The following is a 230686-nucleotide window of genomic DNA, read 5'->3' as shown; positions in this document are numbered from 1 at the left end:
GATGTCAGCCACCAGGTCAGTGCGGTATTGGACGTAGAAGATCCAATCACTGTCGCCTACAACCTGGAAGTTTCGTCTCCAGGGCTTGAGCGTCCCTTATTCACGGCGGCACATTATCTGCATTTCGTCGGTGAAGAGGTGACAGTGGTGCTGCGTATGGCAGTCCAGAATCGCCGTAAATGGTTGGGTGTGATCAAAGCTGTTGACGGCGAAATGATCACCATAACAGTGGAAGGCAAAGATGAAGTATTCGCGCTGAGCAACATTCAGAAAGCGAATCTTGTACCCCACTTTTAAAGTTTGGATGAGGCAACTAGGATGAACAAAGAGATTCTGGCTGTTGTTGAAGCAGTTTCCAATGAGAAAGCCCTTCCGCGCGAGAAGATTTTTGAAGCGCTGGAAACCGCACTGGCGACAGCGACCAAGAAAAAATACGAGCAGGAAATTGATGTTCGCGTCAGTATCGATCGTAAAACAGGCGATTTTGATACCTTCCGTCGTTGGTTAGTGGTGAATGAAGTCACTCAGCCAACGCGTGAAATTACGCTTGAAGCCGCTCAGTTTGAAGACCCTGCTCTTGATGTTGGCGGTTACGTTGAAGATCAAATCGAATCTGTAACCTTTGACCGTATTACGACGCAAACGGCAAAACAAGTTATCGTACAGAAAGTTCGTGAAGCAGAACGTGCGATGGTTGTTGATCAGTTCCGTGAGCAAGAAGGCGAAATTATCACCGGTGTCGTGAAGAAGGTGAACCGTGATAATATTTCGCTTGAAGTCAGACCCATCGATGGTTCTAACACCAGTGCAGAAGCGGTAATTGGCCGTGAAGATATGCTGCCTCGTGAAAACTTCCGCCCTGGCGACCGTATTCGTGGCGTACTGTACTCTGTTCGTCCTGAAGCTCGCGGTGCTCAACTGTTTGTCAGCCGTTCCCGCCCGGAAATGCTGGTTGAACTCTTCCGCATTGAAGTGCCAGAAATCGGTGAAGAAGTTATCGAGATTAAGGCCGCGGCCCGCGATCCGGGTTCACGTGCGAAAATTGCAGTGAAGACGAATGACAAGCGTATCGATCCTGTCGGTGCTTGTGTTGGTATGCGCGGTGCACGTGTGCAGGCCGTCTCCAGTGAACTGGGCGGCGAGCGTATTGATATCATTCTGTGGGATGACAATCCTGCGCAGTTTGTGATCAATGCAATGGCACCTGCCGATGTAGTATCGATCGTGGTTGATGAAGATACCTGCACGATGGATATCGCCGTTGAGTCGAGCAATTTGGCTCAGGCGATTGGTCGCAACGGGCAGAACGTACGTCTGGCTTCTCAACTGTTGAAACAGCATCGTTCAGACGACCGTTGGGAACTGAACGTGATGACAGTGGAAGATCTTCAAGCCAAGCATCAGGCCGAAGCACATGCCGCAATCGACGTCTTTACCAAGCACCTTGATATCGATGAAGAGTTTGCCACTGTGCTGGTTGAAGAAGGTTTCTCCTCACTTGAAGAACTGGCCTACGTTCCAATCAAGGAACTGTTGGCTATTGAAGGCCTTGATGAAGAAACCGTTGAAGCATTGCGTGAGCGTGCTAAAGCTGCATTAACAACGCTGGCACTGGCGCATGAAGAAAGCCTTGGTGACGGTCAACCTGCTGAAGACTTGCTTAGCTTGCCTGGGCTGTCGCGTGAGTTGGCGTTCAAGCTTGCTGCGATCGGTGTTTGTACGCTGGAAGATCTTGCTGAACAGGGTGTTGACGACCTGACAGATATTGAAGAGCTCAATGATGAGCAAGCGGGCGAACTGATTATGGCCGCACGTAATATCTGTTGGTTTGGCGACGACAACGAATAACGAACTGTAGCAGGAAAGGAACAGCATGACAGATGTAACCGTAAAATCGCTGGCCGCAGAGATTCAAACTCCGGTTGACCGCCTGGTACAGCAGTTTGCTGATGCGGGAATGACCAAGTCTGCATCGGACTCTGTGACCCAGCATGAAAAAGAAACGTTATTAGCGCATCTGAACCGCGATCGCGGTAATGCGCCGAGTAAATTGACGCTGCAACGCAAAACGCGCAGCACGTTAAATGTCCCTAGCACTGGCGGTAAAAGTAAGTCGGTGCAGATTGAAGTCCGCAAGACACGCACTTATGTAAAACGCGATCCAATTGATGCCCAACAGGCTGAAGAGGAAGAGCAGGCACGGCGTGAAGCGGAAGAACAGGCACAACGTGCCGCTGAAGAGCAGGCTAAACGCGAGGCCGATCTGCGCGAAGCCGCTGAGAAAGCGAAGCGTGCTGCCGACGAGCAAGCCAAACGTGAAGCCGCTGAAAAAGCTAAGCGTGATGTAGCGGAAAAAGAAAAAGTGACGAACCAACAAAACGAAAATATGACCAAGCCGGCTCAGTCTGAGAAAGCGAAACGCGAAGCGGAAGCTGCTGAACTTAAGCGTAAAGCAGAAGAAACTGCACGTCTTAAAGTTGAAGAAGAAGCCCGTCGTATTGCTGAAGAAGCCCGTCGTATGGCTGAAGAAAATGCCGGACGTTGGGAAGCGGAAAGCGCTAAACCTGAAGAATCTGCCGATTATCATGTGACGACGTCTCATCATGCCCGCGAAGCGGAAGATGAAAACGACCGTCAGGTTGAAGGTGAACGCCGTAGCCGCACTCGTGCTGCTAAAGTCACCAAGCAGAAGAAAGGCAATCGCCAGTCTGAATCCAAAGCTGACCGTGAAGAAGCGCGTGCTGTTACCCGTGGTGGTAAAGGTAAGCGTAAGCCAAGTTCATTGCAGCAGAGCTTCAATAAGCCTGCTCAGGCGGTTAACCGTGATGTCGTGATTGGTGAAACGGTTACCGTTGCTGAGCTGGCTAACAAAATGGCAGTTAAAGGCTCTCAGGTCATCAAAACGATGATGAAACTGGGTGCGATGGCAACCATCAACCAGGTCATCGACCAGGAAACTGCGCAACTCGTCGCGGAAGAGATGGGCCATAAAGTTATCCTGCGTCGTGAAAACGAGCTGGAAGAAGCGGTAATGAGCGACCGTGATATGGGTGTTGCGGCAGAATCCCGCGCGCCGGTCGTGACCATCATGGGTCACGTTGACCACGGTAAAACCTCCCTGCTTGACTATATCCGTTCAACTAAAGTAGCAGCAGGCGAAGCGGGTGGTATTACCCAGCACATCGGTGCTTATCACGTTGAAACCGACAACGGTATGATTACGTTCCTGGATACACCGGGACACGCCGCGTTTACCGCAATGCGTGCTCGTGGTGCTCAGGCTACGGATATCGTGGTACTGGTTGTTGCGGCGGATGACGGCGTGATGCCTCAGACAATCGAAGCTATTCAGCATGCGAAAGCTGCGCAGGTTCCGGTTGTTGTCGCTGTAAACAAAATCGATAAACCTGATGCTGATCCAGACCGTGTGAAAACCGAGCTGTCTCAGTACGGTATCATGCCAGAAGAGTGGGGTGGTGAATCTCAGTTTGTCCACGTATCTGCTAAAGCTGGTACGGGTATCGATGAACTGTTGGATGCGATTCTGTTGCAGGCCGAAGTTCTCGAACTGAAAGCCGTTCGCAGCGGCATGGCAAACGGTGTAGTGATCGAATCCTTCCTGGATAAAGGTCGTGGCCCGGTTGCAACTGTACTGGTACGTGAAGGTACGCTGAATAAAGGCGACATCGTTCTGTGCGGCTTTGAATATGGCCGTGTCCGTGCGATGCGTGATGAGTTAGGCCGCGAAATCGCGTCAGCGGGTCCTTCTATTCCTGTAGAAATTCTCGGTATGTCCGGTGTGCCTGCCGCAGGTGATGAAGCTACGGTTGTTCGTGACGAGAAGAAAGCGCGTGAAGTTGCCTTGTATCGTCAGGGTAAATTCCGCGAAGTCAAACTGGCTCGTCAGCAGAAATCTAAACTGGAAAACATGTTCGCCAACATGACAGAAGGTGAAGTTTCTGAGCTGAACATCGTTCTGAAATCTGACGTTCAGGGTTCTTGCGAAGCGATTTCCGATTCACTGCAAAAACTGTCTACTGATGAAGTGAAAGTGAAGATCGTCGGTTCTGGTGTGGGCGGTATCACAGAAACTGACGCCACGCTGGCAGCCGCATCGAATGCGATTATCCTTGGCTTTAACGTTCGTGCAGATGCATCAGCTCGCCGCGTAGTTGAAGCGGAAAGCCTGGATCTGCGTTATTACTCCGTCATCTATGATTTGATCGACGAAGTGAAACAGGCGATGAGCGGTATGCTGGCGCCGGAATATAAGCAAGAGATCATCGGTCTGGCCGAAGTGCGTGACGTCTTTAAATCACCGAAATTTGGCGCTATCGCTGGCTGTATGGTGACTGAAGGTATCGTTAAGCGTCACAACAAGATCCGTGTATTGCGTGACAACGTGGTTATCTATGAAGGCGAGCTGGAATCTCTGCGCCGCTTCAAAGATGACGTTAACGAAGTCCGTAACGGCATGGAATGTGGTATCGGCGTGAAGAACTACAACGACGTTCGCCCAGGCGATATGATCGAAGTCTTTGAAACGATCGAGATCAAACGTACGATCGCGTAATCCGTTTTCAGCGACGACGTAAGTGATTCGTAAGGGGGGCCTAGTGCCCCCCGATTTTTACTGGAGGATTTATCATGGCAAAAGAATTCAGCCGCACCCAGCGCGTTGCGCAGGAAATGCAAAAAGAAATCGCCATTATCATTCAACGTGAAGTGAAAGATCCGCGCATCGGCATGGCGACCGTATCCGGTGTGGAAGTTTCTCGCGATCTGGCGTACGCCAAGGTTTTTGTGACCTTCCTGAATGATAACGAGCCAGAGCAAGTTAAAATAGCGGTTAAAGCACTGCAAGATGCGTCTGGTTTTATCCGTATGATGATCGGCAAGGCAATGCGCCTGCGCGTTGTTCCAGAATTGACGTTCTCCTATGACAACTCATTGGTTGAAGGGATGAGAATGTCCAATCTGGTGACCAATGTGGTTAGAAACGATACGGAACGTCGTTCTGTTACGGGCGAAGATCAGGAGGATTAATGAGTCGTCCTCGTCGCCGTGGCCGTGATGTACACGGCGTATTGTTGTTAGATAAGCCGCAGGGCGTGTCGTCTAATGATGTTTTACAGAAGGTAAAACGGATTTTTAACGCTAACAGAGCGGGCCATACGGGTGCGTTGGATCCATTAGCAACCGGTATGCTGCCGATTTGTCTTGGGGAAGCGACGAAGTTTTCTCAGTATTTGCTGGATTCTGATAAACGTTATCGTGTCATTGCTCGCCTTGGGCAACGAACCGATACTTCTGATGCTGATGGTAACGTGATTGAAGAACGTGCTATTGGTTTTTCTGCTGAGAATCTGGAACAGGCGCTTGAGAGCTTTCGTGGCACCACGCAGCAAGTACCATCCATGTATTCGGCGCTGAAATATCAGGGGCGTAAGCTGTATGAGTATGCACGTCAGGGACTGACGGTTCCGCGTGAAGCGCGTGAAATCACCGTTTACGAACTTCAGTTCATTCGCTGGGAAGGTGATGAGCTGGAACTGGAGATTCACTGCTCGAAAGGGACGTACATCCGTACCATTATTGACGATCTGGGTGAACAACTGGGCTGTGGCGCGCATGTGATTTACCTGCGCCGCTTGCAGGTTGCCACATATCCTACTGAAAGAATGGTGACGCTGGAGCAGCTAGCGGCCTTGGCCGAGCAGGCTCAGACGCAAGAAAACTCGCTTTCTCTGAGCCTTGATCCGCTGCTCATGCCGATGGAAAGCCCGGTTATTGATTTTCCTGAAGTAAATTTGACGCCCGTTGTCGCAGGTTATTTGAAACTGGGGCAGGCGGTTCAGGCAGCAAATGCGCCGTTGAACGGCATGGTGAGAATCACCGAAGGTGATGAGCACAAATTTATCGGAATGGGTGAAATTGACGGCGATGGGCGCGTTGCACCACGGCGTTTGGTTGTTGAGTTTCCGATGTAAACCCGTCCGTTGCTGCCTTGCTATCGCAGAACGCTGAGGGTAGAATAGCGCGGCTTGACTATTGGGTGGCTGAATTAGAGATCGGCGCCTGTTTTTTTATCTATAATGTTTGGAGTATTACAATGTCTCTAAGTGTTGAAGCTAAAGCTAAAATCGTAGCAGACTTCGGTCGTGGCACTAACGATAGTGGTTCTACTGAAGTTCAGGTTGCTTTGCTGACTGCGCAGATCAACCATCTGCAAGGCCACTTTTCTGAGCACAAAAAAGATCACCACAGCCGTCGTGGTCTGCTGCGTATGGTTTCTCAGCGTCGTAAGCTGCTGGACTACCTGAAGCGTAAAGATGTAGCACGTTACACCAGTCTGATCGAGCGTCTGGGTCTGCGTCGCTAAGTCTTCTGAGTTTCAGTGGGAAGGGGCCTCTTTTGGCCCCTTTCTTCTAGGAAGCGTTAGCAAAACAGAGTAGTGTATTGTTGTTAAATATGATCTTTCATTACAGAGGTTCGCGCGGCTAATGAGAGGCTTTATCTGCATAAGCAAGATAAGGGTTGTCATTAGTCGTGAGGATGTAGTGTAAAGGTCGGGAGTTCACTGGTGCGTTTATCTAGAATACGTGTAACGCGCCCCAGCTAAGGATATTATTTTGCTGAATCCGATCGTTCGTAAGTTTCAATATGGTCAGCATACCGTCACATTAGAGACGGGTATGATGGCACGCCAGGCTACCGCCGCTGTAATGGTAAGCATGGATGACACAGCGGTATTCGTTACCGTTGTCGGCGCTAAAAACGCTAAGCCCGGCCAAAGTTTCTTCCCGTTGACGGTTAACTATCAGGAGCGTACCTACGCTGCTGGACGTTTCCCTGGTGGTTTTTTCCGCCGTGAAGGTCGTCCAAGCGAAGGCGAAACGCTGATTTCTCGTCTGATTGACCGTCCGATTCGCCCTCTGTTCCCAGAAGGCTTCCTGAATGAAGTTCAGGTTATTGCCACTGTGGTTTCCGTTAACCCACAAGTTAACCCTGACATCGTTGCCATGATTGGTGCCTCTGCGGCGCTGAGTCTGTCTGGTATTCCGTTCAGCGGCCCTATCGGTGCTGCTCGCGTTGGTTACCTGAATGACCAGTATGTTCTGAACCCAACGACAGATGAGCTGAAAGAAAGCCGTTTGGATCTGGTTGTTGCTGGTACAGAAGGCGCGGTTCTGATGGTGGAATCCGAAGCTGAACTGCTGAGTGAAGATCAGATGCTGGGTGCGGTGGTGTTTGGCCACGACCAACAGCAGATCGTTATCGAAAACATCAACTCACTGGTTGCAGAAGCTGGCAAACCGAAGTGGGAATGGCATGCGCCAGAAGTTAATGTTTCCTTAGAACAGCGTGTACAGGCTCTGTCGGAAGCACGTTTGGGTGACGCTTATCGTATCACCGAAAAACAAGAGCGTTATGCACAGGTTGACGTCATCAAATCTGACGTTGTTGCTGCGCTGCAAGCCGAAGATGAAACGCTGAATGCCGGTGAGATTCAGGAAATCCTGGGTAACATCGAGAAAAACGTTGTGCGTAGCCGCGTACTGGCTGGCGAACCGCGTATTGATGGCCGTGAAAAAGACATGATTCGTGGTCTGGATGTGCGCACTGGCGTGCTGCCGCGTACCCACGGTTCTGCACTGTTCACCCGTGGTGAAACGCAGGCGTTGGTAACGGCAACGCTGGGTACTGAGCGTGACGCGCAGACCATCGACGAACTGACCGGTGAACGTACCGATCGCTTCCTGCTGCACTACAACTTCCCTCCGTACTCTGTCGGTGAAACCGGTATGGTTGGCTCGCCTAAACGTCGTGAAATTGGTCACGGTCGTCTGGCTAAGCGCGGCGTGCTGGCAGTTATGCCGAAGGCGAACGAATTCCCGTACACCGTGCGTGTGGTATCTGAAATCACGGAATCTAACGGTTCTTCTTCCATGGCGTCTGTCTGCGGTGCTTCTCTGGCACTGATGGATGCGGGTGTGCCAATCAAATCAGCCGTTGCGGGTATCGCGATGGGTCTGGTGAAAGAAGGCGACAACTTTGTTGTTCTGTCCGACATTCTGGGTGACGAAGACCACCTGGGCGATATGGACTTTAAAGTTGCTGGTAGCCGTGAAGGTATTACCGCGCTGCAAATGGATATCAAGATCGAAGGGATTACCCGTGAGATCATGCAGGTTGCTTTGAATCAGGCCAAAGGTGCACGTTTGCACATTCTGGGTGTGATGGAACAGGCAATCAGCACGCCGCGTGGCGACATCTCCGAATTCGCACCGCGTATTCACACCATCAAAATCAGTACCGATAAGATCAAAGATGTGATCGGTAAAGGTGGTTCTGTGATTCGTGCGCTGACCGAAGAGACGGGCACCACCATTGAAATCGAAGACGATGGTACTGTGAAGATCGCTTCAACCGATGGCGAAAAAGCGAAACACGCGATTCGTCGTATTGAAGAGATCACTGCCGAAATTGAAGTTGGCCGAGTGTATCAGGGTAAAGTTACCCGCATCGTTGATTTTGGTGCTTTCGTCGCTATCGGCGGCGGCAAAGAAGGCCTGGTACATATTTCTCAGATCGCCGATAAGCGCGTAGAGAAAGTAACTGACTACCTGCAAATGGGTCAGGAAGTGCCGGTCAAGGTTCTGGAAGTTGATCGCCAGGGCCGCGTGCGCTTAAGCATCAAAGAAGCAAATGCACAAACTCAGGAAGCGGCAGCACCGTCTTCTGAGGAATAACGACTGTTAGAAAACGGTCTTATGGCACCTTGCCTGATTATGGCAAGGTGCTGTGTGTATCGTAAGGGTATGGATGTCCTTGCGTTGAGCGGTCCGGGACAGGATGTTCATCCAATGTTTGTCTTCGGGAGTGGGAAATGAAGCCTTTCTTGCGCTGGTGTTATGTTGCAACAGCACTCATGCTGGCAGGATGCAGCAACACGGATTGGCGTAAAGACGCAGTATTGGCGATTCCGTTACAGCCGACTTTACAGCAGGAAGTGATTCTGGCACGCATGGAACAAATCCTTGCAAGCCGGGCATTAACCGATGATGAGCGAGCACAGCTATTATATGAGCGCGGAGTGCTGTATGATAGTCTCGGGTTACGGGCATTAGCGCGGAATGATTTTTCACAAGCGTTGACGATCCGCCCTGATATTCCAGAAGTTTTTAACTATTTGGGTATCTATTTAACGCAGGCAGGCAATTTTGATGCTGCCTATGAAGCGTTTGATTCTGTACTAGAGCTTGATCCAACTTACAATTATGCGCGTTTAAACCGTGGCATCGCTTTGTATTATGGCGGTCGCTATCTGTTAGCGCAGGATGATCTGCTGGCGTTTTATCGAGACGATCCGAATGATCCTTTCCGTTCGTTATGGCTGTATCTTGTGGAGAGAGAAATCAATCCAGAGACGGCCAAAATTGCGTTGAAAAAACGCTATGACGACGCCAAGAAAGGGCCTTGGGGATGGAATATTGTCGAATTCTACCTGGGCAGTATCAGTGAAAAGACACTGATGCAGCGTTTACAGGAAGAAGCTACGGATAACACTTCGCTCGCTGAGCATCTCAGTGAAACTGACTTCTATTTAGGTAAGCATTACCTAAGTCTGGGGGACAAGAACACCGCTTTGGCGCTGTTCAAGCTGACGGTTGCCAACAACGTCCACAACTTTGTTGAGCACCGCTATGCATTGTTGGAATTGGCGCTATTAGGCCAAGAGCAAGACGACCTATCAGGATCGGACCAGCAATAGCTGACGAACACTTAATCAGCCTGAAAAACTTCGGTTATCACCTTAACGGGTGAGGGCTTTTTTGTTCGCTTTTTAATCCAATTTGAGCCGGTTCACACTTTTCAATGAAAATGACTGAAAATTTTCACGACGAGTTATGTAGACTGGCCGCCATGTTTAATGAGGCACGTGTACATGACTGATTTAGTAACTTCTTTTGCCGATTTGGGGCTGAACACCTCTATCCTTAATGCCCTGACTGATTTGGGCTATGAAAAACCGTCTCCGATTCAGGCGGAATGTATTCCTCACCTGCTGAATGGTCGCGATGTGCTGGGTATGGCACAGACCGGTAGCGGTAAAACAGCAGCGTTCTCTCTGCCATTACTGAATAATCTGAAGCCTGAGCTGAAAGCACCACAGATTCTGGTGCTGGCACCGACCCGCGAACTGGCGGTGCAGGTAGCAGAGGCCTGCAATGATTTCTCCAAACATATGCACGGCGTGAACGTCGTTGCACTGTACGGCGGACAACGCTATGACGTGCAGCTGCGCGCTTTGCGTGGTGGAGCACAGATCGTTGTTGGTACGCCAGGTCGTCTGCTGGACCACCTGAAGCGCGGTACGCTGGATCTGTCCAACCTGAGCGGTCTGGTTCTGGACGAAGCTGATGAAATGCTGCGTATGGGCTTCATCGAAGATGTTGAAAACATCATGGCTCAGATCCCTGCTGAGCATCAGACTGCGCTGTTCTCTGCGACCATGCCTGAAGCGATTCGCCGCATTACGCGCCGTTTCATGAAAGATCCGCAAGAAGTTCGCATCCAATCAAGCGTGACGACGCGTCCAGACATCAGCCAGAGCTACTGGACGGTGCAGGGCATGCGTAAAAATGAAGCGCTGGTTCGCTTCCTGGAAGCGGAAGATTTTGACGCGGCGATTATTTTCGTTCGTACCAAGAATGCGACGTTGGAAGTGGCTGAAGCCCTGGAACGTAGCGGTTATAACAGTGCTGCGCTGAACGGTGACATGAACCAGGCGCTGCGTGAGCAAACGCTGGAGCGTCTGAAAGATGGTCGTCTTGATATCCTGATCGCCACCGACGTTGCGGCACGTGGTCTGGACGTTGAACGTATCAGCCTGGTCGTGAACTACGATATTCCGATGGATGCCGAGTCTTACGTCCACCGTATTGGCCGTACTGGCCGTGCTGGTCGTGCGGGTCGCGCACTGCTGTTTGTTGAAAACCGTGAGCGCCGCCTGCTGCGTAACGTTGAGCGCACCATGAAGCTGACGATTCCTGAAGTGGAATTGCCAAACGCAGAACTGCTGGGTCAACGCCGTCTGGCTAAATTTGCTGCGAAAGTACAGCAACAGCTGGAAAGCAGCGATCTGGACATGTACCGTGCGCTGCTGACGAAACTGCAACCGCAGGAAGAGCTGGATGTTGAAACGCTGGCTGCCGCACTGCTGAAAATGGCACAGGGCGAACGTCCTCTGATTCTGCCGCCAGATCCGGCATTCCGTCCTCGCCGTGAATTCCGCGATCGCGATGAGTCTCGTGGTGATTCACGTGGCGATCGTCGCCGCGATCCACGTGATTCTCGCGAAAGCCGTGACGGTGACCGTCCGCAACGCCGTGAGCGTCGTGATGCTGGTGAGATGGAACTGTATCGTATCGAAGTGGGTCGTGATGACGGCGTTGAAGTTCGTCATATTGTTGGTGCTATCGCTAACGAAGGGGATATCAGCAGTCGTTACATCGGTAACATCAAGCTGTTCGGGTCCCACTCAACGATCGAACTGCCGAAAGGTATGCCGGGCGATCTGTTATCACACTTTACCCGCACGCGTATTCTGAACAAACCAATGAATATGCAATTGCTGGGTGATGCAGTAGCACAGCCAGAACGTCGTGGCGGTGGCCGTCCTGGTGGCGAACGTCGTGATGGCGCAGCACCACGTCGCTCTTTCGGCGGTGGTGAACGCCGTGAAGGTAATGGTAACGGCGGTGAGCGTCGTGAACGTTCTTTCAACCGTGATAACCGTGACGGTGCTTCGCGCGCTCCACGTCGTCGTCCTGCTGACGCGTAAGCTGCAATACAGTTTGTTTTAATTCGAACTGTTTCAACGAAATAAGCTGCAATGCAAAACGACCCGTTCAGGGTCGTTTTTTTTGGTCACAACAAATCTATCGGGGCTCTAAATATTTCGTGTTATAGCGTCTGCCGTACATCCATCGCGATTTCAAAAGATTGTAAACGTGCCTGATGGTCAAAGATTTGGCCATTGATCATCACTTCATCTGCCTGCGTTTCACGTAAAAGGCTCTGCAACCCATGACGGACTTTTGTGCGATCGCCGACAATCGACAGCCGCAGTGCTTGCTCCGCGCCAAATTGTTCAACGGGAGATCCAACCGTATCGATATTTTCCACCGGTGCGGGCAGCGGGCCCGGCGTGCCACGGCGCAGGTTGATGAATTGTTGCTGCATTGACGTGAAGAGGAAGCGCGCATCCCGATCGCTATCGGCCGCAACCACATTGACACAAACCATCGCATAGGGTTTAGCGTGAGTGGCTGAAGGGACAAAGTTTTCGCGGTACAGGCGGAATGCTTCTAGCAGCATATCCGGTGCGAAATGGGCAGCGAAGGCAAAAGGCAGCCCCAGTCTCGCGGCTAGCTGCGCGCTATACAGGCTCGATCCCAATAGCCAGATAGGAACATTTAGACCCTGTCCGGGGACAGCCTGCACTGCCTGACCCGGTTGTGCATCAGCGAAATAGCGCTGCAATTCCTGTACATCGCGTGGGAAATCGTCGATATCGGCATTAAGGTGACGGCGAAGTGCCATCATGGTGCGTTGATCTGTGCCGGGAGCACGGCCTAATCCCAAATCGATACGGCCGGGATACAGCGATTCCAACGTACCGAACTGCTCGGCGATGACGAGCGGTGAGTGATTCGGCAACATTACACCACCGGAACCGAGACGGATGCGCTGCGTACCGGAGGCAAGATAGCCAAGTAGCACTGATGTCGCCGCACTGGCGATACCGGTCATGCTGTGGTGTTCTGCCAGCCAATAGCGGTGATAGCCCCATTTTTCTGTATGTTGCGCCAGATCCAGCGAGCGATGGAAGGCGTCACGCGCTGTCGCGCCTTGTGGAATCGGTGCCAGATCGAGGACGGAAAACACAGCGGATTGAGAAGATGTGGACATAATATGGCTCACTTTGTTGTTCACTGACTCCACTTGTTTAGTGGATGCTAACGCCGTCAGTCAATGATGAAAGTCAGAGCAGTATGAGGGAATGTCGCAGCACTGCGTAATTCAAAAGATGCGTTTATATTCGTCATACTTCACGTTGCATGTGCGTTGGTATTGTGTCGCTACCCGAATCACTCACTTAGATAAGCCCATTGGGATGCCTCTGCTAGCCGCCTGCCTGAAACTTGAGTTATTTAGAATAGATGGAAAGGGCGGCTGGCCGCCCTAATAGTATGGGCGTTATTGAACGAGTTCCAGGCCAGCGACACGACGCCAGTAGCCGTTACAATCGGCCTGATTCTCCAGCGTTAATGGCCTATTGCCTTGCTCGTTGGCGCGGAATTTATCCAGCATCGCCGGAGTGGTGATATCGTTTGGAGACAGCCGGACAATATCGACCAAATCCTGCATTGATGTCAGCTCGTTGCCGAGGTTGTAGCAGTAGCCGCTTTGTGTCTGGATGCCATTGAGGACAAAGACCTGCTGGTTCTCCTGCGACAACATTTTTCTGCCTTGCGGATAGCTGAGGCAGCAGGTTTCACATTCATCTTTTGGCCGATCTTCTGAACGAGCGGTGAAGCAGCGTGCGGAGTAGGCTAATGGCAGGTGGCCGTAGCTGAGTACTTCCACTTCAAACTGATGGCGAAAGCCAAGCTCTTCGCATTGGTTTAGCAGGTTTTGCAGCCAGTCACGAGATAGCTCAACCGGCATACACCAGCGTACCATCCCTTGCTTGTGCAGCACTCGCAGGGTGTAGGCGTTATAGCAATTGAGCGCGTGTCCGGCGACAAATGGCAGATTGCGTTCAGCAGCGATGTTAACTGCGCCCAGATCGTTAGCTTCCAGCAAGAATTCGCCGTTCTCCACATAGCGTTTTAGCTCCGTGAGTTCAGACGGAGCCTGTAAGAGCGCCAGTGTAGAGATCACCACCTGTTTGCCGCTACTGGCAACCTCACGAGCAACGTTGAACCAGTCCGTCACTTTCATTATACGGCGCTTGCTGCACACCGTTTCGCCGAGATAAACGATATCGGCACTGCTGTTCACCGCGGCCTGATAAAACGCCTCGACGTCTTCTTTCGGCCAATAGTAGAGGATATTCCCTAATGCGTATTTCATGTGTTCTCCTGCTACTGCCATTTGCGATGATACGCACCGAGTGTGGTCTGCGTGCCTTCTGCCACTGCGCCTAACGCATCCATCCAGGACTGAGTGGGTACGAATGTCTCAGGATTGGCGCGGCAGCGATCGATAGCCTGCCGCCACACCTGCGTAATCTGGCTGACGTAAGCCGGGCTGCGCTGGCGACCCTCTATTTTTACGGAGGCAATATTGGCAGCCATCAACTCAGGCAGAAGCTCCAGCGTATTCAGGCTGGTGGGTTCTTCCAGTGCATGGTAGCGCTGCCCATCGACCAAATAGCGGCCTTTACACAACGTAGGGTAACCGGCGTTTTCATCGTCCTGATAGCGGTCGATCAGGATATTGTTCAGTCGCGATTCCATGCCGTTTTCCGTCTGCTGCCAGCGTACAAACCGTGCAGGCGAGCAAGCACCTACGGTGTTCGGCGATTCACCCGTCAGATAAGAAGAGAGATAACAACGTCCTTCCGCCATGATGCACAGGCTACCGAAGGCGAAAACCTCGAGCGGTACCGGGCTGGTGCGAGCGATTTGCTTCACCTGATGAATGGACAGCACGCGCGGCAGCACGATGCGTGAGACATCGAAATGGCGATGATAGAAACGGATCGCTTCGGTGTTTGTTGCGGAAGCCTGAACCGACACGTGGCGTTCGATGTTGGGATAGCGTTCGGCGGCATATTCCAGCATGGCGAGATCGGCGAGGATCAGCACATCGGCACCGATCTGTGCTGCCATATCCACGGCGCGTTGCCAGCGCTGATAGCCATCCGGGTGCGCAAACGTATTGATGGCGATATGCAGCTTACGCCGGTGGCGATGCACGTACTCACGTGCTTCCTGTAGTTTCTTATCAGTAAAGTTCAACCCGGCAAAATGACGTGCGTTGGTGTCATCTTTTAGGCCGATATAGACCGCATCTGCGCCATTATCGATAGCAGCTTTCAGTGCTGGCAGGTTACCAGCGGGACAAAGCAGTTCCATACACAATCCTTCATTAATCCCTTCGGGGCCGTAGCGGGCCGGTGCGATCAATGATGTTCAGACTGATAATAGCTACTATGACAGGCACCTAGCCTGTCCCCTTTGCGGGCTGTCGCAAGCAATTATTTTTCAGTCGATGAATGTTGTTAACGATTGGGAATCTTAATTAACCCATCAGGTAAGGACTTTGATTTAAGGCAGTTTATGGTGCTAATCGTCGCACAAGGACAAAATCTGTTGGGCATAATCGGATAAGCGACTAAATTATTGACATAGACCTCTGCCACTTGCGGTGGATGTGGCAAAATGTTTGCAGATTATCTGAACAGTCAGATTGCTTTAAGAGGAGTACGCCAGTGTTGGAAAAACTACGAGCGCAGATTGTGCGTCAGGGGCCGAGCTTATTAGGTAAGCCACTCAAGTTCACCCCCTTTGCGCTACAGCGTCAGGTTTTGGAACAGATGTTGGGCTGGCAGTTCCGTCAGGCGCTGGAAGAGGGCGATCTGGCATTTCTCGAAAGCCGCTGGCTGAAAATTGAGGTGCGTGATGTCGGCTTGCAGTGGTTTATGACGCTGCGTGAGGGGCGCTTGGTGGTGAGCCATGATGAGACGCCGGATGTCAGCTTCAGCGCGGATGCAAATGATCTGATTTTGATCGCCGCACGCAAAGAGGATCCTGATACGTTGTTTTTCCAACGTCGTCTACGCATTGAGGGCGATACCGAATTAGGTTTGTATGTGAAGAACCTGATGGATGCCATTGAGCTGGAAGCCATGCCTGCGCCGCTGCGTATTGGCCTGTTGCAACTGGCGAACTTTGTTGAGGCCGGTTTACAGGAGGGCGTAGTGCAAACAACGAATCACGCGCCAGTATCATGCTAGTTCGGGTGGAAATTCCCGTCGATGCCGCAGGGATCGACAGCTTATTGCGCCGTTCTTTTCCTACGGGAGCAGAAGCAGATTTGGTGCATCAACTGCGTGAAGACGGCTTATTGACGCTTGGCGTTGTGGCAACTGACGATGAAGGTGGTGTGGTGGGCTATGCTGCATTCAGCCCGGTGCTGATCGAAGGTGAGGATCGGCAGTGGGTCGCACTTGCGCCGTTGGCGGTAGATGAAAGTCTGCGTCGACAAGGTGTAGGGGAGAATCTGGTCTACGAAGGGTTGGATGCGCTGAATGAATTTAGCTACACCGCTGTCGTTGTACTGGGTGAACCTGCGTACTACTCTCGCTTTGGTTTCGTTCCCGCTACAGAGCACCAGCTGCATTGTCGTTGGCCAGACAGCGAATCGACTTTTCAGGTCTATCCATTGGCGGACAATCAGGTTGCTGGTGAAGATTCGCCTGAAGGCGAAAGCGGATTTGAAGAGGCGATCGGGTTGGTTGAATATGCCGAGCCGTTTAAGCGCTTTCTCTAACCGATAGTGTATCAATACAAAGCATCTGAGGCTGGTCCTGTACCAGCCTTTCTTTTTGGCTTTTGCTCAACTGCTTAATGCGATATTCCAGCTTGAGTGCGTTTGAACGATCGCCTGCCAGACAGTGAAACACCAGCGTCAGCTCCCCTTTCCCACGCAGTGCTTTTGCCCCTTTTCCTGCTTGATGTTGATTCAGGCGGCGGCTGACATCCGTCGTGATACCCGTGTACAGCGCCCCGGTGACCGTACGCAGCATGTACAGATACCATTGAGAATGTTCGACGTGTTCAGTCATCGCGTTGTCTGTGGATTATTGTTTGAAAAAGTGGCTCGGCACAGCTAAACATAAATAGCACCTCACTCCAATCGTATTTAAAACAATTAGCATTTCAAAGAACCAATACTACATCACATCAAGAGTCGTTACTCACCATGTGCATTTCTTTTACCGATAGGGAAAAACGTATGACATTGAAACGATATATGCCGCCAGCGTTGGCCGTAGCGTTCTCTTCTTGCTTCCTTTCATTGGGCTATGCCGCGGAACTGGCTGAGAAGGATCGGGAAACAATAGTTAATGCCGTCGCGAGTTATTCTAATCAGATGACAACCGTTGCTCAGCAGATATGGTCAAAGCCCGAACTGGGCTATTTGGAAACCAACACGTCCAGACTGCTACAGGAAGAACTGAAAGCCGCTGGGTTCAGTGTTGAAACGGGTGTCGCGGGGATTCCAACCGCATTTGTAGCGACGGCGGGGAAATCCGACGGGCCGGTTATTGGTATTCTGGCCGAGATGGATGCGCTACCGGGCTTCTCCCAGGCCGCTACGCCGGAGCGTTCTCCAGTGGATGGTATTGAGGCGGGACATGCCTGCGGGCATCACCTGTTTGGTGCGGGGTCGGTTGGTGCTGCGATTGCGCTGAAACAGTGGCTGGATGCGACGGGTAAACCTGGTCAAATTCGAGTCTATGGCACGCCAGCTGAAGAAGGGGGTTCCGGTAAAGTCTATATGACACGGGAAGGGCTGTTTAAGGATGTTGATGTGATGCTGCACTGGCATCCCGGCGATGAGAACTCCGCCTCGCAAGATTATTCTCTGGCGAACGTGAACGGTAAATTCCGTTTCTATGGTCGTTCTGCTCATGCCGCGATAGCGCCAGACAAGGGGCGTTCGGCGTTGGACGGCGTGGAAGCACTGAATTTTATGGTGAACGCGATGCGTGAACATGTGCCGCAGGAAACGCGTATTCACTATGTGATTACTGATGGCGGCAAAGCGCCGAATGTGGTGCCAGATTTCGCTGAAGTGTATTACTACGTGCGCCACCCCGATCCCGCCGTGGTTGCTAGCGTGACCGATCGCATCCGCAAGGCGGCGGAAGGTGCGGCGCTGGGAACCGAAACACGGTATGAATTTGAAATTCTCGGCGGCGTGTACAGCCTGTTACCGAACAACGTGTTGGGGAAAGTGATGGATGACAGTCTCAGAAGCGTCGGTGCGCCGCAGTGGGACAAAGCGGATACGGATTTCGCCACCGCGTTACAGAAAACGTTGGATCAATCCAAACTGCCACCGCTTTCTAGTGCTGCTAGCATCGCCCCGTACCACTTTGGCGAAACGGGATACGCGTCAACCGATGTGGGTGATGTCAGTTGGGTTGTGCCGACAGTGGGCTTAGGAACCGCGACCTGGGTGCCTGGCGTACCGGCACATAGCTGGCAGGCGGTGGCATCAGGTGGTATGGCGATTGGCTATAAAGGCATGGATGTTGCGGCTAAAACGCTGGCTGTCACGGGGGCCAAGCTGCTGAGCGACCCCACATTAATTGAACAGGCAAAGGCTGAGTTCAACAAGAGTCGTGGAGAGAACTTCCATTATAAACCGTTACTGGGTGACCGAAAACCTGCTCTGGACTACCGCAAACCTGCCAAAGGGAAATAATTTTCCCGCTCTGCCGCGGTTTCCCTCTGCCCTTAGGGAGAAACCGCTATGCTTATTACATGATCTTAACCCGCGGCATCCGGTGATTTCCAACCTGCATGTTGCCCGTGGTTAGCGTCTTCTTTTTCCCGATGAAAATGGATGCTTTGGCTGACAAGGCTGTCACTGGTATTCATTGCATTAGCCTTATCTGGGGAAGTATGTGTGATTAAAATCACATATAATCATTGTCCATTGCATTTCTATTACATCAAGTGTGAATGAATGCACAAAATAGTCTGGCATGGCGTGTTCAAATATCTTATCTGTCCACGTGTATAAAGCGTTTCTTTCGATATCGTTCTTTCGGTGTTGAAACAATCACAGGATGAAGGGTAGAGGAAGGCTGACTGCGGTGAGAAGGATCTCGGTGCCGCTACAGGTTGTTTCTCCTGAGCGTTATCTTCAAGGAACCAAGTCCGCTCGCCAAACGTGCTGGTTTTGCACCAGTTAATGTTCAAGGCCAGTTAGACTGGCTGACGAGTTGGAGAGTTGTATGACCAAGCTAACCACGGCCGCGCAACGCGCGCTGGCGCTGATGGATTTAACCACGCTGAATGAGGATGATACGGATGAAAAAGTGACGGCACTCTGCCGTCAGGCGAACAGCCCGGCAGGAAAAACTGCTGCTATCTGTATCTATCCACGTTTTATCCCTCTGGCGAAAAAGATCCTGCGTGAGCAGGGTACGCCAGATATCCGCATTGCGACAGTAACCAACTTCCCGCACGGCAATAATGATATTGACGCTGCTGTTGCAGAAACCAGAGCGGCGATAGCCTACGGCGCTGATGAAGTGGATGTTGTATTCCCCTATCGAGCACTGATAGCTGGCAATTCGCAAATCGGTTTTGATCTGGTACAGGCATGTAAAGCGGTGTGTCAGGATGCCAACGTGCTGCTGAAAGTGATCATCGAGACAGGCGAGCTGAAACAAGACGCGCTGATTCGTCAGGCCAGTGAGATTGCCATTGATGCGGGGGCCGATTTTATTAAAACCTCAACCGGCAAAGTACCTGTGAATGCGACACCAGAAAGTGCGTCGATCATGCTGAAGACGATCCGCGATAAAGGTGTGGGTGGGCATGTTGGCTTTAAAGCCGCTGGCGGCGTGCGTAATGCGGAAGATGCCGCCATCTATCTGCAACTGGCGGACGATATCATGGGCGCTGAGTGGGCGGATGCACAGCATTTTCGCTTTGGCGCATCCAGTTTGCTGGCTAGCCTGCTGACGACGCTCGGCCACGAGACAGTGGCGCAACGCGGCAGCTACTAATCACGCGCACATAGTGCACTATTTATTTGTGAAAACATGTTGTTGATGACGGTATTGGTTCACAACAGCAAATGTGCTTGCAGCGATAGGTTGCTAAGCCATATCAGAATTCATCAGGAGTACAGACCTTGTTTCTGATTCAAGAAATTATTCGTAAGAAGCGTGATGGAAAAGCTCTGAGCGAAGAAGAAATCCGCTTCTTTATCAACGGTATTCGTGACAATACTGTTTCTGAAGGTCAGATCGCCGCGTTGGCGATGACCATTTACTTTCACGACATGTCGATGGATGAGCGTGTGGCGCTGACGTTGGCGATGCGTGACTCCGGCACGGTGCTGGACTGGAAGAGTCTGAACCTGAACGGCCCGCTGGTGGACAAACATTCTACTGGCGGCGTAGGGGATGTGACCTCGTTGATGCTGGGGCCAATGGTCGCCGCCTGCGGGGGATATGTGCCGATGATCTCCGGGCGTGGGCTGGGGCATACTGGTGGCACGTTAGATAAACTTGAAGCGATTCCGGGACTGGATATTTTCCCAAACGATGACGATTTTCGTCGCATCATCCAGCAGGTGGGCGTCGCGATTATTGGGCAGACCTCATCGCTGGCTCCGGCGGATAAACGCTTTTACGCCACGCGCGATATTACCGCTACGGTCGATTCGATTCCCCTGATCACCGCGTCGATTCTGGCGAAGAAGCTGGCCGAAGGGCTGGATGCGTTAGTGATGGACGTTAAAGTGGGTTCCGGGGCATTTATGCCGACCTATGAATTGTCCGAACAGCTGGCACAGGCGATTGTCGGCGTAGCGAATAACGCAGGGTGCCGTACCAGTGCTTTGCTGACTGACATGAATCAGGTGCTGGCTTCCAGCGCGGGTAATGCGCTGGAAGTGCGAGAAGCCGTGCGTTTCCTGACGGGAGAGAGCCGCAATCCACGCTTGTATGATGTTACTATGGCGCTATGTGGCGAGATGCTGCTGGCAGGCGGATTGGCAAGTTCAGCGGACGAGGCGCATTCACGTTTACAGGCCGTGTTGGATAACGGCAAAGCGGCCGATGTTTTTGGTCGCATGGTTGCCGCACAGCGTGGACCGGGCGATTTTGTTGAACACTACGATCGTTACCTGCCAGTGGCGACGTTAAGTAAGCCAGTGTTCGCGGCGCGTGAGGGCATTGTGACCGCGATGGATACCCGTGCGCTGGGCATGGCGGTGGTATCGCTGGGCGGCGGACGTCGTCAGGCCACCGATACGATCGATTACAGTGTCGGTCTGGATAGCATGATTAGCCTGGGCGAGCGCGTTGACGCGCAGCGTCCGCTGGCGGTAATCCACGCCAATACGGAAGCGCAGTGGCAGCAGGCGGCGAATGACGTCCGAGCCGCGATCCAATTGGGCGACACGGCACCAGAAAAGACCCCGATGGTCTATCGTCGGGTGAGTGCGGAAGCGTGATTGCGCAGGGTTGGCGACAGGTAACCTTGAATTGATTTTCCCCTACCGGTAGGCGGGGCGTTAGCGCATAGCTGCGCAGGAGAGAAAGAATGAAACGTGCATATATTATGGTTCTTGATTCGTTTGGGATCGGCAGCAGTGCTGATGCCGAACGTTTTGGTGATGCAGGGTCTGACACGCTTGGTCATATCGCTCAGGCATGTGCCGCGGGTACGGCGGATAAAGGGCGCAGTGGCGCACTGCATTTGCCGAACCTGAGCCGTTTGGGGCTAGGTAAAGCCGCTGAGGCCTCAACGGGGACATTCCCGGCAGGGCTGGATGAAAACGCAGACATTATCGGCGCTTACGCACATGCCAGTGAAATTTCTTCGGGTAAAGATACGCCGTCTGGCCACTGGGAAATTGCTGGTGTGCCTGTCCTGTTTGACTGGGGCTATTTTAAAGATGAAGAAAACAGTTTTCCGCAGGAACTGCTGGATACACTGGTAAAACGTGCCAATCTGCCAGGCTATCTGGGCAACTGTCACTCTTCTGGTACGGTGATTCTGGATCAGCTAGCAGAAGAGCACATGAAAACGGGCAAGCCGATTTTCTACACTTCTGCGGATTCGGTGTTCCAGATTGCTTGCCATGAAGAAACGTTCGGCCTGGATAAGCTGTACGAGCTGTGTGAAATAGCCCGCGAAGAGCTGACTGAAGGGAATTACAACATCGGGCGAGTAATCGCACGTCCGTTTATTGGCGACAAACCCGGCAGCTTCGAGCGTACCGGCAACCGTCACGATCTGGCTGTTGAACCGCCAGCGCCAACCATCCTGAAAAAGCTAGTGGATGAAAAGGGCGGTGAAGTGGTTTCCGTCGGTAAAATTGCGGATATTTATGCGCAGGTCGGTATCACGAAGAAAGTGAAGGCTACCGGCATCGATGCGCTGTTTGACGCCACGCTGAAAGAGATGGATAGCGCGGGCGACAACACGATCGTATTTACCAACTTTGTTGATTTCGACTCTGCCTACGGCCACCGCCGTGATATTCCAGGCTATGCGGCCGCGCTGGAGCTGTTTGATCGCCGTTTACCTGAGCTGATGTCACGCGTGAAAGGTGATGACATTCTGATTCTGACGGCTGACCACGGCTGTGACCCAAGCTGGCACGGCACCGATCATACTCGCGAGAACGTACCGGTGTTGATCTATGGGCCGAAAGTGAAGCCGGGGTCATACGGTCACCGTGAAACCTTCGCCGATATTGGGCAGACGGTTGCAACCTACTTTGGCTTGTCACCTATGGACTACGGCAAATCGATACTGTAAAAACACCGTTTTAGTGAAACTTGATTAATTAAGGAATAAACGCATGGCTACGCCACATATTAATGCAGAAATGGGTGATTTCGCTGACGTTGTACTGATGCCGGGCGACCCGCTGCGTGCTAAGTTCATTGCAGAAACCTTTCTGGAAAATGCCCGCGAAGTGAACAACGTGCGTGGCATGCTGGGTTTCACTGGCACGTATAAAGGCCGTAAAATTTCGGTCATGGGTCACGGTATGGGGATCCCATCCTGCTCGATCTATGCGAAAGAACTGATCACCGAATTCGGCGTGAAGAAGATCATCCGTGTGGGTTCCTGTGGTGCGGTACGTGAAGATGTTAAATTGCGCGATGTGGTGATCGGTATGGGCGCCTGTACGGATTCCAAAGTGAACCGTATGCGCTTCAAAGATCACGACTATGCGGCGATTGCCGATTTCGACATGGTGCGTAATGCCGTTGATGCGGCTAAAGCACGCGATGTTTCTGTACGCGTAGGTAACATCTTCTCTGCCGATCTGTTCTATACGCCAGACCCGCAGATGTTCGATGTGATGGAAAAATACGGCATCCTGGGTGTAGAAATGGAAGCGGCGGGTATCTACGGCGTAGCGGCTGAGTTCGGTGCGAAAGCGCTGGCAATCTGTACCGTTTCTGACCACATTCGTACTGGTGCGCAGACCACGTCAGAAGAGCGTCAAAACACGTTCAATGAGATGATCGAGATCGCGCTGGAGTCCGTTCTACTGGGCGATAACGAGTAACACCATCACAGCCCGGACATGCGCTCCGGGCTGTATTTTCCTGTTGTCCCTTCACATCCTTTCGTAAGAAGCCTGCTGGATATTCGTCTCTGGTGATGTAACCGCAAGAGCGATCGCGTGACTCTCTGCTTCCTCTTTCTCCTCTGGAGCGAGTGGTGTCAACCGTATCTGATGTGTGAAGCAAGCCAGCACGGCAGGCTGATGGCTGACTGCCAGTACGATGGTTTGTGGCAGCGCTATCCTGATTTGCTCCAATAACTGAAGTGCCGCCGCATCATCGAGCTGGCTGGTGGCTTCATCCAGACAAAGTAATGTTGGGCGCAGTAGCAGCGCACGCGCGAGTGACAAACGCTGTTGTTCGCCACCAGACAGCTCTCGGCTCCAGTTCGCCTTGTCATCCAAACGCGGAATCAGTGAGGCGAGTCCGGTTTGTTCCAACACGGTGGATAGCTGTGAGTGATCGGCTAGCTGCGCTTGCGGGTAACACAATACCTGACGCAACGTATCCTGCGGTAAATAGGCCTTTTGCGGCAAGAATAACGCTCGACCCACCGGAAAATGCCACTCTCCTTGCGATTCAGGCCACAGCCCCGCCAGCGCCCGCAGCAGGGTGGTTTTCCCACTGCCGCTAGCTGCGCTGAGCACGGCCCACTCGCCAGCCTGTAGCGTGAGCGTGAGCGGGGCGAAATAGGCTGAACCATTAGGGCGCGCTACAGATAATTCGTTGATATGCAGAACTTGCCCTTCATGGTGCGGTGCGTCTGGCGTCGGTAATTGCTGTAAGCGGTGCTGGAATTCCCACAGCCGTTCAATCGTTGAAGACCACTGAACTAGCTGACGATACGCATCGATAAACCAGCCAAAGGCATCCAGCACATAGCCGAAGGCGGATCGCGCCTGCATAATCGCTCCAAGGCTAACCTGACGGGCGAGAAACAGCGGCAGGGTAGCGAAAACGGGGATGATCAGGCTGAAACGAAAATAGCTGGTGGTAAAACTCTCCAGTCGGAATTCCCGCGCCATTAAGCGCTGCCAATTTTGCACGATGGGTAAGAAGTGTTGCCGCATTCGCTGCTGCTCGGCGTCGCTGCCCTGATAAAACGCGATTTGCTCGCTATTATCCCGTACTCGCAGCAGCGTGGCGCGGTAGTCGGCTTCTGTACGCTGGCGTTCAATATTCAGCTTGTGCAGGCGGTGCCCCAATAGGTGTGTCGCAACGCTGGCTAATGCTGCATAAGCCAGAGCAATCCATACCAGATAGCCGTGTATCGTGATGGTGTAGCCGCCCAGCATGAAGGTATGGACGCCGGAAAGCTGCCAGAGAATGGCGATGAAAGAGAAAAAGCGGGCGATATTCTTGAGTAAAGAGAGCAGGAGTTCGAGGCTTTGTTCGATCAGTAGACGAATATCTTCTGCAATACGCTGGTCGGGATTATCCAGCCCTGAATTGAGCTGGTAGTGCGCGTGATTGCGCAGCCAATCTTGTTCATACTGGCGTGTCATGGTATCGCGCCAGCGGATAATCAGCTGTTTTTTGAACCAGTTTCCGCAGATGATCACCAGCACGAACAGCAGCGTATAAGCCAGATAGCGTACAGCCATATCGTAGATTGACGCGTGCTGAAAGTAGTCGGCTAGCGCGTCGTAAAAATCCCGGCTCCAGTTATTGTATTGCACGCTGATCCACACGACGGAGAGTGTCAGGCTCATAATCAGTAACAGTAGCAGCCAGAGCAGCGCTGCTCGCGTGGTCAGCCAGAAAGGCGCGACCAGCGAATAAAAGCGTTTAAGCGTTTGCATAATCGGTTGAGCGATAGCCTGCCAGCAGACGCTGGCAGGCGAGTGCGCTTAGAAATTCCACTTCGCGGTCAGCATAAAATTACGCGGGTCGCCGTAATAGTTGTAGCCGCTGCGGTGGCGGTTGTTCAGGTTCAGGAAGTAGGTTTTATCCGTCAGGTTATTGCCCACCAGATTGAAACTCAGGTTTTTGCTGTACTGATAGCGGACATTGGCGTTAAACAGCGTGTAGCCGCCCTGAGACAGGCCAAAAGCGCGGTTTGGATAGGTTTGCGTACCCGTCTGAGCGGTCATGCCTGCACCAATCGTCCATGGGTTTAACACTCCCGGCAGATTGTAGGAGGTGTACAGTTTGAACATATGCTTTGGTGTGCGTGGGCTGAACTGTGCCGCTTTCTCACTCTCTGATGCTTCCAAATATTTACTGTTAGTCAGGGTATAACCCGTCTGAATCTGCCAGCCTTCAGCCAGTTGCCCTGTGACATCCAGTTCGACCCCTTGGCTGCGTACTTTGCCTTCAGCACTGGAACAACCGCTATTAGAATTTCGGCAAACGGAACTGTCTGCCTCGGCGCGTGCACGGTTGGACTGAATAATGCGGAACAGTGCCAGTGAAGCATTCAGATCGCCGTCAAAAAACTCCCCTTTCACGCCGGTTTCATAGTTGGTGCCAGTAATGGCAGGCAGCAGCTTATCGTCCTTATCGCGTGCACTCTGCGGTTTATAGATTTCAGCATAGCTGGCATACCAGGTGTAATTGTCGGCAAAATTCCATAGCAGGCCGCTATAAGGGACAAATTTATCGCGAACGTGCAGGCTGCTGTATTCCTTGTCGCTGGTGTTGCGCTGGTTATCGTAATAGTAGTCGTAGCTATAAGCGCTGTAGCGGCCGCCGAGGATGAGTTTCCAGTCATCGGCCAGCTCCCAGCGTGTGGTAGTAAACAGTCCGCGCTGATAAATATTATATTGTTCTCTATAACGGGAACTGTAGAGGCTAAGGTTCGACCAATCGGGTTCTGCGACTGAGTTGGGGTTCCAATTATAGATATTGGCACTGGTGGTGTTAGCAATACGGCCAATAGCGTTGTCGAAGTTCTCTTTCTGATAATCACCGCCGAACACCAGCTCATGGCTACGTCCCAATAACTCAAACGGACCACTTACACTGAGGTTATAGCCCCATTGATCGCTCTTGTTGTCATAGTGCAGCGCATTGTTTAATCGGCTGACTCCCGTAGCGGGATCGACGCCTGCCGTGCCGTTCATAATACCGATATAGCGTTCTTTAGACGTGGCTCGTGTGTAGCTGAGCGCACTTTTCAGTGTCCAGTCGTTGGTAAAGCGATGCTCGAATTCAGCAAATGGATTAATCCTTTCAAAATTAATTCGGTTCCAACTCGCCCCCAGAAACGTTGAACGCGGGAGGTGTAAGTTGCTTTTATCGGTGCCGAAAGGAACGCCATAAAGATCGGGCACTACATCGGTTTTCTGCCAGTTTATTCCGGTTGTCACGGTAGTGTCGGGTGTGATATCCCAAGCCAGTGTCCCGAACAGCACCTTACGTTCGCTGCCGACATAATCCGTAAAACTCTGTTTGTCCTGGTATACGCTGACCAGACGGCCACGCAGACTGGCATCGTCATTGAGTGGACCAGAAATATCTATCTCGCTACGGTAATTGTCCCAACTACCGATCCCTGCACTGGCAGACGCCTGAAATTCATAGGTTGGTTTTTTACGTACCAGATTGACGGTGCCGCCGGGTTCGCCACTGCCTTGTGTTAGGCCGGAAGCACCGCGCAGAACTTCGACGCGATCGTAAATCGCCAGATCGGGTGATTCACTGGTCGATTGGGAGGCGTTCATTACGCTATTTTGCGACGACTGGTTGACGCCATCTTCTTTGATGTTATCCATCGCGAACGCGCGCGATTCGTATTTCACCTGAAAGCTATTCTGATTGACCACGTTGACGCCAGTGGTTTGCTTCATGGCCTCGTCCAGTGAGGTCATATTCTGATCGTCCATGCGCTGGCGCGTCACGACACTCACTGATTGCGGTGTTTCTCGCGGTGACAAATTCAACTGTGTTGCGGTGTTCATGCTGCGAGTGGTGTAGGACTGTGTGCCCTCGGTCACGCCGTTGCGGTTGACGCCCGCTACGACCAGCATTTCATCCCCTTGCGGTATTCTCTGTAAGCGCCAGACGCTATTAGGCTGCGGAATCACCTGAAGCCCACTTCCAGCTAGCAGCGCTGAAAACCCATCATCCACGCTGTAATTCCCTTTTAGGGACTGCCCGGTTTTTCCTGTTGCCAACTGTGCATCGCCGACCAGATAAACGCCCGACTGGGCGGCAAACTGGTTGAGTTGCTGATTAAGCGGTCCGGCAGGGATGGAATACGTTTTGGTTGCCGCAGCTGTGGTCGTTTCTGCTGCCGTTGCGGTGGAGTGTACGAACAGCGGTGCGCCGCACAGCAACAGATGAACGGCAATTGCCAGTTTGGAAGGTGTGCGCTGTGTAGAGAAAAATGGAATCAATGCCATGAAAATTCGCCTTCTGACCCAGAGTAAAAATTGGTGGTTTTACTGTGAATCGAACGACAGTGGAAAAAGGGGAACTCAAAAGAGAAAATTTTTTGTCTTTATCCCAAAAAGCGTTCTAAAAAGGTGACTGGTATGAGAACGACATCAGCGTGGTTCGACGGTTACCCACCACGGAAAACGTTGATGGATGCGGACCGGGAAGGCCTGCGCCAGCATGTTTAGCGCCATGTCGGTATCGGTTAACGGGAAGGTGCCCATCACACGTAAATCAGCGATAGCAGGTTGACACGCCAGATAGCCGTGGCGATAGCGCGACAGCTGGGCTACGAGTTCTCCCAGCGGCATGTTGTCCGCCTGTAACATGCCGTGTGACCAGTCGGCATCGTTCTGCTGGTTGGGCAAGATATCGCCCTGACCGTTTGCGTTAAAACGCAGGTGATAGCCCGCATTAACCCGACGTGCGGTGGAGGCGTATGTGGCGCTGACATCGACAGCATGTTGGTAAACAGCCAGCGTTGTGGTATCTGACTCCTGCGCGACGCTGAATCGCGTGCCCAGCGCCTGCAAGCGCCCTTGTGCCGTGGTCACAAAGAAAGGGCGGGCGTCGGCGGCGGTATCAATCAGAATATCGCCTGCCAGCAGCGCGATTTCCCGACGCCGATCGCTGTAGCGAATATCAATGGCGCTGGCTGTGTTCAGCCACAGACGGGTGTTGTCTGGCAACGTGAGTGATTTGATTTCCCCTACTGCACTGTGATGATCGGCCGTCATCGCCAGCAGCGAGCCTTTTAACGGCGTATGGTGGTACGTTAGCCAGGAAAGTAAGGAACCGGTGCTGAGTAGGGCGGCGAGCTTGAGTGCGCGACGGCGGGTAATGGGTTCAGGTTTGTGCAGTAACGTGTTCAGTGCGGGCTGCTGACCGTCGCCGCGCAATGGTTGGAAACGCTGGCTGACCATTTGTACGTATTCCCAGGCATGGCGATGCTCTTCGCTTTCCTCCATCCAGCGCTGCCAGTGGTGGTAGTGCTCATCGCCAGGTTCCCGATCGCACAGTTGGGCGTACCATTGCGATGCCTGCTGCAAGGCAATAAAACTGGGTTTATTCATGACTGAGTGGCCTGACCGTCCGCGTCTATTTCTGCCTCTAGCAGCACGCAGTGCAGCATGGCCTGCGCCATATATTTTTTCACCATGCGTTCGGAAACGCCCAGCGCCTCGGCAATGTCCCGATAAGGTCGGCCTTGAACCTGCGCCATGATAAAGGCGACACGTACCTTCTCTGGCAGCGCTCGCAGCATCGCATCGACTTGATACAGGGTTTCGAGAATGATATTGCTATCTTCCGCCGACAGGGCAACCGGCTCCGGCTGTTCGGCCAGCGAAGTGAGCCAGACTCGCTCAATCTCCCGCTTGCGCCAGAGATCGACACACATACCTTGCGCCATTACGCTCAGATAAGCCCGTGCACCGGCGTGGCTGTCGAACTGACGCGGTTTCAGCAGCAGTCGTAAAAACACATCCTGCGCCAGATCGGCCGCATCACACAGATTCCCCAGCCGCTTACGCAATAGCCCCTGCAACCAGCCGTGATGCTGACAATAGAGCTGGTGCATATCTGCTGAGGTATCAATATTGGCTGATGACATATCTGGTGCCTGAAACGGAGCAATAGGAGGTCAAATTTCAGGCGCATCTTAGTTGAGAATGATTTTTATTTCAACGCTAAGGAAAATGTGGGTAACGATCTTGAGGGGCGAGGTGAGGGTACTGTGGGCTGCAAGGCTAGAATGCACCACACCCATTAGTCGCTGCGGTGTGGTGCTGTCCAACGAAATCTGCATGGACCGGCCTAAGTGCAGACCATCCCAATACGTTACTTAATCGCCTGAGCAGGAACCTGCGCAGCGCTGTTAAAGCTGATCTCGTTGATGGCGCTCCATTTGTTCACATCGGTGCCAAACGTATCCAGCTTGAAGAATTTTGCTTTAACGGCAGTAAAGGTGAATTTTTCACCGTCTTTGGCATTGCTGGAGGTGACCAGATTGTCTGCCAGTTTTTTCCAGGTTTTACCATCGGTGGAGTAAGAAACGGAGAACTTCAGCTTGCGTTCGTCCGCTTTGAAAGGAACCAGGACAAAGTTTTCAACTGATTGTTCTTTATCCAGTTCTAACTGAACCCAGCTCTCCCCATTTGCTGCCCAGCGCGTTTTTACGTCACCGTCGGCAATATTGGCAGGCTTGTGGCCCTTGTCTGAATCATAAGCGGAGGCCGTAACCGCCGTTATTTGTACCGCGTAAGCGGAAAGAGAGAATAAGCCGCACAGGAGCGTCGTAGCCAGAGTATATTTTTTCATATTATTCCTCGTAGATAACGGGTAAACCATGCCATGCCTGCAAATCAGAAACATGAAATGGAACCTTATTGTGATAAAAAAGAAACGAGGTTTTATTTATATCGATCACGTTGCGGGGATTTTTCTGTCGGGAAAAAAGGCAGAGCGGGACGGAGCGCACATTATGGCACCCGATTTGTCGCTAGTGCCAGACGTTCGTAATACGTCAAGTAGCATGTGCGTTGTTCAACACGTTATCGTTTTGTCCTGAAACTCGAATTATTGGGAGTATCGAAGAGGTTAACCGAGTGGTAGCGCCATGAGAATTGCGTCTTCCCGGCCTTGTGCCGCGGGGTAATAGTCGCGGCGCACGGAGACTTCGTTAAATCCGAGGCTTTCATACAGCGCAATGGCCCGTGCGTTTGACTCGCGGACTTCCAGCCACAGCGTCACAATACTTCGCTGCTCCATCTCTTCGATCAGATGTTCCAATAGCTGGCGGCCCAGCCCCTGACGCTGGTGGTCAGGATGCACGGCGATATTGAATAGCGTCGCCTCATCCAGCACCACTTGCGTGATGGCGTAAGCGGCAAGCTTCCCGTCATGGCTGAGTTTCAGATTGAAATAACGTTCACCCTGATTGCTGATAAACGTTTTTTCCGTCCAGGGAAAGGCATGGCTAGCTTGTTCAATTTTAAAGGCTTGTGCCAGATCGGCTGGCGTCAGAGAAGATATCGTGTTCATGTTCACAGATCTGTTGCCACAGCGCCCGTTTGGCGTCGGCATTTTGATAAAGTTCGGAAAGCAGAGGGCTGGAAAGCTGAACGCCCTGTAGCGCAATAGGCTCTGCGATACCCAATCGCCAACTATGGCAGTGTGCGTCGGCGGGCAGCATTTCTAGCTGCTGCGGTGTCAGGCGATAGGCTTGCGCGGGAGTGAGCGCAAGGCTGTGCAGAACGTCGGTCAGTAACTGTTCATCATCGGCCAGCGGTTCGGCTGAGACGATCACCAGACGCACCTGTTCGGGCAGACTGACGGCGATTTCTCCTTGCAGCACCGTCGGGCGACGCAGTGTCCACTGCGTAATCCCCAGTTGCTGTAGCAGCCTGTCACGTCTTGATTCCATGCGTTATCCTGTCTGGCGTGCGAAAAAATGATTCGTGCCTATGCTAACAAACCCCGTTAGGCTGCGCCAATGTCGGTGCGGTTATTTCCTCTCCGCTCTGCAACTTCGGAGGCGAAGCGTATATAATCCCCCGCTCAATGATTAAGGAGCCGTAGCCTGATGTCCGCATTAACCCCCGCCAGTGAAGTCATACTGCGCCATAGTGACGAATTTCTTTCACGCCGAGTTCTGTTTGCCGGTGATTTGCAGGATACCCTACCCGCACAATTTGAGGCGGCATCGGTGCGTGTCCATTGCAACCAATATCACCACTGGCAACAGATGGCAAAGCCACTTGGGGATAACGCTCAATATGGTCTGGTCGCGGATGCAGCGCTGGTGGCGGATAGCGACACGCTGATTTATTACTGGCCGAAGAGCAAACAGGAAGCGGAATTTCAACTGCGTAATCTGCTGTCTCTGTTGCCCGTCGGCGCGGAGATCTTTGTTGTTGGGGAAAACCGTAGCGGTGTACGTAGTGCTGAAACCGTGCTGTCTGATTTCGTTGAGCTGGTGAAAATCGACAGCGCGCGTCGCTGCGGGCTTTACCACGGACGAATTGATAAACAGACCAGCTTTGTGCTGGACGACTGGTGGGATGAATATGTGACAGAGGGCGTTATCGTTAAAACGCTTCCGGGCGTATTCAGCCGTGATGACCTGGATCCGGGTAGCCGACTGCTGCTGTCTACGTTTGAGCCACATATGAAAGGCAAAGTGCTGGATATCGCCTGTGGTGCGGGCGTGTTGGCGTCAGTATTAGCGAAACAGTCGCCGAAAATCCGCCTGACGCTGAGCGATGTCAGCGCTGCGGCGGTGGAATCCAGCAAAGCTACGCTAGCGGCGAATGCGCTGGAAGGCAGTGTGATTGCGAGCAACGTCTATTCAGATATCAACGGCCGCTTCGATATGATCGTCTCTAACCCGCCATTCCACGACGGCTTACAGACCAGTCTGCAAGCCGCGGAAATGTTGATTCGTGGTGCGGTGACCCATCTACCGATTGGTGGACAATTACGCATCGTGGCTAACGCCTTCCTGCCTTATCCGGCACTGTTAGATGCCGCATTTGGTAGCCATGAGGTACTGGCGCAGACCGGACGCTTCAAAGTGTATCAGGCCACCGTGGGTCGTCCGCCACGCACAGGCAAAGGCCGTCGGTAAAATCCTACTGATTAAGGGCCGCCATACTCTCCTTGCCGTAGCGCTCTCCTGCTGCGGCATCGGGCGGGAAGATGGCATCAATGGCGGCCAGCTCTTCTTTCGTCAATGTGACATCCAGCGCCGCAACGTTCTCTTCCAGATAGCGACGGCGTTTGGTGCCTGGAATTGGCACGATATGTTCACCCTGCGCCAGTACCCATGCCAGCGCCAGCTGTGATGGCGTGACCTGTTTTTCCTCTGCCAGTTGGTGAATTTTCTCTACCAGTTGCAGATTTTTCGCGAAATTTTCCCCAGAAAAGCGTGGATTAGTGCGACGGAAATCGTCGGCAGCCAAATCGTCCGGGCTGCGAATCGCGCCGGTCAGAAAGCCACGGCCGAGTGGGCTGTATGGCACAAAGCCGATACCCAAACGCTCACAGGTGGGCAGAATTTCGGCTTCCATATCGCGTGTCCACAGTGAATATTCGCTCTGTAATGCCGTAATCGGATGCACGCGATGTGCGCGCTCAAGTGTGGTGACAGAGGCTTCACTCAGGCCGATGTAGCGAATTTTGCCTTCCTTAACCAGCTCGCTCAGCGTGCCGACGGTTTCTTCAATCGGAACGGTTGGGTCGATACGGTGCTGATAGTAAAGATCGATAACATCCGTACCGAGACGCGTCAGGCTCCCTTCCACCGCTCGACGGATATAATCTGGTTTACCGCAGACACCGCGAGCGTGGGGATTAGTCGGATCGCGTACGATGCCGAATTTGGTTGCCAGAAAAATCTGCTCGCGCTTGCCTTTTATCGCTTTGCCAAGCAGCAGTTCATTGGTGTGAGGGCCGTACATATCGGCGGTATCCAGCAGGGTGACGCCCAGCTCCAGTGCACGATGCAACGTGGCGATGGACTCTTTTTCATCCTGCGCGGTGGAGTAAAAATCACTCATTCCCATGCAGCCTAGCCCAATCGCTGAAACCTGTGGGCCGTTCGCTCCTAATTTGCGCTGTTGCATTGTTATCTTCCTCATCTCGTTGGCAGTGCTAGCAGTCTGGTTGTTTATCCAAAAAAGATAAATACTGCTTTTTATGCAACACTATTCAAAAATAGCTAACAATGGTGGCGATGATGGATCATATTCAAGCGATGCGGGTCTTTGTGCGTATTGTTGAACTGGGCAGTTTCAGCCGTGCGGCGGAGCGGCTAACGTTACCGCGCGCGACGGTGAGCAACACCATCAAACAGCTTGAAGGGCGATTGGGGGTACGTTTACTGCAACGTACGACCCGTCAGGTGCAAATTACCGATGAAGGGCGCGTTTATTATGAACGCTGCCTGCAATTGCTCGCGGAAATTGAAGAAATCGACACGCTTTTTACGCAGCGAAAGCAGCAGCCAGTGGGTAAAGTGCGGGTGGATATGCCGCATTCGCTGGCGCGGGAAATCGTTGTTCCTGCGTTGGGCGAGTTCTATGCGCGTTATCCGCAAGTGACGTTGATGCTGAGTGCCAACGATGCGGCGATCAATGTGTTGCGTGAGGGGGTCGACTGCGTGCTGCGTGCCTGGCAGACGGATGACGAGACGCTAGCAACCCGTCATTTGCCGTCGATGCCGCAGGTTACCTGTGCGTCGGCTGACTATCTGGCGCGATACGGTGTGCCGCGTTCGCTTGATGAGTTATCAGGGCATCGAATGGTCGGCTATTTTTCCCTGCGAACTGAATACCTTTACCCGCTGGAATTCATGTCTGGTGATGAGTGCGTTACGCGTATGTTGCCCAGTGCATTGCAGGTTAACGGCACAGATGCTTACATTGCCAGCGCATGTGCTGGATTGGGCATTATTCAGGCGCCGCGCCGTGGTCTGCGACCTTTTCTTGAAAGCGGAGAACTGGTAGAAATTTTGCCGGAGATACCGCCACCCGTAATGCCGCTCTACGTGATGTATACGCCCGGCCGCTTTCTTGCGCCGCGGATTCGGGTGTTCATAGAGTGGCTCGATGAACTCTTTACGCGCAACGCTGTGGTGAGATGATGATTTTTACAGCAAACCCCGCATTCCAGAGGAAATAATCATTGACGTGAACGCGAAAACCTCTAGAATTCGCCCCCGTAGTGATATTGCGTAAAGCAGAGTTGCGAAGGTGGCGGAATTGGTAGACGCGCTAGCTTCAGGTGTTAGTGTTCTTACGGACGTGAGGGTTCAAGTCCCTCTCTTCGCACCAACATCACTACAATGGTTCTGGTTTGTCGAACCGATGCAGTAATTAGTATTGCGTAGCAAAAATTGCATGACAGAGTTGCGAAGGTGGCGGAATTGGTAGACGCGCTAGCTTCAGGTGTTAGTGTTCTTACGGACGTGAGGGTTCAAGTCCCTCTCTTCGCACCATGTCGTGATAGGTTACCGCATAAGACAGTTATTGCATAAGATACTACTGCATAAGACAAACAACGTTCTCAGTGCGAAGGTGGCGGAATTGGTAGACGCGCTAGCTTCAGGTGTTAGTGTCCTTACGGACGTGAGGGTTCAAGTCCCTCTCTTCGCACCATCGAACGCCTCGGTATTTTCCTGATTTTCTTCCCGTTTATTCTCTTTTATCTCATTTCTTACTATCGTGTATTCTCTGTAATACTGTGTCGTTTATCATTCCACCTGTGTTTATAACGTCGTCAAATTAAACATGACGGATAGCGCCGCTAAACCGCCAGCCAGTGCAATGCAGGATGGCAGAAGTAAATAGTGGCGTAAACGTTGATGAAACAGCATGACGAGAGTCGCCAGCAGAGCGATGGCGATAATCACTTTCAGGTGTGTCAGGTTTAGATTGAGCAGCGCCAGTAGTGGCATAATAGCGCAAGGTAACAGCACGCCCCAGGCACTAGACAGATGCTTCCCCATACACCAACTCACACCCCATAGCCCGCAAGCTGTGATCATTGCTGCCAGCATTTTTCCACCCGTCAAAAATGATAATGATAACTAATATCATATAAGAATTTATATCAATTACTAGTTTTTTGACGAGTAGATTGCTGGAATTTTCTACCAGACAGCCTTAATCGGGATGTTGGCTGCTCAGATAATGGCGTATTAAGTGAATCATGTTCACGATCGCGGCCGATCGTTCATGTTTACGCCAGATAGCCGCAATTTGTGTATGGACTTCTGGCATGCCGATATCATGATAGGTCACATTATCAGCCTTAATACAGGCGAGTGATTCTGGTACAAGGGTGATACCGAAACCTGCGGCGACCATCCCGATGGTGGCTGTCAACTGCGGGGCAAAGGGGCTGGGTCTGGGACCATAGCCTGACAGATAGCAGGTACGAATAATCATATCGTGCAGTCCCGGACACACCTCGCGCGGGAAAATAATCAGCGGTTCCTGACGCAGTTCGCTCAACGAAACCTGTGTTTTATGGCTAAGCGGGTGTTCAGCAGGCAAGACCAATGTCATTGGCTCTTCTGCCAAAATTTCCCCGTTAATATCATCACTGAGATCGCAGGGTAAGCGCAGAAATGCGATATCGATATGGCGTTCTTGCAACGCGGTGATGAGCGCAGCCGGGTTTTCTTCCTTCGGTAACGGCTGAACATGCGGATGCTGTTGACAGTAGCGATGCAGCAGCCTAAGCACGGTGGGATGGAACATCGCCGATGATGAGAATCCCACGTTCAGGCTCCCTTTCTCTCCTCGCGCAATGCTGCTGATCCGGGCGATTGCCGAATCGGTAAGTTGTAGAATCCGGCGTGCGTCCTCATACAGCGCTTGCCCCGCTTCCGTCATTTCTACACCGCGCGCTAGTCGCTTGAACAGCGGTGTACCAATCTCCTGTTCGAATTTCTTGATCTGTTGGCTGAGAGGCGGTTGTGACATCCCCAGACTTTCTGCCGCACGTGTGAAATGCCGGGCTTGTGCAACGGCGACAAAATAGCGCAGGTAACGTAGATCCATTCACGTAACTCCATATCTTTCCGATCTTGAAATGACCTTGATTGCATATTGGAATTTTGTCCCCTCCCGCGTCAATCTTTATCTAAAGATTAGTAATTTTTAAGTAATTGATGTGGTGAGAAGGAACGTATGAAAATGAGTGTGGGTGAACAATCCTGTGAGGAAGCCTTTGCTAGCTATGCTTATGATTTCCGGCGTCAGCGTGCAGACTGCGTTATTTATCAGACATCATTAATGAGTGGGCTAATAAATGGCATATACGAAGGCAGCCGAACGATGGCTGAATTACTGGAGTATGGTGACTTTGGATTAGGAACATTTAACTGTTTGGATGGGGAACTGGTTGCGTTGAATAGCCAGATTTTCCAGCTGTTATCCGATGGCAGCGCTCGGGCGGCGAAGCCAGATCAGAAAACGCCGTTTGCAGTTATGACGTTTTTTCGCCCAACAGAAACGATCCATTTTGAGCGCTGGACCTCACGCGAGGAAGTACATCGTCAAATCGATGAAATCGTAGGGACGGACAATTTGTTCTGTGCCTTGCGGATTGATGGACGTTTTCGCTGCGTGGAAACCCGTACTGTACCCCGCCAGTGTCGGCCTTATAAACCGATGCAAGAAGCGGTTGAAGGACAGCCAACATTTCATTTTGAACACCGCAGTGGCAGTGTTATTGGGTTTCGCAGCCCAGCTTATACCCAGGGAATTAATGTCGCGGGTTACCACGAACATTTCATTACTGACGATCGCCAAGGCGGCGGCCATATTCTGAATTATGACGTTGAAAACGGCACGCTGACATTTGGCGTGATCGCCAAATTGATCATCGACCTGCCTCAGGATCGGGAATTCCTCAATACCGATCTGTCATCAGAAAACCTCAATAGCGTAATCAAGTCAGTAGAAAGCTAGTCATTTCATCGGAGTTATGTCATGGAAAAGTCAACGGAACCACAGAGCTGGCACTGCGGGGCAGAGCTAGTGGTAAAACACCTGGAAGCGCAGGGCGTAAAGCATATTTTTGGTATTCCCGGCGCAAAAATCGATCGTGTGTTTGATGAGCTGGAAGACTCGACGATTCAAACGATTCCGGTACGGCATGAGGCGAACGGCGCGTTTATGGCGGCGGCGATAGGGCGACTCACAGGGAAAGCCGGCGTGACGCTGGTGACATCCGGCCCTGGCTGTTCCAATCTGGTAACTGGATTGGCGACGGCAACCGCAGAGGGGGATGCTGTCGTAGCACTAGGTGGAGCGGTTAAACGGGCAGATAAGCTCAAGTTGACGCACCAGAGCCTCGATACTGTCAGTCTGTTTCAACCGGTCAGTAAATTCAGTGCGGAAGTCACCGCATCCAGTGCCATCTCGGAAGTGCTTGCTAATGCTTTCCGGGCCGCGGAGAGCGGACGTCCGGGGGCTGCGTTTGTCAGCCTGCCGCAGGATATCGTCAATGAACCGGTGACGAGCCCGGTACTGGCCTGCCCACATTTGCCGTTGTTAAACGGCGCACCACAGAGTGACATTGCGGAAGCGGCTAAACGGTTGCGGCAGGCTAAAAATCCGGTGTTGTTGCTTGGATTAATGGCCAGCCAACAGGAAAATGCACAGGCATTGCGCCGTTTTCTACGTCATAGCCAGTTACCGGTTACCAGCACGTATCAGGCAGCAGGGGTGATTGACCAGCAACATTTTGGTCACTTTGCCGGACGTGTCGGATTATTCAACAATCAGGCAGGAGATAAGCTGCTACAGCAGGCGGATGTGATCGTTACGGTGGGCTACAGCCCGGTTGAGTACGATCCATCGTTGTGGAACAACGGTAAGGCGACACTCATCCACATTGATGTGTTGCGGGCAGAGATTGATAGCGCCTATCGGCCTGATATAGAACTGATCGGTAATATTGCGATGACGGTAGACACGTTGAATACGTGTATCAGCGAACCGTTTATCTTGTCTGTTGATACACAGTCCGTATTGCAGGATCGCCAGCGCCAGCGCCACGATCTCAGCACGCGCGCCATCAACATGGCGGGATTTGCGATCCACCCGCTGCGCCTTGTTCGGGCAATGCAGGACATCGTGAATGAGGATGTCACACTGTGCGTGGATATGGGCAGTTTCCATATCTGGCTGGCACGTTACCTATATAGCTTCCGGGCTCGGCAGATTCTGATGACTAACGGTCAGCAAACCATGGGCGTGGCATTACCATGGGCGATAGCCGCATCGCTGGTACAACCTGGCAAAAAAGTGGTTTCTGTCTCTGGTGACGGTGGATTTATGCAATCCAGCATGGAGCTGGAAACGGCAGTGCGCCTGAAAAGCAATCTCCTGCATATTATCTGGGTTGATAACGGCTACAACATGGTAGAAATCCAGCAGTTACACAAATACCATCGCCCGGCGGGCGTCGTATTTGGACCAATAGATTTCAAAGCCTATGCGGAAGCGTTTGGCGCGAAAGGGTTTGCGGTAGAATCTGCTGATGAACTGGTCAGCAAGCTCCGGCAGGCAATGGACGTTGACGGCCCCGCAGTGATTGCCATTCCGGTTGATTATTCCGACAACCATTGGCTGATGGAGAATCTGAATATTAGCGTACTGATCTGATATTTTAGACGACTGTCCGCCCGCATTGACTCGGGCGGACATGACATAGAAAGATATTCCTAAATAATATGATGTAGTTTCTCAAAATCCCTCTTTTTAAATGTCTTCCCTTGCGTTAAGATAGGATATATATAGAGTAATATTATTTACTTTCTTATTATTAAAATAAGGCAAGGATGGCCTAATGAAAAATCAATTCTGTGATGTGAACTCAACGTCTTCTTTTCCTAAATGGAATGGTATTGACTTTGCTCTGTGGCAATATTTTCCTGATGATGAAATGCTTGTTACCGGTGAGCCTAGATTGTGGGCATATAAGGCAGCCTACCTTAGTTATAATCGAGATAAAATTAAAAAATATGCTCTAAGTGAAAGGGTGCCTATTTTACTTTTGGCTGGGGTTGCTGTTGCTGAGGTTGGCGGAGTGCCTGAGCGTGCGAAGTCTTACGGTGTTCTTCAAGTATATCAATTGCTGGATTTATTCAAAAGAAGTGGTAATAAAAAATCAAATTCAACCTCAGTTGGGAGCTTGGCTATTCAACTTAGAGCTGCCGCCGAAACATTAGGTATCGATCCTGAAACTTTGACTTCAACGCAGCAATTACAATTAGCTAATTGTTTGTTAGATGATGATTTCAATATCCGTATTGTGGCCGGTCATCTTAGAGATCTTATTATCTATGATAATCCAGGTATCATTGATACGTTAAATATAACAGATGAGCAATTAATCTTGGCTGCATCAAGATACAACAGAGGTATAGAAAGAAGAAAAGAAGACTTCATTGCATCAATTAATGCGGAAGTAGGAAGTCCAATGAGAGATTATTCTTCTTATGGTCGGGTGATAATAAAAAGAAGAAATATTATCAATAAAATATTAGGCATGTGAATATGAAAAAAATAACGCCAGTATCAATAATAATATTTACATATACATGGTTTTTAATTTTTATATCCTTAGTTTTTAGCTCGTTAAAGGAAGAGTCTTTTATCGATGGAGATGAGATAAAAAACATTTGTGATGCAGTCAGAGTCTTTGTCGTTGATGACCATCGGGGTCCCATGGCTTTAGCAATATTAGTCGCGATAATCCCTGTAATTGCATATTCTATAAAAACGAAATTTAAAAAAATTATTTTAAATTTTAGTTTGATGTTTTTTTTCTTGGTTTGGTGTTTGGGGTTTATTTATAAATATAGAGATTGTCTTTGGTTTTAGTATCGAATAATGTGTTTTTGTAACTCACCTTCAAGAAGGTGAGTTGTTTTTTTTTAGATTTTTAATAAATATTTTCGCCCCACAGGTTATATCCTGATGTGCCCGCTATATGGTGTTCCCATGTGATGCTTTGATATTTTAATGTGATCATTTCCTCGGGCTGATTACTTGCATGGTCAATAGCATGTGGATATATAACGTTAACTCTTATCAGATAAGCATCCTTTAATTTAACTGAATAAAATAGCTCGGCAGCACCAGAAGATGATGTTCTGTAGAAAACGAATGTTAGATTAAGACATTCGTTGTTCGATATTGCAATGCCAAGAAGTGGTGATGATTTATCTATCGGCTTAATAAAGGATATTGGTCCGTGATTAATGTTTTGCTCTCTAGTTAAAGCATGTTCAAAGGAATAAACCATTATCTGGTCTTCATGCCCTGTTTGGTATTTGTTTCCTATAGAAGGAAAGGTTGAGCACCCAGAGGATATCGTCCCTTGTTCTTGACCTTCTATTGTTACATAAATTGAATTGGCCATATAAAATCCTTTTTTATTTGAGGTTTGAAAGAAAGTTAATTTATTTTTAATTAAGTGAAATTAAAATTATCTACGTGGTTTAATGAAATGTCCAAGCTTTTTGTGAAGTAAAATTTATTAACTCATTGTTATTATTAAAATAATAAGGGTGGTGTGTAATAATGAATCAATGATGGTTTCTCTGAATAATACGGTGTGTGTTTGCATCGTTTTCTTTAGAATCTTCGGCATGGTCATACGGGTAATGAGAAGGGATACACCATGCTGAAATCGGTACGGCGACTTATCAGACGCGGTCTTATCGTGATCGGGGTTATCGCGATGACGCTGCTGGCTATTCGTGTTTATGATACGCAAAGCGGGCCACCACTTGCGCCTTGGCATACCTATGTGCCGGATGAACTGTCGGCTGATGAGTTGGATAAGCGCGACTGGACTGCGTATTTAAAGCAGGAAGCGCTTATCTTCCAGCAGGTTAATCAGCACGTCACTCAGGAACTGGATGAGGATGAACAGCGCCCGGTTAACCGTTACTTTTCGGGGAGCCCGGTTTATCCAGGGAAATTTCAGCATGACTGGAATCGCTCCTATGAGCTCTCGCCGGAAGGGGAACTGAAAGGCGCAGTGGTGATGTTACATGGCCTGACTGACTCCCCTTACAGCTTGCGCCATATTGCTGAGCGTTATCGCCAGCGTGGTTTTTTCGTCGTCGGTATTCGCTTGCCTGCCCACGGTACGGTGCCGGGGGCGTTGACCGATGTGCAATGGGAAGATTGGCTGGCAGCCACGCGTCTGGCGGTTCGTGAGGCGACATCGCATCTGAAGACGCAACAAGGCCAGACGCTGCCGCTACATATCGTCGGGTTTTCCAATGGCGGTGCGCTGGCGCTGAAATACACACTGGATACGCTGGATAATCCTGCACTGGCGCGTCCTGACCAGCTCGTCCTCATTTCCCCAATGATCGGCATTACCAGCTACGCGCGCTTTGCGGGGCTGGCTGGGCTACCCGCGATCTTTCCAGCCTTTGCCAAATCTGCCTGGCTGGGTATTTTGCCGGAATTCAATCCCTTCAAATACAACTCCTTTCCGGTAAACGGTGCTCGCCAATCCTGGCTGCTGACGCATGAGCTCCAGAGTCAGTTAAGCCGTAAAGCGCAGGCGAACGCGTTGGTTAATCTGCCACCTGTGCTGACGTTCCAGTCGGTGATGGATTTCACCGTCAGTACGCGAGCGGTCATTACGGCGTTCTATAATTTGCTGCCCGTTAACGGCAGTCAGTTGGTGCTCTTTGATGTCAACCGTACCGTTAATTTCGGTCCGCTTCTGCGCGAATCGACGAATGGTGCCGTCAGTCAACTGTTACCTGCTACCCCGCGTCATTACGATACGACAGTGATTTCCAACGCTGCACCGAATAGCGCACATGCTGTGGCATTTGACGTCGCGGCGGGGACGATGCAAGAACAGACTCGCGAGCTGGGAATGGATTATCCATCAGACGTGTATTCGTTATCGCATGTCGCGCTGCCGTTCCCGGATTCGGATTCGCTGTATGGCCGTTTCTCACAAAATCCGACCGAGTTTGGCCTGCCGCTGGGGAAAATTACCCCACGAGGGGAGCGTTCCGCGCTGGTGGTCGATCTGGATACGCTGCTGCGTCTGTCGTCGAACCCGTTTTATCCCTATTTGATTCAACGCATTGAAGAGAAGATCCCGCAATAGCGAACGGCCACCCGCTGGATTCGCGGGTGGCGTCGATAGCTTCTCAATAAATAGATTGATATAGCGATTTGATATCGTCGATGTTGGTGTCGCGCGGGTTACCGCCGGTGCAGACGTCATCAAAGGCAGCCTGTGCCAGCGCGGGAATGTCTTCTTCTTTCACGCCGACATCGCGCAGTCTCGGTGGAATATCCACATCGTGAGAAAGCTGCCGCACTGCATTAATCGCGGCTTCTCGCGCCTGAGTCATTGGCATATCTGTCGCGCCTTTTACCCCCATGGCAACGGCGATATCACGGAACTTTTCACCGGTATAATCGGCGTTATAGGCCATGATATGTGGCAGGAGGATCGCATTGGCGACACCGTGCGGGGTGTTGTAGAACGCGCCGAGCGGGTGCGCCATGCCGTGTACCAGCCCAAGCCCGACGTTCGAGAACCCCATACCGGCAATGTATTGTCCCAGTGCCATATCTTCCACGCCTTTCGGCTTCCCGGCAACGGAATCGCGCAGTGAACGGCTGATAATCTCAATGGCTTTCAGGTGCAGCGTATCCGTCAGTTCCCAGGCGGCTTTGGTGGTGAAACCCTCAATGGCATGCGTCAGTGCGTCAATCCCCGTTGCCGCTTTCAGTGAGGCAGGCATGCTCATCATCATGTCGGGATCGACGATGGCGACAATCGGAATATCATGCGGATCGACGCACACGAATTTGCGGCGTTTTTCTTCGTCGGTGATCACATAGTTGATCGTAACCTCGGCTGCCGTGCCGGAGGTGGTCGGTATCGCGATAATCGGGACGGCGGGGCGTCGGGTGGCTGCAACGCCCTCCAGGCTGCGGACATCGGCGAATTCAGGGTTATTGATAATAATTCCGATGGCTTTGCAGGTATCCTGCGGTGAGCCTCCGCCAATCGCGATCAGGTAATCGGCCTGTGATGCCTTGAAACACTCGATGCCTCTTTCCACCACGCTGATAGTGGGATTGGGAATCACCTCATCGTAGATATCGTAGGGCAACCCTGCTGCGTCCAGCTTCGCCATAACCTTGGCTACGACACCAAATTTAACCAAATCCTTGTCTGTCACCAGCAGGGCTTTCTTGAATCCCCGCCGTTTTACTTCATCGGCAATTTGAGCGATGGCACCTGCGCCAAAATAGGATGTTTCGTTAAGAATCATTCTGTTAGCCATTGTATGCTCCTGTTTAACGTTGATTTTGATAAATCTAAAAATACATGTTGTGCAATTCCTTGCTATTAGTGTGGAAAAAGCAAGCGGTGAGCGCCTTCCATCTGCTGCCATGTCATCTTGTACGCTGGCACGGAGGTGAAGACGCTTGAGAAGTGGCTCACAGAATCGTGATGATGGCAGCGTAAGGGCGGGAGTAAGGCAGGGATTCGCTATTGTATTTTGATTGAAAAAATCTAATTTAAGCCTGTTTTTAGCATTATATTATCTAATCCGAATGGTTTTTTTATTCGGGAGGCATTACCTGAGTTAGCCAGTTTTAATGTCATTAATCTGTGTGATCTACTCATTTAAATAATTTACGTGCTTAATTTTATCTATTATTAAGCATATTAATCTGATTTGTTTTTTGTGAGTCGCTCGGCTTTCTTCGCTTTCTATATAATTTATCTTATGACTAAGAGTGTGGTTTAACCTGCGCTTCGGTGGTAAGTTCAATCAGAAGATATCGTTTGCGCAGTGTGTTTTATCGTCTGAACGCCATGCGCTGAAGAGGGATGAGGAATGGCAAAGCAGACCCCGTTGTACCAACAACATCTGGCCGATGGCGCCAAAATGGTGGATTTTCATGGCTGGATGATGCCACTGCACTACGGCTCCCAACTGGACGAGCACCACATTGTGCGTCGGGACGCTGGCATTTTTGATGTCTCCCACATGACTATTGTCGATTTGCACGGTGTGAGAACCCGTGAGTTCCTGCGTTATCTACTGGCGAATGATGTCGCCAAACTCACACAGCCAGGCAAAGCGCTTTATACCGGCATGCTGAATGCCTCCGGCTGCGTAATTGACGATCTGATCGTTTATTTTCTTACGGAAGACTATTTCCGTCTGGTAGTGAATTCCGCGACGCGTGAAAAAGATCTCGCCTGGATCGAGCAGCATGCTGCGCCGTTCGGTGTCGAAATCCGTGAGCGCGACGATCTGGCGCTGGTCGCGGTACAAGGTCCGCAGGCGCAGGACAAAGTGCAAGGGCTCCTGAAGGCAAAAGGCCTGAGTGATGAAGACGTGGCTGCGGTTGCCAGCATGAAGCCGTTTTTTGGCAAGCAGGCAGGGGACTTTTTCGTCGCCACGACGGGATACACGGGCGAAGCGGGCTATGAGATCGCGCTGCCAAATGAACAGGTGGTCGATTTCTGGCAGCAACTGCTGGCGGTTGGCGTGAAGCCCTGCGGGTTGGGTGCGCGCGATACGCTGCGGCTGGAAGCGGGCATGAACCTGTATGGTCAGGATATGGATGAGGGTATTTCGCCGCTGGCGGCCAATATGGGTTGGACGATCGCCTGGCAGCCGGAAGAGCGTCAGTTTATCGGGCGTGAGGCGTTAACGCATCAGCGCGAAAAAGGCACCGAGCAACTGGTTGGTTTAGTGCTGACGGAAAAAGGCGTATTGCGCAATGATTTACCTGTGCGCTTTACTGATAGTGATGGTGTGATGCGCGAAGGGGTAATCACCAGCGGATCGTTTTCACCGACGCTTGGCGTCAGTATCGCGCTGGCGCGTGTTCCGGCGGGAATTGGTGAGCAGGCTATCGTGCAGATTCGTAACCGCGAACTGCCTGTGCGTGTGACCAAACCTGGTTTTGTTCGTGCCGGAAAAGCCATCGTTCAGTATTAATAGCCGCGTGCTTATCAAAATAAGCCCATACCCTAAATAATTCGAGTTGCATGAGGGCAGCTAACGCACAAGCAGCTTGAGGTATGGCGGGTATACAGGATTAACGACTTTAGGAAAGGGGATGCAATGAGCAATGTACCAGCAGAATTAAAATACACTACGTCGCATGAATGGGTACTGCACGAGGGCGGTGGTATCTACAGCGTGGGCATTACCGAACACGCACAGGAACTTCTGGGTGACATGGTATTTATCGATTTGCCTGAAGTGGGCACGGTCGTCGCGGCAGGCGATGACTGCGCGGTTGCTGAGTCGGTAAAAGCGGCCTCGGATATTTATGCGCCTATCAGCGGTGAGATCGTGGAAGTTAACGAAGATTTGGAAAGCTCCCCTGAGTTGGTCAACAGCGCGCCTTATACCGATGGCTGGCTGTTCCGTATCAAAATTTCTGATGAGTCTGATTTGGATGAATTGCTTGATGCCGAAGGCTATCAGGCATCGTTAGAAGAAGACGAGTAGTGAACGCGCCCCGGCCTCTGTGCTGGGGCGTTTTATTTTATTCGCCCGCGTGGTATTTCAGCGCGGCAACGATCTATCACGATTGATGCAGGAAATTGCTGTAATGACCCAGACACTCAGTCAACTCGAACATGACGGCGCATTTATCGAGCGCCATATCGGTCCTTCCGTCAGCCAGCAGCAGCACATGCTGTCGGTGGTGGGGGCGACGTCGCTGGATGCGCTGATTCGCCAGATTGTCCCAGCGGATATTCAACTGCCTAGCCCGCCAGCGGTGGGGGAAGCCGTGACGGAGCATGAGGCGTTAGCTGAGCTGAAAGCCATTGCAGGACGCAATCAACGTTATAAAAGCTATATTGGCATGGGTTACAGCGCGGTGCTGATGCCACCTGTGATTTTACGCAATGTGCTGGAAAACCCAGGTTGGTACACCGCCTATACGCCATACCAGCCAGAAGTCTCTCAGGGACGTCTTGAGGCGTTACTGAATTTCCAGCAGGTTACGCAGGATTTAACCGGACTGGATCTCGCCTCCGCTTCTCTGCTGGATGAAGCCACTGCCGCTGCGGAAGCGATGGCGATGGCAAAACGCATCAGTAAACTCAAACAGGCCGAGCGTTTCTTTGTTGCTGATGATGTACACCCGCAAACGTTGGATGTCGTGCGTACCCGTGCAGAAACGTTCGGTTTTGAGGTTGTGGTCGGCAAGGCTGAAGAGGCGTTGAAAGACGATGCGGTGTTTGGTGTCCTGCTGCAACAGGCAGGAACCACGGGAGAATTACACGATTACAGCGACCTGATGGCGGCACTGAAAGCGCGTAAGGTCGTCAGCTGCGTGGCATCGGACATTATGGCGTTGGTATTACTGACCGCACCGGGCAAACAGGGCGCGGATATCGTCTTCGGTTCCGCACAGCGCTTCGGCGTGCCGATGGGCTACGGCGGCCCACACGCGGCGTTCTTTGCCTGTCGTGATGAACATAAACGTGCCATGCCGGGACGTATTATCGGCGTGTCGCGCGATGCAGCGGGCAATACCGCGTTGCGCATGGCGATGCAGACGCGTGAACAGCATATTCGCCGCGAGAAGGCGAACTCTAATATTTGTACTTCGCAGGTATTGCTGGCCAACATTGCGGGAATGTATGCGGTATTCCACGGGCCGGAAGGGCTCAAGCGTATTGCGGGGCGCATCCATCGTCTGACTGACATTCTGGCAGCAGGATTAACGCGGGGCGGACTGCTGCTGCGTCATCGTAGCTGGTTCGACACGCTAACGATTGAAGTGGCGGACAAGGACGCGGTGCTGAGCCGCGCATTAAGTTTTGGCATCAACCTGCGCAGCGATTTGGCGAGTGCCGTGGGTATCACGTTGGATGAAGCGACCACGCGTGAAGACGTGCTGGCGCTGTTTGCTGTGCTGCTAGGTGACGATCACGGGCTGGATATTGAAACGCTTGATGTGGCCATCGGTCAACAGGCTGCGACGATCCCTGCCGTGTTGCTACGTAATGATGCGATCTTGTCACATCCGGTTTTCAATCGCTATCACAGCGAAACCGAGATGATGCGTTACCTGCACCGTCTGGCACGTAAGGATCTGGCGCTGAATCAGGCTATGATCCCGCTCGGATCTTGCACCATGAAGCTCAATGCAGCGGCGGAAATGCTGCCGATTACCTGGCCAGAATTTGCTGAACTGCACCCATTCTGCCCGCCGGAACAGGCGCTCGGCTATCGTCAGATGATCGAGCAGCTATCGGGCTGGCTGGTGCAATTGACGGGTTATGATGCCGTTTGCATGCAGCCCAATTCGGGTGCACAGGGTGAATATGCGGGGCTGCTGGCGATCCGTCGCTATCATGAAAGTCGCAATGAAGCGGGTCGTCATCTCTGCTTGATTCCTAGCTCCGCGCACGGAACTAATCCGGCATCGGCGCAGATGGCGGGAATGGAGGTCGTGGTCGTTGCCTGCGACAAACAGGGCAATATCGATTTGCACGATCTGCGTGAGAAGGCACTGGCGGCGGGTGAACAGCTTTCCTGCATCATGGTGACCTATCCGTCTACCCACGGCGTTTATGAAGAGACGATTCGCGAAGTGTGTCAGATCGTGCACCAATACGGTGGTCAGGTGTATCTGGACGGCGCGAATATGAACGCCCAGGTTGGGATTACGACACCGGGCTACATTGGCGCTGACGTATCGCACCTGAATCTGCATAAAACCTTCTGTATTCCGCACGGCGGCGGCGGGCCGGGCATGGGGCCAATTGGTGTGAAAGCGCATCTGGCTCCGTTTGTGCCGGGTCATCAGGTAGTTAAAATCGATGGTGTGTTAACGGAACAGGGCGCAGTTTCTGCGGCACCGTTCGGTAGTGCTTCCATTCTGCCGATTAGCTGGATGTACATCCGCATGATGGGCGCGGAAGGGCTGAAACAGGCCAGTCAGATGGCGATCCTGAACGCGAATTACATTGCAACGCGCTTGCAGCAGGCATATCCCGTGCTTTACACCGGCCGTGACGGTCGTGTCGCGCACGAGTGCATTCTGGATATTCGTCCACTTAAGGAAAGCACGGGTATTAGCGAAATGGATATCGCCAAGCGTCTGATTGATTACGGTTTCCATGCGCCGACCATGTCGTTCCCGGTGGCGGGCACGCTGATGGTGGAACCGACGGAATCAGAAAGTCAGGTGGAAATAGATCGCTTTATCGATGCTATGTTGGCGATCCGTGCCGAAATCAACCGCGTTGCACAGGGCGAATGGCCGCTTGACGACAATCCGTTGGTCAACGCACCGCACACGCAGGCAGAGCTGGTGGCCGATTGGGCGCACCCGTACAGCCGCGAACTGGCAGTATTCCCGGCGGGTAGCGAACACAAATACTGGCCGAGCGTGAAGCGTCTGGACGATGTTTACGGCGATCGTAACCTGTTCTGTTCGTGTGTACCGATGAGCGATTATGCGTAATTAACCGCACTGGCAGTCATTTACAACGCCAGTAGCGTTGTTGTTCATGGTTCTTCTACAGGGGTAATACCTGTCGTTTAAGTATCGAGATACACGGGGCGACCACAGGGGTGAGACATCCCTGCGGGAACCTCTCCCTGTGTTTCCCTTAAAAACGGGCTTAAGTGAACAGTATTACTTCCTGCATATCTGATTAAGTTACTGATTTTTATCTATTCCCCCTATGGCATCATGTGCTTAGCCATCACCAGCTAATGTTTTTCCATGTGTCCTCATCCAGTCTGCCAGTGAATCCAGCGTTGGTTGGAGCGATTTGCCCAGTGGAGTGATTTGGTACTCCACTCGCGGTGGCACTTCTGCATACACCTTACGTTGCACCAGTTTGCGTTGTTCGAACAGCCGCAGTTGTCGTGTGAGTTCCTTCTGAGTGATAGGGGCGATTGCGCGTTGTAGTGCACTGAAGCGCACGGGGTCGCCGATCACGATCAGGCGGTACAGTATGGGAATTGCCCATTTTCCCGCGATGAGATTGACGAAATTTACCATTGGGCACGGTTCTGCCAGGTCAGATGGCGTATTTGCTGATGGGGCGTGGACAGACATAGGGTTCCAATATCCTCTTTAGTATCCAATTGGTGCCTACTTACAAAAGCATACTATTGATGAAATACTGCCGTTTTTCAAGCAACGAGACAGGACACATCATGATGAAACGGCTGCAAGATAAGTTTGCTTTGATCACCGGTGGCACTAGCGGCATTGGGATAGAAACCGCACGTCAGTTTCTGGCTGAAGGCGCGACGGTCGCCATAACGGGGCGCGATGAGAAAGCGCTGGCGCGTGCGCAGGCTGAATTAGGCCATTCTACGTTGGCGATCCGTTGCGATGCTGGAGATATCCGTGCCCAACATGACTTGGTAGACGTGCTGGCACAGCAGTGGCCACGTCTGGATGTGTTATATGCCAATGCAGGCGATGTCACCCATCGTCCTTTAGAAGGCTGGGATGAAGCGGCTTGGGATCAACTCATGGCAACCAACCTTAAAGGACCATTCTTTCTGGTTCAGGCGCTACTGCCGCTGCTGAACAACCCGGCTTCTGTGATCCTGTGTGGATCGACCAGTGCGCACATCGGGCTACCGCAGAGTAGCGCCTACGCCGCGAGTAAAGCGGGATTACTCTCGCTGGCGCGCACGCTGTCGGCTGAGCTGGTGACGCGTGGCATTCGGGTTAATGGCTTAAGTCCGGGCCCCACTGAAACGCCCGCCCTTGATAAATTAGGTCTTTCTCCCGAACAGCAACGTGCCATGCAGGAGCAAATTCGACAGTTGGTGCCGATTGGTCGTATGGGCACCACTTGGGAATTGGCGAAAGCGGCTGTTTTCCTTGCTTCTGACGAGTCCCGTTTCGTTGTTGGAACGGAACTGCTGGTCGATGGTGGTGTTGCCAATCTATAGAAGATGGGCCTGCGAAATCGTTCGCAGGCATATTTTCCCCATCGGAAAACAAACTGTCATTAAACTGACGCCCCTTTGACACGCTGGCGTTCTAGGGTAAGGCCTCTGTGTTTCACACTGAGCGACCCTAGAGTTATGCGTGCAAAATGCTTTCCCTATCTTGTGCTGTTGCCGACGCTGGTTTTTTTGCTTGCCTTCACCTATTTCCCTCTGTTGCGTTCGGTCATCGACAGCCTGTATGACACTCGGCTGAATGCCGATACGCCGCTGTTCGTCGGGTTGGATAATTTTGTGCGTTTGGTGCAGGACGCCGTGTTCTGGCAGGCGTTGCTGAACAACGTGTTGTATATCCTGATGACGGTTGTGCCCGGTGTGCTGCTGGCGCTGTTGTTGGCGGTGCTGCTGTGGGAGAACACACGCGTGAATCGTTGGCTGCGCACTGCCTTTTTCTTTCCGATGATTATTCCGCTGGTGAGCGCCGCGACGCTGTGGCTGTTCATCTTTATGCCGGGGCTGGGGCTGCTGGATTACTATCTGGCGAAAGTGTTCGGCCCGATGAATAACAACTACCTTGGTATGAGCGACAGCGCGCTGGTGGCGGTGAGCGTCATTGGTATCTGGAAGTTTGCGGGTTATTACATGCTGTTTTTTCTCGCCGGTCTGCAAGCGATTTCTGCTTCTGCACGTGAGGCGGCGCTGATGGAGGGAGCCTCACGGCGTCAGGTGTTTTTCTACGTCACGCTGCCTCTGCTGCGGCCTACTATCGCCTTTGTGGTGACCATCGCTTTTATCTACGCCATTACTCAGATTGATCACGTTGCTGTGATGACGCGCGGTGGGCCGAATAACGCCACGACCGTACTGCTTTATTACATTCAGGATCTGGCAAATGACACGCACGATCTGGGCAAAGCCTCTGCGGCAACCTTCCTGACGCTGGCGATGCTGTTTGCCTTTTCCATTATGAATCTGAAGGTGCTGGAGAAGGGGGCACATTATGAGCGCTGAAAATCAGATCGTTGACGTTCGGAGTGTGAAAAGTCAGCGCGTTGAGAGCCGAAGCGTGACCAACCCACTTCGCATCACGACCCGGTTTACGCTGCCGCTGCTGCTGATCTGCGCCGCGCTGCTGTGGGTCAGCCCGTTTATCTGGATGCTGTCTTCTTCCGTCAGTGCCAGCAGTTTCGGCGTGGATATGGCCTCGCTGTTGCCGCGTCTTCCGCTGACGTTCGATAACTTCCGCGATGCGTGGGACAGTGCCGACTGGTTACGGCTCTACACCAATACGCTGATCTTTGCGGTCGGCACGTTTCTGGTGCAGCTGGTGACGATCACCACGGCAGGCTACATCTTCGCCTACCACGAATTCCGCGGCAAAACGCTGCTGTTCTACCTGCTGCTGATTCAAATGATGATCATGCCTGTCGTCATGATGGTGCCAAACATGATGACGCTCAAACAGCTCGGCCTGCTCAATACCCTGACCGGCGTGATGATGCCGTATTTCGCTTCAGCATTTGGCGTGTTTCTGATGCGTCAGGCATTTCTCAATATCGCTAAAGAGATCGAAGAAGCTGCGTTGATGGAAGGCTGTCGCTGGTGGCAGGTGGTGTTTCACGTCCTGATTCCGATGACCTGGCCATCGATTCTGGCCTTCGCCACGGTCAGCATTACCTACCACTGGAACGAATACCTCTGGCCGCTGATGGTGCTCAACGACCCGGACAAACAGGTGCTGACCATCGGGCTGGTGTCGTTCGCGATGGGCGCAGAGTCCGGCGGACAGTGGGGGTTGATCTGCGCGGGTACCCTGCTGGTATGTCTGCCGCTGATGGTGGCTTTTGTCGTGTTCCAGAAGCAGTTCCTGAGCAGCTTCGGCTTCTCAGGCATTAAGTAAATCGCTGATAAGGCCATGCGGGTAATACGGGTTACTTAATTCTATTTATCAGGAGCGACATGCTCCGTGTATCTCGATCCTTAAGCGATCGGTGTTCGCCAACGGGCGAAATAATGATAGAGGTGGTTGTTATGTTGCTGGCTCAGATTTCCGATCTGCATTTTCGCAGTGAGGGGCGCAAGCTCTATGAGTTTATTGATATTAACGGGGAAAATGCCAAAGTCATCAATCAGCTGAATGCGCTGAGCGAGCGGCCGGACGCGGTAGTCATTAGCGGCGACATCGTCAACTGCGGACGTCCGCAGGAGTATCAGGTCGCCCAGCGCATGTTGCAAATGCTGGATTATCCGCTGTACGTGATTCCGGGCAATCATGATGACAAACAGCATTTCCTCAACGCGATGCGCCCACTTTGTCCACAATTGGGTGATGATCCAGAAAATATCCGCTATGCGGTGGATGATTTCCCCATGCGTCTGCTGTTCATCGATACCAGTCTGACTGGGCAGGCGAAAGGCTGGCTGACGCCGTCCACGCTAGGCTGGCTTGAGCAGCAATTACAGGATCACTCAACGCGCGAAACGGCGATCTTCATGCACCATCCGCCGCTGCCGTTGGGATCGGCGCATATGGATCGTATCGCCTGCGAAAATGGGCACGAGCTGTTAATGCTGATCGAACGTTTCCCACAGCTTACGCGGATCTTCTGCGGCCATACGCATCGGCTGATTATGACGCAGCATCGGCAGGCGATTATCGCTACGGTGCCGGGTACCGTCCATCAGGTGCCGTATTTCTACTATGACGACACGTCGTACTACAACCTGGAACCTGCCAGCGTGGTGATGCACCGTTATGTGCCAGTAACCGGGCTGGTGAGCTATAGCCAGTCGATCGCCTCGAACTCTGGGCCTTACCTCTACGATCCACGAATCAGCTGTCCGGTGGATGCGTAATGGCCGTGATTCAGTTACGTAATATCAGTAAACGCTTCGAACACACGCAGGCGCTGGCATCGCTGTCGTTAGATATCGCCGACGGTGAGTTTCTGGTGCTGGTCGGGCCGTCCGGCTGTGGCAAAAGTACGTTGCTGCGCATGCTGGCGGGTCTGGAAGACGTGAGTGATGGGCAAATTCTGCTGGGTGACGATGACATTACGACGTGGAGCCCCAAGCAGCGCAATTTCTCGATGATCTTCCAGAACTACGCACTGTTTCCGCACTTGACCGTTGAGCAGAACATCACGTTCGGCATGAGGATGCGTGGTGAGCCGAAAGCTGACTATCCACAGCGGGTACAACGCGTTGCCAGCCTGCTTCAGCTTGAGCCGTTACTCAAACGTAAACCGGGGAAATTGTCCGGCGGCCAGCGTCAGCGTGTGGCGATGGCGCGGGCGATCGTGCGCGATCCTCGCCTGTTTCTGATGGATGAACCGCTGTCGAATCTGGATGCACGGCTGCGCAGTGATGTGCGAGACGGCATTATGGATCTGCATCGGCAGTTGAAAACGACCACCGTTTACGTCACGCACGATCAGATCGAGGCGATGACGATGGCGGACAGGATCGCCGTGCTGGATCGCGGCGTATTGCAACAGGTTGGTACACCGGAACAGCTGTATTCTCATCCGGCGAACGTCTTTGTCGCCGGATTCATCGGCACGCCTGCAATGAACATGGTGACGCTACCCTGTACCGGTGGGCAGGCGATTTTACAAGCACTGCCTGTCGCGCTGCCCGCCAGTGAAGAAACACGTTCATTAACCAGTGTGTTGCTGGGGATTCGCCCTGAACATATTACCGAACACGCCTCGTCAGAAGGCGATTTGTCGTTATCGGGAACGGTGAGGCAACGGGAGCTGTTTGGCGCGGAGTATCTGATGCATGTGGATACGCCGTTGGGAAACATCCGCTACCGTCGTCCAAATCGCGATGGCGTACCGAACACGGGTGCGTCCGTTGTGCTTCATTTTTCACCGCAGGATTGTCATTGGTTTTCTGGGCAAACCGCCCGTAATTTATCCCAGGAGAAAAGAAATGCGTAAGCCTCGTATGATGGCGCTGGCGATAGCCTTGCTGATGTCTGGCCCCGCTCTGGCAAAAGAGAGTATCGATTTTATGTTTCCCGCGCCGGTTGATGGCAAGCTGACGATGGAAATGACGCGCATCATCAAAGAGTACAACCAATCGCAGGATCAGGTTGAAGTGCGTGGGATCTTCACCGGAAATTACGACACGACGAAAGTGAAAGCTGAAGCCGCCGCCAAAGCAGGCGATCCGCCAGCGCTGGTAATTATGTCTGCAAACTTCACTGCCGATCTGGTCATCAAGGATGAAATCCTACCGATGGACGAGCTGTTCAAATACGGCAACGAAAAAGCCACGCCTTTCCTGACCAAAAACTTCTGGCCTGCGCTGCATCAGAACGCGCAGGTGATGGGCGTGACTTACGCGATCCCGTTCCACAACTCGACGCCGATCCTCTATTACAACGAAGACATGCTGAAGAAAGCGGGATTCAACGAACCGCCGAAAAACTGGGATGAAGTGATTGCAGTAGCGAAGAAGCTGACTGACCCGGCAAAAGGGCAGTGGGGCATCATGATTCCGTCCACGAACGATGATTACGGCGGCTGGATGCTGTCTGCGCTAACGCGCGCCAACGGTGGGGCCTATTACAATGCCGACTATCCGGGCGAAGTGTATTACAACACCGCATCAACCAAAGGCGCGCTCCAGTTCTGGCGCGATTTGGTGTATCGCGACAAAGTGATGCCCGCTGGCGTGCTGAATTCCAAACAGATCAGTGCCGCATTTTTCTCTGGCAAGCTGGGTATGACGATGCTGAGTACCGGCGCGCTGGGCTTTATGCGTGAAAACACCAAAGATTTTCAGCTTGGCGTGGCGATGATGCCGGAAAAAGAACGTCGTGGTGTGACCATCGGCGGGGCGAGTCTGGTGAGCTTCAAGGGGATTTCCGAGGAGCAGAAGAAAGCGGCCTGGCAGTTTATGAACTATCTGATCAGCCCGGAAGTCAGCGGAAGCTGGAGTCGTTTTACCGGCTACTTCGCACCACGTATGGCGGCCTACGATCTGCCGGAAATGAAAGACTATCTGGCAAAAGATCCGCGCGCAGCCATTGCGCTGTCACAGCTGCAATATGCCCATCCGTGGTACGCAACCTATGAAACGGTCGCCGTACGCAAAGCGATGGAAAATCAGCTGGCGGCGCTGTTAAACGATCCGGCGAAAAAGGTCGATGACGCTGCTGCCGCTGCACAGAAAGAGGCGGATGGCATCATGAAGCCTTACGTGGATAAAACCGCGTTAAGAGACGTCAAGTAAAAATGGCCTATCTGATGGGGTTGTGCGCCCGTCAGTAAGCGTGCAGCAGCGTGCGACGAAACGATAGCACATGGGCTTCCATGGCCGTTTCCGCTGCTGCTGCATCTTGTTGCGCCAGTGCATTAATAATGGCGTTGTGCTCTCTTATCACTTCCAACATGTGTTCTTCCTGAGACAGCGTGCTGGCCCAGAAGCGCTGCGAACGGGCGAGCAGGACACTGAGGATATCGGTTAGTGTGCTGTTACCCGCGATCTCCGCCAGCATCTGGTGGAATTCGCGATCGAGAGCCATCATCAATATCCGGTCCCGAGTCTGGCAGGCGGTTTCAATCTGTTGGTTAAGCTCAGTTAATTCAGCGATATGCGTTGCCGTGGTGCGCTGGCTGGCTAAACGCATACACAGGCGTTCATTGGTCAGCCGGACATCAATCAGTTCCAGAGCATCGTTGATGGACAGGGGAGACACCATAACGCCTTTACGCGGAATCACCTGTAGTAATCCCTCGTTTGCCAGACGGTGGATGGCCTGATTGATGGGGGTTCTGCCGATATTCAGCTCATTCATCACCTGCACGGTGTTCAAATATTCCCCAGGCTTATAGCTTAATGTTACCAACGACTGCTTAAATCGTTGATAAGCCAGTTCGTTCAGTGACAGGCCAGCTTCCTCTATCGTCAATAATGACCGACGCTTCTCGTCAATACTCTTCACTCATTGCTCCTACAACGGAAAGTCCTTAGACATAGTACACAAAACATGGCACGAAAATCGCTTATTTCCTTACTGAAGATTCTGTGAAATTTCACAGTTATTTTATGTGAGGAGTAAAGATTTCATGAAACTGGCGTTTAATTTACCTGAAAACACAGGCGCAGTGGCGCTGAATGTAGATATCAATCGTCTGGTGGTCGCGGGTTGGACAGGGCGCGATCATGATGCGGTTTTGCACCATATTCGGGAATTAGAGGCGCTAGGTGTGCCTCAGCCTAGTGCAATCCCCCTGTTTTATCGCGTAGCGGCGAACCAACTTAGCCAATCCTCAGTCGTTGAAGTGATCGGTGACGCCAGCTCTGGTGAAGCCGAACCACTTATTTTTTCTCACCGTGGCGAATGGTATGTCTCGCTGGCGTCGGATCATACCGATCGTCGTCTGGAAGCACACAGTGTTGCCTTGTCGAAGCAATTGTGTGTGAAACCCGTAGCGCATGACGCCTGGCGGCTTAGTGAAGTGATCGAACACTGGGATTCACTGATCTTGCGGTCATGGATCAAGGAAGAGGGGGAATTTCGGCTGTACCAGGAAGGCACATTGGCCAGCCTTCAGCCGCCGATGGTGCTATTGCAGCGGTATCTGGGGGGCGATGTATCTCTTGCCGATCGGCAAGATGGACTGGCAATGAGCTGCGGCACCATGACGGCGATTGGTGGCATTCGTCCAGCAACAGAATTTCGCATGGCGCTGGTGGATGAACGTCTGGGACGCACGATTAGCCACTGCTATAGCAGTATTGAGCTGCCGGTGGTGGCGTGATGGAAAAACTCACTTTACAGCAGGCCATTGCAGGGCTGGCAAGTGGAACGTTCACCTCTGCTGAGCTAACTGAATTTGCTTTGGCACGGATTGCGGATGAACAGGGAGAAGGTTCGCGTGCTTTTACGCGGGTCTACCCCGACGTGGCTCGGCAACAGGCGCAGGAGTCTGATAGACGGCGCATAGCCGATCGGCCACGTTCGGCGTTGGACGGCGTACCGATATCGATCAAAGACCTGTTCGACATTGCCGGTGAACCGACGACGGCGGGTTCTCGCGTGTTGGCTACGGGACAGGCGGCATCTCGGCATGCCGTGGTGGTGGAGCGACTCTTGCAAGCGGGTGTAGTGGTGGTGGGTAAGACCAACATGACTGAGTTTGCTTATTCTGGTCTGGGGATCAATCCACATTATGGTACGCCTGCCAACCCGTGGGATCGTGCGTCACGACGTATTCCGGGGGGCTCATCTGCTGGCGCGGCGGTGGCGGTGGCTGATGGGATGAGCCTTGGTTCGATTGGCAGCGATACGGGGGGCTCAGTACGTATTCCTGCAGCATTCTGTGGCCTGACTGGCTACAAACCTACTGCTCGGCGCATCAATAGCGCAGGGCTACTGCCGCTGTCACCTTCTCTGGATTCAATTGGTGTTATCGCCCACGGCGTCGGTGATTGTGTCGTACTGGACGGGCTGATTGCCGAACAACCCCTGTTGCCAATAGTGAAGCCGTTGACGCAGGCACGCTTTGGCATACCACAAACATGTGTACTTGATGGGTTAGACAAACAGGTAGCAGCGGCTTTTGAGCTAAGCCTGCGACGTCTGGCTGTGATGGGCGCACGGATTGAAACGATCCCGTGTACCGCATTTGCGGAACTGGCCGAGATCAACGCCTCGGGTGGGTTCACGGCGCTGGAGTCGTGGCGCTGGCATCAGGAACTCATCGAGAAACATGCCGATCTCTATGATCCGCGAGTGCTGTCGCGTATTCGTCGCGGCGCCACGCTGGAGGAGCGCGATAGGGCAAAGCTGATTCAACAACGTATCGACTGGCAGCAGCGAGTGACCGCTGAGGTACAGGGCTACGACGCACTGCTGATGCCTACCGTACCGTTTATAGCCCCAACGATTGCCGAATTGGAGGCAGATGACGAAGCCTACTTCCGTATCAATGGTGCGGCGCTGAGAAACCCTTCAGTGATCAACTTTCTGGACGGTTGTGCCGTTTCTTTACCGTGCCAACTGCCGGGTGAAGCGCCGGTTGGGTTGATGGTAGCGGGATTGCCACAGCATGACAGCGCACTGCTGGGCTGGGCGTTATCGATTGAGCATGGCCTTGCCAGCGCATAATTTTCTGGCGGCATGGCCGCCTCGTTGAGTTAACAGGAGAATACCCATGACTGTTTCCCCCAATGGAATGTTGTTTGTCGCAACCGATGTTGCCGCGCAGGATGAAGCGGATTTTAATCAGTGGTACGACTGTGAACATGTGGAAGAACGGGTGCGTATTCCCGGTTTTTTGACTGGCACGCGTTATCAGGCATCGCAAGGCTGCGGCCGGAAATATCTCGGCTTATATAAAACCACATCCCTTGATTGTTTTACCTCACCAGCCTATCAGGCTGCCTTTTCCCGCCAGACCGCGTGGTCGGAAACCAATCTGCAACGCATGATCGACCCAATGCGCCGCGTTTGTGCGGTAGAGGCGGTTACTGGGCAAGGAACCGGGAGCCATCTCAGTATCGTGACGCTTGAACCTGCGTCAGACGGAGAACTGATCGACAACATTCTGCGCCTTGGAGAAACCCTCTCTGCGGAGGCGGGGTTCGTCAGCAGTTCCCTGCTGTTGCCGGATGCGGTGTTGAGTACGCCGCTTCCCAAAGAGTCTCTCGATTCGCGCAGCCTGCTACCAATGTTGCTGCTGGAAAGTAGCGGCCCGGTTGCTGACGCGCACCTGAGCGAAGTCGCAGTCCGGGCGTTAGGCGTCTCCGCCAGCCCTATTCTGCATTACACCTTCAATTGGCAACTTACGGCACAGGAGCTGAAATGATGAACAATGCGACCACCGCGACGGCAAAAGGAGTATCACCGCAGGAACAGACAGCGGGAACTCCGAAAACTGGCAAACTGGCGGCGGCCAGTTCTATCGGCACGGCACTGGAGTGGTATGATTTCACCATCTATAACATCATGGCGGCACTGATTTTTAATCATGTGTTCTTTCCCTCATTCGATCCGCTAGTCGGAACGATTCTGGCGTTTTCCACTTATGCCGTTGGCTATATCTCACGGCCCGTGGGCGGCATTATCTTTGGTCATCTTGGGGATGTGCTAGGGCGGCGTTTTGTGCTGGTGACGACACTGGTGATCATGGGGGTGACGACGGCGTTAATGGGGATGCTGCCCAGCTACGCGAGTTGGGGGGTGTGGAGCCCACTGCTGCTGGTCATGCTCCGCTTTGTGCAGGGTATCGCACTGGGAGGCGAGTGGGCTGGTGCGGTTTTGCTGTCGATGGAACATGGTAAGCCGAATCAGCGTGGGCGAAATGCGTCCTTTGCTCAGGTTGGGCCCTCCTGCGGTACGCTGATTGGAACCGGCTTTATCACTCTCGTCACCCTCTCGATGTCGCCGGATAGCTTTCAGCAATGGGGTTGGCGTATTCCTTTTCTGCTGAGTCTGGTATTGGTCGGTTTCGGCCTATGGCTACGTCGTGGCGTGAGTGAAACGCCAGCTTTTCTTAAATTGGAGAAAAGTAAAGACATCACTAAAACCCCCATTCGTGAAGTGTTCACTCAACACTGGCGTTCACTGCTTGTTGCTGGCGGGGCGCGCATCGGTTCCGATGTGTTGTATGCGCTGGTCGTCGTCTTCACCCTGACCTACGTGACAACGGTACTGCATCTGCCACGCCCATTGGCATTGACTGCGACCATGCTGGGCGCTTGCGGTAATGCTATTGCTGTTCCACTGTTCGGCATGCTTTCAGATCGTTTCGGACGTCGTCCGGTGTATATGGGCGGGGCGTTGGCGGCGATAGTCTGGGCGTTTATCTTTTTTGTCTTGCTGGATAGTTCGCAACCCGTGCAAATTTGTATTGCGGTGATTGTCGGGTTACTGATTCACGCGGCGATGTATGGACCGCAGGCTGCCTTTGTCACCGAACAGTTTCCAACCCATGTACGTTATGCTGGATCGTCGCTGGCCTATACATTGGCTGGGATCGTGGGCGGTGGTTTTGCACCGTTGATCATCGCATCATTATTCAAATCTTATGACAGTACGCTAGCGATCTCTCTGTATGTCTCGCTGGCACTGCTTGTCACGTTATGGGCTGTATGGGCCGCCAGAGAAACGGCGCATAAGCCGCTGTAATGATGTAGAACGGGGTATTCGGTCTGTCGCTGGGCAAACGAAGCGGCTCAGCAACAGACCCGGATCGCTGGCAACTACTTGAGCCACCCTTTGGCTTTGGCGTCTTCCAGATGCTGCTTCAGGTATTGCCACAGTTCCGGGTTGATGGTGGCGATGAATTCGGCGCGGTCGAGAACCTGTTCCAGATGGATGCCGTTTTCTACCCAGCTTTGGCCGCCGTTGTACAAATTCATCAGCATCGGCATAACGCGATCGAGCACCATGGCGAACTGGGCGCTGGGGGTTTCATTCGCTTCGTATTCTTCCCATAGATCGTGGAATTGCTGACGCTGTGGCTCCGGCAGCAGGCCGAAAATGCGGGCAGCGGCAGCGACTTCCTGATCGTGAATCGCCAGGCGAGCGGAAAGATCGTACACGATCACATCACCCGCATCGATTTCGACGATGTCATGAATCAGCGCCATTTGGATCACGCGCTGAATATCTACGCCTTCACCCGCGTAAGGAGCCAGCGCCATCGCGGCGACGGCAAAATGCCAGCTGTGTTCGGCAGAATCCTCGTGACGTTCGCTACCAATAATCTTGGTGCGGCGCTGCACGCTTTTCAATTTATCGATTTCTATCAGAAAGCCGAAGACATCGGTCATGGAACCGAAATTCAGAGTGGATGGGGAAGATGACATGAAAAGCTTACCTCTTGCAGTGAAAACGATGCAGTAAAAGTCATGCAGTGATAACTACAGGAAGGTGCTATGAGCGTCAGAACCGGATAACCGTTAACGCGAATAACCGGTAACAACGACAGAGCCCTTCAAAAAACAGGAAGATATCGAAGTCGAACATTCTAGGGGATGTTGCCCGAGATTGACATGCATGATTGCACGTTAAGTAAGAGGGAAGGTAGCGAGAGAATTATTTTAGCTTACACGTGTACACTGAAACTATTCTCAGTTAATCTGCTCAAAGGTTAAACACCTCGCCTGTTTCGCCCTGTACAAGAGCAGGAAAGCTAAGGTGGATGAGGTCAGCGCATGACGCTGTTGAATGTGTACTGTTGCCGAATACTGCGGAACCTATTGATGTCAAAAAATGCACAGATGCCGGACTACTCTCTGGCAGAGGAAATTGCGAATAGCATAAGCCATGGAATCGGTGTGATTTTCGGTATTGTTGGTCTGGTTTTACTGCTGGTGCAGGCCGTAAACAATGATGCTGGCAGTGTGGCGATCACCAGCTACAGCCTCTATGGCGGCAGTATTATTCTACTGTTTCTGGCGTCGACGCTGTATCACGCGATCCCCTCGCCGCGTATCAAACCGTGGCTGAAAAAATTCGACCACTGCGCTATCTATCTGTTGATTGCCGGAACTTATACGCCATTTTTGCTGGTCGGGCTGGATTCGCCGCTGGCGCACGGCTTGATGGTTGTTATCTGGAGCATGGCGCTGTTGGGGGTGATCTTCAAACTGGCGTTTGCTCACCGGTTTGAAGTGATATCGTTGATTACCTATCTGGTCATGGGCTGGCTGTCGCTGGTGGTGATTTATCAGATGGTGATGAAGTTGTCGGTGGGAAGTGTAACGCTGCTGGCGGTGGGCGGTGTGGTGTATACGCTGGGGGTGATTTTCTACGCCAGCAAGCGCATTCCCTACAATCACGCGATTTGGCACGGGTTCGTTTTAGGCGGCAGCGTCTGCCACTTTCTGGCAATTTATCTTTATATTTAAGTTTGTATAAAGCGCATGCGCCTAACGGGCTCATGCGCAATGCCACCTGTCGGATTAATCCGTGATCTCATACGGCAGAGGCTGAACCGTGAGTTGGCTTTCGCCATCTTCACGCACGCGCAGGATATTTTCTGCGTTCAGATCGTTATTCAGCACCGCCTGCACCCACACGTCACCGTTCTGCAATTGGCTGGCCGCCAATACTGTCCCCGTACGACGCCAGTTCTCGCCGAGCTGCAATTCGAGATCGTCCCCAGCCTGAGGCACCCGGCTTGCTTTACCCGCCAGCCAGTAGAGTGCGCGCTTGTTCGCTCCGCGATATTTCGCCCGAGCGACCATTTCCTGACCGGTATAGCACCCTTTGCTGAAGCTAATCCCATTTAATGCCTGTAAATTAGTCGCTTGCGGGATGAACTGCGCACTGTTTGCGCTGTCAATGATGGGCTGACCTGCTTCAATATCCAAAGCCAGCCACTGGCGGCTGTCATTCAGGCTGACTTTATCGCCGAGCTGTTCAAGCAGCGAAGCGCTGTGCTCAGGAGATAGCACCAGCAGGAAACGCTCTGCGGGATGGGCGAAATGCAGTAAGGTTGCGCCTTCATGCTGAACGACAGGGTTCTCGGCATCTGGAAGTTGGCTAAATACAGAGGCCAGCAGTTCGCGAATACCTGCGCCCGCGGCACCCAGTAGGATGGCATTATCGTCCGGTGCGATGGTTGTTTTCGAGAAAACGGCGTATTTTTTCAGTTCGCTAAGCTGGGCGTCGCGTAGGTTGCGACGTTCAATGAAAGCAAAGCCTTCGCCGTGATGGAACAGACGCAGGTTGCTCCACATTTTCCCTTTCGCGTCGCAGTGGGCGCAAAGGACGTGCCCATCGTCAGGCAGTGCCCCGACATCTGCGGTGACCTGTCCCTGAAGATATTTGACGGTATCCGGCCCGACCAGCGTGGCCAGTGCCCAGTCATCCAGTGAGATGAGCGTGGCGGCCAGTTGGGCGGAGGCAAATGGGAGCTGTGAGGCAAAAGGAAGTTGATGAGCCGTATGTTGGTTAACCATATAGTACAATCCTGCGCTAAGGGCGATACCCGAATGACCTAATGGTAAAAGAGCGCTCAGGGTTTGCAAGTGGTTATTCACGCAGCGTTATGACATAGCACATCCTGATGCAGGTAAGCGCACTTAGCGCGGTGCACATGGGTAAACTATGTCAAAATGTTACTATTAGTTGATACCCGCTACCGGAATCGGAGTACACTAGCGGCAAGCAGCGATAACAAGGTGGACATGAAATATGGAAATCGATAATAAATCACGCATTCATTGGGCATGCCGCCGTGGTATGCGCGAATTGGATATCGCGATCATGCCGTTTTTTGAGCATGACTATGACACACTTAATGACAGTGATAAGCGCACGTTTGTACGCTTGTTACAAAGCGACGATCCTGATTTATTCAACTGGTTGATGAACCACGGTGAACCGAAGGACGGAGAGCTTAAACGTATGATTTCCCTTATTCAGACGCGAAATAAAGATCGTGGCCCAGTGGCAATGTGACCTTCGCGTTTCCTGGCGCATGCAACTGCTGTCATTGGTTGTGCATGGCCTACTCGTATTGCTCATTCTGCTGGCACCGTGGCCGGACGGCTATGCATGGCTGTGGCTATGTTTGGTCACGATGGTGATGTTCGGTTTTATCCGTAGCCAAAGGAATATCAAATCCCGACAGGGGGAAATCGTTTTGCTTAGCGAAACGACCCTGAACTGGCGGCAGCAGGAATGGCAAATCGTCAAACGGCCGTGGCTTTTAAAAAATGGCGTGCTGTTGGCATTGCAATCGGTTAGCGGTAAAGAAAGACAACAGCTGTGGCTGGCATCGGACAGCATGGGCGATGAAGAGTGGCGCCACCTGCGTCAGCTTCTTTTGCAGCAGAAACACTGGGCGCGCTAACGGCATGTTTTTATGCGGGGTATTGCGCCCTGTGTGCAGAAAAATCACTATGGTGATTTACGGAAATAATCGCAGCAGGTATCTTACGCCGCTTCGTGAGGATAAGATATCGGCTGTTCCCGTCAGGGGAATGTCGCTTTCCTTTCTCTTTTTCCCTGTTTGAACCTGAGCTTATTAGGTCACCGCCTGACTCGTGCCTTACAATCTATAGGGTATAACAATCTATTGGGTATAACTGATGACTAAGCCCGCAGTGCAAAAAAATGGTCTGCATCCTCGTAATCGCCATCGCGACCGTTATGATTTTCCCGCGCTCAAACAGAGCTATCCTGCGCTGATCCCGTTTGTGAAGGTGAATGCCTACGGTGATGAGTCTGTGGATTTTGCCAATCCCGAGGCGGTGAAAACGCTGAATCAGGCGTTGTTGCAGCATTTTTATCAGATTGAGCACTGGACAATTCCAGACGGCTTTCTATGCCCGCCGATTCCCGGTCGCGCCGACTACATCCACCATTTGGCCGATTTGCTGGCGGAAGATAACCGCTCAGTGGTACCTCGCGATGCATCCGTGCTGGATGTCGGCTGCGGTGCTAACTGTGTCTATCCGCTGATTGGGCACCGTGAATACGGCTGGCGTTTTACCGGTAGCGAGATTAACCCGCTGGCGATGAAGGCGGCCAATGAGACGATTGAAGCGAACCCTGGCTTGAACCGATCGATTCGCCTGCGTCGTCAGAAAAACAGCAAAGCGATACTGTCAGGTATTATCCACAAGAACGACACGTTTGATGCCGTCATGTGTAATCCACCGTTCCATGCTTCTGCTGAGGATGCCCGCGAGGGATCGCAGCGTAAATTGCATAATCTGGGGCTGGATAAGCGCTCACCGCTGAATTTTGGCGGCCAGCAGGATGAGCTATGGTGCGAGGGGGGCGAGTCAGCCTTCATTGGTCAGATGATCAAAGAGAGCGTCGGTTTTGCCCGTCAGTGCCTGTGGTTTACGTCGTTGGTGTCGCGCAAAGAGAATCTGCCGGAGATTTATCGTGCATTGGAAGCGGTTGACGCGGAAAAGGTCAGAACGATAGATATGGCACAAGGCCAAAAGCAAAGCCGCTTTATCGCGTGGAGCTTTCTGGATACCGCCGCGCGTACCCGCTGGTTACAAAAGCGCTAAGCGACTTCGAGCTTTACGGATATCAGTCTTCACGAACATAAACCTTCACTGATAGATATCGCAAAGGTACCCGTGAACGTTTTGTTGTCAGCAACCCACCTCTCTGGAGGTGGGCTTTTACTCAACGCTAACCGTATCCGGTTCCTGTTTTGTCACCTTCAACGACGTACCCTGAATCGCCATAAACACCGCTTCCCGTCTGGTCAGATAGCCTTTAACGGGATGTGGTTTAATCGCGCCAGTTAGCGTGGTGTCGGTGATGATGCCACAGCCTGTGGCATGCGCGATTTGCTGTGCCGTCTCATCAAACCTTGAGAAATCGATATCATAATATTGCGGCACATCGCATTTCCCAGCCAGATTCTTGGCGTATTTTTCTGTGTCTGTTTGCACACAACCGGCAAGCAACAGTCCTGCGACCGCTATGAGTAACATTTTCATCGTGCTTACCTCTGTTGAGCCATACCGTTTACAGCAATGACGCCATTTCTTGCAGGATTTGTTCGCACCACTGTTCCAGCCGTTCATCGCTGAGATCGTATTGGTTCACCTCATCCAGCGCCAGCCCGACAAAATGTTTGCCGTCAGCAGTCAGCGGTTTTGGGCTGGTGAAGTCGTAGCCCTCTATTGGCCAGTACCCAACGAATGTGGCACCTAACGGCAGCAGTTGTTCATGCAGCATGCCCAGCGCGTCAAGGAACCATTCGCTATAGCCAAGCTGGTCACCCATACCGTAAAGCGCGATGACTTTTCCTTTGAGGTTCAGCGTCGCTAATTGACCCCAAATGTTTTCCCAGTCTTCCTGAATCTCACCGAAATCCCAGGTTGGGATGCCGAGAATCAGCGTACTGTAATCTTCCATACGTTGCGGTTCGACATCCTTAACGTTGTGCAGATCTACCAGTTCTTCGCCCAGAATATCGCGAATTTTTTCCGCTGCCATTTCGGTGTAACAGGTGCTTGAGCCGTAAAACAGACCGATTTTCATATGTCGTAAGAGAATTTTTGTGACCAATGTTGGCGAGGATACCACAAGTCATGTGTTGTGCAGAGGGTGACACTGGTGCTGATACCTCCGCAAGGTTGTCGGTATGGGACTCTACTCACGGCAGTATGGTTTGTTATGAAAAATCGCCGTATTTCATATATAACCAAAACAAATAACTAATTAGCTATTCATTCTTTATGCCTATATAAAGTCCCGCTAGGATACGGTCGTATGGTCACGAATAGCTGCTCTGACGATCTCGGGTTGTTTCCTAAACCGAGTGAGGTCATCGGAAAAAAGCGGCAACGATGTATAAGGATTCATTTCGTTATGATCGTTCTTTCGAACGTAGGAAAGACTTTTAATAGCACACATGGGCGTATTGTCGCCGTAGATGATGTGGATCTCACCGTCGAGCAAGGACAGATTTACGGCATTATCGGCTACAGCGGAGCGGGGAAAAGTACGCTGATCCGCTTGCTGAATGGGTTGGAAACGCCAACCAGCGGCAGCATCGTTGTTAATGGATTTGATATCACCCGTGCCAGCGGTGAAGATCTGCGCCGTGCGCGGTTGACAATTAGCATGGTGTTCCAGCACTTCAATCTGCTGTGGTCGCGTACGGTCAGCCAGAATATCGCCTTTGCCCTGCAAATTGCAGGGGCGCCAAAAGCTGAAATTACACAACGTGTTGCGGACTTGATCGCTTTGGTGGGGTTGGAAGGTCGAGAGCACGCCTATCCCTCTCAACTCAGCGGTGGTCAGAAGCAACGGGTGGGTATCGCTCGTGCGTTGGCGAATAACCCTAGCGTACTGCTATGTGATGAAGCGACTTCGGCGCTTGATCCGCAAACGACAGACGCGATCCTCGAATTACTGTTGGATATCAATCGCAAACTGAACCTGACCATTGTACTCATTACACACGAAATGTATGTGGTGCGTAAAATCTGTCATCGGGTGGCAGTGATGGAAAATGGTCGGATTGTGGAGGAAGGACCAGTACTGGATGTATTTGTTCGTCCACAGCAGGCGATAACTCGTCAGTTCGTGAAACAGGTTGGGCTGTATCAGGAAACAACAGAAAGTTTTAATCCACAGCTGACGGAACATCTGTCAGGGGCCGTGCTTAAACTGACCTTCATCGGCCAGCAAACCCAGCAGGCGGTTATTTCTGAAGTGATTCAAACCTATAATCTGACGATCAATATTTTGCATGGTCAAATCAGCCACACGCTGAACGGAACGTTTGGCGAGTTATATATCCATGTTGACGGCAACGAACAGGAAACGGCACGCGTGCTGACTTTCTTGCAAGAGCGAGCCATCGCCGTTGAGGTGGTTAAGCATGCTTGAGTCTTTATTCCCTCACCTAAAAATTGAACAACTGCTGGATGCAACGTGGGAAACGCTATACATGACTGGCGTTGCCGGTGTTGCGACGCTGATTTTGGGGATCATTTTGGGCGTTATGCTCTTCCTGACATCCAAAGAGCAGTTGCTCCAGAATCGGCCGATTTATCTACTGATTTCCGCGCTGGTGAATATCTTCCGTTCTATCCCATTCATTATTTTGATTGTGTTACTGATTCCGTTTACCAAAACGTTGGTCGGTACCATTCTGGGCGCGAATGCTGCACTGCCTGCGTTGATCGTCGGGGCTGCACCGTTCTACGCGCGTCTGGTCGAAATTGGCCTGCGTGAAGTAGATAAAGGCGTGATTGAAGCCGCTCGTTCAATGGGGGCAAAAACCCACACGCTGATCTTTCGTGTTTTATTGCCGGAATCTTCTCCCGCATTGGTTTCCGGTATTACCGTCACCCTGATTGCGCTGGTCAGCTATACCGCGATGGCTGGTGTGATCGGTGCAGGCGGGTTGGGAAATTTGGCTTATTTGGAAGGCTTTCAACGAAACCACGGCGACGTGACGCTGGTTGCGACACTGACGATCCTTGTGATTGTGTTTGTCATCCAGTTCATCGGCGACCTGATTACTACCACACTCGATAAACGTTAATCACAGGAAGAATGATGATGAAAAAACAGCTTATGATGATGGCTTTCGCCTCGTTGACCGCGCTGGCGTCGTTCAGCGCCGCAGCGGATACCAAGCTGGTGGTTGGGGCATCTAATGTACCTCACGCCGAGATTTTGGAAGTAGCGAAACCGATTCTGAAAAAAGAAGGGATCGATTTGGAAATCAAACGATTTCAAGATTACATCCTGCCGAATACTGCGCTTGCCAGCAAGGATATTGATGCCAACTACTTCCAGCATATCCCGTATCTGGAGTCGGTATTGAAAGATCACGCTAACGATAAGACCTATGATTTTGTCAGCGCGGGGGCGATTCACATTGAGCCAATCGGCATTTACTCCAAAAAATACAAAAGCCTGAAAGATCTGCCGGAAGGTGGCCGTATTATTATGCGTGATGCGGTAGCAGAAGAAGGGCGTATTCTTTCCATTTTTGAACGTGAAGGCGTAATTAAGCTGAAACCTGGTATCAATAAGGTGAATGCGCGTATCTCTGATGTCGTGGAAAACCCGAAGAAACTGAAGTTTCTGGCTAATGTCGAAGGTGCGCTGCTGCCGCAGATGTACAATAACGACGAGGGCGATGCGGTGGTGATTAATGCCAATTATGCTATCGATGCGGGCCTGAATCCGACCAAAGATCCTATTGCGGTAGAAAGTGGTGAAAATAACCCGTATGCCAACATCATCACTGTACGTAAAGGTGACGAGAACAAGCCTGATATTGTGGCTCTGGTGAAGGTATTACATTCTAAACCGATTCAGGATTTCATCCGTGAGAAATATAAGGGTGCGGTTATTCCTGTCGATAAGTAAGACATACTGTGATGCTAGATAAAAAAGAACCGCCGAAATGGCGGTTCTTTTTTTGTACTATTTGGCTTATCCCAGAGATTGGTGACGCGTTTCTTTGGTTAGCAGCAGTGCAATCAACGTCAGTGACGCCATGGCTGCCAGATAAACGCCGACATAGAACAGACCGTAGTTGGCCGTCAGCCACGCCGCGATATACGGTGCAACCGATGCACCGAGAATCGACGAAACGTTATAGGAGAATGACGCGCCAGTGTAACGCACTTCCGTCGGGAACAGCTCCGGTAGCAGAGCGCCCATTGGGCCGAACGTCAGTCCCATGATGCTCAGACCCAGCACCAGGAAGCCCATTACCAGCGCCTGATTGCCTGAACCGAGCATATAAGGGAACAGCATGGCAAAGACCAGCATGAGGCAGGTAATGGTAATCATGGTCTTGCGACGGCCAAAGGCATCCGCCAGATACCCGGCTACTGGCACCATCAGACCAAAGCCGATCACCGCGATCATCAGCATCAACAGGAAGCTGTTACGTGAGAAACCCAGCCCCTTCGGTGCTGGCGTTGTGCCGTACGTCATGGAGTAAACGGTCATGATGTAGAACAGCGTGTAAGTTGCCAGCATGATGAAGGTGCCGAGAATGGTGACTTTCATGTGCTTGCTAAGCAGCGTTCCCAGCGGCATACGCACCTGCTTACCGGCTTTGACCGCTTTGGTAAAGACCGGGGCTTCATGCAGTGATATGCGAACATACAGGCCAACCAGCACCAGCGCGGCGGACGCAACGAACGGCACACGCCAGCCCCAGCTCATGAACTGCTCTTCTGTCAGCAGCCAGGACAAGAGCAGGAAGGTGCCGTTAGCGAAGAAGAAACCAATCGGTGCGCCAAGCTGGGGGAACGACCCATACAGCGCACGTTTATTGGACGGGGCGTTTTCGGTCGCTAGCAGCGCTGCGCCACCCCATTCACCGCCCAGACCCAGACCTTGGCCGAAACGCGCCAGTGCCAGCAGGATCGGCGCAAGAATACCAATGGTTTCGTAGGTCGGTAACAGCCCGATGAGAACGGTTGAAACCCCCATGGTCAGCAGAGACGCGACCAGCGTGACTTTACGTCCGACGCGATCGCCAAAGTGACCAAATAGCGCAGAACCAATAGGGCGAGCCACAAAGGCAATCGCAAAAGTTGCCAGTGACTGTAGTGTCGCGGCAGTCGGATCGCCTTGCGGGAAGAAAATGTGTGGGAAAATCAGCACCGCGGCGGTGGCATAGATATAAAAATCGAAAAATTCGATAGCGGTGCCAATAAGCGACGCAACAATCACTTTATTGCGTGAATTTACGGGTGGTGCTTCCGCTTCGGCATCGAGAGTGGGGGTGATGGTGGCTTGCATAATGTTTCTTTATTTTAACAACACGAACAGCCATTCTACGCATAGAAAAATCGGCTTTTCAACGTTGATTAAGTAAGGTCAATACCAGTAGACATGCGGATTCAAGGAGCCTGTTCCGATATATTGACGATACATAAAATATAATGTGCCATGGCCTTATTTTTGCCGGAGAATGTTATGGCGATGTTGATGTTCACGGAATATGTGAGATCGTACACAATTCTGCTTGCGAGAGAATACCGCCTTGATGAAGGTGTAAAGTCATCGCTTCATCGGCATAATATTGCCAATAAGTGAAGAAGGACACGGCGATGCAAGAACACGATCAGGCGCTTATCGAACAGTTTCTCGATGCGCTGTGGCTGGAAAGAAATCTGGCCGAGAATACGCTGGCCTCTTATCGGCTAGATCTGCGAACGCTTGCGGAGTGGCTTGCACATCATGACAACGATTTGCTACAGGCGCAGTCGCTCGATCTTCAGGCGTTTCTCGCTGATAGGATCGATGGAGGCTATAAAGCGACGAGTTCGGCGCGTTTGCTCAGTGCGATGCGTCGCTTCTTTCAGTACCTTTATCGGGAAAAGCAGCGTAGCGACGATCCTAGCGCAGTGCTGTCGTCCCCGAAACTGCCGCAGCGTCTACCCAAAGATTTGAGCGAGGCGCAGGTTGATTCGTTACTCAACGCCCCTAGCATTGAACAACCGCTGGAATTACGCGATAAAGCCATGCTTGAGGTATTGTATGCGACGGGGCTGCGTGTTTCCGAACTGGTCGGTTTGACGATGAGCGATGTCAGCCTGCGGCAAGGCGTTGTCCGCGTGCTGGGGAAAGGTAATAAAGAACGGCTGGTGCCGCTGGGTGAAGAGGCGGTGTATTGGATCGAGTATTATCTGGAACACGGTCGCCCGTGGTTATTGAACGGGCAGACGCTGGATGTCCTGTTTCCCAGCAATCGCGCACGACAAATGACGCGCCAGACGTTCTGGCATCGCATCAAACATTATGCGGTGCTGGCATCTATCGATAGCGAAAAGCTCTCGCCACACGTTTTACGTCACGCGTTTGCTACCCATTTATTGAACCACGGCGCGGATTTACGGGTCGTACAGATGCTCTTAGGGCACAGCGATCTATCCACGACGCAGATTTACACCCATGTGGCGACGGAGCGGTTGAAGCAGCTTCATCAACAGCACCATCCGCGTGCATAGCATAGAGTAAATAGACAGAGTAACAGGATGTTATCTGACTGGCGGGGCCTCTCGCCAACCACCTTGGCGTATTGCTACGAGCGACGTATTCACCATGACGTTGCGACACAACAGGATTGATGAAATGAAAAAAGGGTTATTACTGCTTTCTTTACTGGTAGCGACGGCGACCAATTTTGCTCACGCCGACGATGCCGCAATCAAGCAGACGCTGACGCGTTTGGATATGCAGGGCGCTGAAATCCTGCCTTCGCCAATGGCAGGCATGAAAACCGTCATTACCGATAGCGGCGTGCTGTACATCAGCGAAGATGGCAAGCATTTGCTGCAAGGCCCGCTTTACGACGTGAGCGGAACGATGCCGGTCAACACCACCAATAAAATCCTGATTGGCAAGCTGGATGCGCTACAGGAACAGATGATTGTTTATAAAGCCGCACAGGAAAAACACGTTATTACCGTTTTCACCGACATCACCTGTGGGTATTGCCACAAACTGCATGAGCAGATGAAAGATTACAATGCGTTGGGCATCACTGTGCGCTATTTAGCTTTCCCACGTCAGGGGATGAAATCCGCGGCAGCGAAAGATATGCAGTCTATCTGGTGCGTGGCTGATCGCAATAAAGCATTTGATAACGCGATGAAGGGCGAAGCGATCTCGCCAGCAACGTGTAAAACCGATATCGCTGCGCATTACCAACTGGGCATCCAGTTTGGTGTGCAGGGTACCCCTGCTATCGTGCTGCAAGATGGCATGGTTGTACCGGGATATCAGGGGCCGAAAGAGATGTTGGCGATGCTGGAAGCACATAAAGCCTCGAAGAAAACCGGCGGTTAATGCTACGTGGATATGATTACCCAACTCCGTCGGCGTCCGCTGGCGGAGGATATTGATTTACCTGACACCGTTCCGCCTTTGCTGCGTCGCCTCTATGCGCAGCGCGGCGTTAAAGGGGCTCAGGAGCTGGAACGTAGCCTGAGTGGTTTACTCAATTACCGTTTACTCAGCGGTATTGATAAAGCGATCGACCTGTTGCAACTGGCGCTCGCAGAGAAGCGCTGTATCGTGATTGTTGGCGACTTTGATGCTGATGGTGCCACCAGCACTACGCTTGCCGTACTGGCGTTGCGCAGCATGGGCGGCGCGAACGTAAAATATCTGGTGCCGAACCGTTTTGAAGATGGCTATGGGCTAAGCCCAGCTGTGGTGGCGCAAGCTGCCGCGCTGGGGGCTGAAGTGATTGTTACCGTTGATAACGGGATATCTTCTCATGCGGGTGTCGAGGATGCGCATCGGCGCGGTATCGCGGTGCTGGTGACCGATCACCACCTGCCGGGCGAAATTTTGCCTGACGCCGACGCCATGATTAACCCCAATTTACCTGACTGTCCGTTTCCCTCCAAAGCGCTGGCAGGCGTGGGCGTTGCGTTTTATCTGATGATGGCGCTATTTGTGCGTCTGCGTGACAGCGACTGGTTTACGCAACAGGGGCTGGCGAAGCCGAATCTCACTGAATTACTGGATCTGGTTGCGTTGGGCACAGTGGCTGATGTGGTGCCGCTGGATGCTAACAATCGGATTCTGGTGGCTCAAGGGTTGAATCGCATTCGTGCAGGCGAGTGTCGTCCGGGCATTCGAGCGCTGCTGGAAGTGGCTAACCGCGATGCTACTCAACTGGTCGCCAGCGATTTAGGTTTTGCCATTGGGCCACGTCTGAACGCTGCCGGAAGGCTGGATGATATGACGGTTGGCGTCGAACTGTTATTGAGTAATGACATTACTCAGGCGCGCATGTTGGCTAACGATTTAGACGCATTGAATCAGGATCGGCGAGAGATCGAACAGGGAATGCAGGTGGAAGCGTTGCGTCTGTGTGAATCGCTGGAGCGTACCCGCACTGAGTTGCCTTACGGTCTGGCGATGTATCACCCAGAGTGGCATCAGGGCGTTGTTGGTATTCTGGCCTCGCGTATTAAAGAGCGTTTCCATCGTCCGGTTATTGCCTTTGCACCTGCCGGAGACGGCATGCTGAAAGGGTCGGGACGTTCCATTGCGGGTCTGCATCTGCGTGATGCGCTGGAAAGATTGGATACGCTGTATCCCGGCATGATGGATAAGTTCGGTGGACATGCAATGGCAGCAGGGCTATCGCTGCATGAAGATCGATTCGAGGATTTCCGCCAGCGCTTTGGTGAACTGGTGGGCGAGTGGCTCGATCCGTCTCATCTTGAAGGCGTCGTCTGGTCTGATGGCGAGCTGGCTCTGCCAGAACTGAATTTGCTCTCAACGGCAGAAATGCTGCGCTACGCGGGGCCGTGGGGACAGGCATTCCCTGAACCGACGTTCGATGGCTGCTTTCGTATTCTGCAACCTCGCTTACTTAAAGAACGTCATTTGAAAGCGATGTTTGAGCCGATTGGCGTAACAGGAACTGTGCCACTGTTAGATGGCATCGCGTTTAATGTCGATACCACCGTTTGGCCGGATCCGAGCATTAAAGAAGTGGAAATGGTGTACCGGCTGGATATTAACGAATTTCGTGGTAAACGCTCGGTGCAACTGTTGATTCAACATCTGTGGCCGCGCGCGTGAACCGAATACGGCGGGCGGAATGTCTATAAAATGGGCCTTTTATCCGCTAGAATGGCGGGTTACATCATTCCGTTGTCAACGACTTAACGTAAGAATATAAAAAATCATGTTTGAAATTAATCCGGTAAAAAACCGCATTCAAGATCTGTCTGAACGTAGCGACGTTCTTCGGGGGTATCTTTGACTATGATGCCAAGAAAGAACGCCTCGAAGAAGTAAACGCTGAACTGGAACAGCCTGATGTCTGGAATGAGCCTGAACGTGCTCAGGCATTGGGAAAAGAACGTTCCTCGCTGGAAGCCATCGTAGACACCATCGATCAACTGGCCCAGGGTCTGGAAGATGTGACGGGTCTGCTTGAGCTCGCGGTGGAAGAAGACGACGAAGACACCTTTAATGAAACCTCGCTAGAGCTGGACGCGCTGGAAAATAAATTAGGCCAGCTCGAATTCCGTCGCATGTTCTCCGGCCAGTACGACAGCGCGGATTGCTATCTAGATATTCAAGCGGGTTCTGGCGGGACGGAAGCACAGGACTGGGCCAGCATGCTGGTACGTATGTACCTGCGTTGGGCCGAAGCCAAAGGGTTTAAAACCGAAATTATTGAAGAGTCAGACGGTGACGTGGCCGGTACAAAATCTGCCACCATCAAGATCATTGGTGACTATGCGTTTGGCTGGCTGCGCACTGAAACTGGTGTACACCGTTTGGTGCGTAAGAGCCCGTTCGATTCCGGTGGTCGCCGTCATACCTCGTTCAGCTCCGCGTTTGTCTACCCGGAAGTCGATGATGATATTGATATCGAAATCAATCCGGCCGACCTGCGTATTGACGTTTACCGCGCATCCGGTGCGGGCGGTCAGCACGTTAACCGGACAGAATCCGCGGTGCGTATTACCCACATTCCGACCAACATTGTTACGCAGTGTCAGAATGACCGTTCCCAGCATAAAAACAAAGATCAGGCGATGAAACAGCTGAAAGCCAAGCTGTACGAGTTTGAGATGCAAAAGAAAAATGCTGAGAAACAGGCGATGGAAGACAACAAATCGGATATCGGTTGGGGCAGTCAGATTCGTTCCTATGTTCTGGATGATTCGCGCATCAAAGATTTACGTACTGGAGTGGAAACACGTAACACTCAGGCCGTACTCGATGGCGATCTGGACAAATTTATTGAAGCAAGTTTAAAAGCGGGGTTATAAGAATTCACATGGCTGAATCACAATCACAGGGTGCCGATCAGGCGCAAGATCTGAATAATGAATTAAAAACGCGTCGTGAAAAGCTGGTGACGCTGCGTGAAAACGGGATTGCATTCCCGAATGATTTCCGCCGTGACAGCACCTCCGATCGTCTGCACGCTGAGTTCGATGCCAAAGAGAACGAAGAGCTGGAAGAACTGGGTATCGAAGTGACCGTTGCGGGCCGTATGATGACCCGTCGTATCATGGGTAAAGCTTCTTTCGTGACCTTGCAGGACGTGGGTGGCCGTATTCAGCTGTATGTTGCTCGCGACGATCTGGCGGAAGGCATCTATAACGAGCAGTTCAAAAAATGGGATCTGGGCGATATCTTAGGTGCGCGTGGCAAGCTGTTCAAAACCAAGACTGGCGAGCTGTCGATTCACTGTACCGAACTGCGTCTTTTGACCAAAGCGCTGCGTCCGCTGCCGGATAAATTCCACGGTCTGGCCGATCAGGAAACTCGCTACCGTCAGCGTTATTTGGATCTGATCGCTAACGACGAATCTCGCAATACCTTCCGTATTCGTTCCAAAGTGATGGCGGCGATCCGTAGCTTTATGGTCGATCACGGCTTTATGGAAGTGGAAACGCCGATGATGCAGGTGATCCCTGGCGGCGCGTCTGCTCGTCCGTTCATCACGCACCATAACGCGCTGGACATTGACATGTACCTGCGTATCGCGCCGGAACTGTACCTGAAGCGTCTGGTCGTAGGTGGTTTTGAGCGTGTGTTCGAGATCAACCGTAACTTCCGTAACGAAGGCGTTTCCCCACGCCACAACCCTGAATTCACCATGATGGAACTTTATATGGCGTATGCCGATTATAAAGACCTGATTGTGTTGACGGAAAATCTGTTCCGTACGCTGACGCAGGACGTGCTGGGCTCGACGACAGTGGTGTATGGCGATCAGACATTTGACTTCGGTAAGCCATTCGAGAAGTTGACGATGCGCGAAGCGATCTGCAAATACCGTCCTGAAACCAACGTTGCCGATCTGGACGATCTGGAGAAAGCGACCGCGATCGCACAGTCTCTGGGCATCAAGATCGAGAAGAGTTGGGGCCTAGGCCGCATCGTTACCGAGATCTTCGAAGAGACGGCAGAAAGCAGTCTGATCCAGCCGACCTTCATCACCGAATATCCGGCTGAAGTGTCACCGCTGGCGCGTCGTAACGATCAGAACCCGGAAATCACCGATCGCTTTGAGTTCTTTATCGGCGGCCGTGAAATTGGTAACGGCTTCTCCGAGCTGAATGATGCTGAAGATCAGGCTGAGCGTTTTGCGCAGCAGGTCAATGCTAAAGATGCAGGCGATGACGAAGCGATGTTCTACGACGAAGACTACGTGACGGCTCTGGAGCACGGTCTGCCGCCGACAGCGGGTCTGGGGATTGGTATCGACCGCATGGTGATGTTGTTCACGAACAGCCACACCATTCGCGACGTCATCCTGTTCCCTGCGATGCGTCCGCAGAAATAAGCTCGTTTTAGCTGAACCTTCGAAACCGGTGCAATTGCACCGGTTTGACGTTATCGCCTAGGTCAAATTTTAGGGGAAACACGGGGATGAGGTTCCCGTAGGGACACCTCGCGCCGTGGTCGCCCCGCGTATCTCGATCTCACCGCGATAGTACTACCTCTCATTTTATCTCTGCATTCTTGTCGTCATTCTGTGATTGTTGCCCGACGGGGGAAGATGTTATTTTCAGACATTCATTCACTATCGGAACGCCCCCATGATGACTTACCGCGATGCCTGGTTTGAGCTGGCGCTGTTAACCAACGGTCGCAGCTTTCCACGGCATACGCACGATGAATTCGTCATCAGTGCCAATCTCAGCGGATTGGAAACGGTCTGGTTGGATGGCGAGACCTTTGTTGCAACCAACGATATGGTGACGACTTACAATCCCAATCAGTTACAGGGCAGCGACAATGCTTTTGACCGCTGGCAGTGCGCATCGTTGTACGTTCACCCGCAGGCATTCGAGCATTATTTCCATCAAACGTTTCTATTCTCACGGGGCTGGAATCCGTCGGCGCAGCTGGCGTCCGAGTTAAAACAGCTTGTCACCTCTGAGTTGGACGACAGTACCCGTCAGGAACGCATTATCCTGCTGCTGGCAGGATTGATGGAAGGTCAGCACAGAATGCCGTCTCAGAGCCAGCGCAAAGAGGCAGAGCGGATCACGCGGATCAAAGACGGATTGCTGAACGATCTCAGCGATGTCCCTACGCTTGATCAGCTAGCGCAGCAGGAAAGTTTGTCGGTTGCGCACCTGGTTCGTTCGTTTAATCAGGCGGTGGGCCTGCCACCGCTGGCGTGGCTGATGCAACGGCGTATGTGTAAAGCGCGAGAACTGCTGCGGCAGGGCACGGCGATCAGTCAGGTCGCAGGCGATGTCGGGTTTGCCGATCAGGCGCATTTCACGAAAGCCTTCAACCGCTACAACGCCATGACACCGGGGCAGTTCCGCCGTATCAATTTTTGACAATACAGCGTTTCCCCTGCGCTCTACACTCGCCTTATTGCTTAACGCTCTAAGGGAATACCATGCTGTTAGTTGTCTTCACGGGGATGCTGCTATCTCTGTCACTGTGTCTCGATCTGGGGATGGTCAATACTGCGATTATTAACCGTGGGCTGCGGCATGGGGCGCGTTCGGCGTTTTATATCGGGCTAGGTTCCTGTTTTGGCGATCTGTTTTATGCCACGTTGTCGGTGCTAGGACTGGCGGTGGTGTTTAATCTGACACCGGTGCGCTGGGCGTTATGGATTGGCGGCGGACTGATTCTGATCTGGATGACGATCAGCATGGCGCGTGCGGCATGGCGCGACTATCAGGTTAAACGTTTTGCCGAGCTGTCTACGACTGCGAATGCTATGGATTCCACCACGCCACCAGCCCGGTACACTGAATTTTTCAGCGGTGTCGGCATGGCGCTGGCCTCACCGACTGCGTTACTGTGGTTTGCGGCGATTGGCGGCACCATTATTGCACAGTCTACCGATGGTTCTGCCTTCATGATCAGCCTGTTTCTGCTGGGCTTTTTTGTTGGGGGGATATTGTGGACGTTGTTCCTCGCGGCGCTGGTAAAATACGGCCAGCGGTTGCTAAAAGAGCGCATCTCATTTTACTGTAGCCTGATATCCGCACTGTTATTTGCCTACTTTGCCTGGCACGTCATTTCAAATGGTTATGAGACGCTATTCCTACCGCTATCCACGGCTGCATGATCGGCTAAAACAACAGCACTTTGCCGGGTTTTTTACTTGCTCGGCAACGGCATAGCGCTATAATGCCACTCGCCTCTCTGTGCGAGTGTAGTTCAATGGTAGAACGGCAGCTTCCCAAGCTGCATACGAGGGTTCGATTCCCTTCACTCGCTCCAATCACACTTCTCTCAACGTCCACTCAAATCCAGTAATGACAAGGCTTATCACTGTTTTCAGTCGTTCGGGAAAACGCGTCTATCGAAATTTATACATCAGAGTGTATAGGACATTATGTCACGCTAGATCCTATATGCTGAATGACCTATAGAAGGTCGATACGGTCTCCCCGAGTCGTCGGGTGTGATACGACAATGAAATCAACATTATCATCTGATTCATTTTTGGCCTGATGCTTTGTACTGGGAGGAATCTCAAGACCTTGATGTTCAGTGATTATGTGTGCTTCTCCTTCTAATTCAATAGTTAGGGTACCAGCAAGCACAAAGAAGAACTGTCTTGATTCTGAGTGATAATGACGTTTTTCCTTAGCTCCTGATGGCATCCTTTCATGAATGATACTCATATCCTGTCTTTTGACGAGATACCATCCATCACAGCTGTCGCCCCAGACATAGTGCTCTGCGTTATCCTTCGAAATCATTGAGTAATCTCCTTTTTGTATGCATTAACGTTGTTATAACGTGGTAATTATATTATTAACAGCAAATGGATAGGTCTTCTTCAAACCAGAATATTCTATGACACTTTACTGAGGCCAATGCTTATGAAGCCACACCCGATACGCGAAATCATTGAAGCGTGTGATAAAGCAATTTCTGAACGAAATTTTGATGCCTTGATGAATTATTATGCCGAGGATGCAGCACTTGTTATCAAGCCAGGAATGGTTGCTAGAGGAAAAGATGATATAAGAAAAGCCTTTGTCGCTATTGCCGATTATTTTAAAAATCAATTAGTTGTTGAACAAGGCAATATGCAGGTCATTGAGGGCAGTGGAGACGCTTTAGTTATCATGGAAACCGTCCTTCATTACCCCGATGAGCAAGGGAGTATTGTCACAATAACCCGACGGGCTACCTACGTGTTCAGGAAAGATGCTGTTGGGAACTGGCTTTGCACCATTGATAACTCCTATGGAACAACACTTCTGGATTGATTGTGTTTAGTCAATCCAGACGCGCTTAGGGGAATCTGGCGCATTTTTATTCTTTCTCGTCAGCTTTCCCCATGTTGGAATATGAGGTCAGCGAGTGACCCCGATTTCTTTCATTTCCCTGGTTGAATGACGGTCGCTGTCCAGTAGGGTAAATCCCATGTTCCGCCGAGGCGGATCATTCGGCATGAACCTGTGGTTGATGCTCTGCTTTGCTGGAATGTTTTGCCATCCCATATCCAGGCATTATCGCTCATACAGTCTGCGAGTCCGCGCCCTTTCTGTACGGCGGTAATTTCACCGTTTTCGTAGCTTACTCCGATTGTGGTCACAAGCTGGGGCTGGGTTTGCATTGCATTGTCGATGACCCAGTAAGCGTAGCCTTCGTTGTAGGCTGCACGCCAGCAGAGAGTGCTGAGCAGTGACATACTGCCATTGAGCGGCGTGAGGAGGATCGGTTCTGCTGTTCTGTCACCCTGTGGTGGAAAGTCATAGCAGTCATCTTGCTTTAGCGTCTTAAGCAGTTTTTTCTGGATAGCCGCTTGTTCCGCATGCGTCAGATTTCGTGAGGGCTCCTGCTGGGTTGCTGCTGCGTGGATAACAGGGGCTGCTACGGCGGATAGCTCACTGCTTTTGTTCCCTTTTTTGACGATGGCGTCTGTTGTATCAATGCGGCCCTGCTTCTCATCCATTTTTAGCAAGACAGCATAGGCACCAGATCCAGACAGTTCGGAAACCATGCCATCGTGTAGAAAAGCGACTTTCCCGCTACCTTTCAGCGCCTGTAATACGGCAGCAATTTGTGTCTCATTTAGCTGCCAGAGATTGTCTTCAGTTGAGGTCAGGGCACCTTTATCCACACCGTCAACGGTTAACGTGAGTTTGGTACCTTTAGGAACGCCTTCGTGTACCTCAGCGAGTGTGACTTCGGCCGTTATTGGTGTGTTTTGCCCTGCATGGCGCGTTATGAGCAGTGAGACGTCTTGAGCTTCTGTCACTTCTCCCATGCTTTTCTCTTCTGGCGAGTAGCCAGCCGCCCGGCACGTTAGCGTGTTATCGCAAACGATCTCCCAATCTTTATGAAAGAAAGTGCTATCGGAGAATGTGGTGGCAAAAGCTAGCGTAGGAATGCTGGCAATGACGGCGGTTAATATATTGAGTCGGTAAGGGTAAGAGAAGATCATACTCCATCAAGTCCTTGATTATGCTATGGCTTGCTATCCTCTATGACCTGATGTTGGGAAGCCAGTCGCGTTTGTTGGCGCATGGTCTTATGTTAGCTTTAGGTCGACTCAGATTGCGAATATTTCTTATCTTGCTACTCCTTTATTGACTATGAATCAGGTATGATGTAGCTACCGTCAGCCGTTCATCGGCTGTGCAAAATCCCCTCTGTGTTATCAGCATGTTTATCCTGCTTTTTAACCTCATGCGCGATAACGGTCAGAAGTAAGTTTTCCACACAGCTGAAACGATCCCTATAAATAAGTGTCATGATAGATGTAGCGCGATGAGAACGACTCTTTATGCGGTACGCTGTTAATCACTTAAAGATGAGTATCATGAAGATTAAGCAAACATTTACCAGGGCATTACTCCACCCGCGCTATTGGACGACTTGGTTCGGCCTTGGCGTGCTGTTTTTATTAGTCCAACTTCCTTATCCGCTGTTGATGAAAATCGGAAGCAGCGCAGGTCGTTTATCCCGTATCTTTCTTAAACGTCGGGTGTCGATTGCTCGACGTAATCTTGAACTGTGTTTCCCTACGATTACCGATGACGAACGAGAGGCCATGATCGACAGCAACTTTGCTTCGCTCGGAATGGCATTGGTCGAAACTGGCATGGCCTGGTTCTGGCCCGATCGTCGCGTGCGCCATTGGTTTGATGTTTCAGGGCTGGAACATTTACAGCGCGCCACCGAAAAAGGTCAGGGCGTGATGGTGATTGGTATTCACTTTATGTCGTTGGAACTGGGCGGCAGGGCGATGGGGCTGTGCCGGCCGATGATGGCGATGTACCGCCCGCACAATAATAAAGCGATGGAAATGGTGCAAACCTGGGGACGTTCTCGCTCGAACAAGGCGATGATCGACCGTAAAGATCTACGTGGTATGGTGCAGGCACTGAAACGTGGTGAAGCGGTATGGTTCGCTCCCGATCAGGATTACGGCCCTAAAGGCAGCGTGTTTGCACCGTTCTTTGCGGTGAAAAATGCGGCAACCACCAGCGGCACTTACACCATCAGTCGTCTGGCAAAACCTGCGATGATGACGACGGTACTGATTCGCAAGCCCGATGCGTTGGGTTATCAACTGGTGATTCAGCCTGAATTACAGGATTATCCTTATCATGATGAACAGGCTGCGGCCTGCTACATAAATAAGGTGATTGAGAAAGAAATCATGCGCGCGCCTGAACAGTATCTCTGGTTACATCGCCGCTTTAAAACTCGCCCGGCAGGTGAGGTATCGCTCTACGCTTAATACAGAAACGCCGCATGGGTAGCCACATGCGGCGTCTGCCGTTTTTTATTCCTTCTCTAACATCATTTCTCGTGCGGCAAAGGTTTTTCTGGTGACGCCGACACGTTCATGTCGTGCTAAATAACGGTAGCCGCCAGCAGCAAGGAACGCGCCGATAAACCAACTGAAGTTGGCGGCATCGCGCCATTGCGGAATGAAACTGATGAGCAAACCTGTAGCCACTGCGGGAATCAATGCCATCAGCGCATTTGGATTGAAACCGTTTCGATACCAGTAGCGTCCTTTTGGTGTAGCGTCGAAGAGATCGTCCACATAAATTTTCCCGCCTTTGATAACGTAGAAGTCCATAAGCAGAATACCGAACAGCGGGCCGATAAAGGCACCGAGGACATCCAGAGTGTAGTGAATCAGTTCTGGTGAGTTGAAGAGGTTCCACGGCGTAAGCAGAACAGAACCGACAGCGGCGATCATGCCACCTGTGCGGAAGCTGATACGTTGCGGTGAGCAGTTCGAGAAATCAAACGCAGAAGAGACGAAGTTGGCGACAATATTGATCCCTATTGTTGCGATGATCATGGTCAGTACGCCAAGCGCAACGGCAAAGCCGCTGCCAATGTGTGTGACGGTTTCAATGGGGTCGGTCATCATGCGACCAAACAATGACTGGGTTCCTGAAACAATAACCACGGTGATGACGGAAAAGAGCAGGAAATTAAAGGGGAGTCCCCAGCGATTGCCACGGCGGATTTCCTGCATACTCTTGCCGTAGCGAGAGAAATCGCCAAAATTCAACAATGGGCCGGAAAAATAGGAAACCACCAGTGCTGTTGCGGTCAGCATTTGCCAGGTTTGTTCGCTGGTCGTTAGCGTTTTGCTACTTAGCGTAAAAGAGATGTTTTCCCATCCGGTCTGATAAATAATCCAGACGGCCAACAGTGTCATCACGACATATACTGCCGGACCTGCAAAGTCGATAAAGCGTTTAATCGCGTTCATGCCATGCCAGAACACCATGGCTTGCAGGAACCACATGATGCCAAAGCAAACCCACCCAAGTGCTGACAGACCGAGCCAATGACTCTGCGTTAGTGGCGCGAGAGCCGGGTAAAATTTCAGCAGCACCAGCATCAGAGCATGTGCCGCCAGATAGGTTTGAATTCCGTACCATGCAAAGGCGATTAAGCCACGGATTACTGCGGGAATATTGGCTCCAAACACGCCGAATGCTTGACGACAAATGACCGCGTAGGGAACACCGCTCATCTGGCTCGGTTTGGCGACAAGGTTGGCACAAATCTGGACAATGCAAATGCCCATCAGGAGACACAGAAGTACCTGCCAGCTTGCTAATCCCAACGTGAAAAAGCTGGCTGCGACCACATATCCCCCCATGCTATGCACATCTGACATCCAGAATGAAAAAATGTTGTACCAGGACCAGGTTTGAACGCGGGTCGGTGCCAAATCCGCATTACATAGTCTGGGACTGTACATGCTGTTGCCATTATTTGCGTCGATTTTTTCTGGCATGGAGTCTGCTCCTTTTACCTTGGTCGTTCAGTGAGTGACGTTGTGTGTAAAAGTGACGTTGCATGAATCAGGCCATTATTCATTTTTTTTGTATACATAAATAATATTTTTTGTGTACGATCTTCTGGTGGTTTGACAACGAGATAATGAGATGAACTACACTTACGGACTTGAAAACACGCTGTTATCCCAGCAAAAAGATGATGTTATCTATCAGGCGTTGCTCAACGCCATTGTGGAACACCAACTGTTGCCGGGAACAAAATTGCCGGAGGAAGCGCTGGCAGAAGTATTTGATGTGAGCCGAACGGGGATCCGAAAGGTCTTGCAGCGTCTTGCTATGGTGCAAATGGTTACGTTAACGCCCAAACGTGGTGCGCAGGTATCGATCCCCTCGGTGGAAGAAGCGCGGGAAATTTTTCAGACGCGTCGTTTTATTGAATGTGCCAATCTGCCTGAGGTTGTCTCACACTGTCGCGCATCTCATTTGGTTGCGTTGGATAAGTTGAACGTTGCAGAACAGCAGGCTCATGCAGCTCAAAACGGTGCGGAAGCGATTCGTCTCTCTGCTGCATACCATGTTCAGCTACAGGCAATTTCTGGTAACACGGTATTAACGGAGATTGTCTCACAGCTTACGCTGCGGTCGTCGCTGGTCATTGCCGCTTATGGATCGCCGTGGCAGCAAGGGTGTCGGTGTCACGATCATCACGACCTTCTCGCGCATCTGCAGGATAAAAATGTTCAGGCTATGTCTGAGGCGATGGCGCGGCATTTCGATGATATTGTTGCCAGCTTACGTTTTGACAACGATGAAAACACCGAGCCTGATTTTGTCCGCTTGTTTGGCCATATTAAGGAGGATCTCTCGTGAAACCTCTTTTGATTCAGGTTATTAACCCTAATACTAGCCTCGCTATGACGGAAACGATTAGGATGACGGCTTGTTCTGTTGCTTCCGCGGGGACGAAAATTATTGCGGTGTCCCCTTCTCAGGGAGTGCCTTCTATTGAAGGGCACTTTGATGAAGCGATAGCGGCGGTTGGCGTATTGGAACAAGTGAAGCTGGGAAAAGCACAGGGTGTGGATGGGCACATTATTGCTTGTTTTGGCGATCCTGGGCTGCTTGCTGCTCGGGAAGTTGCTAGTAAGCCGGTCATTGGTATTGCAGAAGCGGCCTTGCATATGGCAACGCTGGTGGCAACTCGCTTCTCAATTGTCACCACGTTGCCGCGTACCGTTATTATCGCTCGTCATTTATTACAGCGTTATGGTTTTGAGCACCATTGTGCCGCGCTGCATGCGATCGATTTACCCGTTCTGGCATTAGAACAAGATAGCGGTATCGCACAGAATAAAGTGCGCGAATATTGTATACAATCCTTGCGGCAGGATGGTGTGGGCGCGATTGTACTTGGCTGTGGCGGAATGGCCGATTTAGCGCAATCACTAACTCAAGAACTGGAAATTCCGGTCATTGACGGCGTCAGCGCAGCCGTAAAACTGATTGAATCCTTGTCGGCACTGGGGCTGACAACCAGTAAACATGGCGATCTGGATTATCCTGTTGCCAAGCCGTTGAGTGGCGTTTTTAGCACCTTGCGTTAGGGAAATAAGACGATGATAAAAGCATCTGCCGCATTGATTGGCGCCATTGACGAAGACTATCCACGCGATCTTATTGGCTATGCGGGCAATCCACCTCAGGCTAACTGGCCTGGAAATGCCAGAATCGCCGTGCAGTTTGTATTGAACTATGAAGAAGGCGCGGAAAATAACGTTTTGCATGGTGATGCGGGCTCCGAGCAGTTTCTGTCCGAGATTATTGGCGCTGCGAGTTATCCCGACCGTCATATGTCAATGGATTCATTGTATGAATATGGTTCTCGCGCAGGGTTTTGGCGCATCCATCAGGAGTTTCAGCGGCGCGGCCTGCCGCTAACGGTATTTGGCGTCGCGATGGCGCTGGCACGTAATCCGGCGATTGTGGATGCTATCAAGTCGGCTGAGTACGATGTTGTGAGTCACGGCTGGCGTTGGATTCATTATCAAAATATGGACATCGATACTGAACGTGATCACATGAATAAGGCGATCGACGTCTTAACGGCGCTATTTGGTCAGCCTCCACGAGGCTGGTATACCGGTCGAGACAGTCCCAACACCCGTAAGTTGGTCGTTGAGCAGAACGATCTTTGGTACGACAGTGACTATTATGGTGATGATTTGCCATTCTGGATGCCAGTGAAAATAAGTACTGGCGATGTACATCCTCACCTTATCGTGCCGTATACCCTTGACGCCAATGATATGCGTTTTGCCTCACCGCAGGGGTTTAACAGCGGCGAGCAGTTTTTCAGCTATTTGAAAGACAGCTTTGATGTGCTTTATGCCGAGGGGGAGACTGCACCAAAAATGCTGTCCATAGGTATGCATTGTCGTTTACTCGGTAGGCCGGGACGTTTTCGCGCCTTACAGCGTTTTCTGGATTATATCCAGCAGCATGAGCGCGTATGGATTTGTCGCCGTCAGGATATTGCAGAGCACTGGCGTGTGAATCATCCCTATGTCGCGTAGTAAAGTACACTGAATACCACAAACAAAAATGGCCACCGGATGGCAGCCATTTTAGGGAGTTAACGTACTGAGTACGATTAACGGAAGATAGCGTGGGGGTTAACACCGCGATAGGTTTTGCCCAACGCTTTTAATATTTGATTGATTTTGCGGACAACGCGCATCTTTTTATCCCCACGATTCTTAAATAATTATTGGTTGAAAGTACCAAAGTTGATGTTGATGTTTTCAAACATAGCGATGATTTTGTTCAGCAGTTTCATGGTCATTTCCTCGTTGTTAGTTGATTTGTTTTCTGTGATGCTGTTCACGTTTTTAAGAATACTCGTACTGATACGGGTGGTCAACTTTTTTGTGATGCGAATCACAAAAAAATGAACATTCAGTTTGTGAGGAGTAAACCGCTGTTTTGATTTTCGTCTAAAAACCTTTTCTGCTTTTTCTTCATACTGACGTGTTTTCAGCGGGTTGCAGGATTGAGCGTTACCTGTACTGGCGGCGTATTTACTTACCAGAAAGATGGTGTGAGATAGGTAAATAGTCTCGATTAGCAGTTGAAATAAACGCAGGGGAAGCGGGATAATCGTGCGCTTCGTATTGCCTGGCACGTTTTATCTAGCCCGTATTAGTACAGCCTGTTTTGATTCTGCAATGTCTTGAAACAGTAACGTTTTCCGGTTTTGCATTCAGCGAGCTAATCGTTTGCGTGCGAGGCCATACGGTTCATGGTGCACCAGAGATGTTGGTGCGCTCGCGGGGCAAGGCCGCGGGAACCGTTCAGAATTGCTCTTAAATAATAATGACATTTCAGGGGATACCACCATGTCAAACACCACCCGTCAGGCTGGCTCGCAAGGCACGCTTGATGCTTTTTTCAAAATTACACAGCGCGGCAGTAACGTGCGTCAGGAAGTATTAGCTGGCCTGACGACGTTTCTGGCCATGGTTTACTCGGTGATTGTGGTGCCGAGTATGCTGGGCAAGGCTGGTTTCCCGCCAGCAGCCGTGTTTGTCGCGACCTGTCTGGTTGCCGGACTAGGATCGCTGCTGATGGGATTGTGGGCCAATTTGCCGATGGCGATTGGCTGTGCGATCTCTCTGACCGCATTTACCGCATTTAGTCTGGTGCTGGGGCAGCAAATTAGTATTCCCGTAGCGCTGGGAGCAATTTTCCTGATGGGCGTGCTGTTTACCATCATTTCTGTCACAGGCATCCGTTCCTGGATCCTGCGTAACTTACCGCTGGGCGTGGCACACGGTACAGGGATTGGTATTGGTCTGTTCCTGCTGATTATTGCCGCCAACGGAGTGGGTCTGGTGGTAAAAAACCCGATTGACGGCCTGCCGGTTGCGCTGGGTAATTTCACCTCTTTCCCCGTCATTATGTCTTTGTTAGGGCTGGCGGCGACCATCGGTTTAGAGAAACGTCGCGTGCCGGGCGGTATTTTGCTGGTTATCGTTGTGATCTCTATTCTGGGGCTGATTTTTGACCCGAATGTAAAATACGCTGGCTTCTTTGCGTTGCCGAGTTTGACGGCAGCTGACGGTTCGTCGCTGATCTTCAGTCTGGATATCATGGGCGCATTGCAGCCGCTAGTTCTGCCAAGCGTGTTGGCACTGGTAATGACCGCGGTGTTCGATGCCACCGGTACTATCCGTGCTGTAGCTGGACAGGCGAACCTGTTGGATAAAGACGGGCAAATCATCAACGGCGGTAAAGCACTGACTGCAGACTCCGTGAGCAGCATTTTCTCCAGTCTGGTCGGGACGTCACCGGCGGCGGTCTACATCGAATCTGCGGCAGGTACGGCGGCCGGTGGTAAAACTGGCTTAACGGCAACGGTAGTCGGTGTGTTGTTCCTGTTGCTGCTGTTTGTCTCTCCGTTAGCGTATCTGGTTCCCGGCTATGCTACCGCGCCAGCGCTGATGTACGTCGGTCTGCTGATGCTGGGCAACGTCTCTAAACTGAATTTTGATGATTTCGTTGATGCAATGTCCGGCTTGGTATGTGCCGTATTTATCGTACTGACCTGTAACATCGTGACTGGCATCATGCTGGGCTTTGGTGCGCTGGTATTAGGACGCATCTGCTCCGGTGAATGGCGTAAACTGAACATCGGCACCGTGATTATCGCTATTGCGCTGGTGGTGTTCTACGCTGGCGGCTGGGCGCTGTAAGTCTCTTTTTCTGTAGACCTTCTGGCATCGCCCCGAAGGTCTACTTCTTACATTTTCCTTTCTTCCCTTCCTCCCTCGTAATATTCCCCCGAAACGGGTGTTTATATGCCTTTTTATTCGCTTTAAGCTTAAGTTTTCTGTGTGATAATCAACCTTGTTATTAATCTCGGCTTTTCAGCTAAAAATCCATTTTCATACCGGACTAAATGCGTTAAATATGGAAGGGCAGTTCACGCGCTCGCAGGCAGAATTTTTTGATTTAGGAGTACGTCTAAGGAAAGCATGGAAATATTTTTTACGATTCTTATTTTGACCCTGGTTGTATCCCTGTCCGGGGTAGTTACCCGCATTTTACCTTTTCAAATTCCTCTGCCTTTAATGCAAATCGCGCTGGGCGCCATCCTCGCCTGGCCCCAGTTCGGGTTGCATGTTGATTTCAATCCTGAGCTGTTTATGGTGCTTTTTATTCCACCGCTGCTGTTTGCCGACGGTTGGAAAACACCTACGCGTGAGTTCCTGAGACACGGCCGGGAAATTATTGGGTTGGCGCTGGTTCTGGTACTGATTACCGTGGTGGGCATCGGCTATTTCATCTACTGGATGGTACCGGGAATGCCGTTGATTGCTGCTTTTGCGCTGGCTGCGGTGCTGTCGCCGACGGATGCCGTCGCGCTGTCGGGTATCGTCGGTGAAGATCGTATTCCGAAAAAACTGATGGGCATTTTGCAGGGCGAAGCGTTGATGAACGATGCGTCCGGCTTGGTGTCGTTGAAGTTTGCTGTCGCTATTGCGATGGGGACTATGGTGTTTACGGTTTCCGGTGCGACGCTGGAATTTATTCAGGTAGCGCTGGGCGGGCTGTTGGCGGGCGTCGGTGTGACCTGGATATTCGGTAAATCGCTGCGCGTTATCAGCCGCTGGAGTGGCGATGATGCCGCAACGCAGATCGTACTGTTATTGCTGCTGCCTTTTGCATCATATCTGATCGCAGAACACATTGGTGTATCGGGCATCTTGGCTGCGGTAGCGGCGGGGATGACGATTGGCCAGTCGGGTGTGATTCGTAGCGCGCCACTCACGATGAGGATGCGTGCCAACGGCGTGTGGTCGATGCTGGAGTTTGTGTTCAACGGCATGGTGTTCATCATGCTGGGTCTGCAATTACCGGACATTCTGGAAACCTCTGTTACGCAGGCTGAACTCGACCCAACGGTTGAAACCTGGATGCTGTTTACCGATATTGCGATCATCTATGGTGCCTTATTGCTGTTACGTTTCAGCTGGCTCTGGGTGATGAAAACATACAGCACGCACATCCAAAAAAAGCGCCCGATGGTTTTCGCCGAGTTCTCTACGCGTGAACTGTGGATCGCTTCCTTTGCTGGCGTCCGAGGGGCGATTACGCTGGCGGGTGTGCTGTCTATTCCGCTGTTGCTAACTGATGGCACGGCGTTCCCGTCACGCTATCAACTGGTGTTTATCGCCACGGGCGTTATTTTGTTCTCTCTGCTTTGTGGCGTATTGGCGCTACCGTTTCTGCTGCGCGGTGTGGTGGTGGCGGACAAGGCGGCGCATGCCAAAGAAATCCGCATGGCACGTATGGCCGTGGCGGAAGTGGCGATCAAAAGCATGCACAAAATGGAGGAACGTCTGGCAGCCGATCGAGAGGAAAACATTGATGAACAGGTGCTGAAAGAAGTCAGTGCGCGCGTCATCGGTAATCTACGTCGACGGTTAATTAATAAAGACGATCCTGAAAATGGTATGTTGATTGAGGATCTGGAGCGGCGTTTTCGCCTGACTGCCTTGAATTCAGAGCGTGCAGAGTTGTATCACTTACGCGCCACCCAGCAGATCAGCAATGAAACGTTGCAAAAAATGCTGCGCGATCTCGACCTGATGGAAGCACTCCTGATCGAAAATGAGTAAGGCGCAGTGAGGCGTTTCCTGCTACTGCGTTGATTTCTTTCTTTTCTCTTTCCTTCCTCTACATCCCCATGGCGTAAGCGATGGGGATGTTTTTTATACGTCCAGTCTCAGAACTGTGTCAGGTGATTGTAAACTGCTTGTCACTAAATGATAATGATTGTTATTATCCGTAGGACAATTCTCATAAATAGAAAGTCTAGAAGTAGAGAAGTCATAAACGAAAAGCTGGGAAGCAAAAACAGAAGTAAAAAACGGCCTGCACGGTATCAGAACCGTGTGGGGTGAATGGCTGTTTGAAGGACCGGATTAAAAATAAACGGACATTAACCCTGAATTAATTAGGTAATAAGCCACGTTTATAGGGGAAAGTTATGCGTGTATTAGTGGTTGATGATGATTCTGTGCTGTGCCATTGGCTCGGGTCTAAATTACATTCCCATGGCCATTCTTGCCGAATGGTTCACGATGGCGCACACGCATTAAAAGCGATCAAGGATGAAGTTTATGATGTCGTTCTGTTAGACAGAATGCTCCCCATCATGGATGGATTTACGGTATTACGTGAATTACAAGGGTCACGTCATCCACCTATTATGCTGCTCTCGGCGCTGGATCGTGATGTCGATCGAGTGATGGGACTGGAGCTTGGTGCGGAAGATTATCTCGGTAAGCCTTTTAATTTTAATGAGCTTAGATTACGTCTGGATATTATGGCGCGACGCGGTAAACGTCATGTCGATAATCCTTCTATGCTGACTTTTGAAGATCTGCAACTTGACCGTATGCAGCGTGTAGCATGGCGTGGCGGTAAGCGTATCGACCTGACCGATAAAGAGATCAAGTTACTGATTATATTGATGGAAAATCCTGGGCAGGCGATTACGCGTACGATGCTGTTAGAGCGGGTATGGGGCTATAATTTTGATCCGCAGACCAATCTGATCGACGTTCATATGTCAAAGTTGCGGGCGAAAATTGATAAAGGATTCCCTCGTCCATTAATTAAAACGCTGAGAGCGATGGGCTACGCATTAGGCGCGGTAGATAAGGACAAAACAGATGTTGGCAGCCACGCTGAATAAAATAAAAATAAAGAGGCTGGGGCAGCGCTGGCAGATAAAAATAAAACATTGGCAATTACTTGGGGCAAGCCAATACCCCGACTTTTTATGCACCTCTAATTTTCGTCAGGCAATAACCATTGTTTTTCTGTTCTTATTGATGATGCTGATGTGTATTGTCGGTTTCAGTTCATTAAGCGAAACACTGATTCGAACACATGTCCGTGAAGTTATTCTGGGTAATATTTACGATTACTCGATGCAGTCGCGTTTAACGAATGCCGATAGCCTGATTGCGCAATTACGACAGGATAATCGAGCGAAAGGTGATGAATTACCACTGTTTCTGGTGATGAATAAACAGGGTGATATTCTGTATCACAATCATCCTCTAAGAACACATCCTTTAACCCCCGATTCTGTCAACACACATCCTCTGGAAATGCGCCAGCATACCGATTGCCAGATGGATGTCAGCTGTCTTAAAACCGAAATTTCCAGCCCAGACGATCCCAATCTAATCGGTTTATCCGTCATGTTGGATGACGGAGGCGTGCTGTTTACCGCTTACAACATTCGGCCCATGTTAGAGCGAGTGAGGACGATCCCGCTTGTTGCAGGGGCTGGATTGTTTATCGTGTTGCTCTTCTGCCTGCTTGTCAGCCGCCATTTCAGCTTACGTAGCTTGCGCAGCGTGGAGAAAATCCGCGCGGCGCTGCACCGCTACAGCAGCGGTGAGCAGCAGGTGCGTATGCCGTTGTCGCCCTACGACGATGATTTTGACAGCCTGAGCGCTGATATTAACCAGAATCTGGAGCGGATTGAGCGCTTGATGGAACAGGTGCGCAATACATCGAGCCATGTCGCACACGAACTGCGTACCCCGCTGACGCATCTGCAAAATCGCCTGTTTAATCTGACGGAGCGCGCCGGGCTGGATAACGATATTCGTGATGAATTGAATCTGGCGGTGGATGAGGTACATAAGATCCTCGGGCTGTTCCGTACCGTGATGCGCATCGGTGAAATTGAGAGCGGACGCTGCGTGCATCAGTTTGAGAATATTGAGGCGCGCCAGCTGCTGGAAGAAATTGCCGAATATTATCAACCGCTAGCGGAAACGCGCGGCTGCCGCTTGACGATTGAAATCAAAGCCGGAATCCAGCTTTTTGGTGACCGTGCGCTGTTGTTTCAGGCGCTGGCGAATCTGGTGGAAAATGCGCTGAAATACGCAGCACAGGGGAAATACATCACCTTGAGTGTGACGCTTTATCGCGGCTGGATCGCCCTAAGTGTTGCTGACCGTGGCCCAGGAATTCCGCCTGCACTTCATGCTAAAGCGTTGCAGCGTTTTCAACGGCTGGATACCTGGTTTCAGTCCGGCTATGGATTAGGGTTGTCTCTGGTTCAGGCGATTACCGATCTACACGGTGGCAAGCTCTATCTGGACTCTTCCGAGCCGGGGTTGAACGTCTATCTGTGTCTTAATCGCTGTTAATGCCTTTTTTCTCACAATAAATACGACTTGTGGTAAGTGGTTTGTACTCCGTTTACCACGACGATCTTCTCTTATTTTTTATGAATATCCCTGCAAAAAATATGAATATTTATTAATTTTATCCGCAACGAAATTTATGTTAATTATTGATTTATATTGATAATTTTTTGTATGGAAAGATTAACGAATATTAATGTTCTGCTGCTTGCGGTGTTTGATAATAAGTCTCATTATTAATCTTATTATCATCATGGCGCCCCCCGATCCTGAGTAGGCCATGATTTCTTTGGCTGCGGATTAGAGAGTCTTCCTATGAAAAATATGAAAGCAAAATTGCGTTCTTTCCTGCGTGACGAGAGCGGTGTAACGGCGATCGAGTACGGCATTCTTGCGGCGGCAATGGCTGCGGCTATCGGCGCGATTTTCGGTGGCGATGGTATTTTCGTAAAAGCGCTGAATGAAAAATTCACTCAGATCGCCGATCAAATTACTGGCACGGGCACCAGCGGTGGTACATCCGGCGCAGCGAAATAAGCACGAGATGGCGGATTACACGCATTGGCTGCAGACGGCACTGCTGATGGGGTGCCTGCTGTGGTGTATCAGTACCGATCTGTTAGTACGCAAAATCACGAATCAGGCGGTATTGATTTTATTGCTGGGCTGGCTGTTCTTCAGCGCTTCACGTGTCCTGCAATCCGGTGCGTTAGATATGTTGGCACTACAGAAAACGCTATGGGCGCTGCCAGGCGCGGCGGCAGTACTGGTTGTGGGTTTTTTGCTTTTCCTCACCGGCAGATTAGGTGCCGGGGATGTCAAGCTGATGAGTGTACTGTGCCTGTGGGTTGGGCAAGGGCACCAGATTGTTTTCGTCATGGTGACGGCGCTGGCTGGCGGTGTTCTGGCCCTCAGTTTGCCTCTGCTTAATGTCGTACCCACCGCAGTTGCAATGGGCATTCAAACCACCAACCGGGTATTCAAGAGTCGGTTGCCTATGCCACCTGCGTTGCCCGCCGACCTTTCTCAAGGCATACCTTACGGCGTTGCCATCGCGTTCGGTGCGATGTATGTCCTGATTTTTCCCTTGTTTTAATTCTGTCGCAGCTTTAAGACACACACGCTAGGGTAGGCAAGTTGAAATGAAAGTGAACTCTACATACGTACTGTCAGGCGCACTCGTGCTGGCAGGCATTGTTGCGCTGATGGTGCGTAGCCATCTCTCTTCTGAACCCCCAGCACCGCCTCCGGTGGTGGTTAAAACGCCGGAAAAAGCCGCTGTTTTGGTGGCGGCGAAAGATCTGCATCCTGGTGATTTCATTGATTCTACTTCGCTGCGTTGGCAGACCACTGATGAATCGGTTTCCCGTACGTTTAACTTCGTTCGTGGCCAGGATAGTCAGTCTCTGCTATTTGGCGCAACTCTGCGTCAAACCGTGAAGGAAGGGACATGGCTTAACAATAATGTTGTTGTGAAGCCGAATGAGCCGGGCTTTGTCGCTGCTGTGTTGGGCAAAGGCATGCGTGCTATCTCCGTTCCTACCAGCGCCATTGCGAGCAATGCCGGGTTAGTTTCAGCGGGCGATCGTGTTGATGTGATCCTTAGCATGAAACGAGACGATCAGTCAGAGTTACCCGTAAGCCGTAACCAACCCGTTGTGATGCCTCTGTTGGCATCACAAACGATAGTCCGTGATTTACGTGTATTGGCGATGAACGATAAAACCAGTACGCCGATATATCCACGCTTTGATACGTCGGAAGATGGGGCTGTGCTTGATGCTACAGCGAAAAGCCGCGAGTCTGCGGCGGGGACTCGCTCACGTTCTACGACTTATCAAACCGTCACGCTGGAAGTGACACCGAAGCAGGCTGAGATGTTGGCCGTTGCCAAAGAACTGGGTGTTTTGCATCTGTCTCTGCGTGGCGCAACGACGGATAAAGCAGGGGATTTAGCGACTGTGCCTTCTGAAGTAACCACGGTGACACAGGCTACGGATATCTATGGTGCCTTATCCGCTGGAGCCGGCGGTCACAAAGTGAAAACGTATCGCGGTGACCAAAAAGACGTGGTGACGTTCCCATCCCGATAGGACGAATACGCAATCTGACAGCCTGCGGAGTGCCGCGAGCTGCTCATAGAACAATGAAGCCCATTACGGAAATTAAGTAAATGACGATGTTTTCGCTGTTTTTGAAATCGGACTTTCGGGGTACGTGCAAACGATTGCTGGCCGCTGGCCTGTTTAATACGGTATTGCCTGTCGCGCTAACGACGATGATGTTACCTGTGACCACGCTAGCTGCTGGGGTATCTACAGCGCCTATTACTGATGAGGTTCGCCTAACGGTGAATCAGGGACGGTTACTCCAACTTGCTGATACACCGGATAGCGTACTGGTGGCCGATCCGAATATTGCCAGTTTTGAACTGCCTTCGCCGGGTAACCTGTTTGTTTACGCCAAAAGTGTCGGTATCACCACGCTCTATGCGATGGATGAAAATGGCAATGTCATCAATGCCATTCGTCTGGTGTCTGAACATGATTTGAAAGCGCTGGGTGAACGCATGAAGCGTGAATTCCCCGGTGCGGATATTCAACTGGAAGCCTCGATTCCCAGCGGCGTGATTGTGCGCGGCAGCGTTGATACGCCGCAGGATGCCAAGCGCGTCATCGACAGCATACAGGCTTATATCAGTGCGTCCTCAGGTGGAGGACAGGGGGGCGGCGGTGGAGGCGGTGGCGAAAAACTGCCTGGTTCCAGCGAATCCTCCGGCAAAGTGATCAACCAGCTAAAAATCAAAACGCCTTCGCAAATCAATATTCAGGTGCGTGTGGTGGAAGTGTCCCGCAAGTTGACCAGCGAACTCGGGTTCAACTGGGCCGCATCATTGAGCACGGGAAGTGGCAACATGAGTGCGGGCAGCGGTTCGCGTCTTAATCTGTTTAATGCCGCGACCGGAAGATTCTCTAACCCAACAGATACGGGCTTCCTGAACTTCGGTCGCTCCAGACTGAGTGGATTGTTAACCGCCATGAACCAGCAGGGCATGGCAACCGTGTTGGCCGAACCCAACCTGACGGCGATGTCGGGGGAAACCGCTGCGTTTGCTGCGGGTGGTGAAGTGCCAATCGTCTTGATCACCAACAACAGCGTCAGCATCGATTACAAATCCTACGGTGTGATTCTGCGTATGACACCGACGCTGCTGTCTGCCAATCGTATCAGTCTGCACATTGCGCCGGAAGTCAGTGAACTCACGGACGTAGGTTCCGTACAGTTGGAAGGCGGATCGCGTATTCCGGCATTAACGGTACGTCGTGCGGATACCACGGTTGAACTGGCCAGCGGACAGAGTTTTGCGCTGGCGGGGATGCTGCGTAGCGCAGGTAGCCAGACCATCAACGGCGTGCCGGGACTGAGCAGCGTCCCGATGTTTGGCCGCCTGTTTGAAAGCGAGTCCACCAGTCAGGAAGAAACGGAACTGGTGATTATCGCGACCGCTTATGTGGTTGAACCGGTTAATGCAGGCGATCTTCAGACGCCGGGACAAGGCGTAAAAATGCTGGACTCATCCATGCCACGCTCTGCGTCTATCGGCTATCTCTACTGAGTTCGTGAGGGGAAATAAAATATGAAAACGATCAACAGCAACCACCCTCCGTTTCGCCCGCTGCACATGCGTGCGGCAGTGCTAACCGCCGTTTTTCTGCTGGCAGGATGCGGATGGAATAAGCCGATTAATGATGTACGTATGCAGCGCTTTGATCAGCCTGCTCTGCAACCGATCGCCGTCCAGCCTTCATCAGTGGCCGTGCCGCTGCTGGTTGCACCGAACGGACGGGGCTTTCTGCCCGAATCCCTTAAACAGCTCAATATCATGCTAAAGGATCAGGGCCGGTTATCCGCGCAGACGCTAACGCTTATCCCACATAGCGCGAGCGGCGAGCAGATGGCGGGGCGACTCGCGACGGTGCTGAAAAATGCCGGTGCCAATGCGCAGAATGTGAAACAGATGCGTCGTTCTACGGCAAGCGGACAGTCTGGCGATCTGGAAGTGATCTCCGAGGCGCTGGTCGTCAAAACTACTCGCTGCACGATCAATGACCCAAATCAACTGATGGTGAACCCCTATGAGGCGATTGGTTCTCTCGGCTGCGCCACGCAAAACAACCTGGCGATGATGGTCGCTGAACCACGCGATCTGATTCAGGCGAAAGCGCTGGACAATGCGGATGGCGTGGCGGCGGTCAATAGCATCGAACGCTATCACAAAGGTGAAGTGAAAGAGCTCATCGACATTAACTTTGAAGAAGATTAAGGGCGTGACATTCCATGAGTGAAATTACCCCTAACGATGGTGAAGAACTGGCGCTGCCGCTGGTCGCGTTCGCCAATGATGTACGCGATGTGGCCGATATCAGCGATCTCTTTACTCGCCTGAAGCAGCCTGATGTGCCGGTGATGTCTGGCGGTATCGCAGCCGCCCGTCAATGGTGCGAACTCAATGTACCGCCGCGCATTTTATTGGTGGATCTGGAAGGGGCGCACTGGCCGCTTCCTGCGTTGGAAGAATTGCTAAGTGTCTGCGGCCCCACCAGTCAGGTTATTGCGATAGGCAAAGAGCAAGATGTTGGTTTATACCGCGCGCTGCTTCAGGCGGGCGTGGTGGACTACCTGGTGAAACCGCTCACGCTGGATCTGCTAGCGACAACGCTGGCGAAGTGTGAAGGCCAACAGGCGGGACCAGAATATGCCCGGATGGGCAGAACTATTGCAGTTGTCGGCGCCAGCGGTGGAAGTGGTGCCAGCACTGTAGCGATGGGGCTGAGCCGCCTGCTGTCCGGCGAACGCCATTTACCGGTGGCGCTGGTAGATTTTGACCGTCGTAACGGCGACCAACTGCTGCTGCAAGGGCAAACCGATGACGCGGGTCTGGCTGCGGTGTTGGGGACTCAGGAACTGGATACCCGACTGTTGCAGCGTGCCATGTTACGGGTGGATACCCGCTTGCACCTGTTGGCGCAGAAGCCTGAGCTGGGCGAATTAAGTCAGGTTGATGTGGATAACGTGCTGAATCTCGGTGGTGCGCTGTGCCGTATGTTCAATCAGGTGATTTGGGATCTGCCTAGCAGCTATCCGACCGGGGCGCTGGACGTACTGACCTACGCGGATCTACGCATTATCGTGACGGAATTGACGCTTCAGGATGCGCGTAATGTGCGGCGTGTGCTGAATGAAATCGGTGACGAAAGCGAAGGGCAGCGTCTGTTGCTGGTGCATAACCAGAGTCGTTTTGCTGCAACTGCGCCGTTAAGTCGCGACCAGTTTGAACAATTTACCGGCCGGAAGATTGATGTCGTGCTGCCGAATGCGGGTCACGCGCTAGCGCAGAGTCTGGCGCTTGGCGCATTGAATCTGGCTGCGGCTCCCGCTTTCCAGCAGGGATTGCGCCAATTGGTCGATCTGGCCTGTGGCGTGCGTGCCAAACCAGCTGAAAAACGCTGGTTCTCGCGTTGGTTAAAACGCGCCTGATGATGTTAAGCGTTCGCCGTTTTTCAAAGGGTTAAAGACTATTTTAGGGTTACGGACATGTTGATTCGTAAGAATAACCTGCAAAAAAGTGAAGCAGGGAAAAGTGCGCCTCAGGCCGCGCCTGCTGCCAACGTGGCAGAACTGAAAACGCGTCCAGCTGCGGAGAATCGCACACAGCCAACGGCGAACACGTCTTCTGGAGCCGCGCCCGCAGCCCGCCAGACTGACAACCGGAACAGCCAGCGTCGGATTATTCGCGCACAGCTCTACGATCAGATCGATGCCGGTAAAGCGGCGATGATGGGACGTGACAAACTGCTGGTGCAGATCGAAACGGTGATCCGCCGCATCTGTGATGAGCAACGGTTGCAGCTTTCTCGACAGGAAGAGGAGGCCATCGCGACCGAAATGCTGGACGAGATGACGGGGATTGGGCCGATCCAGCCGCTGCTGTCGGATGACACCGTCAACGATATTCTGGTCAACGGTGCGGGTCAGGTGTTTGTCGAGCGCTTTGGCAAACTGGAGCTGTCACCGATTACCTTCATCGATGAAGAACATGTGTTTAACACCGCGCAGCGTATTGCCGCCGCAGTGGGACGCCGTATCGACGAAGCTAGCCCGATGGTGGATGCCCGCTTGCCCGATGGCAGCCGCGTCAATGTGATCACCTATCCGCTGGCGATCGACGGCACCACGATCTCAATCCGTAAATTTATGCGCCGCAATCTGTCGCTGGAAATGCTGGCAGAGCGCCGCTGCATGTCCTACGCGATGGCGGATGTCCTGAACAAAGCGATGCAGGCACGCGTTAACGTGATTGTCTCCGGCGGCACGGGCGCGGGTAAAACCACCTTGCTGAATGCGCTATCGCAGAAGATCGGCAGCACCGATCGCATCATCACCATTGAAGATGCGGCCGAACTGCAATTGCAGCAAGAACACGTGGTAAGACTGGAAACCCGTCCGGTCAGCGCGGAAGGCACTGGTCGCGTCGATCAGCGCGATCTGATGCGTAACGCCCTGCGTATGCGCCCCGACCGTATCATTTTAGGTGAAGTACGTGGCGGCGAGAGCTTCGACATGTTGCAGGCGATGAACACTGGTCACGATGGATCGCTGTGTACGGTGCACGCCAATACCTCGCGTGACGCAATACAGCGCCTGGAAAACATGGTGATGATGGCGAACATGCAGCTGCCTCTGATGGCGATCCGTCGCCAGATCGCCAGCGCGGTTCACCTGATCGTGCAGATCGAACGTATGCGTGATGGCATGCGTCGTGTGGTGTCCATCACCGAAGTGTGTGGCATGGAGAATGAAGTGATCCAACTTCAGGATCTGTTCAGCTTCAACATTCAGGGGATGGATGGGCAGGGTCTGTTGACGGGTGAATATGTTCAGCACATTCAGCGCCCACAGTTCTACAGCGATAAAGCGCATCTGTTTGATGCGCAATGATGAACTGAGGAGACGCCGATGAGTGATTTACGCCTAAACCTGGTCACGCTACTGGTATTCCTCAGCGTGCTGGCGCTGCTTTTGGCAGCCAACGCCTGGAGAAAATCACGTCAGCGCCGTCTACAGCGTGAGCAGCGCTGGCAGCAGGTTTTAAACGAGGTCAGCCCATCGGCCGCCGCAGTTGCCTCTGATTCGATCCTGCGTGACGAGATCAAAACGCCGTTGATGGGCGTCCCTGTGATTGGGCGTTGGATGGCGATCCTCTGGGCGCAAATGACGTTCATCGGCTGGAAAAAGAACCTGCTTCAGCGTTCTCTCTCGTTGGGAGCGGTCAGCCTGATACTCGGCATGATTTTGGGGCAACGTACCCTGTTGCCCCTCACGATGGGGCTGATGTTTACGCTGCTGTTGTTTGTCAGCATCGGCACGCTGCTGTTCCGTTCGACGCTGCAAAAGCATCTGAAGGCGCTGCGTGAAAGCCTGCCGGAAGCGATCGATGCGATTACCCGCAGCTGCCGTGCGGGGGTGCCAGTAGCGAATACCTTTGCGATTGTCGCCGAGCACCTGACTGGGCCGCTGGCGAATGAATTCAAGACGATTGACCACTGGTTGAAACTCGGTATTCCACTGCGTCAGGTGATTCAGGCCTCGGCGACGCGGGTACCGATGGCTGAGTACCGCTTTTTTGTGGTGATTTTGATCATCAATCAGGAAGCCGGTGGACGACTGGGGGAAACGCTGGAACGTCTGTCTGCGACGCTGCGTGACCGCCGAGAACTGCAATTGAAAGTGCAATCCAAGACGTCTGAAGCGCGCGCATCGGCCAAGATTGTCGCCGCGCTGTTCCCTGGCTGTCTGGCCTATTTGTACATTAAATCGCCGGAGGATTTCAGTTTCTTGTTCTCCGATCCGGTGGGGACAACGGTACTGATTTACGCCTTGTGTAGCGTCTCGGTCGGTATGTTGATCACGCACGTTATGGTTAAACGGATAGGGTAAAGGGAGAGCCACTCATGACTGTTTTTGACGATCCCTTACTGCTGCTGGCGTTAGTGTTGATGGTAGCCGGGATTTATCTGGCGCGGACACAGCACAAAGTGCAGCAATATAAACAGCTGGAAATTCGCATGCGCGGGCATCTGCCCAGCGCCTCTATAGAGGCGGCCTCTCAGGAAAACATCCTGAGAGGCCAGGGAACCACATTATCTCCCCTGCTGGAAAAGCTGTTGCAGCCTCTCGCCGCGCAGGGCGAACGCCTGTCGGGATCGGATCGCGATCGCCGCAATCTGCGCCGCCTGCTGGATCTCGCGGGGCTTCGCCGTAACGAAGCGGTGGGCTGGCTGGTGATGGGGAAATTTGCCGCTGGGGCGCTGCTCGCTATCGCTCTGGTGTGGGGATGGCTACCGCCTGCCGACCGTGCTGGCTTGACAGGCGTAGCGGCAGGACTCATCGGCTTCTTTGTCGGCTCCATGGTGCCGGAGTGGTGGCTGAAATGGCGTGCGGCAAGCCGGGGTGAAAAACTGGCGCGTGCGGTGCCGGACGCGCTGGATCTGATGGTGGTCTGCGCCGAAGCTGGGCTGCCTATCGGACGCGTGTTGCAGGTGGTATCGAAGGAATTAGGGCTATCTTCACCGGAAATGGCGGATGAATTGCACTACACCGCTGCCGAATTACAGATCCTGTCGGATCGTACGCTGGCGATGAAGCATCTGGCGGAACGTACACGGGTCAGCGAGATTGAAAGTATGGTGGCGACGCTGATTCAGGCGGAGCGCTACGGAACCCCACTGTCTCAGGCGCTGCGTACGATTGCAGATGAAAGCCGTAAAACGCTGATTTTGGGGCTGGAAGAGAAGGCCGGGAAATTGCCTGCGCAGTTGAGCGTGCCGTTGATGGCGCTGATTTTGCCACCGATTATCGCCATTATGGCATCGCCCGCGCTGGTGCGAGTGGTTCGCCTGCTGGCGCAATAGTTTTTTATTTTTAAAATATTGATTTTAAAAGTATTTATTTTACAAACATTGATTCCCGGTATGAACCGGAAATTACTAGCGTTACAACTGATGGAGTTATCGAAGATGGTCGATCTGGTAGCAAAACTTAAGCGCGGCGCGCCCATGCTGGCATTACTGATTGTCAGTACCGTGCTGGTGGGATGCGGCAGCTCGATGGCGATTAAAGGCAGCAAGGATGAAGGCCTGCGCCTGGCTCGTCTGCTACGCGATCAGGGGCGTGTGGAAGCAGCGACGGAAGTATATGCCCGCCTCGATAGTCGTGATGCGCTGAAAGGTGCTGAGATGCTCGAGTATGCCAGCGTTGCGGCTCTGGCTCGTTCGCCACAGCAGACGTTAGAACTGTACGGGCGAGCACGTCAGGCGCTGGGCGGTGATACCAACAAAATGACGCCGGAAGAAGCACTGGCGGTGTGTCTGGGTATGGGACGTGCACAGTTGGCATTGGGGCGTAATGCGATGGCGCAAACCGACTTTGCCTGTGCGCTGAAAGCACAGTCGAATGACGCTGGCGCACTTAATGGCATGGGCGTGGTGATGGATGCATCAGGTAAACACGCTGAAGCGCGTCAACTGTTTGAAAAAGCATTGCAGGTGAACCCAGCCGATGTTGCGGCACTTAACAATCTGGCGCTTTCATGGTTGGCGAGTGGCAACGCGGACAAAGCGATTTCTCTGTTGCGTTCGGTGGATGAAAGCAACGCAACCAGCAGGCTGAACCTGGCACTGGCTTACCTTTCTGGTGGCAGAGACGCTGAAGCTCGTTCGGCGCTGGAGACCATTGCCCAGCCGCAGCGTATTGATGGCTTGATGGATGCACTGAATCAGCGTTTACAGCAAATGCAGCAGGATAAATCCCGTGGTGAAGCGCTGCTGTTGTCCAGCCGTCAGCGCCTGCAATTGAGTGCGCCCGAGTAATGGTGTGGCTTCGTAATCTCGGCCCGTCGCGTGATAAAGGCACAGTGCAAAGCATCGTGCCGCGCCATGAACGCAACTGGCGCAGCACGTGCGGCGTGATCGCGACGGAAGTGGCATTTCTGGTGCCAGTGATGCTAGTCGGGGTGATGATGCTGTTTGAACTGGCTCGTATCGGGCTGGTGATTGCCGTTGGCAGTGCTGCTCTAGATAAAGCCGTGCAGACGTTTCGTCTTGATAACCTCGGTACGGACGGTGCAGAACAGATGGGAACGCGGCTAAAGGCGCGCATGGTTGAAGCGGGTTACGGCTACCTCAAGGAAGACGATTTAACCGTCAGCGTATTGCACTTCGACAATCTTAGCCAGCTTGGCGGGTTGACGAACGGCAATAGCAGTCAGGATAACGCCACGGGTGAGGAAACGACGACGCTACCGGTGTGGTCCGTGACGGTGCAGATTAAAAAGGCGTTTATTACGCCGCTGCCGGAAGTGTTAACACTGGGGGACACCTTCCGCTATCAGTACAAGCATGTGTTTGGGACGGAACTGCGCAATGACTGATCGTGTATTAAAAACCAGCCGTTTCCTGAGCCAGTTTCGCCGCTTCTGGTTTTCTTGCCGTGCTTCTATTGCGGTAGAAACGGCGTTGGCATTTCCGATTGTGCTGGCGATTGGCTCGCTGTGTGCGGATATCTACACCGTAGGGCTGGAGCGTACGCATATGGAACAGCGTGCGGGTGCCATTGCGTCAATATTAGCGATGCAGCAGAAGCTGGATCAAAAAGGCCTACAGGGGCTGCTCGATAAGGTATTGCCAGCAGAAGGTGCAGGAAACTATCAGTTGCTCATTAGCAACGTGCGTCAGACTGGCGAGCTGTACTGGCAGTTGAGCAGAGGCACGGCAGAATCGCTGTGTGTGGAAAGTGAAACGCGGCCAGGTGAAGAGTATCTCCCTGAACTGCCGGAAAGAGATCGTGAGAAAGGCAGTAAGAATACCTCCATGATAGTGGTCGAGATTTGCCGTCAGGGTAAAGACGTGGGCTTGCTTGGGGGGATGTCGCTGGGCGGTCTGTTGCATGCGTCGTCAGTCAGCCGGGTCGCTATCAACGTGGTTGAACTGGATGAGGTACTCAGAAAAGAGGCGCAGTTAGAGGAAGAAGAAAAGTAATCACGGACGTAGATACAGAAGCGGCACATAGACCGCGAACGGCAGCGAGTGTCTCGTTACCGGAATAACGAAACAATTAAGACAAATAGGCATATGAGCAATGTCGTTTTTATTTTCCCGTTTTATGGGCGGGTTGAGTACGCGCTGAATCCAGGTATACAGGATAGGAAGTAATGAAAAAAACCTTACAGAACAGAAGAGTAAAAAAAGACGATAGCAGAACTACTCTGTTCTGGCGTGAACGCCTGTCTGCTTTTATTCAGCAGGAAAAGGGGGCTGGCACGGGGTTTTATGTGCTGGGTGCGATGGCGTTATTGGTGACGGCGGCTTTTATCGTCGATACCTCGACGGCAACGGGTGATGCGACGCAGATTAAACGCGCGACAGATGCCGCTGCGTTAGCTGTCGGGCACCAGGCGACGATTAATGGCGAAGAATATAGCCAGGAAGACACCAATAAGCTGGCGTATGAATACGTCAAAAACAATCTGGGGATGAATAAGGCCCTGAGTGAAAAACTGGTGGCTGGCGATGTGTCCGTCACTGAAGGGAATAGCAGTGGCACACGTAAAACCTATACCGTTACTGCCGCCTTCGAAACCAAGCCTAGCCTGCTGAACCTGGGTGCAAAGAAGCAGGAAGTGTACTCGACCTCTGAGGTCGTCAACCGACCGACCGAAATTGCTTTTGTCATGCCAGTGACGGGAGATATGAGTGAGGGCGATATCCGCTCGCTGAAAAGCGTCAGCCGCTCGTTTGTCGAACGCATGCTGAGCAGCGCGGACGGTAAGCGTGACAACCTGTGGCTATCGCTGGTGCCGTATAGTCAATCAGTGAACGTGTACGACGCAGAAGATGCAAATCGCATTCGCCGCTGGTCTACGCCGGGAGCGCTGAACCCACCGGAGTTGCGTTCGCTTTTTGCCAGCGGGGTTGTCAGTAGCCTGGCAGATCGTCGTTTCCCCGATCGGCGCGCTAATCTGCTGTGTATGTACCGTGGACTAGGCCGAGGAGAGAATTTCTTCTGGGATGAGCCGCCTGTCGGCCAGTTCCGTATTTATTACCGCCACGATTTGCCGCAAAACGGTAGCCCCGGAGCACCCCCTATCACATGGCGTGGCCCCAACCCCGATCTCTATCCGTGGGATAACAACTCCAATGCCGTAGATACCCGCTTTATTGTCGCGGATAGAGGGTGTCCAAATGCAGCCCTGATGCCGCTGACCAATGAACAAAGCAAGCTGGAAGCGCGCATTGCAGAGCTTGTCCCGCGCTTTAACACCAACTATGCGATAGCTATGTCATGGGCGGGAGCAGCCCTGTCACCCAATATGCGCGGTTCAGACGGCTGGGGCGATTCCAAGCTGCCACTGGACTTCAATCTGGACGGCAACGGTGATGGGCAAAAGGTGGTTGTGATGATGGCCAACACCATCGGTAACTGGTTTGACTCCGACAGCTACAACACCAACCGAGGCGAATTTAGTGGTTCGACTGGAACCGATCCTGCCCGTTCCTTTGCCTCGGAGCGTTTCCACGATCTGTGTGCCAGTTTCCGCGCGCGCAATATCAAGTTTTATTTTGTCGGCATTCGCCCCGGTGACCCTGAAGACTTTGGCCGCAACCTGTTCGACAAAGATGCGACGCCGGGCCTGCTGGTCTGCACTGAAGGGGAAAAACGTATGAGCTTTATCGATGGTGCAGGCTTCGGCGCAGAAGGCGTTCAGGAGCAATTGATTCAACGGTTGGATCGTATCGCCGGCCAGATCGAAACCGAGGGCGGCTATGTTCGGCTGGTTGAATGACCGCTGAATGTAGCCAGGAATGACGCGCTTTGCCCCTTTTATTACAGGACATGACACGATGACTTTTTCCCGCTCAAAATCTGGTTCAGCCTTAACGCGTACGCCGCGTCAGGCGTGGGTATTGGAACCGCGCATGATGTTTGATGCCGCTGCGGTGGTCACTGCGGTGGATGTGGCAGCACACGTTGCGGCAACGGACACTGCCCCCGGCGTCGATGCCACGCCGGTTAAGGCAACGGTCACGATCACCGATTCCAGCGACAGCTTTGCGCCTATTGATCTCTTCAGCGGCGTTAGCGTGTCAGCGGATAAAGGCGGGCAGGAGCTGAAAGATCTGGTGATTACCGTCAATCGCACGGGCGCGGATCAGGCAATCGTCATCGACGGTACTGAAATTACGTTGGAGGCCTTTAATGGCGCGAAAACAACAGCAGGCGACGGAAAATATGGTTATACCGTTGCAGTTAGCGGTACGACGACAACTGTTACGGTAAGCATTGCTTCATCTGACGCATTTGAGCCTAATGACGTCGCTAAGCTGATCGACGGCATGACTTATCGGCCACTCAATAAAACCGTGGCAGGCGGTGATGTCACGGTGACGCTGAAAAGCCTGAGCGATGAGAGCGACACTGCCGAGCTGAATATCCACTCGACCATCACCATCGATAGCAAAATCAACGTCGCGCCCGTGGTGTCTGTATCGGATGCGCCCGAACTGGCTGAACTGATCGTCGTACCTGGTATGGAATCGCCGCAGGACGTGCGCTACTCCAGTAATGGCGCGTATGCCTACGCCATAGGAAGTGATGGCACGCTGGGGGTCTTTACCGTCGGCGAGCATGGCAAACTGACGCTGAGCCAAACGCTGAGCGATATCAGCGCGCTCAAGGATGTGAAAGACATCGCGCTGAGTGAGAACAACCGTTCACTTTATGCCATCACGGGCGATAGCAATATTGTTGCACTTAGCCTGGATGATAACGGACAGGTCATTCAGGTCAATGACAGCTATACCCAAACTACCCCTTCGCAAAACGGCAATATTACCGGGCTGGCCGTCTCCAGTGATGGGACTCAGGTTTATGCCACTACACAGTGGAACGGCATGGTTGTTTTTACTCGCGATGTGGCAACGGGCAGCCTGACGCTACTTCAGGTGGTGAATGACAGCGGAATCGATCGCAGTGGTATCGTGGCGAGCAGCGGTAACTATGTGGTCACGATTGGGATGGGATCAAAGCACACGTTGTCGGTTTTCCAACGGAGTGATACCGGAAAATTAATCTCTGTCGCGACGCTGGAAACGTCTGGGGAAGGTTATGGCGCAGTAGATTATCAATTGACGATCTCGAAGGATCAGCAGTTCATCTACATTGCCGATCCTGATAATGGCGAAATTAGTGTCTACCAACTGCGCGATGGCACTGAAGGTAAGACGCTGACCCGCACGGATACGAAAACGCTGGAAGGCGTCAACGCTATCTATCTTAACGCCGACGGTAGCCAACTCTATGCGTTGAGTAGCGAAGGTTCGTTGCAGATTTATAGCGTAAACGCCTCTACGGGGGCGCTAAGTGAAAGCGGTCAGATTACGAATATTGGCGATACGCGTGGCATGGTGCTATCGCCAGATGGACAATCACTCCTGATCGCTGGTGAGGCGATTCAGCGTTTTAGCGCCTTACGCACTTATATCTATGGCAGTGAATTACCGTTTGCCGATCATGTCGCACTTTCGGATAGCAATCTGGATGTGTTAAACGGCGGAGCAGGTAACTATAACGGTGCCACGCTGACTATCGGTCGTGAAACGCCTTCCGCAGACGATCAATTCGGTTTAAGTGCAGGTAACAACCTGACGCTGCAAGATGGCAAAGTTCTGCAGTCAGGCGCGGAAATTGGGACGTTCACGCAAAATCAGGGCGTGCTTAGCGTAACCTTTACCGCCGATGTGACGAAAGAGACTGCCAATGCCGTCCTGAAACAAATCACCTACCGCAACGTTGGCAGCCAGAGCGCAACCGACACGGTAGCGCTGACGGTGACCGCGAACGATGGCGAACTGAACAGCATGGTGACCACTGTTGCGCTGCTGCTGACTGCTAACAGTGCGCCAACGCTGGTTAGTCAGGGTGGAAGCAACCTGACGCTGGATACGCGTGGCGCATCCGTCACGATATTCAAAGATACCGCCGTGAATACCGGAGAAGCTGGACAGGCGCTGACGAAACTGTCGATAGGGATTGATGGCCTAAACAACCCGCATCAGGAATACCTGACGGTGGATGGCACGGTCATCGATCTGAGTAAAGACAGTACGGGCACCACGGTGAGCGGTTATCAGTATAGCTACACCTATAATGCCTCGAACGGTGAGTCTTCACTGGTGCTGAGTAGTGCTCAGGGCATCAGCAGCATGGCGATGATGAAGCTGGTCGATGGCCTGAGCTACTCGGCTGGCAAGGAGAGTACCAGCGCCAGCGGTTTGCGTACCATCACCTTAACCGAGTTACAAGATAACGGCGGTACCGCCAATGGCGGGAGCGATACCGCAACGCTGACGGTTTCCGGCAGCGTCAATTTGACCTTCAATGAGATACCGACGATTGAGGCGACCTATTCCCCTGATGCCGCGCTGTTTTACAACGATGGGAAGCTCAGTGATTACAACGAACGTGTCTCGGCGATCGATGTTTCTCAGGATGGTAAAACCCTGCTGGTAACTGGCAGTGAAGGGAACAATAACGGCGGCAAGACCTACCTGCGCGTTTATGCGCGTGATACGGAAACTGGCAAGTTAACGCTGCTACAAAGCTTCACGCAGGGTGAACAGGACGATCCGTCCACCCCTGTAATTGAAGTTAACGGGCTGAATACCATCACCACGCTAGCGCAATCTAAAGACGGTTCCAGCGTGTATGTCGCGGGCGGAAGCGGAAGCGCCTATTCGCTGGTGCAGTTTAGCCGCGATGCCACGACGGGACTGCTGAGCTATGTCGGGATTGTCGCCACGCAAGGGGTGAATGGCGTTAGTGGACTGGATGCAACGGTTTCCGAAATCGTGCTGTCTGAGGATGGCACTTCGCTCTATACCGTTAATGGTGTGACGCCAGTCGATGGTTCTACCAGTAAAAATGCCGTTACCTTCTTCTCGCGCGATACCACCTCCGGTGCGTTGACCTTTGTCGGTTCGTTGGTTGGTAGCGACACGATTCCGCTGAAGAGCCCAAGCGGCATTGTGCTGTCCAGCGATGGTAAATCGGCCTATATCTCTAATCTGGGAAATCACAGCATTACCGTGCTTTCACGCGATGCAGAGACGGGCAGCCTGAGTTATGTCAGTACGATCAATAAAAGTACGATAGCTGCTGATGCAAATAGCGCGGAAATTCCAAAGGACGATCGTTACCTCACGGCACTGCAAGATATCGTCATTTCACCCGATAACCGTTTTGTCTATGTGTCATCAAATACGCAGGGTACTGTCTCGATTTTCAGCCGTGATAGCGATACGGGCGCGCTGACCTACGCTGGGACGATGGATTTGTACAACAGTGAAAGCCATGTTCCTGCTGAGCTACGGGCGACATCACTGCGTGAAATTGTGATCTCTCAGGACGGTTCAGCGCTGTATGTTGCGGCGTTCGGCAGTAAATCACTGCTGGTATTCGCTCGAGACGCTGATTCTGGTGCGTTAACGTACCGTAATAGCGTTGAGCTCTCGGTTAACACGGCCAACCATCTTGCCGTCAGTGCAGATGGTAAGAACATCTATGCCGGGGTCAGTACGTTCTTTGCGGGGTTGAACGTACTCAATGCGGCGGCAAATGCCCCCTATAGCCAGACGGCGGACACACCGTTTGCAACCAGCGTTACGCTGTCAGATCAGGAGCTGGATGCCGCTGATGACTATAAGGGCGCATCGATCGCCATTAGCCGCAATGGCGAAGCATCGGCAAATGACCACTTCGCTTTCCAAAACGGCAGCGATCTGACGTTATCCGGCAACGAGATTCAGTATCAGGGCAAGACAATCGCCACCTTCAGTGCGAGCGAAGGAACGGTGAAGATTGTATTTACCGAAAGTGCCACGAAAGCCGTTGCCAATCAGGTTCTGCATCAGGTGACTTACCGTAATGATGGTGATGCGGCTGGTGCATCGATTCCGTTGACTATCACCTTCAGCGACGGCAGTAAGGATACTAACCTGCTGTTGACGCTAGTGCCGAATAAAGCGCCGATCGTGGATAACGCAGGATATGTCCCGCCGTCTGGTACAGCAGGACACTCGTATAGTGCAGAACTGCCAGAAGATCTGTTCCGCGATCCTGAAAATGGCGCACTGACGTGGCAGGTCAACGGTCTTCCTGCTGGATTAACTTTCGATTCCGCAACCCGCACCATTTCCGGTACGCCAGCGCTTAATGGCGCAGGCGCTTTTGCTATTACCGTGATAGTGACTGATGAATCGGGTGCAGAGGCGGAGCAGACGCTTACGCTGACCATGGCATCCGATCCTGCACAAGTGCCTGCGATTGGCGGTGAATCCAGCGCCCTTCAGAATGATTACGGTCTTGAGGGCTATGACTCTAATAATTATGTGGATGTACTGAGCGGGGTAAAAGACAGTTCGCTGTCTGCGGATGGTAAAACGCTCTATGTCGTGAGTTCACCAGAGAGCGGTTCAGCGGTACTGAGCGTCTTTGTACGTAATGAGGAAGGTAAATTTACCCTGTCGAAGACCTTCTTCAACTATCGATCCGTGTATAACGATGAGACGGGGCAACTCGATAAGGTTGTGGACAATGCCGGGCTGGTGGGCGCATCAGAGGTTACTCTGTCTGCCGATGGGAAGTACCTGTATGTGGTAGGCAGTGAAGGCAACGCCGTGACCATTTTCAGCGTTGGCAGCGACGGTGAACTGACGCAGGCTGGCACCCTTGGTTCGGCTGAACTGGGTGGTCGTTCGCTGGATGTGCGTTCTCATATCGTTTCTCAGGGTGATTACCTCTACCTTACCGCTGCCCAATCTGACAGTGATAATGATAGCCGCAGCGTACTGGTGTTTAAGCGCGGAATAGACGGTAGCCTGACGTCGGTTTCCCAGACCGATAATCTGATCGGGGCGAGCCGTCTTGTACTTGATCCAGCCGGACGTTACCTGTTCGTGTCGGGTTCCGGCGGTACCGTCGGTGTCACCGCATTCAGTATTGATACTGAGGGCAAGCTAACTCAGGTTGCCCAGATTCGTGCGGCAGGCGAGGACCCGTATTACATCAATTCACTTGCCCTCTCACCTGATGGCAAAACGCTGTATGCGATTAATGCCGATGTGGGTAATTACACGCTCAATACAATAACGGTGGGTGCCGATGGGACACTGACGCTGAGAGAGACAACGCCAATCACCGATGATGGAAGTGATACTGGTGAAGCGCTGGCGACCAATCTGGTCGTTTCTGCCGATGGCACCGCGCTGTTTGTGGTTGGTAAGAATATTTCTGTTTTCGCTCGTGCCGAGGATGGCAGCCTCACGCTGAAACATACGATTAGCGGCGGCTGGGATAGCCCGCTCAATATTTCCTTCTCGGATCTACAAAATGTAGAACTGAGTGCAGACGGCAAACAGCTGTACCTGATTGGCGGCGATAAAGTTCATGTGTTGAATGTCGGGACAGCGGGTGCCACCTATACCGAAAAGGCTGATGCAACGGTACTGCTGCCGTCAGGCCGTTTGTCCGATCCGCAGCTAGATGCGTTAAATAACGGTGCGGGTAACTATAACGGTGCCAGCATCACGGTAGGCCGACAAGAGGGAGGCCTACCGGAAGATACCTTCGGCTTTAAGGCCGATAACGGCTTGGCGCTGGATGGTAACAATATCGTCAAAGATGGCACCACGATCGCTACCTTTACGCAGGTTGATGGCGTGCTGACGGTGACCTTTACGGCAGCGGTGACAAAAGCTGATGCGCAAAATGTGTTGCGTCAGATTACCTACCAGAACACCAGTCAGGATCCTGAGCATGCGGGCTCGTCGCCGACATTCGTCTTCAGCATTAATGACGGTGACAATAACGTTGCGACGATGGACGTAGTGGTCAATCTTATCGGTGTCAACGATCCGGCTGTACTGACGACAACGGTACTGAACCCACAAATTCCGGGCAACGGCGAGTTCGTGAAGTTGTTTAAAGATACGCATATCGACACCGTTGAGAGTGGACAAACCATCTGGCAGGTGGTGTTGACGTTTGATGTGTCAGGGCCAAATGAGACGATCAGCGTCGATGGCAGCACGATCGTGCTCGAAAAATCCACCGGTACACCGCGCACAGCCAGTGGGCTGCAATATTCCGTTGATGTGAAAGACGGTAAAGCAACGGTTCTCCTGTATGTCGGGAAAGACGGTAGCGGCACTGCCGCGGTGATTGACAGCATCGGCTACAATTATCTGGGCAGCGATTCCAGCGGGGAACGCCATGTTACCTTGATGATCAAGGAGAATAACTATAGCGGCAGCGCACCGGAAACCACGTTGGAGCAGGCAATTACCTTAACCCTGGTGCCTGCGGCAGAGACCAATACTGCGCCAGTCATTACGGTTCCGGGCAGCACGCCGACGTATACCGAGCGTGCCGATCCTATCGTGCTGGCACCGGATGCGACGGTGTCCGATGCGCAGATGGATAAACTTAACGGTGGCAAGGGTAACTACGACGGCGCGACGCTCAAGATTACGTTGGGTGACGGCAAAACGGCGCTGGATAAGCTGGGCTTCAATGCAGGCAACGGCCTGACGCTATCGGGCGATACGCTGCAGAAAGATGGTGTCACCATTGGTCAGGTCAGTAACAAAGACGGCGTGCTGACGATCCGCTTCAATGCTAATGCTGGCACCATCCCGACCACGGAAGACGTGCAGAATACGCTGCGCCAGATTACCTATGCCAGCGACAGCCATACGCCTGCCGCACAGGTTGCGGTGACGGTAATGCTGTCCGATCGTTATCTGGAGTCTCAGGTTACGGCCTTATCGGTGGCGGTTACCGCGATCAACGACACGCCTGTCGTGGCGAACGATCCGGTGCTCTCTGCCGATGAACTGCGTCTGGTGAATACCTATACCGCGATTAGCGGTCTGGGTACGGTAACGGCGGCCGCTCGCACAACTGACGGGCTGGCGCTGTATGTCAGCGATGATAAAGGGGCGATTGCCTTATTCCAGCGTGATGCGAACAGCGGCGAATTAACCTATGTGCGGACCTTTGCCGCCGCTGAAGGCGTGACAGGAATAAGCCAGCTACAGGTTTCCGCCGATGGCAACAGCGTGTATGCACTGCGTGCCGACGGTAACGCGATTGTCTGGTTTAGCCGCGATGCGAACGGTGAGTTGACCCATAAGGCCACGATAGCAAGTGACTATAATATTGATAATGGTAACCTGAATAATATCAAAGGGATTGCGTTGTCTGATGATGGGAAGAATCTTTATCTCATCAATAGCTACAGCGACCAGTTAGCCTATTTCAGCCGTGACACCGCAACAGGGGCGTTAACCTATGTTGAGGCGCTGGGGGGCGATATGAATAATCCGCCTTATCTGTGGGCCCCGACCAGTATTCTCAGCCGCGGCAACTTGCTCTTTGTCACCACCGATCCAAGTAATGGTGCGACGGTGATTGTTTATCAGCGCGACGACAGCGGCAAACTGACGCCGTTGGGACATGTCCGCGACTTTACCGACGCTGCAGGAAATACCGTAGCGCTTTCAGGACTGGAACAGATAACGGTCAGCGCCGATGGCCGTAGCATTGTTGTCGCCAGTGCAGATCACATCGATGCCTTCGCGTTGGATACGGCAACGGGAACCTTCACGCACCTTGCCCGCGTCGCGGCGGAAGGTACGGTGAATGGTATCGCTTTCTCTGCGGATGCGCGGGTGCTGTACGTTACGCAAAGCGACGGTTCGCTGACTCGCTATGTGTTGAATGGTCAGGCGCTGACAAAACTCGATACGCTGAAAAATGACGGGGCGGGCTTTGCCCATCTGTTGCCCGTTGACGGTGGTCTGATTGCGCTCGGCAATGGTGTGACGGTGCTGGATGAAGTCTCTCGCCTGCCGGTTTATCGCATCGATGGTCCGGCGGTTATCGTTGCGCCGTCGATCGTCTTCAGTGATGCGGAACTGGATGCGCTGAATGGCGGGGCGGGAAACTATCAAGGCGCTTCGATCACGTTACAGCGTGGTGAAACGGCATCAGCAGGCGATCGCTTCGATTTTACTGCGGGCAATGGTTTCACCTTAGCGAATGGCGTAATTAGCAAAGACGGGCAAGCGGTAGCGACCTTCACACAGGCAGAAGGCAAGCTCACCATCACCTTCACTGCTGCTATTTCCCGTGCGGACGCGACGGTGCTGGCTCGCCAGATTAGCTGGGCGACAAGCGCACCGCTGACGGGGAGCGCGACATCGTTGACGCTGGTGCTCAATGACGGTGAAACCGACTCTACAGCGCAAACACTTGGCGTGACGCTGTCAAGAGAGGTTAACCAGCCGCCTGTTGGCCATGCAGAATTATTCACCCCGCCAACGGCACAGGTTGGCACTCGCTGGTCCTATGCCTTACCCAATAGCCTGTTCAGCGATGCGGAAAATGATGCGCTGACGTTGTCGATCAACGGTCTACCGAACGGGCTGACGTTTGATGCCGCAACGCGCACGATCGGCGGCGATCCGGCTGTTTCAGGAACATTCAACCTGACGATTACCGCGACGGACAGCGCGGGCAACGCGACGGCGCTGAATGTGGCGCTGACGGTCAATGCCGCCTCGACGCCGGTTGACCCAGGCACACCAACGGAGCCAGCCAATCCTGATAACACCACCACCGCTGCCCCCGTCATTCTGGTACAGCAGGGCGTAAGTCTGCCTGTTGATTCGGGTGAAAGGGAGCGCGAGCAGCCGCTGGGCGCGATTGTTGCTGACCTGTCTCGTCCAGACGTTCAACCACTACCGGCCAACATTACTGCTGAACCTGTGCGTCAGCGCGATGCTGATACGGCACGCCAGTCTGATGCTCCCTGGGTGCTCGATCCCGTAATGTCACAGCTGATGCCGACGCTGGATCAAGTCAACTTCTCTTCTCGCGCTAACACCGTCGTGCGCGATAGCGCACCAGTCTCTTCGGCAGATTCTAACCTGTTCCTGAGCGTGCGCGGTCAGACGACGGCGCTGGAATCGGCGTTCAGCAGCGTGCAGGGCGCGTTACGGCCGGATGCCTCCGGTGCGCTCGCTTTTAGCTTGCCGCAGCGCATGTTCAGCGTGCGTGAAGGTAATGCCACGCTGACGTTGCAACTGGCGAACGGGCGTCCGCTGCCGGCATGGGTGCAATTTGATGCTCTCAGCGGCGTGGTGCGCATTACCGATGCCAGTGCTGTGCAGGTGAATCAGATCCAACTGGCGCTGAAAGCACAGGCCGCTGACGGCAGCAGCCGAATCGTACCGATTACGTTACAAACCGGACAGGGCGATGGTGCCGCTATGGCAACCGACCGCGGCGCGATGCAATCGCCTTCACTTCCCACTGAAAGCCGGGACGTGGAACGGTTAGCACCAGCGGGGAAAACCGCCTTTACCGAACAGCTACGTCAGCATCAGCCGGAACAGGATGAGCTGCTGGCGGCGCTCAGTGAGTTGAGCAGCCTGCGAGCCTAGCGCATCGCAGATCGAATACCGAGCGACATTTTATTACTTAACCACTAACCCAGACGCTTGCAGGCAGGAATCAATCCACTGCCTGTAAGATGAAGGGAACAGACAAATAGAAGATGGGGAGAACCCGGGTGAATCAGCACATAGCGCATTTCTGGGATAGCCAGCAGCACGATAGTCAACAGCAGAACGTTCAACGCGAGGCTACACCACGCTCCGCAGGTTCCCGGGCGTTACGGATCGCGGTGACCCTCGCCTGTCTGGGGTTGGCTGGCTGTGCCGTCAAACCAGAACCGGTAACGGTTGAACAGCAGGTTGCACAGGCGCTGAGCGACAGAACGCAGATGTTCGCCAATCAGGAACCGGTGCGCGGTACGATCACGCTGGATGAGGCGATTGCCCGTGCGCTGAAATATAACCTGCAACAGCGGGTCGCGCTGATGGAACAGGCGATGGAAGACGACCTGTTGGGCGTACAAAATCTGGACATGCTGTTACCGAAACTGACCGCACGCGCCGGGTTACAAACCCGTGATAACGTGGCCGGTTCTAGCAGTGAGTCGGTTACTACGGGTCGGCAGTCACTGGAGGCGTCTACCAGTCAGGATCAGACCCAACGTACGGCCGATCTGACGATGAGCTGGAATGTGCTGGACTTCGGTATCAGCTATTTCAATGCCAAAGTACAGGCGAACAAATCGCTGGCGGCGGAAGAGCGCCGCCGTCGCGTCGTGGCAGATATTACCCGTCAGGTGCGTACCGCTTATTGGGAAGCGGCAACGGCGCAGCGCTTGCAGCCGGAAGTGACAACGGCGCTGACGCAGGCACGTCAGGCGTTGGAATACGCGCGTCAGACCGAGCAACAGCGTCTATTGGCACCCGTTGAGGCGCTGCGTTTCCAAAAAAATATGCTGGAGATGGTGCGCCAGTTAGAAATCGTCGACAGCGATCTGGTGGTGGCGAAATCCCGTTTGGCGGCGCTGATGAACCTGCCGCCGTCCAGCAAATATGATGTTGTCGTGCCGAGTGAAAGCAGTCTGGTGGCACCGAAGATGGCTTACTCGCTCGACGATCTGGAAAACTTCTCGATGGTGAAACGCCCAGAAGTGCGCGAAGAGAGCTATCTGGCACGCAATAGCGTACTGGAAACGCGTAAATCGCTGCTGCGTCTGCTGCCGGGTGTGTCATTGTTTGCTGGTATCAATGGCGACAGCAACAGCTATCTGGTCAATCATCAATGGGCGAACGCGGGCGTTCAGGTCAGCGGCAACCTGCTGAATGTGCTGTCATGGTCATCGGTGAAACGCGCCGGACAGGCGAATGAAGATCTGGCGGAAGTGCGTCGCCAGGCACTGCGCATGGCGGTGCTGACACAGGTGAACGTTGCCTGGCAAGAATACCAGCAGAGCACGCGGATGTTCGGTCGTTATCAGGAACTGGCGCGGATTCAGCGCGGCATCCTGAACCAGACCACGCTCAGCGTACAGCATCGTGCCGAAACGCAAATGGAACAGGTGCGCGTCAGTACGGAAACCATTCTGACCACCCGCGCACGTGACCGCAGCTTTGCCGACGTGCAGAACGCGCTGGGCGCGGTGTATCAGGCTGCCGGGTTGGATGTGCTGCCGGATAACGTGAACGATGTCAGTCTGGCCGCGCTGAGTAGCTCGATTGCCCGTACCACGGGGAATCTTGAGAAAGGCGGCGTTGCGGTGCCGCGTTTGTCCCTGTCAACACCACCTACGCCTGCTACCACGACGGCTTCTACCGTAACGGCTTCCACGACAGGTTCGCCTGTAACGAAGCCCATAAAGCCTGTTGCCGTGACGCCAGCGGCTAACGCGGGGAAACCCTATCGCGTGGTGAATACAGATATGTGGGACAACCTGCAATCGCTACAGGCGGGAGGCCCGCGTTAATGGCTGTCGGCATGATGCGTCCTCTGTTGCTGGTGAGTGCGTTAAGTCTGCCCCTGTGGGGGCAGGCTGCGACCACGGGAGACATTCGCGTGCAGCTTAGTGCACAGCGTTACACCGTGTTATCCAGCGAAATTGCCGGAAAAGTGACGGATATTGCAGTGAAAGAAGGCGAACATTTCAAACAGGGCGACACGCTGGTAACGTTTGACTGCACCGTGCTGCGCGAAAAGCTGAACTACTCGAACGCCGCAGAGAACGCCGCGCGTAAGAAACTGGCGATTGCCGATCGGTTGGATAAACTCAATTCGATCAGTCTGTCTGATGTCGATCAGGCGCGATCGTCCGTGTCGATGGCGCAGGCGGAAAGCGGCGTTAATCGGGCTATGCTGCAACGCTGTGCGATTAAAGCGCCGTTTGCTGGCCGCGTAACGGAAACCAAGGTGAAGCGTTGGGAATCCGTGCCGGAAGGCAAAGAGCTGTTAGCGATTTATGATGACAGCGCGTTCGAGCTGGAAATGATCGTACCGTCGCGCTGGTTGGTGTGGTTAAAGCAGGGTAGCGCCTTTCAGGTCACGCTGGATGAAACCGGCCTGAGCTATCCGGCGGAAATCAGCCGCCTCTCCTCGGCTATCGATCCGGTTAGTCAGTCAGTGAAGGTCTTTGGCCGGATTACACAATCCACCGCTGGATTACTGCCGGGCATGAGCGGCGTGGCGCAGATTGCACCGCCTGACGCAGCAGGCAGCGTGTCGCCATGACCGAGCGGAACACAACGGCAGCAGTACAAACCGAACAGGATACCCGGCTGGCGCTGCTGGCCGAACTGTTACAGTTGCAAAGCCGTGCCAGAGCACGTGAAACGCTGGATGAACTGGCGTTTTTCATCGTCAATGAAACGCACAATCTAGTGAAGTATCGGCAGGCGCTGTTATGGGACGGCGACAAACGACGTTTACAGGCGGCTTCCGGGCTGGCCTCACTCGATCACAACGCGCCGTTCTGCACCGAATTTAGCCGACTGTGCCGTCAGTGGCAGGAGGAAGGGCGCCAAACGCAGGTGCTGCAATGCCGAGAACTTCCTGCTGACGATCAGGTTCTGTGGCAGGAACACCTGCCCGAGTTTTTACTCTGGCTACCGTTGCGCGTAGCTCAAGGGGATGCGCCGCTAGTGCTGGTGTTAGCTCGCGACAGCGCGTGGTTGCCTGCTGAAATCGTACTGCTGGAAAAGCTGGCTGACGCTTACGCGCATGCGTGGTCGAGCCTGTGTAAAGTACGTCGTCGCCCATCGAAAACGCTGCCTGCCAGACGTCGCCTGATCCTTGCCGCCGCGATCGCGCTAGTACTGATCTTATTGATCCCCGTTCGCCAGTCGGTGCTGGCTCCGGCAGAGATCGTCGCGCACCGTCCGGTTATGGTACGCGCCCCTGTGGCGGGCGTGGTGGATGACATTCTGGTTCGCCCCAATCAAACCGTTAACGCTAGCCAACCGCTAGTGCGGCTGGACGTGCGTGAACTGGAAAATCGACTGGAATCAGCGCGGCAGGCTTTTGCTACTGCCGATGCCCAGTATCGTCAGGCACAGCAGCAGGCGCTGTTCGATGCCAACAGTAAAGCCAGTCTGGCCGTGCTGCAAAGCCGCCGAGAGCAGGCACAGAGCGACATGGATTTTCTGCAACGTCAGCAGGAACGTATGCAGCTCGTTGCGCCGCGTGACGGCGTGGCGATTTTTGACGATAGCAGCGACTGGATTGGGCGTTCGGTGGCGGTGGGGGAACGTATCATGATGATCGCCGACCCGCACGATGTTGAGTTGGAAATTCAATTGCCTGCGGCGGATGCCATTGCGTTGGAAAACGGCGCGGATGTTCGCCTGTTCCTCAACGTCGCGCCGAATTCTGCACAGGAAGCACGGCTTGAGCAGATTGGCTATCGTGCTGCGCCGACGCCAGATAATGTGATGGCCTATCGGCTACGGGCGCGTTTTACGCAGGATGATCCACAGCTGCGCGTAGGCCTGAAAGGTACTGCCAAGCTGTACGGGAAACGCACGGTGCTATTCGTTTATCTGCTGCGTAAACCGCTCGCATCCCTGCGCGTCTGGCTGGGCGTTTAACGATGGCCGGAGGTGCGACGCCAGCCGCCGGACTCAGCCCGCTGCGCGATGAACTGATCCTGCATGCCGGGCCAGCTAACCGCGATGGATCGCCAAGCTGGACGCTGGAAGATCCGTTGCGCGGTCTTTACTTTCGTATCGGTTGGGCAGAAATGGCGATGCTATCGCGTTGGTCGATGGGGAATGCCGAGCAGATCGTCGCCGAGGTTAACCAGACTTCTGCTCTGATGCTTGATGACAGCGACGTGCAGTACTTCAACCGTTTCTTACAGGCCAACAGCCTGACGCGTGTTTCCGGTGATGAAGCGCTGGCGCAGTTTACCCGTCAGGTGGAGCAGTCACGTGTCTCTATTTGGCGCAAGCTGCTGAAGAATTATCTGTTTTTTCGTATTCCTTTATGGCATCCCGATCGCTTTCTGGGCGCGACGCTGCCGTGGATCGCGCCACTTTTCAGCCGTACTTTTCTCAAGCTAACGCTGCTGGTGGCCGTGCTGGGGCTATTCCTCGCCGGACGCCAGTGGGAAACGTTCAAACATACGTTTCTGCACTTCTTCACGCTGGAAGGTGCGGCATTAGCGGGGCTTACGCTGTGCTTTACCAAGATTTTGCATGAGTTCGGTCACGCCTACACTTGTAAGCGCTTTGGTGCCCGAGTCGCTACCATGGGCGTCGCATTTCTGGTGATGATGCCGGTGCTGTACACCGATACGTCTGGTTCATGGAAACTCACTCGTCGTCGGCAGCGTATGGCGATTGGCGCGGCGGGCATGATGACCGAACTAGTGCTAGCCGCGTGGGCGACGCTGGCGTGGAGCTTTTTACCAGACGGCATGCTGCGTAGCGCTGCCTTTATGCTGGCGACGACCACGTGGATCATGACGCTGGCGATAAATCTCAGCCCGCTGATGCGCTTCGACGGTTATTTCCTGCTTTCTGACGGATTACAGGTGCCGAATCTGCAAAATCGAGGTTTTGCCATTGGTCGCTGGCAGATGCGCGAATGGCTGTTCGGGCTGGGGGATGCACCGCCGGAGCACTTTCCGCGCTGGTTGCAACGCACGCTGGTGGGCTATGCGTTTGCGGTATGGATATACCGTTTCTTCCTGTTTACCGGTATCGCGATTCTGGTTTACCACATGGCGTTCAAGCTGCTGGGGATGCTGCTTTTCGCGATTGAAATCGGCTACTTCGTGGTGATGCCCGTGGTGAATGAAGTACGCGAATGGAGTAAACGCCGTAAGGATTATCGTATGAACCGTAATATGACGACGACGCTGACCGTGAGTATCGTGGTTCTGCTCTTGCTCATGATCCCCTGGCAGCACAGCGTGTACGCACCGGCGCTGCTGCGAGCGGAACAGCAAAGCAGCCTGTATATGCCTGTACCCGCGATGATTCAGCGTATTGACGTGCAGGTCGGTCAGCCTGTGCGCGCTGGGCAGATGCTATTTACGCTGTCGTCTGATGCGCTGGCGCATGAACGGCAACAGTTGGAACGACAAATCGCTACGCTGAACTGGCAAAGTACGTTTCAGGTATTCAACAAGGAAGCGGCTGGCGATCACCAACGGGTGAAGCAGGAGTACGAAGCGGCGCTGCAAAAGTTACAGGTATTGCAGCGTCAGTCTGAACAGTTGACGGTACGTGCGCCGATAGACGGCGTGGTGGCGGATATGGCGACGCCGCTGGAAACGGGCGAGTGGCTGGGGCAAGGCGAGTGGTTGGCCGTAGTGACCAAGCCAACCGGCGGGTTAGTCGAAGCATTTGTGTCGGAAAAAGACTGGCAGCGGCTCAGTCAGGGTGGAAAAGGCACGTTTTATTTACAGGATGTCAGCCGCTCGTCGTTGCCGCTCACGATTGTGGAGATTGCCAGTACCGCGACCCGCGATCTGAATGCTGCGCCGGAACTCGCCTCGGTTTACGGCGGCGACATTGCTACGTTGAGCGACTCACAGCGCAAACTGCATCCTGAGCAGGCGGTTTACCGCGTATTACTCAGTCTGCCTGAGGATTATCGCGCTCGGCCGCAGGTACTACGTGGCACAGTCGTCATGGACGGTAAGGCGCAAAGCCTACTGATTCGCGGCTGGAAAGTGGTATCTGCCGTGCTGATCCGCGAACTGTCATTCTGATCGGTTTTGATTTCTGCGATGTCGATCCAGACTTTCTTCCTGCTACTGCCAGCTTCTTGTTTTTGCTGGCAGTAGTGTGAAGGAGGGCGCTTCTTTCCTCGATTATGTTGTTCCTGATATCTCTATCCCATCTATTTAACATGGCAGAAATTTCTAATTTCAGCGACAAGGTTTGGTGCCATACCGAGATACACGGGGCTACCACGGTGTGAGGTGTCCCGGCGGGAACCTCATCACCGTGTTTCCCCTAATATCTGATATTTGCCGTGGCCTGAACCATCGCGATAAACGTTTCTGTCTAAACCGTGGAACACAAGAGGGCTGACTGTGAAGCGATCTGTCTTGTTGTTGGTGGGCGCCATGCTGGCACCTTATGGCTATAGTGCTCAGGATAACGCCGTGTCGTTATCCGTTTCTGGTTTGAATACCGTTCTGGATAACGGATTACTGAAAATCACATTTGGGGAGGATGGCAGCGCGGTGAGCATGGTGACGGGAGGCAAAAATATTGTCACCAACCTGTCCGGTGCTGCGCGCGATCCGAGCAAAACACGTAGCGCTTACCTTGATTATTACGTCAAAGGCGTCAAAGATTTTGTCCCCGAGCGGGTGGAGGTGCTGCGTAACGATCGTGAGATGGCGCATGTGGCTTATATCGATGACCGAGGTGGGCTGCTAAAGCTCGAATATCACCTGATTATGCGTCGTGGCGTTAGCGGGCTTTATAGTTATGTCATGGCCGAAAACAGCGGAAGTCAGGATGTTAACGTCAGCGAGCTGCGTAACGTCTATCGCTTCGATCCCACTCGACTAGATCATCTCTACAGCGGCGTTCGTCAGGGTAAACCGCTGCTCTATAGCCAGCTTGAGGTGTCGCCAAAGGTGCAGGATGAAACCTGGCGATTGCCGGATGGCAGCATCTATTCCAAATATGATTTCGCTGGCTACATACGTACCGCGCCTTTCTGGGGCGTTTTTGGTAACGGTGTGGGCGCATGGCTGATTCACGGTAATCGGGAGTACTTCTCCGGTGATGCACTCAAACAGGATCTTCTGGTGCATCAGGATGCGATCATTCTGAACTATATGACGGGGTCGCACTTTGGCACGCCGGATATGAAAGTCTCGCCGGGTTGGAAAAAATTCTATGGTCCGTGGTTGCTATACATTAATCAGGGCGATACCGAGCAAATGCTGGCAGATGCGCAGCGTCAGGCGATGACGGAAACGATAAATTGGCCGTATAAATGGGTGGACGATTCACGCTATGCGCCCGATCGCACGCAGGTCAGCGGACGTGTTGCGAGCCAGCAGTCGATGACGGTGGTGCTTTCATCATCATTGGATGAACCGTTTGATGTACAAACCCGTGGCTATTCATATCAGGCAACGACAGACTCGCAGGGAAACTTTGCTATTCCTCACGTTCGGCCGGGCAATTACCATCTGGCAGTGTACGCCAACAGCGGGACGCAGCCGGGGATAGTGGCTGAGCAAATGCTGTCTGTTTCCGGTGATAAGCAAACGCTGCCGATGATAGTCTTGCCTAAAGCCGAATCGGTTGTCTGGGCTATTGGGCAAGCAAATCGGAAGGCGAGCGAATTCCGATTTGGTAACGAAGCGCGTAACACCCGCTGGCAGCATGAGGTTCCGGCAAATCTGACGTTCGATATTGGCCGAAGCGACTATCAGCGCGACTGGTATTACGCGCAGACTAAACCGGGAAAATGGGATATCCGTTTTGTTCTACAACCTGAGAAGAAAACCTATTTCCTGAACATCGCATTGGCGGCAGCCAGCAACAGCGGCATGAGCGAGCCAACGGTGCCACAGCTGGCGGTAGCGGTAAACGGTAGCACGCTGGAGACACTAACTTATGAGAACGACAAAGCGATCTATCGCGGCGCGCTACAGAGTGGTCGCTATCATGTTGCGCGTATCCCCGTGTCATCGGATTTCCTGAAAAACGGCAGCAACATCATCACGCTGCAATTAAAAGGCGGCAGTGTGATGTATGACGTGGTGACCTTAAGTGAGGAGTAAAACCCGTTTTAATAACGTGGAGTGCAGGATATCAGAGAAGAATTGGCCCGCGAAAGCGGGCCAATGAGAGAGAAATTAGTGGGAACTGCCTTTTGAAGCGCCGACGCCGGTTTGTGAACGGACAAACTGAGCGTGGAAGCGTGCGCGTTCTTGCTGCCCGGATTCGGAACGATCGGTGATGGAGAAGAACCAGATACCGATAAACGCAACCAGCATAGAGAACAGCGCTGGGTAATCGTAAGGATAAATAGGCGTGGCGTGGCCGAGAATTTTCACCCAGATCGTTGGCCCCAGTACCATCAGAATGACGGCCGTTAATAGCCCTGCCCAACCGCCAATCATGGCTCCGCGTGTCGTCAGTTTCGACCAGTACATGGAGATGATAATGATTGGGAAGTTACAGCTGGCAGCGATAGAGAACGCCAACCCAACCATGAAGGCGATATTCTGGTTCTCAAACAGGATACCGAGCGAAATAGCCACCACACCCAGCACCAGTACGGTGATTTTCGAGACTTTCAGCTCATCGCGCTCCGTCGCTTTTCCTTTCTTAATCACGTTGGAGTAGAGATCGTGGGATACGGCAGACGCGCCCGCCAGTGTCAGGCCAGCAACAACGGCCAGAATGGTGGCAAAGGCCACGGCGGAGATAAAGCCGAGGAAGAAGTTGCCGCCGACCGCATCAGCCAGATGCACTGCCGCCATGTTATTCCCACCGATGAGTGCCCCCGTCGCGTCCTTAAAGGCAGGATTCGCGCTGACCAACAGAATGGCACCAAAGCCGATGATGAAGGTCAGGAAGTAGAAATAGCCCATGAACCCAGTGGCGTAGAACACGCTTTTCCGGGCTTCTTTGGCATCGCTGACGGTGAAAAAACGCATCAGAATGTGCGGCAAACCGGCTGTACCGAACATGAGTCCCAGTCCAAGAGATAGCGCAGATATCGGGTCAGAAACCAATCCGCCAGGGCTCATGATTGCAGCGCCTTTCGGGTGAACCGCCATTGCCTGTTTGAACAGTGCATCAAAACTGAACCCTACGGATTTCATTACCATGACGGCCATAAAGGTGGCGCCGAATAGCAGCAGGACGGCTTTGATAATTTGTACCCATGTGGTGGCAAGCATGCCGCCAAACATCACATACATGACCATCAGAATGCCGACCAGCACCACGGCCACATGGTAGTTGAGGCCAAACAGCAGCTCAATGAGTTTCCCCGCGCCCACCATCTGTGCAATGAGGTATAGGGCCACAACCACCAGAGAGCCGCAGGCTGACAGGCTACGGATAGGACGCTGTTGCAGACGGTAGGAGGCGACGTCAGCAAAGGTATAACGCCCGAGGTTACGCAGCCGCTCCGCGATCAGAAACAGGATAATCGGCCAGCCGACCAGAAAACCGAGTGAATAGATCAGACCGTCGTAGCCGGAGGTATAGACCAGAGCAGAAATACCGAGGAAGGAGGCGGCTGACATATAGTCGCCTGCAATCGCCAGCCCGTTCTGGAAACCTGTGATATTTCCGCCAGCTGTATAGTAGTCGCTACGTGAACGGGTTTTCTTCGACGCCCAGTAGGTGATATACAGCGTACCGCCGACGAACAGCAGAAACATCACAATGGCCTGAATATTCAGCGGCTGGCGCTGGACATCCCCTGTGAGTGCATCCGCCGCCCACGCCAGAACTGGCAGTGCCAGCAGTCCGAACAGCATCATAAAGCGTATTTTCATTGCTTTACCTCATCCAGTAACTGCTTGGTCAGACGATCAAATTCACCGTTAGCGCGATACACATAGACGCCTGTCAGAATGAAGGAAATCGCAATCAATCCCACACCAATCGGAATTCCACGGGTAATGCTGGAATCGGGAGCGATCGGTGTGCCCAGCCAGCCGGGCGCAAAGGCGATCAGCAGAATAAAACCGACATAAAGCACCAGCATGATTAGCGAAAGAAAAGCGGCAAAACGCTGTCGCTTGTTGACCAGTTCTCTGAATAAGGGGTTACTTTCAATCCGTTGATAAATGGCATCATTCATCGTAAGTCTCCAGTAATCGGTAAGGTTGAGTGTTGCCGAGACGTTACCGCCTGATTTATCGCCAGCCACATCCCCGCAAGCCACGTCATGGCTTACGGGAATGAAGCGAGCGGGGGGCTAATGGTTATTGAGAGGCGGTACTCATGGCCTGCTTTTCTTCGAGCAGTTTTTCGACGACGCCAGGATCGGCCAGCGTTGAGGTGTCCCCCAGATTGCTGGTATCACCGGCGGCGATCTTACGCAAAATACGCCGCATGATTTTGCCGGATCGCGTTTTCGGTAATGAGTCTGTCCAGTGCAGGATGTCCGGTGTGGCAATGGGGCCGATTTCCTTACGTACCCAGTTGCGAACTTCGGTATACAGCTCGCTGGACGGCTCTTCACCGTGGTTCAGTGTGATGTAGGCGTAAATGGCCTGCCCCTTCATATGATGCGGGATACCCACCACTGCCGCTTCGGCAATCTTAGGATGTGCGACGAGTGCAGATTCGATTTCTGCTGTCCCCAGTCGGTGACCGGAAACGTTAAGCACGTCGTCAACGCGGCCTGTAATCCAGTAATAGCCATCCTCGTCACGGCGCGCGCCGTCGCCGCTGAAGTACATGCCTTTAAAGGTGGAAAAATAGGTTTGTTCGAAGCGGTCATGATTGCCAAACAGCGTTCTTGCCTGACCCGGCCAGGAATCAACGATGACTAAATTGCCCTCAGTGGTGCCTTCCTGTGGGTTACCGAGATTGTCGACTAGCGCAGGTTGTACCCCAAAGAATGGACGTGTCGCAGAGCCAGCTTTTGCTTCGATTGCGCCGGGGAGCGGGGTGATCATGAAGCCGCCCGTTTCCGTTTGCCACCAGGTATCGACGATAGGACATTTACCATTGCCGATTTTGTTGAAATACCACTCCCAGGCTTCCGGGTTGATCGGTTCGCCAACGGAACCCATGATCCTGAGCGATTCACGCGATGTACCTTCGATCGCTTTATCACCTTCAGCCATCAGCGCGCGGATCGCCGTAGGGGCGGTATAGAGAATATTGACCTTATGTTTGTCGACCACTTGCGCCATGCGGCTAGCGTCCGGCCAGGTTGGCACACCTTCGAACATCAGCGTGATCGCGCCGCATGCCAGCGGACCATAAAGCAAATAGCTATGTCCCGTAACCCAGCCAACGTCCGCTGTACACCAGTAGATGTCGCCGGGATGGTAATCGAAGACATACTTGAAGGTCAGTGCGGCATAAACCAGATAGCCGCCAGTGGTATGCAGTACGCCTTTGGGTTTACCGGTCGAACCCGATGTATAAAGGATAAATAGCGGATCTTCCGCGTTCATCTCTTCTGGCGGGCAATGATCGTCTGCTTTTTCAATCAGATCGTGCCACCACAGATCGCGCCCGTCTTTCCATTCATTGATCTTGCCCGTACGACGGAAAACGATAACGCTGGAAATTGTCGTGACGTTCGGGTTTTTTAACGCCTCATCAATATTCTTCTTCAGCGGAATCACGCGTCCGGCACGGATGCCTTCATCGGCGGTGATGACGAGCTTGGCGCTGGAGTCGATGATGCGCCCGGAAATGGCTTCGGGAGAAAAGCCCCCGAATATCACCGAGTGAATCGCACCGATTCTGGCACAGGCCAGCATTGCTACGGCGGCTTCTGGCACCATCGGCATATAAATGGCAACGACATCACCTTTCTTGACGCCTTGTGACTTCAACACATTGGCGAAGCGGCACACGGACTGATGCAGTTCACGGTAGGTGACTTTTTTACTTTCAGTCGCGTCATCGCCTTCCCAGATGATGGCGGTTTGATCGCCACGTTCGGCAAGATGGCGATCCAAACAATTTGCAGCCACATTTAATGTACCGTCTTCAAACCAGCGAATACGGATATGGCCAGGGTCAAATGAGGTGTTCTTGATCGTTTCATAGGGTTTGATCCAATCGACGATCTTTCCCTGCTCACCCCAGAAGGCGGCGGGATCATCAACGGACAGTCGATACATATTTTCATATTGCTGGGCATTTATCAGTGCATTTTCCGCAATTGCGGTGGGAATGGCGTGTTTATTATGTTGTGTCATAGCGCTTCTCCTTAAACATGTTAATGCTATGTCAAATAATGGTTAATTGTAGTTAACCCGTTATCTTTGTTTCTTTTTTGCGCGATTGATCACGCAATGCAGGAAAAGCAATGAAGCGTTACTTAAAAGATAGTCTTTTAGCTCAGAAAATAGGCAGCTTTTTCGTGGTAGCCAAAATGCGATAAGTGATGTATGTCACAATATGAAAGCCAGTAGAATTATCTATGCTGTTATAATGTCATTAACGATCAATTCATTGTTTTCAATAGATTATATCTATTGTTATTAGGTTTTTGATCGCCCTTTACGATCAAAAGGCATAAAGATCCCGCTTATTCAGCCGATAGCAAAAATCCTGTTCAGAGTATATTCCTACGTGGAGCAGCTATTTAGCACGTTCTACTGTGGTTTACGTGTTGGGATTTTGTTTCAATTGTTAATTATATGTAGACTATTAATGAAATAGATTTATCTGATTATCAACGGGCAGATAAGTGTGAATAATCTACACTCTAGGTAGGTTCTACGGCATAGATGTGGGCCTTCTTAAAACAGGTAAAGATGTCGTGTGCCAGCCGCTGACAAAAAGAAAAATTAAGTGTTATTTTTTGTGTCTTATTCAGAAATATCCGGTTTCCAAAAATAAACAACATAGATATACCCAATATCACTGGCGCTGAGTAAGGCGGCAGATGTTTGAGCCCCGGTAACCAGAGGACGAGTAAAAAGTTCCGGTTAGCGAAATTCACCATTTTCATTAGGTGGCTTCTAGGGTGGGGAAGAACACTATTAGTCCGGAAACCTTTTAAATTCCGGTAGGTTGATTGCTTATCAATAGGGCACCGTGGCGTCATGGTGCGCTGTGAGATATCTTTTTACATAGCATGATGCAGAGGAAATAATGAGTCTGATATTTGGCCGGAATGAGATTTTAGGCATGCTTTCTCAACCAGTTCAGAATGATCGGCGTGCTGTGGCGGTGATTGACGAAAAATGTAAGGTCGTCTGCGCAAATTCTGCTTTCAACGCCCATTTCGGATTGCGTGCTGAAATGAATACGCCCGTCTCAATTGATGATGTATTACCTATCAATGTGAAGTTTGCCTATCACGACTTTATGACGGATTCCAACGTGTTGAGTACGCGCGTGGTTTCGGATTTACTGTCCGATGGCTTTACCAAAAAACAGTTAAGTACGCTGTCTTTTTCTAAGCTGAACGTTGAAAACCGAGTGCTTTCTCTGCTGATCCTGAATCAGGATACGGTTGAGCCTTCGACAAATTTGGCGTCATAAGCTTGAATAATCGTAGATTATCTGGCGGGAAGAATAGCAGCGGGAATTTTATAGTGGAAAATAGCGACAAAAGAAAAATTGTTGTTATTAATTGCGTTGCCATCACTAATTAGCCTCGTTTTTTCAACCGCAATCGATTGCGTTAGTTATTCTCTGATATTTGCTGACGGTCAGTAGAACCATAAAGTTGTATCGATTTTTCATGAATGGGGAATAAAAGACGCTTTTTATTAACTGCCATGGCGTGAAAGATTAATAAAAATAGAGAGTTAACTATTTTATTGTATGTAATATGCTCCTTTTAAAATAAACAGCGAAACGTTTCGATTTCATCCTGCCTTCCTCTTTGCCTATTACCTTTTCCTTCTGCCTTTTCGTGAGTTATTCCTTTAGACATCCTGGTTTATTAAACATTGATAATAAGTTCTGTAAATTTTCTTTATTTTTAGCACCTTGAATCCTAAATGATGATGAATAAATATGTAGACGCTCGTCTAATTATGGATGCACTAGAGCCGATACAGCACTTATCGCCATATATACCCGCCATACTTCAAGCTGTATGTGCGTTGGTTACGTTCAGTCACCCGAATCACTTACTTGAGTAAGCTCATCGGGGTTCTCTCACTTGCCGCCTTCCTGAAACTCGAATTATTTAGGGTATAGCACTTTTTGATAAAAAACGGTGTCAGCCATTACTGGTAAGGATATTTCTGCACATTGATTCACCAATATCGACAACAACTTTTCCGTAATAATTTCTGATTCATAACGTATTACTGCAATTATTTTTCGATTTCTGGTTCCCCTTTTTACTCTCCCAATTGGCATAGATTCTGAAAACAAGCGTTTCTTATGCGATAGGGGATAAATAATGGTTAAATTCCGTACCCACCTGTTGGCTCGTATTTTACGTGCCGGGGTACTTGGGGCATCGTTTGCCTCAGTGCTGCCAATGGTGGCCGTCTATGCTGCATCTGCGGCGTCTGTCCAACAATATACGGTGTCGTCTGGCCCACTCAATCAGGTGCTCAATCAATTTGCCCAACAGGCTGGCGTATTACTTTCTTACGATCCGGCATTAGTAGCGGGTAAACGCGGTTCCGGGTTGCAGGGGAACTACAGCGTTGAACAGGGTTTCCAACAGATTCTCAGCAATAGTGGCCTAGGAGCACAGTTCAGTGCCGATGGTAGCGTGACGCTAGTGCAGCGCACGGCGAGTGAGCCCGTTCCCGTTTCAGCGCCTGCTGTCGCTAAAAACGATCGGATTGTCGTCACCGCTCCACCGAATACCGCGATGAAGCTGGATGTACCGATTTCGGAAACGCCACGTGCGGTTGCGGTTGTGACAGAGAAACAGTTCGAAGAGCGCGGGGCGCAAAAAATTGATCAGGCGCTTCGCTATAGCAGCGGTATTCTTGCGACGCCATATGGGCCGGATAATAAGGCCGAATGGGTGACCATCCGTGGATTTAGCGATCAATCTCGGTTCCAGAATGGTCTGGCTACGCTGAATGAAGATGGATTCTATGGTCAGCAGATTGAGCCATTTGGCGTCGAGCGTATCGAAGTTCTGAAAGGCCCTGCGTCCGTTCTGTACGGGCAAAACCCGCCGGGTGGCCTGGTTAACGTCATCACCAAACGGCCTACGCGTTTGCCGCAGGGAAAAGTCGAGCTGGAATATGGCTCTAACGACTATCGCCATTTGGCTGTCGATAGTGCAGGTCCGCTGAATGATGACGGTTCGGTGTTGTACCGCGTTGTCGCGCTGGCGCGTGATACGTCGGGCGAGGTGGATTTTTCTAAAAGCAAGCGCTTCTATCTGGCACCAAGCGTCACGTTTCTTGGTGAAGACACCGAACTGACTGTGTTAGCCAGCTACATGGATACGCAATCCGACATGACCAACGGCTTTAAGCTGCCGTATGGTACGTTGCATAACACGCCGTTTGGCAAAGTGGGCTATAAAACGTCGCTCGGCGAGCCGGGAATTAACAACCACAACACCCGGCAGTTCAACCTAGGCTATGAGTTCACGCATCATCTGAACGACACCTGGACATTCCACCAGAACCTGAACTATGCCTATCTGAATATGGATCTGCGCGGAGCCTACGTGCTGGGAAGGTATACCGATCCGGTAACGAATACTGTCAGCGATCGACTGGCTACTCGTGGGTTGACCTACCGCGACGGCTTTGCGCAAAACTGGGCTACAGATAACCGTTTAGTGGGTGAATGGCAGTGGGAAAATATTGAAAATACCCTGTTGCTCGGGTTTGACTATCGTCGTGCCAATACGCAAAGCCGTGATGGGAACCTGTACTCCTTTGGTGACCCGATCGATATTTTTAACCCCGTTTATGGCAACTATACGTCACCGGACAGCCAACTGTTCGATCACCGTTCTGGGCGACACCAGACCGGTTATTACGTCCAGAATCAGATCAAATATGACGAGCGTCTGATCTTCTTGCTGGGAGGACGTTACGATGTGGCAAAGTCTCGTGACCATAATTTGTCATCAGGAGTGGATACCCGCACCGACGATACCAAATTCACCAAGACTGCTGGGGTAATGTATCTGTTTGATAACGGAATTTCCCCTTATGTCAGCTACTCCGAATCGTTCCTTCCGGTGTCGGGACGTGATGGCTACGAACGTCCTTATGTGCCGGAAGAAGGCAAACAGACTGAAATTGGCCTGAAATACACGCCGGAAGGCTTTAACGGCTATGCTTCTGCTGCCCTGTTTAATCTGGAACAGAAAAACGTTAAAACGACGGATCCTAAAAACCCGAGTCTGACTATTCAGGCTGGTGAAGCGCGTTCACGCGGTCTTGAATTGGAATTGAGCAGTGAGGTTTATACTGGCCTGACGCTGACGGCAAACTACACGTACAACGAAGTCAAGACGACCAAATCCGGTTCCGTTGGTGAAGTGGGTAAACGCCTACCGGGCCTGCCGGAGCATATCGTGTCTGGCTGGGCGACCTATGCCTTTAACGGCAAGCTGGAAGGGTTAAGTATCGGTAGCGGTGTACGCTATGTTGGCAGTTCTTACGGCGACATTGCCAATACGGCGGATATGAAGGTTCCCGCTTATACGCTGTGGGATGCAATGATTGCCTATGATTTCAGCAAAGACTGGCGGTTGCAGGTTAATGCTACCAATCTGGCAAATCATGAGTACGTCAGCGCCTGTAACTACTGGTGCTACTACGGTGAAGGTCGCATCGTCAGCGCGAACGTCAGTTATCGCTGGTAACCTTCTTTTTTGAATCTCACAGAAAGAAGCCTTCGGGCTTCTTTCTTTTTGCACTGCCCCATGTAATACCCCGTTTTTACCGCAATCGGCACGATAGACGTGAATAGTCGTTGACTTTGCTTTTAATGATAATGAAAATCATTTCATTGCTGTCACATTGAGCGAATACCGTGAAGAGTTCCGCCGCTGTCTGCCCCGATCAACCTGAAACCTTAAACGTTCAGCAGATTTATCATGACCACCATGCCTGGTTACAGGCGTGGCTGCGTCGGCGTTTAGGGTGTTCACAGCAGGCTGCCGATCTGGCGCAAGACACGTTTCTACGTTTGATCTGTCAGCATCAGGCCGATCATATTCGTGAGCCTCGCGCCTGGCTGACGACCGTAGCCCATGGGCTAGTGGTGAATCACTGGCGACGTAAAGACATCGAAAACGCCTATCTTCAGGTGTTGGCAGAGCAAGAATTTACCTTTTCGCCTTCGCTGGAGCAGCAGGCCATCGTGGTTGATGCGTTACTGGCGATTGACCAGATGCTGGCGACGCTGCCGGGCAAAGTGCGTCAGGCATTCTTGCTGGTGCATCTGGACGGCTTAACCTATCGGCAGGTTGCTGAAAAATTAGCCGTTTCCGAGCGGATGGTGAAAAAATATATGGCACAGGCAATGCTGAATTGTCTATTGTGTCAGGACTTATGATTTCCTCTATCACTTCTTCTATTCCGAAAGATGTTCTTTATGCCGCCGCTGAGTGGTATGCCACGCTATATGATGAAGACTGCTCCGAACACGATCGTCAGATATGGCAGCGCTGGTTACATCAAGATGAAACACATCGGCTCGCCTGGCAGCAGGTTGAACAGATTCATGCCCGTTTCCATACGGTAGACAGCCAATTAGCCTCTACGGTGTTGAGCAAACGGGGTGAGGAACGTCGGCGCGTGCTCAAATTGTTGGTGATCGCCAGCATCACCGGAGGCGTGGGTTTTAGTCTGCCGTGGGAAAGTTATGCTGCCGATTATCGTACGGGAACCGGAGAAACGCGTGAGCTGAGCATCGAAACGGGGATGACTGTCTGGCTTAATACGGATTCAGCATTGAATCAGCAGGGCAATCCCGCGTTGTCTCAGCCGCTGACGTTTCAATTGATCAAAGGTGAGTTGATGCTGGACAACCAAACGGCACATGCCGCCCGGTTGACTACGCCCCATGGCGATCTCGCTGCCTCTGCGCATTCCTGCCAATTGGTGCTGCGCTATACTTCTGCCCACAGCGTCCTCTCCGTTTTTAGCGGTGAAGTATTGCTACAAACCGGGATACCCGCCGCACAGCGCGTGACGGCCGGGCAACAGGTTATCTTTACTCACGACAAGTGCAGCGAGCCTGCGCCCGTTGAGAACTTCCGCCAGAGCTGGCGAAAGGGACAGCTAGTCGCGGATAACATGCCGTTAGGACAGCTTATCAATGAAATTTCCCGCTATCACAAGGGATATTTTCATGTCGATTCCGCAGTGGCAAATTTACGGATTTCTGGCGTATTTCCACTACATGAAACCGATCGCCTGCTTGACGCCGTTGCACGGACTTTGCCTGTGAAGGTTAGCAGGCGTTTTTCCTGGTGGGTGGATATCCGTCCTAGCTAAAACACTGCTGGTATTTCACCAATAAAACACCAAAAATGTTCTCCGTTTGTTATCTGGTTGATTATTACTCGCAGACTAAACGCGAATCTGGGGCATATATATCAATCTGTTGATACCGAAAAAGGCGTAGCATACTCCACAAAGAGTATTCTCAGCGTTGCCTCTTCTTAGGGATGTCATCATGCAGTTACTGAATCTGAAACAAGCTCGCCTGTTGAGCTTTTTCTTTATTATGAGCGGCTTGTTTATATTGCTGCCTCTACGCCTGCTGGCCTGCTTTATTGCCGGTTTTTTGGTGTATGAAATTGTGAATTTACTGACCCCCTATTTTCAGCGGGTCATCAGCGGTAAACGCGCTCGTTGGATAGTTGTCGCGGTGATCAGCACGTTAGTGGTCAGCCTGTTGAGTTTATTGTTTGGCAGTCTGGTCGGGTTGTTGATGCAGGAAATGAAGGATACTGCTGCGTTCAATGTTCGTATTGGCTACATCCTCAATGACATCCAGCAGCAGATTGTCCATTACCTACCGGGATATCTGCCGGTCAGTATTGAAGAACTTCAGCATGAGCTACTGCAATGGGTTCAGGCACACATTGTGATGTTGCAGAACATGGGGAAAAGTTTTCTGCATGGTTTTGTGACCATGCTAATCGGTATGGTACTCGGAGCGATTATCTCGCTTTATAACGTCGATCAGGACACGGAAAAACCGTTACTAAAAGCGGAATTACTGCGCCGGGTTACGTTGCTGTCGGCATCATTTCGCAACATTGTTTTCGCTCAGGTGAAAATCTCTGTGGTTAATACGGTGCTGTCTGCCATTTTTATTCTCGGTGCGCTGCCGCTGTGCGGTATTCATCTGCCATTTGCCAAAACGCTGGTGGTGCTCACTTTTGTTTTTGGTTTGCTACCGGTCATCGGTAACCTGATCTCCAATTCGATTGTTTTCCTGTCTGGTTTATCTCTTTCGCTGCCTATCGCGCTGATTGCGCTAGTGTATTTGATGCTGATTCACAAACTTGAGTACTTCCTCAATGCACAAATCGTTGGGACGAGGATCAAAGCGCATGCGTGGGAAATTCTGCTGGCGATGCTGGTGTTTGAAGCGGCATTTGGCCTGTCTGGGGTAATTGCGGCGCCGATATACTACGCTTACCTGAAAAGTGAATTGAAAGAAGCATCACTGATTTAATACCGCGTTTCGGTAGGCGATTGAGGCGACCGCCTGCCATATTATCCTCACGCTCTGTTAATCAATACACGATGCTCTAAATGAATCAGCCCAATGCGAAATTGGGCTGATAGTTTTTAAGTGGTGCGAGTTTTTAGCGAATAATTAGCTTCGATTAATGCTGCACACTAGCAACCTGCGGTTTCGTCTCTTCTGACTGAACACCCAACGGATTGTTGCCCCAGCATTTCTCATATTCCCAACCTGTCAGCTCTTCTGCGACGGCACGAGCATGAGCGGGTGCATCGGCAATGGCACCACCTGCTTTGATACGTGCAATTTCTTCCAGCAGAATGGCGTGGTTTTTACGATCCAGCTTCATCTGCGTCGTGTAGTAAATCGCAACCAGCGCAAGAGCGATAACACCGAGAGAGAACACGCCAACAATCGCCTGTACGGCAGATTCTGGCTGTACCGAGTGCCCAGAGACAAAGCCGAATTGGCTCAACGTCCAGCCCATCGCGAAGACAATGACGGAACGTACCATCTTGCCAGCAAACGTCATGGCACCTGCGTAAATACCTTCACGGCGACGCCCAGTCAGAACTTCATCCACATCGGCCAGGAAGGTATAAACCGTCCAGGGAATGTAGTAGATACCGCCAGTGCTCAGGCCAAATACAGCGGTAATAGCAAACAGGACGAAGATGGTCATTTCATCTGACCAGTTTGCAAAATAGAGTGCGGCATAGGCTATTACGCTGACAATCACCACCATCAGTGCCAGACGGAACGGCCGTGCAAAGCCCATTTTGACGCAAATACCGATGAAGGCTGCGGTAGAAATAAGCTGCATGACTGAGCTGAAACTGTTGAGGTGTGACACCAGTGCCGTGTTTTGTTTCAGGCCAAAGACGATAAAGTAGGTAAACGCGGAAGCGAAAAGCCACTCAGCACCGAAGCCAAACAGATACATCCCCAGATGCTTGCGGAAAATACGCAGACGGAAAGTGGAGACCATATCCACGCTCAGCTTTTTCATGGCCTGCCACAGGCTGGACGTACTTTCACGTACGATTTCGTTTACCGGACGCTCCCAGGATGTCATATACAGTGCGATCATCGCTGCACACATAATGGCACCGTAGACCAGGCCGGTGTAGAAGAATGGCGTTGCAGAGTCTTTACCGTAGATGGCAATAAACTGCCCCGGAATGAATGCCGCCAGGAAGTTGGCAATTTTACCGAAAATGGCTTTAGAACCCGTCAGCTTAGAGCGCAGTTTAAAGTCAGAGGTCATTTCGGTAGCCAGCGTCTCATATGGCACCATGATCGAGGTATAAATCAGCTCGAACAGCACATATGTCGCCAGGTAGTACCAGAAGCCAAAGCCTTCAACCCATAGCATGGGGTAGACCAGAACCAGTGGGGCGCCTAGCAGAATAAAGAAGCGGCGGCGACCAAATCGGCGACCAATACGGGTGTTGTAAAAATTATCGCTTATGTATCCCATTACTGGGTTACTGATCGCATCAATGATACTGGCGACGGAGAAAATAGCAGCAGCTTGAACCAATGTTAAACCACAAAATGTGGTGTAAAAATACATCAGCCATGCGCCGCTGATAGCAAGCGCGCCACTGCCGAGCAGGTTCGCGCTGCCGTAGCAGAACGTGTGTTTAAAAGAGATGGGTCTATTCATGATCAGCCTACTTACAAATATGAAACAATATTTCAGTTCGATTGAACTATCATTTCTTTATAATTTGCTCTATTGAAAAGAAAGTAAACTGACGATCACGCTTTTGAGCGCTTTTAATAACGATCTGTCAGGTGGATCATGAAATAAGATATTTTAATTTGATTTTTATAATTTTCTGATCCTGCCTTTGTGTGCTTAATTTACAAAGTTTGTAGATTTCCTACAATAAGCGGTGCGCGTGCCGATTGACGGCGAGACGATATTGGGCGCTACCCCACAAATCAATAGCATAGTGTGAAATAACGCATTGACCTCAGAGAGCAAATGTCGTCATCATCCCGCCCAGTTTACTTTATCGTATTCCCTCATCAGGAGCCGTAACGTGAGTCATTTGCTGGTCTATGCCATTATTTATGTGATTTTTATTGCTGTGGTTGGGTTGTTTGCTTTTCAGGCTTGGCTGCCTTCTTCCGCTCCGCGTGGACTAAGAGATCGCGCGGGTATTTTGGTCGGTGTCTTACGTTGCGTTACGCTGTTTCTTGTGGTTTCCGCATTGCAAATTCTGTTTCCCAATTCGCTGCTGGATAAGCTGGTCTGGCTGGTTGCCGCAGCGATATTGGTGATTGCTATTATCGGTGGGGGGATGAGTTGGTCATCGCTGCCGTGGCTGGATGAAACAAAAGGTAAAAGCCGCACTTTGGCGCTGGGTGTCCAAAGTGCGGTATATCTTGCGCTGCTTGGATTTATCGTTATTTAAAGTCTTGTACCAGTGCGGCCACGGTGTTCTTTGCGCCGTGATCGCGCAACTTCAGGTAAGCCTGTGCGATAGCGTTGAATACATCGTGATTTGCAGGCAGGTCATCGCCAAAAATAGAACGAATGTTGAGAAATTCACTGACCCGTTCGGCGCTATCTGACGTTTCTGCAACGACGTGCCTGAGCTTCTCCGCTAGCGGATCGCGGATTTCAATAGGGTTTCCTGCATCATCTTTTCCGCTGACATAACGCATCCAACCTGCGATCCCCAAAGCCAGAACGCGATAGTCTCCTCCATTACGCACGTGCCAACGTAGAGATTCCAGCATACGCTGAGGAAGCTTCTGTGAACCGTCCATCGCGATCTGCCAGGTTCGATGCTTGAGTGCCGGATTAGAAAAACGAGTAAGCAGTTGAACGGCATAGTCTTTCAGGTCAATATCCACCACGCTGAGCGTCGGTGCCTGCTCCAGTAACATCAGATGGGACACGGCCCGGCGATAGTTCTCGTCATTCATGCAATCGCTGACGTGATCATAGCCGGCGAGATAGCCCAAATAGGCTAAAAATGAGTGGCTTCCGTTCAGCATTCGCAGTTTCATTTCTTCGAACGGCAGAACATCATGCACTAGCTGTACCCCAGCCTTTTCCCACTCTGGACGTCCGGCAGTGAAATGATCTTCGATCACCCATTGAATAAAGGGCTCACAGGCTATCGCACAGGGATCGGCGACCCCAAGATGATCGGCAATTTCCTGCAACGCTTCAGGCGTCGCAGCAGGGACAATGCGATCCACCATGGTGTTGGGGAAAGAAACATTCGCGTTGATCCAATCGATCAGATTCTGATCGTTGATGCCTGCCGACTCCAGTACAGCTGCTTTGGCCGTTTTGCCATTTTCCGGCACGTTATCACAGGAGAGAACGGTGAACGGCGCAACCCCGCGTTCGTGCCGCAAACGCAGCGCTTCCGCGAGCAATCCCGGCACCGAAGCGGGATGATGGGGATCGACGAGATCCTGTTGAATCAGTTTATTGGTACGATCCAGCTTGCCGCTCGTACCGTCCATGCAGTAGCCTTTTTCGGTAATCGTCAGGGAAACGATGGCGGTTTCTGGCGCGGCGAGTTTCTCAATAATGGCACCAATGCCTTCTATTCTGGCATGTAGCGATTCACACACGGCACCAACGACAATCGGTTGATTGCTCGTCGCGGCTTTTTCCAGCACGGTAAACAGATGATCCTGCTGGCGCAGCGCATTAATCATGGTGTCATCGCTGAATAGTACGACTTCACAAATTCCCCAGTCCCCCCCCACCATACTCAGCACGCGATCGGTGAGCAGCGCCTGATGAGCGCGATGAAAAGCGCCAAAACCGATATGGACGATACGCGGCTTCAGCGCCCGGCGATCGTAGAGGGGGAATTGAACGCTGGACGGTAATTCGCAGGTGGCGATATTTTTTATTTTATCAGTCATTTATTGCGCTTTCGGGTGGGTGATCCATGACGTTAAAAGTAGCCGTGATTTACAGGCGGTGCAATACGTCACGTGCAGATAGGTTACGGCGCGCACGTTTTTTTCTCTGCGCAAATTTTAGCGCTTTTTCAGATTCGATTCAGCGGCAGCGTACGGTTTTGTGAAGGCGATTCAGCGTAATAATGTAACGCTGAAATTTAGTCTTGTTTTTACTAACTTATCTCCATTTCTTCTACATCATCAAGTGCTTTTCCCGATCGCAGTCTGCTATTTTGTTTCGATTTCCTCACTCCACCGCTCAACAAAAAGGCCCGTAAGATGAAACTTGAGTCCCTCGCGCTACATCATGGCTATGAATCTGAAGCGACAACGAAGTCCGCCGCTGTACCCATTTATCAGACGACTTCTTACACTTTTGACGACACGCAGCACGGTGCCGATCTGTTTGATCTGAAGGTGGCGGGCAATATCTACAGCCGTATCATGAACCCGACAAATGCGGTACTGGAACAGCGGCTGGCCGCTATTGAAGGGGGCATTGGGGCGTTGGTGCTTTCATCCGGTATGGCGGCCATTACCTATTCGCTTCAGGCTCTTACGCAGGTTGGTGACAATATTGTCAGTACCAGCCAGCTGTATGGTGGCACCTATAACCTGTTTGCTCACACGTTGCCGCGTCAGGGTGTTGAAGTGCGGATGGCCTCTTTTGATGATTTTACGACGCTGGAGTCGCTGATTGATGAACGCACCCGCGCCGTGTTTTGTGAATCTATCGGGAATCCAGCAGGAAATATTGTGGACATCGCCAAAATTGCGGAGATTGCGCACCGCCACGGTGTCCCGGTGATTGTCGATAACACGGTGGCGACGCCCGTGCTATGCCGACCTTTTGAACACGGCGCAGACATCGTCGTCCACTCGTTGACCAAGTATATCGGCGGTCATGGCACCACGATCGGCGGTGCGATTATCGATTCTGGCAAGTTTGACTGGGTAGCGAATAAAGCGCGTTTTCCGTTACTGAACGAGCCCGATCCTTCTTACCACGGCGTGGTGTATACCGACGCTTTCGGTCCGGCTGCCTATATTGGGCGCTGCCGCGTGGTGCCATTGCGCAATACGGGCGCAGCGCTTTCTCCCCATAGCACGTTCTTGTTGTTACAGGGGCTGGAAACTCTCAGCCTGCGCATCGAACGCCATTGCAGCAATGCGGAAGCGTTGGCTAGCTACCTGAACCAGCATCCTTTGGTAACCTGGGTGAACTATGGCGCGCTGCCTGATAGCCCATACAAGGCAAACTGCGACAAAATTACCTCAGGTAAGGCATCTGGGATTATCAGCTTTGGTATTAAAGGTGGAAAAGCCTCGGGTGGTCATTTTATCGATGCGCTAAAGATGATCTTACGGCTGGTCAATATTGGTGATGCCAAATCGCTTGCGTGTCATCCGGCAAGTACTACACATCGGCAGTTGAATGCAGAAGAACTGGCGAAAGCCGGAGTGAGTGAGGATCTGGTGAGAATTTCAGTCGGTATTGAGCACATTGATGACATCATCGCTGATGTAGCGCAGGCGCTGGAAGCGTCGCAGAAAAGTTAAACGGTAGGGCGTTTGAGAAACGCGTTGGAAACCTGAATCAGTTTCCAACGCGTCATGGCGATTACGAACGGTTGGCGCCGGCTTCTGTCGTATTCGTCTGTGATTCAACCGGTGCGGTATTTTGTTCCGCATTTAGGCTGTCTTGCTGCTGTGCTTCTGGTGCTTCTTGTTGTATTTCTGGTGCAACGGGTGCAGCAGCAGATTCAACTGGAATTGCCGGTGTGGCTTGTTCGATTAGACCATTGATTTTGGTCGGCATACCAGAACGTCTCTGGACTGCCTGATCCACTTCGCTGGTGTTCACGCTGGCATCGGCCAGAACCTTGCTCACTTTTGGCGTCATGCTGATCGGCGCTGGAGAATCAGAGTGGAATTCTTCTACCGTGCGGGACAGTGGATTGTGAACTTCAACATAGCGTGAACCATCTGGCTCAACGGTGGCTTTCACGGGTTCGTTGATGAATTGAACACGCGTACCAACTGGAACATGGTCGAACAGGTATTTAATATCATCGGCACGCAGGCGAACACAGCCATGACTTACGCGCAGCCCAATACCGAAGTTGGCGTTGGTGCCGTGGATCGCGTACAGATTGCCGATGTACAGCGCATACAGCCCCATTGGGTTATCTGGGCCTGCTGGGAATACTTTTTGCAGCGTCTCACCGCGTGCCGCATATTCTGCGTGCATCTTGGCGGTTGGCGTCCAGGTTGGACCCGCTTTCTTACGCTGAACGGATGTTGTCCAGTTAATCGGCGTATCTTTACCTAATTCACCGATCCCAATTGGCAGCACGATCACGGTCTTAGTGCCTTTCGGGTAATAGTACAGACGCATTTCTGCGCTGTTAATGACAATGCCTTCACGTGGCGCATCCGGCAGAATCAATTGGTGAGGAATCACCATTTTGCTGCCCGGGACTGGCAGGTAAACGTCCGCATCTGGGTTGGCTTCCATCATGTTGCTCAGGCCCATCTGGAACTGTGCTGCAAAATGCTCTAACGGCTGCGTGCTATCTTCCGGTACGGTGATTTCCAGATTCTCGCCTACTAGTCGGCTATTAGCCGCAGGCAGGGGATAAACAACGGCAAAAGCGGCCTGGCTGAATGTGGCGGCTGCAAGAACTAAAGTAAAGATCGCGCGAATACTCATTTTCATTTCTTTATTTGAGTGATAAATGCGCCTCCGAATAGGGAGGCCGGGCTGCTAAGGTCGATAACGACCGGATGCGCATTATATGTGCAGAATGGCCTCTGAGGGAAACAACATGTGTAACTAATCACACTTTTTGATGCGCCAATCAGAAAGCAGGTTTATCTCGTATATCGCTAACTCAGTTTTCCCCTTCCAGCGTGGGTTTATTAAAACGACGATTAGCCAGTACCGGAAGAATCTGACGGGCATAGGCCAGCCGTTCTGGTTCAATATTGGCATAGATAAGAGCCGGGGTTTCCGGTGCTTGAACCACGACAACACCCAAAGGATCGACAACCATGCTGTTGCCGATATTCTTGACGCCGCATTCGCCAACGGCGACAAGGTAGGTGGTGTTTTCCAATGCTCTTGCGCGTACTAGTAGTTCCCAGTGCGCTTCTTTCAGTGGCCCTTTAATCCAGGCTGAGGGAAGCACAAGCACATCTGCGCCATCCAGTACCAGACGGCGAGCGAGCTCGGGGAAGCGAATGTCATAGCAGGTCATCAGCCCGACGTTCAACCCAGCGATGCTCAACAAGGGGGGAACCTCTTCTCCTGCCAGTACGTTTTCCGATTCCTGTACGGAAAACGCATCGTAAAGATGCAGTTTTCGGTACTGAGTGATGATCTCACCGTTACGCAGCGCCAGTAATGTATTCCAGACTTTCCCCTCTCCGTTCGGGATATGCACACACAGCATTGTCGTCAGGTTATTGCCTTTGCTGGCTTCCAGTAGATGCGATATGAACGGGCCATCAAGCGGTTGGGCGGCGGTGAGCACCATATTGGGATTGGTGATATCGCGAGCCAACACCCCCTCAGGCAGAACCAACAGGTCGGCACCGTTTTGCTGTGCTGCCGACATAAATTCGGCGATTGTCCTGGCGTTTTGTTGCCACTCGCGGTCAACGGCGAATTGTCCCAGCGCGACTTTCATTCTTGATCCCCTTTGTCTGATTAATCACGTTTGGCTGGCATCATACGCAGCAGCGTATTGTCTTTCATGACATAGTGGTGGAACAGGGCTGCTGCGGTATGCAGTGCAATGAGCCAGTACCCTAACGGTGCCAACGTTTCATGCCAGCCAATCAGCGTTTCAGCAAGGTCGAAATTCGGCGTAGCGGATGTTGGCATACTGATACCAAAAAGCATCCAGTCGCGGCCGTTGTAATAGCGTGAGGCCACGCCGAGTATCGGCAGCGTGATAAACAGCAGGTAAATAACGGCGTGAGTGAGTGAACCCAGCGCACTCTGCCAACGTGACGGCGGTGGCGTAATGGCGGGGGAAGTATGCCGATGGCGCAAGAACAGACGAGCCAGCATAAGAACCAGTATGGCTACGCCACAGCTAAAGTGTGTCACGATCATCACGGTGCGCAGCAGTGAGCCTCGTTCAGCAAACCCGCGTAGTTCTATCGTGGCATAGGTAACAACGAGCAAAATAAAAACCAGCCAGTGCAGTGCAATCTGCGATGGTGCGAACTTTCCTTTCATGTTTCATCCTCTGCAACGTTGAGATCGATTTAACGCCGTAACGAGCTAATAATCCCATAAAGTATAAGGTAACGCGCCTCTTGTCAGCCCTTCTTTACCCTGCCTGACAAACTGGGTTATCCGCGTTGGATTTCTCGGTATTAATCCCAGTTTGCTTTTCCGTTTGTCGTAGGGAGGAGCAGATAAAATCGCATTGATGAGTCAGTACGAAGAGGGCAGATCTCGGAAAACGTAGAGATAAAAAAACCGGCCGAAGCCGGTTTGGGATGAAGGATTATTCCTGCGGGTTCTTCTCTGCCTTGCCTGCCATCATAGTCAGGAAGTCAAAGCGGCGGCGCAGATCCAGCTCTGCCTCTTCATAGAGCAGTGCGGTTTCTTCTGGCATCATGCTATCCAGACGGCGGAAGCGTTGTTCCTTCAGCAGCGTTTCGCTCAGGCTGCTTGATGGCGGACGAGAATCCGTCACCAGCGCGGCCTTACCCTCTTCGGTCCGACGTGGGTCGAAGCGATAGAGTGGCCAGAAGCCGGTTGCGGTTAATTGACGCATCTGATCGTGGCTGAATGCCAGATCGTAGCCGTGCTCTTCACACGGGCTATACGCGATAATCAGTGACGGGCCCGGCCAGGCTTCTGCTTCCTGAATCGCTTTCACCGTTTGATTCAACTGTGCTCCCAGCGAGATCTGCGCAACATACACGTGACCGTACATCATGACGTTGATGCCCAGATCTTTACGCGCTTTGCGTTTGCCTTTCTCACCAAACTTGGTCACTGCACCCAGCGGCGTTGCTTTGGACTGTTGACCACCGGTGTTGGAATAACACTGTGTATCCAGCACCATCACGTTGACGTTTTCGCTCAGGCTCATGACGTGATCCAGCCCGCCGTAGCCGATGTCATACGCCCAGCCGTCACCGCCGATAAGCCAGATGGATTTATCGACAAAATGGTCTGCTTCACTCGCCAGTACGCTGGCGTCGGTATCATTGATGGCTGTCAGCAATCCACGTAGTTGCTCAATCTGCTGACGGCGCAAATCGGGCGCGATGGACTCTTCCTGCAAGGCACTCACCAGATCCGGCGGCAGCTGCGGTGCCAGTTTATTGAGCAGACGAACGGCGCGTTGACGGTGTTGGTCGACGCTCAGACGGAAGCCCAGACCGAATTCGGCGTTATCCTCGAATAGCGAGTTAGCCCAAGCCGGGCCGCGACCGTTGGCATCGGTGGTCCACGGCGTGGTCGGCAGGTTACCGCCATAAATAGACGAGCAGCCCGTCGCGTTCGCCACCAGCAGACGATCGCCATAAAGCTGCGTCAACAGCTTGATGTACGGCGTTTCGCCACAGCCGGAACAGGCACCTGAATACTCGAACAGCGGCGAAATCAGCTGAGAAGTACGGATATCGATACGTTCCAGCGTGGATTTGTCGATTTCCGGCAGTTGCAGGAAGAAATCGAAGTTCTCTTTTTCCGCCGTCAGATTATCCAGACGGGATTCCATATTGATGGCTTTGATTTCTGGGTTTTGACGGTCTTTAGCCGGACAGACTTCCACACATAAATTACAGCCAGTGCAGTCTTCCGGGGCGACCTGCAACACGTATTTCTGGCCGCGCATGTCACGCGCTTTCACATCCAGTGATTGCAGTGACGCTGGTGCATTCTCCATCTCATCTGGCTGAACCACTTTGGCGCGGATAGCCGAGTGCGGGCAGGCGGCGACACAGTGGTTACACTGCGTACAAAGTTGCGGCTGCCATAGCGGAATTTCTTCCGCAATATTACGTTTTTCCCACTTGGTGGTGCCCGTCGGCCAGGTGCCATCGGGCGGCAGGGCAGAAACGGGCAGCGTATCACCCAGTCCAGCCAGCATCGCGGCCGTGACGGTCTTGACGAAATCAGGTGCCGCGTCGGAAACCACGGGTGGGCGTTGCGGGCTGTCAGGGTTAACGGATTCTAGTGGGACTGCTGCCAGCGCTTCCAGCGTGGCGCTCAGCGCCTGCCAGTTACGTTCAACCAGCTCCTGTCCTTTACTGCCGTAGCTCTTGGCTATAGCGGTACGCAGTTTTTCTACCGCTACATCCGCTGGCAGAATCTGTGACAGGTGGAAGAACGCCATCTGCATGACGGTATTAATACGCGCACCCAGATGGCATTCGCGGGCAATCTTGGCGGCGTTGATACAGTACACGCGAGCATTACGTTGATTCAGTCCTGCCTGCACTTCCTGCGGCAAGCGGTGCCACAGATCGTCGCTGCTATACGGCGAGTTGATCAGGAAAACGCCGCCCGGTTTCAGCCGCTCTACCATGTTGTACTTGTCGATAAATTGCCACTGATGGCAGGCGACGAAATCGGCCTGATCGATCAGATAGGCTGAGTTGATCGGGTGTGGGCCAACACGCATGTGGGAAACGGTGAGGCTACCGGCCTTTTTCGAGTCATAGACAAAGTAGCCTTGTACAAACATCGGGGTGGTTTCACCAACGATTTTGATCGCGTTCTTGGTCGCAGAAACCGTGCCGTCACTGCCCAGGCCGTAAAACAGCGCCTCGAGTGACGCACTGCTTGGAAAGTGCTGTTCCGGCAGTGGCAGAGACAGGTTAGTGACATCGTCATAAATACCCACGGTAAAGCGCGGACGTGGGTTAGCAAGTGCTAACTCATTAAAGATCGCCTGTATGCACTGTGGGGTAAATTCTTTGGAGGATAGTCCATAACGTCCACCAATCACGCGTGGCATAAGTGAACGCTCACCAGCGGAGAACGCCTCGGCCAGCGAGGTCATCACATCGAGATACAGCGGCTCTGCCAGTGCACCCGGCTCTTTAGTACGGTCCAGTACCGCAATGCTCTTCGCCGTTTGTGGAATGACGGCCAGAAAATGTTTGGCAGAGAACGGGCGATACAGACGGATTTTCACTACGCCGACTTTCTCTCCACGCATCAACAGCGTATCGACCACTTCTTCGCAGGTACCGACGCCGGATCCCATCAGGATGACGATGTTGGTCGCTTCCGGGTGGCCGTAATATTCAAACGGCTGGTATTGGCGTCCTGTGGCGGCAGCGAAATCGTTCATTGCCTGCTCAACGTGCTCATAACCTGCGTCATACCAGCGGTTAGTGGCTTCACGTGCCTGGAAGAAAGTATCTGGGTTAGATGCCGTACCCCGAATCACTGGACGTTCAGGTGTGAGTGCTCGCTCACGATGTGCATCAATCGCCTGCTGTGGCAGAAGTTGACGGATCACCTCATCGCCCAGCGGTTCAATCTTATTAATTTCGTGTGAGGTACGGAAACCGTCGAAGAAATGGATAAATGGCAGACGGCTGTTCAAGCTGGCTATTTGTGAAATCAGCGCAAAGTCCTGTGCTTCCTGCACATTGCTGGCACACAGCATGGCGCAACCCGTCTGGCGTACGGCCATGACGTCCGAGTGATCGCAGAAGATGGACAGTGCATGTGTTGCAACCGTACGGGCAGCGACGTGCAGGACGAATGGGGTTAGTTCACCGGCCAGCTTATACAGTGTGGGGATCATCAGCAGTAGACCCTGCGATGAGGTAAACGTGGTGGCGAGTGTACCCGTCTGCAATGCGCCGTGGACGGTAGCGATCGCGCCGCCTTCCGATTGCATTTCAACAACGCGGGGCGTGTCACCCCATATATTCACTCCTCCGTCGCTCGACCAAGCGGCCGCGTGTTCAGCCATGCTGGAGCTGGGAGTGATGGGATAGATGGCGATGACTTCATTACTTCGCCACGCCACAGAGGCGACTGCGTTATTACCGTCGGTGGTGATCATGACTTATAGCCTTTTTGCTCACTAAGCCTTTCATTTTACATGGTCTTTTCGGGCGATGAAAATGACTGGGCATAAACGAAAATACGATTCTTATCGGAGGATTATCGCATTTCAGGAAAAAAGAGGGAGGAACGATATACGCGGAGTTGTATCAATATGTGTTTTATCTCCGTCATACTTCAAGCTGCGTGTGCGTTGCTTGCATTATGAGGGAGAACCCGCGTTTCTTAAATACGGATGTTATTATACACCTCAGAGCAGGTTGATGTCTTTTTGTACCTATTCAAGAGTACTGATGCATGATTTTGTTTGCTCATTAGTGTCATGACAGGTAGCGTGCTTATACTAAAATAACATCTGTAATGAATGTATGAAGGAACCGAACGATGGCAAATGATGAAATAAAAAATAAATTGGTTTCCGTACTGGCTTCACAACAGGCGCAGGGAAAAACGCCAGAACAGGCTGTCGAACACATTCTTCAAGCATTGGGTGGGCGAGCGGGTGATGTGTCCCGTATTTCAGTCTTGACGTCGACATTAATTGCCGATGTGCTTTACACCGTGTATCAGGATGCGATAACACACCAGCAGATTGCAGTGATTTTACGTAAGTTGGGCTATAACGCCCGTGATATAGCCGCTGCATCACACGCCATCTATCCTCAACTGACAGTGCAGGACATCGGCCAGCTTTTGCTGAACCTGGATATTTATCCGGCGATCGATCGTGCAGCGCTATTCGATGCGCTGACCTACGCAAACTTTTCCAAAGAGGAAAGTGAACTGGCTGCTGATGCTCTTGACGTTTAATACCAGAGCAGTGTGATACCGGAACGGTATCGAAACGCAGACAGCCAGATTCATTATTTTCCCATTGCCGCTATCGGGCTATTGATCGATGGCGGTAACGTTCACATCCTTAACCTGAGCGTGGCTACCGCTATTTCCTGATGCCGTTGTCAGCGCATACAGGCCCACTTTAGCGCCAACCCACTTGCCTGGGCCAGCGGCAAAGTGACTGTCAAGCGTACAATATTCTCCGTTATCACCCAGCCAGGCGAACTGGCAAATGGCATTTTGCCGCACGATGACGCGCAGGGTGAGGCTCTGCCGTGTGGGCAGTAGAGCCAGAGACTTCTGGTGTTGCTCCAACTGCTGCGCATCACTCATCCAGCCAAATCCGGTCACTAATTCAAGGCCTTCCGCGTTTTTCTCAACGCCGAGGAAAGCGAAGCGTTCGCCATAAACAATCAGGCCGCAGCGGTCACCTATCTGCTCAAGAATTGGTGTCAGGTGCACAGTCACCTCGAATTCCTCAGCCGGGAATTTTTGCATCAGCAAATTAGGCACGTCATACCATGAAGGTTCACCTGCGCGAATAGGCATGGGCTGGCAGAATAGCTGAAGCCCCGGCTGTGTGAGTGCCAGCCAATGTTTGTCGGGATTTGCTTGCCACTGCCACTGTCGCCCCAGCGTAGCCGAAGAGAAATCGTCGGAGGTTGATGGTTGCTGTATATCAAGAGGAGTATTCACACGAGGCTTGGTCGCTTCCAGCACGGGTTGCCCCAGTCCCTGTGGATTATGTTGTTCGCCGATCAGAGGCCAATCATCCTGCCAGCGCATCGGCTGTAGATGGACGACCCTACCATAGGCATGGCGATCCTGAAAATGTACGAACCAGCTTTCACCGTTATCTAATTCTACCCAGCCGCCCTGATGCGGACCATTAACGGATGTGGTTCCCTGATGCAGAACGATCTTGCTCTGCCACGGTCCATTCAATGAGCGTGCGCGCAGCACCGTTTGCCAGCCAGTGGGAACGCCACCCGCAGGTGCGAAAATATAATACCAGCCGTTGCGTTTATACAGCTTCGGCCCTTCGATGGTGGGTTGTGTTGCTCGACCATCGACAACGATCCTCCCTTCATCAAGTAAAGATCGACCATCCTCTGCCATCTTGCACAGTTGCAGCAGGTGTTTCTTACCACTGCGGCTGAAGGCAAAAGCGTGTATTAGCCAGGCGGTGCCGTCGTCATCCCAGAACGGGCATGGATCGATCCAGCCCTTAACCTCTTTCAGACAATGTGGCGCACTCCATTCGCCTTTGGGATCGTCAGACTGCGACATAAAAATCCCTTCATCGGGCGTGCTGAAAAACACCCAGAATTTTCCAGCATGATAACGAATACTGGGTGCCCATACGCCTTTTCCCGGCTGGAATTGTTCATATCCAGGCAGATCGAACCGGTTGAATACGTGATTGATCAGCGTCCAGTTCACCAAATCCTGAGAATGCAGGATCGGTAACGCTGGCATGTGGTTAAAACTGGACGACACCATGTAAAAGTCATCGCCGACGCGCACGATGTCAGGATCGGAATAATCGGCGCATAAAATCGGATTCTTATAACGTCCGTTACCCAAATCCGGATTCCAGGGAGAATGTGCTGTACTCATATCATCATCCTGAGAGTAAAGGGCGGGCAGCGTGCTACCCGCAGGTATTGCGGTCAGGCTGCGCCTTTTGGCGTCAGACCCTGATCGACAGGAAGTTCGCTTTCTGGCGTGCGGTCGGCCGTGCTGTGACGCTTCGCCAAATCGGCTTGAATGGTTTCCATTGTCTTATCGTCTAGTTTGTAAAAACGTACCAGCCAATAAAGCACCAGATAAGAAAGCGATGGCCCGATGCTCAGCAGGCCGATAATTCCAGCAGTGGCAAGTGGAGTCTGTGTGGGGGAACCGGCGACATAGCCGAACCAGCCGAGTGAAAAGCCGACGGTGGCTCCGGCAATTGCCATACCCAGCTTCAGCGCAAACAGATTGCCGGAGAAAGACAGACCGGTAATGCGGCGACCTGTTTTCCACTCGCCGTAATCGGCGGCATTCGCCATCATGTTCCATTTGAAAGGTTGGTACATCTGGTGGAAAAAGCCGATCAAAAAGTAAAGTGGGAACACGACAGCCAGCCACTGTGGTGGCACCATGAACAGGATGACGCCAACAAACACTAGCAGCAGGTTGATGTTTTTGAACAGGCTTATGCTACTGAAGCGCTTGCCAAAGTAGCCTGCCATCATGGCACCAATAATGGTGCCGACAACGCTGGTGGTAATAAACGCGGATTTCATTGCCGTTCCGGCAGCGCTACCTTGTTCCGGCCCGACCATCAGGTAGGTTGCGTAATAAAGCGTTGCTGCACCGCGCATGACGCCTGCCATGCTGGAAAAAAACGTAATGATGGCCACGATTCGCCATTGATCGTTGCTCAGTAAGTTTCTGACATCGTCCCAAACATTCTGATTTTTATCTACGGCAGGGTTGATGCGTTCCTTTGTAGTGAAAAAACAGAAAAATAGCATCACGACAGCCAGACTGCCCATGATTATCATCGTGCCCTGATAGCCTAATTGCTTGTTGGTGCCGCCAATCCAGTCAACGAGCCACAGCGTGCCGACCGACACCACAAGCCCTGCCATTGAGGAGATGGTAAAACGGTAAGACTGCGCGGAAATTCTGTCCTTTTCATCACTGGTGATGACGCCACCGAGCGAGCAATAAGGAATATTGATAAAGGTGTAGAACAGCATCAGCAGCGTATAGGTAATGTAGGCATAAACCAGTTTACCGGTACCGCTCAGCTCTGGTGTGGTGTAGGCCAGCACGGCAATTACCGCGTAAGGGACGGCAAACCAGACCAGCCATGGGCGAAAATGTCCCCAGCGGGTTTTAGTGCGGTCTGCAATCAGGCCAATCAACGGGTCAACAATGGCGTCCAGCACGCGAGTCACCAGAAACATCACCCCCACCGCGGCGGCGGAGATACCATAGATATCCGTGTAAAAGTAGGTAAGGAACATGGTTACAGAAGAATAGACGATGCCACAGGCGGCATCGCCCATGCCAAAGCCGATTTTCTCCGCAACGCTCAGCTTATTATTGTTGGTCATTGGAAACTCCAAAAAAATGATCGAGGAACTTCTTGCCAGGCTCGTGGCTATTGTTATCTCCTTGGCTGGGATTAACTATTGCGGATTTTATTAAGAAGGTTACGTTTCTTGGTATGTGTTAGACAGGTCACAAAAAAATGACAAAGAAAGCAGCGTAACCAGAAGATATGTGGAGCTATTTCCATTTTATATCAATAAATTAACGTGGTCTTTTTTCTAATTTACCTGTATGACAAGTTAGTTTGCGGAGCTGTTTATTGGGAAAGTCGCTTTCTGTCGGTAGTTCTTTGAGCCCCATGATTAGAGCAATGGTGAGGGGGAGATAGGGATTTGGTCATGCAGAGCGGAAACCAATCGCGCTATTGTGCAGAGGGATTAATCAGGCTGTGTAACAGATTTTTAATCCACTGACTGGCTTCCGAGCGGCTATTGCGGCGGTGGCTATAAATCTTCACGCGATAGGATGGCACAGTAAAAGGAAGGGGATGGATGCGTAACGGCAGGAGTTGCGCAAAGATTGTCGCGACATTGCGCGGTAATGCCATGATCAGCGTTGAATCGGCGATGATAAATGGTGCGCTCATCATGGATGGTGTTTTCAGTACGACATGACGCTTCTTATTGAGCTTATCCAGCGCGTAGTCAATCACCCCGCGTGATTCATTCCACGGTGTGACTACCAGATGCCGTGCGGAAAGGTAATCATCCAGCGTCAGTGCCTCGACTGACGGATAATTAGCGGCGGTGATGATGACATAGCTGTCTTCTATCCAATCTATCTCCTCAATCTCCCTGTTCTCCGCTTGCGTCATATCGGTGAACCCTAAAGCAAAGTCAATTTTCCCTGCCAGTAAATCCGTAATCGCGACCTTCTGCGGTGAATAAACCAGATTGAATTTAATATGGGGCGCCAGCTTTTCCATTTTCTCCATCAGGGTAGGAAACACCGAAAATGCGGTGTAATCGGTGATAGAGAAGGTAAAACTTTCCGTACTGCGGGCAGGATTAAAACGTGGGCGCGGCGTCAGACCCTGCATCAGCAGCGCCAGACTTTCCGCTATAGGCCCGGCGATATCTTCCGCCAATACGGTCGGATGCATGGTGTTGCCTACGCGAAAAAACAGTTCATCGGAGAACGTATTGCGCAAGCGCGTCAGGGCGTGGCTGACCGCCGAGGCGCTCATCGCCAGCTCTTTTGCCGCAGCGGCGACGGATTGATGCTGGTACACGCTGTTAAACACCACCAGCAAGTTTAAATCAATACGGCGTAAATCCAGATGCATAGTGTTCATTAGCTGCTGTAGAAAATGCAGTTCATACAGTATTTTTAATCCGGTAGCATGGCAAGCCTTGGTTATTGTTGGTACTGGAAAGTTAGCACCGGAGAAAAGAAGCTTTATGAATATTATCATCCGCCCCGCGCAGAAATCAGACGCAAGTGTGATTCTGGATTTAATTATTGAGCTTGCCGTGTACGAGAAGGCGCGCCACGAAGTGTTGGCCTCGCTTGAGGATGTTGAGAGCTCGTTATTTGGCGAGGGTGCGACGGCCGAAACGCTGATCTGTGAGATTGACGGCAAGCCTGTCGGCTATGCGATTTTCTTCATGAGCTATTCAACCTGGCTAGGGAAATACGGTATCTATCTGGAAGATCTCTACATTGCGCAGGCATATCGTCATGCGGGTGCAGGTAAAGCGTTGCTGAAACAGGTTGCGCGTCTTGCGCAGGAAAGGCAGTGCGGACGGCTAGAATGGAGCGTATTGGACTGGAACCAGCCTGCGATCGATTTCTATAAAAGTATTGGTGCGCAGCCGCAGGATGAGTGGGTTCGCTATCGGATGGACGAGAAGGGCATTGCTGATTTTGTTACGGCATCGTAACGTGTTGCTCCTGCTGGTCTAAAGGCAGCAGGAGCCCTATTGAATTAACGCGTTGAGGCTGCCAACGTGGTGCCTGCCAGAATAAAGATCCCACCCGTTGAGCGGTTAAACAGCTTGATGCGGCGTGGGTTGGAAAACAGGCCCGATAAACGGCGACCGGTGCAGGCATAAATAAACATGATGCTGAAATCGAAGACCGCCCAAGTTACCGCCAGAATGATGAGCTGCAAGGCGTGCGGGGCGTTGGTATCGATAAAATTTGGGAAGAGCGCGGCGAAAAACAGCAGATCTTTCGGGTTACTGATCCCAACCAGAAAGCCTTTGCGGAAGAGTGGAAACCAGCCCGGTGCCCCTGTTTCCTGCACATCCTGTTCCGCTGTGGTCATATCTTTGGAACGCCATGACGCGATGCCTAACCAGATGAGATAAACCGCACCAATAATTTTTAAGGCGATAAATGCGGTGGTTGACGCGGCGAGGATGGCACCTAACCCCAATGCTGAACAGGACATCAATATCATTGCCGCGCTGACTCCGCCGAGGACGGTTGCTGTCGCGCGTGAAGCGCCGTAGCGTAAACCGTGCGACATGCTAATTAAGGCGGATGGGCCCGGAATGGCAATCAGGGCGATGATAATTCCTGTATAAGCCAGCCAGAGGTGAAGGCTCATGATTTCTCCTGCGTGTAGTTCACTGTGAAAGCGTTATCGATAACGGTGATGTTTGAGCGAGATATATTCACATACATATCGGTATTTTCCAACGCGTGATAGTAACAGAAAAGGGACTGATGACGCTCTCCCTCTCGCTAACATTCTGCTGCCGACGCGGGTGTAGGGCGTGGAACGCAGTGGTAACCACGGTTGATATTATTCCTTCACGCTTAAATCGATATCGCCAAAATAGCGTTTCTGTATATTGGCATATATGCCTTTTTGGACGATATTTTTCAGCCCCTGATTGATTAGCTGCTTTGTCTTTATATCGTCTTTGCGTATACCGTATGCGGAACCAATACTGAATAAATCCGCATCGGTGACTTCTGGGCCTTTTAGCTCAAAGCCCTTGCCCTGCGGCGTTTGTAAAAATCCAAATGTCAGAGCAACGGATGGGCATAGCGCAGCTTCAACTCTGCCTGAATATAAATCCTCATAAATGGCTTCCTGGTCAGGATAGCTTTTCACGATTACTCCTGCGGGCAGCCAATATTTGTTGGCGTAAGCTTCCTGAATAGTGCTTTGTTGTACCGCGATATTTTTCCCGCGCAGCATCTCTACATCGGGAAGAATATTTGCCTCTTTCCTTGCGACAAGTTTGGTGGGGACGTGGAAAACGTAGTTACTGAAATCTATCGATTCTTTTCTCTTTCGCGTTACTCCAAGTGGGGCAATAACGTCTATTTTTTTCGAGAGAAGGGCGGGAATCTGCGAATCGAATGTGTTGACGATATAGTCGCATTTTGCATTTATAGATTGGCAGATGGCATCAGTCACCTCGATATCAAATCCCGATGGATTGCCATTTTTACTCATGCTCTGAAAGGGAGGATACGTTAAATCAACGCCAATACGCAGTATGTCCGATTTTGCACATACAAAGGGTGAAATAGAAAAAATGATAACGATCTTCAGGAGAGATAATTTTCTGAACATAACAGTAACACCTCTTTTTAGTCGTATGAAATGAACATTAATGTTCGGTATCCGTATTATCACCAGTGATAGGCCAAAGCGGATCGGGTACCGTTTCACCATTCAGCCCACATTTTAAAAACTGACGTTAATTTACACTTGAGGTTATAACTAATTGTTATTATTTGCTTTCGGAATGTAAAATTGAGAAATCGATGATGTCCAGGCGTGTAAAAGAGAAATAATTTCCAATCGATAATTTCATTTTTGGTCGGGGAGTTTTACTTGTAGGTAAAACGATAATCGACAATGTAAGTGCCGAGTTTATTGACCTTTGCCGTGATCCATAACTCATCCATGCCTTGTCGTCTTTTTTTAAACAATGTCTCTCTATTGGTACATAGCTGTTTCAATTGGTCGGTATGTACATCTTTAATCCATAAACCTGCTTCGCAACGACTACTTTTTCCTGTGGATGGCCCAGGAAAAACAATCTTATAGTCGGATGTGTAACTAATTACCTCATCAGGGAACAGGTAAACGTACACGTCAAAAATATTCACAATGGAAAGAAACCCTAGCACAAAGCCGCCGAAAAACATTTCTAGCGTGTGCTTTAGTTTCTTCTTTACCGAGCGAGAGTAGAATGCTCGGCCAGCAAAGATCAGCCCCAGAACGAGCCCAAAGGTAAGATAGATGGTGAAATCTGGGAGTGTCTTTATCAATATCGTACGACGAGACAGGCTAGAAGCCCAAAGCATGTACCAGAAAATAGATAGGATGATGGATACGACGAGGAGCGTAACGCGAAAATCCTTCGATACTAAATAAGTTATCATTTTTTTATAGAGGCGGTGCATCTATCCATGACCTTGTATCAACAGCTTGTTTTGTTGATATTTTACATGACTTCACAACGTAAAGAATCAGCATGGCTTTTTTATGGTTTATTGAACTATATACTACTGATTAATAAAATAAATAATTATATTCAACCTCTTGTTGTTGTAGGCGGTTACCACGACAATATAGAGGGTATTTAATTTATTCAGAAGGATATTGAATGATGAGAAACAAGGTGAAGGTTTTGATGGTCACAGCTTCGTTGATGGTATCTTGTTCTGCGATGGCTGATTGGAAACCTTATAAGACTGTGACGTTGGATGGATATAACAATACTATCCCTGGTGGAAGTGTTTACAACGAAACCGTGGTGGCATCGGGTGTCTATCGTTTTCGCATTGATCCAACTTCTGTCGGTATCGATTATGCTACGGGGCAGGCTGGAAATACACGCTCAAAGTCGGCTGCATTGATGGTATATGATCGCACCAGCACTGCTGACAAGACTGCGGCTGTAAGCTATTACGGTTTGAATGATGATGGCTTACAGGCTTCTGCGATCATTCATGCATTTCCGCAAACAGGGGGATTTGATTTGTACCTTCAGGATTGGCAGCGTGTAGATAATTCCGGCACAGTGAACGTTATTATTGAAAAATGGCAGGATTGACCAACTGAAATAACGAACCGAATGTCATTCGGTTCGTTATAAATGACCATTATTGAATATGAGCCCTACGAATAAGATTGCCTCTTTTATTGGTCGTTATATTCCATGGATAGGCTACGCCCAATTGATAGCTATAATGCAATGGGTAGCAAGGGATACTCGTAGACAGTATAACCTGATCGCTAGGCCAGAAGACCGCATTGAATGGACGTATTTCTGATGAGCAAAAGAGATATCGAAAATGAGGTGATTCAATATTTCATGGAACGTTACCCTATTAAGAAATATTGGTTTAAATCCGGTATTAGACAAGTCACTAAATACTGGATGTTACAGGATGATTCCCCTTTTTTGCCAGAAGATGCTCACGATTTTCTTCTCGATGTATTCGGGCATTTTAATATTGATTATTCAAATTTTGAGGGAAGAAATTATTTTTTAATATGAGTATCCTATCTGGCAAAAGAAACCGCTATCGAAAGCGTTAAAGCCCCTCACCGTCGAGATGATTATTGAGTCAGCAAAGCAGGGAAATGGTTATACGATTAGAGGCATCTCATCGTTGATGTCGTATTGATGTTTTAGTTTGACGCAAAAAAACTGGATAGCGTCGATTTACTGTATCGCATCTGAGTAGCCAGTCGTCGTCTGATTCGTGTTTCAGCTAAAGATTAGTCTGCATGTCTTGTATGCATATACCTAAACGTATACCAATATCATCGTGCCTGACTGGATGCTCTCGGATAATTACAGACACAAAAAAGCCCGCAGGGCTTGCGCCATGCGGGCTTTTCGTACTTCATCGGGCTTATCTGGTAATACCCGATGTCTAAATTGGTGGGCTGGGGGAATCTGAATAATTCACGTAACTCAATGATATTGATGTTTTAAGTGTGAGTTCAGACTTTGTTCATAGGCCTAAACGTGAGCCTACGAAAAATGACGATGAGTATGTGAGATAAAAAAAAGATCAATTTTCACTCAATTCTTTACGCCTTTTGATCGCGGAGAGCAATGCTGGTGAAATTGGTGCTTCGGATAGTAGGGTAGTTGCGAATTGATGTTGTCCTTCCGGCTCCAGCTTAAGCAACATCGTCTCTTCGTTCTTTGGCGAACGTTTTTCTTCACGCTTTAATTTATAACTCATCCGGATCGACCCTAACGCGTTTCCCCTTCACCCATGATACGGAATTTAACGCCCAATCCAAAAAGCAGCAATAGAGCGGTATAGACGTGACGCCAAAATAAAAAGATTTTGCATAAAACTGTTCACTCTCTTCATCTTTCATTTTTTTCTTTATTTTTAGCGAGTTAAGTGGTTAACAGTGAGTGAACAGGTGACGAGTGACTCATCACCCATGCAGGTAAGATACGCCTAGGTCGTAATTGTGGTACTCTTTATCGCATATATATGCGGATTAAAGGTGAAAGCACATGCGCTATGAAATGGCGGTACTCGCGGCTCTGGTACAAGAGGATTCCCCTAATACGCACTCTATCGTCACCGCTACAGGTATCTCTGAAAGAAAAGTACAGGACGTGTTAAACACGCTCCAGTCAACGATGGATATCAGCATATCACGCGAGAAGAATGGCAAACGACAAGCCTTGTCTATCTCGTCATGGGGTGTCTTTGGTGACGGGGAACGGTTGATCGAGAAACTGAAAAATACCGATCTGTCGATATTTAAACAACACCGGAAAATCACGACAAAAGCACTGCCAGACAAAACACGATCCCCACGTATGGTGACGCTGGAAGAAAAGCGTGATTACTACAATCAGGTGAAACTCAAAAACTATCGGGACAGTATGCGTCTTGAAGGATTCAGCGTTGAGGATACGCCACTTCCCGCAGACAAGCAGGAAAGGGAAGCGCTGAGAAAAAATCTGATAGCCATGTATAAGGCGAGTGGTTATGTCTGATAAATACGGCTCAGGGCAAGATCCTTATACCTATCCTGATAGCGATGTTCTGATAAATAAGCTCGGCATCAATGATGACAGCCAATTCGACGATGCGGAGCGTCAACTATCCGAATTGGCTGTTCTCGATATTGATTTTGAAGAACCGCCTTACGATTTACATTATTGGTGTGGGCTGCACGGGAAAATATTCGGGGATTTATTCGATTGGGCAGGAGAAATGCGGTGTATCGATATTTCTAAAGGTCAAACACGTTTCTGCACCGTATCCCGTATCGAAATTGAAGCCAATAAAATTTTTACACGGCTATCCAATGATGATTTTTTACAAGGCCTTGAACGTCCAGCGCTAATAACTCAGTTAGCAGAATATTATTCAGATTTGAATGTAATTCACCCGTTTCGGGAAGGCAATGGACGTTCTCAGCGTTTACTGTTCGAGCATATGATTATCAATTGTGGCTATGGTGTCTCTTTCGAAAAGATCGGCGTTCAGGAATGGTTGGCGGCTAACGTGGCCGGATACCACGGCAATATTCGACCATTAGCCGATATTTTTGAGAAAAGCATTCTCTGACATCCCAATAAAAAGATTTTGCATAAAACTGTTCACTCTCTTCACTACGGATTTTTATTTTTATGAATCAATGTATTAATGGGTGATGAGTTGATGAACAGGTGATGAGTCACTCGTTACCCCACAGTGAAATTTAATAGGCGTGTAGCTATTTACTACACAATTGGCTATGATTTTTGTATAACGATTAGCTATACAATGGGCGATTATGAGAACCGAAGCAAAAGAAGCGCCGATCAACATTCGGGCTAAGTCATCACAACGGGAACTGATAGACGTTGCCGCGAAGCTGCTTTCAAAGTCACGTACTGATTTTATCCTTGAGGCCGCCTGTCGTGAGGCAGAAGAGGTTCTACTGGATCAACGCCTGTTTCTGGTTGATGACTCACAATTCGATGCGTTTATTAACGCACTGGAAAAACCCGTCGCTGCGAATGAGCGGTTACAGGCGTTATTAAACAGGACATCACCGTGGGAATAACGGCACCTGAATTATTATTGCCTCAGCATGCCGTAGTCGATTTCCGAAGTTCAGAGCCGTCACTAGACGAATGGCTAAAGCGTAAGGCACTCAAAAATCAGACCATGGGGGCATCACGTACTTTTGTCGTATGTGAATCCGGTGAGAATCAGGTTGTTGGCTTTTACGCGCTGGCAACCGGCAGCATACAACGTCAATCCGTATCGGGTGCGTTACGGCGTAATATGCCTGATCCGCTGCCAGTATTAGTCTTGGGGCGTCTGGCTGTTGATGAACGTTATCATCGCCGGGGGATTGGCGCAGGTCTGTTGAAAGATGCAGTATTGCGTTCCCGGCAGGTTGCTGAACAGGTGGGAACAAAAGCATTATTGGTTCATGCGCTCTCTGAAGAGGCAAAGGCTTTTTATCTGCACTGGGGTTTTACACCCTCGGAAATCCAGCCAAGCACATTGCTTCTACCGCTCTGGTAAGGCTATGCATCCAAAGTAAAAACCGGCCTGCGCCGGTTTCGTCGTATTTGGTATCTCTATCTCGCTATCTCGCATTTGGGCAGCCAGTCGGCGTCTGATTCGTCTTTCAGTTCAAGGTTAGTCTGTATGCCCTGATTGGTTCGCCCCTTGAGGTACGTCTGCCCGTATTCCGACATCATGTTAGGCAGCACCTTACCAAAGGCCGTCAGGCTGATGGGCTTCTGGTGGCCGTGTGACTCCATAAAAGACAGGTAAGCGTGGTACAGGTATTTACGTGGATTGCGCGGCGTAATGTTGGCGTTACCCATATACAGCCCGGTGGTGTCACCGTGTGCCAGCAGGTAGCCGCAAAAATCAACCAGCGGGTCAGCCTGCCGTTTGATTTCCAGCGCCTCGGCGGAGTGTTGCTGCGCCTGTAACAGCGTCCGGGCGTCGTTTGGGGCGGTAAAGCGTTTCATCAAGTGACGCACAATCACCGCCAGCTCTGCGCGTATTTTCTCTTTCAGCTTGGGGTCGCGTTCGCTGGCAGGGATGGTTTCGCCGAAGTGGATTATCACCCGGCGACGGGACACGCCGCCGCTGCGGTCGCTAAAGCGCATCGGCGAGTTATTCACAGCCAGAATCACCGCCGGAATACGGGTGGAATAGGCATCACGGTATTTCGGGTCAACCATCACCGCATCGCCGCCGGTAATCGCCTTGATGCCTGCACCGTCACCGCTCCATTTTTCCTGATCCGGTAGTACGATTAATGAGAAACCGATAATCGACGAACGTTCACGGGACGATTCAATGGTGTTGATGGTGGCCGCTGTGGTGTTGTCCTCCCCGGCCAGCATGGTGGCGATTTCCGCCAAAATACTTTTCCCGCTACCGCCGGGGCCAGTGACTTCAAGGAACAGTTGCCAGTCGTAGCAGTTCGCCAGCACCATAAACAGCGCGGCCAGAATACGCTCCTGCTTATCCGCGTGGTTCCCGGCGGCACGGGTCAGCCAGCGCCAGAAGTGCGGGGCGTTATCCGCAAGGTTTTCCCCAGCCTTAAACGGCGTGTAATCCACATCATTGACGGTATTCAACCAGTGCTCCCGGCGATGCGGTTTAAATTCACCGCTGGCAGTATCAAACACCCCGTTACGAAAACCGATTAACCGGCGCTGGGGCTTTTCCTGCATCGGGATAATCAGTTTCAGGGTGTCCAACACGCTGCCAATCCCGGACGCGGTAAAGGGTGCCTGTATCTTCTGAAACAGCGCCGCGATATCCCGGCTTAACAGGCGATAGGGCAACACTTTCCACGCGCCGTTCTGGTACTGGAAGAACGTTTCCCCGAAAGCGTCAATCGCCAGCGCATCGCGGTAGTGTTCGCGTATCTTCTCCGCTTTCTCGCTGGCGCTCATGGCCTTGAATTCAGCCTCACCCAGCGACGCAAACGGGCTGGCTTTTTCCGGCAATGTAAGCTCGTTCAGGTGCTGCCGGGTGGCGTCGGCACCCTCAGCAAGATAGACATCATTCCAGTCACCAAACACCGGCGGCAGCGCAACACGGCCATTGACGGCAGCGGCGGCCTGTTCCGCTTTGGTCTGGCCGGTGCCGTTCTCGTCCCGGTCAGCCGCTATCAGCAGCGTAACCGCCGGGTGGCGGGTTTTCAGCTCACGGGCAAGGGATGGCAGATTGTTGGCGCTGAGCGCGACATACACCGCATCACCGGTTAACTGATGCAGCGTTAAGCCGGTGGCGTAGCCCTCGGCCAGCCAGATAACGCTGGCCTGCTTGCCGCTGAAAGCGTGAAAGGTGCCTTTGACCTGTCCACCTTTTAACGTGCGCTTGTCGCCCTGTGCATTGATAAGCTGGAGATTGACTACTTCACCGTCCGGTGTGGTCAGTGGCACCAGTGCGTCACCGGGCTGATAGGTGATACCGCCCACGCGCAGCGGCTTACCCTGTAAGGTTGGCATGGCGATATCCGGCCAGCCTTTGGCATTCAGGTAGGCGTTACCGGGTTGTGTCACCGCCTCTTTCAGTTTCGCCTGTGCCTGAACCGCCGCCCGTTGCCGGGCGGCCTCGCTGTCTGCGTCGTCAGGTGTTGACGCTACCGGGCTGTCCGGCAGGTCGCCCAGCCATGCGCCTACTTTCAGGGCAGCTTCTGTCGGCGTCAGGTTCAGGGCTTTCTCCACCAGATTCAGGCCATCCCCTGCACCGCACTGGTTACAGAACCATGTGCCGCGCCCTTCTTTGTTATCGAAGCGGAAACGGTCTTTGCCCTCGCACATCGGGCAGGCGGTATGCTGCCCGGTGGCATCAATGCGGATACCCACGGCCGGGAGCAGTTGAGGCCAGTGGCCGCTGGCGCGTTTCACGGCCTGTGTCACGGTAAGGTGTGCCATGCGTCGCCCCTTAATGCAGTGTGGTGGTTGGGGTGGAAGCTGTCGCACACTGGCACAGCTCCCCCATGATGATGTGCCCCAGCGCGGTTAACCGGGGTTTATCGGTCAGTAACGTGGGCTGCACCATATCGCCCAACATGGCGCAGGCGATTTCCATCCCGGTGGCGGTGCCGTGCTCACGCACATGTGCGCCCTCCAGCTCCAGCGCAATGGCAATTTCCAGTTCGGTTAAGTTGCAGTTCAGGGCAATGCCGGTTTCCCGGCAGTTATCCAGATAGGCCTGTGCCACAGCGCGACGGTACACGGCGGTGCGCACTTCCAGCGGAATACAGGACTGATTATTGCTGTTCATTGTGCTGTCTCCCGTGCGGTGAAAAGTTGGGCTTCACAGTGGGTCATGACGTGGCCTATCTGGTCAGTCAGCAGCGCCACCAGTGCGGCCATATCATCGGCCGGTAACGTATTGGGTTTGGCGACGGTCATGCCGCATTGCTGAGCGTCCAGCATATCGAGAAACATCACACCAACGCGGTGCGCATGAGACAGGCGCAGGTAGTCAGCGTGGGGAATGGGATAGGTATCCTGATTATTGAGACGGGCGGCTAAGCTATTCATGCGCTCACCCCGTTGTCAGTTTCCGGCGCTTCCGGGCTTTGCAGCGTAACGGCCAGCAGCTCCAGCCGTTCGGCCAGTACAAACGTCAGTACCTCTTTGGCTACCGGGTTATCCAGCTCGATGACGGCGTGCGTCAGAGCGCGGCACTGGTCGGCGATTTCATCAAGGGTCAGCGGGGTAGAATCAAACATGGCTAGCCCCCTGAACAGGGAGACGGCCAGCAAAAGCCAGTACATAGTCACGTGCCAGCAAACGGCGGGCGCTGATTTCATCCGGGGCGATAACGGCTTCACGGTGCGGTAAGGCGCGTAATTCGGCGCGGCGCACAGCCAGAAACAAGAAGGTAAATTGCGGGTGTGACGGGGTGAGGGTCGTAGCCATGTGGCATTCTCCGTTGAGTAGCATGTATAGCTACCACCGGAAACGCCAATTTCATTGGTGGTAGCCCAGACAGGGTTGGCGTAACCGGCCTCAACGAATACCGGCCAGCCCGAAGGCTGCCCTGCCTGAGCCACCATTGTTTGGATGCAATAACGGCTAAAAAGCTGCCGCACAACATGCAATAGTGCTAAGGCCGCGACGTAAAAAAAGACGCATGGCGCGTCTGGTGTCGCCGTTGAGTTGCTCGGGACGCCAATCCCGGCTACCGATTTTGCGGCAGCGGCAGAACTATAACGCCAAAAAGCCCCGGCAGGCAAGCCGGGGAAACGGATAAATTGCGCAGTCATGAACAGCCTCAGCAGTTGGTCAGCGCATCACCGGCACGGGATGCACAGTAACGCCGGGGTGAATCAGAGGCGGCGGGCGTCGGTGCAACGCTCAGCAGCAACGCACCGAAACGCTGTTCACGGGCGGCAACGGTGGCCGGGTTACGGATGGCGGGAAACAGTTGATCGCACAGACTGAGGGCTTCCCGCTCATCAAGTGTGACTGACTGCCCGGCGATAGTTAAGGTGATCATGCGTGGCTCTCCTGTTGACGGGCGGCGATACGCTCGGCCACCCAGTGATGAATTTCGGACTCAACCCACGCGACACTTTTCCCACCCAGCGAAACGTTGGCGGGAAAGGCTTTGCGGCTGCTCAGCTCGTACAGCGTCGAGCGGGAAATACCGGTGACGTGCAGCACTTCCGGCAGGCGCATTAAGCGCTCTCTGGCCGGATGAAGTGGCATCGGGGGCACAGCAGGAATGGGAGTTGGGGATGGGGCTGACAACATGTGACGCTACCTCGTTAATGTCCACTCGGCTCTGGCCGGATGGCGCTGGATTTCTCTGGTAGCTCGCTATTATGTGAATATTTTCAGGGCTGGCAACAAGGGGCTGTTGTGTCATCGGTGAGCAAAAAACAGGCTTTGTTTGCCACCGGATTGTCATTGTTTCTCTTAGTTTTCCTTTGTTTCTCATTTGAGAAAAGTCTACGTGTTTATGGCTATTAATCACCGCGCTATTTATAGGAAATAACATCGTAAAAACCGCTCGCCAGAAAAAAGGCTCAAAAAACCGGGTGAACAGTGTGAACACTCGGTGAAGAGTTTCTTATCAACCATTCACCTATTTATTTATTGATTTATCTATTCTTTTTTCTCAGGTGAAGAGTAGTGAATAGTTTTATAAAAGATTTGGTTTTAAATCGGGCAAACCGGCTAAGGGTGAGATTGTTTTGTGTGGCCGATGACAGGACAGGCTCAGATAGCGGGGGTTGTGTGGTGAATTGCACAATAGCCACCAGACACTAACCCCAATGGAGCAATGACCATGAGCCAGACAACCACACCAGACACTAAACCCGTTAATCCCCTGCCGGATACGCTGACAAAAGCGACAGACTATTACCTGAGAATGCGGAAAGCGCACACCGTTAATGCGAGTGAGCTGGATAACATCGATACCGCGATTGCCCGTGCCAAAGAACAGAAAACCAATACGGAAGCGGAAAATCAGCTTTCCGATACTGACTGGCGTACGCGTTTTCTTGCCGCCCGTGGCAAAATGACGGAAGAACTGAAAAACCAGCAATTACAGCGGCTGGCACAGCGCGAACTGGCACAGGAGTATGACGGCTTGCTGGCACAGTTAGAAATCGACCAGCTCAGGCAAAAAGCGAAATGCCACACCTCAGCAAAAGATTGTTGTAACGCTCACGCCAGTGCCCTGCGAGACTACGCAGAATGGGAGTTTAATCAGGCGTTAAATACCATCAGTGCAAACGTGATCCGGGCGATTAAGTTAAAGCGGCATATGCTGGATATCACCACCTCTGAACTTACTCAGGGTCTCGCCTATCAGAATCCCGAAAAAGTGGTAATGGATTTGGTTACTGAAAAGCTCAAGGCGAAAACGAATAACTACCGTTTTGATATGAGCAACGAGCCAGTGCTGTCATCGCTGGGGCTGAACGTGCCCTCATTGCCGCATGCCGATTTTGCACCGGTATCCAGCCTGGCAAGACGGACGGTATTTTTTCAGGAATTGAAAGAAAAAGAGGAAGCATTAAAAACACGGAGCCAAAAAGTATGATGCATTGCCCGTTCTGCGGCCATGCCGCCCATGCCCGTACCAGTCGCCTGTTATCGGAGAACGTCAAGCAGCGTTATCACCAGTGCCGGAATATTGAATGCTCGGCAACTTTTAGGACACTGGAATCGATAGAGGAAATTATTCAGCCGTCGAATAGACGAGATCTGCCGGTGCCGGATATTCCGTTATCACCGGCCATGCAGAAAAAATATAAGGATTACCCAGCCTCAGTCCTGTGGAATTAATTAGCCAGATTATAATTTCATTGCCGTTAATATCAGGAAGTCGCTCGCCATTGCGCGGGCTTTTTTGCGAGCTTTTTTCTCTGGCTAGCAATTTTTTGGCCGTGCATGCATACGGTGCATGGAATTGCATGCATGAGGATAATTCAAAAACACCAGTTTCCCCTTGCTACAAGGCTTCTGGAGCAATTTGTACCATGCATGGAAAGTGCATGATCTAGTGAGAGCGGGCAGGCGGGGAGAGGGTACGCGCGAAGGGGTAGAGTGGCGAGGATAGTATTGCGCGCGGGGGCGATGTATTCTATTTTGCTTATGAACTTGTTGTCGGGTATTCTTTAGAATACGAAGGTGTAGTAGATGAAAATGAAAGATTTAAGAGATTTTAATACCGCAGGATATATAAAATCCATAACTATAAATATTTTTTTTGAACAATGAAAATCACATTTTTTAATGGGGGAGGGTTTCATTAACAAAATATTTATTTTTATGAAACCCCACGGTAAATAATAATTTAAGGTGTTGTGGCCGTGTCTTGTTTTTTTAGATATCTCTTCGTTGAAGCATTGTTTAATAACTCGTTCTTGAAGTTTCTCATTAATGTTAGTGTTTCCTGTGAAATGTCTTTCCATTCTTTAGAGTTAACATCCAAATACTCTCCATGAGCTATGCAGTTTCTACGTTTAAGTAGGCTCTCATCTATAAAATTATATTTTGTGCTAAAACTTTCAACTGAAACACCGATGCTCTTTGCAATGTTATCAAAAACATGTGATTTTAAGTTTGACTCTGTTTGTATCGCAGAGTCAAAATTGAGAGTTGCTCGTCCTGATTGTCCAGATAAAATAAATCTGATTGATTCAGACATCAAATCATGCTTATTTGTTGCCACAATCAAACTAAGTTGTTTGCGCATTCCTAATACAATCAAACATTCTTCTAAATCAGAGTATTTCAACTTAAGGTTGGATAGATATTCTATATATTTTCCTGCGCTGTTTTTTATAAACCCCTCCCAATGAGCATATAATAGAGGGATTGATGCACGAATCATTGTCTTTTGAGCGACAGAACGGGATGTTTCAATTGTATTAGTTAAATAAGATACCTCTTTGATTCTCCATGCCATTTCGGAATCTATATAGTCCTGAAAAGCATCTAGCGTTCGTATTTTAGCCATGGGAGCATTCTCTTAAATCTTGAAATATTCAATTGATAACGGTAGTAAGTTTGCTAAACGAGTTGTGCCTCTAACTCCTGCTCCTGAGTTTTTTGTGAAATTCTCATCGTTCCAAAGCGATTTTATTTTTTCTATGATGAAATTAATTCTATCTTCTTGTTCTGGCATGTTAAAAATAGAATTATAATTTGCTTGCATTCCATTTGTTATTATCTCATATAAAGAGATAAGGAATTTACCTTTAAAATCCTGTCCATCCCATTTTTTGAATGATTTATTCCCCAAGATGTCATTTAATAAATTGAACACATCTAAAAATATTTTCTCCTCAAGTTGAAAGTTAATTGTTGACTTGCAAAGTTCTACGTTTGCATAATCTAAATGCTCATGGATATCCATTCCCGATACATAAGGGAAGTGACGGTATGCGAAAAACTTTAATACAAGCTCCATATTCGCTTGTTTTTCAATCGCTTCATCAGTTTGATTTGTTGTAATTGTAAATGAAGATTGTTCCGAGCATTTTTTCAACCACTGAAAAAATTCTGGATTTAACATTACGGCAGTACAGTTTCTTACTTCTTGCTCTGAAAGATTTGCCCCTCCGGTATTGAGACGTTGAAATAATTCATATTTTGCATAAGGATCACTACCTTTTCTAAGTATTTCTACTCTTAATCGTGCTCTCTTAATCTCAAGCTGTAATGTTTTTCCTATTTCATTTTCAGGTGTAGTAGAGTCACTCCATTTTTTATTGGCTAAACTAGGAAGAAATTGTGTTCCATTTAAGATTGATAATGGTAAATAACCATTGTTATCCTTGCTTTCAAGAATCCCACTAAACTCTAGGATAGTTGAAACACGTTGTAATCCATCAATTAGTTCCCAAATACCTTCATCATCTTGATGAACAAATATTGGTGGGATTGGTATTCCTAATAACAGTGATTCAATAAAACGTGTTTTTTTTGATAAATCCCATCTAAATAAACGCTGATAGTCAGGAGATATAACCAATTCCTTATCTCTGTATAGGTTCATAATTTCACCAACAGACATGTCATAACCATCAGATATTATTTGCTTCTTGGATAGTAGAACTTCATCTTCTAGACTCATTGTATCTTCCTTTTTCATTAATAGTATATTGTGAGTGTGTATCTTTTCCCCACCAATCCATCAACTCTTTACGCTGTTCGAGATAGGTAGAGCGGTTATAAGCCCGTCTAACCTCATTCCTATCACAATGCGCTAACGCCGCCTCAATCACATCAGGATTAAAACCAGCTTCATTCATTGCGGTACTGGCTATCGAGCGTAAACCATGTGCGACCAGTTTGCCACCGTAGCCGATGCGTTTTAATGCGGCATTCGCGGTCTGGCTATTCATGGGTTTTTTAGGATCGTTGCGACTGGGGAATACATGTTCCCGGTTGCCGCTGATAGGGCGCATGATGTCGAGTAGTTCCAGCGCCTGATCGGAGAGTGGAACGATATGATCACGCTTGGCTTTCATGCGTTCCGCCGGAATGCTCCACGTTCTTTTTTCTATATCGATCTCTGCCCATGCCGTTGCGGAGGCTTCCGCGGGGCGAATCAGCGTCAGTAGCTGCCATTCTAATAAGCAACGGGTTGGAATGGACAGGTTAGACATGGCAATGGTGCGCATTAGCTTGGGTAGCTCTTCTGGCCGGATAGTCGGCATGTGTTGCTTTTTAGGGCGTTCAAAGGCCATACCAATACCAGAGGCGGGGTTAGCGTCAATCAGCCCCGTATTTACCGCGTAAACCATGATTTCGTTAATGCGCTGTACTAACCGCCTGACGGTTTCCAGTGCGCCACGGGCTTTAATCGGCTCTAGCGCCTGTATCAGCGTGCGGGCTTTGATTTCCTGTACCGGGATATTCTCAATAGCCGGGAGCACGTCTTTTTCCAGCGATCGCCAAATGTCTTTGGCGTGATCTGCACTGACCTTTGTCTGTTTTAGTGTGAACCAGTTACGCGCTACATTGATGAAAATGCTTTCTACCGCGATTTGCGCTTCTTCCTCTTCTTTAGCCACTTTTTGCTGTGGATCTATGCCTTTTGCAAGCAGGGCTAAATGTTCAGCTCGTAGTTGTCTTGCGTCGGCCAATGATAAGGCCGGGTAGCTGCCAAAGGAGAGTGTCGTGCGTTTCTTGGTATCAGGGCGTAGATAGCGAAACCGCCATAATTTTTTCCCTGACGGTTTGATAAGTAGAAAGAGGCCATCACCATCATGTAGGCTTAACTCTTTATCAGGCGTTCGTGCTTTGCTGACTTCGGTATGTGTCAAAGGGCGTGCAATTCTTGGCATGGCGGGGTCGTCCGTGTTTTAGGCCTACGTTTTTAGGCCTATATGATACCGTAGGCCTAAACGTAGGCCAATAATCTCTGGATTCAGGCGAATATCGTCGGACAATGACGGACACAAAAAAGCCCGCAGGGCTTTCACCATGCGGGCTTTCCGTACTTCATCGGACTTATCTGGTAATAACCGATGTCTAATTTGGTGGAGCTGGGGGGATTTGAACCCCCGTCCGGAACCACTCTACCGTCGGTACTACATGCTTAGTCAGTCTTTACATTCGCTTGCCAGCTGCGGACAGACACGCCACTAACAAACTAGCCTGATTAGATTTAGTGCTTCAACCCCAGGCAAGGCATCCACACGATCTCTTTTGGGTTTGACCTCTCTTGATCCCCGTCCTAAGAGCGGAGGCTAGGGAGAGAGGGCTCAAAGCAGGTTATTAAGCTGCTAAAGCGTAGTTTTCGTCGTTTGCGACTATTTTTTTGCGGCTTTTTACGAGGCAAACCGCCCCTCGGCATGCACCTTGGGCTTTGCAAATCCCGTCGAATCCAGAATCAGCCCCCAAGAAACTGTCGCCAGTATACCAGAACTTACTGTTGTTAAGCCAGTGGCTTAGCGATTGGCGTTCTTCATGATACGGGCTTTGTCTAACTTCCATTCACGTTCTTTAATGTCATCACGCTTGTCGTGATCTTTTTTACCTTTTGCCACGCCGATTTTGACTTTGCTCCAGGCATTTTTCCAATACATGGACAGCGCGACGACCGTGTAACCATCACGGCTGACGCGGCCAAACAGCGACTCTAGCTCGCGTTTGTTGAGCAGGAGTTTGCGTGTACGGATGGGATCGCACACAACGTGTGATGACGCCACATTCAGCGGCGTGATCGTTGCGCCAAACAGGTATGCTTCACCGTTCATGAAGGTGACATAGCTGTCGCTGAGGTTGGCTTTGCCTGCGCGCAGTGATTTGACTTCCCATCCTTGCAGAGCAAGACCAGCCTCAAATTCCTCCTCAATGAAGTATTCGTGACGGGCGCGCTTGTTCTGCGCAATGGTGGCGGAACCGGGTTTGTATGCTTTTTTCTTTGTCATAGTGCCGTCATTATACTGGATGTCATTGGGAATGAAATCCCCGCCGTGTGTCCGTGTCGTGGTTAATGATATCGTGCGATAAGCTTCGCAGAATTTTTGCCTGCCGGGCTATCAATGCTATTATTTTGCGCGTTTTATGAATCACGGAAAATAGTATGCCAAAGATAAGTCGTTCCGCACTGGTGCCGTTCAGCGCTGAACAGATGTACAAGCTGGTGAATGATGTCGCTTCCTACCCCGCGTTTTTACCGGGCTGTACGGGGAGTCGCGTGATCTCTTCCTCAGAAGGAGAGATGACTGCCGCCGTAGACGTTTCCAAAGCCGGTATCAGTAAGACATTTACCACACGTAATACGCTGACGCACAACCAGAACATCAATATGCAACTGGTCGATGGCCCCTTCCGTCAACTGGGTGGCGACTGGCATTTTACGCCGCTGAGCGCCGATGCCTGTAAAGTCGAACTGCATCTGGAGTTTGAATTCACCAATGCCTTGATTGAACTCGCTTTTGGCAAAGTATTCAAGGAGCTGGCGGGAAATATGGTGCAGGCTTTCACGCAGCGAGCAAAAGAGGTTTATAGTGTCCGCAATGCAGGTTGATGTGGTCTATGCGTTGCCGGAACGTCAGTATCTGCGCACGGTGAAACTGGAAGAAGGCAGTACGGTTGAACAGGCGATTGTGGCATCGGGCCTGCTAGAACTACGCCATGATATCGATTTACAGGTGAATAAAGTCGGCATCTACAGCCGTTCGGCGAAGCTGGCCGATGTGGTGCAGGATGGCGATCGCGTGGAAATTTATCGTCCGCTGATTGCCGATCCAAAAGAGCTACGGCGTCAGCGTGCGGAGCGTTCTAAGAGCAAATCCTGAGTTATATTGTTAAACGACACATAGCGTTAAGCGACACATAGCGTGCCTACCGATTGCCCTGACTGATAGGTCTTTACAAAAAACACAGGCAAACCTGAAACCTTCAGATTTGCCTGCTGTTATTTTTGCTATACATCAAACTGCGTATGCGTTGGCTCTCTTAAGTACTCTGCCGTGGTGGGCTTCGTCTTAAAGCGACGCTTCTGGTAGATTAGGATCATTCATCCTGATTCAACTGAGCGGCGTGGAAAAGCATCAATCCAGCGCAGGTTTGTTGTTGATGTTGGTCAGCACACCACTGCCGCTGAAGGTTAGCGTCAGCGTCTGCTGTTTGACCGATTCATGGCCAGGCTGCTGGCGGAAGACGTAAAACCAGGTATCGCTGCCAAACGGATCCTGCATCATAGGCGTACCCAGCGTATAAGCGACCTGTTGTTTGGTCATGCCGGTGTGAATTTTTGCAACGTCAGCCGGTGCCAGATAGTTTCCCTGATTGATGTCCGGCCGATAGACCACCTTTTCCAGCGTGGAACAACCGGCAGTCAGCATAACAACCACCGCGGCGACGACAGTCAGCGTTTTACAGCGCATAGTGATTACATTCCTTAAGGGCATAGGTTGCCGATGATAATAGACCTTGCAGGACTTGGAAACCTGCAAGGCGATTGTATGACCTCAGGAAGGTAAAAAAGTTGAGCTTTTTTACCTTTGATGCACCTTTCTTGCCCTGTCGGCAGCAGATTTTAGGCTGCCAACAATTCTTTGGCGTTCGCCAGCGTGTTTTTGGTCACGGCGCTGCCACCCAGAAGGCGAGCCAGTTCTTGTAACCGCGCACGTTTATCCAACGGTTGCATCAATGTTTCCGTTTCTGCGCCGTCAGTTTGCTTGCTTACGAAGAAGTGCTGATGACCGCAGCCTGCGACCTGCGGTAGGTGCGTCACACACATAACCTGCGTGGATTCGCCGAGTTGGCGCAGCATTCTGCCGACAATAGCGGCGGTCGGCCCGCTAATCCCCACATCGACCTCATCGAAGATCATTGCTGGCGTATCCATTTTCTGCGCGGTGATGACCTGAATAATGAGTGCAATACGTGACAGCTCGCCGCCTGATGCCACTTTTGCCAGGGTTTGGTGCGGCTGGCCGGGGTTGGTGGTCACGCGGAATTCAATATTGTCGGCACCGGTAGCCGTCAGGCTGTCTGGCGTAAACTTCACGTCAATGGTGAAGTGGCCGTGCGGCATCGCCAGTTCACGCATATTGGTGGTGATGAGCTGTGCCAGTTCACTGGCGTGGTGTTGGCGGCGCACGTGCAACTGTTCTGCTAGATGCAACGCCTGCTGATGATATTCGCCAACCGAGGCGCTGAGCGCGTCATGATCGCTTTCCTGCTGTTCCAGTTGCTTCTGTTCTTCCAGCAACTGCTGATGGAACGTCGGTAGCGACTCTGGGGCAACGTGATGTTTACGCGCCAGTGCAAGCTGACGTGACAGGCGCTGTTCTAGTTCATACAGCCGAATTGGGTCGAGATCCATCTGTTCACTGTAGTGGCGCAGCTCATCGCTGGCTTCACTAAGCTGAATGCCCGCTTCTTCGAGCATGGATAGCACGCCAGACAGCTTGTCATCCATGCTGATGAGCTCGTCAAGCTGATGTTTTACGCTGTGCAGCATACTGATGATGTTCTGCTCGTCGTCTTCGCTAAGCAATTGCATGGCCTGTTGGCTCATCGTTAGCAACTGACCGCTATTCGCCAGACGTTTGTATTCGACGTCAATCTGTTCGTATTCGCCAGGCTGTGGGGAGAATTCATTCAGTTCTTTCAATTGATATTGCAGCAGTTCCCGGCGGGCCTCGCGTTCAATTGCAGCTTGTTGCAACTGTGCCAATGCGCGGCAGCTCTGGTGCCACTGATGCCACACCTGTTGCATAGCAATCAGCAATTTCGGTTCATCGGCATAAGCATCCAGCAGGTGTTTTTGATGATCGGCGCGCAGCAGTAACTGATGGGCATGCTGGCCATGTACTTGAATCAGATGCTGGCCGAGCTCACGCAGTTGAGACAATGGCACGGCGGTGCCGTTAATAAAGCCACGTGAGCGACCATCGGCGCTAATCACGCGGCGTAACAGGCACTCGTTACTATCATCCAACTGGTTTTCTTCCAGCCACTGACGTGCCATCGGAGTATCCGTCAGCGCAAAGCGCGCGCAGATGTCGGCTCGGGCAGCCCCTGGCCTGACCATGCTGGCGTCAGAACGATTTCCCAGACATAAACCGAGGGCATCAATCGCAATGGACTTCCCCGCACCGGTTTCCCCGGTGATTACGCTCATTCCTGACTGAAAATCGATTTCTAATTCGCGCACGATGGCGAAGTTACTGATAGTGAGTTGCGCCAGCATGATAAGCCCCTGTATGTAATCACATGTGATTACATACAGTATAAACTGGTTTTATATACAGTAAAGTGGCTTAATTGAATTTTAGAATAATTTTTTTGACCAGCCGAGTTTTGAACTTAGTGTGTTGAAATAGCTGTAGTTTTTTGGGTGAATCAAATTCAGGTAATGTTCACTGCGGCGAATCAGCACTTCTTCACCTTCCTGTACCGGTAACGCAATCTGGCTATCGCAGCTTATTTCCAAATCATTGGTAATACAGGAGAATTTCAGCCTAATTGTGCTACTGCTATTGATCACCAGCGGACGGGCAGACAGCGTGTGCGGGAACATCGGCACCAGCGCAATAGCGTCCAGCGATGGCGTCAGGATAGGGCCGCCAGCGGAAAGCGAATAGGCAGTTGAGCCTGTCGGCGTGGCGATAATCAAGCCATCCGAGCGCTGGGAAAAGGCGAACTTGTCGTCAATATAGACTTCAAATTCAATCATGTGAGCCACTTTTCCGGGGTGAAGCACCACCTCGTTAATCGCGGTACTGATGCTGTCGGGCTGGTTTGCGCGACAGACGTGCGCTTCCAGCATGAAGCGTTGTTCGCTCAGGTAATGACCGTCGAGCACGTCAGAAAGTTGCTGCTGCGCATGGTCGGGATCGAGGTCAGTCAAAAAACCGAGGTTGCCACGGTTTACACCAATAACCTTGATGTCATAGCGTGACAACACGCGTGCCGCGCCCAGCATGTTGCCATCACCGCCGACAACCACCGCCAGATCTGCCTGCTGGCCGATGTCGGCAAGGCTACCTGTCGGTGCGTCCTTCAGGTTCAGTTCGCGCGCGATTTGCTGTTCGATCAGAACCGAGTAACCCTTGTCGGTGAGCCAATGGTAGAGCATCTCGTGCGTTGCCAACGCCGTTGGATGGCGCGGGTGGCCGACAATGCCAATACAATTAAACGGCTTGTTCATTGTAAGCGGTGTGTTCATTGCTGTTTTGTCCTCAGCGTGGTGTATCGGCAGCGTCGGAAACCAATATATGACAGGTTCCCTTGAATCCCCGATTTTGATCCCCATAATAAGCAACTAGCGAGATTAATGCTAAACCGCGGAGAATTTCATGAGTAGTAAAGAACAGAAAACGCCTGACGAGCAAGTCCTGGATCAAAAGGAAGCAGCAAAAGGGCAGCAAGCGGATGCCGCGCCAGAGACGGCAGACGTAGCTGACCCGCGTGATGCGCGCATCGCCGAGCTGGAAGCCCAGTTTAGTGAACTGCAACAGCGTGAACGTGACAATATGCTTCGCGTCCGTGCTGAAGCCGATAACATTCGCCGCCGTGCGGAAATGGATGTCGAGAAAGCGCATAAATTTGCGGTAGAGAAATTTGCCAGTGAAATGCTGCCGGTCATCGATAACCTGGAACGTGCGCTGGATACGGCGGACAAGGCCAATGAATCGCTGGCTGCAATGATTGAGGGTGTTGAACTGACGCTGAAATCGTTGCTGGATGCCGTGCATAAATTCGGTATCGAGGTGGTGGGTGATGTGGGTGTACCGTTTAACCCCGAAGTGCATCAGGCAATGACGATGTTACCTTCAGCCGATCACCAGCCGAACCATGTCATGATGGTTATGCAAAAAGGCTATACGCTGAACGGCCGTTTGCTGCGTCCGGCGATGGTTGCCGTATCAAAAGCACAAGACTAATACTCTCTGCTTTTACGCACTATCTGCTTTTTACGTACCATAGTGACAGCGTATCTTCATTCCAAACCCCGTGCCCTGCATGGGGTTTTTTGTTTATATTTTGTTAAGATTTGTTTGATAAAAAAGATGTTTTTTAGCTTTTGAATGACTCATCATCGTTAGCTATCAAAAGAATTGGTATTACCACTCTAAATGCACTTGATAATCATTATCATTTTTGTGAGAGTAATAAAACAACAGTGTTAGAAGGGTCATACTATGCCGGGTAGCCGTGTTATCGAGTCAACAAGCCGTACGTCAAGGAAGGTCAAACTTTCTCTGATGGGCCCGGCGTTTATCGCGGCGATTGGTTATATCGATCCGGGTAACTTTGCCACGAACATTCAGTCTGGTGCGGCCTACGGCTACACGTTACTGTGGGTGGTGGTGTGGGCGAACCTGATGGCGATGCTGATCCAACTGTTGTCTGCCAAATTAGGCATCGCAACGGGTAAGAATTTGGCGGAACATATCCGCGATCGCTTTCCACGTCCTGCCGTTTGGGCTTATTGGGTACAGGCCGAAATTATTGCGATGGCGACCGATCTGGCCGAATTTATCGGTGCGGCGATAGGCTTTAAACTGCTATTGGGCGTGTCGCTGCTGGAAGGCGCGATCCTCACCGCGATTGCTACCTTCCTGATTCTTATGCTGCAACAGCGTGGTCAGAAGCCGCTTGAGATGGTCATCGGTGGCCTGCTGTTGTTTGTTGCGGCGGCGTATATTGTTGAACTGGTATTTTCTCAGCCAGAGCTGTCCGCCTTAGCTAAAGGCATGGCAATTCCTAGCTTGCCGACCTCCGATGCTGTGCTGCTGGCCGCAGGCGTGTTGGGGGCGACGATTATGCCGCATGTGATTTACCTGCATTCTTCCCTGACGCAGCATGAAGGCAGCCATACTCGTGCCGAGCGCTATTCTGCAACGAAAGTCGATGTCGCGATTGCGATGACCATTGCCGGATTTGTCAATCTGGCGATGATGGCGACGGCAGCGGCGGCGTTCCATTTCAGCGGCAATCAGGATATTGCCGATCTGGATAAAGCCTATCTCACGTTAGAGCCGTTGTTAGGTAAAGCCGCTGCGGTGATTTTCGGTCTGAGTCTGGTGGCGGCAGGCCTTTCCTCTACCGTTGTCGGTACGCTGGCCGGTCAGGTGGTGATGCAAGGGTTTGTGCGCTTCCATATCCCGCTCTGGGTTCGCCGCTTTGTGACGATGTTGCCGTCGTTTATCGTGATTCTGTCTGGTATGGATCCGACGCGCGTGCTGGTGTTGAGTCAGGTGGTGCTGAGCTTCGGGATCGCGCTGGCGCTGGTTCCTTTGCTGTCGTTCACTGGCAACCGTGAGCTGATGGGGACGATGGTTAACGGCAAATGGGTGCAGCGCATCGGGCAACTTATTGTCGTGCTTGTGGTTTCCCTCAATATGTATCTACTGATCGATACGATGATGGGGGTATACCCGTAATACTTCAAGCTGCATGTGCGTTGGCCGCGCTACTCGGCCCACTTATGTGGGCTTCGCCCCGTTGGGGCCGCTGCAAGCAGCGTTCAAATCTGCCTCTGGCAGACTTGTCACTCACCCGAATCACTTACCGGAGTAAGCTCATCGGGATGAAATGAGAGACATCCCGTCTCTCACCAGAGGCCAGCCGTTGGCTGGTCAAATTCGTTCCCGACGAATTTGTCTCTCTCTTGCCGCGTTATTCGGCCTTATGGCCTCACCCCTTCGGGGTCAGCGCAAGCGCTGTTCAAAACGCTAACGTTTTGTCCTGCAACTCGAATTATTTGGAGTATATAAATCTGGTGCCACATAGCGTGGCACCGTTTTGCTATTTGCTAGCTTTCTTACTTACTGGTTTATCTTACTTGCTGACCTTCCTCAGCTCCGTCACCGGCACTCCGCCGATTCCCCAGTTGTCCGTTTCGACTTCATCAATTACCACCACGGTGGTTTTCGGATTTTTGTTAAGCACATCGACCAGCAACTGTGTGACGCCTTCAATCAATTGACGTTTTTGTTCAGCGGTAACGCCTTCATTAGTGATTTTGATATTGACGTATGGCATAGATCCTCCGGGATTAGGGTTGTGGCCGACGGTAAGATAAGCAGAGCCCAGCCGCGATGAAAAGTGCTGCTGCGCTGCACAGAATGGCTGGTGCTACAGCGTTGTTATTTGTTAAGGCGCTGGTGAGTAGTGGGCCAAGAATTTGACCAATACCGTAAGTGAGCGTCACCAGACCAAGCAGGTTGATGCCGTGCGGCGCGTGTAGCCGTTTGGCTAATGGCATCACCAGTGAGGTGGTTCCCATAAAAGTAGCACCAAAGCCGATACAGCTGAATAGTAGTGCCACAAGCGAGTGGCTGAACAGCGTCAGCAGGACACACACGCCCTGAATTAGCAGATTAGCCGTCAGGCAGGGTAACGTTCCCCAACGGCTGGCAGCCCACAGCCAGAAAAAACAGCCAGGAATGATTGCCAGCCCAACCAACGACCAGAGATGAAGGGATAAATGCGGAATGTCTTGCGCCGTTACCATCAGCGGGAGATAGGTAGCGACAATGATATAGCCGAAACCCGCGAGGCCGTATAGCAGCGCAAGTCGTTGCCAGCCAAGGCGAGGTTGTTCATCGACATTGCCCATCTGCTGCTGCGGTACGTTGGCTTTATGTGGTGAAAGTATGAGTAAGGCGAACAGAAGTAGCGCAGAGATCAGCGTTGCTCCCCACCATAGTCGTTCGGCAGTCAGTGCGTAATGTTGCCCACTGACGATGTACTCATTGCCTAACACGATCCCCACGCCAACCCCTGCATAGAGCGAGGCGATAACGCTAGCATGCCTTGTGTAGTGCAAAACGATCAAGGAGCCGAAAATCATCATCGCCGCGCTGGCGATCCCCGCGATGAAGCGAATGAGCATGACCAGTATCGTATTGGTGGTCAATGTCATTGTGAAGAGCAAAAGGCAGGTCGCGGCGGCTGCGGTAAATAGCAGGAACAACGGTTGAGAGGCTGAGGCGCGACGGCTGAAGGAGAAAAACAGGCTGCCGAACAGATAACCAGCGTAGTTTGCGCTGGCAATGTAGGAAAGCTGGCCGAAGGTGAAGTTCCCTTCCTCCAGCATTACGGGCAGCATCGGTGTATATAAAAAACGCCCAAGCCCCATACCTAACGCCAGCACGATCGTCCCGAAAAGGGCAAGAGTCAGCGTATCCGAGAGAGGGATAAGGCGAGGACGGTCCATCATGCGACAACCCAAAATACAGAGAACATGTCGTTATCCTGCCCGTTTTCTCATCAAATAAAAGTGAATAGTCGTGAGCAGGTTGATGACGCAGAGAGAATGTTTTGTGGCCGTGATATGGAGAGAAGGGCACATCTGGTATACCAAGCCCGACGCCATTGGATCGATTTCGCTGACGTCAGGCTTTTTACCGTGGTTACGGCTAAGCGATAGTTTTACTGAACGCATCGACGGCAACAATCGCGTGGGCGACGTCTTCAGCCGTTAACCCGCGGTCCAGATTTTTCAACGTGTCGGCGTCGCTGCACGCCAGTTCACCCACTTTGATCAGATTCTCAAAGGGCTCATTTTCCAGATGCAGATCTTTTAGCCGTGTTGGCATGTTAATCGCGCGGTAGAAACGGATGTAGCGTGCGATTTCCTCGTCGGGACGTTGTTCCAGCACCATGTGTGTCAGTGTACCGTAGGCGACTTTTTCCCCGTGAGTGAGGTGGTGGATGTCGCCTTTAATCGCGGTAAATCCGTTGTGGATGGCGTGAGCGCCTGCCAGACCGCCATTCTCAAAGCCCAGGCCGGAAAGCAGCGTGTTGGCTTCAACTACGGATTCTACTGCGGGTGTCACCACGCCTTTTTCTACTGCTTTATAAGCACTGTAGCCATAGGTTAGCAGCGTTTTTTCGCAGGTTTCGGCAATCGCCATGCCCGCCAGCGTAGGTTTTCCGCCTAGCATGGAGAGGGCATGAGAGCGCAGAACTGCCTGTGCTTCGACAAAGGTTGCCAGACCATCGGCAATGCCAGAGGCGAACAGACGTGCAGGTGCCTGCGCACAGACTGCGGTATCGACCAACACCAGATCGGGGTTTTTGTCGTAAAAGCGGTAGGACTCAAACACGCCCTCGTCGGTGTAGATGACGGACAACGCGCTGCACGGTGCATCTGTTGAGGCTACAGTTGGGACAATCGCGACATTATGTTTTAGCTCATCGGCGACCGCTTTCGCCGTATCTAGCGTTTTACCGCCGCCTAATCCGACAATAATGTTCGTGCCTGCGTCGCGCGCTAGCTTGGCAAGGCGGGTGATTTCATTGCTGGACGCCTCACCGTTAAAACGCTCGTAATGGTGACCGATGCTTGCCTGTTTGAGGGATGCATCAACGCGCTGGCCGATAATGTCCCAAACAACGCCGTCCGCCATGAGAAACGCTTTCGTTCCCAGTGGTTTGAGTTGTTCACCCAGCTCATCCAGTACGCCGCGACCCTGAACATATTTTCTAGGTGAAGAGAAAATGAAATGGTTCATGTTATCTACCTCGATGATGTGGTTGGAGAAGTGATGCGGTATTGAATCCGAGTGAATCATGGAAGGCGGTTGCGGTACGCGCGTTATGACGAGATAAATTGACGGTGGTGATGGTGATGGCGGAAACGAAAGCGCAGCGCGACTTCCTGAAACGTGATTGATTTAAGGTATAGCATAGTCGATAAACGTCAGATGGACGAAAAGAGCGGAATGAGAGCGTGAGACTAAACCATGAATATCATAGGGTTGGTGCGTAACTATGTCGTTCTTTCCATTAGGAATACGTTTCCTTGCCCGTTTATGCAGGAGTCCAAAAGGGATATGATGGCTTCGTCGTTATACATGAAATGAGCCCCCAGCCATCGATCACCGAGGTGTTTGCATGCCGTCTCCCATTGATATAGTCGAAAAGAAGCTGCTATCCGACCACTGGTTTATCCTTCACAAGTATGTTTTTGATTTGAAAAGAAAGAATGGTGGTGTAGTGCGCCAAATTCGTGAGGTTTACGATCGTGGCGACGGCGCAACGATTCTGCTGTACAACCGGGCGAAAGGCACGGTGATTCTGACTCGACAATTCCGTATTCCCACCTATGTTAACGGCAACGAAAGCGGCATGCTGCTGGAAGCCTGTGCCGGTTTGCTGGACGATCATTCGCCCGAAGAGTGCATCCGTAACGAGGCGATAGAAGAAACCGGTTATGCGGTCGGTAACGTTGAGAAGCTGTTTGATGCCTATATGTCGCCCGGTGGTGTCACAGAACGGCTGCACTTCTTTGCTGCCGAATACGATGAATCGCTACGGGATAATTCCGGCGGTGGTGTGGAAGATGAAGATATCGAAGTGCTGGAATTGCCGTTCAGCGAAGCCGTTGAAATGATGAACGATGGCCGGATTAAAGACGGCAAAACCATCATGTTGCTACAGCACGCGATCATCCGCGATTGGTTTGCCAAAGCGTAGGCATGTTTTGCGGCACTCGGGTATCCCCCTGTGCCGCTTGATTTAGTGTGGTAACGTTTTCATTTTTGCGTTATTTGATGGTGAAGGTGTAAGTATGGTGAATATTAGCTGAGTAATCTTTTTTTGATTTCATTTTCTTTTTTATTTTCAATGGTATATGTCGTTTTTTGTTTTTATTTTAATCATTTTTATTGGCTGGCATGGGTTTTATTGAAGGAAATTTTTCCTAAATTTTTTGTATTCAGATCGAATATTTAGTCATTTTTCTCCCTGTTGTGTGACCCGTATCACCGGATGAAAGAATGTAAGCGGTGTAACTCGTTGCTTCATTATGCAGTAACTCATATTCTCTCTTTACAAAAAGTAAAGAAGGACTGCTCTGATGAAGATCAAGAATAAAGTATCTACCCTATTTGCAGTTTCATTTCTCACGCTGGGCTTATCGAGTCACAGCTTGGCTGCTGAAGTCTCCGTGTGGGCCTGGGATCCTAACTTCAATGTCGCGGCAATGCATGAAGCATCGTCGATATATAAAAAAGCCGACCCAAGTTTTAGTCTGAAAGTGATCGACTCGGGGAAAGAAGATATTGAGCAGAAATTAAATACCATGTTGGCTTCAGGCGTTAAAAACTCTCTTCCTGATATTGTGCTTATTGAAGATTATAATGCTCAGAAATATCTTCAGGCTTATCCTGATTCGTTTATCCCATTGCAGGATGCTATCGATTACAGCCAGTTTGCACCTTATAAAACAAAAGTGATGACGGTGGGGAATAAGGTATACGGTGTTCCTTTTGATTCCGGCGTGGCGGGAATGTTCTATCGACTCGATTATCTGGAGGCTGCCGGATATAAAGAGAGTGATATGGTGAATATTACCTGGGATAAATATATTGAGATTGGTAAGCAGGTAAAAGCGAAAACCGGTGTTGATATGTTGACCTACGATATGAACGATGTGGTTCTTCCTCATATTATGATGCAGTCCGGCGGAGAGTGGTTCTTCGATAACCAAGGGCAACTCAATCTCACTAAAAACGCGGCACTAAAAGAAACGTTAAAAACGATTAAAGCGATTAATGACGCGAAAATTGCACGCCCTATCTCTGGTTGGTCGAGTTTTGTGGGGAGTTTTAATGCCGGAAAATCGGCGAGTGTGGTTTCTGGTGTATGGGTGATTGGTTCAATTAAAAGCGCTGAAGATCAGAAAGGAAAATGGCGTGTCGCGCCGATCCCACGGTTGAATCTCGACAACGCGACACATGCCTCCAATCAGGGGGGATCGAGCTGGTATGTATTGAAGGGTGGCAAAAATACTAAACAGGCGATTGAATTTTTGCAGAAAACCTTCGCGGCAGATAGCAATATGTATCAAACCCTGTTGGTTGATCGCGGTGCGCTTGCGACCTTCCTTCCCGCTACTTCTGGCCCCGCTTATGCAGTAAAAGATCCGTTCTTTGGCGGGCAACCGGTATTTGCTGATTTCTCTAAATGGGTGACTGAAATTCCACAGGTCTCCTACGGTATGTATACCCAGGAAGTTGATAACGCAATTGCGGCTGAAATACCTGCATTACTGAAAGGCGATTCTGTCGATGATGTTTTAAAACGCGCCGAAACTGCATTAAAAAATCAGATTATGCAGTAGCGAGTGTGAGCTTGAGGGCGGGAAGCCCTCAAGTATTTCTCTCCAGAAATCGATGGTGTGATAATGATGTATAAACCTAAAATGAATAGGCTTTATAACATCAACGGCTGGGCTTTTGTCTCTATAGCCGTTGGGTTAATTGCCCTAATGACGATATACCCTATTTTCAAATCACTTTGGCTCTCTTTTCAGTCTGGCCGTGGTGTGGTGACACAATTTGTTGGCCTGGGAAATATCATTCGTTTATTCAATGATCCGATGTTTAAAACGGCACTTTGGAATACGTTGACATTTCTGGTGATCCAGGTTCCGATTATGATTTTGCTATCACTAGCCATTTCTTCTTGCCTGAATTCGTCTCAGCTTAAATATCGTCAGTGGTTTAGAATAGCGATCTTTTTACCCTGTGTGACATCGTTGGTTGCCTACTCGATTCTTTTCAAGAGTATGTTTGAACTGGATGGTGTGATTAATTCATTCTTGATGTTTATTCATGTTATTGATGATCCCATTCCGTGGCTCTCTGATCCTTTCTGGGCGAAGGTGACTATCATTATTGCCATTACATGGCGTTGGACGGGATATAACATGATATTCTATCTTTCCGCTATGCAGAATATTGACAAATCGATTTATGAGGCCGCCAGAGTCGATGGCGTTAGTCCAATTAAGCAATTCTTTTTCATCACTATACCATTATTGAAACCAGTGATTCTTTTTACCAGTGTGACATCTACGATTGGCACACTACAGCTGTTTGATGAAGCCATGAATATCACGAATGGCGGTCCGGCAAATGCGACGCTGACGTTATCGCTTTATATTTATAACCTGTCATTCAAGTTTGTGCCTAACTTTGGTTATGCGGCAACGGTGTCGTACGTGATTGTCGTTTTTTCAGCAATACTGGCGCTGATTCAATTTAAAGCGGCACGGAAGGGATAATATGAGAAAAAGTAAGGTTAATAGCATGTTGATGCATGCATTTCTCGTGTTGATGAGCATTTTCTCGCTTTTCCCGTTTTATTGGATGGTGGTATCCAGTACCAATAGCACCAGCCAAATCAATATGGGGAAATTCACGTTTGGCGATCAATTACTGGTCAATTTTACCAATTTGACGAGTCAGGTGGATCTGGCGCTGGTGTTCTGGAACACGTCAAAAATTGCGTTGATCAGTACGGTGTCAACGCTTGTCGTGTGCTCTATCGCAGGCTATGCGTTTGAAATTTATGCCAGCAAGAATCGTGAACGTGTCTACGTGGCGCTATTAACGACGATGATGATTCCGTTTGCGGCATTAATGATCCCGCTTTTCACCATGTTTGGTAAAGCTGGCTTACTGGATACGCACTTTGCCGTGATCATGCCGACAGTGGCTGGGGCATTTATTATTTTCTACTTTAGGCAATGTACTAAAACGTTTCCGAGAGAGTTGATTGATGCTGCGCGAGTGGAAAGCGTCGCTGAGTGGAAAATTTTCCTGTACGTCTACGTGCCGATTATGCGTGCCAGCTATTCTGCCGCTTTTATTATTGTTTTCATGACGTCGTGGAATGCTTTTCTCTGGCCGCTTATTGTCCTTCAATCCAATGAATTAAAAACGATCAATCTGGTGTTATCGAGCTTTGCTTCCGCTTACTCTCCAGATTTCGGATTGATTATGGTTGGAACGGTTATTTCTACCCTTCCCAGTTTACTTATCTTCTTTGCCATGCAGAAGCAATTTATCGCCAGCATGACGGGAGCGGTAAAGTAATTCGCTCTCAATGGAAAATTAAAGTTTGAGGTTCACATGGCTGATATTTTACTAAAAAATATAGTGAAACGTTACGATAAGACGGAGACGATCCATCGTATCAATCTTGAAATTAATTCTGGCGAGTTTGTGGTATTCGTTGGCCCATCGGGATGTGGTAAATCGACGTTGCTGAGAATGATTGCTGGACTTGAAGAGATTACGGACGGTGAAATTCATATTGATAACCGTTTAGTTAACCATTTTGATCCCGCAGAGCGAGGGATTGCGATGGTTTTCCAATCCTATGCGCTATACCCGCATATGACAGTGGCTCAAAATATGGGGTTTGGGCTGAGAATGAATGGACACCCGAAAGCCGAAGTCGAAAAAATGGTGCGAAAGGCTGCGATGACGCTCCAACTCGAAGCCTTATTAGATCGGACACCGAAACAACTGTCTGGTGGACAACGTCAGCGTGTTGCGATTGGTCGGGCAATTGTACGCGATCCTAAAGTGTTCTTATTCGATGAGCCTCTATCAAACCTCGACGCCGAATTACGCGTGGAAATGCGTTTACAGATTGCCAGGCTGCACCAGGAAATGCGTAATACCATGATCTATGTGACACACGATCAAGTGGAAGCGATGACGCTGGCGGATAAAATCGTGGTGTTAAATAAAGGATATATTGAGCAGGTTGGCACACCGATGGAGCTATACCATAAGCCGGAGAATCTTTTTGTTGCCGGTTTTATCGGTTCGCCAAATATGAATTTTCTACCTGGTGAAGTATTACAGGTTGAAGGAAATAAGGTGAGCATCTTGATTAATAAACTCAATACGCTTTCCGTTAATCTGGCTAGCCACGGATTGCGCATCGATCAGAAAATTACTGTAGGTATTCGCCCCGAACATCTCAGTATTGATTCGGAAGGAGGAGATGTTAGCCTGTCGATCAATAGCGAAGTAACAGAAAGGCTGGGTAATGCCACGTATATTTTTGGCGCTTATTCTGGCGTTAATCATTTCAAAGTACATTTGTCGGGTGACAATAGTATTGTTCCTTACTCAACGATTCCGCTCACATGCCGTAGCGAACATCTTCATTTTTTTGATGAAAATGGAAAGCGAATTAATTAAGGGAAGTCTCTGTAATGGCGAGAGTAACGCCATATAAAACGCCATGTTGAATAAGTGAAAAGGTCAGGAAATTAGCTAAGCAGCCATTAATGTTGGCTGCCTGGCTTATTATGCGATGTTTTTTATAAATATCTCCTCTGTTTTTAATCTGTCCCTCTATGCTCACGTGATAAATACCATTTAAGAGTATCGTCTCAAGGAGAAATAAATGAAAAAGAATAATTATTCAGGAATTATCTCTATATTGTTAATGCTATTTATAGGGTTCATGGTAGCCAATCTGGCGAAAGCCGCGCAGCCGTTTGCTTACGGTGCAGATATTGGCTGGGTAAAGCAATTGGAAGATCGTGGGGTGAGCTGGCGTGACGATGCCGGAACTCCGCGTGATGTATTGCAGATATTACGCGATCACGGCATAAACGCCGTGCGATTGCGTATTTTTGTTAATCCTGATCCCAGCGCATTATGGCATAAAGATAATACGACCTGGACGCTGCTCGGCTATACGGATAAAGCTCGCGTGATAGCAGCCGCACAGCGTGCCAAAGCGATGGGAATGCGCGTCATGGTGGATTTTCACTACAGCGATGTTTTCGCGGATCCAGGCCATCAAATCAAGCCTGCGGCGTGGGCGAACTACAATCTGAGTCAATTAACGACGGCCGTTTATAATCATACACATGAGGTGATGAGCGCGTTGATATCCGCAGGTGTGACGCCGGAGTGGGTGCAGGTCGGTAACGAAATGAATCCGGGAATTTTACTACCGGAAGGCAGTACCAGTCGGTTTGCCAATTTAACGCAGCTACTGAATACGGGCTATGATGCGGTTAAAGCGGTCAGCCCTTCCTCTAAGGTGATCAGCCATTTGGCGCATGGGGATAATAATGCAAACTCTCGCTGGTTTTTTGACAATTTCCTCACCACGTACGGTGGGAAAACCGATGTGATTGGCTTTTCATTCTACCCCTATTGGGAGGGGAAGAACTATTGGGAGCTGACTGGCGCACTGGCTAGCAATCTCAATGATATGGCGAGTAGGTATGGTAAGGAAGTCATGGTTGTTGAAGTCGGTGGTTTGGAAACTAACCCGACAGACAGTTACTGGACGATTAAGGATACGATTAATCTTGTTAAAGCGGTGCCGGGAAATAAAGGGATTGGGGTTTTTTATTGGGAACCTGCGGGTAATGCCAGCGTGTTGCCGGATGGTTATGCTCTAGGCACGACGACACGCGTTTCAAACAATGTATTGCAATTTACCCGTGCACTGGATGCGTTTGCCGAATCTCAAATCAATTTTATTAACGGAACCCGCTATAAGATCGCTAATCGGAACAGTGGTAAATCGCTCAATGTCGTGGGCGGTTCGAAGGAAGATAGCGCATTGCTTGAACAATACAGCGATAGCAGCTGGGACAGCCAGCGGTTTTATTTTAGCGCGATTGGTAATGGTTATTTTAATCTGGTGAATGTTAATAGTGGAAAGTACATCGATATTGCCTCCAGTGCTAATGACGATGGGGCGCAAATTATCCAAATGTACAACACCGGACATTTTAGCCAGCAGTGGCTGATTTTGGATGCTGGTGATGGCTATTATAAAATCATGAATAGAAATAGCGGAAAGCTTTTGGATGTCAGCAGCCGTTCGACAGAGAATGGCGCAGCCGGTATTCAATGGAGTGATAACGGCGGATGGAATCAGCTATGGAAAATAACCGCTAATTGATGTTCTCCGGCCGCGCAATTTACTTGCGTGGCCACATTACCTCTTCAGGTAAGTGATTCGGGTGACTAAACGTAGCTAATGTACAGACAACTTGACGTATGACGGATATAGAAATTGGCACCGTTATATCGTATTGAGTGTGAAACTTTCACGCCAGATCATGTCATACCCAATCTGTACGTGTTTCTTATACTGGCGTCCTGACACAAGTTCTAAAAACAGATCGACGGCGGCTTCGCCCATTTCGGTGGGATAGAGTCGCATTGTGGTCAAACTGGGGTTGAGGTGCTGCGCCATAGGAATATCATTCATACCAATCACCTTTATTTTTTTGGGAATAGAAATGCCTTTCTCTTGAATCGCACGGTACACGCCGATAGCGATAATGTCTGTCGCGGCGAATACGACATCGGGCCATTCTTTTTGTTGTAGCAACTCATTCATCGCCTGATAGCCGGATTCAATACAGAATAGCTGACTGACCTTACACCGTGATTCATGGTAGATTCCGTATTCTTGGGTCACTTTTTGAAATACATGCAATCGGCTCTCATTGTTCCCGATAAATGCAGGGCGCGCAGCACCGCTTTGAACAATGTAGTGTAATACTTCGCGTGCAGCCGCTTCCCGGTCAAAAATCACAGCGTCACATTTTTTATCGAGGGGAGCGGAATCAATAAAAATCAAATTTTTATTTAATGAATAGATTAAGGAGATATCATCATCGCTAAAATGTCCTACGCAAATAATCGCCTGTGCCTGAGATAACGTATGGCTATTGGATGATAAATTGGTGGTGAATATATTTCGCAACGAAATATTAAAGTGATGGCAGCGATTTTCAATGCCAATCCGCATTGCGGTAAAATAAGGATCGTTGAGTTCTTCGGAGGGCGTAAGAAAGTGGACGACGGCGAGGTGTAATAAATTGTCGTTATCCATTTTGTAATGAGATCGTACAACAAGCGAGTTCTCTAATTTTTTTTTCTGCTGCTTACGTTGCGTGGGCGACAAATAGAGCAACTCATGGGCAATCTTCTTGATGAGCTGGCGCTTTTCTTTGGTTATGGACAGGCTTGGATCGTTATTAAGCACGCGAGAAACGGTTGATGCTGCCACTCCGGCTTTTTGGGCAATATCTCTAATCGTTGTCACAAAAATTTTCCATAATTTTTCTATGAAACTGATATTAGCCAATGATAAATTAAATTAACATCCTCATTATTCAAAAATACGAGTAAATTATCAGAAATCAGGCGGTTGCCAATATAAATGGCTATACCCGCGTTGTCACAGAACCGTTAGAGAAAAAGGCCTGCGCACGGCCATTTTGCAGATCATCTGGCATCTGTCTGGCTGTGCCTGTCTCGACCATTCTGCCATTTTCAATAAACACGATATCATCGGCGCTCTCACGAGCGAAGCCGATCTCGTGTGTGGCGATGACCATAGCAATACCAGAATGCGCCAGCTTTTTAATGTCCTGAAGTTTTTCACCGACTCGTTCTGGGTTTAACGCTGAGATCGGTTTGTCAAAGAGCATCACCTCTGGATTCATGGCAAGGTACGGCAATCGCTATCGCTGCTGCTGGACATCGGAAAGCTGATGTGGCCAGTTGTCGGACTTATTCTTGGGGGGCGATGCGGACGATATGGATAATCAAGTACAGCATCTCATCGTTAGAAATGTCGATATGGAGCAGGTTGTGAATATAGTCTTTGATTAATCGGCTACATTTATAGGCATCAGGATATTCTTTGGTGACCTGCTCAAAAATAAAATCATCATTTGAATGAATCAGGCTGTCTTCCAACAGGCGCTGGATAAAGAATTGCATGTGCGTCAGGAAGCGTGAGTAGTTAATAGATTCTTTATCAATCACGATATGGAAGTTGTACTGGATGATGTTAAAGATATCTTTCAGCATCTTGACCGACTGTAGTGTGTTTTCCATATTTTGGACGTCGGTTTGCGCGTTGACTAAATGAAACGCGATATTGCCCGCTTCCTCTTCTGGCAACTCTAGCGCCATCTGCTGATTAATGTCGTTGAGCGCCCTTGAGGCAATCGCAAATTCCTGTGGATAGAACCGCTTTACCTCATAAAGCAGACGATTTTGTATGCTGATGCCTTTGCGATAACGCTCAATCGCAAAGCTGATATGGTCGATCAGCGTAAAAAAGACCTGTTCACTCAAGCGACCATGCAGTTGTCGGTTCGTATCATCAATAATCTTATTTACGATGTGAACATATTCCTCCCCAACGTGCTCAATCAAACGGGCAAATTCGCGTGGTGACGTGCCATCCTTGAGAATAAAGGTTTTCTCAATTTTGGCTGGATCGAGAATATCTCCGGTCTTGCTGTTAAAGCCGATCCCTTTTCCCATGACAATGATTTCGTTGTTATCTGCATCGGAAGATAACACTAGGCTATTGTTCAGTATTTTTATTGCTTTTATTGGTTCAGCCATCATGCGTTTCTTGAGTGATATCAGTAGGAGTGTCAGTGAAATAATAACCCATTTCTTCTCTTTTCTGTTGCGGGCGGTTGTCCCGCAACGCGAATGATTAAGAGTAGGATTATCCCCGTTTTAACCTAGTATCCTGGGGCGTCAGTATTAGGGAGCACTGGGAAATAACCGCGCACCATTTGATTCTATGACACCCTGATACCAGTAAAAACTTTTCTTTTTGATACGTCGCAGATCTTTCAGATCGAATTCATCGCGGTTCACATAAATAAACCCATAGCGCTTACCATAGCCCTGATGGGTGCTGACCACATCGATCGCCGACCACGGGCAATAACCAATCAGATCAACACCATCGCTGATGGCGAGCTGCATTTGTTCAATATGTCGGGCAATAAAATCGATGCGGTATTGATCGTCTATCGTACCGTCTGCTTCCAGCTTATCCGGTGCGCCCATGCCGTTTTCCGTAATCAGGATCGGCAGATGGTAGCGTTCGTAGGTTTTACGCAGTGTTAAGCGCAGGCCAACGGGATCGATGACCCAGCCATAGGGTGTTTTATCGACGTGCGGATTTTCCGTCGCGCGATAGACACCGGGTTCGCCTAGCATGATTTGCTGATCGCCTGCCCGGGCGCTGACGTCCGATGCATCACCTTTGCTGGCGGCAATGGTGGCAGTGGAATAGTAATTGATCGCCACGTAGTCGGGCTTTCCTGACTGTAGGATCTCGTCATCGCCGCGCTGTGTCTCTGGAGCCAGACCGCGATCTTCCAGATAACGCCAGGCCAGCGCGTTGTAGCGACCATGTACGGCGACGTCGAGAAAGCTCCAGCAGCGCAGTGTTTCCCAGTTGTGCGCGGCAATAGCATCTTCCGGTTTGCTGGTGGCCTGATACATGGAAGTGGTATTGATCGCCGGACCAATCAGGCTGTTGGGGGCAAGTTCGTGACACAAGGCCATGACCTGTGCCTGCGCCAGCATCATGTGGTGATTCTGCTGATATAGCGCCTTTTTGGATGGCAAAACGCCGCCTTCCGGCAAGCCAATCGCGCCGGGATGCAGAATCATGGTGTTCTGCTCATTAATCGTCAGCCAGTAGTTAACTTTGTCGCCGAAATGCGTAAACAGCGTACGGGCGTAATCAACAAAGGCATCAATCGTGGCGCGATTTTGCCATCCGCCTTGTGCTTCCAGACAATAAGGCAAATCGAAATGGTAGAGCGTGACGACTGGTTCGATACCGTGCGCGTTCAGCTCATCAATCAACTCGTTGTAAAATGCGATGCCCAGCGGATTTACTGCACCCGTGCCGTCGGGAAGAATGCGCGTCCAGGCGATAGAGAAGCGATAGGCCTTTAATCCCAGTTCTGCAAACAGTTGCACGTCTTCTTTAAAGCGATGGTAGTGATCGCTGGCGACAGTGAAGTTGGCGGTGTTTTCCGGGTGTTGGCATTTATCAATGATCGATGGGCTTTTTCCATCGGCCTGCCAGCCTCCTTCGACCTGATAAGCCGACGTTGAGGCTCCCCACAGAAAGCCCGTAGGGAAGTGTTTTTGCTGTTGGTAATGCATATTTTCTCTCACATCCGGGAAGACGGCAAAGGCATTGGGCGGGGCACCCAATGCCGTTATACCCGTCATACTTCAAGCTGCATGTGCGTTAACTGCGTTCAGTCACCCGAATCACTTACCTGAGTAAGCTCATCGGGATTCCTTACCTTGTCGCCTTCCTGCAACTTGAATTATTTAGTGTATATGGGCGTTCAGGCGTGCACGTTAATAATGGTATCCATCGGTGCGATCGACTGTGGCGCGGTGCAGGCGATGCTTGAGTACTCATCGCTGTTGATGATCACGACTGGCGTAATCGTGTCATAGCCTAAGCGCGCGATCTCATGCAGATCGAAGCTAATTAATTTGTCGCCAGCGGTGACACGATCGCCCGGTTTGATGTAGCCGGTAAAGTGCTTGCCGTTGAGATTCACCGTATCGAGTCCAACATGAATCAGTAATTCCAGACCGTTATCCGCGCGGATACCGACGGCATGTTTGGACTCAAGGAACGTGATGATTTCCCCACTGACGGGCGCGACGACTTCACCTTTGTCAGGAATAATTGCGACGCCTTGCCCCAATAATCCCTGTGAGAATACGTCATCGTTGATGTCGCTTAGCGCGACCAGCTTGCCGGACAGTGGGCTGAGAATGGTTTGCGGTTCAGCATGGTTTTCTGTGGCCTGTGATTTTTGTGGGGTATTCACTGTCGACCCAAACTGGGCCGAGTCTGTTTGAGCGTTGTCAGTTTCATCTACCGGATCGTCGAATCCCATGATCCAGGTGAGCGCAAACGTGACGACAATCGCAATAGCGCAGGTGATCAGCGCATGTACGATGTTCATCGGGTTTTCACCAATAAAGGCAGGCAGTGCTGCCAGCCCCGGTGAGACGAAGGCATAGCGAACCAGCCCGGCTAAACCGGCATAGATGCCCGCGCAGCCCCCGCCAATCATGGCGGCAATCAGCGGTTTCTTCAGTTTCAGCGTTACCCCGTATAGGGAAGGTTCGGTGATACCCAGCAGGGCGGTGAAGCCTGCCGAAGAAGCCAGCTGTTTCAGATTTTTGTTTTTGGTTTTAAACGCGACGCACAGTGTGGCGGCACCCTGAGCAATGTTGGAAGCCAGCATGCCTGGCCCGTTGATCATCTCAAAACCGTTGCGAGTAAGCTGCGAGGTGGCAATCGGCGTCATCGCCCAGGCTGTACCGGTGATCACCAGGAACGGTTGCAGGCCACCCATCAACATCGGAATGAGCCAGCTTGCCTTTCCGTCAATGATGGCAGCACCGCTGGCGACCAGATCGTTGAGGAAAATACCGAAAGGCCCAATTACCACCAGCGCCAACGGTGCGGTAAACAGCAGTACGATCATCGGCTTGGTGAAAAATGTGATCATCGAGGGCGAGATTTTTTCAGCGAAGCGCTCGATGTAGGACATGATCCAGACGGTGAGAATGATCGGTAACACCGATCCTGCATAGTCCGCCAGCCGTACCGGAATACCGATAAAGCTAATCGGCCCGCCTGATGCCAGCAACTGAGCCAAATTTGGGTGCAGTAAGGCTCCCGCAATCGTCATCGCCAGAATCGGGTTACAGGCGAACTTGATGGAGGCACCGTAGGCCAGCAGCACGGGCAGGAAGAAGAAAGCCGCATCGGAGATAGTGTCTAGCAGGCGATAGGTCGTACTGTCGGCGGAAATTAATCCGGCCAGTTTGAGGATCGCCAGCAGCGCTTTGATCATCCCCGCGCCGGTTATCGCTGGAATAACGGGGGTGAAGGTGGTGGAGATTACGCTGATGATTTGCGTAAAAATACCGCCTTTTTTCTGCTGGTCTTTGCTAGCGTTACTGCGCTGGCTATTCATCTCGCCAATCTCATTCAAAATCGCCCGGTAGGTAATTTGAACGTCGTTGCCGATCACCACCTGAAATTGACCACCACGATCGACCACGCTGATGACGCCGGGAAGTTTGGCAATAGCTTCTGCCTGTACGGCATGACTGTCGTTGAACTCAAAACGTAAACGAGTGGCGCAGTGGGTCAGTTTGCTGACATTCTGCTTACCGCCGCTCAACTCGAGTATATCGACTCCAAGTTTTTGATAATTCATAGTGTTACCCTGTGTTGACGCCAATTAGGCCAAAAAAAAAGACCAAAATAAAAATGCACCTCTTAAAGAGAGGAAATGCATTTTTACTTTGGTCTTGCCTGCCGTAGCAGTAGCACGCCGCGATAAAAATAGGCTGGTGCAACTTATGGTGTTGCGCCGCAATATCAGCATGCGGTGCCGGAGTCATGCAATGTACTCAGGTGAATTAATTGATCTGGATCACAAACAATATTGCCGGATATGATTTCTTTAACGCGCAGGGTCAGCGTATCGACACGTGATGAACGAACGGGTCATTCGCGTGAGTATTGAAGAGCTACACAAAATCCCCTGTGTGATGGCGATTGCCTCTGAAAATACCAAAGCCCTGCCGATTCTCGGCTCGCTGTGCATCGGGGCCATCGATATTATCGCCACAGTGCAGGCAACATTCGTACTATTCTGAATATGACGCAGTAACCTACCTTCCTCCGTTGCGTGGTGTGTTTGCATCACGCGACGATACCCCCGCTTTTTCTGAATTTCTTCCGATTATCCCGCTTGGCGTATCTGACGCTGACGGTAATATGAACAAAAAACCGTCAAATAAAATAACTATATTAACCAGCATTCCCCCTCAGTTTTTGCCATCCTCGGTAGTTTCGCCATTGGCAAACACTATACTGGGTACTCTTTACCCTACAGACACAACAAAACCGAAAAGGTACATAAAATGGATGAACAGCTAAAGCAAAGCGCCCTTGATTTCCACCAGTATCCGATTCCCGGTAAAATTCAGGTTTCCCCGACGAAGCCATTGGCAACGCAGCGCGATCTGGCGCTGGCGTATTCCCCAGGTGTTGCGGCACCCTGTTTGGAGATTGCGGCAGATCCGCTGGCCGCTTACAAATACACCGCGCGTGGCAATCTGGTCGCTGTTATCTCTAACGGAACGGCCGTGCTGGGCCTTGGTAATATCGGTGCACTTGCCGGTAAACCGGTGATGGAAGGCAAAGGCGTCCTGTTTAAAAAATTCTCCGGCATTGATGTTTTCGATATCGAAGTCGATGAACTGGATCCAGACAAGCTGATCGACGTGATTGCTGCGCTGGAGCCGACGTTCGGCGGTATCAATCTGGAAGACATCAAGGCACCGGAATGCTTCTACATCGAGAAGAAACTGCGCGAGCGCATGAAGATTCCCGTCTTCCACGACGATCAGCACGGTACTGCGATCATTTGTACCGCCGCCGTTCTGAACGGTCTTCGCGTAGTAGAGAAGAATATTTCCGATGTGCGTCTGGTGGTGTCTGGTGCAGGCGCAGCGTCTATCGCCTGTCTGAACCTGTTGGTAGCGCTGGGTCTTCAGAAGCACAACATCGTGGTGTGTGATTCGCGCGGCGTGATTTTCCACGGTCGTGACGAAAATATGGAAGAAACCAAGGCTGCTTACGCGATTGAAGATAATGGCGCCCGCAAGCTGGCTGATGTGATCCCTAATGCGGATATCTTCCTTGGTTGTTCCGGCCCCGGTGTACTGACGCCAGACATGGTGAAAACCATGGCTCCACGCCCGCTGATCATGGCGCTGGCAAACCCGGAACCGGAGATTCTGCCGCCGCTGGCAAAAGAAGTGCGCCCGGATGCGATTATCTGTACTGGTCGTTCAGACTACCCGAATCAGGTGAACAACGTACTGTGCTTCCCGTTCATCTTCCGTGGCGCACTGGATGTTGGCGCGACCACGATTAACGAAGAGATGAAGCTGGCCTGCGTTCACGCCATTGCCGACCTGGCGCTGGCGGAGCAGAGTGAAGTGGTGGCTTCTGCCTACGGCGATCAGGAGCTGTCATTTGGCCCGGATTATCTGATTCCGAAACCGTTCGATCCGCGTCTGATCATTAAGATCGCACCAGCGGTAGCGAAAGCGGCGATGGATTCCGGCGTAGCGACCCGTCCGATCGAAGATTTCGATGCCTACATCGAAAAACTGACCCAGTTCGTCTACAAAACCAATCTGTTCATGAAGCCGATCTTCGCACAGGCGCGTCAGCAGCCGAAACGTGTGGTATTCGCCGAAGGTGAAGATGCTCGCGTGTTGCACGCCACGCAGGAACTGGTGACGTTGGGGCTGGCATTCCCGATTCTGATTGGTCGTCCGAGCGTCATCGAAATGCGTCTGCAAAAGCTGGGGCTGCAACTGACCATCGGTAAAGATTTTGAAGTGGTCAATAACGAATCCGATCCACGCTTCAAAGAATACTGGAGTGAGTATTTCGAACTCATGAAGCGTCGCGGCGTGTCGCAGGAAAAAGCGCAGCGTGCGGTGATTGGTAATCCTACGCTGATCGGTTCGATCATGGTTCACCGTGGTGAGGCGGATGCGCTGATTTGTGGCACGATTGGCACGTATGAAGAACACTTCGACGTCGTCGAGAAAGTGTTCGGCTACCGCGAGGGCGTGCATGCAGCGGGTGCGATGAACGCGCTGATGCTGCCAAGCGGCAATACCTTTATCGCCGACACCTACGTTAATGCGGATCCGACACCGGAACAGCTGGCGGAAATTACGCTGATGGCGGCAGAGAGCGTACGCCGTTTCGGTATCGAACCGAAAGTCGCGCTACTGTCGCACTCCAGTTTCGGCACCTCGGATTCCCCGACGGCGCAGAAGATGCGTGCAACGCTGGCGCTGGTCAACAAGCTGGCACCGGAACTGGAGATCGATGGTGAGATGCACGGTGACGCCGCGCTGGTGGAGGCGATCCGCCGCGAGCAAATGCCGGACAGCCCGCTGAAAGGTTCAGCCAACATCCTGATCATGCCGAATATGGAATCTGCACGTATCAGCTATAATCTGCTGCGTGTCTCTTCTTCTGAAGGTGTGACGGTCGGGCCGGTATTGATGGGGATCTCGAAACCCGTACACATCCTGACGCCGATTGCTTCGGTTCGCCGGATCGTGAATATGGTCGCGCTGGCAGTGGTGGAAGCACAAACTCAGCCGCTGTAAGTTATTTCCATTAATACAGACAAACCCAGTCGATTGTTGGCTGGGTTTTTTATTTACCGCAGTTTATCGACCAAATAATCGCCTAACCAATATGAACCAATGAGGCCAAAAATTCCGACAGGGAACAACAGGTTATCTGGGAATAGCGATACGACGGCAATAATTGAAAAAACACAGAGAATAAATGTCAGTATCATGGAGAGAATATCGAATAAAACAGATTTCACAGCCTTCAGCATTGCCTCATCATCCTTAAATTACTTTTCCTTTAATCCCTTTATAATTTAACACGTCATTTTTAGCAGAACGTGGATTTTTCCATACGGTGACATAAGTTAAATCAATGGAATAATTTTCGTTTTATGCCATGATCCCGCCTCGTCTGTAGGAGCCCCTTTCCCCGGACTCGATAAAAAAACCAACGAGCGAATATCGGCTATGGCAACACGCGCAGTGCAAGAGAATACAGTAGAAAAAAACGGTGCAGAAAAGCGTCTTCCTTCGCTGTTTGGCGGATCGATGATTATTGCAGGGACGATTATCGGTGCCGGGATGTTTTCCCTGCCTGTGGTGATGTCGGGTGCCTGGTTTTTCTGGTCATTTGCCGTGCTGGTCTTCACCTGGTTTTGCATGTATCACTCGGGATTAATGATTTTGGAGGCTAACCTTAACTATCAGGCTGGTGCCAGCTTTGATACGCTGACCAAAGATCTGTTGGGTAAGGGGTGGAATGCCGTCAACGGCATATCGATTGCCTTTGTCCTCTATATCCTGACCTACGCCTATATCTCGGCGAGTGGTTCAATCATTCACCACACGCTTTCGGAGATGTCGATCGATTTCTCCGCCCGCGTCGGTGGTTGCCTATTTGCGCTGTTTGTCGCCTTTACCGTGTGGCTGAGCACGGCGGCGGTGAGTCGCATGACCGCCTTTTTTCTGGCTGCAAAGGTACTGACCTTTTTCATGACGTTCGGCAGCCTGCTGTGGAATGTTAAGCCGGTTGTTTTACTCAACGTTGCGGAAGAAGCCCCGAGCTATCTTCCGTATGTGTTGATGACGTTACCATTTTGTCTGACGTCTTTCGGTTTTCATGGCAACGTTCCCAGTTTGGTGAAGCATTACGGCCACAAGCCACAGGTAATCAAACGTTGCCTGTTTACTGGCAGCATGCTGGCGCTGGCGATGTATGCCATTTGGCTGATTAGTACGATGGGAAACATTGCCCGTCCTGATTTTATTGGGATTGCAGAGCGTGGCGGTAATATTGACGTTCTGGTTCAGACGCTGGGCGGCGTGTTGAATAGTCCCTATCTGGATGTGTTGCTCACCGTCTTTTCTAATTTCGCTGTCGCCTGTTCGTTTCTTGGCGTTACGCTAGGGCTGTTTGATTATCTGGCTGATTTGCTGAAATTTGACGATAGCCGAATGGGCAGGGCTAAAACGGCGCTGGTGACCTTCCTGCCGCCAATCATCGGTGGGCTGGTCTATCCGAACGGTTTTATTTACGCGATTGGGTTTGCCGGATTAGCCGCCACCGTATGGGCGGTGATTACGCCTGCATTGTTGGCGCTTGCGTCGCGTCGTCGCTTCGGTAGCCCGCTGTTTCGCGTTCGCGGCGGTAATGCGATGATTGCGCTGGTGCTGCTATTTGGTATTGGCACTGCGCTGATACATATTCTTTCCAGTCTCGACCTGTTACCGGTTTATCGGTAAGTCCATATCGCCATCCCAGTTACCTGCTAAAACAGAAGCGGTGGGATGGCGAGCGTTCCAGATAACGATCCCCAGATAACTATGTTTTTTAGTCACGATGTTTTTTAGTAACTATGCATTTTTAGTAACTATGCATTTTTAGTCACAATGGTTTTCTGGTAACTATAGCTTTTAGTAACTTATGGCTTTTTCGACTGCTGCAACCATTTGTCCAGTTCATTCGCAAATTGCTGGCGGTCCCGTTGATTCAACGCACTTGGGCCACCGGTTTGTATCCCGCTGGCGCGCATGGTGTCCATAAAATCTCGCATGTTCAGCCGTTCCCGAATCGTATCCGGCGTATAGCGCTCGCCGCGCGGATTCAACGCGACGCCACCTTTTTCTATCACTTCCGATGCTAGTGGTATATCGGCAGTGATCACTAAATCGCCCGATTCAACACGGCGTACAATTTCATTGTCGGCGACGTCAAAACCCGCAGAGACGCGCAGGGTGTTAATAAAGCGTGACGGCGGCACTTTTATGGTCTGGTTGGCGACCAGCGTTACTTGCATTTGTGTGCGATCCGCCGCGCGAAATAGCACTTCTTTAATGACGTTAGGACAGGCGTCGGCGTCGACCCAAATTTGCATGACTTATGCTTCCTTGTTGTATGTGTTGCTGTCCGCCAGCCAGTCTCTGGCGGGCAAGAAATCTCGATAAAGTGCGGCTTCTGGGCTATCCGGTTCAGGTTGATGCTGGTATTCCCAGCGAGCCAGAGGCGGCATGGACATTAAAATTGACTCGGTGCGTCCGCCGCTTTGCAGGCCAAACAGCGTACCGCGATCCCAAATCAGGTTGAACTCCACATAGCGGCCACGACGGTAGAGCTGGAATTCGCGCTCGCGCTCTCCCCACGGCAGATCTTTACGCCGTTCGACGATGGGCAGATAACCATCGAGAAATCCGTTACCAACGGCACGGATGAAGGCGAAGCTGGTAGCAAAATCTGGCTCATTTAGATCGTCAAAAAAGAGCCCACCGATGCCGCGTGCTTCGTTACGGTGTTTGAGGAAGAAGTAATCGTCGCACCACTTTTTGTAGCGTGGATACACATCGTCACCGAACGGCTGGCACAGGTCGTGGGCGGTCTGGTGCCAGTGCACTGCATCTTCTTTAAAACCATAATAGGGCGTGAGATCGAATCCGCCGCCAAACCACCAAACTGGCTCTTCTCCCGGTTTCTCGGCGACGAACAGGCGCACGTTGGCGTGGCTGGTGGGAATGTAAGGACTGAGCGGATGAATCACCAGCGACACACCCATAGCCTGAAAGCTACGACCTGCTAGATCGGGGCGATGCGTGCTGGCCGAAGGTGGCAATGACTTGCCAGTAACATGGGAAAAATTTACGCCAGCGCGTTCAAAGACTCGCCCACCTGACAGTACGCGACTGCATCCACCGCCGCCTTCGGCACGTTGCCATTCATCCTCGGCGAAATCGGCTCCGCCATCGATCGCCGCAAGCTGCTGACAGATATCTTTCTGTAAGTTAAGCAAAAAATTTTTTACCGCGTTGATATCAGACATAGTGGGCATCTCGTTTCCATAGCGATGTTGGCACAGTAATAAGGCGGGCATTATACCATCAATAAAATCGATCCCCGGTCACCTGTTGTGTGATTCCTGATAGCGGCGCGCAATTTTGGATTGCGTCTGATAAAAATCACGCGATAATCACGATTTACCTTATTGCAAAATGGCGACTGTGATGGAAATCCGCATATTCAGGCAGGATGACTTTGAAGCCGTGATCACCCTCTGGGAACGTTGCGATTTGCTGCGCCCGTGGAACGATCCTGAAATGGACATTGAACGTAAGCTCAATCACGATCCCGATCTGTTTCTGGTCGCAGAGGTGAACGGCGAAATCGTGGGATCGGTAATGGGCGGTTACGACGGTCACCGCGGTTCGGCGTACTATCTGGGCGTGCACCCGGATTTTCGCGGACGCGGCATTGCGAACGCATTGATTAGCCGGTTGGAGAAAAAGCTGATTGCCCGCGGCTGTCCGAAGATCCACCTGATGGTGCGTGAAGACAACGACGCTGTAATCGGCATGTATGAAAAACTCGACTATGAGATCGTCGATAGCGTCACGCTGGGAAAACGCCTGATTGAAGATCGGGAATATTGATCTCGGTTTGCTTTTTGTTGTTGTTTAACGGCACTACATTTCGTGAGCCTTGTGAGCTCATGGTCAGGAAAGATTGCCCGACACCAGCCGGACAATCAGGACTGGTTTAAAAAATCACTGAATAGTTAACGCCAAACGTTCGTCCACGGCCTTTGTAGTCGTACAGTGAGGTCGAACCGTAGGTTGGGCTATAAAGTAGCGGTGCTCGCTGACCCCAAACGGTGGTGTATTCTTTGTCCAATAGGTTTTCGATGCTGAAGCTCAATGTGCCCACAGGGAGTTGGTAGCTACCGATAAAATCAACAGTGTTGTAACCGTTGATTTTATTGCCTTTTGCGTCCGTTAAGTCAAAGGATTGGGTGCTTTGTACGCGTAGGTTCCACGGATCGGGCGCCCAGCCGATATAGGCGGTTGCTTTGGACGGGCTGGCGTAAATCACATCCCATTTCTGCCATTTTCCGCTGACTTTGGTTTCAGATTTCAGCACGTTGAAGTTGACGCCTGTGCTCCAGACCGTATCTGGAATGATGTAATCCACCGCACCTTCCAACCCATAAATACGGCGCTTATCGTCATTGACGTTAATGGTCATATCACTGCGGTTAATCGAAATGGACTTATCAGAGAGCGAGTAGTATGCGGCAAGCTGCGTACGCAGCGCATCACCGGTGTAGCGCCAGCCTAGCTCGTAGGAGTCAACCTTGATTCCCTGTAGTTTGGACTGTCCTACATTAACGCTGTTAACCAACTGATAGTGGCCGTTGACCAGACGATAGGTACCGTTGCCGTAGTATTTACCGGGATCTGGCAACTCCACGCCCTGAGAGAAGTTAAGCCACGTTTGTTGACGGTCGGTAATGTGCATCAATATACCGGCGTTATACAGGACGTTGTCATAATCGGTTGACCCGCCAGGAATGGCATCTGCGGAGGTCGCTTGACCGTTAGCGATTGCCTGTTGTTGCGCATAGCCAACGAAATCATCAATTTTGTTCTGAGTATGCTGGTAACGTACGCCACCGCTCAGGGTTATGGTGTCGTTAATGTCGTAGTTTGACTGGAGGAAGGCAGCCAGATTGGTCATTTCATAACCCGGATAGCGCCCCGTTGTGTAGATGCTTTGATTGTTCAGGCCTCCAGACGCGTTAGCTTTCGCTAAATCGAAGAACATCTGGTTTGAGGTAAAGCGTTCGTGATCGGCATCCAGACCGTAGGTCAGCTGTAGACTGTCCAATGGCTTGCTGTTTAGCGTCAATTTAGCGCCATATTGGTCGGTATCTTGTTGAGAAGAGGAAAGGCTACTGACTCTATTGCTGGATACAGTAGGGAACGGATAGAACGACAGAGACTCATCGCGGTAATAGAGTTGGCTTACCAATTCTTGCCCGAAGAAATCCGTGTTGGAGTATTGCAGGCTGATCAAGTGACGCTCTGTACCCGGAACCCGGTCCGAATTCAGCCCTTTACTGGCGTAGGCGGTTCCGTTACCCGTCACCGCAGAGAAATTGTTGCCGAGAAACAGGCCGTAGTTATCGTCACCTTGGCTCTTGTAGTATTGCGTTACCAGTTGCAGTTGCTGAGTTTCATCAATATTCAGCGTACCGGTGCCCATCAGGTCGAGACGATCGGAATACTGAAGGCCGGTTTGGGTGTTATCAAGTAGTGTGGCGTTACCATTGCCGTCGTACCAACCGCCAAACTTCTGGTAAGCAACAGACATTCGCCCGGAAATACGTTCGTTACCGCCGGAGACGGCGCTGGCAATACGCTCATCATGATCTTTGTTGCTATTGAAACCGCTTTTGGTTCCGACCTCAAATTCTGTCTCAATTTCCGGTTGGCCTTTTTTGGTGACGATGTTGATTAAGCCCCCCGTACTGCCTCCTCCGTAAAGTGAAGTCGCGCCGGAGATGACTTCGATATGCGCAATATTGAACGGATCAATAGCGTCCAACTGACGGCTATCGGTACGGGATGAGTTCAGCCGCACACCGTCAATCAGTACGACAATCGCGCGCCCACGCATATTCATACCGTAGTTGGTGCGGCTCTGGCTGCTGACATCGAGGCCGGGAATCAATTGCGCCAATGCATCTTTTAACTCTTTGCCACCATGGATTTGTTGCTCCAGTTCAGTGCCTTCGATCACCCAGGTGGTTTGTGCCATTTCTGTGACAGTTCGGTGGGTTCTGCTTGCGGAAACCACCATTTCATCTTCACCGGTTTGCTGTGCAGCGACAGGGGCGATCATGACTAGAAATAACGGATTAAGTGTCCAACGCATGTATTTTTTTGTGTTCATCATTCTTCCTTTAATCAGGTGAAACATTTACCCCAGAGGCGTGACAATGCTGAGCAGGCGATAAGTTACATCGAGTTGAATTGCCTGTTATACGTACAGGAGAACCATCAAATCAATTTGCCAGTATTGGTGAATCTGCAATTGTGGAATCACGGGAACCTAAAGTCAGAATGCCCAGAGTGACCACACTACTTGTCAGTGTTTTATGCGGCAAAGTCATCATCAAACAGCGTTTATGCGGTGTGATAATGCGAATTATGTCGATAATGACTCTTATCATCAATCTCGGTTTTCCGACTAGACACAATAGATGTTGAAAATAACCAGAGTAAATTAGCGGCTTACTGCGCTGTGAGAGGGAGAACCTCAACCTCGATACCTGTTTCATCGTGATAAGGAATGTGCTGGTTTCTTATAATTATTAATTGATATCAATGGATTACATGTTTCCGTAATGATATTACTGAAATTTTGTCAATCTTTATGGGTAATAGTTTTCATTTGTAAAACGATTCTCATTTGTATTATTATTTATTAATGTTGCTCGACCGACCTTGACACGTTTTTTCGTGTTCCGATCTTGCTTACATTTTTATCGCCTGGAAGATTGTGATTGCACTGCTGACACCAGGAAGTTGAAGTTCAAGATATGGAGTTGGATAGTGGGTCGTGAAAATCTTCATGGGGCTTTACTAGGTGCGAATCGCACTGGCGGCAGCGCATTGCCGTCCCCTCTTACTCATTTCTATTCAACGACCACGTTGACCGCTGATGTTCCTAACTGGCGTTCCTTGGCCTTTTTTGTGTTGTCCTGCGTGGCGCATGCTGCGTTGGCAGTTTTCTTTCTATTGCACTATTCCCCGAAAGAAAGCATTGAAGATATGGCGGGAAATGCAGGTGGAAGTATGCAGGTGACGATGATGGCTGCCGCGATGTCACAGGCTGTCGAAACTTCTCCACCCGTAGCCGAGCCCCTCGTTGCCCAACCTACTCCGGTGGTTATGCCGATTTTAACGCCATTACCGGAACACCCCAATCCGGTCATTAAACAGCCAGTCATTGAGCACAAGCCTGTTGTGGAAAAGAAGCCACCGGTGCGTGAGAGAAAGCTGCCTGAAAAAAAGCCTGAGATCAAACCAAGAGAACAGCAACAGGCGGCTCAGCAGCAGGCAGAAAAAAAGAGTGAGTCTCCCATTGCGACAAGCCAGACCGGTAATGCCCCGTCATCGCTGCCATCCTCTGTGGGTACGCCGGGCAGTGCCGTAACGGCCAAAGCAGGAGAAAGCGACAGCGGTCAGGCGGTTCGTGGTGCAGGGAAAAGCAATAGTCAAAATTTTAAAGCGTTACATCGTCGTGTGAATTATCCCTCTCGGGCAAAAGCGCTGGGAGTGGAAGGAAAAGTGCGCGTCAAATTTGATATTACCGGTAGCGGTACGGTCACTAACGTACAGATTCTGTCTGAAACGCCAGACGGCGTATTTGGCGATGATGTGATGAAAGACATGGCGCGTTGGCGCTATCGGACGGAGGCACCGGTTGATAATCAGGTAGTTTCTATTGTTTTCAAACTGAATGGTCATATTCAGGTTGATGATTAGCCGTAACTATTACATGTAGTAATTAAAAAAATAATTTTATTTTCCAATTAATAAGGTTCACTGGGGAAGTTGAATAAATGAATAAGAACGTCTATTTAATGATGCTATTGTCATTATTATCAGGGCCTGCGCTCGCACAGCAAAACGACACTTCTGTCGATGAGAATCAGCAGAAAAAAAATACAGAAATCGAAGAAGATCAGCAGAGTGATTCCTCTTTGGAAAATGGTGAAGATACCATTTTAGTTCGCTCAACCCCGACCAGTCAGTCGATGGGAACGCAGATTATTAATGCTGAGCAGATTAAAAAGATGCCAACCGGAAATGGCTCGGTTACCGAATTATTAAAGAATAATCCAGCTGTGCAGTTCTCGAATACGGCGAATAGCAGTAATACGCCGGGCGAACTGGCACCGGAGAACGTCTCATTCCACGGCGAGAAGTTTTACAATAATAACTTTATGGTCGATGGGTTATCGAATAATAACAATATTAACCCTGGTGCTAATAATGGCGAATTAAGCAATACACCAGATGGCTATAATGCTACAGATTTACCGGGCGGAGGAACCCAATCGTTCTGGATTAACTCAGAGTTAATTGAGTCTTTAGAGGTGTTTGACAGCAATATATCTGCTAAGTATGGCGATTTTACTGGCGGAGTGGTGGATGCAAAACTCAAAGATCCAAAATTGGATAAAGCATCTGGTAAAATATCTTATCGTATGACTCAAGATAGTTGGACTAGCTATCATGTCGATGATGCCATTCAAGATGATTTTTATTCTGCGACCTACCTGCACTACCAGCCGAAGTTTAAAAAACAATTTTATTCCGTATCATTCAACCAACCATTAAGTGACAAGGCTGGATTTATTTTTGCCTACAATCGTCAACAGTCAGATATTCCAAACTATCACCAGTACTTGAAAATGTGGGGTGATCAGGAACGAATTAATGAAACATATTTACTTAAGGGGTCTTATCTATCTGATAATGGAGATGTTTTTCGTTTGACTGGGATGTATGCACCGCATGAGTCTAAGTATTATAAGAAAGACATAAAGAATGGTGCATTTACTAATACAGGTGGTGGCTATCGTTTCAATATGGAGTGGGAGCACAATGCCAGTTGGGGGAAAATGACCAGTTTGGCTGGATATCAGTATGAACAGAATAAAATTGAACATGAGTCCAATTCATTCCAGACTTGGTATCGCTATCACAATACATATAATTTTGTTTCTAATGAGATTGATTGGGTTAGTGCTCTTCCTGCTCGTACCTATCAAAACGCATTAATAGGAGGGTTCGGGAAATTTGCAACAGAAAAAAATACAATTACATTAAAGCAAAACTATGAACTTAATCCTTTGGCGATTTGGGGAACTCAGCACCAGTTCGATTTAGGCTGGCAAGTTGATTCTTATAGTGCAAGATATCGTCGTTTTAGTGATGCTTATTCTGGTCGTGCCACTCCAACTGTAGATCAGAGCGTGGTATGTCAGTCTGGAGATGATTTTTGTATTAATGGCGAACAGTACTACAAAGGCCGGATTTTATATCCAGAACGTACTGTTGAAGGTAATTACGTAAACTATGCTGTTTATCTTCAGGATAGTATATCTTTTGGTCGTGTTGAAGTGACGCCTGGTGTTCGCTTACAATACGATGATTATCTGAAAAATATGAATATCGCTCCTCGTTTGGCTGCTTCTTATGATTTGTTCGGTGATCGCTCAACTCGTGTTTTTGGCGGCGCCAACCGATATTATGCTGCAAATATATTGGCTTATAAATTACGGACAGGGATTAGTTCTAATATTGTACAAAAACGAAACGATGCGAATAGCCCTTGGGTTAGCGATCCGATAAAAACAGATTCTATAGATTATAACGTTTCTGATCTGAAAACACCTTATAGTGATGAGTTATCTTTCGGTCTTTCGCAACGAGTTCTGGATACCATCTGGACGGTGAAATGGGTTAACCGTCAAGGTAAAGAACAATTTGGGCGTAAAACTACGACTGATAGTGATGGTAAACGCTATTACGTTTTGGATAACACTGGAAGAACAGAAGGCAACTCATACACACTGACAGTTGAGCCAATTAGCCCTTATCGATTTAGTTTTGCTGATGTGAAATGGTCACTAGGAGCTTCGATAGAGAAGAATAAAACTAACTCACAACTTTATTACGATTCGGCTAATCAAGATGATCAGCGAGTTATCTTTAATGATAAATTGATGAACCGTGGCGATATTGATGCGATGAATTTCAATACTCCTTGGCGCGCTTTCCTTAATGTAGATACCTACGTTCCTGCAATTCGTCTCAACTGGGGGCAGCGTCTGGGGTATACCTCAGGATACAAAGGGTATGTCACCTCTGCGAGTTTCGTCCAATGCCCAGGAGGCCATGTTGCGTGCGGTAATGAAACTGGTAGTTTCACTGAATATACGGGTATGAAATACGAAGACTTTATCTCCTACGATTGGCGTTTCTCTTACTCGCAGCCAGTGTACAAAACTCAGACCCTGGATATCACGCTAGATGTACTGAACGTTTTAGATAATGTGGTAGAAACCAACCAAACTGGAAACTCGACCAAGTCTATTGTCACCTACAAACCCGGTCGTCAGTTCTGGCTTGGCGTCGCTTACACCTGGTAAATCCTATGCCCCGTCATTCGTCACTTGCTGACGTTTGACGGGGCATTTTGCATTGATGCGCTCAAAGAATTGCCTTACGGGCAAAAATAAAAACGAAAAGGTTGTTATGAACTGGAAGAAATGTTGCTGGTTATCGCTAACGGCTGTCAGCCTGTTAGCGGGAAGCGTTGTGAGCCAGGCAGAAGAAATAAAAAGTCCGTTGCCAGTTTTTAAAGAAGGAACGCTGGCGAACGGATTGCGTTATACCCTCGTGCCGTTGGAAGGGCAGAGGAAGCGGGTGGATATTCGCCTGATTGTTGATGCCGGCTCGATTGATGAGAAAGACAATGAATCCGGCGTGGCGCACATGGTGGAGCATATGGTGTTTCGTGCCAGCGACGCGTTTCCTCAAGGCGTGAGTACAGAGCTGCATAAACAAGGTTGGGGACGCGGACAGAGCTATAACGCTGTGACCAACTACGAACGCACCATGTACATGATGAGCCCACCGAAAGGTAACCTCGATCTGGGAACGACTTTACAGGCGCTGAGCCAGATGACGGGGCATGCCAAGCTGTTGCAAAGCGATCTCGATGACGAGCGTAAAATCATTCTGGAAGAGTGGCGTGGCAAGTTGGGCGTAGCGGAACGCATGAACCAGCAGCGCGTACAGGCGATTCGTCATGACTCTCGCTACCCTTCCCGCCCGACGATTGGCACCGAACAGTCGATTAACGACACGCCAGCCAGCGTGCTACAGGATTTCTATCAGCGCTGGTATCACCCGTCGAATATGCGTTTGATGATTATTGGTGATATCACTCCAGCGGATGCGGAGCGCGAAATTCAACGCTATTTTGCACCGTTGCCTAATGTCGCGGTACCAGCACGTGACTACTATGAACCGTTACTGAAACCGCAGCTTGAAGTCGCACGCTTGCAGGATAGCCAAAGCGGCAGCAGTCAGGTGTCTTTTGTCTACCGTTTCAATGATAAAGACACATTCGGACAATCCGATTTGCGTCACCGCTTGCTGACGCAAATCACGATGTCTGCGATAACGCGTCAGGTTCGTCGACAACAAGCTGAGCTGCCCCAGGACGCCAGTAGTCTGGTGGTGCGTAAATCGGATATTGGTAAAACCACTGCGGCGCTGGGATTTTTTGCGAATGTGATGCCGGGTGGTCATGACGCCGCTATTTCTGCCGTACTGAAAGAAATTGAGCGGTTTAAACGCTATCCGTTAAACGAACAGGACATCACGGAGATCACCTCCGATATTCGTGAAGTCGCACAGCGTATGAGCGTGACGCCAGAAACACGTGAGTTTGCGGACTGGGTTCAGCAGTTGACCATCGTCTGGCAGCAGGATCGCCCTTATGTTGGCAGCCAGCAGCGTGGCAAAGACGCGCTGGAAGCGCTGGATACCATCACAGCGGAAGATGTGAACCGCCATTTGCAACGCTGGTTAGCTTCGCCAGATACGCTGGTGCAGTTTAGCGTGCCGGGTGCGACGCCTTTCACATTGCCTAAACCGGATGCGATTAGCAAATTGCAGAAGCAGTGGGCGGTGGCGACACTGGCACCGTTGCAGGTGGAAAAGAAGAAAATCATCCCCGAACTTCCTGCTGTGACGCAAAACGGCAAACGCACGGCGATGAAGACTTTTGCTGCACAGAACGTCGAGCAGTGGCAGTTGAGTAATGGCGATCGCGTGGTATGGCTGCGTGCGCCAGAGGCGGGTAAGAAAGTGTATCTCACCGCGATGAGTCAGGCCGGATTCATGGCAACCTCGATGAATCCGTGGCAGGCGCAGTTGGCGAGCCAACTGGTCAATCAAAGCGGCCCCGCGGCGTGGAGTGGGGAAGCGTTAAGTAACTGGAAAAAGGAAAAAACGCTGTCACTGAGTATCGATCAGGGCGCGGATCAACTGACGTTGAGCGGGAACGCTCCGATTGAACAACTGGCAAATCTGCTGGGACTATACCGTGAGCTGAATGTTGCGCCGGGCATCGATCCTGATGTGATGAAAGAGAGCATGATGAGTCTGGCACGCCAGAAGGCCAATGACGATCAGTCTGTTTCAGGAAAACGTGCCAGCGAAATGACCAAACTGCGCTTTGGTGAACCCGCCTGGCAGCAGCCTGAAATTGCAGAGCTGAAGCAAATTACCGCACCAGCATTATTGTCACAGTGGCATAAAGCGGCTTTCGCACCGGTTACCTACTACCTGGTGGCGGATATGCCTGCTGCACAGCTGTTGCCACAGGTTGAACGCTATCTCGCGACCATTCCGCGTCAGCCTGCCAGCGATGTAAAACAGCATCTGGCACTGCCGGGTAAACGTGAAGCGACCTCTGCCATCAATATCGAACCACGCGCCGATGTTCTGACCTGGAGTTTTACTCCCCATGTGTGGACGCCACAGGCAGCAGTGCAGGTGAGTGTTGCCCGTAATATTGCGAATAAATATCTCAAGACGAGCCTGCGTGATGACGCTCTGGGTATTTACCGCATGCGCGTCGATAGCGAGCTGGAAGACAAAAAACAGCGTATTGAGACGGAAGTGAGCTTCACCAGTGCGCCTGAACGTGCGCAAGAACTGTGGAAGCTGGCTGAGCAGGTCTTTGCTGAGCTGCCAACGAAGATTACACAACAGGATGTGGACGATCAGAAAGCACAGTTCATCCGTGCGGAAAAAGGACGTCAGGGCGATCTGACAACGATACAGCGCCGCCTGATTCTGAGCTATCGCCATTATAACGATCCGCGTTATCTGAGTAGTGCATCCAAACTGGCGGACAGTATTACGCTGGAAGGCGTGCGTGCGATGTCGGCGAAGCTGTATAACCCAGATAACCGCGTGCTTTACATCACCTTGCCGCAAGAGGTGAAAGAGTGAAAAAGATGACGGCTCAATTTGTCGATCTCTGCCGTCCCTTTTGGGGCGGTAAACGAAGCTGGCAGGCCTGGTTGCTCTTGTTCATCACTATCGGGATGGGTGGGATGATCGTCTATCTCAACGTGTTGTTAAACGAGTGGAGTAAAACGTTTTATGACGCGTTAGGTGCATTCGACAGTAGTTTGCTGCTGTCTCTGATGAAAGAATACGGTATTTACATCCTGCTCTATATTGGATCGATCGTGTATCAGGAATGGTTTACCAAATTGCTGATTATCCGCTGGCGCAGCGCGTTGACCGCAGAGATGGTGGATAGCTGGCTCGCGAAACGCGCATTTTATCGCATGTCAGTTGCAGGCAAGATTGATAACCCAGACCAGCGTATCGCTGAAGATATCAACCTTTTCGTCGACAAAGCCGTTAGCCTGGTCGTCGAGTTTTTGATCGTGACGGCACGCTTGTTCTCTTTCGTCGTCATTCTGTGGGGATTATCGGGCGTTCAGCGCTTTACGTTGTTCGGTGAGGAGTGGGTAATCAAAGGTTATCTGGTCTGGATCGCTATTCTGTATACGCTGCTCGGCAGCCTGATTACGCATGTGGTCGGGAAGCGTCTGCATAATATTAATTATGAAAAGCAAAAGGCAGAGGCCGATTTCCGTGCAGCGCTGCTGCGTAAGCATGATAACGCCGAGCAAATCGCGCTGTACGGCGGCGAAGCGCAAGAGAAAAGCCATCTTCAGCGGCATTTCTCTGCCATCGTGTCGAACTGGGGGCGTTTTATGAATGCCGAGCGTAATCTGGGCTTCTTCACCACAGGCTATATGCGTGTAAGCCAGATTGTGCCGATCTTTGCCGCTTTGCCTGCTTTCCTGAGTAAAACAGTAACGCTGGGCGGGTTGATGCAGATCCGCGGGGCGTTTGCGCAAGTACATGGTGCGCTGAGCTGGTTTATTCATAAGTACAAGGAGTTGGTGATTTTGTCCGCCAGTATGGCGCGTCTTAGCCAGTTCAAAGAAGAAATCAAACGTCATCAGTCTGAACAGGCTGACGCACCAGTAGGGCAGGATTTGCGTATTGAGCAACTGTCCTTTACTACGCCACAGGGTTCTCCGCTGTTGCAAAATGTGGCGCTGAGCTGTGAGGCCGGTAGCTGGAGTAAACTTTCAGGCCGCAGCGGGTTGGGGAAATCCACGCTGTTGCGTACGCTAAATGGTCTGTGGCCGTATTATGATGGCCGCTGGCAGTCGCTTGAAGGCCATAGCTTGCTGTTACCGCAGCAAAGCTATTTGGGACAGGGTACGCTGGCTGAGATTCTCTGCTATCCACATCCGCCGTTGGCCGACAGCGAGATGCTGCGTCAGACGCTGGATAGCGTCGGGCTGAGTGCGTGGCGCGATCGTTTGAGTGAACAGCTGAACTGGGATCGGGTATTCTCCGGCGGTGAGCGGCAGCGTGTTGCCTTTGCCCGTGCGCTGATTGCCAAGCCGGATACGCTCTATCTGGACGAAGCGACCAGCAATCTGGATCACGATTCTGCCAGACAGCTTTTGGCACTGGTCAAGCTGGCGCTGCCGATGTGCACCGTGGTAGCGATTACGCACCAGACGGAGCTGGACGATCTGTTCCCGCATCGTTATGACTTAACGGATTTTGCCTTACAGCGTAGTTGATGTTGTCCGCAGGTCTTCCGATTCTCGGGAGGCCTCAGACTGTTGATAAACCTATGCGACGAATGAAAACGGGAGTAACGGAATAGAAGAGTAAAGCGTTTGCGCCATGGACAAACGCGTCAGGAACGCTTTTGAACGTCGCTTACGACGGCCCTGCAAGGGTGAATCTCAGGGATGAGATTCATATCTGCGCAAGCCGAGCGCACATGGATGGACGTGTTTACAGCGACTTTACTATCTATCCGTTACTCCCGCACTCTGCGGCCTTTGTCTGTCGTTCTGGTATGTTTCTTTCCGTATGCCCTTTATAATCCCTCACAAGATTATCCCGTCTTTTACGGCACTTTTCGTCTCTTGCAGACTCCAACCCCCATCTTGCTATGGTGGTTGACGATAGAAGCCGTTCAATCTTGAGGAGTACATGCTATGAATTTTCGCCCGCTGGGTTTATCGCTGGTGCTGGGTTTACCGCTGTTGCTGGCCGGATGCAGCACGCTTTCCAATTTTTCCTGGTCTAGCCTGTCGCCGTTTAATTGGTTCGGCAGTACATTACAGGTCACCGATGCAGGCGTCGGCGGTATCAATGCGGGTACTCCGTTGTCCGAAGGGGCGTTACAGAACGCGCTGGATGGCAGTTATCAACTGCGTAGCGGAATGGGGACATCCAACGGTCAACTGGTTGCGTTTTATCAGGCACTGGACGGCAAAGACGTGAAAATGGTCATTAGCGGTCAACCGAAGGGCAGCGTGCGTAAAGTTGAAGTCATGGATCCGGCGATTGATAGCGCTAGTGGTGTGAAAATCGGTGACGTTTTTAGTAAGACTTACAGCAAAGCGTTTGAATCCTGCCAATTGGGGCAGGGTGACGATGCACGGAGCGTTGAGTGTGCTGCGCCGCAGAGTACGCATGTTAGCTATGTCTATTCCGGTGAGTGGGGCGGCCCAGAAGGGTTAATGCCGCCTGACGATATCCTGAAAACCTGGACAGTGAGCAAAATCGTGTGGCATGCGCAGGCGCGAAGCTAATTCGTTTTTACGTAAAGTACTAATTTGTTTTTACGCAAAGTAAAAGTCAGGCGGCTTCCGGTATGATACCCGCGCCGCCTGATTTTTTTCGGCAGCCGTATTCGGCATCACTACCGTAGTCACTCATAACAACAAAAGAAAAAACTGACGTTTGAGGAAGCAGAAATGACACCAATTCAAAGCGGTATTTTATTGGAACACCGCCGTTTTGCCATTTTTATGGAAGCGATGATTCAGGGAGAGTTTGATGCTATCCGGCAGGGATGCAAAAAATTCTGTCAGACGTTACAAGATTTGCAGCAGCAGTATCCCGATGCGGGATTAGGTGCTGTACTGGCGTTTGGTAACGATGTCTGGCGCGATCTGGACTGTAATCACAGCGCGGCAGAACTGAAGCCGTTTACGCCGCTGGGTAACGGGCTTGCACCTGCCACGCAGCGCGATCTGTTGATCCATATTCAATCGCTCCGCCATGATGTCAATTTCACGCTAGCTCAGGCCGCGCTGGCTGCGTTTGGTAACGCGATTCGTATTGAAGAAGAGACTCACGGTTTCCGCTGGGTGGAAGATCGCGATTTAAGCGGCTTTATCGACGGTACGGAAAACCCGCAGGGGGATGCCCGCCACGCTGTGGCGATTATTCCTGAAGGACAGCCGGATGCCGGCGGTAGCTACGTGTTTACCCAGCGTTGGGAACACAATCTGAAGCAGTTACAGCGCATTAGCGTCGAACAGCAGGAACAGATGATTGGGCGTACGAAGCAGGACAATGAGGAGCTGTCATCCGACGAGCGCCCTGTGACGTCGCATCTTAGCCGCGTGGATTTAAAGGAGGACGGCAAGGGGCTGAAAATCCTGCGTCAGAGCCTGCCTTATGGCACGGCTAGCGGGAAGAATGGACTTTACTTCGTCGCTTACTGCGCACGTCTGCACAACATCGAGCAGCAGTTGCTGAGTATGTTCGGCGATCGTGACGGCAAACGTGATGACATGCTGCGCTTTACGCGTGCTGTCAGCGGCAGCTACTTCTTCGCACCGTCTCTGGATCAGCTTTTGTCGCTGTAAGATCCAACGTGTTTTCCTGATGCCTGTATCCGTGCAGGCATCGGTTCTTTCCGCTTTCTTTCATCAGCTATCCTGCCGTAATTTCTTCTTCTATCTCTTCTCTTTCTTCCTATTATCTCTTGCCGTGGTGTTATGCCATTTAGCGCTTAAAAACTCCGAAATATTATATATAAAGGTTATATGTTAACCACGACTTCCCCCTACACTGAGTTGCGCTGACAAGTGCATTTTATACCCGTCATACTTCAAGCTGCTTGTGCGTTGGCTGCCCTTACTCACCCCAGTCACTTACCTAAGTAAGCTCCTGGGAATTAGCTCAGTTGCCGCGTTACAAGGCCATAAATAGGCCTTGCCCTAAAGGGTCAACGCAGAGCGTTGTTCAAAACGCTCACGTTTTGTCACGCAACTCGAATTATTTAGGGTATATGCAAAAACGGCCCCCATAACAAGGCCTATCGAATAGGCTCTAACTCTGGCAGGAAATAAGATGAATCAAGTACAGGTGAAAGGCTGGCTGGTGAAGGGTTCTTTGGCGCTGTCATTACTGCTGGGCGGACAGAGCGCAGTCTCTGCTACCGAGCTGCTGAACAGCTCTTATGATGTGTCTCGTGAGCTATTTGTTGCGCTCAATCCCGGTTTTGAAAAGCAGTGGTTGGCGCAGCACCCCAACGATCCGCTGACGATCAAACAGTCGCATGCCGGTTCATCTAAGCAGGCGCTGGCTATTCTGCAAGGTCTGAAGGCTGATGTCGTGACGTATAATCAGGTGACGGACGTCCAGATCCTACACGATCGCGGCCAGTTGATTCCTGCTGATTGGCAGGCGCGTTTACCGAATAACAGTTCTCCGTTCTACTCAACCATGGCCTTTCTGGTTCGCAAAGGCAATCCAAAAGGGATTCACGACTGGAACGATCTGGTGCGTGATGATGTGAAGCTAATTTTCCCGAATCCGAAAACTTCCGGTAATGCCCGTTATACCTATTTGGCAGCCTGGGGAGCGACCAGTAAAGCCAACGGTGGCGATGAGGCGAAAACCCGCGCGTGGATAACGCGTTTTCTGGCGAACGTCGCGGTATTTGATACCGGCGGTCGCGGCGCAACGACCACGTTTGTGGAGCGTCAGTTGGGCGATGTGCTGATCAGCTTTGAATCCGAGGTGAATAACATTCGTAACCAGTACGGTGCTGAGAATTACGAGGTGATCGTCCCGAAGGTTAACGTACTGGCGGAATTCCCGGTGGCGTGGATTGATAAGAATGTCGAGAAGAATGGCACGGAGCAGGCGGCAAAAGCCTATCTTAATTACCTTTATACGCCGGAAGCACAGAAAGTTATCACCGATTTTTACTACCGCGTGAATAACCCAGAGCTGGCGCAAACACTAAAATCTCGTTTCCTAGAAACCACCTTATTTCGGGTGGAAGATCAGTTTGGGTCGTGGCCACAGGTGATGAAAACCCATTTCGACACGGGTGGTGAACTGGATAAACTGCTGGCGGCTGGTCGTCAGTAATGTCTTTGGGGTCGGGTAACCTCTTTTCTGGTTCCAGTAAACGGGTGCTGCCGGGATTCGCGCTGAGTCTGGGCAGCAGTCTTCTGTTCGTCTGTCTGATTCTGTTACTGCCCTTAAGTGCGTTAGTGATGCAACTCTCTGAAATGAGTTGGTCGCAGTACTGGGCGGTGATCTCTAATCCGCAGGTGGTGGCGGCCTATAAAGTGACGCTCTTGGCTGCGGGGCTGGCAACGGTGTTTAATGCGGGGTTTGGCCTGCTAATGGCGTGGATTCTGACGCGCTATCGTTTTCCCGGTCGTGCTCTGTTGGATGGCTTGATGGATCTACCCTTTGCGCTCCCTACCGCTGTGGCGGGGCTGACGCTGGCTGCATTGTTTTCCACGACTGGCTGGTATGGCGCATGGCTTGCTGAGTACGGCATCAAGGTGTCCTATACCTGGCTTGGGATCACGGTCGCGATGGCGTTCACCAGCATTCCTTTTGTGGTACGCACCGTTCAACCAGTGTTGGAAGATCTGGGGCCGGAATACGAAGAGGCAGCGCAGACGCTGGGGGCGAACCGCTGGCAGTGTTTTCGCTACGTCATTTTACCGGAATTAACCCCGGCGCTATTAACGGGCACTGCGCTGTCGTTTGCCCGCAGTCTGGGCGAGTTTGGTGCGGTTATCTTTATTGCGGGGAATATTGCCTGGCAGACGGAAGTCGTTTCGCTGATGATTTTTATTCGCTTACAGGAATTTGACTTCCCTGCTGCCAGTGCGATTGCCTCCGTCGTGTTAGCCGTTTCCTTGCTGATACTGTTTGCTGTCAACGTACTGCAAAGCCGTTTTGGTCAACGGACCCGGAGCGTGTAATGGCGGAAATTCCTGACGTGAAGCAACAGCGCGAACCTCATCCTGTGCGGCAGGCGCGCAACTGGGCGAAAGCGGCGTTGATTGCGCTGGGCGTGATATTATCGCTCATCATGCTGGTCATCCCCTTGGTATCAATTTTTGCCGCTGCGCTATCGCACGGTCTGGGCGGCGTCTGGCGTAACTTGAGCGATCCTGACATGCTGCATGCGATCGGCCTCACGCTGCTGGTGGTCGCGATCGTCGTACCAGTGAATCTGGTCTTTGGCACGCTGTTGGCGTGGCTGGTCACACGCTTTCAGTTTCCGGGGCGGCAGCTGTTGCTCACGCTGATCGACATTCCTTTTGCCGTTTCGCCAGTGGTGGCGGGGTTACTGTATCTACTTTTTTACAGCACCAACGGCCCGGTTGGCGGTTGGCTGGACGAGCAGGGGCTACAGTTGATGTTTGCCTGGCCGGGCATTGCACTGGTGACGATATTCGTAACCTGTCCGTTTGTGGTCAGGGAACTGGTTCCGGTAATGATGAGCCAGGGCAGTCAGGAGGAAGAAGCTGCCGTGCTGCTCGGTGCGTCAGGCTGGCAGGTGTTCTATAAGGTGACATTGCCGAATATTCGTTGGGCGCTGCTTTATGGCGTGGTGCTTACCAATGCTCGAGCGATCGGCGAGTTTGGCGCGGTATCTGTGGTTTCTGGCTCAATTCGTGGCGAAACCTACACGCTTCCGTTGCAGGTTGAATTGCTGCATCAAGATTATAACAGCGTGGGGGCGTTTACCGCTGCGGCACTATTAACCGTGATGGCGATACTGACGCTATTTATCAAAAGCGCCATTCAATGGCGTGTAAAACGGCAAATGAACAAACACTAACTTTTATCCCACTCACGCTGCTCGCGTGAGTTTTTTTAGGACTCAACTTGTGACAACGCTTGAGCACTGTATTGGCAATACCCCGCTGGTGAAATTGCAGCGCATGACGCAGGGGTTGAAGAGTGAAATCTGGCTGAAACTGGAGGGAAATAATCCTGCGGGTTCAGTAAAGGATCGTGCTGCATTCTCTATGATCCAGCAGGCGGAAAATCGCGGTGATATTACCCCCGGCGACAGGTTGATCGAGGCGACCAGCGGCAATACCGGTATTGCACTGGCGATGATTGCAGCGGTAAAAGGTTATCGGCTGCGCCTGCTGATGCCGGACAACATGAGCTATGAACGCCAGACAGCGATGCGCGCGTATGGGGCGGAACTGGTGTTGGTCAATCGCAAGCTGGGGATGGAAGGGGCACGAGATCGGGCGAAACAGATGGTGCAGGCGGGAGAAGGGAAAACGCTCGATCAGTTCAATAACCCAGATAATTCGCTGGCGCACTTTCTCACAACGGGTCCAGAAATCTGGCAGCAGACGGCGGGCAAGCTGACGCATTTTATCTCCAGTATGGGGACAACAGGCACGATCTCCGGCGTTAGTCGCTACCTGAAGCAGCAGAGTCCGGCAATCTGTACGGTAGGGCTACAGCCTGCGGAAGGGAGCCATATTCCCGGTATTCGCCGGTGGACGCCGGACTATATGCCAGGTATTTTCCGCGCCGATCTGGTCGATCGTATTCTGGATATGACGCAAGTGGATGCTGAAAATACGCTGCGGCAGCTAGCGCGTCAGGAAGGTATTTTTTGCGGTGTCAGCACTGGTGGTGCGGTGGCTGGCGCACTGCGGATTGCGGTGGAAAACCCCGGTAGCGTGATTGTGGCGATCGCCTGCGATCGCGGCGATCGGTATCTGTCCACCGGGGTATTTGATTAACCTACTCGTCATACTTCAAGTTGCATGTGCGTTGGCTGCGTTCACTCACCCGAATCACTTACTTGTGTAAGCTCATCGGGATTTGCTCTCTTGCCGCGTAACAAGGCTTATAAATAAGCCTTGCCCTTGGCGGGCCAACGCTTTGCGTTGTTCAAAACGCTAACGTTTTGTCCTGAAACTCGAATTATTTAGAGTACTTAATGTATGTGCGTTGGCTATTCCCGCTCCAACGCATGAATCGGTTCCATCCGCGCTGCACGACGGGCGGGGAAGAAACCGAAGATAATACCGATCAGGCTGGAACACAGGAACGCGGCAATGATCGATGAACTGGAATAGATCATCGAAAAATTGCTGCTGAGTTGTGCGAATAGCACACCGATAGCCAACGACAGCGCCACGCCCGCAATACCGCCGAATAGACAAACCAGCACGGCTTCGATAAGAAACTGCTGCATGATGTCGCTGGTACGTGCGCCGACCGCCATACGAACGCCGATCTCTCGGGTTCGTTCCGTGACCGATACCAACATGATATTCATCACGCCGATACCACCGACCAGCAGCGAAATCAGGGCGATCATCGAAACCAGTAGCGTGAGCGTGGTAGTGGTTTTCTCGATCATCTGACGAATGCTATCTGTGTTCATGATAAAGAAATCTTTCGTACCGTGCCGCTGCATTAGCAGGTCGGTAATTCTCTGCTCGGCGATGCTCATATCAATATTGTCTTTCACCCGCACGGTGATGCTTTTCAGGTAGGATTGCCCGACCATACGCTTCATCACCGTCGTGTACGGCACCCAGACATTCAGATTTTCATCGCTGCCAAAGCCACCCTGATTCTTGCTGACGACACCGATAATCCGTACGGGTAGCGAGCCCAGCAAAATGACCTGCCCGATGGGATCTTCGCCGTGGGGAAAGAGCTTATTGCGTGTATTTTTGTCAATCACCGCGTCCTGTGTCAGTTCATCGACGCTGCTACGAGGGAAAAGCACCCCACGTTCCAACGTATAACCACGCACGGTGAAGAACTGCTCGCCGACCCCAGACACGCTGGCGGAAACGGCAATGTTGCCGTAGCGCATCGTGACACTGGTGGAGACAGAGGGCGTCACGCTATGTACGTAGGGCTGTAATGTCAGCGGCTGAATATCGCTGGCCCGCAGCGTCTGGATGGCGCTGGCATCCATGTCGCCGAAGTCTTTGCCAGGGAAGATTTCCAGCGTGCTGGTGCCCATCGAGTTGATATCGGCCAATACCTGTTCCTGTGAACCTTTGCCCAACGCGACGACTGAGACGACGGACGCGATCCCGATGATAATACCGAGCATGGTCAGAAAGGTACGCATCCGCTGGGCGTTCATTGCCAGCAGCGCCATTTTAAAGGCGTCAATAAAGCGATCTTTGAACTGATTCAGGGCAGATGTGGTCGGAGAGCTTGCTGCTTCAGGCGATGCTGCTGTGGCTTCTTCGGGGCGCGTCTGCCTATCGGCAATCACTTCGCCATCACGTAGTTCGATGATGCGCTGCGCGTGTTCGGCGATCGTCATATCGTGCGTGACGATCACGACCGTATTACCCTGTCTGTGCAGATCGCGAAGTATGCTCAAAACTTCATTGCCGCTGTGAGTATCCAGCGCCCCGGTCGGCTCATCCGCCAGAATGATGCCGCCAGCATTCATCAGCGCCCGTGCGATACTTACACGCTGCTGTTGGCCGCCTGAAAGCTGGCTGGGCCGATAGTGAAGGCGATTTTCCAATCCTAGTCTGGTCAGCAGGTCTGCCGCCCGTTGACGGCGTGCGAGTCGGCTTTTTCCTGCATAAATCGCGGGGACTTCGACATTTCCCAGAGCGGTCAGATCGCCGAGCAGGTGATAGCGCTGAAAAATAAAGCCGAAATGCTCGCGGCGCAGTTCAGCGAGCTGGTCGTTATCCAGCTCACCAACGGAACGTCCTGCTACCTGATAATCGCCAGCAGATGGTTTGTCCAGGCAGCCGAGAATATTCATCAGCGTGGATTTTCCCGACCCGGATGCGCCGACAATCGCCACCATTTCGCCCTGATTGATGGTTAGATTGATGTCTTTGAGGACGGTAACGTCCTGTTCACCGTTGGAGAAGCGTCGGGTAATGCCGGTCAGTTTAAGTATGGATGTGGACATGCGTTATATCCCCATCGGCGGGCCAGGATGCGTGGACGTCGCATCGCCGGATGACTGGCTAACAACCACCTGTTCACCGACGCTGAGCCCCGAACGGATCTGGGTACGCACGTTATCATTGAGGCCAAGTGTCACCAGACGCGATTCAACCTTCTTGTTCGCGTTCACAACTTGCACATACCACATGCCATTGCGCAGGGTTAACGCTGTGGCTGGGACGACAATGGCATTTTTTACCGAGGACAGCAGAATATTGACCTGCGCCGTCATTGAAATACGCAATACACCATCAGGATTTTGTACATTGAACTGACCGTTATAATAGATTGCGGTACTGGATGATGAACTGGAACTGCTTGTGCTGGATGACGTCGTAGTCGTGTCCGTGTTGATGGAATCGGGGGCGGGCTCAATCGAGCTCAGCGTGGCTTCGTAGCGTTTATTTGGCTCGCCCAGAATGCTGAACCAGACTGGCATGCCGGTTTTTACTTTGACGACGTCGGCTTCTGAGATTTTTACCTTGATTGTCATGGTGTCCAGATTCGCGACTTTGGCGATGGTCGGCGTCGTCTGGATCGCGTTCACCGTTTGGCCTGCTTCAACGGGAATTGCGACGACGGTGCCGTCCATCGGTGAGCGAATTTGGGTGTATCCCAGGTTAACCTTGGCGGTGTTGACGGTGATCTGTGCCTGAATGATTTGGGCATCTAGCGCGTCGATATTGGCTCTGGTTGCGTCGAGCGTCGCTTTCGCACTATCGTAATCGGCTTGTACGCCAACGCCGCGCTTCATCAGCATTTGCTGGCGTTGCCAGCTTAATTCATTATTACGCAATTCCGCCAGTTTGGCGGCTCGCTGAGCCTGAACGTTTTTTAGTGCCGCTTCGCCATTCTTTAAGGTGTCCTGCTGGGTGAGGTCATCAATCTCGGCGATCAATTGTCCTTTTTTCACTTTATCGCCGAGCTCGACGTGCAGCGCTTTAATTTGCCCTGAGGCTTGCGCACCGACGCTGACCTGCTTCTGTGCCTCAATTTTTCCGTCAGCGAGTACCGTCTGTTCGAGATCCGCGATCTCTACGGCGGCAGTGAGCGCATTGGGTGCTGGCGATGGCTTGTTGAAAAATAGATGAATAAGCACGACAGTGATGATAAGACCAATAGCGATCGTCGTACGGCGGCGTGTAAAAAATCGTGATTGCATCAGGGGAAGTCGTCCTTAATGAATGCATCTGTATCCGTCATACTTCAAGTTACCTGTGCGTTGGCTGCGCTTAGTCACCTGAATCACTTACCTGAGTAAGCTCATCGTGCCGCCTGCCTGGAACTCGAATTATTTAGGGTATCAACGGGAGTAAATAACGCAGGTGAGTAATTTACCCCGAGTTTGTAAAGGTATCGGTAATCTTTGCTGAAAGAAATGGTAAGGATTAAGTAAATCTGGCTGCGAATATTAACGCCAGGCCTGAGAATACATTATCTATACTCGTCATACTTCAAGTTGCATGTGCGTTGGCTGCGTTCACTCACCCGAATCACTTACTTGGGTAAGCTCATCGGGACTCCTTCTCTTGCCGCCTGCCTGAAACTCGAATTATTTAGAGTATATACTCGTCATACTTCAAGCTATCTGTGCGTTTTCCTTCCCACAGCTCGAATTGTTTAGGGTATACCCGATTAATGAGGACTGGATATGAATATTTTACTGGTTGATGACGACGTAGAGCTGGGCGATATGCTCTGTGAGTATCTGAATGCGGAAGGGTTTTCGACATCACGCGTGCTAACGGGCAAAGAAGGTGTTGATGGCGCGATATCGGGTGACTACACCGCGATGATCTTGGATGTCATGTTGCCGGATATGAGTGGCATTGATGTGCTGCGCCAGATCAGAAAAACCCAGCAGTTGCCCGTTATTATGCTGACGGCGAGAGGCGATAACATCGACAGAGTTATTGGTCTGGAAATGGGCGCGGATGACTATATGCCTAAACCTTGCTACCCGCGTGAACTGGTGGCAAGGCTGCGTGCGGTGTTACGTCGCTATGACGATCAGCCGAGTACAAAGCGAGACGAAAGTGTGGCTGCCAGTGGCGATCTGGTATTGAACCCCGCAACGCGCATCAGCGAATGGCGTGGGAAGCCGTTTGATCTGACCGCATCTGAGTTCAATTTGCTGGAGTTGCTGCTGCGTTCCCCAGAGCGGGTGGTGTCAAAAGATGAGCTGTCTGAAAAATGTCTGGGGCGTCGTCGTGAGGCCTATGACCGCAGTGTGGACGTACACATCAGCAATATTCGTCAGAAGCTCGGGTCATTGGCGGGCAACACCATGACAATTGAAACCGTGCGCAGTGTAGGATATCGGATTCGCTGATGATGATGCGTGGAAGGCTTTTCTGGAAGATATTACTGGGGTTCTGGCTGACGTTTCTCGTCATGTCTCAACTGCTATGGCTGGCTTTTTCCCTGAACGGCGAACGGCATAAACCGCTGGAAGAAATCGTGGTTTCACGCATTGCGACGATGCAAACCGAGATAGTGGCTGCGGCGCTACAACATGGTGGCTTGAGGGAACTCAACGATGTGATGTCGCTGCTACCGCAGAAAGAGCAGCAATACATTTCCATCACGGAATCACCCTTGCCGCTGTCGGAACAGGAGTTAGTCTCCTCCCCGCAGAACGCTTTGCTCGATGACGCTTTTGCGCCGGAAAAACGTGGCGCACAGCATGCCACTTATATTATCAAGCAAGTCAGCGGTCCCGCGGGAAAGTGGTATCAGATACGCTATGACGCCGAGCTGCTACGCAGCGAATTTCGTCCTCCTCGTCCCGTCGAATTTCTCAATGTGCCTGCGCCGTTTGTGATCATTGCGGGCTTTGGTGGCCTGCTGTTCAGCTCAGTGCTGGCATGGAGTCTGGCTCGCCCGTTGAACCAGATTCGCGCCAGTTTTGATCAAGTGGCGCAGGGCGATCTGAATGTGCGCCTGTTGCCGATAATGCGTAAACGTCACGATGAAATCAGCGATGTGGCGCGTGATTTCGATTCTATGGTCGAACGGCTGGACAGTCTGGCCAGCGCGCGTGAACAACTGCTTCATGATGTTTCGCACGAGCTGCGCTCTCCACTGGCGCGTTTGCAGCTTGCCATCGGACTGGTGAGGCAGAATCCAGACAATCTAGAAAATTCCTTGCAGCGCATCGAGCGTGAAGCTTTGCTGATGGATAAGATGATTGGCGAGCTACTGACACTATCGCGTACGGAGAATTCCGGTATTGAGGAAGCCTATTTCGATTTACTGGGGCTGGTGACGGCTGTGGTAAACGATACGCGTTATGAAGCTCAGGTCACGGGTGTTCAAATCCTGCTTGCGGCCGATGAAGACGATGATTACACGATCAAAGGCAATGCGGAGCTGATGCGCAGAGCGGTTGATAATGTAATGCGCAATGCGCTACGTTTTTCTGCGCCGGCACAGCAGGTTGCGGTGTCGTTAATCGGCAATGAACAGGAGTGGACGATTCAGGTTGCCGATCAGGGGCCTGGTGTGGAGAAAAGTAAACTCTCCAGTATTTTCGATCCTTTCATTCGTGTTGATTCGCCGCTGTCCGGAAAGGGTTATGGACTAGGGTTGGCGATTGCTCGCAAAGTTGTGTTGGCGCACGGTGGGCATATTGAGGCAGATAATGGTGAGCAGTGCGGGTTGGTGATTCGCTTGTGCGTGCCGCGCTGGAAAGCCTAAAACGAAAACGGCACCATCCGGGTGCCGTTTCGTGCAAACGTAGTAAACCATCCGTAGAGTGGCGGTTTACTTTTTGATACGGATAACCGGTGTTTCACCGACAACAACCGTACCACTCAGTTTGGTCAATTCCTTGATTTCATCCATGTTGGAAATAACCACTGGTGTCAGAGTAGACTTCGCTTTTTCTTCCAGCAGAGCCAGGTCAAACTCGATAACGAGATCGCCTTTCTTCACGCGCTGACCTTCTTCGGCGATGCGTTTGAAGCCTTCACCTTTCAATTCAACGGTATCAATACCAAAGTGCACAAACAGCTCAATACCGCTGTCAGACTCAATGGAAAACGCATGGTTGGTTTCAAAAATTTTACCGATGGTGCCGTCTACCGGTGCGACAATCTTGTTGCCAGTTGGTTTGATGGCAATGCCGTCGCCGACGATTTTCTCTGCAAATACGACATCAGGAACATCTTCAATATTGACGATTTCACCAGACAGCGGGGCAATGATTTCGATGCTGCCTGTGTCTTTTTTATCGTCAGAAACCAGAGATTTCAATTTATCGAACAAACCCATGATTCTCTCCTAAGCATTAATATTGGGCCAGCGTATACCCTAATCTTTCAAGTCGGTGTGGCATTGGTTTTCTTCGCTACCCCGACGGCGACTGTACCGCCTGTCGGGGGTGCTGATTGCCACCTTGAAATCTATTAGGTAAAGCAGAATCAGCAGAGCGTTTTTTCTTTAATAAAGCGGCTCACCAGATTGCTTAACTCTTGTGCTGTCGGTTGGGCTAGTGCTTGCTCCGCCAGCGCCTTCGCATCTTCGTAATTCGCATTACGGATGATTTTCTTGATGCTCGGGATAGAGATCGCACTCATACTGAATTCGTCCAGACCCATTCCCAATAACAGTAGTGTAGCACGTTCGTCACCGGCGAGCTCACCACACATCCCTGTCCACTTGCCTTCGGCGTGAGACGCATCGATCACCTGCTTAATCAGGGTCAGGACAGCTGGGGACATCGGATTATAGAGATGAGAAATCAGCTCATTACCGCGATCAACTGCCAGAGTATACTGGGTTAAGTCATTTGTCCCAATACTAAAGAAGTCGACTTCTTTGGCTAAATGTGGCGCGATAGCGGCGGCGGCAGGTGTTTCAACCATTACGCCAACTTCAATGCTTTCGTCGAAGGCTTTACCTTCTTCTCTCAGCTGCGCTTTCAGCATCTCCAACTCGGCTTTCAGCTCACGCACTTCTTCCACGGAGATGATCATCGGGAACATGATACGCAGTTTGCCAAAACTAGATGCGCGCAGAATGGCACGCAGCTGAGCGTGCAGGATTTCTTTACGATCCAGACAGATACGGATAGCTCGCCAGCCAAGGAACGGGTTCTCTTCCTTCGGCAGGTTCATGTAAGGCAGATCTTTGTCGCCACCGATATCCATGGTACGGACGATCACGGCCTGAGCGCCAACGGCTTCGGCAACCGCTTTATACGCCTGGAATTGCTCTTCTTCAGTCGGCAGTGAGTCACGATCCATGAACAGGAATTCGGTACGATACAGGCCGACACCTTCTGCACCGTTACGCTCTGCACCTGCGACATCACGCACGGTACCGATGTTGGCGCAGACTTCAACCTGATGACCGTCCAGCGTGATGGCTGGCAGATCTTTCAGCTTGGCCAGCTCATACTTTTCAGCGTGGTATTGCTGCTGAACGGCTTTTAATTCTTCGATTTTATCCGCAGTCGGATTTTGATAGATCTGGTTGTTTACCGCATCCAGAATCAGATAGTCGCCATTTTTGACCTGTTGGGTCACGTTGGTTGTGCCAACGATCGCAGGCAGTTCCAGAGAACGGGCCATAATGGAAGTGTGAGACGTGCGACCACCGAGATCGGTAATGAAGCCCAACACTTTATCCAGATTCAGCTGTGCGGTTTCTGACGGTGTCAGATCCGTTGCGACCAGAATGACTTCATCCTGAATATCGCCCAGATCGACGATGGTCATATTGAGAATGTTGCGTAGCAAACGCTTCCCGATATCCCGCATATCCGCAGCGCGTTCTTTCAGATATTCATCATCAAGCTCTTCCAGTGCTTTAGCCTGGTTTTCGATGACGGAAAACGCAGCGGCGTCGGCGGAAGCATGTTCATCTTTAATCAGGGCTATGATTTCCTGCTCGAACTCTTCATCTTCAAGCAGCATGATGTGCCCTTCGAAGATGGCTTCTTTCTCTGCGCCCAGCGTCTGGCCCGCTTTCTTCTTGATAGCTTCCAACTGTGCGGATGCTTTGGAACGGCCAGTCAGAAAACGTTCAATTTCCTGCTCCACCTGATCCGCAGAGATTTTTTTCCGGTTGATGAGAATTTCATCTTCTTTCAGTAACAGTGCCTTACCAAAAGCAATACCCGGTGATACTAATATGCCTGAAATCATAACCCTACCTTACTCGATTCTGGTGTTCACTAAAAAACTCGTCGGTTACTCGAGCTCAGCCATCAGCTTGACCAGGTGTTCAACCGCTTTTTGTTCGTCTTCGCCTTCCGCAGCGATAGTAACCACAGTTCCTTGTGTTAAGCCGAGTGTTTGTAATTTGAACAGGCTCTTGGCGCTAGCGCTCTTGCCGTTGGACGTCACAGTGATTTCTGAAGTGAAGCCTTTGGCTTCTTTGACGAACTGAGCAGCGGGACGAGTGTGCAGGCCATTCGGTGCGGTGATAGTCACTTCTTGCTGGAACATGCTTTTTTCCCCAACTTATGGATTAGATTAATGTTGTGGAACTAAAGTTTAGTTTATTCACTGAACTTTAGCCTGTTTGGTTAGCTCCTGATTTATGTTACAGGGGCAGGCCACGATGCGACAAGAAAACCGTCAAACGTATTTCCTGAATAAAATACCATCAAACACCGCAGATTCCGCCACCCATTATCTTAACCTCAGTCGCAAAACGGCGATGTGGGCTATCGTGCGCAGGGAACAAAGCGTTGTGCGCAGGACAAAAACAATGTGATGAGGTGTGGCATTTGTCGGATATTAATTTCACGCATCAAAATAATTGTTCGGTTAAATACTAAACCTGATGCAGAAAAGCAATCTGTATGTGGTGGAAAGTTTGACGTGTGCCACAAAAAAGCACCTAAATAGGTGCTTTTTTAACACATTGGTCACTTATTGTTCGAGGATGGCCTGTTGGCTATTGTTGCAGTTCCTGCTCGGTGAACAGGTCGGCAAAGAGTGCAGTACTGAGGTAACGTTCGCCAGAAGAAGGCAGGATAACGACGATAGTTTTACCGTCGAACTCTTTTTCTTTGAGCAAATTCAGCGCTGCTGCAACGGCGGCACCGGAAGAAATACCAGCCAGAATACCTTCTTCTTCCATCAAGCGGCGTGCGGTGCTGATCGCTTCTTCGTTCGTGATTTTCTCTACGCGGTCAATCAGTTTCAGATCCAGGTTACCGGGAATGAAGCCTGCGCCGATGCCCTGAATTTTGTGCGGACCTGGTTTCAGCTCTTCGCCTGCCAGCGCTTGAGAGATTACTGGTGAATCGGTAGGTTCAACCGCCACACTGATGATGGCTTTGCCTTTGGTGTTCTTGAGATAGCGGCTCACGCCAGTCAGCGTACCGCCAGTACCGACGCCAGAAATGAAGACATCAACCTGACCGTCAGTATCTTCCCAGATTTCAGGGCCAGTGGTTTTTTCGTGAATCTCTGGGTTAGCTGGGTTGCTAAACTGCTGCAACAGCAGGTAACGGCTCGGATCGCTAGCGACAATCTCTTCTGCTTTGGCGATAGCACCTTTCATGCCTTTTGCGCCTTCGGTCAGCACCAGGTTAGCACCCAGCGCTTTCAGCAGCTTACGACGTTCGATGCTCATGGTTTCTGGCATGGTGAGCGTGAGCTTGTAACCGCGAGCCGCCGCGACGTAGGCCAGGGCAATCCCTGTGTTTCCGCTGGTAGGTTCAACCAGTTCGATGCCCGGTTTGAGAACGCCACGCTTTTCTGCATCCCAAATCAGGTTGGAACCGATACGACATTTTACGCTGAAGCTGGGGTTGCGGGATTCCACTTTAGCCAGAATGCGTCCGTTGCCGATACGGTTCAGGCGAACCAGCGGCGTATGGCCGATTGTGAAAGAATTGTCTTCGTAGATCTTGCTCATAGCCTGTCCTTATAACTGTATGAAATTTTTGCGAACGTAGAGAGAATACCCGTTCACACTTTTCAGTGAAGTAAAGAATTGCTATATCGTTATGTTCTTAAGAAATATCTTTTCATAACAACAGAAAACACTGGCCGTTATGAGCCAGCGCGCCTGGTCTTTTTATGGCACTTTTTTCGGCAACGTTGCTGACAGATTCCGATAACGATCTACCCATAGCTGTGTTGCGCCACATACTGCGACGGGCATGATGACCAGATTCAAGAAAGGTACCAGCGTAAACAGGCTGACTAATGCGCCAAACTGCATATTGGCGACTTTGTGGCGGCGTAATGCCTGCCGCATCGTTGAAAAGCCTACTTTGTGGTTATCAAAAGGGTAATCACAGTACTGAATCGCCAACATCCACGCGCTGAACAGGAACCACAGAACCGGAGCGACAGTTTGTCCAATGCCGGGGATGAAATAGAGTAGCAATAGCACAATGGCGCGTGGCAAGTAGTATGCCAGCTTTTGAACCTCACGTTTCATGATGCGAGGGACGTCTTTGGCGATACCCAGTATGCCGCTATCCGGCAGCGTTTGGCCGGTTAATTTTGCTTCTAGCTGCTCCGCCAGCAAGCCGTTAAACGGAGCGGCAATAAAATTGGCGATAGTGCTAAATAGGTAGCTGAATACCAGCAGAATGGAGAGTACGGCGAGTGGCCAAATGAGGTAGCTGAGCCATTGAAGCCAGCTTGGGATGTGGCCCATGATCTGGGGAATCCAATCATTCAGCTTGGTGAAAAGCCACCAAAAAGCGCCGCCCATCAGCACGATATTCATGAGTAAAGGAAGAATAACGAAACGCCGGATGCCCGGCAGTGAGATCAGGCGCCATCCGGCAAGAAAATAGTGTATGCCGCTGCGAGCCTGTTCTGCGCTGCCATAAGACGGTTTTTCGAAAGACGATGGTTTTTCTGGAAACATGGTGCCGATATACTCAGTCATTTGTTTGTCAGGGCATCATATCGGGATGATCTTATGCTGACTAGCCCACATTTGGATGAAAAAACAGCAAAAAAGTGCGTTGTATCTATCTTTATTGTCATAAAGTACCGTGCAGGCTTGCACTTGTGTACTCAGGCAAATAGAGTTAGTAGTATAAGTATTTGCCGTGGTGGCAATGTATTGTTAGAACAATTGGGATAGCAATGATGCAGGACTTGCGTCTGATATTAATCGTTGTTGGCGCGATCGCTATAATAGCGCTTTTACTTCACGGCTTGTGGACCAGCCGTAAAGAGCGCTCGTCCCTTTTTCGTGACCGCCCGGTTAAACGTGCAAAGAAAATGCGTGATGAAACGCCGCTTGACGATCTGGATGAAGGCGTTGGCGAAGTTCGCGTGAAAGGCGCTCGGCCACAGCAGAATGAGCCTTCATTTGGCAGCGCTTCGCTTGATAACTCGTCATTCGATAACGCTTCATTTGATAACTACGGTAGTGCGCGTGAAGACGCTCGTTCAGAGGCAAAATCGCCGTTCGAGCACATGTCTCCTATTTCTTCTTACGATCCGTTACTGGATGAAGCTACCCCAGTGGATTCTCCGCGTTCTCAGGTGCGCGGTGATGCCAAACCGCAGGTTGTTGACCCCAGAGAAACGTCTATTTCTGAGCCGAACATTAACGCTTCTCGTGAACCGTCTGCGTATGACGCCACGCCGTCGCAGCCTGTTGCGCATTCGCTGCATGAACGTTCGTTGCATGAAAAAGTTCAGTCAGCACCCGTACAGCCTCAGCAACCCGCTGTACCTGTTGAACCCGTAGCGGCAAAAGAAGCGGTTCTGGTACTGCACGTGGTGGCGCATCAGGGCGGTGTCATCGGCGGTGAATTGCTGCTGCAAAGCCTGCTTCAGGCCGGTTTCCAGTTTGGCGAAATGAATATTTTCCATCGCCATGTGAATCCAGCTGGCGCAGGGCCGGTGTTGTTTAGCCTGGCCAATATGGTTAAACCTGGCTCGTTCAATGTGGACGCGATGGCAGAATTCTCGACGCCTGGCGTGTCCATTTTCATGATGGTGCCGTCTTATGGTGACGCCAGTCAGAACTTTAAACTAATGCTCCAGTCTGCGCAGCGTATAGCTGACGATGTTGGCGGCGTGGTGCAGGATGATGAGCGTCGTATGATGACGCCGCAGAAGGTCGAATCCTACAAAGCCCGCATTCGCGATGTGCTGAAAGCTAACGCCTGATAGCACAATCTATCTATGCGAAAGCATAAAGGCGTATGTGAAAGCAGAAAGTTTGTGAATGTAGTGGGTGAGAGAAGCCTCCGTTAATGGAGGCTTTTTTTATTCTTCGAGCCTACCGTGATTCTTCGAACCGACATTGATATAGAAAGGCAGGAAAAGGTGAAACGTTGTGAGTGAAGCAAAAGGATTAAAACAAGAACTTGGCCTGATTCAAGGCGTTGGGCTGCTTTCTACTTCGCTGTTGGGCACCGGGGTGTTTGCGGTTCCTGCATTGGTCGCACAGCTGGCACAGCAAGACAGCCTGTGGGCGTGGCCGATATTGATCCTGCTTGTTTTTCCTATTGCCATTGGCTTTGCTGCGTTGGGGCAGCATTTTCCTAATGCGGGCGGCGCTGCTCACTTTGTTAACCTGGCCTTTGGACCGCGCATGGCGCGTGTGACTGGCTGGTTATTCCTTTCCGTTATTCCTCTTGGCTTGCCTGCTGCTTTGCAGATCGCCGCGGGGTTCTGGCAGGCGGCATTTGGCTGGAGCGATCTGGGGCTGCTCTGCGTACAACTGCTGACGCTAGGTGGCATCTGGCTTCTTGGTCTGCGCAGTGCAGGATCCAGCGCCAATATTCAGATCGTCATTGCGATGTTGGTTGTAGGATTGGTTGCCGCAATCTGGTGGCAGGGCGATATCACGCCCGCGCATATCCCCTGGCCGTCGGTGAGTGAACTGTCATGGCTTAACACCTTCGGCGCGCTGGCTGTCATGTTCTGGTGTTTCGTTGGCCTTGAAGCGTTTGCTCACATGGCGACGGAATTTCGGGTACCGGAGCGGGATTTTCCACGGGCTTTACTCATCGGCATGCTGGTTGCTGG

At 51.2% G+C, this 230686-nt stretch carries 197 protein-coding genes, 4 tRNA genes, 1 other RNA gene and 4 pseudogenes (2 of these 206 only partly in view); 129 read left to right on the top strand and 77 right to left on the bottom strand.

Translation table 11 applies throughout. The features are described from left to right. The 10 genes from rimP to CLR69_RS12690 all read left to right on the top strand — a co-directional run. A protein-coding gene (rimP, locus tag CLR69_RS12735; protein ID WP_010279686.1) for a ribosome maturation factor RimP crosses the window boundary here: on the top strand, window positions 1-297 show its 3' portion. It extends 156 nt beyond the left edge of the window; only the last 297 of its 453 coding nucleotides appear in the window; the start codon falls outside the window, past its left edge; its stop codon occupies window positions 295-297. A gap of 21 nt (window positions 298-318) precedes the next feature. Beyond that, the gene (gene nusA / locus CLR69_RS12730) at window positions 319-1848 is read left to right on the top strand and encodes a transcription termination factor NusA (RefSeq protein ID WP_129702800.1); all 1530 of its coding nucleotides are present in this window, start codon (window positions 319-321) and stop codon (window positions 1846-1848) included. A gap of 25 nt (window positions 1849-1873) precedes the next feature. Continuing rightward, on the top strand, window positions 1874-4573 hold the full coding sequence (gene infB / locus CLR69_RS12725; RefSeq protein ID WP_129702801.1) for a translation initiation factor IF-2: 2700 nt from the start codon (window positions 1874-1876) through the stop codon (window positions 4571-4573). Between the two features lie 74 nt (window positions 4574-4647). Continuing rightward, window positions 4648-5046, top strand: a complete 399-nt coding sequence (rbfA, locus tag CLR69_RS12720) for a 30S ribosome-binding factor RbfA (RefSeq protein ID WP_005971529.1) — start codon at window positions 4648-4650, stop codon at window positions 5044-5046. Next, window positions 5046-5990 carry a tRNA pseudouridine(55) synthase TruB gene (gene truB / locus CLR69_RS12715; protein ID WP_129702802.1) on the top strand — a complete coding sequence of 315 codons (945 nt, stop codon included), beginning with the start codon at window positions 5046-5048 and terminating at the stop codon, window positions 5988-5990. Before rbfA ends, truB begins: the two co-directional genes overlap by 1 nt. A gap of 122 nt (window positions 5991-6112) precedes the next feature. Continuing rightward, window positions 6113-6382, top strand: coding sequence for a 30S ribosomal protein S15 (gene rpsO / locus CLR69_RS12710; protein ID WP_010279698.1), 270 nt, complete (start codon window positions 6113-6115; stop codon window positions 6380-6382). 250 nt (window positions 6383-6632) lie between these two features. Beyond that, window positions 6633-8753, top strand: a complete 2121-nt coding sequence (pnp, locus tag CLR69_RS12705; RefSeq protein WP_129702803.1) for a polyribonucleotide nucleotidyltransferase — start codon at window positions 6633-6635, stop codon at window positions 8751-8753. A 137-nt stretch (window positions 8754-8890) separates the two neighbouring features. Then, window positions 8891-9775: a lipoprotein NlpI gene (gene nlpI, locus CLR69_RS12700; RefSeq protein WP_107170100.1), complete on the top strand. Its 885-nt coding sequence runs from the start codon at window positions 8891-8893 to the stop codon at window positions 9773-9775. Between the two features lie 104 nt (window positions 9776-9879). Further along, window positions 9880-9957: a protein YrbN gene (gene yrbN / locus CLR69_RS23420; RefSeq protein WP_099606227.1), complete on the top strand. Its 78-nt coding sequence runs from the start codon at window positions 9880-9882 to the stop codon at window positions 9955-9957. After that, the gene (locus CLR69_RS12690; protein ID WP_129712824.1) at window positions 9950-11848 is read left to right on the top strand and encodes a DEAD/DEAH family ATP-dependent RNA helicase; all 1899 of its coding nucleotides are present in this window, start codon (window positions 9950-9952) and stop codon (window positions 11846-11848) included. Before yrbN ends, CLR69_RS12690 begins: the two co-directional genes overlap by 8 nt. A gap of 122 nt (window positions 11849-11970) precedes the next feature. On the opposite strand, the gene CLR69_RS12685 is transcribed toward CLR69_RS12690, so the two are convergent. The 3 genes from CLR69_RS12685 to ubiU all read right to left on the bottom strand — a co-directional run bounded on the left by CLR69_RS12685 (window position 11971) and on the right by ubiU (window position 15152). Then, on the bottom strand, window positions 11971-12978 hold the full coding sequence (locus CLR69_RS12685) for a luciferase-like monooxygenase (protein ID WP_129712823.1): 1008 nt from the start codon (window positions 12976-12978) through the stop codon (window positions 11971-11973). A 288-nt stretch (window positions 12979-13266) separates the two neighbouring features. Continuing rightward, complete coding sequence (locus CLR69_RS12680) at window positions 13267-14145, bottom strand: U32 family peptidase (RefSeq protein ID WP_129712822.1); 879 nt, start codon at window positions 14143-14145, stop codon at window positions 13267-13269. An 11-nt stretch (window positions 14146-14156) separates the two neighbouring features. Next, entirely contained in the window at window positions 14157-15152 is a 996-nt protein-coding gene (gene ubiU, locus CLR69_RS12675) for a ubiquinone anaerobic biosynthesis protein UbiU (protein ID WP_113626297.1), read from the bottom strand. Between the two features lie 356 nt (window positions 15153-15508). Here ubiU and ubiT point away from each other — a divergent pair, with 356 nt between their 5' ends. Both ubiT and CLR69_RS12665 read left to right on the top strand, forming a co-directional pair. Next, on the top strand, window positions 15509-16033 hold the full coding sequence (gene ubiT, locus CLR69_RS12670) for a ubiquinone anaerobic biosynthesis accessory factor UbiT (RefSeq protein ID WP_129702808.1): 525 nt from the start codon (window positions 15509-15511) through the stop codon (window positions 16031-16033). After that, the gene (locus tag CLR69_RS12665) at window positions 16027-16569 is read left to right on the top strand and encodes a GNAT family N-acetyltransferase (RefSeq protein ID WP_129702809.1); all 543 of its coding nucleotides are present in this window, start codon (window positions 16027-16029) and stop codon (window positions 16567-16569) included. The genes ubiT and CLR69_RS12665 overlap by 7 nt, the downstream gene beginning before the upstream one ends. Here the strand turns inward: CLR69_RS12665 and CLR69_RS12660 are convergent. Then, window positions 16553-16864, bottom strand: a complete 312-nt coding sequence (locus tag CLR69_RS12660; RefSeq protein ID WP_129712821.1) for a GIY-YIG nuclease family protein — start codon at window positions 16862-16864, stop codon at window positions 16553-16555. The two genes, CLR69_RS12665 and CLR69_RS12660, sit on opposite strands and share 17 nt — an antisense overlap. Window positions 16865-17034: 170 nt before the next feature. Here CLR69_RS12660 and CLR69_RS12655 point away from each other — a divergent pair, with 170 nt between their 5' ends. The 5 genes from CLR69_RS12655 (at window position 17035) to deoD (ending at window position 23361) form a co-directional block, all read left to right on the top strand. Further along, window positions 17035-18513 carry an amidohydrolase gene (locus tag CLR69_RS12655; RefSeq protein WP_129712820.1) on the top strand — a complete coding sequence of 493 codons (1479 nt, stop codon included), beginning with the start codon at window positions 17035-17037 and terminating at the stop codon, window positions 18511-18513. Window positions 18514-19048: 535 nt separating this feature from the next. Continuing rightward, window positions 19049-19828 carry a deoxyribose-phosphate aldolase gene (gene deoC / locus CLR69_RS12650; protein ID WP_129712819.1) on the top strand — a complete coding sequence of 260 codons (780 nt, stop codon included), beginning with the start codon at window positions 19049-19051 and terminating at the stop codon, window positions 19826-19828. Window positions 19829-19956: 128 nt separating this feature from the next. Beyond that, entirely contained in the window at window positions 19957-21285 is a 1329-nt protein-coding gene (deoA, locus tag CLR69_RS12645) for a thymidine phosphorylase (protein WP_129702813.1), read from the top strand. A gap of 89 nt (window positions 21286-21374) precedes the next feature. Beyond that, window positions 21375-22598: a phosphopentomutase gene (gene deoB, locus CLR69_RS12640; RefSeq protein WP_129712818.1), complete on the top strand. Its 1224-nt coding sequence runs from the start codon at window positions 21375-21377 to the stop codon at window positions 22596-22598. 43 nt (window positions 22599-22641) lie between these two features. Further along, complete coding sequence (gene deoD / locus CLR69_RS12635; protein WP_048258731.1) at window positions 22642-23361, top strand: purine-nucleoside phosphorylase; 720 nt, start codon at window positions 22642-22644, stop codon at window positions 23359-23361. Window positions 23362-23412: 51 nt separating this feature from the next. On the opposite strand, the gene CLR69_RS12630 is transcribed toward deoD, so the two are convergent. The 7 genes from CLR69_RS12630 to CLR69_RS12595 form a co-directional block, all read right to left on the bottom strand. Continuing rightward, a complete protein-coding gene (locus tag CLR69_RS12630; protein WP_129712817.1) occupies window positions 23413-25161 on the bottom strand; it encodes an ABC transporter ATP-binding protein/permease in 1749 nt (582 codons plus the stop codon). A gap of 48 nt (window positions 25162-25209) precedes the next feature. After that, on the bottom strand, window positions 25210-27705 hold the full coding sequence (locus tag CLR69_RS12625; RefSeq protein WP_129712816.1) for a TonB-dependent siderophore receptor: 2496 nt from the start codon (window positions 27703-27705) through the stop codon (window positions 25210-25212). Window positions 27706-27849: 144 nt separating this feature from the next. After that, complete coding sequence (locus CLR69_RS12620) at window positions 27850-28812, bottom strand: FecR domain-containing protein (protein ID WP_129712815.1); 963 nt, start codon at window positions 28810-28812, stop codon at window positions 27850-27852. Next, window positions 28809-29351 (bottom strand): sigma-70 family RNA polymerase sigma factor, encoded by a 543-nt coding sequence (locus CLR69_RS12615; RefSeq protein WP_129702818.1) that lies wholly within the window; start codon window positions 29349-29351, stop codon window positions 28809-28811. Before CLR69_RS12615 ends, CLR69_RS12620 begins: the two co-directional genes overlap by 4 nt. Window positions 29352-29578: 227 nt before the next feature. Beyond that, window positions 29579-30058 (bottom strand): discoidin domain-containing protein, encoded by a 480-nt coding sequence (locus CLR69_RS12610; protein WP_129712814.1) that lies wholly within the window; start codon window positions 30056-30058, stop codon window positions 29579-29581. A 279-nt stretch (window positions 30059-30337) separates the two neighbouring features. After that, window positions 30338-30781, bottom strand: coding sequence for a ribosomal protein S18-alanine N-acetyltransferase (rimI, locus tag CLR69_RS12600; protein ID WP_129712812.1), 444 nt, complete (start codon window positions 30779-30781; stop codon window positions 30338-30340). Next, entirely contained in the window at window positions 30732-31163 is a 432-nt protein-coding gene (locus CLR69_RS12595) for a DNA polymerase III subunit psi (protein WP_129712811.1), read from the bottom strand. Before CLR69_RS12595 ends, rimI begins: the two co-directional genes overlap by 50 nt. Before the next feature lie 159 nt (window positions 31164-31322). On the opposite strand from CLR69_RS12595, the gene rsmC reads away from it, so the two are divergent. After that, a complete protein-coding gene (gene rsmC / locus CLR69_RS12590; protein WP_129712810.1) occupies window positions 31323-32366 on the top strand; it encodes a 16S rRNA (guanine(1207)-N(2))-methyltransferase RsmC in 1044 nt (347 codons plus the stop codon). 4 nt (window positions 32367-32370) lie between these two features. Here rsmC and CLR69_RS12585 read toward each other — a convergent pair whose 3' ends face one another. Next, complete coding sequence (locus tag CLR69_RS12585) at window positions 32371-33363, bottom strand: aldo/keto reductase (RefSeq protein WP_129713388.1); 993 nt, start codon at window positions 33361-33363, stop codon at window positions 32371-32373. Window positions 33364-33476: 113 nt separating this feature from the next. Here CLR69_RS12585 and CLR69_RS12580 point away from each other — a divergent pair, with 113 nt between their 5' ends. The 4 genes from CLR69_RS12580 to CLR69_RS12565 all read left to right on the top strand — a co-directional run bounded on the left by CLR69_RS12580 (window position 33477) and on the right by CLR69_RS12565 (window position 34896). Continuing rightward, window positions 33477-34382, top strand: coding sequence for a LysR family transcriptional regulator (locus CLR69_RS12580; RefSeq protein ID WP_129712808.1), 906 nt, complete (start codon window positions 33477-33479; stop codon window positions 34380-34382). Between the two features lie 103 nt (window positions 34383-34485). Beyond that, window positions 34486-34572, top strand: a tRNA-Leu gene (locus tag CLR69_RS12575). A 77-nt stretch (window positions 34573-34649) separates the two neighbouring features. Next, a tRNA-Leu gene (locus CLR69_RS12570) sits at window positions 34650-34736 on the top strand. A gap of 73 nt (window positions 34737-34809) precedes the next feature. After that, window positions 34810-34896 (top strand) — tRNA-Leu (locus tag CLR69_RS12565). Window positions 34897-35006: 110 nt separating this feature from the next. On the opposite strand, the gene CLR69_RS12560 is transcribed toward CLR69_RS12565, so the two are convergent. After that, on the bottom strand, window positions 35007-35297 hold the full coding sequence (locus CLR69_RS12560; protein WP_129702826.1) for a DUF1435 domain-containing protein: 291 nt from the start codon (window positions 35295-35297) through the stop codon (window positions 35007-35009). A 106-nt stretch (window positions 35298-35403) separates the two neighbouring features. Further along, on the bottom strand, window positions 35404-36306 hold the full coding sequence (locus tag CLR69_RS12555; protein ID WP_129712807.1) for a LysR family transcriptional regulator: 903 nt from the start codon (window positions 36304-36306) through the stop codon (window positions 35404-35406). A 129-nt stretch (window positions 36307-36435) separates the two neighbouring features. Here CLR69_RS12555 and budA point away from each other — a divergent pair, with 129 nt between their 5' ends. The 4 genes from budA to CLR69_RS12535 all read left to right on the top strand — a co-directional run bounded on the left by budA (window position 36436) and on the right by CLR69_RS12535 (window position 40140). Next, window positions 36436-37218 (top strand): acetolactate decarboxylase, encoded by a 783-nt coding sequence (gene budA, locus CLR69_RS12550; RefSeq protein ID WP_129702828.1) that lies wholly within the window; start codon window positions 36436-36438, stop codon window positions 37216-37218. 21 nt (window positions 37219-37239) lie between these two features. Beyond that, window positions 37240-38919 carry an acetolactate synthase AlsS gene (alsS, locus tag CLR69_RS12545; RefSeq protein WP_129702829.1) on the top strand — a complete coding sequence of 560 codons (1680 nt, stop codon included), beginning with the start codon at window positions 37240-37242 and terminating at the stop codon, window positions 38917-38919. Window positions 38920-39103: 184 nt separating this feature from the next. Then, entirely contained in the window at window positions 39104-39811 is a 708-nt protein-coding gene (locus tag CLR69_RS12540; protein ID WP_129712806.1) for a hypothetical protein, read from the top strand. A gap of 2 nt (window positions 39812-39813) precedes the next feature. After that, window positions 39814-40140 carry a DUF2645 family protein gene (locus tag CLR69_RS12535; RefSeq protein ID WP_129712805.1) on the top strand — a complete coding sequence of 109 codons (327 nt, stop codon included), beginning with the start codon at window positions 39814-39816 and terminating at the stop codon, window positions 40138-40140. A 61-nt stretch (window positions 40141-40201) separates the two neighbouring features. Here CLR69_RS12535 and CLR69_RS12530 read toward each other — a convergent pair whose 3' ends face one another. Then, window positions 40202-40681 carry an Hcp family type VI secretion system effector gene (locus tag CLR69_RS12530; RefSeq protein ID WP_129712804.1) on the bottom strand — a complete coding sequence of 160 codons (480 nt, stop codon included), beginning with the start codon at window positions 40679-40681 and terminating at the stop codon, window positions 40202-40204. 261 nt (window positions 40682-40942) lie between these two features. Between CLR69_RS12530 and CLR69_RS12525 the strand changes: the two genes are divergently transcribed. Further along, entirely contained in the window at window positions 40943-42406 is a 1464-nt protein-coding gene (locus CLR69_RS12525; RefSeq protein WP_129712803.1) for an alpha/beta hydrolase, read from the top strand. Window positions 42407-42449: 43 nt separating this feature from the next. On the opposite strand, the gene fucO is transcribed toward CLR69_RS12525, so the two are convergent. Continuing rightward, window positions 42450-43601 carry a lactaldehyde reductase gene (gene fucO / locus CLR69_RS12520; protein WP_129712802.1) on the bottom strand — a complete coding sequence of 384 codons (1152 nt, stop codon included), beginning with the start codon at window positions 43599-43601 and terminating at the stop codon, window positions 42450-42452. A 561-nt stretch (window positions 43602-44162) separates the two neighbouring features. Between fucO and gcvT the strand changes: the two genes are divergently transcribed. The 3 genes from gcvT to gcvP all read left to right on the top strand — a co-directional run bounded on the left by gcvT (window position 44163) and on the right by gcvP (window position 48774). Further along, entirely contained in the window at window positions 44163-45278 is a 1116-nt protein-coding gene (gene gcvT, locus CLR69_RS12515) for a glycine cleavage system aminomethyltransferase GcvT (protein ID WP_129712801.1), read from the top strand. Between the two features lie 126 nt (window positions 45279-45404). Further along, window positions 45405-45797 (top strand): glycine cleavage system protein GcvH, encoded by a 393-nt coding sequence (gcvH, locus tag CLR69_RS12510; protein ID WP_121264226.1) that lies wholly within the window; start codon window positions 45405-45407, stop codon window positions 45795-45797. Window positions 45798-45900: 103 nt separating this feature from the next. Continuing rightward, the gene (gene gcvP / locus CLR69_RS12505; RefSeq protein ID WP_129712800.1) at window positions 45901-48774 is read left to right on the top strand and encodes an aminomethyl-transferring glycine dehydrogenase; all 2874 of its coding nucleotides are present in this window, start codon (window positions 45901-45903) and stop codon (window positions 48772-48774) included. Window positions 48775-49011: 237 nt separating this feature from the next. Here gcvP and CLR69_RS12500 read toward each other — a convergent pair whose 3' ends face one another. Continuing rightward, on the bottom strand, window positions 49012-49377 hold the full coding sequence (locus tag CLR69_RS12500; RefSeq protein WP_129712799.1) for a winged helix-turn-helix transcriptional regulator: 366 nt from the start codon (window positions 49375-49377) through the stop codon (window positions 49012-49014). 104 nt (window positions 49378-49481) lie between these two features. Between CLR69_RS12500 and CLR69_RS12495 the strand changes: the two genes are divergently transcribed. The 6 genes from CLR69_RS12495 to CLR69_RS12470 all read left to right on the top strand — a co-directional run bounded on the left by CLR69_RS12495 (window position 49482) and on the right by CLR69_RS12470 (window position 55472). Further along, window positions 49482-50231 carry an SDR family oxidoreductase gene (locus CLR69_RS12495; protein WP_129712873.1) on the top strand — a complete coding sequence of 250 codons (750 nt, stop codon included), beginning with the start codon at window positions 49482-49484 and terminating at the stop codon, window positions 50229-50231. 135 nt (window positions 50232-50366) lie between these two features. After that, entirely contained in the window at window positions 50367-51239 is an 873-nt protein-coding gene (locus CLR69_RS12490) for a carbohydrate ABC transporter permease (RefSeq protein WP_129702838.1), read from the top strand. After that, window positions 51229-52128 (top strand): carbohydrate ABC transporter permease, encoded by a 900-nt coding sequence (locus CLR69_RS12485; RefSeq protein ID WP_129712798.1) that lies wholly within the window; start codon window positions 51229-51231, stop codon window positions 52126-52128. The genes CLR69_RS12490 and CLR69_RS12485 overlap by 11 nt, the downstream gene beginning before the upstream one ends. 131 nt (window positions 52129-52259) lie before the next feature. Then, window positions 52260-53084 (top strand): phosphodiesterase, encoded by an 825-nt coding sequence (locus CLR69_RS12480; RefSeq protein WP_129702840.1) that lies wholly within the window; start codon window positions 52260-52262, stop codon window positions 53082-53084. After that, window positions 53084-54172: an ABC transporter ATP-binding protein gene (locus CLR69_RS12475; protein WP_129712797.1), complete on the top strand. Its 1089-nt coding sequence runs from the start codon at window positions 53084-53086 to the stop codon at window positions 54170-54172. The genes CLR69_RS12480 and CLR69_RS12475 overlap by 1 nt, the downstream gene beginning before the upstream one ends. Next, on the top strand, window positions 54165-55472 hold the full coding sequence (locus CLR69_RS12470; protein WP_129712796.1) for an ABC transporter substrate-binding protein: 1308 nt from the start codon (window positions 54165-54167) through the stop codon (window positions 55470-55472). The genes CLR69_RS12475 and CLR69_RS12470 overlap by 8 nt, the downstream gene beginning before the upstream one ends. A gap of 31 nt (window positions 55473-55503) precedes the next feature. Here the strand turns inward: CLR69_RS12470 and CLR69_RS12465 are convergent, their stop codons facing one another. Further along, entirely contained in the window at window positions 55504-56184 is a 681-nt protein-coding gene (locus CLR69_RS12465; RefSeq protein ID WP_129702843.1) for a GntR family transcriptional regulator, read from the bottom strand. A 124-nt stretch (window positions 56185-56308) separates the two neighbouring features. Here CLR69_RS12465 and CLR69_RS12460 point away from each other — a divergent pair, with 124 nt between their 5' ends. The 4 genes from CLR69_RS12460 to CLR69_RS12445 are packed head-to-tail and all read left to right on the top strand — an operon-like array spanning window position 56309 to window position 60375. Then, a complete protein-coding gene (locus tag CLR69_RS12460) occupies window positions 56309-57004 on the top strand; it encodes a DUF2848 domain-containing protein (RefSeq protein WP_129702844.1) in 696 nt (231 codons plus the stop codon). Further along, window positions 57004-58353, top strand: a complete 1350-nt coding sequence (locus tag CLR69_RS12455; protein ID WP_129712795.1) for an amidase — start codon at window positions 57004-57006, stop codon at window positions 58351-58353. Before CLR69_RS12460 ends, CLR69_RS12455 begins: the two co-directional genes overlap by 1 nt. Window positions 58354-58399: 46 nt before the next feature. Then, window positions 58400-59053 carry a DUF4286 family protein gene (locus CLR69_RS12450; RefSeq protein WP_129712794.1) on the top strand — a complete coding sequence of 218 codons (654 nt, stop codon included), beginning with the start codon at window positions 58400-58402 and terminating at the stop codon, window positions 59051-59053. Next, window positions 59053-60375, top strand: coding sequence for an MFS transporter (locus CLR69_RS12445; RefSeq protein ID WP_129704806.1), 1323 nt, complete (start codon window positions 59053-59055; stop codon window positions 60373-60375). The genes CLR69_RS12450 and CLR69_RS12445 overlap by 1 nt, the downstream gene beginning before the upstream one ends. A gap of 74 nt (window positions 60376-60449) precedes the next feature. Here CLR69_RS12445 and CLR69_RS12440 read toward each other — a convergent pair whose 3' ends face one another. Beyond that, the gene (locus CLR69_RS12440; protein WP_129712793.1) at window positions 60450-61058 is read right to left on the bottom strand and encodes an HD domain-containing protein; all 609 of its coding nucleotides are present in this window, start codon (window positions 61056-61058) and stop codon (window positions 60450-60452) included. Window positions 61059-61454: 396 nt separating this feature from the next. Between CLR69_RS12440 and trhA the strand changes: the two genes are divergently transcribed. Then, entirely contained in the window at window positions 61455-62102 is a 648-nt protein-coding gene (gene trhA, locus CLR69_RS12435; protein ID WP_129702848.1) for a PAQR family membrane homeostasis protein TrhA, read from the top strand. Window positions 62103-62156: 54 nt separating this feature from the next. Here the strand turns inward: trhA and ygfZ are convergent, their stop codons facing one another. Beyond that, on the bottom strand, window positions 62157-63158 hold the full coding sequence (gene ygfZ, locus CLR69_RS12430) for a tRNA-modifying protein YgfZ (protein ID WP_129702849.1): 1002 nt from the start codon (window positions 63156-63158) through the stop codon (window positions 62157-62159). 235 nt (window positions 63159-63393) lie between these two features. Between ygfZ and sdhE the strand changes: the two genes are divergently transcribed. The 3 genes from sdhE to rlmF all read left to right on the top strand — a co-directional run bounded on the left by sdhE (window position 63394) and on the right by rlmF (window position 65228). After that, window positions 63394-63660, top strand: a complete 267-nt coding sequence (sdhE, locus tag CLR69_RS12425) for an FAD assembly factor SdhE (RefSeq protein ID WP_039303362.1) — start codon at window positions 63394-63396, stop codon at window positions 63658-63660. Continuing rightward, window positions 63641-64054, top strand: coding sequence for a protein YgfX (locus CLR69_RS12420; protein WP_129702850.1), 414 nt, complete (start codon window positions 63641-63643; stop codon window positions 64052-64054). The genes sdhE and CLR69_RS12420 overlap by 20 nt, the downstream gene beginning before the upstream one ends. Window positions 64055-64292: 238 nt before the next feature. Next, window positions 64293-65228 carry a 23S rRNA (adenine(1618)-N(6))-methyltransferase RlmF gene (gene rlmF / locus CLR69_RS12415; protein ID WP_129712792.1) on the top strand — a complete coding sequence of 312 codons (936 nt, stop codon included), beginning with the start codon at window positions 64293-64295 and terminating at the stop codon, window positions 65226-65228. Between the two features lie 117 nt (window positions 65229-65345). On the opposite strand, the gene CLR69_RS12410 is transcribed toward rlmF, so the two are convergent. Both CLR69_RS12410 and fldB read right to left on the bottom strand, forming a co-directional pair. Next, window positions 65346-65669 (bottom strand): hypothetical protein, encoded by a 324-nt coding sequence (locus tag CLR69_RS12410; RefSeq protein ID WP_129702852.1) that lies wholly within the window; start codon window positions 65667-65669, stop codon window positions 65346-65348. Between the two features lie 28 nt (window positions 65670-65697). Continuing rightward, window positions 65698-66216 carry a flavodoxin FldB gene (gene fldB / locus CLR69_RS12405; RefSeq protein WP_129702853.1) on the bottom strand — a complete coding sequence of 173 codons (519 nt, stop codon included), beginning with the start codon at window positions 66214-66216 and terminating at the stop codon, window positions 65698-65700. 330 nt (window positions 66217-66546) lie between these two features. Between fldB and CLR69_RS12400 the strand changes: the two genes are divergently transcribed. Genes CLR69_RS12400 through CLR69_RS12390 form a run of 3 tightly spaced genes read left to right on the top strand, consistent with a single transcriptional unit; the run spans window position 66547 to window position 69069 of the window. Then, complete coding sequence (locus CLR69_RS12400) at window positions 66547-67572, top strand: methionine ABC transporter ATP-binding protein (RefSeq protein WP_129712791.1); 1026 nt, start codon at window positions 66547-66549, stop codon at window positions 67570-67572. Next, window positions 67565-68233 carry a methionine ABC transporter permease gene (locus CLR69_RS12395; protein ID WP_129712790.1) on the top strand — a complete coding sequence of 223 codons (669 nt, stop codon included), beginning with the start codon at window positions 67565-67567 and terminating at the stop codon, window positions 68231-68233. Before CLR69_RS12400 ends, CLR69_RS12395 begins: the two co-directional genes overlap by 8 nt. 17 nt (window positions 68234-68250) lie before the next feature. Further along, complete coding sequence (locus CLR69_RS12390; protein WP_129712789.1) at window positions 68251-69069, top strand: MetQ/NlpA family ABC transporter substrate-binding protein; 819 nt, start codon at window positions 68251-68253, stop codon at window positions 69067-69069. 66 nt (window positions 69070-69135) lie between these two features. Here CLR69_RS12390 and CLR69_RS12385 read toward each other — a convergent pair whose 3' ends face one another. After that, window positions 69136-70461 carry an MFS transporter gene (locus tag CLR69_RS12385; protein WP_129702854.1) on the bottom strand — a complete coding sequence of 442 codons (1326 nt, stop codon included), beginning with the start codon at window positions 70459-70461 and terminating at the stop codon, window positions 69136-69138. Window positions 70462-70772: 311 nt separating this feature from the next. On the opposite strand from CLR69_RS12385, the gene xerD reads away from it, so the two are divergent. The 8 genes from xerD (at window position 70773) to CLR69_RS12345 (ending at window position 78912) form a co-directional block, all read left to right on the top strand. Then, a complete protein-coding gene (xerD, locus tag CLR69_RS12380) occupies window positions 70773-71672 on the top strand; it encodes a site-specific tyrosine recombinase XerD (RefSeq protein ID WP_129712788.1) in 900 nt (299 codons plus the stop codon). 124 nt (window positions 71673-71796) lie between these two features. After that, window positions 71797-72513 carry a bifunctional protein-disulfide isomerase/oxidoreductase DsbC gene (gene dsbC, locus CLR69_RS12375; RefSeq protein ID WP_129702856.1) on the top strand — a complete coding sequence of 239 codons (717 nt, stop codon included), beginning with the start codon at window positions 71797-71799 and terminating at the stop codon, window positions 72511-72513. Window positions 72514-72519: 6 nt separating this feature from the next. Beyond that, window positions 72520-74268 carry a single-stranded-DNA-specific exonuclease RecJ gene (gene recJ, locus CLR69_RS12370; protein ID WP_197730555.1) on the top strand — a complete coding sequence of 583 codons (1749 nt, stop codon included), beginning with the start codon at window positions 72520-72522 and terminating at the stop codon, window positions 74266-74268. Between the two features lie 106 nt (window positions 74269-74374). Beyond that, window positions 74375-75473, top strand: a protein-coding gene (gene prfB / locus CLR69_RS12365) for a peptide chain release factor 2 (RefSeq protein WP_129702857.1) whose coding sequence is annotated in 2 segments (ribosomal slippage) — window positions 74375-74449 and window positions 74451-75473 — 1098 coding nt in all. Because the reading frame shifts where the segments join, the coding sequence is not laid out codon by codon here. An 8-nt stretch (window positions 75474-75481) separates the two neighbouring features. Further along, window positions 75482-76999, top strand: a complete 1518-nt coding sequence (gene lysS / locus CLR69_RS12360) for a lysine--tRNA ligase (RefSeq protein WP_129712787.1) — start codon at window positions 75482-75484, stop codon at window positions 76997-76999. 256 nt (window positions 77000-77255) lie between these two features. Continuing rightward, a complete protein-coding gene (locus tag CLR69_RS12355; protein WP_129702859.1) occupies window positions 77256-78011 on the top strand; it encodes an AraC family transcriptional regulator in 756 nt (251 codons plus the stop codon). A 62-nt stretch (window positions 78012-78073) separates the two neighbouring features. Further along, complete coding sequence (locus tag CLR69_RS12350) at window positions 78074-78757, top strand: LysE family translocator (protein ID WP_129712786.1); 684 nt, start codon at window positions 78074-78076, stop codon at window positions 78755-78757. Window positions 78758-78838: 81 nt separating this feature from the next. Beyond that, a tRNA-Gly gene (locus CLR69_RS12345) sits at window positions 78839-78912 on the top strand. 146 nt (window positions 78913-79058) lie between these two features. Here CLR69_RS12345 and CLR69_RS12340 read toward each other — a convergent pair. Next, window positions 79059-79397: a cupin domain-containing protein gene (locus CLR69_RS12340; protein ID WP_129702878.1), complete on the bottom strand. Its 339-nt coding sequence runs from the start codon at window positions 79395-79397 to the stop codon at window positions 79059-79061. A 123-nt stretch (window positions 79398-79520) separates the two neighbouring features. On the opposite strand from CLR69_RS12340, the gene CLR69_RS12335 reads away from it, so the two are divergent. After that, window positions 79521-79913, top strand: coding sequence for a YybH family protein (locus CLR69_RS12335; protein WP_129712785.1), 393 nt, complete (start codon window positions 79521-79523; stop codon window positions 79911-79913). Between the two features lie 110 nt (window positions 79914-80023). Here the strand turns inward: CLR69_RS12335 and CLR69_RS12330 are convergent, their stop codons facing one another. After that, window positions 80024-81094 (bottom strand): DUF1176 domain-containing protein, encoded by a 1071-nt coding sequence (locus CLR69_RS12330; RefSeq protein ID WP_129712784.1) that lies wholly within the window; start codon window positions 81092-81094, stop codon window positions 80024-80026. A gap of 378 nt (window positions 81095-81472) precedes the next feature. Between CLR69_RS12330 and lpxP the strand changes: the two genes are divergently transcribed. Then, entirely contained in the window at window positions 81473-82396 is a 924-nt protein-coding gene (gene lpxP, locus CLR69_RS12325; protein WP_129702881.1) for a kdo(2)-lipid IV(A) palmitoleoyltransferase, read from the top strand. A gap of 45 nt (window positions 82397-82441) precedes the next feature. Here lpxP and CLR69_RS12320 read toward each other — a convergent pair whose 3' ends face one another. Continuing rightward, window positions 82442-83926 carry an NCS1 family nucleobase:cation symporter-1 gene (locus CLR69_RS12320; RefSeq protein ID WP_129712783.1) on the bottom strand — a complete coding sequence of 495 codons (1485 nt, stop codon included), beginning with the start codon at window positions 83924-83926 and terminating at the stop codon, window positions 82442-82444. Window positions 83927-84077: 151 nt separating this feature from the next. Here CLR69_RS12320 and CLR69_RS12315 point away from each other — a divergent pair, with 151 nt between their 5' ends. From CLR69_RS12315 to puuE, 3 genes are read left to right on the top strand one after another with little or no spacing between them, the layout of a single operon-like run. Then, window positions 84078-84800 (top strand): GntR family transcriptional regulator, encoded by a 723-nt coding sequence (locus CLR69_RS12315; RefSeq protein ID WP_129712782.1) that lies wholly within the window; start codon window positions 84078-84080, stop codon window positions 84798-84800. Next, window positions 84797-85534, top strand: a complete 738-nt coding sequence (locus CLR69_RS12310) for an aspartate/glutamate racemase family protein (RefSeq protein WP_129712781.1) — start codon at window positions 84797-84799, stop codon at window positions 85532-85534. The genes CLR69_RS12315 and CLR69_RS12310 overlap by 4 nt, the downstream gene beginning before the upstream one ends. A 12-nt stretch (window positions 85535-85546) precedes the next feature. Next, window positions 85547-86503, top strand: coding sequence for an allantoinase PuuE (gene puuE / locus CLR69_RS12305; RefSeq protein WP_129702885.1), 957 nt, complete (start codon window positions 85547-85549; stop codon window positions 86501-86503). A gap of 191 nt (window positions 86504-86694) precedes the next feature. Here puuE and CLR69_RS12300 read toward each other — a convergent pair whose 3' ends face one another. Then, entirely contained in the window at window positions 86695-87111 is a 417-nt protein-coding gene (locus tag CLR69_RS12300) for a hypothetical protein (protein WP_129712780.1), read from the bottom strand. Between the two features lie 214 nt (window positions 87112-87325). Here CLR69_RS12300 and CLR69_RS12295 point away from each other — a divergent pair, with 214 nt between their 5' ends. From CLR69_RS12295 to CLR69_RS12185, 23 genes are all read left to right on the top strand, one after another. Continuing rightward, window positions 87326-88681, top strand: coding sequence for an NCS2 family permease (locus CLR69_RS12295; RefSeq protein WP_129702887.1), 1356 nt, complete (start codon window positions 87326-87328; stop codon window positions 88679-88681). Between the two features lie 282 nt (window positions 88682-88963). After that, entirely contained in the window at window positions 88964-90610 is a 1647-nt protein-coding gene (locus tag CLR69_RS12290; RefSeq protein WP_129702888.1) for a Na+/H+ antiporter, read from the top strand. A 371-nt stretch (window positions 90611-90981) separates the two neighbouring features. Then, window positions 90982-91692: a response regulator transcription factor gene (locus CLR69_RS12285; RefSeq protein WP_010285248.1), complete on the top strand. Its 711-nt coding sequence runs from the start codon at window positions 90982-90984 to the stop codon at window positions 91690-91692. After that, window positions 91670-93169, top strand: coding sequence for a sensor histidine kinase (locus tag CLR69_RS12280; RefSeq protein ID WP_129712779.1), 1500 nt, complete (start codon window positions 91670-91672; stop codon window positions 93167-93169). The genes CLR69_RS12285 and CLR69_RS12280 overlap by 23 nt, the downstream gene beginning before the upstream one ends. Before the next feature lie 312 nt (window positions 93170-93481). Then, a complete protein-coding gene (locus CLR69_RS12275; protein ID WP_010295686.1) occupies window positions 93482-93703 on the top strand; it encodes a Flp family type IVb pilin in 222 nt (73 codons plus the stop codon). Between the two features lie 7 nt (window positions 93704-93710). Then, the gene (locus CLR69_RS12270; RefSeq protein WP_129712778.1) at window positions 93711-94262 is read left to right on the top strand and encodes an A24 family peptidase; all 552 of its coding nucleotides are present in this window, start codon (window positions 93711-93713) and stop codon (window positions 94260-94262) included. Window positions 94263-94308: 46 nt separating this feature from the next. Continuing rightward, window positions 94309-95259, top strand: coding sequence for a Flp pilus assembly protein CpaB (cpaB, locus tag CLR69_RS12265; protein ID WP_129712777.1), 951 nt, complete (start codon window positions 94309-94311; stop codon window positions 95257-95259). An 80-nt stretch (window positions 95260-95339) separates the two neighbouring features. After that, window positions 95340-96782, top strand: a complete 1443-nt coding sequence (locus CLR69_RS12260; protein WP_129712776.1) for a type II and III secretion system protein family protein — start codon at window positions 95340-95342, stop codon at window positions 96780-96782. Window positions 96783-96803: 21 nt separating this feature from the next. Further along, on the top strand, window positions 96804-97490 hold the full coding sequence (locus CLR69_RS12255) for a CpaD family pilus assembly protein (protein WP_129712775.1): 687 nt from the start codon (window positions 96804-96806) through the stop codon (window positions 97488-97490). A gap of 14 nt (window positions 97491-97504) precedes the next feature. Further along, a complete protein-coding gene (locus tag CLR69_RS12250) occupies window positions 97505-98704 on the top strand; it encodes a CpaE/TadZ family protein (RefSeq protein WP_129712774.1) in 1200 nt (399 codons plus the stop codon). Between the two features lie 57 nt (window positions 98705-98761). Then, window positions 98762-100165: a TadA family conjugal transfer-associated ATPase gene (locus CLR69_RS12245; protein ID WP_129702895.1), complete on the top strand. Its 1404-nt coding sequence runs from the start codon at window positions 98762-98764 to the stop codon at window positions 100163-100165. 18 nt (window positions 100166-100183) lie between these two features. Then, complete coding sequence (locus CLR69_RS12240) at window positions 100184-101164, top strand: type II secretion system F family protein (protein ID WP_129712773.1); 981 nt, start codon at window positions 100184-100186, stop codon at window positions 101162-101164. Window positions 101165-101178: 14 nt separating this feature from the next. Next, window positions 101179-102138: a type II secretion system F family protein gene (locus CLR69_RS12235; protein ID WP_129712772.1), complete on the top strand. Its 960-nt coding sequence runs from the start codon at window positions 101179-101181 to the stop codon at window positions 102136-102138. Window positions 102139-102243: 105 nt separating this feature from the next. Beyond that, a complete protein-coding gene (locus CLR69_RS12230; protein WP_129712871.1) occupies window positions 102244-103095 on the top strand; it encodes a tetratricopeptide repeat protein in 852 nt (283 codons plus the stop codon). After that, window positions 103095-103655, top strand: coding sequence for a hypothetical protein (locus tag CLR69_RS12225; RefSeq protein ID WP_129712771.1), 561 nt, complete (start codon window positions 103095-103097; stop codon window positions 103653-103655). The genes CLR69_RS12230 and CLR69_RS12225 overlap by 1 nt, the downstream gene beginning before the upstream one ends. Further along, window positions 103648-104262, top strand: a complete 615-nt coding sequence (locus CLR69_RS12220; RefSeq protein WP_129702899.1) for a TadE/TadG family type IV pilus assembly protein — start codon at window positions 103648-103650, stop codon at window positions 104260-104262. The genes CLR69_RS12225 and CLR69_RS12220 overlap by 8 nt, the downstream gene beginning before the upstream one ends. 173 nt (window positions 104263-104435) lie before the next feature. Then, window positions 104436-106067, top strand: a complete 1632-nt coding sequence (locus tag CLR69_RS12215; protein WP_129702900.1) for a Tad domain-containing protein — start codon at window positions 104436-104438, stop codon at window positions 106065-106067. Between the two features lie 58 nt (window positions 106068-106125). Continuing rightward, on the top strand, window positions 106126-115788 hold the full coding sequence (locus CLR69_RS12210; RefSeq protein ID WP_129712770.1) for a beta-propeller fold lactonase family protein: 9663 nt from the start codon (window positions 106126-106128) through the stop codon (window positions 115786-115788). Between the two features lie 128 nt (window positions 115789-115916). Then, window positions 115917-117704: a TolC family protein gene (locus tag CLR69_RS12205; RefSeq protein ID WP_129712769.1), complete on the top strand. Its 1788-nt coding sequence runs from the start codon at window positions 115917-115919 to the stop codon at window positions 117702-117704. Next, complete coding sequence (locus CLR69_RS12200) at window positions 117704-118462, top strand: efflux RND transporter periplasmic adaptor subunit (protein ID WP_129712768.1); 759 nt, start codon at window positions 117704-117706, stop codon at window positions 118460-118462. The genes CLR69_RS12205 and CLR69_RS12200 overlap by 1 nt, the downstream gene beginning before the upstream one ends. Then, window positions 118459-119817, top strand: coding sequence for an efflux RND transporter periplasmic adaptor subunit (locus tag CLR69_RS12195; protein ID WP_129712767.1), 1359 nt, complete (start codon window positions 118459-118461; stop codon window positions 119815-119817). Before CLR69_RS12200 ends, CLR69_RS12195 begins: the two co-directional genes overlap by 4 nt. A 2-nt stretch (window positions 119818-119819) precedes the next feature. Further along, window positions 119820-121949 carry an HlyD family efflux transporter periplasmic adaptor subunit gene (locus CLR69_RS12190; protein WP_129712766.1) on the top strand — a complete coding sequence of 710 codons (2130 nt, stop codon included), beginning with the start codon at window positions 119820-119822 and terminating at the stop codon, window positions 121947-121949. A gap of 327 nt (window positions 121950-122276) precedes the next feature. Beyond that, window positions 122277-123992 carry a polysaccharide lyase family protein gene (locus CLR69_RS12185; protein ID WP_197730554.1) on the top strand — a complete coding sequence of 572 codons (1716 nt, stop codon included), beginning with the start codon at window positions 122277-122279 and terminating at the stop codon, window positions 123990-123992. A 75-nt stretch (window positions 123993-124067) separates the two neighbouring features. Here the strand turns inward: CLR69_RS12185 and actP are convergent, their stop codons facing one another. The 3 genes from actP to acs all read right to left on the bottom strand — a co-directional run bounded on the left by actP (window position 124068) and on the right by acs (window position 128120). After that, the gene (gene actP / locus CLR69_RS12180) at window positions 124068-125726 is read right to left on the bottom strand and encodes a cation/acetate symporter ActP (RefSeq protein ID WP_129712765.1); all 1659 of its coding nucleotides are present in this window, start codon (window positions 125724-125726) and stop codon (window positions 124068-124070) included. Then, complete coding sequence (locus CLR69_RS12175; protein ID WP_011092414.1) at window positions 125723-126034, bottom strand: DUF485 domain-containing protein; 312 nt, start codon at window positions 126032-126034, stop codon at window positions 125723-125725. The genes actP and CLR69_RS12175 overlap by 4 nt, the downstream gene beginning before the upstream one ends. 124 nt (window positions 126035-126158) lie before the next feature. Next, the gene (acs, locus tag CLR69_RS12170) at window positions 126159-128120 is read right to left on the bottom strand and encodes an acetate--CoA ligase (protein ID WP_129712764.1); all 1962 of its coding nucleotides are present in this window, start codon (window positions 128118-128120) and stop codon (window positions 126159-126161) included. A gap of 901 nt (window positions 128121-129021) precedes the next feature. On the opposite strand from acs, the gene CLR69_RS12165 reads away from it, so the two are divergent. The 5 genes from CLR69_RS12165 to CLR69_RS12145 all read left to right on the top strand — a co-directional run bounded on the left by CLR69_RS12165 (window position 129022) and on the right by CLR69_RS12145 (window position 135513). Then, window positions 129022-129414, top strand: a complete 393-nt coding sequence (locus CLR69_RS12165) for a transcriptional regulator (RefSeq protein WP_129702908.1) — start codon at window positions 129022-129024, stop codon at window positions 129412-129414. A gap of 874 nt (window positions 129415-130288) precedes the next feature. Then, window positions 130289-132682 (top strand): TonB-dependent siderophore receptor, encoded by a 2394-nt coding sequence (locus CLR69_RS12160; protein WP_129712763.1) that lies wholly within the window; start codon window positions 130289-130291, stop codon window positions 132680-132682. Window positions 132683-132852: 170 nt separating this feature from the next. Next, the gene (locus CLR69_RS12155) at window positions 132853-133377 is read left to right on the top strand and encodes a sigma-70 family RNA polymerase sigma factor (RefSeq protein WP_129702910.1); all 525 of its coding nucleotides are present in this window, start codon (window positions 132853-132855) and stop codon (window positions 133375-133377) included. Continuing rightward, window positions 133374-134321, top strand: a complete 948-nt coding sequence (locus tag CLR69_RS12150; protein WP_129712762.1) for a FecR domain-containing protein — start codon at window positions 133374-133376, stop codon at window positions 134319-134321. Before CLR69_RS12155 ends, CLR69_RS12150 begins: the two co-directional genes overlap by 4 nt. Before the next feature lie 181 nt (window positions 134322-134502). Next, window positions 134503-135513 carry an AI-2E family transporter gene (locus CLR69_RS12145; protein WP_129702912.1) on the top strand — a complete coding sequence of 337 codons (1011 nt, stop codon included), beginning with the start codon at window positions 134503-134505 and terminating at the stop codon, window positions 135511-135513. 154 nt (window positions 135514-135667) lie between these two features. Here the strand turns inward: CLR69_RS12145 and CLR69_RS12140 are convergent, their stop codons facing one another. Further along, complete coding sequence (locus CLR69_RS12140) at window positions 135668-137194, bottom strand: MFS transporter (RefSeq protein ID WP_129712761.1); 1527 nt, start codon at window positions 137192-137194, stop codon at window positions 135668-135670. Between the two features lie 382 nt (window positions 137195-137576). On the opposite strand from CLR69_RS12140, the gene CLR69_RS12135 reads away from it, so the two are divergent. Continuing rightward, window positions 137577-137951, top strand: a complete 375-nt coding sequence (locus CLR69_RS12135) for a hypothetical protein (protein WP_129702914.1) — start codon at window positions 137577-137579, stop codon at window positions 137949-137951. On the opposite strand, the gene CLR69_RS12130 is transcribed toward CLR69_RS12135, so the two are convergent. Beyond that, entirely contained in the window at window positions 137944-139431 is a 1488-nt protein-coding gene (locus CLR69_RS12130; RefSeq protein ID WP_129702915.1) for a mannitol dehydrogenase family protein, read from the bottom strand. The two genes, CLR69_RS12135 and CLR69_RS12130, sit on opposite strands and share 8 nt — an antisense overlap. A 318-nt stretch (window positions 139432-139749) precedes the next feature. Between CLR69_RS12130 and CLR69_RS12125 the strand changes: the two genes are divergently transcribed. Next, the gene (locus CLR69_RS12125; RefSeq protein WP_129702916.1) at window positions 139750-141030 is read left to right on the top strand and encodes an O-acetylhomoserine aminocarboxypropyltransferase/cysteine synthase family protein; all 1281 of its coding nucleotides are present in this window, start codon (window positions 139750-139752) and stop codon (window positions 141028-141030) included. Between the two features lie 61 nt (window positions 141031-141091). Here CLR69_RS12125 and CLR69_RS12120 read toward each other — a convergent pair whose 3' ends face one another. The 4 genes from CLR69_RS12120 to nifJ form a co-directional block, all read right to left on the bottom strand. Then, complete coding sequence (locus tag CLR69_RS12120) at window positions 141092-142183, bottom strand: L,D-transpeptidase family protein (protein WP_129702917.1); 1092 nt, start codon at window positions 142181-142183, stop codon at window positions 141092-141094. Window positions 142184-142364: 181 nt separating this feature from the next. Then, on the bottom strand, window positions 142365-143162 hold the full coding sequence (locus CLR69_RS12115; protein WP_129712760.1) for a deaminated glutathione amidase: 798 nt from the start codon (window positions 143160-143162) through the stop codon (window positions 142365-142367). Between the two features lie 20 nt (window positions 143163-143182). Next, window positions 143183-143719: a cytochrome b561 gene (gene cybB, locus CLR69_RS12110; protein WP_129702919.1), complete on the bottom strand. Its 537-nt coding sequence runs from the start codon at window positions 143717-143719 to the stop codon at window positions 143183-143185. 274 nt (window positions 143720-143993) lie between these two features. Next, a complete protein-coding gene (nifJ, locus tag CLR69_RS12105) occupies window positions 143994-147527 on the bottom strand; it encodes a pyruvate:ferredoxin (flavodoxin) oxidoreductase (RefSeq protein WP_129712759.1) in 3534 nt (1177 codons plus the stop codon). Window positions 147528-147913: 386 nt separating this feature from the next. Here nifJ and CLR69_RS12100 point away from each other — a divergent pair, with 386 nt between their 5' ends. Beyond that, window positions 147914-148339 carry a hypothetical protein gene (locus CLR69_RS12100; protein WP_129712758.1) on the top strand — a complete coding sequence of 142 codons (426 nt, stop codon included), beginning with the start codon at window positions 147914-147916 and terminating at the stop codon, window positions 148337-148339. 78 nt (window positions 148340-148417) lie between these two features. Here the strand turns inward: CLR69_RS12100 and CLR69_RS12095 are convergent, their stop codons facing one another. The 3 genes from CLR69_RS12095 to CLR69_RS12085 all read right to left on the bottom strand — a co-directional run bounded on the left by CLR69_RS12095 (window position 148418) and on the right by CLR69_RS12085 (window position 152768). Continuing rightward, window positions 148418-149986, bottom strand: a complete 1569-nt coding sequence (locus tag CLR69_RS12095; RefSeq protein WP_129712757.1) for a glycoside hydrolase family 43 protein — start codon at window positions 149984-149986, stop codon at window positions 148418-148420. A 53-nt stretch (window positions 149987-150039) separates the two neighbouring features. Then, entirely contained in the window at window positions 150040-151476 is a 1437-nt protein-coding gene (locus CLR69_RS12090) for a glycoside-pentoside-hexuronide (GPH):cation symporter (protein ID WP_129712756.1), read from the bottom strand. Between the two features lie 359 nt (window positions 151477-151835). Next, window positions 151836-152768, bottom strand: coding sequence for a LysR substrate-binding domain-containing protein (locus tag CLR69_RS12085; RefSeq protein WP_129712755.1), 933 nt, complete (start codon window positions 152766-152768; stop codon window positions 151836-151838). Window positions 152769-152874: 106 nt separating this feature from the next. Here CLR69_RS12085 and CLR69_RS12080 point away from each other — a divergent pair, with 106 nt between their 5' ends. Next, a complete protein-coding gene (locus CLR69_RS12080) occupies window positions 152875-153357 on the top strand; it encodes a GNAT family N-acetyltransferase (RefSeq protein WP_129702925.1) in 483 nt (160 codons plus the stop codon). 44 nt (window positions 153358-153401) lie between these two features. Here CLR69_RS12080 and CLR69_RS12075 read toward each other — a convergent pair whose 3' ends face one another. From CLR69_RS12075 to CLR69_RS12065, 3 genes are all read right to left on the bottom strand, one after another. Next, complete coding sequence (locus CLR69_RS12075) at window positions 153402-154028, bottom strand: LysE family translocator (protein ID WP_129712754.1); 627 nt, start codon at window positions 154026-154028, stop codon at window positions 153402-153404. A 198-nt stretch (window positions 154029-154226) separates the two neighbouring features. After that, complete coding sequence (locus CLR69_RS12070) at window positions 154227-155009, bottom strand: transporter substrate-binding domain-containing protein (RefSeq protein ID WP_129712753.1); 783 nt, start codon at window positions 155007-155009, stop codon at window positions 154227-154229. A 260-nt stretch (window positions 155010-155269) separates the two neighbouring features. Next, window positions 155270-155848, bottom strand: coding sequence for a hypothetical protein (locus CLR69_RS12065; protein WP_129702928.1), 579 nt, complete (start codon window positions 155846-155848; stop codon window positions 155270-155272). 203 nt (window positions 155849-156051) lie between these two features. Here CLR69_RS12065 and CLR69_RS12060 point away from each other — a divergent pair, with 203 nt between their 5' ends. The 3 genes and pseudogenes from CLR69_RS12060 (at window position 156052) to CLR69_RS12055 (ending at window position 156948) form a co-directional block, all read left to right on the top strand. Continuing rightward, window positions 156052-156501, top strand: coding sequence for a hypothetical protein (locus CLR69_RS12060; RefSeq protein ID WP_242451599.1), 450 nt, complete (start codon window positions 156052-156054; stop codon window positions 156499-156501). A 52-nt stretch (window positions 156502-156553) separates the two neighbouring features. Then, a pseudogene (locus CLR69_RS23415) lies at window positions 156554-156721 on the top strand (STM2901 family protein); the annotation flags it as partial. Further along, window positions 156721-156948, top strand: a complete 228-nt coding sequence (locus CLR69_RS12055) for a DUF1493 family protein (RefSeq protein ID WP_242451597.1) — start codon at window positions 156721-156723, stop codon at window positions 156946-156948. The pseudogene CLR69_RS23415 and the gene CLR69_RS12055, both read left to right, overlap by 1 nt. A 523-nt stretch (window positions 156949-157471) precedes the next feature. Here the strand turns inward: CLR69_RS12055 and CLR69_RS22895 are convergent. Continuing rightward, a complete protein-coding gene (locus CLR69_RS22895; RefSeq protein WP_165345994.1) occupies window positions 157472-157648 on the bottom strand; it encodes a hypothetical protein in 177 nt (58 codons plus the stop codon). A gap of 287 nt (window positions 157649-157935) precedes the next feature. Between CLR69_RS22895 and CLR69_RS12050 the strand changes: the two genes are divergently transcribed. From CLR69_RS12050 to CLR69_RS12035, 4 genes are all read left to right on the top strand, one after another. Further along, on the top strand, window positions 157936-158427 hold the full coding sequence (locus tag CLR69_RS12050; protein ID WP_129712752.1) for a YhfG family protein: 492 nt from the start codon (window positions 157936-157938) through the stop codon (window positions 158425-158427). Continuing rightward, on the top strand, window positions 158420-159004 hold the full coding sequence (locus CLR69_RS12045) for a putative adenosine monophosphate-protein transferase Fic (protein ID WP_129712751.1): 585 nt from the start codon (window positions 158420-158422) through the stop codon (window positions 159002-159004). Before CLR69_RS12050 ends, CLR69_RS12045 begins: the two co-directional genes overlap by 8 nt. A 208-nt stretch (window positions 159005-159212) precedes the next feature. After that, window positions 159213-159485, top strand: a complete 273-nt coding sequence (locus tag CLR69_RS12040) for a type II toxin-antitoxin system TacA family antitoxin (protein ID WP_129712750.1) — start codon at window positions 159213-159215, stop codon at window positions 159483-159485. Next, the gene (locus CLR69_RS12035) at window positions 159476-159955 is read left to right on the top strand and encodes a GNAT family N-acetyltransferase (protein ID WP_129712749.1); all 480 of its coding nucleotides are present in this window, start codon (window positions 159476-159478) and stop codon (window positions 159953-159955) included. The genes CLR69_RS12040 and CLR69_RS12035 overlap by 10 nt, the downstream gene beginning before the upstream one ends. A gap of 56 nt (window positions 159956-160011) precedes the next feature. Here CLR69_RS12035 and CLR69_RS12030 read toward each other — a convergent pair whose 3' ends face one another. The 8 genes and pseudogenes from CLR69_RS12030 to CLR69_RS11995 form a co-directional block, all read right to left on the bottom strand. Further along, window positions 160012-162339, bottom strand: a complete 2328-nt coding sequence (locus tag CLR69_RS12030; RefSeq protein ID WP_129712748.1) for a phage/plasmid primase, P4 family — start codon at window positions 162337-162339, stop codon at window positions 160012-160014. Window positions 162340-162349: 10 nt separating this feature from the next. Then, a complete protein-coding gene (locus CLR69_RS12025) occupies window positions 162350-162691 on the bottom strand; it encodes a DUF5375 family protein (protein WP_129712747.1) in 342 nt (113 codons plus the stop codon). Next, window positions 162688-162954: a hypothetical protein gene (locus CLR69_RS12020; protein WP_129712746.1), complete on the bottom strand. Its 267-nt coding sequence runs from the start codon at window positions 162952-162954 to the stop codon at window positions 162688-162690. Before CLR69_RS12020 ends, CLR69_RS12025 begins: the two co-directional genes overlap by 4 nt. Continuing rightward, a complete protein-coding gene (locus tag CLR69_RS23180) occupies window positions 162951-163145 on the bottom strand; it encodes a hypothetical protein (RefSeq protein WP_005973630.1) in 195 nt (64 codons plus the stop codon). The genes CLR69_RS12020 and CLR69_RS23180 overlap by 4 nt, the downstream gene beginning before the upstream one ends. Then, window positions 163138-163335 (bottom strand): host cell division inhibitor Icd-like protein, encoded by a 198-nt coding sequence (locus tag CLR69_RS23175; RefSeq protein WP_121266703.1) that lies wholly within the window; start codon window positions 163333-163335, stop codon window positions 163138-163140. Before CLR69_RS23175 ends, CLR69_RS23180 begins: the two co-directional genes overlap by 8 nt. Window positions 163336-163382: 47 nt before the next feature. Then, window positions 163383-163682 (bottom strand): annotated as a pseudogene (locus CLR69_RS23170) (ash family protein); the annotation flags it as partial. Window positions 163683-163690: 8 nt separating this feature from the next. Beyond that, window positions 163691-163915 (bottom strand): hypothetical protein, encoded by a 225-nt coding sequence (locus tag CLR69_RS12000; RefSeq protein ID WP_039281995.1) that lies wholly within the window; start codon window positions 163913-163915, stop codon window positions 163691-163693. After that, window positions 163912-164172 carry a helix-turn-helix transcriptional regulator gene (locus tag CLR69_RS11995; protein ID WP_129712745.1) on the bottom strand — a complete coding sequence of 87 codons (261 nt, stop codon included), beginning with the start codon at window positions 164170-164172 and terminating at the stop codon, window positions 163912-163914. Before CLR69_RS11995 ends, CLR69_RS12000 begins: the two co-directional genes overlap by 4 nt. Before the next feature lie 538 nt (window positions 164173-164710). Here CLR69_RS11995 and CLR69_RS11990 point away from each other — a divergent pair. Together CLR69_RS11990 and CLR69_RS11985 are read left to right on the top strand one after the other, a co-directional pair. After that, complete coding sequence (locus tag CLR69_RS11990) at window positions 164711-165472, top strand: capsid size determination protein (protein WP_129712744.1); 762 nt, start codon at window positions 164711-164713, stop codon at window positions 165470-165472. After that, window positions 165469-165717, top strand: coding sequence for an ogr/Delta-like zinc finger family protein (locus CLR69_RS11985; protein WP_129712743.1), 249 nt, complete (start codon window positions 165469-165471; stop codon window positions 165715-165717). Before CLR69_RS11990 ends, CLR69_RS11985 begins: the two co-directional genes overlap by 4 nt. A 511-nt stretch (window positions 165718-166228) precedes the next feature. On the opposite strand, the gene CLR69_RS11975 is transcribed toward CLR69_RS11985, so the two are convergent. From CLR69_RS11975 to smpB, 5 genes are all read right to left on the bottom strand, one after another. Continuing rightward, window positions 166229-166894, bottom strand: coding sequence for an MAE_28990/MAE_18760 family HEPN-like nuclease (locus CLR69_RS11975; RefSeq protein WP_129712741.1), 666 nt, complete (start codon window positions 166892-166894; stop codon window positions 166229-166231). Between the two features lie 12 nt (window positions 166895-166906). After that, window positions 166907-168013 (bottom strand): DUF262 domain-containing protein, encoded by a 1107-nt coding sequence (locus tag CLR69_RS11970; protein WP_129712740.1) that lies wholly within the window; start codon window positions 168011-168013, stop codon window positions 166907-166909. Next, window positions 167997-169229, bottom strand: a complete 1233-nt coding sequence (locus CLR69_RS11965; protein ID WP_129712739.1) for an integrase domain-containing protein — start codon at window positions 169227-169229, stop codon at window positions 167997-167999. Before CLR69_RS11965 ends, CLR69_RS11970 begins: the two co-directional genes overlap by 17 nt. 193 nt (window positions 169230-169422) lie before the next feature. After that, window positions 169423-169785, bottom strand: a transfer-messenger RNA (tmRNA) gene (ssrA, locus tag CLR69_RS11960). A 50-nt stretch (window positions 169786-169835) separates the two neighbouring features. Further along, on the bottom strand, window positions 169836-170318 hold the full coding sequence (smpB, locus tag CLR69_RS11955) for an SsrA-binding protein SmpB (protein ID WP_129702949.1): 483 nt from the start codon (window positions 170316-170318) through the stop codon (window positions 169836-169838). A gap of 155 nt (window positions 170319-170473) precedes the next feature. On the opposite strand from smpB, the gene CLR69_RS11950 reads away from it, so the two are divergent. Next, on the top strand, window positions 170474-170920 hold the full coding sequence (locus CLR69_RS11950; protein WP_129702950.1) for a type II toxin-antitoxin system RatA family toxin: 447 nt from the start codon (window positions 170474-170476) through the stop codon (window positions 170918-170920). After that, window positions 170910-171191: an RnfH family protein gene (locus CLR69_RS11945; protein ID WP_395303116.1), complete on the top strand. Its 282-nt coding sequence runs from the start codon at window positions 170910-170912 to the stop codon at window positions 171189-171191. Before CLR69_RS11950 ends, CLR69_RS11945 begins: the two co-directional genes overlap by 11 nt. A gap of 255 nt (window positions 171192-171446) precedes the next feature. On the opposite strand, the gene bamE is transcribed toward CLR69_RS11945, so the two are convergent. From bamE to nadK, 3 genes are all read right to left on the bottom strand, one after another. After that, on the bottom strand, window positions 171447-171782 hold the full coding sequence (gene bamE, locus CLR69_RS11940; RefSeq protein WP_011092444.1) for an outer membrane protein assembly factor BamE: 336 nt from the start codon (window positions 171780-171782) through the stop codon (window positions 171447-171449). A gap of 152 nt (window positions 171783-171934) precedes the next feature. Continuing rightward, window positions 171935-173596: a DNA repair protein RecN gene (gene recN, locus CLR69_RS11935; RefSeq protein WP_129712738.1), complete on the bottom strand. Its 1662-nt coding sequence runs from the start codon at window positions 173594-173596 to the stop codon at window positions 171935-171937. 81 nt (window positions 173597-173677) lie between these two features. Beyond that, complete coding sequence (nadK, locus tag CLR69_RS11930) at window positions 173678-174556, bottom strand: NAD(+) kinase (RefSeq protein ID WP_129704824.1); 879 nt, start codon at window positions 174554-174556, stop codon at window positions 173678-173680. 148 nt (window positions 174557-174704) lie between these two features. Here nadK and grpE point away from each other — a divergent pair, with 148 nt between their 5' ends. Beyond that, window positions 174705-175292 (top strand): nucleotide exchange factor GrpE, encoded by a 588-nt coding sequence (gene grpE / locus CLR69_RS11925; RefSeq protein WP_129702954.1) that lies wholly within the window; start codon window positions 174705-174707, stop codon window positions 175290-175292. A gap of 258 nt (window positions 175293-175550) precedes the next feature. Further along, the gene (locus CLR69_RS11920) at window positions 175551-176795 is read left to right on the top strand and encodes an Nramp family divalent metal transporter (RefSeq protein ID WP_129702955.1); all 1245 of its coding nucleotides are present in this window, start codon (window positions 175551-175553) and stop codon (window positions 176793-176795) included. Between the two features lie 397 nt (window positions 176796-177192). Here the strand turns inward: CLR69_RS11920 and CLR69_RS11915 are convergent, their stop codons facing one another. The 3 genes from CLR69_RS11915 to CLR69_RS11905 all read right to left on the bottom strand — a co-directional run bounded on the left by CLR69_RS11915 (window position 177193) and on the right by CLR69_RS11905 (window position 179873). Next, window positions 177193-177396, bottom strand: coding sequence for a 2-hydroxymuconate tautomerase family protein (locus CLR69_RS11915; protein ID WP_039485068.1), 204 nt, complete (start codon window positions 177394-177396; stop codon window positions 177193-177195). A 13-nt stretch (window positions 177397-177409) separates the two neighbouring features. Continuing rightward, on the bottom strand, window positions 177410-178576 hold the full coding sequence (locus tag CLR69_RS11910; protein ID WP_129712737.1) for an MFS transporter: 1167 nt from the start codon (window positions 178574-178576) through the stop codon (window positions 177410-177412). A gap of 199 nt (window positions 178577-178775) precedes the next feature. After that, entirely contained in the window at window positions 178776-179873 is a 1098-nt protein-coding gene (locus CLR69_RS11905; RefSeq protein WP_129712736.1) for a glycerol dehydrogenase, read from the bottom strand. Between the two features lie 382 nt (window positions 179874-180255). Between CLR69_RS11905 and nudK the strand changes: the two genes are divergently transcribed. The 6 genes from nudK to CLR69_RS11875 all read left to right on the top strand — a co-directional run bounded on the left by nudK (window position 180256) and on the right by CLR69_RS11875 (window position 187098). Then, entirely contained in the window at window positions 180256-180837 is a 582-nt protein-coding gene (nudK, locus tag CLR69_RS11900; RefSeq protein ID WP_129712735.1) for a GDP-mannose pyrophosphatase NudK, read from the top strand. Window positions 180838-181219: 382 nt separating this feature from the next. Continuing rightward, window positions 181220-182485, top strand: a complete 1266-nt coding sequence (locus CLR69_RS11895; RefSeq protein WP_129712734.1) for an ABC transporter substrate-binding protein — start codon at window positions 181220-181222, stop codon at window positions 182483-182485. Window positions 182486-182548: 63 nt separating this feature from the next. Next, entirely contained in the window at window positions 182549-183430 is an 882-nt protein-coding gene (locus CLR69_RS11890; protein ID WP_129712733.1) for a carbohydrate ABC transporter permease, read from the top strand. Between the two features lie 25 nt (window positions 183431-183455). Next, window positions 183456-184244, top strand: coding sequence for a carbohydrate ABC transporter permease (locus CLR69_RS11885; protein ID WP_242451595.1), 789 nt, complete (start codon window positions 183456-183458; stop codon window positions 184242-184244). 36 nt (window positions 184245-184280) lie between these two features. Further along, entirely contained in the window at window positions 184281-185366 is a 1086-nt protein-coding gene (locus tag CLR69_RS11880; RefSeq protein ID WP_129702962.1) for an ABC transporter ATP-binding protein, read from the top strand. 208 nt (window positions 185367-185574) lie between these two features. Next, window positions 185575-187098 (top strand): glycosyl hydrolase 53 family protein, encoded by a 1524-nt coding sequence (locus CLR69_RS11875; protein WP_129712731.1) that lies wholly within the window; start codon window positions 185575-185577, stop codon window positions 187096-187098. A gap of 123 nt (window positions 187099-187221) precedes the next feature. On the opposite strand, the gene CLR69_RS11870 is transcribed toward CLR69_RS11875, so the two are convergent. From CLR69_RS11870 to CLR69_RS11850, 5 genes and pseudogenes are all read right to left on the bottom strand, one after another. Continuing rightward, window positions 187222-188253 carry a LacI family DNA-binding transcriptional regulator gene (locus tag CLR69_RS11870; protein ID WP_129712730.1) on the bottom strand — a complete coding sequence of 344 codons (1032 nt, stop codon included), beginning with the start codon at window positions 188251-188253 and terminating at the stop codon, window positions 187222-187224. Window positions 188254-188374: 121 nt separating this feature from the next. Further along, window positions 188375-188713 (bottom strand): annotated as a pseudogene (locus tag CLR69_RS11865) (ATP-binding cassette domain-containing protein); the annotation flags it as partial. Between the two features lie 10 nt (window positions 188714-188723). Next, window positions 188724-189572 carry a BglG family transcription antiterminator LicT gene (gene licT, locus CLR69_RS11860; RefSeq protein WP_129712729.1) on the bottom strand — a complete coding sequence of 283 codons (849 nt, stop codon included), beginning with the start codon at window positions 189570-189572 and terminating at the stop codon, window positions 188724-188726. A 147-nt stretch (window positions 189573-189719) separates the two neighbouring features. After that, window positions 189720-191147, bottom strand: coding sequence for a glycoside hydrolase family 1 protein (locus CLR69_RS11855; protein ID WP_129712869.1), 1428 nt, complete (start codon window positions 191145-191147; stop codon window positions 189720-189722). A gap of 191 nt (window positions 191148-191338) precedes the next feature. Then, window positions 191339-193243, bottom strand: coding sequence for a beta-glucoside-specific PTS transporter subunit IIABC (locus tag CLR69_RS11850; protein WP_129712728.1), 1905 nt, complete (start codon window positions 193241-193243; stop codon window positions 191339-191341). Between the two features lie 218 nt (window positions 193244-193461). Between CLR69_RS11850 and CLR69_RS11845 the strand changes: the two are divergent. From CLR69_RS11845 to mtr, 3 genes and pseudogenes are all read left to right on the top strand, one after another. Continuing rightward, window positions 193462-193702, top strand: a pseudogene (locus CLR69_RS11845) (sugar-binding domain-containing protein); the annotation flags it as partial. 253 nt (window positions 193703-193955) lie between these two features. Then, window positions 193956-196235: an NADP-dependent oxaloacetate-decarboxylating malate dehydrogenase gene (gene maeB, locus CLR69_RS11840; protein ID WP_129702968.1), complete on the top strand. Its 2280-nt coding sequence runs from the start codon at window positions 193956-193958 to the stop codon at window positions 196233-196235. Window positions 196236-196673: 438 nt separating this feature from the next. Further along, a complete protein-coding gene (gene mtr, locus CLR69_RS11835) occupies window positions 196674-197948 on the top strand; it encodes a tryptophan permease (RefSeq protein ID WP_129702969.1) in 1275 nt (424 codons plus the stop codon). Window positions 197949-198127: 179 nt separating this feature from the next. On the opposite strand, the gene CLR69_RS11830 is transcribed toward mtr, so the two are convergent. After that, window positions 198128-198580 (bottom strand): YaiI/YqxD family protein, encoded by a 453-nt coding sequence (locus CLR69_RS11830; RefSeq protein ID WP_129702970.1) that lies wholly within the window; start codon window positions 198578-198580, stop codon window positions 198128-198130. 3 nt (window positions 198581-198583) lie between these two features. Further along, window positions 198584-199516 (bottom strand): oxygen-dependent coproporphyrinogen oxidase, encoded by a 933-nt coding sequence (gene hemF, locus CLR69_RS11825; protein WP_129702971.1) that lies wholly within the window; start codon window positions 199514-199516, stop codon window positions 198584-198586. A 181-nt stretch (window positions 199517-199697) separates the two neighbouring features. On the opposite strand from hemF, the gene CLR69_RS11820 reads away from it, so the two are divergent. Further along, entirely contained in the window at window positions 199698-200123 is a 426-nt protein-coding gene (locus CLR69_RS11820; protein WP_010301346.1) for a GNAT family acetyltransferase, read from the top strand. A gap of 106 nt (window positions 200124-200229) precedes the next feature. On the opposite strand, the gene CLR69_RS11815 is transcribed toward CLR69_RS11820, so the two are convergent. After that, window positions 200230-202428 carry a TonB-dependent receptor gene (locus CLR69_RS11815; protein WP_129712727.1) on the bottom strand — a complete coding sequence of 733 codons (2199 nt, stop codon included), beginning with the start codon at window positions 202426-202428 and terminating at the stop codon, window positions 200230-200232. Window positions 202429-203087: 659 nt separating this feature from the next. Here CLR69_RS11815 and CLR69_RS11810 point away from each other — a divergent pair. The 10 genes from CLR69_RS11810 (at window position 203088) to cysM (ending at window position 217507) form a co-directional block, all read left to right on the top strand. Further along, window positions 203088-204023 carry a TonB family protein gene (locus tag CLR69_RS11810; RefSeq protein WP_129712726.1) on the top strand — a complete coding sequence of 312 codons (936 nt, stop codon included), beginning with the start codon at window positions 203088-203090 and terminating at the stop codon, window positions 204021-204023. A 77-nt stretch (window positions 204024-204100) separates the two neighbouring features. Further along, window positions 204101-206698, top strand: coding sequence for a TonB-dependent receptor plug domain-containing protein (locus CLR69_RS11805; RefSeq protein WP_129712725.1), 2598 nt, complete (start codon window positions 204101-204103; stop codon window positions 206696-206698). A gap of 106 nt (window positions 206699-206804) precedes the next feature. After that, entirely contained in the window at window positions 206805-209579 is a 2775-nt protein-coding gene (locus CLR69_RS11800) for a M16 family metallopeptidase (protein WP_129712724.1), read from the top strand. Next, entirely contained in the window at window positions 209576-211249 is a 1674-nt protein-coding gene (locus CLR69_RS11795; RefSeq protein WP_129712723.1) for an ABC transporter ATP-binding protein/permease, read from the top strand. Before CLR69_RS11800 ends, CLR69_RS11795 begins: the two co-directional genes overlap by 4 nt. 426 nt (window positions 211250-211675) lie before the next feature. Continuing rightward, window positions 211676-212275, top strand: a complete 600-nt coding sequence (locus tag CLR69_RS11790; RefSeq protein ID WP_129702977.1) for an RpoE-regulated lipoprotein — start codon at window positions 211676-211678, stop codon at window positions 212273-212275. 165 nt (window positions 212276-212440) lie between these two features. After that, a complete protein-coding gene (locus CLR69_RS11785) occupies window positions 212441-213340 on the top strand; it encodes a Dyp-type peroxidase (RefSeq protein WP_129712722.1) in 900 nt (299 codons plus the stop codon). Window positions 213341-213827: 487 nt separating this feature from the next. Continuing rightward, on the top strand, window positions 213828-214856 hold the full coding sequence (locus tag CLR69_RS11780) for a sulfate ABC transporter substrate-binding protein (RefSeq protein WP_129712721.1): 1029 nt from the start codon (window positions 213828-213830) through the stop codon (window positions 214854-214856). Then, on the top strand, window positions 214856-215710 hold the full coding sequence (gene cysT, locus CLR69_RS11775; protein ID WP_129702980.1) for a sulfate/thiosulfate ABC transporter permease CysT: 855 nt from the start codon (window positions 214856-214858) through the stop codon (window positions 215708-215710). Before CLR69_RS11780 ends, cysT begins: the two co-directional genes overlap by 1 nt. After that, the gene (gene cysW / locus CLR69_RS11770) at window positions 215710-216576 is read left to right on the top strand and encodes a sulfate/thiosulfate ABC transporter permease CysW (RefSeq protein WP_129712720.1); all 867 of its coding nucleotides are present in this window, start codon (window positions 215710-215712) and stop codon (window positions 216574-216576) included. The genes cysT and cysW overlap by 1 nt, the downstream gene beginning before the upstream one ends. 49 nt (window positions 216577-216625) lie before the next feature. Continuing rightward, window positions 216626-217507, top strand: a complete 882-nt coding sequence (cysM, locus tag CLR69_RS11765) for a cysteine synthase CysM (RefSeq protein WP_129712719.1) — start codon at window positions 216626-216628, stop codon at window positions 217505-217507. A 215-nt stretch (window positions 217508-217722) separates the two neighbouring features. On the opposite strand, the gene CLR69_RS11760 is transcribed toward cysM, so the two are convergent. Both CLR69_RS11760 and CLR69_RS11755 read right to left on the bottom strand, forming a co-directional pair. Next, complete coding sequence (locus tag CLR69_RS11760; RefSeq protein ID WP_129712718.1) at window positions 217723-219675, bottom strand: MacB family efflux pump subunit; 1953 nt, start codon at window positions 219673-219675, stop codon at window positions 217723-217725. 3 nt (window positions 219676-219678) lie between these two features. Next, entirely contained in the window at window positions 219679-220875 is a 1197-nt protein-coding gene (locus CLR69_RS11755; protein ID WP_129712717.1) for an efflux RND transporter periplasmic adaptor subunit, read from the bottom strand. A 489-nt stretch (window positions 220876-221364) separates the two neighbouring features. Between CLR69_RS11755 and CLR69_RS11750 the strand changes: the two genes are divergently transcribed. Further along, on the top strand, window positions 221365-222045 hold the full coding sequence (locus tag CLR69_RS11750) for a response regulator transcription factor (protein ID WP_129702985.1): 681 nt from the start codon (window positions 221365-221367) through the stop codon (window positions 222043-222045). After that, window positions 222045-223412, top strand: coding sequence for an ATP-binding protein (locus CLR69_RS11745; RefSeq protein ID WP_129712716.1), 1368 nt, complete (start codon window positions 222045-222047; stop codon window positions 223410-223412). The genes CLR69_RS11750 and CLR69_RS11745 overlap by 1 nt, the downstream gene beginning before the upstream one ends. A gap of 66 nt (window positions 223413-223478) precedes the next feature. On the opposite strand, the gene crr is transcribed toward CLR69_RS11745, so the two are convergent. The 5 genes from crr to cysZ form a co-directional block, all read right to left on the bottom strand. Further along, window positions 223479-223988 carry a PTS glucose transporter subunit IIA gene (crr, locus tag CLR69_RS11740; protein WP_010284368.1) on the bottom strand — a complete coding sequence of 170 codons (510 nt, stop codon included), beginning with the start codon at window positions 223986-223988 and terminating at the stop codon, window positions 223479-223481. A 149-nt stretch (window positions 223989-224137) separates the two neighbouring features. Beyond that, the gene (ptsI, locus tag CLR69_RS11735) at window positions 224138-225865 is read right to left on the bottom strand and encodes a phosphoenolpyruvate-protein phosphotransferase PtsI (RefSeq protein ID WP_129702987.1); all 1728 of its coding nucleotides are present in this window, start codon (window positions 225863-225865) and stop codon (window positions 224138-224140) included. 45 nt (window positions 225866-225910) lie between these two features. Further along, window positions 225911-226168 carry a phosphocarrier protein Hpr gene (gene ptsH / locus CLR69_RS11730; protein ID WP_005971891.1) on the bottom strand — a complete coding sequence of 86 codons (258 nt, stop codon included), beginning with the start codon at window positions 226166-226168 and terminating at the stop codon, window positions 225911-225913. Between the two features lie 454 nt (window positions 226169-226622). After that, window positions 226623-227591 carry a cysteine synthase A gene (gene cysK / locus CLR69_RS11725; protein ID WP_039303712.1) on the bottom strand — a complete coding sequence of 323 codons (969 nt, stop codon included), beginning with the start codon at window positions 227589-227591 and terminating at the stop codon, window positions 226623-226625. 162 nt (window positions 227592-227753) lie between these two features. Beyond that, window positions 227754-228581: a sulfate transporter CysZ gene (cysZ, locus tag CLR69_RS11720; RefSeq protein WP_129712715.1), complete on the bottom strand. Its 828-nt coding sequence runs from the start codon at window positions 228579-228581 to the stop codon at window positions 227754-227756. A gap of 203 nt (window positions 228582-228784) precedes the next feature. Between cysZ and zipA the strand changes: the two genes are divergently transcribed. Further along, a complete protein-coding gene (zipA, locus tag CLR69_RS11715) occupies window positions 228785-229822 on the top strand; it encodes a cell division protein ZipA (protein ID WP_197730552.1) in 1038 nt (345 codons plus the stop codon). Between the two features lie 169 nt (window positions 229823-229991). Beyond that, a protein-coding gene (yjeH, locus tag CLR69_RS11710) for an L-methionine/branched-chain amino acid transporter (RefSeq protein ID WP_129712714.1) crosses the window boundary here: on the top strand, window positions 229992-230686 show its 5' portion. Its footprint extends 559 nt past the window's final position; 695 of the gene's 1254 nt are visible here — the first part of the coding sequence; it begins with the start codon at window positions 229992-229994; the stop codon falls past the right edge of the window.

It is taken from the genome of Pectobacterium zantedeschiae (genome assembly GCF_004137795.1).
Classification (GTDB): domain Bacteria; phylum Pseudomonadota; class Gammaproteobacteria; order Enterobacterales; family Enterobacteriaceae; genus Pectobacterium; species Pectobacterium zantedeschiae.
The sequence above is the reverse complement of the archived record's forward strand: the minus strand, read 5'-3'. Positions and strand labels throughout refer to the sequence as shown.

Coding starts and splice junctions, on each gene's coding strand:
- CLR69_RS12480 (WP_129702840.1), top strand. CDS start 52,260: ATGTTGCTGGCTCAGATTTCCGATCTGCATTTTCGCAGTGAGGGGCGC.
- CLR69_RS12120 (WP_129702917.1), bottom strand. CDS start 142,183: ATGAGTATTCGCGCGATCTTTACTTTAGTTCTTGCAGCCGCCACATTC.
- CLR69_RS11885 (WP_242451595.1), top strand. CDS start 183,456: ATGTTGATGCATGCATTTCTCGTGTTGATGAGCATTTTCTCGCTTTTC.
- CLR69_RS12290 (WP_129702888.1), top strand. CDS start 88,964: ATGGAAATATTTTTTACGATTCTTATTTTGACCCTGGTTGTATCCCTG.
- CLR69_RS12460 (WP_129702844.1), top strand. CDS start 56,309: ATGAAACTGGCGTTTAATTTACCTGAAAACACAGGCGCAGTGGCGCTG.
- CLR69_RS11755 (WP_129712717.1), bottom strand. CDS start 220,875: ATGCAATCACGATTTTTTACACGCCGCCGTACGACGATCGCTATTGGT.
- CLR69_RS12160 (WP_129712763.1), top strand. CDS start 130,289: ATGGTTAAATTCCGTACCCACCTGTTGGCTCGTATTTTACGTGCCGGG.
- CLR69_RS11800 (WP_129712724.1), top strand. CDS start 206,805: ATGAACTGGAAGAAATGTTGCTGGTTATCGCTAACGGCTGTCAGCCTG.
- CLR69_RS12665 (WP_129702809.1), top strand. CDS start 16,027: ATGCTAGTTCGGGTGGAAATTCCCGTCGATGCCGCAGGGATCGACAGC.
- yrbN (WP_099606227.1), top strand. CDS start 9,880: ATGAAAATGACTGAAAATTTTCACGACGAGTTATGTAGACTGGCCGCC.
- rimI (WP_129712812.1), bottom strand. CDS start 30,781: ATGAACACGATATCTTCTCTGACGCCAGCCGATCTGGCACAAGCCTTT.
- recN (WP_129712738.1), bottom strand. CDS start 173,596: ATGCTGGCGCAACTCACTATCAGTAACTTCGCCATCGTGCGCGAATTA.
- budA (WP_129702828.1), top strand. CDS start 36,436: ATGAAAATGAGTGTGGGTGAACAATCCTGTGAGGAAGCCTTTGCTAGC.
- CLR69_RS11790 (WP_129702977.1), top strand. CDS start 211,676: ATGAATTTTCGCCCGCTGGGTTTATCGCTGGTGCTGGGTTTACCGCTG.
- CLR69_RS11855 (WP_129712869.1), bottom strand. CDS start 191,147: ATGCATTACCAACAGCAAAAACACTTCCCTACGGGCTTTCTGTGGGGA.
- CLR69_RS11905 (WP_129712736.1), bottom strand. CDS start 179,873: ATGAACCATTTCATTTTCTCTTCACCTAGAAAATATGTTCAGGGTCGC.
- smpB (WP_129702949.1), bottom strand. CDS start 170,318: ATGACAAAGAAAAAAGCATACAAACCCGGTTCCGCCACCATTGCGCAG.
- rlmF (WP_129712792.1), top strand. CDS start 64,293: ATGACTAAGCCCGCAGTGCAAAAAAATGGTCTGCATCCTCGTAATCGC.
- CLR69_RS12500 (WP_129712799.1), bottom strand. CDS start 49,377: ATGTCTGTCCACGCCCCATCAGCAAATACGCCATCTGACCTGGCAGAA.
- CLR69_RS11820 (WP_010301346.1), top strand. CDS start 199,698: ATGGAAATCCGCATATTCAGGCAGGATGACTTTGAAGCCGTGATCACC.
- CLR69_RS12175 (WP_011092414.1), bottom strand. CDS start 126,034: ATGAATGATGCCATTTATCAACGGATTGAAAGTAACCCCTTATTCAGA.
- CLR69_RS12390 (WP_129712789.1), top strand. CDS start 68,251: ATGAAAAAACAGCTTATGATGATGGCTTTCGCCTCGTTGACCGCGCTG.
- CLR69_RS12395 (WP_129712790.1), top strand. CDS start 67,565: ATGCTTGAGTCTTTATTCCCTCACCTAAAAATTGAACAACTGCTGGAT.
- CLR69_RS12655 (WP_129712820.1), top strand. CDS start 17,035: ATGACATTGAAACGATATATGCCGCCAGCGTTGGCCGTAGCGTTCTCT.
- CLR69_RS12485 (WP_129712798.1), top strand. CDS start 51,229: ATGAGCGCTGAAAATCAGATCGTTGACGTTCGGAGTGTGAAAAGTCAG.
- CLR69_RS12245 (WP_129702895.1), top strand. CDS start 98,762: ATGTTGATTCGTAAGAATAACCTGCAAAAAAGTGAAGCAGGGAAAAGT.
- CLR69_RS12190 (WP_129712766.1), top strand. CDS start 119,820: ATGGCCGGAGGTGCGACGCCAGCCGCCGGACTCAGCCCGCTGCGCGAT.
- CLR69_RS12090 (WP_129712756.1), bottom strand. CDS start 151,476: ATGACCAACAATAATAAGCTGAGCGTTGCGGAGAAAATCGGCTTTGGC.
- CLR69_RS12065 (WP_129702928.1), bottom strand. CDS start 155,848: ATGCACCGCCTCTATAAAAAAATGATAACTTATTTAGTATCGAAGGAT.
- CLR69_RS12275 (WP_010295686.1), top strand. CDS start 93,482: ATGAAAAATATGAAAGCAAAATTGCGTTCTTTCCTGCGTGACGAGAGC.
- CLR69_RS12215 (WP_129702900.1), top strand. CDS start 104,436: ATGAAAAAAACCTTACAGAACAGAAGAGTAAAAAAAGACGATAGCAGA.
- CLR69_RS12330 (WP_129712784.1), bottom strand. CDS start 81,094: ATGATCTTCTCTTACCCTTACCGACTCAATATATTAACCGCCGTCATT.
- fldB (WP_129702853.1), bottom strand. CDS start 66,216: ATGAAAATCGGTCTGTTTTACGGCTCAAGCACCTGTTACACCGAAATG.
- CLR69_RS12490 (WP_129702838.1), top strand. CDS start 50,367: ATGCGTGCAAAATGCTTTCCCTATCTTGTGCTGTTGCCGACGCTGGTT.
- CLR69_RS12685 (WP_129712823.1), bottom strand. CDS start 12,978: ATGTCCACATCTTCTCAATCCGCTGTGTTTTCCGTCCTCGATCTGGCA.
- rbfA (WP_005971529.1), top strand. CDS start 4,648: ATGGCAAAAGAATTCAGCCGCACCCAGCGCGTTGCGCAGGAAATGCAA.
- CLR69_RS11760 (WP_129712718.1), bottom strand. CDS start 219,675: ATGTCCACATCCATACTTAAACTGACCGGCATTACCCGACGCTTCTCC.
- CLR69_RS12210 (WP_129712770.1), top strand. CDS start 106,126: ATGACTTTTTCCCGCTCAAAATCTGGTTCAGCCTTAACGCGTACGCCG.
- CLR69_RS12100 (WP_129712758.1), top strand. CDS start 147,914: ATGGCAAATGATGAAATAAAAAATAAATTGGTTTCCGTACTGGCTTCA.
- CLR69_RS11785 (WP_129712722.1), top strand. CDS start 212,441: ATGACACCAATTCAAAGCGGTATTTTATTGGAACACCGCCGTTTTGCC.
- crr (WP_010284368.1), bottom strand. CDS start 223,988: ATGGGTTTGTTCGATAAATTGAAATCTCTGGTTTCTGACGATAAAAAA.
- CLR69_RS11875 (WP_129712731.1), top strand. CDS start 185,575: ATGAAAAAGAATAATTATTCAGGAATTATCTCTATATTGTTAATGCTA.
- xerD (WP_129712788.1), top strand. CDS start 70,773: ATGCAAGAACACGATCAGGCGCTTATCGAACAGTTTCTCGATGCGCTG.
- CLR69_RS12045 (WP_129712751.1), top strand. CDS start 158,420: ATGTCTGATAAATACGGCTCAGGGCAAGATCCTTATACCTATCCTGAT.
- CLR69_RS12450 (WP_129712794.1), top strand. CDS start 58,400: ATGACTGTTTCCCCCAATGGAATGTTGTTTGTCGCAACCGATGTTGCC.
- CLR69_RS11895 (WP_129712734.1), top strand. CDS start 181,220: ATGAAGATCAAGAATAAAGTATCTACCCTATTTGCAGTTTCATTTCTC.
- CLR69_RS23180 (WP_005973630.1), bottom strand. CDS start 163,145: ATGTTTGATTCTACCCCGCTGACCCTTGATGAAATCGCCGACCAGTGC.
- CLR69_RS11745 (WP_129712716.1), top strand. CDS start 222,045: ATGATGATGCGTGGAAGGCTTTTCTGGAAGATATTACTGGGGTTCTGG.
- CLR69_RS12540 (WP_129712806.1), top strand. CDS start 39,104: ATGAAAAATCAATTCTGTGATGTGAACTCAACGTCTTCTTTTCCTAAA.
- mtr (WP_129702969.1), top strand. CDS start 196,674: ATGGCAACACGCGCAGTGCAAGAGAATACAGTAGAAAAAAACGGTGCA.
- CLR69_RS12115 (WP_129712760.1), bottom strand. CDS start 143,162: ATGAAAGTCGCGCTGGGACAATTCGCCGTTGACCGCGAGTGGCAACAA.
- CLR69_RS11815 (WP_129712727.1), bottom strand. CDS start 202,428: ATGATGAACACAAAAAAATACATGCGTTGGACACTTAATCCGTTATTT.
- CLR69_RS12225 (WP_129712771.1), top strand. CDS start 103,095: ATGGTGTGGCTTCGTAATCTCGGCCCGTCGCGTGATAAAGGCACAGTG.
- CLR69_RS12470 (WP_129712796.1), top strand. CDS start 54,165: ATGCGTAAGCCTCGTATGATGGCGCTGGCGATAGCCTTGCTGATGTCT.
- CLR69_RS12200 (WP_129712768.1), top strand. CDS start 117,704: ATGGCTGTCGGCATGATGCGTCCTCTGTTGCTGGTGAGTGCGTTAAGT.
- CLR69_RS12445 (WP_129704806.1), top strand. CDS start 59,053: ATGAACAATGCGACCACCGCGACGGCAAAAGGAGTATCACCGCAGGAA.
- cysZ (WP_129712715.1), bottom strand. CDS start 228,581: ATGACTGAGTATATCGGCACCATGTTTCCAGAAAAACCATCGTCTTTC.
- gcvH (WP_121264226.1), top strand. CDS start 45,405: ATGAGCAATGTACCAGCAGAATTAAAATACACTACGTCGCATGAATGG.
- CLR69_RS12555 (WP_129712807.1), bottom strand. CDS start 36,306: ATGGATCTACGTTACCTGCGCTATTTTGTCGCCGTTGCACAAGCCCGG.
- CLR69_RS12195 (WP_129712767.1), top strand. CDS start 118,459: ATGACCGAGCGGAACACAACGGCAGCAGTACAAACCGAACAGGATACC.
- ptsI (WP_129702987.1), bottom strand. CDS start 225,865: ATGATTTCAGGCATATTAGTATCACCGGGTATTGCTTTTGGTAAGGCA.
- truB (WP_129702802.1), top strand. CDS start 5,046: ATGAGTCGTCCTCGTCGCCGTGGCCGTGATGTACACGGCGTATTGTTG.
- CLR69_RS12410 (WP_129702852.1), bottom strand. CDS start 65,669: ATGAAAATGTTACTCATAGCGGTCGCAGGACTGTTGCTTGCCGGTTGT.
- CLR69_RS12560 (WP_129702826.1), bottom strand. CDS start 35,297: ATGCTGGCAGCAATGATCACAGCTTGCGGGCTATGGGGTGTGAGTTGG.
- CLR69_RS11975 (WP_129712741.1), bottom strand. CDS start 166,894: ATGGCTAAAATACGAACGCTAGATGCTTTTCAGGACTATATAGATTCC.
- cysT (WP_129702980.1), top strand. CDS start 214,856: ATGTCTTTGGGGTCGGGTAACCTCTTTTCTGGTTCCAGTAAACGGGTG.
- CLR69_RS12335 (WP_129712785.1), top strand. CDS start 79,521: ATGAAGCCACACCCGATACGCGAAATCATTGAAGCGTGTGATAAAGCA.
- CLR69_RS12320 (WP_129712783.1), bottom strand. CDS start 83,926: ATGCCAGAAAAAATCGACGCAAATAATGGCAACAGCATGTACAGTCCC.
- CLR69_RS12030 (WP_129712748.1), bottom strand. CDS start 162,339: ATGGCACACCTTACCGTGACACAGGCCGTGAAACGCGCCAGCGGCCAC.
- nudK (WP_129712735.1), top strand. CDS start 180,256: ATGCCGTCTCCCATTGATATAGTCGAAAAGAAGCTGCTATCCGACCAC.
- CLR69_RS12340 (WP_129702878.1), bottom strand. CDS start 79,397: ATGATTTCGAAGGATAACGCAGAGCACTATGTCTGGGGCGACAGCTGT.
- CLR69_RS12075 (WP_129712754.1), bottom strand. CDS start 154,028: ATGAGCCTTCACCTCTGGCTGGCTTATACAGGAATTATCATCGCCCTG.
- CLR69_RS11750 (WP_129702985.1), top strand. CDS start 221,365: ATGAATATTTTACTGGTTGATGACGACGTAGAGCTGGGCGATATGCTC.
- CLR69_RS12595 (WP_129712811.1), bottom strand. CDS start 31,163: ATGGAATCAAGACGTGACAGGCTGCTACAGCAACTGGGGATTACGCAG.
- CLR69_RS12040 (WP_129712750.1), top strand. CDS start 159,213: ATGAGAACCGAAGCAAAAGAAGCGCCGATCAACATTCGGGCTAAGTCA.
- infB (WP_129702801.1), top strand. CDS start 1,874: ATGACAGATGTAACCGTAAAATCGCTGGCCGCAGAGATTCAAACTCCG.
- bamE (WP_011092444.1), bottom strand. CDS start 171,782: ATGCGCTGTAAAACGCTGACTGTCGTCGCCGCGGTGGTTGTTATGCTG.
- CLR69_RS11985 (WP_129712743.1), top strand. CDS start 165,469: ATGATGCATTGCCCGTTCTGCGGCCATGCCGCCCATGCCCGTACCAGT.
- cysK (WP_039303712.1), bottom strand. CDS start 227,591: ATGAGCAAGATCTACGAAGACAATTCTTTCACAATCGGCCATACGCCG.
- CLR69_RS12220 (WP_129702899.1), top strand. CDS start 103,648: ATGACTGATCGTGTATTAAAAACCAGCCGTTTCCTGAGCCAGTTTCGC.
- hemF (WP_129702971.1), bottom strand. CDS start 199,516: ATGTCTGATATCAACGCGGTAAAAAATTTTTTGCTTAACTTACAGAAA.
- sdhE (WP_039303362.1), top strand. CDS start 63,394: ATGGAAATCGATAATAAATCACGCATTCATTGGGCATGCCGCCGTGGT.
- CLR69_RS12250 (WP_129712774.1), top strand. CDS start 97,505: ATGAGTGAAATTACCCCTAACGATGGTGAAGAACTGGCGCTGCCGCTG.
- CLR69_RS11890 (WP_129712733.1), top strand. CDS start 182,549: ATGATGTATAAACCTAAAATGAATAGGCTTTATAACATCAACGGCTGG.
- CLR69_RS12000 (WP_039281995.1), bottom strand. CDS start 163,915: ATGATCACCTTAACTATCGCCGGGCAGTCAGTCACACTTGATGAGCGG.
- CLR69_RS12270 (WP_129712778.1), top strand. CDS start 93,711: ATGGCGGATTACACGCATTGGCTGCAGACGGCACTGCTGATGGGGTGC.
- CLR69_RS12610 (WP_129712814.1), bottom strand. CDS start 30,058: ATGAAAAAATATACTCTGGCTACGACGCTCCTGTGCGGCTTATTCTCT.
- deoC (WP_129712819.1), top strand. CDS start 19,049: ATGACCAAGCTAACCACGGCCGCGCAACGCGCGCTGGCGCTGATGGAT.
- CLR69_RS12535 (WP_129712805.1), top strand. CDS start 39,814: ATGAAAAAAATAACGCCAGTATCAATAATAATATTTACATATACATGG.
- lysS (WP_129712787.1), top strand. CDS start 75,482: ATGGCTGAATCACAATCACAGGGTGCCGATCAGGCGCAAGATCTGAAT.
- CLR69_RS12630 (WP_129712817.1), bottom strand. CDS start 25,161: ATGCAAACGCTTAAACGCTTTTATTCGCTGGTCGCGCCTTTCTGGCTG.
- CLR69_RS11830 (WP_129702970.1), bottom strand. CDS start 198,580: ATGCAAATTTGGGTCGACGCCGACGCCTGTCCTAACGTCATTAAAGAA.
- CLR69_RS12095 (WP_129712757.1), bottom strand. CDS start 149,986: ATGAGTACAGCACATTCTCCCTGGAATCCGGATTTGGGTAACGGACGT.
- CLR69_RS12145 (WP_129702912.1), top strand. CDS start 134,503: ATGCAGTTACTGAATCTGAAACAAGCTCGCCTGTTGAGCTTTTTCTTT.
- CLR69_RS12085 (WP_129712755.1), bottom strand. CDS start 152,768: ATGAACACTATGCATCTGGATTTACGCCGTATTGATTTAAACTTGCTG.
- CLR69_RS12050 (WP_129712752.1), top strand. CDS start 157,936: ATGCGCTATGAAATGGCGGTACTCGCGGCTCTGGTACAAGAGGATTCC.
- CLR69_RS12080 (WP_129702925.1), top strand. CDS start 152,875: ATGAATATTATCATCCGCCCCGCGCAGAAATCAGACGCAAGTGTGATT.
- CLR69_RS12660 (WP_129712821.1), bottom strand. CDS start 16,864: ATGACTGAACACGTCGAACATTCTCAATGGTATCTGTACATGCTGCGT.
- CLR69_RS12350 (WP_129712786.1), top strand. CDS start 78,074: ATGCTGTTAGTTGTCTTCACGGGGATGCTGCTATCTCTGTCACTGTGT.
- cybB (WP_129702919.1), bottom strand. CDS start 143,719: ATGAAAGGAAAGTTCGCACCATCGCAGATTGCACTGCACTGGCTGGTT.
- CLR69_RS12260 (WP_129712776.1), top strand. CDS start 95,340: ATGACGATGTTTTCGCTGTTTTTGAAATCGGACTTTCGGGGTACGTGC.
- alsS (WP_129702829.1), top strand. CDS start 37,240: ATGGAAAAGTCAACGGAACCACAGAGCTGGCACTGCGGGGCAGAGCTA.
- CLR69_RS12240 (WP_129712773.1), top strand. CDS start 100,184: ATGAGTGATTTACGCCTAAACCTGGTCACGCTACTGGTATTCCTCAGC.
- puuE (WP_129702885.1), top strand. CDS start 85,547: ATGATAAAAGCATCTGCCGCATTGATTGGCGCCATTGACGAAGACTAT.
- CLR69_RS12230 (WP_129712871.1), top strand. CDS start 102,244: ATGGTCGATCTGGTAGCAAAACTTAAGCGCGGCGCGCCCATGCTGGCA.
- CLR69_RS11780 (WP_129712721.1), top strand. CDS start 213,828: ATGAATCAAGTACAGGTGAAAGGCTGGCTGGTGAAGGGTTCTTTGGCG.
- ptsH (WP_005971891.1), bottom strand. CDS start 226,168: ATGTTCCAGCAAGAAGTGACTATCACCGCACCGAATGGCCTGCACACT.
- CLR69_RS11950 (WP_129702950.1), top strand. CDS start 170,474: ATGCCAAAGATAAGTCGTTCCGCACTGGTGCCGTTCAGCGCTGAACAG.
- CLR69_RS12255 (WP_129712775.1), top strand. CDS start 96,804: ATGAAAACGATCAACAGCAACCACCCTCCGTTTCGCCCGCTGCACATG.
- CLR69_RS12680 (WP_129712822.1), bottom strand. CDS start 14,145: ATGAAATACGCATTAGGGAATATCCTCTACTATTGGCCGAAAGAAGAC.
- CLR69_RS12620 (WP_129712815.1), bottom strand. CDS start 28,812: ATGAATAAACCCAGTTTTATTGCCTTGCAGCAGGCATCGCAATGGTAC.
- gcvT (WP_129712801.1), top strand. CDS start 44,163: ATGGCAAAGCAGACCCCGTTGTACCAACAACATCTGGCCGATGGCGCC.
- dsbC (WP_129702856.1), top strand. CDS start 71,797: ATGAAAAAAGGGTTATTACTGCTTTCTTTACTGGTAGCGACGGCGACC.
- actP (WP_129712765.1), bottom strand. CDS start 125,726: ATGAAAATACGCTTTATGATGCTGTTCGGACTGCTGGCACTGCCAGTT.
- gcvP (WP_129712800.1), top strand. CDS start 45,901: ATGACCCAGACACTCAGTCAACTCGAACATGACGGCGCATTTATCGAG.
- CLR69_RS11995 (WP_129712745.1), bottom strand. CDS start 164,172: ATGTTGTCAGCCCCATCCCCAACTCCCATTCCTGCTGTGCCCCCGATG.
- CLR69_RS12295 (WP_129702887.1), top strand. CDS start 87,326: ATGTCAAACACCACCCGTCAGGCTGGCTCGCAAGGCACGCTTGATGCT.
- CLR69_RS12455 (WP_129712795.1), top strand. CDS start 57,004: ATGGAAAAACTCACTTTACAGCAGGCCATTGCAGGGCTGGCAAGTGGA.
- grpE (WP_129702954.1), top strand. CDS start 174,705: ATGAGTAGTAAAGAACAGAAAACGCCTGACGAGCAAGTCCTGGATCAA.
- deoD (WP_048258731.1), top strand. CDS start 22,642: ATGGCTACGCCACATATTAATGCAGAAATGGGTGATTTCGCTGACGTT.
- nlpI (WP_107170100.1), top strand. CDS start 8,891: ATGAAGCCTTTCTTGCGCTGGTGTTATGTTGCAACAGCACTCATGCTG.
- CLR69_RS11990 (WP_129712744.1), top strand. CDS start 164,711: ATGAGCCAGACAACCACACCAGACACTAAACCCGTTAATCCCCTGCCG.
- CLR69_RS11920 (WP_129702955.1), top strand. CDS start 175,551: ATGCCGGGTAGCCGTGTTATCGAGTCAACAAGCCGTACGTCAAGGAAG.
- CLR69_RS12385 (WP_129702854.1), bottom strand. CDS start 70,461: ATGCAAGCCACCATCACCCCCACTCTCGATGCCGAAGCGGAAGCACCA.
- CLR69_RS12475 (WP_129712797.1), top strand. CDS start 53,084: ATGGCCGTGATTCAGTTACGTAATATCAGTAAACGCTTCGAACACACG.
- CLR69_RS11945 (WP_395303116.1), top strand. CDS start 170,910: ATGCAGGTTGATGTGGTCTATGCGTTGCCGGAACGTCAGTATCTGCGC.
- CLR69_RS12615 (WP_129702818.1), bottom strand. CDS start 29,351: ATGTCATCAGCCAATATTGATACCTCAGCAGATATGCACCAGCTCTAT.
- acs (WP_129712764.1), bottom strand. CDS start 128,120: ATGACACAACATAATAAACACGCCATTCCCACCGCAATTGCGGAAAAT.
- CLR69_RS12495 (WP_129712873.1), top strand. CDS start 49,482: ATGAAACGGCTGCAAGATAAGTTTGCTTTGATCACCGGTGGCACTAGC.
- CLR69_RS12625 (WP_129712816.1), bottom strand. CDS start 27,705: ATGGCATTGATTCCATTTTTCTCTACACAGCGCACACCTTCCAAACTG.
- CLR69_RS12400 (WP_129712791.1), top strand. CDS start 66,547: ATGATCGTTCTTTCGAACGTAGGAAAGACTTTTAATAGCACACATGGG.
- CLR69_RS12530 (WP_129712804.1), bottom strand. CDS start 40,681: ATGGCCAATTCAATTTATGTAACAATAGAAGGTCAAGAACAAGGGACG.
- CLR69_RS12440 (WP_129712793.1), bottom strand. CDS start 61,058: ATGTCATCTTCCCCATCCACTCTGAATTTCGGTTCCATGACCGATGTC.
- CLR69_RS11915 (WP_039485068.1), bottom strand. CDS start 177,396: ATGCCATACGTCAATATCAAAATCACTAATGAAGGCGTTACCGCTGAA.
- cpaB (WP_129712777.1), top strand. CDS start 94,309: ATGAAAGTGAACTCTACATACGTACTGTCAGGCGCACTCGTGCTGGCA.
- CLR69_RS11970 (WP_129712740.1), bottom strand. CDS start 168,013: ATGAGTCTAGAAGATGAAGTTCTACTATCCAAGAAGCAAATAATATCT.
- CLR69_RS23175 (WP_121266703.1), bottom strand. CDS start 163,335: ATGGCTACGACCCTCACCCCGTCACACCCGCAATTTACCTTCTTGTTT.
- CLR69_RS12165 (WP_129702908.1), top strand. CDS start 129,022: ATGAGTCTGATATTTGGCCGGAATGAGATTTTAGGCATGCTTTCTCAA.
- CLR69_RS11910 (WP_129712737.1), bottom strand. CDS start 178,576: ATGATGGACCGTCCTCGCCTTATCCCTCTCTCGGATACGCTGACTCTT.
- cysW (WP_129712720.1), top strand. CDS start 215,710: ATGGCGGAAATTCCTGACGTGAAGCAACAGCGCGAACCTCATCCTGTG.
- zipA (WP_197730552.1), top strand. CDS start 228,785: ATGATGCAGGACTTGCGTCTGATATTAATCGTTGTTGGCGCGATCGCT.
- CLR69_RS12130 (WP_129702915.1), bottom strand. CDS start 139,431: ATGACTGATAAAATAAAAAATATCGCCACCTGCGAATTACCGTCCAGC.
- CLR69_RS11965 (WP_129712739.1), bottom strand. CDS start 169,229: ATGCCAAGAATTGCACGCCCTTTGACACATACCGAAGTCAGCAAAGCA.
- trhA (WP_129702848.1), top strand. CDS start 61,455: ATGTCAAAAAATGCACAGATGCCGGACTACTCTCTGGCAGAGGAAATT.
- CLR69_RS12235 (WP_129712772.1), top strand. CDS start 101,179: ATGACTGTTTTTGACGATCCCTTACTGCTGCTGGCGTTAGTGTTGATG.
- ygfZ (WP_129702849.1), bottom strand. CDS start 63,158: ATGGTTAACCAACATACGGCTCATCAACTTCCTTTTGCCTCACAGCTC.
- CLR69_RS12070 (WP_129712753.1), bottom strand. CDS start 155,009: ATGTTCAGAAAATTATCTCTCCTGAAGATCGTTATCATTTTTTCTATT.
- CLR69_RS12525 (WP_129712803.1), top strand. CDS start 40,943: ATGCTGAAATCGGTACGGCGACTTATCAGACGCGGTCTTATCGTGATC.
- CLR69_RS12125 (WP_129702916.1), top strand. CDS start 139,750: ATGAAACTTGAGTCCCTCGCGCTACATCATGGCTATGAATCTGAAGCG.
- rpsO (WP_010279698.1), top strand. CDS start 6,113: ATGTCTCTAAGTGTTGAAGCTAAAGCTAAAATCGTAGCAGACTTCGGT.
- CLR69_RS12315 (WP_129712782.1), top strand. CDS start 84,078: ATGAACTACACTTACGGACTTGAAAACACGCTGTTATCCCAGCAAAAA.
- lpxP (WP_129702881.1), top strand. CDS start 81,473: ATGAAGATTAAGCAAACATTTACCAGGGCATTACTCCACCCGCGCTAT.
- CLR69_RS12585 (WP_129713388.1), bottom strand. CDS start 33,363: ATGCAACAGCGCAAATTAGGAGCGAACGGCCCACAGGTTTCAGCGATT.
- CLR69_RS12025 (WP_129712747.1), bottom strand. CDS start 162,691: ATGAACAGCAATAATCAGTCCTGTATTCCGCTGGAAGTGCGCACCGCC.
- CLR69_RS11850 (WP_129712728.1), bottom strand. CDS start 193,243: ATGAATTATCAAAAACTTGGAGTCGATATACTCGAGTTGAGCGGCGGT.
- nifJ (WP_129712759.1), bottom strand. CDS start 147,527: ATGATCACCACCGACGGTAATAACGCAGTCGCCTCTGTGGCGTGGCGA.
- CLR69_RS12580 (WP_129712808.1), top strand. CDS start 33,477: ATGGATCATATTCAAGCGATGCGGGTCTTTGTGCGTATTGTTGAACTG.
- nadK (WP_129704824.1), bottom strand. CDS start 174,556: ATGAACAAGCCGTTTAATTGTATTGGCATTGTCGGCCACCCGCGCCAT.
- CLR69_RS12055 (WP_242451597.1), top strand. CDS start 156,721: ATGAGCAAAAGAGATATCGAAAATGAGGTGATTCAATATTTCATGGAA.
- CLR69_RS12690 (WP_129712824.1), top strand. CDS start 9,950: ATGACTGATTTAGTAACTTCTTTTGCCGATTTGGGGCTGAACACCTCT.
- ubiU (WP_113626297.1), bottom strand. CDS start 15,152: ATGGAACTGCTTTGTCCCGCTGGTAACCTGCCAGCACTGAAAGCTGCT.
- CLR69_RS12150 (WP_129712762.1), top strand. CDS start 133,374: ATGATTTCCTCTATCACTTCTTCTATTCCGAAAGATGTTCTTTATGCC.
- maeB (WP_129702968.1), top strand. CDS start 193,956: ATGGATGAACAGCTAAAGCAAAGCGCCCTTGATTTCCACCAGTATCCG.
- CLR69_RS22895 (WP_165345994.1), bottom strand. CDS start 157,648: ATGAGTTATAAATTAAAGCGTGAAGAAAAACGTTCGCCAAAGAACGAA.
- CLR69_RS12060 (WP_242451599.1), top strand. CDS start 156,052: ATGATGAGAAACAAGGTGAAGGTTTTGATGGTCACAGCTTCGTTGATG.
- CLR69_RS12140 (WP_129712761.1), bottom strand. CDS start 137,194: ATGAATAGACCCATCTCTTTTAAACACACGTTCTGCTACGGCAGCGCG.
- rsmC (WP_129712810.1), top strand. CDS start 31,323: ATGTCCGCATTAACCCCCGCCAGTGAAGTCATACTGCGCCATAGTGAC.
- CLR69_RS11880 (WP_129702962.1), top strand. CDS start 184,281: ATGGCTGATATTTTACTAAAAAATATAGTGAAACGTTACGATAAGACG.
- nusA (WP_129702800.1), top strand. CDS start 319: ATGAACAAAGAGATTCTGGCTGTTGTTGAAGCAGTTTCCAATGAGAAA.
- fucO (WP_129712802.1), bottom strand. CDS start 43,601: ATGGCTAACAGAATGATTCTTAACGAAACATCCTATTTTGGCGCAGGT.
- CLR69_RS12280 (WP_129712779.1), top strand. CDS start 91,670: ATGTTGGCAGCCACGCTGAATAAAATAAAAATAAAGAGGCTGGGGCAG.
- CLR69_RS12285 (WP_010285248.1), top strand. CDS start 90,982: ATGCGTGTATTAGTGGTTGATGATGATTCTGTGCTGTGCCATTGGCTC.
- deoB (WP_129712818.1), top strand. CDS start 21,375: ATGAAACGTGCATATATTATGGTTCTTGATTCGTTTGGGATCGGCAGC.
- CLR69_RS12355 (WP_129702859.1), top strand. CDS start 77,256: ATGATGACTTACCGCGATGCCTGGTTTGAGCTGGCGCTGTTAACCAAC.
- licT (WP_129712729.1), bottom strand. CDS start 189,572: ATGGCTGAACCAATAAAAGCAATAAAAATACTGAACAATAGCCTAGTG.
- CLR69_RS11805 (WP_129712725.1), top strand. CDS start 204,101: ATGAATAAGAACGTCTATTTAATGATGCTATTGTCATTATTATCAGGG.
- CLR69_RS12020 (WP_129712746.1), bottom strand. CDS start 162,954: ATGAATAGCTTAGCCGCCCGTCTCAATAATCAGGATACCTATCCCATT.